Annotated in this window: 218 protein-coding genes (1 of these 218 running past the window's edge); 93 read left to right on the top strand and 125 right to left on the bottom strand. The window is 67.3% G+C overall.

Going from position 1 to position 226,943, the window contains the following annotated elements; translation table 11 throughout:
* The 4 genes from VHP37_14930 to VHP37_14915 form a co-directional block, all read left to right on the top strand.
* A protein-coding gene (locus VHP37_14930; protein HEX2827644.1) for a response regulator transcription factor crosses the window boundary here: on the top strand, nt 1-197 show its 3' portion. Its footprint begins 427 nt before the window's first position; only the last 197 of its 624 coding nucleotides appear in the window; its start codon lies beyond the left edge, outside the window; its stop codon occupies nt 195-197.
* Nucleotides 198-336: 139 nt separating this feature from the next.
* A complete protein-coding gene (locus VHP37_14925) occupies nt 337-516 on the top strand; it encodes a hypothetical protein (GenBank protein ID HEX2827643.1) in 180 nt (59 codons plus the stop codon).
* A 63-nt stretch (nt 517-579) separates the two neighbouring features.
* On the top strand, nt 580-1,629 hold the full coding sequence (locus VHP37_14920) for an amidohydrolase family protein (GenBank protein ID HEX2827642.1): 1,050 nt from the start codon (nt 580-582) through the stop codon (nt 1,627-1,629).
* 1 nt (nt 1,630) lies between these two features.
* Nucleotides 1,631-2,578: a tripartite tricarboxylate transporter substrate binding protein gene (locus VHP37_14915; protein HEX2827641.1), complete on the top strand. Its 948-nt coding sequence runs from the start codon at nt 1,631-1,633 to the stop codon at nt 2,576-2,578.
* Between the two features lie 39 nt (nt 2,579-2,617).
* On the opposite strand, the gene VHP37_14910 is transcribed toward VHP37_14915, so the two are convergent.
* Nucleotides 2,618-3,841, bottom strand: a complete 1,224-nt coding sequence (locus VHP37_14910) for a cytochrome c peroxidase (GenBank protein ID HEX2827640.1) — start codon at nt 3,839-3,841, stop codon at nt 2,618-2,620.
* Between the two features lie 148 nt (nt 3,842-3,989).
* On the opposite strand from VHP37_14910, the gene VHP37_14905 reads away from it, so the two are divergent.
* Nucleotides 3,990-4,928: an SDR family oxidoreductase gene (locus tag VHP37_14905; protein HEX2827639.1), complete on the top strand. Its 939-nt coding sequence runs from the start codon at nt 3,990-3,992 to the stop codon at nt 4,926-4,928.
* Nucleotides 4,929-5,031: 103 nt separating this feature from the next.
* Here VHP37_14905 and VHP37_14900 read toward each other — a convergent pair whose 3' ends face one another.
* The 3 genes from VHP37_14900 to VHP37_14890 are packed head-to-tail and all read right to left on the bottom strand — an operon-like array spanning nt 5,032 to nt 9,018.
* A complete protein-coding gene (locus tag VHP37_14900; GenBank protein HEX2827638.1) occupies nt 5,032-7,068 on the bottom strand; it encodes a S9 family peptidase in 2,037 nt (678 codons plus the stop codon).
* On the bottom strand, nt 7,046-7,258 hold the full coding sequence (locus VHP37_14895) for a hypothetical protein (protein ID HEX2827637.1): 213 nt from the start codon (nt 7,256-7,258) through the stop codon (nt 7,046-7,048). The genes VHP37_14900 and VHP37_14895 overlap by 23 nt, the downstream gene beginning before the upstream one ends.
* Complete coding sequence (locus VHP37_14890) at nt 7,243-9,018, bottom strand: NAD(P)-binding protein (protein HEX2827636.1); 1,776 nt, start codon at nt 9,016-9,018, stop codon at nt 7,243-7,245. The genes VHP37_14895 and VHP37_14890 overlap by 16 nt, the downstream gene beginning before the upstream one ends.
* Before the next feature lie 241 nt (nt 9,019-9,259).
* Here VHP37_14890 and VHP37_14885 point away from each other — a divergent pair, with 241 nt between their 5' ends.
* On the top strand, nt 9,260-9,652 hold the full coding sequence (locus tag VHP37_14885) for a hypothetical protein (protein ID HEX2827635.1): 393 nt from the start codon (nt 9,260-9,262) through the stop codon (nt 9,650-9,652).
* Between the two features lie 9 nt (nt 9,653-9,661).
* On the opposite strand, the gene VHP37_14880 is transcribed toward VHP37_14885, so the two are convergent.
* The 10 genes from VHP37_14880 to VHP37_14835 all read right to left on the bottom strand — a co-directional run bounded on the left by VHP37_14880 (nt 9,662) and on the right by VHP37_14835 (nt 17,380).
* Nucleotides 9,662-10,639: a tripartite tricarboxylate transporter substrate binding protein gene (locus tag VHP37_14880; protein ID HEX2827634.1), complete on the bottom strand. Its 978-nt coding sequence runs from the start codon at nt 10,637-10,639 to the stop codon at nt 9,662-9,664.
* Complete coding sequence (locus VHP37_14875) at nt 10,629-11,417, bottom strand: SDR family oxidoreductase (GenBank protein HEX2827633.1); 789 nt, start codon at nt 11,415-11,417, stop codon at nt 10,629-10,631. The genes VHP37_14880 and VHP37_14875 overlap by 11 nt, the downstream gene beginning before the upstream one ends.
* Before the next feature lie 40 nt (nt 11,418-11,457).
* Nucleotides 11,458-12,453 carry an Ldh family oxidoreductase gene (locus VHP37_14870; GenBank protein ID HEX2827632.1) on the bottom strand — a complete coding sequence of 332 codons (996 nt, stop codon included), beginning with the start codon at nt 12,451-12,453 and terminating at the stop codon, nt 11,458-11,460.
* A gap of 9 nt (nt 12,454-12,462) precedes the next feature.
* Entirely contained in the window at nt 12,463-13,419 is a 957-nt protein-coding gene (locus VHP37_14865; GenBank protein HEX2827631.1) for a tripartite tricarboxylate transporter substrate binding protein, read from the bottom strand.
* 95 nt (nt 13,420-13,514) lie between these two features.
* Nucleotides 13,515-14,495, bottom strand: coding sequence for a tripartite tricarboxylate transporter substrate binding protein (locus VHP37_14860; protein ID HEX2827630.1), 981 nt, complete (start codon nt 14,493-14,495; stop codon nt 13,515-13,517).
* Nucleotides 14,483-15,574 carry a hypothetical protein gene (locus VHP37_14855; GenBank protein ID HEX2827629.1) on the bottom strand — a complete coding sequence of 364 codons (1,092 nt, stop codon included), beginning with the start codon at nt 15,572-15,574 and terminating at the stop codon, nt 14,483-14,485. The genes VHP37_14860 and VHP37_14855 overlap by 13 nt, the downstream gene beginning before the upstream one ends.
* Nucleotides 15,574-15,837, bottom strand: a complete 264-nt coding sequence (locus VHP37_14850) for a hypothetical protein (protein HEX2827628.1) — start codon at nt 15,835-15,837, stop codon at nt 15,574-15,576. The genes VHP37_14855 and VHP37_14850 overlap by 1 nt, the downstream gene beginning before the upstream one ends.
* Before the next feature lie 54 nt (nt 15,838-15,891).
* On the bottom strand, nt 15,892-16,176 hold the full coding sequence (locus VHP37_14845; protein ID HEX2827627.1) for a hypothetical protein: 285 nt from the start codon (nt 16,174-16,176) through the stop codon (nt 15,892-15,894).
* A 56-nt stretch (nt 16,177-16,232) separates the two neighbouring features.
* Nucleotides 16,233-16,376 carry a hypothetical protein gene (locus VHP37_14840; GenBank protein ID HEX2827626.1) on the bottom strand — a complete coding sequence of 48 codons (144 nt, stop codon included), beginning with the start codon at nt 16,374-16,376 and terminating at the stop codon, nt 16,233-16,235.
* Entirely contained in the window at nt 16,373-17,380 is a 1,008-nt protein-coding gene (locus VHP37_14835; GenBank protein ID HEX2827625.1) for a hypothetical protein, read from the bottom strand. Before VHP37_14835 ends, VHP37_14840 begins: the two co-directional genes overlap by 4 nt.
* 148 nt (nt 17,381-17,528) lie before the next feature.
* Between VHP37_14835 and VHP37_14830 the strand changes: the two genes are divergently transcribed.
* The 7 genes from VHP37_14830 to VHP37_14800 all read left to right on the top strand — a co-directional run bounded on the left by VHP37_14830 (nt 17,529) and on the right by VHP37_14800 (nt 29,425).
* The gene (locus VHP37_14830; GenBank protein ID HEX2827624.1) at nt 17,529-18,245 is read left to right on the top strand and encodes a response regulator; all 717 of its coding nucleotides are present in this window, start codon (nt 17,529-17,531) and stop codon (nt 18,243-18,245) included.
* Nucleotides 18,246-18,415: 170 nt separating this feature from the next.
* The gene (locus VHP37_14825; protein ID HEX2827623.1) at nt 18,416-21,154 is read left to right on the top strand and encodes a PAS domain S-box protein; all 2,739 of its coding nucleotides are present in this window, start codon (nt 18,416-18,418) and stop codon (nt 21,152-21,154) included.
* 224 nt (nt 21,155-21,378) lie between these two features.
* Nucleotides 21,379-22,536, top strand: coding sequence for an efflux RND transporter periplasmic adaptor subunit (locus VHP37_14820; GenBank protein HEX2827622.1), 1,158 nt, complete (start codon nt 21,379-21,381; stop codon nt 22,534-22,536).
* An 82-nt stretch (nt 22,537-22,618) separates the two neighbouring features.
* Complete coding sequence (locus tag VHP37_14815; GenBank protein HEX2827621.1) at nt 22,619-25,783, top strand: multidrug efflux RND transporter permease subunit; 3,165 nt, start codon at nt 22,619-22,621, stop codon at nt 25,781-25,783.
* Nucleotides 25,776-27,233, top strand: a complete 1,458-nt coding sequence (locus VHP37_14810) for an efflux transporter outer membrane subunit (GenBank protein ID HEX2827620.1) — start codon at nt 25,776-25,778, stop codon at nt 27,231-27,233. Before VHP37_14815 ends, VHP37_14810 begins: the two co-directional genes overlap by 8 nt.
* A 76-nt stretch (nt 27,234-27,309) precedes the next feature.
* Entirely contained in the window at nt 27,310-27,894 is a 585-nt protein-coding gene (locus VHP37_14805) for a hypothetical protein (GenBank protein HEX2827619.1), read from the top strand.
* A 16-nt stretch (nt 27,895-27,910) separates the two neighbouring features.
* Nucleotides 27,911-29,425 carry a DUF3592 domain-containing protein gene (locus VHP37_14800; GenBank protein HEX2827618.1) on the top strand — a complete coding sequence of 505 codons (1,515 nt, stop codon included), beginning with the start codon at nt 27,911-27,913 and terminating at the stop codon, nt 29,423-29,425.
* Here VHP37_14800 and VHP37_14795 read toward each other — a convergent pair.
* Both VHP37_14795 and VHP37_14790 read right to left on the bottom strand, forming a co-directional pair.
* Nucleotides 29,422-29,829, bottom strand: coding sequence for a hypothetical protein (locus tag VHP37_14795; GenBank protein HEX2827617.1), 408 nt, complete (start codon nt 29,827-29,829; stop codon nt 29,422-29,424). The two genes, VHP37_14800 and VHP37_14795, sit on opposite strands and share 4 nt — an antisense overlap.
* A complete protein-coding gene (locus tag VHP37_14790) occupies nt 29,826-30,545 on the bottom strand; it encodes a dienelactone hydrolase family protein (GenBank protein ID HEX2827616.1) in 720 nt (239 codons plus the stop codon). The genes VHP37_14795 and VHP37_14790 overlap by 4 nt, the downstream gene beginning before the upstream one ends.
* 65 nt (nt 30,546-30,610) lie before the next feature.
* Between VHP37_14790 and VHP37_14785 the strand changes: the two genes are divergently transcribed.
* Nucleotides 30,611-31,102 (top strand): MgtC/SapB family protein, encoded by a 492-nt coding sequence (locus VHP37_14785; GenBank protein ID HEX2827615.1) that lies wholly within the window; start codon nt 30,611-30,613, stop codon nt 31,100-31,102.
* A 57-nt stretch (nt 31,103-31,159) separates the two neighbouring features.
* Here VHP37_14785 and VHP37_14780 read toward each other — a convergent pair whose 3' ends face one another.
* The 12 genes from VHP37_14780 to tcuA form a co-directional block, all read right to left on the bottom strand.
* On the bottom strand, nt 31,160-31,294 hold the full coding sequence (locus VHP37_14780) for a hypothetical protein (GenBank protein ID HEX2827614.1): 135 nt from the start codon (nt 31,292-31,294) through the stop codon (nt 31,160-31,162).
* Between the two features lie 12 nt (nt 31,295-31,306).
* Nucleotides 31,307-32,803 carry a M81 family metallopeptidase gene (locus VHP37_14775; protein HEX2827613.1) on the bottom strand — a complete coding sequence of 499 codons (1,497 nt, stop codon included), beginning with the start codon at nt 32,801-32,803 and terminating at the stop codon, nt 31,307-31,309.
* Nucleotides 32,804-32,805: 2 nt separating this feature from the next.
* Nucleotides 32,806-33,765: a tripartite tricarboxylate transporter substrate binding protein gene (locus VHP37_14770; GenBank protein HEX2827612.1), complete on the bottom strand. Its 960-nt coding sequence runs from the start codon at nt 33,763-33,765 to the stop codon at nt 32,806-32,808.
* 30 nt (nt 33,766-33,795) lie between these two features.
* A complete protein-coding gene (locus tag VHP37_14765) occupies nt 33,796-34,557 on the bottom strand; it encodes a glycosyltransferase (GenBank protein ID HEX2827611.1) in 762 nt (253 codons plus the stop codon).
* A complete protein-coding gene (locus VHP37_14760; protein HEX2827610.1) occupies nt 34,557-35,267 on the bottom strand; it encodes a methyltransferase domain-containing protein in 711 nt (236 codons plus the stop codon). The genes VHP37_14765 and VHP37_14760 overlap by 1 nt, the downstream gene beginning before the upstream one ends.
* Before the next feature lie 59 nt (nt 35,268-35,326).
* Nucleotides 35,327-36,736, bottom strand: coding sequence for an MmgE/PrpD family protein (locus tag VHP37_14755; protein ID HEX2827609.1), 1,410 nt, complete (start codon nt 36,734-36,736; stop codon nt 35,327-35,329).
* Nucleotides 36,733-37,749, bottom strand: a complete 1,017-nt coding sequence (locus tag VHP37_14750; GenBank protein ID HEX2827608.1) for a tripartite tricarboxylate transporter substrate binding protein — start codon at nt 37,747-37,749, stop codon at nt 36,733-36,735. The genes VHP37_14755 and VHP37_14750 overlap by 4 nt, the downstream gene beginning before the upstream one ends.
* On the bottom strand, nt 37,746-38,270 hold the full coding sequence (locus tag VHP37_14745) for a 3-isopropylmalate dehydratase (GenBank protein HEX2827607.1): 525 nt from the start codon (nt 38,268-38,270) through the stop codon (nt 37,746-37,748). Before VHP37_14745 ends, VHP37_14750 begins: the two co-directional genes overlap by 4 nt.
* On the bottom strand, nt 38,260-39,540 hold the full coding sequence (locus VHP37_14740) for an aconitase/3-isopropylmalate dehydratase large subunit family protein (GenBank protein HEX2827606.1): 1,281 nt from the start codon (nt 39,538-39,540) through the stop codon (nt 38,260-38,262). The genes VHP37_14745 and VHP37_14740 overlap by 11 nt, the downstream gene beginning before the upstream one ends.
* A gap of 9 nt (nt 39,541-39,549) precedes the next feature.
* Entirely contained in the window at nt 39,550-40,251 is a 702-nt protein-coding gene (locus VHP37_14735) for a GntR family transcriptional regulator (GenBank protein ID HEX2827605.1), read from the bottom strand.
* Nucleotides 40,211-41,302, bottom strand: a complete 1,092-nt coding sequence (locus VHP37_14730) for a CapA family protein (GenBank protein HEX2827604.1) — start codon at nt 41,300-41,302, stop codon at nt 40,211-40,213. Before VHP37_14730 ends, VHP37_14735 begins: the two co-directional genes overlap by 41 nt.
* Before the next feature lie 79 nt (nt 41,303-41,381).
* A complete protein-coding gene (gene tcuA, locus VHP37_14725; GenBank protein ID HEX2827603.1) occupies nt 41,382-42,884 on the bottom strand; it encodes an FAD-dependent tricarballylate dehydrogenase TcuA in 1,503 nt (500 codons plus the stop codon).
* A gap of 65 nt (nt 42,885-42,949) precedes the next feature.
* Here tcuA and VHP37_14720 point away from each other — a divergent pair, with 65 nt between their 5' ends.
* From VHP37_14720 to VHP37_14700, 5 genes are all read left to right on the top strand, one after another.
* On the top strand, nt 42,950-43,882 hold the full coding sequence (locus tag VHP37_14720; GenBank protein HEX2827602.1) for an isocitrate lyase/PEP mutase family protein: 933 nt from the start codon (nt 42,950-42,952) through the stop codon (nt 43,880-43,882).
* Between the two features lie 171 nt (nt 43,883-44,053).
* Nucleotides 44,054-44,710, top strand: coding sequence for a paraquat-inducible protein A (locus VHP37_14715; protein HEX2827601.1), 657 nt, complete (start codon nt 44,054-44,056; stop codon nt 44,708-44,710).
* Nucleotides 44,707-45,357: a paraquat-inducible protein A gene (locus tag VHP37_14710; protein ID HEX2827600.1), complete on the top strand. Its 651-nt coding sequence runs from the start codon at nt 44,707-44,709 to the stop codon at nt 45,355-45,357. Before VHP37_14715 ends, VHP37_14710 begins: the two co-directional genes overlap by 4 nt.
* Nucleotides 45,350-47,017, top strand: a complete 1,668-nt coding sequence (locus VHP37_14705; protein HEX2827599.1) for an MlaD family protein — start codon at nt 45,350-45,352, stop codon at nt 47,015-47,017. Before VHP37_14710 ends, VHP37_14705 begins: the two co-directional genes overlap by 8 nt.
* 62 nt (nt 47,018-47,079) lie before the next feature.
* Entirely contained in the window at nt 47,080-47,631 is a 552-nt protein-coding gene (locus VHP37_14700; GenBank protein ID HEX2827598.1) for a PqiC family protein, read from the top strand.
* A gap of 111 nt (nt 47,632-47,742) precedes the next feature.
* Here VHP37_14700 and VHP37_14695 read toward each other — a convergent pair whose 3' ends face one another.
* The 3 genes from VHP37_14695 to VHP37_14685 all read right to left on the bottom strand — a co-directional run bounded on the left by VHP37_14695 (nt 47,743) and on the right by VHP37_14685 (nt 51,624).
* Nucleotides 47,743-50,019 (bottom strand): response regulator, encoded by a 2,277-nt coding sequence (locus VHP37_14695; GenBank protein HEX2827597.1) that lies wholly within the window; start codon nt 50,017-50,019, stop codon nt 47,743-47,745.
* A gap of 117 nt (nt 50,020-50,136) precedes the next feature.
* On the bottom strand, nt 50,137-50,697 hold the full coding sequence (locus VHP37_14690; protein ID HEX2827596.1) for an NADPH-dependent FMN reductase: 561 nt from the start codon (nt 50,695-50,697) through the stop codon (nt 50,137-50,139).
* 9 nt (nt 50,698-50,706) lie between these two features.
* Complete coding sequence (locus tag VHP37_14685) at nt 50,707-51,624, bottom strand: EamA/RhaT family transporter (GenBank protein HEX2827595.1); 918 nt, start codon at nt 51,622-51,624, stop codon at nt 50,707-50,709.
* A gap of 87 nt (nt 51,625-51,711) precedes the next feature.
* On the opposite strand from VHP37_14685, the gene VHP37_14680 reads away from it, so the two are divergent.
* Together VHP37_14680 and VHP37_14675 are read left to right on the top strand one after the other, a co-directional pair.
* Entirely contained in the window at nt 51,712-51,960 is a 249-nt protein-coding gene (locus VHP37_14680) for a DUF6719 family protein (protein ID HEX2827594.1), read from the top strand.
* Complete coding sequence (locus VHP37_14675; GenBank protein ID HEX2827593.1) at nt 51,957-52,109, top strand: hypothetical protein; 153 nt, start codon at nt 51,957-51,959, stop codon at nt 52,107-52,109. The genes VHP37_14680 and VHP37_14675 overlap by 4 nt, the downstream gene beginning before the upstream one ends.
* An 81-nt stretch (nt 52,110-52,190) precedes the next feature.
* On the opposite strand, the gene VHP37_14670 is transcribed toward VHP37_14675, so the two are convergent.
* A complete protein-coding gene (locus tag VHP37_14670) occupies nt 52,191-55,178 on the bottom strand; it encodes an L-glutamate gamma-semialdehyde dehydrogenase (GenBank protein ID HEX2827592.1) in 2,988 nt (995 codons plus the stop codon).
* A gap of 71 nt (nt 55,179-55,249) precedes the next feature.
* Here VHP37_14670 and VHP37_14665 point away from each other — a divergent pair, with 71 nt between their 5' ends.
* Nucleotides 55,250-56,581, top strand: a complete 1,332-nt coding sequence (locus VHP37_14665; protein ID HEX2827591.1) for an MFS transporter — start codon at nt 55,250-55,252, stop codon at nt 56,579-56,581.
* Nucleotides 56,582-56,653: 72 nt separating this feature from the next.
* Here the strand turns inward: VHP37_14665 and VHP37_14660 are convergent, their stop codons facing one another.
* The 4 genes from VHP37_14660 to VHP37_14645 form a co-directional block, all read right to left on the bottom strand.
* Nucleotides 56,654-56,926 (bottom strand): hypothetical protein, encoded by a 273-nt coding sequence (locus VHP37_14660; GenBank protein HEX2827590.1) that lies wholly within the window; start codon nt 56,924-56,926, stop codon nt 56,654-56,656.
* Nucleotides 56,927-57,146: 220 nt separating this feature from the next.
* On the bottom strand, nt 57,147-58,427 hold the full coding sequence (locus tag VHP37_14655; protein ID HEX2827589.1) for a cytochrome c: 1,281 nt from the start codon (nt 58,425-58,427) through the stop codon (nt 57,147-57,149).
* Nucleotides 58,424-59,119 (bottom strand): cytochrome c4, encoded by a 696-nt coding sequence (locus tag VHP37_14650; GenBank protein HEX2827588.1) that lies wholly within the window; start codon nt 59,117-59,119, stop codon nt 58,424-58,426. Before VHP37_14650 ends, VHP37_14655 begins: the two co-directional genes overlap by 4 nt.
* Nucleotides 59,120-59,186: 67 nt before the next feature.
* A complete protein-coding gene (locus tag VHP37_14645) occupies nt 59,187-59,585 on the bottom strand; it encodes an ankyrin repeat domain-containing protein (protein ID HEX2827587.1) in 399 nt (132 codons plus the stop codon).
* Nucleotides 59,586-59,863: 278 nt separating this feature from the next.
* Between VHP37_14645 and VHP37_14640 the strand changes: the two genes are divergently transcribed.
* Entirely contained in the window at nt 59,864-60,217 is a 354-nt protein-coding gene (locus VHP37_14640) for an FKBP-type peptidyl-prolyl cis-trans isomerase (GenBank protein ID HEX2827586.1), read from the top strand.
* A gap of 75 nt (nt 60,218-60,292) precedes the next feature.
* Here the strand turns inward: VHP37_14640 and VHP37_14635 are convergent, their stop codons facing one another.
* Together VHP37_14635 and VHP37_14630 are read right to left on the bottom strand one after the other, a co-directional pair.
* Nucleotides 60,293-62,182 (bottom strand): alpha/beta hydrolase domain-containing protein, encoded by a 1,890-nt coding sequence (locus VHP37_14635; GenBank protein HEX2827585.1) that lies wholly within the window; start codon nt 62,180-62,182, stop codon nt 60,293-60,295.
* 11 nt (nt 62,183-62,193) lie between these two features.
* Nucleotides 62,194-63,336: a beta-propeller fold lactonase family protein gene (locus tag VHP37_14630; protein ID HEX2827584.1), complete on the bottom strand. Its 1,143-nt coding sequence runs from the start codon at nt 63,334-63,336 to the stop codon at nt 62,194-62,196.
* A 185-nt stretch (nt 63,337-63,521) separates the two neighbouring features.
* Here VHP37_14630 and VHP37_14625 point away from each other — a divergent pair, with 185 nt between their 5' ends.
* Nucleotides 63,522-63,995 (top strand): hypothetical protein, encoded by a 474-nt coding sequence (locus tag VHP37_14625; protein ID HEX2827583.1) that lies wholly within the window; start codon nt 63,522-63,524, stop codon nt 63,993-63,995.
* A gap of 216 nt (nt 63,996-64,211) precedes the next feature.
* Here the strand turns inward: VHP37_14625 and VHP37_14620 are convergent, their stop codons facing one another.
* On the bottom strand, nt 64,212-65,318 hold the full coding sequence (locus VHP37_14620; GenBank protein HEX2827582.1) for an alpha/beta hydrolase: 1,107 nt from the start codon (nt 65,316-65,318) through the stop codon (nt 64,212-64,214).
* On the bottom strand, nt 65,315-65,764 hold the full coding sequence (locus VHP37_14615; GenBank protein HEX2827581.1) for a PAS domain S-box protein: 450 nt from the start codon (nt 65,762-65,764) through the stop codon (nt 65,315-65,317). The genes VHP37_14620 and VHP37_14615 overlap by 4 nt, the downstream gene beginning before the upstream one ends.
* A 70-nt stretch (nt 65,765-65,834) precedes the next feature.
* Between VHP37_14615 and VHP37_14610 the strand changes: the two genes are divergently transcribed.
* The 7 genes from VHP37_14610 to VHP37_14580 all read left to right on the top strand — a co-directional run bounded on the left by VHP37_14610 (nt 65,835) and on the right by VHP37_14580 (nt 71,953).
* Entirely contained in the window at nt 65,835-66,797 is a 963-nt protein-coding gene (locus VHP37_14610) for a nitronate monooxygenase (GenBank protein HEX2827580.1), read from the top strand.
* Between the two features lie 35 nt (nt 66,798-66,832).
* Nucleotides 66,833-67,804: a tripartite tricarboxylate transporter substrate binding protein gene (locus tag VHP37_14605; GenBank protein ID HEX2827579.1), complete on the top strand. Its 972-nt coding sequence runs from the start codon at nt 66,833-66,835 to the stop codon at nt 67,802-67,804.
* An 18-nt stretch (nt 67,805-67,822) separates the two neighbouring features.
* Nucleotides 67,823-68,785: a tripartite tricarboxylate transporter substrate binding protein gene (locus VHP37_14600; protein HEX2827578.1), complete on the top strand. Its 963-nt coding sequence runs from the start codon at nt 67,823-67,825 to the stop codon at nt 68,783-68,785.
* Nucleotides 68,786-68,793: 8 nt separating this feature from the next.
* Nucleotides 68,794-69,114, top strand: a complete 321-nt coding sequence (locus tag VHP37_14595; GenBank protein ID HEX2827577.1) for a putative quinol monooxygenase — start codon at nt 68,794-68,796, stop codon at nt 69,112-69,114.
* Between the two features lie 3 nt (nt 69,115-69,117).
* On the top strand, nt 69,118-70,089 hold the full coding sequence (locus VHP37_14590; protein ID HEX2827576.1) for a Gfo/Idh/MocA family oxidoreductase: 972 nt from the start codon (nt 69,118-69,120) through the stop codon (nt 70,087-70,089).
* On the top strand, nt 70,086-70,949 hold the full coding sequence (locus VHP37_14585; GenBank protein ID HEX2827575.1) for an NAD(P)-dependent oxidoreductase: 864 nt from the start codon (nt 70,086-70,088) through the stop codon (nt 70,947-70,949). The genes VHP37_14590 and VHP37_14585 overlap by 4 nt, the downstream gene beginning before the upstream one ends.
* Nucleotides 70,950-71,020: 71 nt before the next feature.
* Nucleotides 71,021-71,953, top strand: coding sequence for a tripartite tricarboxylate transporter substrate binding protein (locus VHP37_14580; GenBank protein ID HEX2827574.1), 933 nt, complete (start codon nt 71,021-71,023; stop codon nt 71,951-71,953).
* A 33-nt stretch (nt 71,954-71,986) separates the two neighbouring features.
* Here the strand turns inward: VHP37_14580 and VHP37_14575 are convergent, their stop codons facing one another.
* From VHP37_14575 to VHP37_14545, 7 genes are all read right to left on the bottom strand, one after another.
* A complete protein-coding gene (locus tag VHP37_14575) occupies nt 71,987-73,291 on the bottom strand; it encodes a serine hydrolase (protein ID HEX2827573.1) in 1,305 nt (434 codons plus the stop codon).
* 35 nt (nt 73,292-73,326) lie between these two features.
* Nucleotides 73,327-73,587: a carboxypeptidase-like regulatory domain-containing protein gene (locus VHP37_14570; GenBank protein ID HEX2827572.1), complete on the bottom strand. Its 261-nt coding sequence runs from the start codon at nt 73,585-73,587 to the stop codon at nt 73,327-73,329.
* Between the two features lie 7 nt (nt 73,588-73,594).
* Nucleotides 73,595-74,440, bottom strand: a complete 846-nt coding sequence (locus VHP37_14565; protein ID HEX2827571.1) for a trypsin-like serine protease — start codon at nt 74,438-74,440, stop codon at nt 73,595-73,597.
* 41 nt (nt 74,441-74,481) lie between these two features.
* A complete protein-coding gene (locus VHP37_14560) occupies nt 74,482-76,401 on the bottom strand; it encodes a RiPP maturation radical SAM C-methyltransferase (protein ID HEX2827570.1) in 1,920 nt (639 codons plus the stop codon).
* Nucleotides 76,394-77,515: a radical SAM protein gene (locus VHP37_14555; protein HEX2827569.1), complete on the bottom strand. Its 1,122-nt coding sequence runs from the start codon at nt 77,513-77,515 to the stop codon at nt 76,394-76,396. Before VHP37_14555 ends, VHP37_14560 begins: the two co-directional genes overlap by 8 nt.
* A 61-nt stretch (nt 77,516-77,576) precedes the next feature.
* Nucleotides 77,577-77,801 (bottom strand): hypothetical protein, encoded by a 225-nt coding sequence (locus tag VHP37_14550; GenBank protein HEX2827568.1) that lies wholly within the window; start codon nt 77,799-77,801, stop codon nt 77,577-77,579.
* A gap of 336 nt (nt 77,802-78,137) precedes the next feature.
* A complete protein-coding gene (locus tag VHP37_14545; GenBank protein HEX2827567.1) occupies nt 78,138-78,689 on the bottom strand; it encodes a protein tyrosine phosphatase family protein in 552 nt (183 codons plus the stop codon).
* A gap of 87 nt (nt 78,690-78,776) precedes the next feature.
* On the opposite strand from VHP37_14545, the gene VHP37_14540 reads away from it, so the two are divergent.
* Nucleotides 78,777-80,171 (top strand): 3-oxoacid CoA-transferase, encoded by a 1,395-nt coding sequence (locus tag VHP37_14540; GenBank protein HEX2827566.1) that lies wholly within the window; start codon nt 78,777-78,779, stop codon nt 80,169-80,171.
* A 42-nt stretch (nt 80,172-80,213) separates the two neighbouring features.
* Here the strand turns inward: VHP37_14540 and VHP37_14535 are convergent, their stop codons facing one another.
* Together VHP37_14535 and VHP37_14530 are read right to left on the bottom strand one after the other, a co-directional pair.
* Nucleotides 80,214-80,363 (bottom strand): hypothetical protein, encoded by a 150-nt coding sequence (locus VHP37_14535; GenBank protein ID HEX2827565.1) that lies wholly within the window; start codon nt 80,361-80,363, stop codon nt 80,214-80,216.
* A gap of 32 nt (nt 80,364-80,395) precedes the next feature.
* On the bottom strand, nt 80,396-81,163 hold the full coding sequence (locus VHP37_14530) for an MFS transporter (protein HEX2827564.1): 768 nt from the start codon (nt 81,161-81,163) through the stop codon (nt 80,396-80,398).
* A 14-nt stretch (nt 81,164-81,177) separates the two neighbouring features.
* Between VHP37_14530 and VHP37_14525 the strand changes: the two genes are divergently transcribed.
* Nucleotides 81,178-81,390 (top strand): hypothetical protein, encoded by a 213-nt coding sequence (locus VHP37_14525; protein ID HEX2827563.1) that lies wholly within the window; start codon nt 81,178-81,180, stop codon nt 81,388-81,390.
* A 235-nt stretch (nt 81,391-81,625) separates the two neighbouring features.
* On the opposite strand, the gene VHP37_14520 is transcribed toward VHP37_14525, so the two are convergent.
* The 3 genes from VHP37_14520 to VHP37_14510 are packed head-to-tail and all read right to left on the bottom strand — an operon-like array spanning nt 81,626 to nt 84,537.
* The gene (locus VHP37_14520) at nt 81,626-82,342 is read right to left on the bottom strand and encodes a hypothetical protein (GenBank protein ID HEX2827562.1); all 717 of its coding nucleotides are present in this window, start codon (nt 82,340-82,342) and stop codon (nt 81,626-81,628) included.
* An 11-nt stretch (nt 82,343-82,353) separates the two neighbouring features.
* Nucleotides 82,354-83,430 (bottom strand): TauD/TfdA family dioxygenase, encoded by a 1,077-nt coding sequence (locus tag VHP37_14515; GenBank protein ID HEX2827561.1) that lies wholly within the window; start codon nt 83,428-83,430, stop codon nt 82,354-82,356.
* Between the two features lie 18 nt (nt 83,431-83,448).
* A complete protein-coding gene (locus VHP37_14510; protein HEX2827560.1) occupies nt 83,449-84,537 on the bottom strand; it encodes a trypsin-like peptidase domain-containing protein in 1,089 nt (362 codons plus the stop codon).
* A gap of 168 nt (nt 84,538-84,705) precedes the next feature.
* On the opposite strand from VHP37_14510, the gene asd reads away from it, so the two are divergent.
* Entirely contained in the window at nt 84,706-85,557 is an 852-nt protein-coding gene (gene asd, locus VHP37_14505) for an archaetidylserine decarboxylase (protein ID HEX2827559.1), read from the top strand.
* A gap of 9 nt (nt 85,558-85,566) precedes the next feature.
* On the top strand, nt 85,567-86,991 hold the full coding sequence (locus VHP37_14500; protein HEX2827558.1) for a hypothetical protein: 1,425 nt from the start codon (nt 85,567-85,569) through the stop codon (nt 86,989-86,991).
* Between the two features lie 3 nt (nt 86,992-86,994).
* On the opposite strand, the gene VHP37_14495 is transcribed toward VHP37_14500, so the two are convergent.
* The gene (locus tag VHP37_14495) at nt 86,995-87,408 is read right to left on the bottom strand and encodes a response regulator (protein HEX2827557.1); all 414 of its coding nucleotides are present in this window, start codon (nt 87,406-87,408) and stop codon (nt 86,995-86,997) included.
* Between the two features lie 181 nt (nt 87,409-87,589).
* A complete protein-coding gene (locus VHP37_14490) occupies nt 87,590-88,060 on the bottom strand; it encodes a response regulator (protein ID HEX2827556.1) in 471 nt (156 codons plus the stop codon).
* A gap of 160 nt (nt 88,061-88,220) precedes the next feature.
* On the opposite strand from VHP37_14490, the gene VHP37_14485 reads away from it, so the two are divergent.
* Together VHP37_14485 and VHP37_14480 are read left to right on the top strand one after the other, a co-directional pair.
* Nucleotides 88,221-88,928 carry an NADPH-dependent F420 reductase gene (locus tag VHP37_14485; protein ID HEX2827555.1) on the top strand — a complete coding sequence of 236 codons (708 nt, stop codon included), beginning with the start codon at nt 88,221-88,223 and terminating at the stop codon, nt 88,926-88,928.
* Nucleotides 88,925-90,241 carry an MFS transporter gene (locus VHP37_14480; protein ID HEX2827554.1) on the top strand — a complete coding sequence of 439 codons (1,317 nt, stop codon included), beginning with the start codon at nt 88,925-88,927 and terminating at the stop codon, nt 90,239-90,241. The genes VHP37_14485 and VHP37_14480 overlap by 4 nt, the downstream gene beginning before the upstream one ends.
* Nucleotides 90,242-90,352: 111 nt before the next feature.
* On the opposite strand, the gene VHP37_14475 is transcribed toward VHP37_14480, so the two are convergent.
* The 5 genes from VHP37_14475 to VHP37_14455 form a co-directional block, all read right to left on the bottom strand.
* The gene (locus VHP37_14475) at nt 90,353-91,423 is read right to left on the bottom strand and encodes an isocitrate/isopropylmalate family dehydrogenase (GenBank protein ID HEX2827553.1); all 1,071 of its coding nucleotides are present in this window, start codon (nt 91,421-91,423) and stop codon (nt 90,353-90,355) included.
* Entirely contained in the window at nt 91,423-92,403 is a 981-nt protein-coding gene (locus tag VHP37_14470; GenBank protein HEX2827552.1) for a tripartite tricarboxylate transporter substrate binding protein, read from the bottom strand. Before VHP37_14470 ends, VHP37_14475 begins: the two co-directional genes overlap by 1 nt.
* A 130-nt stretch (nt 92,404-92,533) precedes the next feature.
* Nucleotides 92,534-92,875: a Lin0512 family protein gene (locus VHP37_14465; protein ID HEX2827551.1), complete on the bottom strand. Its 342-nt coding sequence runs from the start codon at nt 92,873-92,875 to the stop codon at nt 92,534-92,536.
* Between the two features lie 13 nt (nt 92,876-92,888).
* The gene (locus tag VHP37_14460; GenBank protein HEX2827550.1) at nt 92,889-93,227 is read right to left on the bottom strand and encodes a Lin0512 family protein; all 339 of its coding nucleotides are present in this window, start codon (nt 93,225-93,227) and stop codon (nt 92,889-92,891) included.
* 2 nt (nt 93,228-93,229) lie between these two features.
* Nucleotides 93,230-94,189, bottom strand: a complete 960-nt coding sequence (locus tag VHP37_14455) for a tripartite tricarboxylate transporter substrate-binding protein (protein ID HEX2827549.1) — start codon at nt 94,187-94,189, stop codon at nt 93,230-93,232.
* A gap of 66 nt (nt 94,190-94,255) precedes the next feature.
* Here VHP37_14455 and VHP37_14450 point away from each other — a divergent pair, with 66 nt between their 5' ends.
* Nucleotides 94,256-95,311 carry a hypothetical protein gene (locus tag VHP37_14450; protein HEX2827548.1) on the top strand — a complete coding sequence of 352 codons (1,056 nt, stop codon included), beginning with the start codon at nt 94,256-94,258 and terminating at the stop codon, nt 95,309-95,311.
* Nucleotides 95,312-95,315: 4 nt separating this feature from the next.
* On the opposite strand, the gene VHP37_14445 is transcribed toward VHP37_14450, so the two are convergent.
* The 3 genes from VHP37_14445 to VHP37_14435 form a co-directional block, all read right to left on the bottom strand.
* Complete coding sequence (locus VHP37_14445) at nt 95,316-96,251, bottom strand: diguanylate cyclase (GenBank protein ID HEX2827547.1); 936 nt, start codon at nt 96,249-96,251, stop codon at nt 95,316-95,318.
* 90 nt (nt 96,252-96,341) lie between these two features.
* On the bottom strand, nt 96,342-96,851 hold the full coding sequence (locus VHP37_14440; protein HEX2827546.1) for a c-type cytochrome: 510 nt from the start codon (nt 96,849-96,851) through the stop codon (nt 96,342-96,344).
* A gap of 170 nt (nt 96,852-97,021) precedes the next feature.
* Nucleotides 97,022-98,002 (bottom strand): tripartite tricarboxylate transporter substrate binding protein, encoded by a 981-nt coding sequence (locus VHP37_14435; GenBank protein HEX2827545.1) that lies wholly within the window; start codon nt 98,000-98,002, stop codon nt 97,022-97,024.
* A 53-nt stretch (nt 98,003-98,055) separates the two neighbouring features.
* On the opposite strand from VHP37_14435, the gene VHP37_14430 reads away from it, so the two are divergent.
* Nucleotides 98,056-98,967 carry a DUF5996 family protein gene (locus VHP37_14430; GenBank protein HEX2827544.1) on the top strand — a complete coding sequence of 304 codons (912 nt, stop codon included), beginning with the start codon at nt 98,056-98,058 and terminating at the stop codon, nt 98,965-98,967.
* Between the two features lie 38 nt (nt 98,968-99,005).
* Nucleotides 99,006-99,407, top strand: a complete 402-nt coding sequence (locus VHP37_14425; GenBank protein HEX2827543.1) for a VOC family protein — start codon at nt 99,006-99,008, stop codon at nt 99,405-99,407.
* Nucleotides 99,408-99,509: 102 nt separating this feature from the next.
* Here the strand turns inward: VHP37_14425 and VHP37_14420 are convergent, their stop codons facing one another.
* The 5 genes from VHP37_14420 to mscL all read right to left on the bottom strand — a co-directional run bounded on the left by VHP37_14420 (nt 99,510) and on the right by mscL (nt 104,671).
* Nucleotides 99,510-100,478 carry a tripartite tricarboxylate transporter substrate binding protein gene (locus tag VHP37_14420; GenBank protein HEX2827542.1) on the bottom strand — a complete coding sequence of 323 codons (969 nt, stop codon included), beginning with the start codon at nt 100,476-100,478 and terminating at the stop codon, nt 99,510-99,512.
* Nucleotides 100,479-100,564: 86 nt separating this feature from the next.
* Nucleotides 100,565-102,244, bottom strand: a complete 1,680-nt coding sequence (locus tag VHP37_14415; GenBank protein ID HEX2827541.1) for an FAD-dependent oxidoreductase — start codon at nt 102,242-102,244, stop codon at nt 100,565-100,567.
* A gap of 4 nt (nt 102,245-102,248) precedes the next feature.
* On the bottom strand, nt 102,249-102,932 hold the full coding sequence (locus VHP37_14410; protein ID HEX2827540.1) for a hypothetical protein: 684 nt from the start codon (nt 102,930-102,932) through the stop codon (nt 102,249-102,251).
* 80 nt (nt 102,933-103,012) lie between these two features.
* Nucleotides 103,013-104,152 (bottom strand): amidohydrolase family protein, encoded by a 1,140-nt coding sequence (locus tag VHP37_14405; protein HEX2827539.1) that lies wholly within the window; start codon nt 104,150-104,152, stop codon nt 103,013-103,015.
* 84 nt (nt 104,153-104,236) lie between these two features.
* Nucleotides 104,237-104,671, bottom strand: a complete 435-nt coding sequence (gene mscL, locus VHP37_14400; GenBank protein ID HEX2827538.1) for a large conductance mechanosensitive channel protein MscL — start codon at nt 104,669-104,671, stop codon at nt 104,237-104,239.
* A gap of 65 nt (nt 104,672-104,736) precedes the next feature.
* Between mscL and VHP37_14395 the strand changes: the two genes are divergently transcribed.
* Complete coding sequence (locus tag VHP37_14395; protein ID HEX2827537.1) at nt 104,737-105,843, top strand: hypothetical protein; 1,107 nt, start codon at nt 104,737-104,739, stop codon at nt 105,841-105,843.
* Entirely contained in the window at nt 105,843-106,298 is a 456-nt protein-coding gene (locus tag VHP37_14390; protein ID HEX2827536.1) for a DUF2721 domain-containing protein, read from the top strand. The genes VHP37_14395 and VHP37_14390 overlap by 1 nt, the downstream gene beginning before the upstream one ends.
* Here the strand turns inward: VHP37_14390 and VHP37_14385 are convergent.
* Nucleotides 106,273-107,319 (bottom strand): TauD/TfdA family dioxygenase, encoded by a 1,047-nt coding sequence (locus VHP37_14385; protein ID HEX2827535.1) that lies wholly within the window; start codon nt 107,317-107,319, stop codon nt 106,273-106,275. The two genes, VHP37_14390 and VHP37_14385, sit on opposite strands and share 26 nt — an antisense overlap.
* 151 nt (nt 107,320-107,470) lie before the next feature.
* Between VHP37_14385 and VHP37_14380 the strand changes: the two genes are divergently transcribed.
* The gene (locus tag VHP37_14380; protein HEX2827534.1) at nt 107,471-109,249 is read left to right on the top strand and encodes an HD domain-containing phosphohydrolase; all 1,779 of its coding nucleotides are present in this window, start codon (nt 107,471-107,473) and stop codon (nt 109,247-109,249) included.
* Nucleotides 109,250-109,365: 116 nt separating this feature from the next.
* Here the strand turns inward: VHP37_14380 and VHP37_14375 are convergent, their stop codons facing one another.
* The 9 genes from VHP37_14375 to VHP37_14335 form a co-directional block, all read right to left on the bottom strand.
* The gene (locus VHP37_14375) at nt 109,366-111,042 is read right to left on the bottom strand and encodes a thiamine pyrophosphate-binding protein (protein HEX2827533.1); all 1,677 of its coding nucleotides are present in this window, start codon (nt 111,040-111,042) and stop codon (nt 109,366-109,368) included.
* Nucleotides 111,043-111,068: 26 nt separating this feature from the next.
* Complete coding sequence (locus VHP37_14370) at nt 111,069-112,271, bottom strand: DUF1343 domain-containing protein (GenBank protein HEX2827532.1); 1,203 nt, start codon at nt 112,269-112,271, stop codon at nt 111,069-111,071.
* Nucleotides 112,268-112,714 (bottom strand): DOMON-like domain-containing protein, encoded by a 447-nt coding sequence (locus VHP37_14365; GenBank protein ID HEX2827531.1) that lies wholly within the window; start codon nt 112,712-112,714, stop codon nt 112,268-112,270. The genes VHP37_14370 and VHP37_14365 overlap by 4 nt, the downstream gene beginning before the upstream one ends.
* 76 nt (nt 112,715-112,790) lie before the next feature.
* Entirely contained in the window at nt 112,791-113,738 is a 948-nt protein-coding gene (locus VHP37_14360; protein HEX2827530.1) for a tripartite tricarboxylate transporter substrate binding protein, read from the bottom strand.
* A 102-nt stretch (nt 113,739-113,840) separates the two neighbouring features.
* Nucleotides 113,841-115,118, bottom strand: coding sequence for a glycosyltransferase 61 family protein (locus VHP37_14355; GenBank protein HEX2827529.1), 1,278 nt, complete (start codon nt 115,116-115,118; stop codon nt 113,841-113,843).
* Between the two features lie 8 nt (nt 115,119-115,126).
* Entirely contained in the window at nt 115,127-116,311 is a 1,185-nt protein-coding gene (locus VHP37_14350) for an MFS transporter (protein HEX2827528.1), read from the bottom strand.
* A gap of 23 nt (nt 116,312-116,334) precedes the next feature.
* A complete protein-coding gene (locus VHP37_14345; GenBank protein HEX2827527.1) occupies nt 116,335-116,811 on the bottom strand; it encodes a tripartite tricarboxylate transporter substrate-binding protein in 477 nt (158 codons plus the stop codon).
* Nucleotides 116,812-116,875: 64 nt separating this feature from the next.
* Complete coding sequence (locus VHP37_14340) at nt 116,876-117,334, bottom strand: septal ring lytic transglycosylase RlpA family protein (protein ID HEX2827526.1); 459 nt, start codon at nt 117,332-117,334, stop codon at nt 116,876-116,878.
* Between the two features lie 125 nt (nt 117,335-117,459).
* The gene (locus VHP37_14335) at nt 117,460-118,254 is read right to left on the bottom strand and encodes an enoyl-CoA hydratase/isomerase family protein (protein ID HEX2827525.1); all 795 of its coding nucleotides are present in this window, start codon (nt 118,252-118,254) and stop codon (nt 117,460-117,462) included.
* Nucleotides 118,255-118,313: 59 nt separating this feature from the next.
* On the opposite strand from VHP37_14335, the gene VHP37_14330 reads away from it, so the two are divergent.
* Nucleotides 118,314-119,705 (top strand): MATE family efflux transporter, encoded by a 1,392-nt coding sequence (locus VHP37_14330; GenBank protein ID HEX2827524.1) that lies wholly within the window; start codon nt 118,314-118,316, stop codon nt 119,703-119,705.
* Nucleotides 119,706-119,778: 73 nt separating this feature from the next.
* Here the strand turns inward: VHP37_14330 and VHP37_14325 are convergent, their stop codons facing one another.
* A complete protein-coding gene (locus tag VHP37_14325; protein ID HEX2827523.1) occupies nt 119,779-120,291 on the bottom strand; it encodes a GNAT family N-acetyltransferase in 513 nt (170 codons plus the stop codon).
* A gap of 48 nt (nt 120,292-120,339) precedes the next feature.
* On the opposite strand from VHP37_14325, the gene VHP37_14320 reads away from it, so the two are divergent.
* The 7 genes from VHP37_14320 to VHP37_14290 all read left to right on the top strand — a co-directional run bounded on the left by VHP37_14320 (nt 120,340) and on the right by VHP37_14290 (nt 129,845).
* Nucleotides 120,340-121,299: a fumarylacetoacetate hydrolase family protein gene (locus VHP37_14320; GenBank protein ID HEX2827522.1), complete on the top strand. Its 960-nt coding sequence runs from the start codon at nt 120,340-120,342 to the stop codon at nt 121,297-121,299.
* A 66-nt stretch (nt 121,300-121,365) separates the two neighbouring features.
* Nucleotides 121,366-122,133 carry a hypothetical protein gene (locus VHP37_14315; protein HEX2827521.1) on the top strand — a complete coding sequence of 256 codons (768 nt, stop codon included), beginning with the start codon at nt 121,366-121,368 and terminating at the stop codon, nt 122,131-122,133.
* A 93-nt stretch (nt 122,134-122,226) separates the two neighbouring features.
* Complete coding sequence (locus VHP37_14310) at nt 122,227-125,457, top strand: efflux RND transporter permease subunit (GenBank protein ID HEX2827520.1); 3,231 nt, start codon at nt 122,227-122,229, stop codon at nt 125,455-125,457.
* 3 nt (nt 125,458-125,460) lie between these two features.
* A complete protein-coding gene (locus VHP37_14305; GenBank protein ID HEX2827519.1) occupies nt 125,461-126,687 on the top strand; it encodes an efflux RND transporter periplasmic adaptor subunit in 1,227 nt (408 codons plus the stop codon).
* Nucleotides 126,688-126,806: 119 nt separating this feature from the next.
* Nucleotides 126,807-128,201 carry an efflux transporter outer membrane subunit gene (locus VHP37_14300; GenBank protein ID HEX2827518.1) on the top strand — a complete coding sequence of 465 codons (1,395 nt, stop codon included), beginning with the start codon at nt 126,807-126,809 and terminating at the stop codon, nt 128,199-128,201.
* A gap of 9 nt (nt 128,202-128,210) precedes the next feature.
* Entirely contained in the window at nt 128,211-129,008 is a 798-nt protein-coding gene (locus tag VHP37_14295; GenBank protein ID HEX2827517.1) for a hypothetical protein, read from the top strand.
* 165 nt (nt 129,009-129,173) lie between these two features.
* Complete coding sequence (locus VHP37_14290; GenBank protein ID HEX2827516.1) at nt 129,174-129,845, top strand: sigma-70 family RNA polymerase sigma factor; 672 nt, start codon at nt 129,174-129,176, stop codon at nt 129,843-129,845.
* An 88-nt stretch (nt 129,846-129,933) separates the two neighbouring features.
* On the opposite strand, the gene VHP37_14285 is transcribed toward VHP37_14290, so the two are convergent.
* Genes VHP37_14285 through VHP37_14230 form a run of 12 tightly spaced genes read right to left on the bottom strand, consistent with a single transcriptional unit; the run spans nt 129,934 to nt 142,046 of the window.
* A complete protein-coding gene (locus tag VHP37_14285) occupies nt 129,934-130,788 on the bottom strand; it encodes a phytanoyl-CoA dioxygenase family protein (GenBank protein ID HEX2827515.1) in 855 nt (284 codons plus the stop codon).
* A gap of 19 nt (nt 130,789-130,807) precedes the next feature.
* Nucleotides 130,808-131,761, bottom strand: a complete 954-nt coding sequence (locus VHP37_14280) for a tripartite tricarboxylate transporter substrate binding protein (GenBank protein ID HEX2827514.1) — start codon at nt 131,759-131,761, stop codon at nt 130,808-130,810.
* A 1-nt stretch (nt 131,762) separates the two neighbouring features.
* Nucleotides 131,763-132,524: a glucose 1-dehydrogenase gene (locus VHP37_14275; protein ID HEX2827513.1), complete on the bottom strand. Its 762-nt coding sequence runs from the start codon at nt 132,522-132,524 to the stop codon at nt 131,763-131,765.
* Nucleotides 132,511-133,881, bottom strand: coding sequence for an MmgE/PrpD family protein (locus VHP37_14270; GenBank protein HEX2827512.1), 1,371 nt, complete (start codon nt 133,879-133,881; stop codon nt 132,511-132,513). The genes VHP37_14275 and VHP37_14270 overlap by 14 nt, the downstream gene beginning before the upstream one ends.
* Nucleotides 133,882-133,884: 3 nt before the next feature.
* Nucleotides 133,885-134,853, bottom strand: coding sequence for a tripartite tricarboxylate transporter substrate binding protein (locus VHP37_14265; protein ID HEX2827511.1), 969 nt, complete (start codon nt 134,851-134,853; stop codon nt 133,885-133,887).
* A 10-nt stretch (nt 134,854-134,863) separates the two neighbouring features.
* Entirely contained in the window at nt 134,864-135,670 is an 807-nt protein-coding gene (locus tag VHP37_14260; protein HEX2827510.1) for an SDR family oxidoreductase, read from the bottom strand.
* A gap of 1 nt (nt 135,671) precedes the next feature.
* Nucleotides 135,672-137,036, bottom strand: coding sequence for an MmgE/PrpD family protein (locus VHP37_14255; GenBank protein ID HEX2827509.1), 1,365 nt, complete (start codon nt 137,034-137,036; stop codon nt 135,672-135,674).
* A gap of 1 nt (nt 137,037) precedes the next feature.
* A complete protein-coding gene (locus tag VHP37_14250; GenBank protein ID HEX2827508.1) occupies nt 137,038-138,012 on the bottom strand; it encodes a tripartite tricarboxylate transporter substrate binding protein in 975 nt (324 codons plus the stop codon).
* A 44-nt stretch (nt 138,013-138,056) separates the two neighbouring features.
* Complete coding sequence (locus VHP37_14245) at nt 138,057-138,812, bottom strand: SDR family oxidoreductase (GenBank protein HEX2827507.1); 756 nt, start codon at nt 138,810-138,812, stop codon at nt 138,057-138,059.
* A gap of 13 nt (nt 138,813-138,825) precedes the next feature.
* Entirely contained in the window at nt 138,826-139,812 is a 987-nt protein-coding gene (locus VHP37_14240) for a tripartite tricarboxylate transporter substrate-binding protein (protein ID HEX2827506.1), read from the bottom strand.
* Nucleotides 139,813-139,821: 9 nt separating this feature from the next.
* Nucleotides 139,822-141,234, bottom strand: coding sequence for an MmgE/PrpD family protein (locus VHP37_14235; protein HEX2827505.1), 1,413 nt, complete (start codon nt 141,232-141,234; stop codon nt 139,822-139,824).
* Nucleotides 141,235-141,236: 2 nt separating this feature from the next.
* Entirely contained in the window at nt 141,237-142,046 is an 810-nt protein-coding gene (locus VHP37_14230; GenBank protein ID HEX2827504.1) for an N-acyl homoserine lactonase family protein, read from the bottom strand.
* 99 nt (nt 142,047-142,145) lie between these two features.
* On the opposite strand from VHP37_14230, the gene VHP37_14225 reads away from it, so the two are divergent.
* Entirely contained in the window at nt 142,146-143,111 is a 966-nt protein-coding gene (locus tag VHP37_14225; GenBank protein ID HEX2827503.1) for a LysR substrate-binding domain-containing protein, read from the top strand.
* A 3-nt stretch (nt 143,112-143,114) separates the two neighbouring features.
* Here VHP37_14225 and VHP37_14220 read toward each other — a convergent pair whose 3' ends face one another.
* Nucleotides 143,115-144,080 carry a tripartite tricarboxylate transporter substrate-binding protein gene (locus tag VHP37_14220; GenBank protein ID HEX2827502.1) on the bottom strand — a complete coding sequence of 322 codons (966 nt, stop codon included), beginning with the start codon at nt 144,078-144,080 and terminating at the stop codon, nt 143,115-143,117.
* Nucleotides 144,081-144,153: 73 nt separating this feature from the next.
* Here VHP37_14220 and VHP37_14215 point away from each other — a divergent pair, with 73 nt between their 5' ends.
* Together VHP37_14215 and VHP37_14210 are read left to right on the top strand one after the other, a co-directional pair.
* Nucleotides 144,154-145,536, top strand: coding sequence for an MmgE/PrpD family protein (locus tag VHP37_14215; GenBank protein ID HEX2827501.1), 1,383 nt, complete (start codon nt 144,154-144,156; stop codon nt 145,534-145,536).
* A complete protein-coding gene (locus VHP37_14210) occupies nt 145,533-146,915 on the top strand; it encodes an MmgE/PrpD family protein (protein ID HEX2827500.1) in 1,383 nt (460 codons plus the stop codon). The genes VHP37_14215 and VHP37_14210 overlap by 4 nt, the downstream gene beginning before the upstream one ends.
* A gap of 3 nt (nt 146,916-146,918) precedes the next feature.
* Here VHP37_14210 and VHP37_14205 read toward each other — a convergent pair whose 3' ends face one another.
* Nucleotides 146,919-147,827 (bottom strand): LysR substrate-binding domain-containing protein, encoded by a 909-nt coding sequence (locus tag VHP37_14205; GenBank protein HEX2827499.1) that lies wholly within the window; start codon nt 147,825-147,827, stop codon nt 146,919-146,921.
* Nucleotides 147,828-147,935: 108 nt separating this feature from the next.
* Between VHP37_14205 and VHP37_14200 the strand changes: the two genes are divergently transcribed.
* The 15 genes from VHP37_14200 to VHP37_14130 all read left to right on the top strand — a co-directional run bounded on the left by VHP37_14200 (nt 147,936) and on the right by VHP37_14130 (nt 162,550).
* Nucleotides 147,936-148,712: an enoyl-CoA hydratase-related protein gene (locus VHP37_14200; GenBank protein ID HEX2827498.1), complete on the top strand. Its 777-nt coding sequence runs from the start codon at nt 147,936-147,938 to the stop codon at nt 148,710-148,712.
* A complete protein-coding gene (locus tag VHP37_14195; GenBank protein ID HEX2827497.1) occupies nt 148,713-149,858 on the top strand; it encodes a thiolase family protein in 1,146 nt (381 codons plus the stop codon).
* Nucleotides 149,858-150,271, top strand: coding sequence for a Zn-ribbon domain-containing OB-fold protein (locus tag VHP37_14190; protein HEX2827496.1), 414 nt, complete (start codon nt 149,858-149,860; stop codon nt 150,269-150,271). The genes VHP37_14195 and VHP37_14190 overlap by 1 nt, the downstream gene beginning before the upstream one ends.
* A 19-nt stretch (nt 150,272-150,290) precedes the next feature.
* Nucleotides 150,291-151,274: a tripartite tricarboxylate transporter substrate binding protein gene (locus tag VHP37_14185; protein ID HEX2827495.1), complete on the top strand. Its 984-nt coding sequence runs from the start codon at nt 150,291-150,293 to the stop codon at nt 151,272-151,274.
* A gap of 113 nt (nt 151,275-151,387) precedes the next feature.
* A complete protein-coding gene (locus VHP37_14180; protein HEX2827494.1) occupies nt 151,388-152,335 on the top strand; it encodes a tripartite tricarboxylate transporter substrate-binding protein in 948 nt (315 codons plus the stop codon).
* A 106-nt stretch (nt 152,336-152,441) separates the two neighbouring features.
* Nucleotides 152,442-153,659 (top strand): CoA transferase, encoded by a 1,218-nt coding sequence (locus VHP37_14175; protein HEX2827493.1) that lies wholly within the window; start codon nt 152,442-152,444, stop codon nt 153,657-153,659.
* Nucleotides 153,656-155,269, top strand: coding sequence for an FAD-dependent oxidoreductase (locus tag VHP37_14170; GenBank protein ID HEX2827492.1), 1,614 nt, complete (start codon nt 153,656-153,658; stop codon nt 155,267-155,269). Before VHP37_14175 ends, VHP37_14170 begins: the two co-directional genes overlap by 4 nt.
* Nucleotides 155,266-155,997 carry an enoyl-CoA hydratase/isomerase family protein gene (locus tag VHP37_14165; protein HEX2827491.1) on the top strand — a complete coding sequence of 244 codons (732 nt, stop codon included), beginning with the start codon at nt 155,266-155,268 and terminating at the stop codon, nt 155,995-155,997. Before VHP37_14170 ends, VHP37_14165 begins: the two co-directional genes overlap by 4 nt.
* A gap of 54 nt (nt 155,998-156,051) precedes the next feature.
* Nucleotides 156,052-156,816, top strand: a complete 765-nt coding sequence (locus VHP37_14160; GenBank protein HEX2827490.1) for an enoyl-CoA hydratase/isomerase family protein — start codon at nt 156,052-156,054, stop codon at nt 156,814-156,816.
* A 119-nt stretch (nt 156,817-156,935) separates the two neighbouring features.
* Nucleotides 156,936-158,159 carry a CoA transferase gene (locus VHP37_14155; GenBank protein ID HEX2827489.1) on the top strand — a complete coding sequence of 408 codons (1,224 nt, stop codon included), beginning with the start codon at nt 156,936-156,938 and terminating at the stop codon, nt 158,157-158,159.
* 61 nt (nt 158,160-158,220) lie between these two features.
* Nucleotides 158,221-158,766: a hypothetical protein gene (locus tag VHP37_14150; protein HEX2827488.1), complete on the top strand. Its 546-nt coding sequence runs from the start codon at nt 158,221-158,223 to the stop codon at nt 158,764-158,766.
* Complete coding sequence (locus VHP37_14145; protein ID HEX2827487.1) at nt 158,763-159,188, top strand: OB-fold domain-containing protein; 426 nt, start codon at nt 158,763-158,765, stop codon at nt 159,186-159,188. Before VHP37_14150 ends, VHP37_14145 begins: the two co-directional genes overlap by 4 nt.
* Complete coding sequence (locus VHP37_14140; protein ID HEX2827486.1) at nt 159,185-160,372, top strand: thiolase family protein; 1,188 nt, start codon at nt 159,185-159,187, stop codon at nt 160,370-160,372. Before VHP37_14145 ends, VHP37_14140 begins: the two co-directional genes overlap by 4 nt.
* Nucleotides 160,373-160,431: 59 nt before the next feature.
* Nucleotides 160,432-161,340 carry an SMP-30/gluconolactonase/LRE family protein gene (locus VHP37_14135; protein ID HEX2827485.1) on the top strand — a complete coding sequence of 303 codons (909 nt, stop codon included), beginning with the start codon at nt 160,432-160,434 and terminating at the stop codon, nt 161,338-161,340.
* A 241-nt stretch (nt 161,341-161,581) separates the two neighbouring features.
* Nucleotides 161,582-162,550 (top strand): tripartite tricarboxylate transporter substrate binding protein, encoded by a 969-nt coding sequence (locus VHP37_14130; GenBank protein ID HEX2827484.1) that lies wholly within the window; start codon nt 161,582-161,584, stop codon nt 162,548-162,550.
* On the opposite strand, the gene VHP37_14125 is transcribed toward VHP37_14130, so the two are convergent.
* Entirely contained in the window at nt 162,551-163,954 is a 1,404-nt protein-coding gene (locus tag VHP37_14125) for a bifunctional enoyl-CoA hydratase/phosphate acetyltransferase (protein HEX2827483.1), read from the bottom strand. It lies immediately after the preceding gene.
* Nucleotides 163,955-164,038: 84 nt separating this feature from the next.
* Here VHP37_14125 and VHP37_14120 point away from each other — a divergent pair, with 84 nt between their 5' ends.
* A complete protein-coding gene (locus tag VHP37_14120) occupies nt 164,039-165,031 on the top strand; it encodes a tripartite tricarboxylate transporter substrate binding protein (protein HEX2827482.1) in 993 nt (330 codons plus the stop codon).
* A gap of 50 nt (nt 165,032-165,081) precedes the next feature.
* On the opposite strand, the gene VHP37_14115 is transcribed toward VHP37_14120, so the two are convergent.
* From VHP37_14115 to VHP37_14105, 3 genes are read right to left on the bottom strand one after another with little or no spacing between them, the layout of a single operon-like run.
* Nucleotides 165,082-166,254 carry a beta-propeller fold lactonase family protein gene (locus tag VHP37_14115; GenBank protein ID HEX2827481.1) on the bottom strand — a complete coding sequence of 391 codons (1,173 nt, stop codon included), beginning with the start codon at nt 166,252-166,254 and terminating at the stop codon, nt 165,082-165,084.
* 13 nt (nt 166,255-166,267) lie between these two features.
* Complete coding sequence (locus VHP37_14110) at nt 166,268-167,101, bottom strand: arylamine N-acetyltransferase (GenBank protein ID HEX2827480.1); 834 nt, start codon at nt 167,099-167,101, stop codon at nt 166,268-166,270.
* A gap of 4 nt (nt 167,102-167,105) precedes the next feature.
* Nucleotides 167,106-169,688, bottom strand: coding sequence for a CoA transferase (locus VHP37_14105; GenBank protein ID HEX2827479.1), 2,583 nt, complete (start codon nt 169,686-169,688; stop codon nt 167,106-167,108).
* Nucleotides 169,689-169,861: 173 nt separating this feature from the next.
* Between VHP37_14105 and VHP37_14100 the strand changes: the two genes are divergently transcribed.
* Nucleotides 169,862-170,851: a 3-hydroxyacyl-CoA dehydrogenase NAD-binding domain-containing protein gene (locus tag VHP37_14100; GenBank protein HEX2827478.1), complete on the top strand. Its 990-nt coding sequence runs from the start codon at nt 169,862-169,864 to the stop codon at nt 170,849-170,851.
* A 16-nt stretch (nt 170,852-170,867) separates the two neighbouring features.
* On the opposite strand, the gene VHP37_14095 is transcribed toward VHP37_14100, so the two are convergent.
* The 3 genes from VHP37_14095 to VHP37_14085 are packed head-to-tail and all read right to left on the bottom strand — an operon-like array spanning nt 170,868 to nt 174,670.
* Complete coding sequence (locus tag VHP37_14095; GenBank protein ID HEX2827477.1) at nt 170,868-171,839, bottom strand: tripartite tricarboxylate transporter substrate binding protein; 972 nt, start codon at nt 171,837-171,839, stop codon at nt 170,868-170,870.
* A 25-nt stretch (nt 171,840-171,864) separates the two neighbouring features.
* Nucleotides 171,865-172,839, bottom strand: a complete 975-nt coding sequence (locus tag VHP37_14090; GenBank protein HEX2827476.1) for a tripartite tricarboxylate transporter substrate binding protein — start codon at nt 172,837-172,839, stop codon at nt 171,865-171,867.
* Between the two features lie 52 nt (nt 172,840-172,891).
* On the bottom strand, nt 172,892-174,670 hold the full coding sequence (locus tag VHP37_14085; GenBank protein HEX2827475.1) for a radical SAM protein: 1,779 nt from the start codon (nt 174,668-174,670) through the stop codon (nt 172,892-172,894).
* A gap of 123 nt (nt 174,671-174,793) precedes the next feature.
* Here VHP37_14085 and VHP37_14080 point away from each other — a divergent pair, with 123 nt between their 5' ends.
* Complete coding sequence (locus VHP37_14080; protein ID HEX2827474.1) at nt 174,794-174,967, top strand: hypothetical protein; 174 nt, start codon at nt 174,794-174,796, stop codon at nt 174,965-174,967.
* On the opposite strand, the gene VHP37_14075 is transcribed toward VHP37_14080, so the two are convergent.
* Nucleotides 174,968-175,936, bottom strand: a complete 969-nt coding sequence (locus tag VHP37_14075; GenBank protein HEX2827473.1) for a tripartite tricarboxylate transporter substrate binding protein — start codon at nt 175,934-175,936, stop codon at nt 174,968-174,970.
* Nucleotides 175,937-176,002: 66 nt separating this feature from the next.
* Between VHP37_14075 and VHP37_14070 the strand changes: the two genes are divergently transcribed.
* The 3 genes from VHP37_14070 (at nt 176,003) to VHP37_14060 (ending at nt 179,679) form a co-directional block, all read left to right on the top strand.
* The gene (locus tag VHP37_14070; GenBank protein HEX2827472.1) at nt 176,003-177,286 is read left to right on the top strand and encodes a RidA family protein; all 1,284 of its coding nucleotides are present in this window, start codon (nt 176,003-176,005) and stop codon (nt 177,284-177,286) included.
* 30 nt (nt 177,287-177,316) lie between these two features.
* Nucleotides 177,317-178,342: an amidohydrolase family protein gene (locus VHP37_14065; protein HEX2827471.1), complete on the top strand. Its 1,026-nt coding sequence runs from the start codon at nt 177,317-177,319 to the stop codon at nt 178,340-178,342.
* 104 nt (nt 178,343-178,446) lie between these two features.
* The gene (locus VHP37_14060; protein HEX2827470.1) at nt 178,447-179,679 is read left to right on the top strand and encodes an amidohydrolase family protein; all 1,233 of its coding nucleotides are present in this window, start codon (nt 178,447-178,449) and stop codon (nt 179,677-179,679) included.
* A gap of 96 nt (nt 179,680-179,775) precedes the next feature.
* Here VHP37_14060 and VHP37_14055 read toward each other — a convergent pair whose 3' ends face one another.
* The gene (locus VHP37_14055; GenBank protein HEX2827469.1) at nt 179,776-180,549 is read right to left on the bottom strand and encodes an enoyl-CoA hydratase/isomerase family protein; all 774 of its coding nucleotides are present in this window, start codon (nt 180,547-180,549) and stop codon (nt 179,776-179,778) included.
* Between the two features lie 38 nt (nt 180,550-180,587).
* The gene (locus VHP37_14050; protein ID HEX2827468.1) at nt 180,588-182,189 is read right to left on the bottom strand and encodes a GMC family oxidoreductase N-terminal domain-containing protein; all 1,602 of its coding nucleotides are present in this window, start codon (nt 182,187-182,189) and stop codon (nt 180,588-180,590) included.
* A 76-nt stretch (nt 182,190-182,265) separates the two neighbouring features.
* Here VHP37_14050 and VHP37_14045 point away from each other — a divergent pair, with 76 nt between their 5' ends.
* Nucleotides 182,266-183,189, top strand: a complete 924-nt coding sequence (locus tag VHP37_14045) for an NADP-dependent oxidoreductase (protein HEX2827467.1) — start codon at nt 182,266-182,268, stop codon at nt 183,187-183,189.
* Here VHP37_14045 and VHP37_14040 read toward each other — a convergent pair whose 3' ends face one another.
* The gene (locus VHP37_14040) at nt 183,190-183,717 is read right to left on the bottom strand and encodes a periplasmic heavy metal sensor (GenBank protein HEX2827466.1); all 528 of its coding nucleotides are present in this window, start codon (nt 183,715-183,717) and stop codon (nt 183,190-183,192) included. It abuts the gene before it with no gap.
* A gap of 77 nt (nt 183,718-183,794) precedes the next feature.
* Between VHP37_14040 and VHP37_14035 the strand changes: the two genes are divergently transcribed.
* Complete coding sequence (locus tag VHP37_14035) at nt 183,795-184,628, top strand: amidohydrolase family protein (GenBank protein ID HEX2827465.1); 834 nt, start codon at nt 183,795-183,797, stop codon at nt 184,626-184,628.
* A 126-nt stretch (nt 184,629-184,754) separates the two neighbouring features.
* The gene (locus VHP37_14030) at nt 184,755-185,489 is read left to right on the top strand and encodes an alpha/beta hydrolase (GenBank protein ID HEX2827464.1); all 735 of its coding nucleotides are present in this window, start codon (nt 184,755-184,757) and stop codon (nt 185,487-185,489) included.
* Nucleotides 185,490-185,611: 122 nt separating this feature from the next.
* On the opposite strand, the gene VHP37_14025 is transcribed toward VHP37_14030, so the two are convergent.
* Nucleotides 185,612-187,018 (bottom strand): CoA transferase, encoded by a 1,407-nt coding sequence (locus VHP37_14025; protein ID HEX2827463.1) that lies wholly within the window; start codon nt 187,016-187,018, stop codon nt 185,612-185,614.
* Nucleotides 187,019-187,097: 79 nt separating this feature from the next.
* Here VHP37_14025 and VHP37_14020 point away from each other — a divergent pair, with 79 nt between their 5' ends.
* The 4 genes from VHP37_14020 (at nt 187,098) to VHP37_14005 (ending at nt 191,117) form a co-directional block, all read left to right on the top strand.
* Nucleotides 187,098-188,441: an arylsulfatase gene (locus VHP37_14020; protein ID HEX2827462.1), complete on the top strand. Its 1,344-nt coding sequence runs from the start codon at nt 187,098-187,100 to the stop codon at nt 188,439-188,441.
* 164 nt (nt 188,442-188,605) lie between these two features.
* Nucleotides 188,606-189,484 (top strand): tripartite tricarboxylate transporter substrate-binding protein, encoded by an 879-nt coding sequence (locus VHP37_14015; GenBank protein ID HEX2827461.1) that lies wholly within the window; start codon nt 188,606-188,608, stop codon nt 189,482-189,484.
* Nucleotides 189,485-189,588: 104 nt separating this feature from the next.
* Nucleotides 189,589-190,278: a molybdate ABC transporter substrate-binding protein gene (gene modA, locus VHP37_14010; protein ID HEX2827460.1), complete on the top strand. Its 690-nt coding sequence runs from the start codon at nt 189,589-189,591 to the stop codon at nt 190,276-190,278.
* A gap of 47 nt (nt 190,279-190,325) precedes the next feature.
* On the top strand, nt 190,326-191,117 hold the full coding sequence (locus VHP37_14005) for a DMT family transporter (protein ID HEX2827459.1): 792 nt from the start codon (nt 190,326-190,328) through the stop codon (nt 191,115-191,117).
* 30 nt (nt 191,118-191,147) lie between these two features.
* On the opposite strand, the gene VHP37_14000 is transcribed toward VHP37_14005, so the two are convergent.
* Nucleotides 191,148-192,092: an alpha/beta fold hydrolase gene (locus tag VHP37_14000; GenBank protein ID HEX2827458.1), complete on the bottom strand. Its 945-nt coding sequence runs from the start codon at nt 192,090-192,092 to the stop codon at nt 191,148-191,150.
* Nucleotides 192,093-192,130: 38 nt separating this feature from the next.
* Between VHP37_14000 and VHP37_13995 the strand changes: the two genes are divergently transcribed.
* Nucleotides 192,131-192,442, top strand: coding sequence for a putative quinol monooxygenase (locus VHP37_13995; GenBank protein ID HEX2827457.1), 312 nt, complete (start codon nt 192,131-192,133; stop codon nt 192,440-192,442).
* Between the two features lie 9 nt (nt 192,443-192,451).
* Here the strand turns inward: VHP37_13995 and VHP37_13990 are convergent, their stop codons facing one another.
* A complete protein-coding gene (locus VHP37_13990; protein HEX2827456.1) occupies nt 192,452-193,519 on the bottom strand; it encodes a hypothetical protein in 1,068 nt (355 codons plus the stop codon).
* Between the two features lie 70 nt (nt 193,520-193,589).
* Here VHP37_13990 and VHP37_13985 point away from each other — a divergent pair, with 70 nt between their 5' ends.
* On the top strand, nt 193,590-194,549 hold the full coding sequence (locus VHP37_13985; protein ID HEX2827455.1) for a tripartite tricarboxylate transporter substrate binding protein: 960 nt from the start codon (nt 193,590-193,592) through the stop codon (nt 194,547-194,549).
* 42 nt (nt 194,550-194,591) lie between these two features.
* On the top strand, nt 194,592-195,821 hold the full coding sequence (locus tag VHP37_13980) for an MFS transporter (protein HEX2827454.1): 1,230 nt from the start codon (nt 194,592-194,594) through the stop codon (nt 195,819-195,821).
* Between the two features lie 136 nt (nt 195,822-195,957).
* On the opposite strand, the gene VHP37_13975 is transcribed toward VHP37_13980, so the two are convergent.
* The 6 genes from VHP37_13975 to VHP37_13950 all read right to left on the bottom strand — a co-directional run bounded on the left by VHP37_13975 (nt 195,958) and on the right by VHP37_13950 (nt 202,308).
* Complete coding sequence (locus VHP37_13975; protein ID HEX2827453.1) at nt 195,958-197,298, bottom strand: MmgE/PrpD family protein; 1,341 nt, start codon at nt 197,296-197,298, stop codon at nt 195,958-195,960.
* Between the two features lie 80 nt (nt 197,299-197,378).
* Nucleotides 197,379-198,089, bottom strand: coding sequence for a substrate-binding domain-containing protein (locus VHP37_13970; GenBank protein HEX2827452.1), 711 nt, complete (start codon nt 198,087-198,089; stop codon nt 197,379-197,381).
* A gap of 12 nt (nt 198,090-198,101) precedes the next feature.
* Nucleotides 198,102-199,211, bottom strand: a complete 1,110-nt coding sequence (locus tag VHP37_13965) for a mandelate racemase/muconate lactonizing enzyme family protein (protein ID HEX2827451.1) — start codon at nt 199,209-199,211, stop codon at nt 198,102-198,104.
* A 145-nt stretch (nt 199,212-199,356) separates the two neighbouring features.
* Nucleotides 199,357-200,334: an aldo/keto reductase gene (locus tag VHP37_13960; protein HEX2827450.1), complete on the bottom strand. Its 978-nt coding sequence runs from the start codon at nt 200,332-200,334 to the stop codon at nt 199,357-199,359.
* 2 nt (nt 200,335-200,336) lie between these two features.
* Entirely contained in the window at nt 200,337-201,257 is a 921-nt protein-coding gene (locus VHP37_13955) for a hypothetical protein (GenBank protein ID HEX2827449.1), read from the bottom strand.
* 52 nt (nt 201,258-201,309) lie between these two features.
* Complete coding sequence (locus tag VHP37_13950; GenBank protein ID HEX2827448.1) at nt 201,310-202,308, bottom strand: tripartite tricarboxylate transporter substrate binding protein; 999 nt, start codon at nt 202,306-202,308, stop codon at nt 201,310-201,312.
* Nucleotides 202,309-202,662: 354 nt separating this feature from the next.
* Here VHP37_13950 and VHP37_13945 point away from each other — a divergent pair, with 354 nt between their 5' ends.
* Nucleotides 202,663-203,634, top strand: a complete 972-nt coding sequence (locus VHP37_13945) for a tripartite tricarboxylate transporter substrate binding protein (GenBank protein HEX2827447.1) — start codon at nt 202,663-202,665, stop codon at nt 203,632-203,634.
* 3 nt (nt 203,635-203,637) lie between these two features.
* Here VHP37_13945 and VHP37_13940 read toward each other — a convergent pair whose 3' ends face one another.
* Entirely contained in the window at nt 203,638-204,288 is a 651-nt protein-coding gene (locus tag VHP37_13940) for a hypothetical protein (GenBank protein HEX2827446.1), read from the bottom strand.
* Between the two features lie 134 nt (nt 204,289-204,422).
* On the opposite strand from VHP37_13940, the gene VHP37_13935 reads away from it, so the two are divergent.
* Both VHP37_13935 and VHP37_13930 read left to right on the top strand, forming a co-directional pair.
* Entirely contained in the window at nt 204,423-205,400 is a 978-nt protein-coding gene (locus VHP37_13935) for a tripartite tricarboxylate transporter substrate binding protein (GenBank protein ID HEX2827445.1), read from the top strand.
* 140 nt (nt 205,401-205,540) lie between these two features.
* Nucleotides 205,541-206,380 (top strand): TauD/TfdA family dioxygenase, encoded by an 840-nt coding sequence (locus VHP37_13930; GenBank protein HEX2827444.1) that lies wholly within the window; start codon nt 205,541-205,543, stop codon nt 206,378-206,380.
* Here VHP37_13930 and VHP37_13925 read toward each other — a convergent pair.
* Entirely contained in the window at nt 206,377-207,291 is a 915-nt protein-coding gene (locus VHP37_13925) for a hypothetical protein (GenBank protein HEX2827443.1), read from the bottom strand. The two genes, VHP37_13930 and VHP37_13925, sit on opposite strands and share 4 nt — an antisense overlap.
* Nucleotides 207,292-207,440: 149 nt before the next feature.
* Between VHP37_13925 and VHP37_13920 the strand changes: the two genes are divergently transcribed.
* Nucleotides 207,441-208,277, top strand: coding sequence for a CmcJ/NvfI family oxidoreductase (locus tag VHP37_13920; GenBank protein ID HEX2827442.1), 837 nt, complete (start codon nt 207,441-207,443; stop codon nt 208,275-208,277).
* A 54-nt stretch (nt 208,278-208,331) separates the two neighbouring features.
* Here the strand turns inward: VHP37_13920 and VHP37_13915 are convergent, their stop codons facing one another.
* The 4 genes from VHP37_13915 to VHP37_13900 are packed head-to-tail and all read right to left on the bottom strand — an operon-like array spanning nt 208,332 to nt 216,136.
* Nucleotides 208,332-212,183 carry a pentapeptide repeat-containing protein gene (locus tag VHP37_13915; GenBank protein HEX2827441.1) on the bottom strand — a complete coding sequence of 1,284 codons (3,852 nt, stop codon included), beginning with the start codon at nt 212,181-212,183 and terminating at the stop codon, nt 208,332-208,334.
* The gene (locus VHP37_13910) at nt 212,180-213,208 is read right to left on the bottom strand and encodes a MoxR family ATPase (GenBank protein HEX2827440.1); all 1,029 of its coding nucleotides are present in this window, start codon (nt 213,206-213,208) and stop codon (nt 212,180-212,182) included. The genes VHP37_13915 and VHP37_13910 overlap by 4 nt, the downstream gene beginning before the upstream one ends.
* A gap of 15 nt (nt 213,209-213,223) precedes the next feature.
* Nucleotides 213,224-214,474, bottom strand: a complete 1,251-nt coding sequence (locus VHP37_13905) for a toll/interleukin-1 receptor domain-containing protein (protein ID HEX2827439.1) — start codon at nt 214,472-214,474, stop codon at nt 213,224-213,226.
* A 3-nt stretch (nt 214,475-214,477) separates the two neighbouring features.
* Nucleotides 214,478-216,136 carry a PQQ-dependent dehydrogenase, methanol/ethanol family gene (locus VHP37_13900; protein ID HEX2827438.1) on the bottom strand — a complete coding sequence of 553 codons (1,659 nt, stop codon included), beginning with the start codon at nt 216,134-216,136 and terminating at the stop codon, nt 214,478-214,480.
* Nucleotides 216,137-216,224: 88 nt separating this feature from the next.
* Here VHP37_13900 and VHP37_13895 point away from each other — a divergent pair, with 88 nt between their 5' ends.
* Nucleotides 216,225-217,187: a tripartite tricarboxylate transporter substrate binding protein gene (locus VHP37_13895; GenBank protein HEX2827437.1), complete on the top strand. Its 963-nt coding sequence runs from the start codon at nt 216,225-216,227 to the stop codon at nt 217,185-217,187.
* A 41-nt stretch (nt 217,188-217,228) separates the two neighbouring features.
* Here the strand turns inward: VHP37_13895 and VHP37_13890 are convergent, their stop codons facing one another.
* Entirely contained in the window at nt 217,229-218,194 is a 966-nt protein-coding gene (locus VHP37_13890) for a tripartite tricarboxylate transporter substrate binding protein (GenBank protein HEX2827436.1), read from the bottom strand.
* A gap of 48 nt (nt 218,195-218,242) precedes the next feature.
* On the opposite strand from VHP37_13890, the gene VHP37_13885 reads away from it, so the two are divergent.
* Complete coding sequence (locus tag VHP37_13885) at nt 218,243-219,025, top strand: enoyl-CoA hydratase/isomerase family protein (protein HEX2827435.1); 783 nt, start codon at nt 218,243-218,245, stop codon at nt 219,023-219,025.
* Between the two features lie 144 nt (nt 219,026-219,169).
* Here VHP37_13885 and VHP37_13880 read toward each other — a convergent pair whose 3' ends face one another.
* From VHP37_13880 to VHP37_13855, 6 genes are all read right to left on the bottom strand, one after another.
* Nucleotides 219,170-220,297: an acyl-CoA dehydrogenase family protein gene (locus VHP37_13880; GenBank protein ID HEX2827434.1), complete on the bottom strand. Its 1,128-nt coding sequence runs from the start codon at nt 220,295-220,297 to the stop codon at nt 219,170-219,172.
* A 157-nt stretch (nt 220,298-220,454) separates the two neighbouring features.
* Nucleotides 220,455-221,684: an acyl-CoA dehydrogenase family protein gene (locus VHP37_13875; GenBank protein ID HEX2827433.1), complete on the bottom strand. Its 1,230-nt coding sequence runs from the start codon at nt 221,682-221,684 to the stop codon at nt 220,455-220,457.
* Nucleotides 221,685-221,697: 13 nt separating this feature from the next.
* Nucleotides 221,698-222,939 (bottom strand): beta-propeller fold lactonase family protein, encoded by a 1,242-nt coding sequence (locus VHP37_13870; protein HEX2827432.1) that lies wholly within the window; start codon nt 222,937-222,939, stop codon nt 221,698-221,700.
* Nucleotides 222,940-222,957: 18 nt separating this feature from the next.
* Complete coding sequence (locus VHP37_13865; protein HEX2827431.1) at nt 222,958-224,172, bottom strand: mandelate racemase/muconate lactonizing enzyme family protein; 1,215 nt, start codon at nt 224,170-224,172, stop codon at nt 222,958-222,960.
* A 62-nt stretch (nt 224,173-224,234) separates the two neighbouring features.
* On the bottom strand, nt 224,235-224,762 hold the full coding sequence (locus VHP37_13860) for a chromate transporter (GenBank protein ID HEX2827430.1): 528 nt from the start codon (nt 224,760-224,762) through the stop codon (nt 224,235-224,237).
* A complete protein-coding gene (locus VHP37_13855; GenBank protein ID HEX2827429.1) occupies nt 224,759-225,313 on the bottom strand; it encodes a chromate transporter in 555 nt (184 codons plus the stop codon). The genes VHP37_13860 and VHP37_13855 overlap by 4 nt, the downstream gene beginning before the upstream one ends.
* A 68-nt stretch (nt 225,314-225,381) precedes the next feature.
* Here VHP37_13855 and VHP37_13850 point away from each other — a divergent pair, with 68 nt between their 5' ends.
* On the top strand, nt 225,382-226,365 hold the full coding sequence (locus VHP37_13850; GenBank protein HEX2827428.1) for a tripartite tricarboxylate transporter substrate binding protein: 984 nt from the start codon (nt 225,382-225,384) through the stop codon (nt 226,363-226,365).
* 217 nt (nt 226,366-226,582) lie between these two features.
* Complete coding sequence (locus VHP37_13845; GenBank protein HEX2827427.1) at nt 226,583-226,894, top strand: hypothetical protein; 312 nt, start codon at nt 226,583-226,585, stop codon at nt 226,892-226,894.
* Nucleotides 226,895-226,943: the final 49 nt, after the last annotated feature.

The following is a 226,943-nucleotide window of genomic DNA, read 5'->3' as shown; positions in this document are numbered from 1 at the left end:
GCCATCTCAAGCTCACCGACCGGCAGATGCAGGTGCTCGGGCTGCTCGCCCGGGGCAAGTCGAACAAGGCGATCGCCTCGGCGCTCTCCATCTCGGAGCCCACGGTCAAGGCGCACGTGACCGAGGTGCTGCGCGTGCTGAAAGTCACGAACCGCGCAGAAGCCGCGATCGCGGCGCGCCGTCTGGGATTTCACTAGCCCCCTACTTTGGTAGGGGGTGTGCGGTTTTCCCTCCGGCGCGTGCGCGACCATCGTCTTAGACGCTGAGGCGAATTTCGCCGGCGTCCATGCGCGCCTACCCTTCGCTCACGTGTTCCAGACAGAAGGACGTCCCATCATGGTCAACCGTGTAGAACGACAGCGCCTCATGCAGGCCCACGCCGCCGAGCAGATCTCGGTCAAAACGGTCGTCGCCATCTGCTCCGCGTGTCTCTTGCTGCTCGCGGGCATCGCCGCGATGGGCTCCCTCTCTTCCAGCGACGCGTCGGGTGCGCGCGTGGTTCAGACCCAGCGCTGACGCGGTGCCCCTCTCTCGATATTGCGGTAATCTCGACCGCACTATCGAAGCAAGGAGGGGGAGATGAACAAGCCGTACGTATTCGCAGGCAACGCGTACCGCCACCGCGAAGAAGTCCACCAGTGGGCGAGCTTGCGCGAAGAAGCGCCGCTCGAGCCCGAGCTCCCCATCGTCGACCCGCACCATCACTGCTGGGACGATGCCCACCGCGGCCGCTACCTCGTTCACGAGCTCGCGGCCGACGTCGCCACCGGCCACAACATCGTCGCGACCGTCTTCATCGAGTGCGGCTCGCAGTATCGCGCGGGCGGTCCCGAAGCGATGAAGCCCGTCGGCGAAGTCGAGTTCGTCAACGGCATCGCCGCGATGAGCGCGAGCGGCGGCTACGGCAAGGCGAAGCTCTGCGCCGGCATCGTCGGTCATGCCGACATGAGGCTCGGCGATGACGTGCAACCGGTCCTCGAAGCATTGATCGCGGCGGGCAACGGGCGCTTGCGCGGCATACGCCACGGCGTCACCTGGGATACCGGCAATGCCGCCAGGTTCGGCCGCCACCAGGTACCGCAGCACCAGGTCTGCGACCCGAAATTCCAGAAAGGCGTTGCGCGGCTCGCGAAAGCGGGCCTGACCTTCGAGTCGTGGCAATTCCACCCCCAGCTTCCGGACGTGGCGCAGCTCGTGCGCGGCGCACCCGATACGACGATGATCCTCAATCACTGCGGCGGGCTCCTCGGGCTCCCGCCGCACGAGGATCGCAAGGCGACCTTCGAGGTCTGGCGGAAGAACGTTCGCGATCTCGCGCAGTTCCCCAATCTCGTGATGAAGGTCGGCGGCCTGGGCATGCTGTACTGCGACTGGGACTTCCATCTGCGCGATGTGCCGCCCTCCTCCGAAGAGCTCGCTCAGGTGTGGCGGCCGTACGTCGAAGAGTGCATCGCCGCCTTCGGTGCTCGGCGGTGCATGATGGAAAGCAACTTCCCCGTCGACAAGCAGTCGTGCGGCTACGGCGTGCTGTGGAACGCGCTGAAGCGCATCACGCAGAATTATTCGGCTCCGGAGAAAGCGGCGCTGTATCGCGACACCGCCGCGCGCGTGTACCGGCTGGAGATTTAGCGTGCGTTCAGCGGCGGCACTGTTGGTTGCGGCCGCCTGCTCGCTCGCCCACGCGCAAACCTATCCCGTCAAGCCGATCCGCCTCGTCGTCCCGCTCGCGCCCGGCGGCGGCAACGACACGCTCGGGCGTTTCGTCGCGAAACAACTCGGCGAAGCGCTCGGCCAGCCGATGGTCGTCGAAAACCGTCCCGGCGGCGGCGGCGTGGTCGGCGGTGAATACACCGCGCGCGCCGCACCGGACGGCTACACGCTCGCGTTCGGCGGATCGGGGCTGATGGTCGCGTCGCTCACCTATCGCCGCTTCGATCTTTCGAAAGACTTCATCGCGATCGCGCCGTGCGGCGAATACGCATCACTGCTGGTGGTGCACCCTTCGCTGCCGGTGAAGAATCTCGCCGAGCTGATCCGCTTCGCCAAGGCGCATCCGCGCGAGCTCAACTACGGCTCGCCCGGCAACGGCTCTGCGGGACACCTCGTGATGGAGATGTTCCGGTCGCGCGCGGGGATCGAGATGGTGCATATCCCCTATAAGGGCGCGGGCCCGGCGCTCACCGAGGCCATGGCGGGTCAGGTGTCGCTGCTCTTCAGCAATCCCCTGGGCTCGATCTCGCTCGTGCGGTCGGGCAAGCTGCGCGGGCTCGCAGTCAGCGGGCCGAGGCGGCTGCAAGCGCTCCCGGAGGTCCCGACGATCGCCGAAGCCGCTCTCCCCGGCTTCAGCGCGACGTTCTTCCTCGGCCTGCTCGGCCCCGCCGGCATCCCGCGCGACGTCGTCGCGCGACTCAACGCCGAATCGAACAAGGCGATGCAGCGCCGCGAAGCGCACGAGTACCTCGCGAATCAGGGCATGGAAGCGATGAGCGGCACGCCCGAAGAGTTCGCGGCGCGGATACGCGGGGATTACGAGAAGCTGGCGAAGGTCATCCGCGAATCGGGGATGAAATTGAACTAGAGGCTTTAAAGGCGCGGTGCGTTACCACGCACCCTACGATCACAAACAATCGCCGTGGTCGTCGGGCCGCCAGGGATTGGTGAAAGTGCTGAGCGATTCGAGGAACACCACGAGATCGCTCTGCTCGCGCGCGGTGAGCTCGAGCGGTTTCGCGGGACTTCCATCCCGTGCGAAGAGCTTGATCGGATCGATCTCCGAGTAGTGGCGCACGACGTCGGTCAGGCTATCCACCTGCCCGTCGCGTGCGTAGGGATGGCTCAGCGCGAGGTTGCGCAGCGAGGGCACCTTGAATTCGCCGAACGTCGACGGATCCTGCTTCACCGCGCGGGTGCGTGTCGCGCTCACCCTGGTCACGTCGTCGTTGTACTTGCCCATGAGGTTGTAGCGGCTCTCGAGCAGCGTGCGGATGCCTTCGAGACGGCCCGGGTCCGGCTTGCCGAGCGGCTGGAACTTCGAAAGGCCGGTGCTGAAGAACTCGCCGCTCGTGAAGTTGGGCCCCGAGTGGCAGTTGGTGCAACCGCCCTTGCCGATGAAGATCTTGAGGCCGCGCTGCGCGGGCTCCGAATACGTGCCCGGCGGCGGCGTCCGGCCGCGTGCGAGCGCATCACGGAAATTGTCGAACGGCGTGCGGCCGCTGGTGAGCGTCTCCAGGAACGCCGCGAGCGCCTTGCCGATGTTCACGAAGACCGCTTCGTCGTCGCTCTGCGAAGGCGGGGCGCCGAACGCCTTTCGATAACGGCACGCGAGCTGTTCGTCGTCGCGCACGAGCCTGGCGACGTGCTGCGGGCTCGACGCGAGCTCGCGCACGTCCACGATCGGCCGCAGGCTCTGCGCCCAGAGGCTGTCGGACGCGCCGTCCCAGCCGAAGAAGCGGCCCGCGCGCAGGTTCCATAAAGTGGGCGTGTTGCGATAGACCTCGACCATGCCGATGCCGCGCGGCAGGTTGTCGGTCCAGTTGCGCTCGGGGACGTGGCACGTGCCGCACGAGACCTGGCCGGCGGTCGACATGCGCTGCTCGAAGAAGAGCCGCGTGCCGAGCTCGATCGCTTCGCGCTTGCCCGAGACGCGGTTCGTGACGTCCTTCACCGCCGGCATCGGCCACGGGCCGTGCGACAGGATCGTCTCGATCTCCTTCGGCGCGAACTTCACCGCCGAACCTTCGTCTGCGCGCGCCGTCGCTGCGAGCAGCGTGCACGCAGCGAGCGCGGCGGCGCCCACGATGCGGTGCTTCGTGCGTGTCGTTCCCGGCGTGTTTCGGCTCATCGACTGGCTCCGTGCCTGGCAAAGCAAGATCGGTGCGCGTTCGATTGTAACGGCTCGAGGTCTCGACTCGCTTTCATGAGGCTTACACCAGCCTTACAGCGGCATGGGGGTTGCAAAACCATGGAGATCGTTCTGAAGGAGATAACCCATGGCTCTCAAGCTCAAACCGCTCAACCAGCAAGTCGTCGTGATCACCGGTGCGTCGAGCGGCATCGGTCTCGCGACCGCCATCGCCGCCGCCGACCAGGGCGCGAAAGTGGTGCTCGCCGCGCGCAGCGCGCAGACGCTCGATGCGATCGTGCAGGACATCGTCGCGTTCGGCGGCGAAGCGGTCGCGGTCAAGGCCGACGTGGGACAGCGTGAAGACGTCGAGCGTATCGCGCAGACCGCGATCGGGCGCTTCGGCCGCATCGACACCTGGATCAACGACGCCGCGGTCTCGATCTATGGACGCATCGACGAGATCGACGACGCGGACAGCCGCCGGCTCTTCGAAACCAACTTCTGGGGCGTCGTGTACGGCTCGCTCGTCGCATTGCCGCACCTGAAAGCGAACGGCGGCGCGCTGATCAACATCGGCAGCGAAGCGTCCGAAGCCGCGATACCGCTGCAAGGGATGTACTCGGCGAGCAAGCACGCGGTCAAAGGCTTCACCGATTCGCTGCGCGTCGAGATGCACGCCGACAAGGCGCCGATCTCGATCACGCTGATCCAGCCGACCGCGGTCGACACGCCCTATCCCGAGCACGCGGCGAATTACCTCTCGCAGGAGCCGAAGCTGCCGACGCCGATGATCGAGCCCGAGAAAGTGGCGAGCGCGATCCTCGACGCCGCGGTCGACCCGGTGCACCACATCAAGGTCGGCACGATGTCCAAGCTCAACACCACGATGTCCGCGCTGATGCCCCGCATCGCCGAGCGCATGGCGAAGTCGTACATGGGCAAGCAGCAGCGCGACGAGCCGCCGAAGCACGGACTGCAGGGGTCGCTCTACAAGGCGAGCGAAGACGGCCGCACCCACGGCCGCGGCAACGAGAACGCCGCCGACAAGAAGGAAGCGATGGAATCGAACGTGCGACCGGCGTAGGCCGAACCGTCATTCCCGCGAAGGCGGGAAACCATTTTGGAGGCTCTAACGTTGAATGGATTCCCGATCACTTCCGCTATCGCGGGTCGGGAATGACGACTTCTTACGTCGCTCTCGCTTCCGGCAGCCCCGGGATGAGCTCGCCGCCGGTCTCGATCCTGATCGACGACCCGGCGAAGTCGCCTCCCACCGGCTGATAGCGGCCGCCGAGGTGCCTGGCGAAGAACGCCTCGACCACCGCATAGAATGCGAGCCGGTTCTCGTTGCGCACGAAGCCGTGGCCTTCGTCCGGGAAGGTCACGTAGGTCACCGGCGCGCCGTTCTTCTTCAGGGCCGCCACCATCTGCTCCGACTCCGCCGCGACCACGCGCACGTCCCGCATGCCCTGCGCGATCAGGATGGGCCTGGTCGCGCGCTCGAGATTGAAGAGCGGCGAACGGCTGCGCAGGAACTCGCGGCCTTCCTCGGTATCGGGATTGCCGACACCGGTCTTCCACACGCTGAACCACGGCTTCCAGTACTCGGGGATCGTCGCCATGAAGGTGAGCAGGTTCGAGATCCCGAAGATGTCGACGATGCACGCGAAGCGCTCGGGCGTGCGCGTCGCCGCGGTCAACGCCGAATACCCGCCGTAGCTCGCGCCGTAGAAGCCGACGCGCTGCGGGTCCGCATAGCCCTGCTCGATCGCCCAGTCGAGCCCGTCGATGAGGTCGTCGTGCATGCGCGCGCCCCATTGCCGGTCGGCGGCGCTGACGAACGACTTGCCGAAACCGGTCGAGCCGCGGAAGTTGATGCTGAGCACGGCGTAGCCGCGGTTCGCCAGGAACTGGTGCACGCCGGAATAGCCCCAGCTGTCGCGCCAGTACGGCCCGCCATGGATGACGAGCACGAGGGGCACGCGCCTGGCGTCGCGCGCGGGCAGCGTCAGATACGAGTTGAGCGTGAGACCGTCGCGGGCGCGGATCGCCACCGGCTGCATCGGCCTCAATCCCGCGGCATCGAGCGCGGCGCGCGCCCGGTAGAGCTTGCGCACACGGCCGGTCGAACGCTCGTACAGCGCGTACTCGCCGCTCGCGTCGTCGCGCTCGTAATAGGCGGTGACTTTATCGCCGTCGAGGCTGCGGCTCAGGATCTCGAGGTCGCCGCGGCCGGCGTCCGAGAAGCGCTCGAGCTCGCGGCGCGAGGCCGCGTCGAGCCCCTGCCAGCGCACGCGGTCCTTCACCGCAGCCGCCGCGAGCGGCTTGCGCGTGCGGTGATCGAGCTGCACGCGGACGATGTCGGCGTCGCGGTCCTGCGCGAGCACGGTCGCCTTGGCCGACGTCATGTCCAGCGCCACGAGCGCCGCCTTGTCGCGGCCTCGCGAATCGGCGAGATACAGCGTCCTGCCGTCGGCGTCGATGTCGATGAAGGTCGAGCTTTCGACGTCCTCCAGCGCCATCGTCATGAACGGGGCCCAGCCGTCGCCGGCGCGCTGCATCAGCTCGAGGTCGCCGCTGGGCACGTACCGCGCGCCGAGCCGCACTTTGAACGTGCTGTCGGTGAAGATCCACGCGAACTCGCGATTCTCGAAGACGAGCGCGGATTCGCCGGTGACGACGTTGATGCGGTGGATGTCGAAGCGCCCGCGGTCGCGCGCGTTGAGCTGCACCAGCATCTCGTCGGGATACAGGTGGCTGACCTCCTGCATCAGGGCGCGCACGCCGCGCTCCGGCGTGAGGAGCTTCACCGCGCCGCTCGCGATGTCGATGCTCGACGCGCGCCAGTTCTCGTCGCCGTCGCGGTCCCGAAAGAACACGATGTAGCGGTTGTTGTGCGCCCACTCGTAGCGCCACCCGATGTCCCGGTCGGTCACCTGGGTGAGCTGCCGCGCGGCATTCGGCGCCGATACCGGCGCGACGAAGAGATTCAGCACGCCGTTCACCGGCGCGAGATACGAGAGATGATTGCCGTCGGGGCTCACGCGCACGTTGACGTAATCCGCGCGGACGAAGTACAGCCTGCGCGGCACCAGTGCAGGCGCTTTTCGCGGCTGCGCCGCCGAGCTCGCAGCAAGCGGCGGCAGCGCGATCGTCGCTCCGAGCGCGACGCCCGCGCGCAGCACACTGCGGCGCAGCGCGCTATATCGCGTTGCCCGCGGCATGACCTTCGGCGGTCGCAGCCATCACCCCGCGCGCAAAGGCGCAGTCGCCGACCCGCCTCGTATCGAGTCCCGCTGCTCTGAGCGGCGCCACGAGCTCGACCCGCGGCGCACGCGGCGACGCATACGCGAGGAACGCGACGTCCGCGATCTCCTGCGTCTCGCCGTTGTAGACGTTCACCGTTTCGAGCACGCCGTCTTCGAAGCGCGCGGTGATGCGCGGCTCCACAACGTGACGACGCCGATCCGCTTCTCGTGGAAGCGGCGTTGTATGCCCTGCCGCGTCACCAGCGCCACGTCCTGCGCGATCGCCTCGCGCGGCGTGATCACGACGACGCGATCGAAGATCGAGCGCAGGAGCTCGGCCGATGCGTACGTGCCGTCGGTGTGATCGGTGTCGACGATGACCGCGGTGCCGTGCTGGCGCACGGCGTGACCGCGCAACGCAGCCATCGCGCTGCGCAGGTCCGGGACCGCTTCGCGGTACTCGGCCGGCAGCCAGGGCGGCGCGATCATGTCGGCGCCCGTGGCGAGGACCACCGCATCGGGTTTCAGCGCGATCACATCGGCCGCGTCGATGGTCAGCCCCAGCTCGAACCGCACGCCGGCCTTGATCGCCTGCGCACGTTGATAGTCGTAGATGCCCGACAGCGCCTCGCCGCCCGGAAGTCCCGCACGCAACCGCGTCTTGCCGCCGATCTCGCTCGACGCCCCGTACACCGTCACGTGGTGACCGCGCGCGCCGGCGATCCACGCCGCCTCCATACCGGCGATGCCGGCGCCGACCACCACCACGCGCTTGCGCACCGTCGCGGGCGCGGGATGCCAGTCGACTTCGTCGGGTCTGCCGACGCGCGGGTTGTTGTCGCACGCGATCGGCTTGTGCGTGGTGACCGTCGTGTCCCAGCAGCTATTGCACGACACGCAGTAACGAATGTCGTGGGCGCGGCCTTCGGACGCTTTTTTCAGCCACGCCGGATCGGTGACGAGCGCGCGGCCGAGCGCGACGAGCTCGGCGTCTCCGCGCTCGACGATGCGGTCGGCTTCCGCGGGATCGGTGATGCGACCGAGCGCGACGACCGGCACTTTCCCGGCCGAGCGCTTCAGCTCGCGGATCAGCGGCAGGTAAGGCGCCCGCGGTCCGTTGCCGTCGGGCACGTGCAGCTCGAGCGAGCGCGCGTGGCTGCCCTGCGCGAAGCAGAAGTAGTCGGGCGCGGCGCCGGAAGCCAGATGGCGGGTGATGCGCGCGGCCTCGCCGGGATCGACGCCGCCTTTGACACCGTCGTTGCCGGGAAGCTTCACGCCGACGATGAAGCCGTCTCCGCACGTCCGGCGCAGCGCTTCGATCACTTCGACGAGGAAGCGCGCGCGGCCCGGCAGATCGCCGCCGTATTCGTCGTCGCGGCCGTTCGACCACGGCGAGAGGAACTGGTGGAACATGTGGCCGTGTCCGGCGGAGATCTCGACGCCGCTGAAGCCGCAGCGCTGGAGCCTCGCCGCCGCTTCGGCGAGCTCGGACGTCATGCGGCGGATCTCCGCGGCGCTCAACGCGTGAGGCACGGTCCAGCTGATGTCGTCCGGGAGATACGAAGCCCCGACCGCCGCGGGGTTCTTGCCCGGGGCATGACCGCCGCGTCCCGGATCCTGGAGCTGGCCGAGCAGCCGGCAGTCGTGCGATTCGACTGCGTCCGCCCAGCGCTTCAGCCCGTCAAGATTGTCGTCGTTCCAGACGCGCACCTTGTTCGGCAGCACCTGGTGCGCCGCCATGCTGAGCGGCTCGGTGACGATCAGCGCCGCGCCGCCGTGCGCGCGGTTGGCGTGGTACTGGATGAGCCGGTCGGTGACCCGCGCGTTCTCGCCCATCAGCGTCGTCATCGACGCGTGCACGAGCCGGTTCTTCAGGCGTTTGCCCGCCAGCGTGAACGGCGAGAGCAGCGACGCATAGAGAGCCATCGGTGGTTCGCCGCGATGCCCGGATGCGCTCATGAAGCCCCCTGTGTCGAACGACGTTAGCCAAGTCCGCGACATGCGTCAACGCGCTAGCACATCGATTTGTCTTCCTTACGTCTCGCTCGACTGAAATTACTTGTGAGTCGCGCAAGAAATGATGAACGCGTCCCGGGGCACAAAGAGAGAACGCGCGTGACTAATCAGTCGGGTGTCATGACGATTCCGGCACTCCGACGAAAGCTTCATGAAAGGATCGCAGATCATGATCATCATCGACGCGCTGAAGCTCGCGGCCAGCGAGCACATCGTGTACTTCCTGCTCACGGCATACGTCGAAACGGTGGAATACCGCGGCGGTGCCGCGCGCGCCGTTCCCGAAGACGCCACACGCATGCCGGTGCGCGACGCGGGCGACGTGATGCGACGACTCTCGCTGCTGCGCTCGCGGCGCGCGGTCACCACGGCGCCGCGCGACGCGAAGATGATCGACGAGGTGACCTCGGCCTTCAGCGCCGCCGCGGACCGGCTGTGCACGCTGCCGGCCGTTCGGTCTTCACGCCGTCTTCACGATTCGCGCGAGCCGATTTGCCGGACGCGCGCTTCGACCGTGCGTCGAGCGCCTCCGGCCCCGGCCTGACGCCCGCGGTTACAACGCGCTGATCCCCGCTCTCTTCACCACCGGCGCCCATTTGCGGTGCTCGTCGGCGAGGAAACGCGCGAATGCCTGAGGGGTCTCGGGCGACGGCAGCGCGCCGTCGCGCGCGAGCAGCTCCGCGACGACCGACGTCTTCAGTACCTCGACCGTGTCCCTGTGCAGCCGGTCGACGATCGGCTGCGGCGTGCCCGCCCGCACCGACAGTCCGTTCCAGATGATGTGCTCGTAGCCGGGCACTCCGGACTCGGCGATCGTCGGCGTGTCGCGTAACAGCGGCCAGCGCTTCGCCGTCGTCACCGCGACCAGGCGCAGCCGCCCGCTGCGTATCAGCGGCAGCGACGCGGTCGGGTTGGTGAACGCAACCGAGGTCTCGCCGCTCAGCACCGAGGTGGTGGCGAGCGCGCTGCCTTTGTACGGCACGTGCGTGAGCTTCACGTTCGCGAGCAGGTTGAAGAGCTCGCCGCCGAGGTGCGAGCCGCCGCCCGGCCCCGACGAGCCGAACGTGATCTCGCCGGGCTTCGCGCGCGCGATGGCGATCAGGTCCTTCATCTTGTAGACCGGCAGCGACGGATGCACGATCAGCCCGCCCGGCGAGATGCCCACGCGCGTGAGATGCGTGAAATCGCGAAAAGCATCGAACGGAAGCTTCGACTGCAGCAGCGGCGCCATGCTGAAGTTGGTGCTGACGAGATACAGGGTGTGACCGTCCGCCGGCGCGTTGAGCACGAGCTGCGAGGCGATGACCGAGCCGCCGCCGGGGCGGTTGTCCACCACCACCTGCTGCCCGAGCCGCTTGCCGAGCTCGGCCGCGATGACGCGCGCCGCGGCGTCGTTGCCGCCGCCGGGCGCGAGAGGAACGACGAGCCTTATGGTGCGATCCGGATAGTTTTGGGCGGAGGCGGACAGTGCACAGATGGACGAGATGAGCGCCAGCGCGTCACCCAGCGCGCCGCGCAACTCAAATCCCACGCGTACGCCCCCCGTCGACGTTGATCGAAGTGCCGGTGATCATGCCGGCGCGGGCCGAGGCGAGGAACACCGCGAGGTCGGCGACGTCGTGAGGCTTCACCACGCGCCCCATCGGCACGTCGGCGACGAGCTGCTTCTCGGCTTCGGCTTCGGAGATGCCGCGGTCGCGCGCGGCCACCTTGACGAGCTCGGTCCAGCGCCCGGTGTCGGTCGAGCCGGGACAGATCGCGTTGACCGTGACGCCCGCCGGGCCGAACTCGTTCGCCATCGCCTTGGTGATGGACAGCGTGCCGAGGTTGATCGGTCCCGACATCACCTGCACGCCGTGCGGCTCGCGCCCGCGCGTGCCCGAGATGTGGATGACGCGCGCCTGGTCGGACTTTTTGAGGTACGGCATCGTCTCGCGCGTCATGCGGATGAGACCGAGCGGCTTCACCGCGAAATAGGCTTCCCACAGCTCGTCCGGAATGTCCGCGAGCCTGCCGCGATACGCGCCGCCCGCGCAGTTGACGAGGATGTCGACGCTGCCGAGCTCGGCGATCGCGCGCTCGACCGCCGGCTTGATCGCCGCTGCGTCGGCGAGGTCGAGCCCGATCACCGCGGCCTTCACCTTGTGCTTGTCGCGGATCTCCGCCGCGACGGTATTGCAGCGCTCGATGTCGCGCCCGAACAAACCGATGTTCACGCCTTCGGCAGCGAACGCCAGTGAAATCTGGCGGCCGATGCCGCGGCTCGCACCGGTGACGAACGCGGTGCGTCCTTTCAGTGACAACTCCATGCTTTCCTTTCTTCCCGGGTCTGACCCCGGCTTTATCGGGTCAGACCCCGGTTTTATCTGCGAACTTTCTGAGAGCGTCGTAAATCCGGCGATCGATCTCGATGCCTTCCTGCATCAACCGTGCGCGCTCCGTGAAAGAGCGCTCGCCGGGGATGCGGATCTCGCTCACCCCCGGCTGGCGCGGCGTCGCCTTGATCTCGGCGATGGCGTCGGCGAGCGCCGTGCGATACGCCTCCAGCGGCATCAGGAGATCGGGCTTGAACGCGATCGTGACGTAGCCGTAGATGCCTTCCGCGTCGCGATGCACTTCGCACAGCGTCCCGAACGCGCGCATCGCGATCGACAGCGCGTGGCCTTTATGCCCGCCGAACGGCAGGATCGCTCCGAGCTTCGCCCGCGCGGCGTCGGTGGTGGGGTTGCCGTCGGCGTCGATCGCCACGCCTTCGGGCAGCGGGATGCCGAGGCGCTCGCGCATCTTGAGGTCGGTCGCCATGAAAGCCGACGTGCCCAGATCGATGACGAGCGGATCGCCTTCCATGGGAAAGCCGAAAGAAATCGGATTGGTGCCCAACGTGGGTTTGGCGCCGCCGAGCGGAGCGACATGCCGGCTCGCGCTCACGGTGTGGATGCCGACGAGCCCGGCGCGCGCGATCATCTCGACGTAGTACGCGCCGCGTCCGCTCGTCCAGCTGTTGGTGAGACCGATGATGGCGAAGCCGTGCCGTTCCGCGCGCTCGATCGCGGCTTTCGACATGAGGTACATCGTATACATGCCGACGTTGTTGCCGCCGTCGTACAGCGCCGAAACGCTGGTCTCGCGGACGACCTCGATGGGTTTGCGCGGCAGGTTGGAGCGTGGACCGTCGGCGAGGTTGAGGAGCTTGGGGAGTCCCGAGTACTCGTAGCCGCACACCGCCGCGTCGATGCAGTGATCGGCGATGATGCGCGCCTCCTCGGCGCTGAAGCCCATGCCTTCGACCGCGCGCTCGGAGAGCTTGCGCGCATCGGGGATGGAGAGACGGATGCGTTCGGTCATGGGGTCCTCTCAGTCGGCGCGCGCGCCCGATTCCTTCACCACCTTCGCCCACTTCACGAGCTCGGCGCGGATGAAGGCGTCGAACTCCTTCGGCGTCGTGCCCTTGGCCTCGGCGCCGAGGCCGTGCATGAAGGTCTTCATGTCGGGTGACGCCAGGACTTTCACGATCTCGCGATTGAGCGGCTCGACCACGCCCGCAGGTGTCGCGCGCGGCGCGACGATGCCCCACCACGAGGTCGCCTCGAAGCCGGGCACGGTCTCCGCGACCGTCGGCACGTCGGGCAGTTGCGGCGAGCGCGTCAGCGACGTCACCGCGATCGGAATGAGCTTCTTGGTGCGCACGTGCGGCAGCGCGGTCGTCATGTTGGCGAACGCCATCGCGATCTGGCCGCCGAGCAGATCGGTCGTCATCGGCCCGGTACCCTTGTAAGGCACGTGGGTGAGATTGAGCCCGAAAGTGCTCGCGAAGAGCGCGCCCGCGAGATGCTGCGAGCTGCCGATGCCGTTCGAGCCATAGGTGAGCCCGCCTTTGCTCTTGGCGTACGCGACGAGCTCTTTCACGGTCTTGGCCGGTGTGGACGGATGCACGACGAGCATGTTGGCCGTCGTTCCCAGCAGCGAGATCGGGGTGAAGTCGCGGATCGGGTCGTACGGGATCTTCTTGTAGAGAGCCGGGTTGATGCCGTGGCTCGAGATGCTCGCCATCAGCAGGGTATACCCGTCGGGCGGCGCTTTGGCGGTGATCTCGCACGCGAGCAGCCCGTTGGCGCCGGGGCGGTTGTCGACGATGACCTGCTGACCCCACGCCTCGGTGAGACGCTGCGCCAGCGCCCGCGCCATGGTGTCGTTGCCGCCGCCGGGGGCGTAGGCCGAGATCAGCCGGATCGGCTTCGTCGGGTATTTCGTTTCCGCGGCATGCGCGCCGACCACACCAAGCGCCGCGATGGTCCATATCAATCTACGCATATTTCCTGAAATCTGATGGTTCAAGGGAGGGAGGTCCAAGGAGGGAACCGCAGGTTCCCTCCTTGGCGTTCACGCACCGAGCCCGCGCAGCGGGCTCAATCAACCTTTATATCGGAGTCCTGTATCACTTTGCGCCAGCGCGGCACTTCCGCGGCAAGCTGTTTCTTGAGGTCCTGCGGCGTTCCGGGCAGCGGCGTCCCGCCCAGGGCGAGCAGGCGCTCGCGCACGTCGGCGCGCTCCATCATCGCGAAGATCTCGTCGTTCACCTTCTTGATGACTGCGGGCGGCGTGCGGTGCGCGGTATACATGCTGAACCAGCCGCCGGTGTCGAAGCCGCTGAGGGACTGGATACCGGACTCGGCGAGCGTCGGCACGTTCGGCAGGACCGGGCTGCGCTTGATCGTGGTCACCGCGAGCGGCACGACCGCGCCGCTCTTCACGTGCGGCGCGAGCACCGTCACGTTGTCGACCGCGACCTGTACGCGGCCGCCGAGCAGGTCCGGCAGCATCGCGCCGGTCCCTTTGTAAGGCACGAACAGCATGTCGATGCCGACGAGGCGCTTGAACATCTCGCCCGAGAGGTGCTGAACCGTCCCGGGCGTCGAGGCGCCGTAGCTCACTTTCCCCGGACGCGCCTTGGCGTAGCCGATGAGGTCGGCGACGCTTTTCACCGCGGTCGACGGGTGCGCGACCATGACGTAAGGCGTCGTGGCGACCATCGCCACCGGCTCGAGGTCGCGCTGCACGTCGAAGCGGGTCTGCTTGTAGAGACTGCCGACGATGCTGATCGACGAGCCCGAGATGAGCAGCGTGTGTCCGTCGGGCTGCGCCGAACCGACGAGGCGCGCCGCGATGATGCCGCTCGCGCCGGGACGGTTGTCGACGACGACCTGCTGGCCGAGCTTCTCCGAGAGCTTTTCCGCGACCAGCCTGCCGACGAGGTCGGTGGCGCCGCCGGGGGTGAACCCGACCACCAGCCGAATGGGCCGCGTCGGATACGCATCCCCCTGCGCCGCGTGCGCCGATAGACTCGCCAGAGAAGCCATGGCGACCACGACGGTTTTCAGCATTTCCATAGCGTCCCGTCCTTCCTCGTGATCGCCACCGTCACGTTCTCCGAGGCGAGCCGCGTCTGCACCGACAGGCTGTGCGTGCCGACGCCGCCCATCACCACGATCACGATCTCCTCGGGACTCTCGGCGATCGGCACCGCCGCATGGTCGTCGTCGATGTCGTACAGCTTCAGGTTGTGCACGCTGAAGTTCACGAGGTTGCCGCGCGGGATGTCGCGGAACGGCACGCGCGCGTGCTCCCAGATGAAGCGCTTCAGATCCGCCTTGCTGTAGCCGCCGAGCGCGATGAGGCGCGCGTGCTGCGGCGCCAGGATCAGCAGCGGCTGTCCCTTGCCGTTGATGTTGCGGTTGCCGACGTACGCGATCGAGCGCGAGACCGTCTTGAGCAGGTCCTTCGCGGTCTGGCTGCCGCCGTTGTCGTCGATCATCGCCGCGGTGCACGCGGGAATGACCGTCACCACGTTCGCGTCCGCTTCGAATCCGCGCTCGACCGCCAGCGGCTCCCAGGGATTCTCGTCCTCGTTCTCGGCGATGACGTGCTCGTAGCGCGCGATGTGCCCTTGCGTGTGGATGTTGATCGAGCCCGGCGTACCGCCGATGTTGATCATGCAGAGCTGGAGCGCGCGCCCGATCGTGCTCGTCGCGCGCCAGCGGCTGCCGGTGTTGTTGTAGCCGCAGTTCAGATCGATCGCCTTGCACACCGGGCCGTTGACGATGGGCAGCGGCGATGTGTTGTGGGTCGAGGTCTGCACTGCGTCGAGGTTGAACGCAGGACTCGCGACGCCTTTCACGCACGCGATCAGCACCGGCATGTACTCGGGCTTGCAGCCCGCCATGACCGCGTTCGCCGCGATCTTCTCGATCGTCGCCTGGCCGTGCTTGGGCGCCAGGGTGCCGATGACGTCCGAAGGCGTCCAGCCGAGTTCGCGCTCGACGTAGCGCGTCATCGCGTCGACGCGCGGCTGGGTCGGCGGCACGATCGGCAAGCCGTCGGTGAGATCGTGCTCGAGGAACCACTCGTTGATCTTCTCCCACGAGTCTTCGAGCTCGATCGTGGGCTTTTCCAGAACGCTCGTATCCATCACGTCGCTCCCACCGGTTTCGTTTTGTCGCGCGACGGATGCACGTAATCGATGCGCGTCGCTTTCTCCTGCGCGCCCTGTCCCGTGAGCTGGCGGATCACGACCGGATACGCGACGCGCGCGAGATCGCGCATCTGCTCCGGCGTGAGATCGTTCAGCGGATGGGGCGTGACGAGAAGCGGCAAGTCATCGAGCTGCAGGTTCTTCGCCGCGAGGTGCGCGTGCGTGAGGAACGCGGTCGACACGACCGTCGACGACGGCACGCCGCGTTTTTCCAGCCAGGCCGAGTCGTGGATACACCACGACGTGCAGCCTCCTCAATCGCCCCAGGCGTTGACGAGCGCGTCGACCTTGCCTTCGAGCTCGTTCGCGATGAGCTTGCTCGACGTGAAGTTCTTGCGCACGGTGTGCGTCTTCACGTCGGGGTATTCGGCGCGGATCATCTCCTCGATGTACTGCACGAAGAGATTCGCGTTGGGCTTCATGTTGTCGATGAAGCCGATCGACTTGCCTTGAAGCGTTGCGAGACGCTTTGCCAACGCCGCGCGCGCCGCAGCGCGCTGACCTACGGGATTGACGAGTGTGACGGTGCTGGCCGCCATGTGGATCTCCTCCGGTTCTTCTGAGCCGTAAGGATAGCCCACATGGCGGTGCTATCTCAGGACTGTTGCGCAGCCGCGAGCGCCCGGCGCTTTCGCGCGTACCAGAGCAGTATCGACAGCAGCGTGCCGCCCGGCACGAAAAGCTCCAGCGCGACATAAGGGCCCATAGTGCGGAAGGCCTCGAACACTTTCTTCGTCATGACGCCTCCGCTCTGGAAGCGCCCTTGACCTCGAGCGGCTGCACTTCGGGCGGCACCGCGAGCGGGAGCAGACCCGCCGCGATGCGCGCGCCCTGCTCGTCGCTCGTGAGCTCCGCCAGCAGGTCGGCGTAGCGCTCGTGCTGCACGCCCGCCAGCACGTACTGCCAGCGATACGCGCCTACGAAAGCAGCCTGCGCGCGGCCGGCGTCGAGCTTTGCTAGCGGCCGCTGCAGCGCCTTGAAGAAGTACTGCGCGTCCGCCGCGGCCTGCCGCTGCAGCATCATGTTCAGATTGCGCAGCAGCTGAAGAAAATCGTCGACCGCCGCGTCGCGCTCCTTCCCGGTGATGCGCGCGTCCTCGGCGCGCCACTCGCGCTCGGTCAGCCCGGCATGACGCTCCTCGTCGCGCCAGTGGAACAGGAACACGTCCTTGTACAGCGCGGAGAGCGTCGGATCGGGGGCGATGCTCTCGTGGTAATGCGCCTGCGTGACGAGCTCCATCATGTGCGTGAGGGCGAGCACGGCCCAGCGCGAGCGTCCGAGGACGATCCACGCGAACTCGTTGGCGCGAGCGGCGTAGCGGTAGCCCTGCGGCATCGCCCCCGCCATCATGAGATCGATGCGGCCAAAGAGCGCCTGGTGCCTGACCTCGTCGTGCGTGCAGCCCACGAGCGCATCCAGGCGTTCCTGGTCGCCGAGCACCTGCGAGCGCGAAAGCTCGAGGGTGCTCGCGCCGATCGCACGCTCCAGCAGCTTGAAGGTGTTCGCGTACGTGCGGCCCTGGATCTGCGAGAAGAGCACGCGCTCGTGCGGCGCGAGGAAGTCCAGACGGCCGGCGTGCGACAGCCCGTCGGGCATGAACTTGCCCGAGCGGTCGAAGGTGCGGCCGCGGATCACGTCGCGCTCGACTTCCCACGGGCAAGCCGCTGCGGCTTCGGCACCGTGCAGGCTGCCCGCCTTCGTGCGCTGCGGCTGAATCGCCTGGAGTTGAATGACGTTGTCCATGTGGGCCTCCTCGTGACGTTGCTCGATTGCGATGAGGAGAGTCTAGGCAGCGGGGGTATCCGCGCGATTTCGCTACTGAAACACTTTGTATCGGCGTCACCTATATCCGGGGCTATAATCCGCAACGAACGATTCCAGCCTTCCCGACATGTCCACCAACGGCCGCGTGATGATCGTCGAAGACGATCCCGCCATTCGCGAGATGGTCGCCGATTACCTCGGCGACAAAGGCTACGAGGTCCACCAGGCCGAGAGCGGCGCGGACATGCGCGAGGCGGTCGAGCGCAACCTGCCCGACGTGGTGCTGCTCGACATCGGCCTGCCCGGCGAAGACGGTCTGTCCCTCGCGCGCTTCCTGCGCGAGCGTTACGACGTCGGCATCATCATGGTCACCGGTTCGGGCGACGTGGTGGACCGCGTGGTCGGGCTGGAGGTCGGCGCCGACGATTACGTCACCAAGCCTTTCGATCCGCGCGAGCTCCTCGCGCGCGTGAAAAGCGTGCTGCGCAGGCTCCAGTCGCGCCCGGCCCCGGAGCCGGTGAAGGTGGTCACCGAGCGCGTGCCGGTCGGCCGCTGCTTCCTCGACGTCGCGTCGCACCGCCTTCTCGACGTCTCGGGCCAGGAAGTGCCGATCACGAGCATGGAGTTCGACCTGCTCAAGGTCTTCACCGAGCACCCCCACCGGGTGCTGACCCGCGACCAGATCCTCACCATGACCCGCAACCGCGAGTGGGAGCCGTTCGACCGCTCGATCGACATCCGCATCGCGCGGCTGCGGCGCAAGGTCGAGTCCAACCCCGAAGAGCCGCAGGCGATACGCACCGTGCGGGGGGCGGGATACATGTTCGTGCCGCAGGTCTCGTGAAACGTGAAACGTGAAATGTGAAACGTGGGGTTCCCGCGGCTTCGCCGTTTCACGTTTCACGTTTCCCGTTTCACGTTCCCCCTTTTCACCTGTTTCAGTCGTGTAACAGTCGCCCAAACCCTAGTCCGGTCTGCCTATACTGCCTGCCATCGCACAAAGTTTGAGCAGGCATGCAGATCAGCGTAACGCCCGTCACGGCCTCCGACCGAGTGATGCACGGCATCGTCGTGCTCGACGAGACGATCGTCGACTGCAACGAGCGCTTCTGCCGCATCCTTGAATGCACCCGCGAGGAGCTGATCGGCCGCCCGCTGCTCGAGCTGTGCCCGGAGGTGCAGTCCGACGGCGCGTTCTCGCGCGAGCGCTGGCAGCGCCGCTGGCAGGCCGCGCGCACCGGATTGCCGCAGTGGTTTCCCTGGCAGTTCCGTAACTGCCACGGCCGCCGCGTCCACGCCCTGGTGCACCTGGGCTGCGACGAAGGCGACGGCGGCGCGCTGACCGCGCACGTCCACGACCTCTCCAATCTCCAGCGCACCGGCTGGATCAGCCCCGAGACCCAGGCGAAGCTCCAGCGGGTCCTCGACCACACCAAGGCGGTCATCTTCGTCAAGGACCGCGACGGCCGCTACGTCTTCGCCAACCGCGAGCTCGAGCGCGTGGTGCGCATGCCCGCGGAGCGCATCGTCGGCCATACCGACCAGGAGCTGTGGCCGCCGGAAGTCGCCGCGCACTTCCAGGCGAACGACGCCCAGGTCCTGCGCGAGGCCACCGCGGCCGAGTTCGAGGTCACCGCGGACGTCGGCCGCCAGCGCCGCACGTTTCTGTCGTTCAAGTTCCCGCTCTTCGGCGTCGACGGCGAGCCGTACGCGGTCTGCGGCGTCGCGACCGACATCACCGACCCCAAGCGCACGCAGGAAGCGCTGACGAACGCGGCGCTCGCGGTGTCGAGCGCGCAGGGCGCGAGCGTCTATCAGGAGCTGGTGCGCTATCTCGCGGCGATCCTCGAGGTCGAAGTCGCGATCGTCTCCGCGACGCACGACTCGGACCCGGCGCAGCTTTGCATCCGCGCGTTCTACATGGACGGCGAGATGAAGGAGAACTTCGAATACTCGAAGAGCGGCACGCCGTGCGCGACGGTGTTCGGCCAGGAGTTCAAGATCTACCCCGCGTCGGTGACCAGCGCCTTTCCCGACGACGCCGATCTCGCGAAGTTCGGCATGGCGAGCTACGCCGGCTATCCGATGAGCGACGGCAGCGGCAAACCCATCGGACTGATCGCGGTCATGTCGCGCCGGCCGATGCTCAACCCGGAGTTCATCGAGTCCATCCTCAAGATCTTCGCGGTGCGCGCCGCGGCCGAGCTCGAGCGCCAGCGCGCCGAGGAAAACCTCAAGCGCTCCGAATCGAGCTATCGCGCGATCTTCGAAGCGTCGGAAGACGGCGTCTTCGTCCACGACTGGGAAACCGGAGACCTCCTCGACGTCAACCGGCGCGTGTGCGTGATGACCGGCTACAGCTACGAGGAGGTCAAGCGCATGACGATCGGCGATCTCTCGACCGGCCATCCGTATACCGACGAAGAGGCCGCCAAGCGCATCGCCGAAGCGAAGGCCGGCCGCAGCGTGCGCTTCGAATGGGAGGGACGCAGCAAGGACGGCAGCGTGCACTGGTACGACGTCGTGCTGCGTCCCGCGACGATCGCGGGCGAGCAGCGGATCGTCGCGTTCGCGCGGCAGATCGACGAGCGCAAGCAGGCCGAGCAGGCGCTGCGCCAGGCGCAGAAGATGGAAGCGCTCGGACACCTCACCGGCGGCATCGCGCACGACTTCAACAACCTGCTGACGAGCATCATGGGCTACATCGTGCTCGCGCAGGACCAGCCCGCGTCGGCGCAGGCGCGCCGCAAGAAATATCTCGACCAGGCGCACGCCTCGTGCACTCGCGCGCGCGACCTCATCCAGCAGATGCTGACCTTCAGCCGCGGCCGGCGCGGCGAGCCGAGGCCGGTCGCGATCGCCGGCCTCATCGAGCAGTCGATCAAGCTCTTCGGCGGCGCGATGCCCGGCACGATCGACATCAGGACCGACCTGTGCGCCGAAGTCTCGCCGGTCATGCTCGACCCGGTGCACCTCGACCAGATCCTGCTCAACCTGTGCATCAACGCGCGCGACGCGATGAACGGCGCCGGCACGATCCGCGTGTCGGTGGTCGAGTGCCCGGCGTGCGAGGAGGAATGCACCGCGTGCCGCCAGCCCGTCGAGGGCGGCTACGTCGAGCTGCGCGTCGACGACGAAGGACCCGGCATACCTCCGGAGATCCTGGATCGCGTCTTCGAGCCTTTCTTCACGACCAAGCAGGTCGGCAAAGGCAGCGGCATGGGGCTCGCGAGCGTGCACGGGCTCGTGCACGAGCTCGGCGGCCACATCGTCGTCGAGCCGGTGACGCCGCACGGGACGCGTTTCCGCGTGCTGTTTCCGGCGATCGCCGGCGACCGGCAGGGGTGTGAGGGCGACGTCTGCGCGAGCTCGCCGCTGTGCCGGCTGCAAGGCCGCGTGCTCGTCGTCGACGACGAGCAGACCGTCAGCGCCTTCATGGCGGACCTGCTGGAATCGTGGGGGATCGAAGTGAAGACCTCGAATTGCGCGCCGGACGCGCTCTCGGTCTGCACGCACGACGACGCCTTCGATCTCGTCATCACCGATTACAAGATGCCCGGCATGAACGGGCTGCAGCTCGCGCGCGAGCTGCGCCTCAAGCATCCGCGGCTGCCGGTCATCCTCTACACCGGCTTCAACGAAGGGCTGGCCCCGACCGACATCGAGGACGCCGGCGTGCGCGCCCTCGTGACCAAGCCGATCGACCCGCACCAGCTCTTCGGTTTACTGCAGACCCACCTCCCGAAGCTGTAACCCGCGCTTCGCGCGAGATTTCTTCACCCGCCCGAACAATTTTTTTCAGCGTGCGCCGGGAATTTCGCGCATCGCTGTCGATTTGCGGTCTTCTCATTCGACTAGCGCATGCGAGTAGGGCGAGCCCCTACCCGCGCAACATGACGGAAACATACCGGCTACCGACGCGACGTGCGTCAGTCGCTACCATCCCGCCATCCCTGACTACTTTTATCGGATTCACCATGTGCTCATCGCGCGCATACGCTCTTCTGCTTCTCGTCGCGTTTCTTTCCGGCTGCGAGCCCCGGGCGCAGCCTGCCGGGCCGCCGCCTCCCGCCGTCACCGTCGTGACCGCCGAGCCGCGCCAGGTCGCGGTGAGCTACGAGTACGTCGGCCAGACCGCGGGCTATCGCGAAGTCGAGGTGCGCGCGCGCGTGACGGGCATTCTCCAGCGCCGCAATTACAAGGAAGGCGCACCGGTCAAGCGCGGTGAATCGCTGTTCACCATCGATCCCGAGCCTTTCCGCGTCGCGGTGGCGCGCGCCGAGGCCGACCTCGGTGTCGCCCAGGCGCGCCTCGAGCAGGCGCGGCGCGACGTCGCGCGCCTGAAACCGGCGGTCGAAGCGAAAGCGGTCAGCCAGAAAGAGCTCGACGACGCGACCTCGGCGCAGCGCATCGCCGAAGCCGAAGCGAAGAGCGTGCAGGCGCGCTTGAACGAAGCCAAGCTCAACCTCGAATACACGCGCGTCGAATCGCCGATCGCCGGTGTCTCGAGCCGCTCGGCGGTCTCCGAAGGCACCCTGGTGTCGGGGCCCAACGTGCTGCTCACGACGGTGACGCAGGTCGATCCGATGTACGTGATCTTCGGCATCCCGGACCGCGAGTTCCTCGCGATCCGGCGCGACGTCGAGGCCGGCAAGCTCAAGCTGCCGCCGGGCAATCGCTTCAAGACGACGGTGAAGCTCGCCGACGGCACCACATATACGAAGACGGGTGATCTGAACTTCACCGACGTGCGCGTCAATACGCAGACCGGCACGTCGGAGGCGCGCGCGGAGTTCGGCAATTCGCAGCAGCAGCTTCGCGCGGGCGAGTTCGTGCGCATCGTGCTCGCAGGCGCCACGCGTCCGTCCGCGATCGTCGTGCCGCAGCGCGCGGTGCTCGAAGGGCCGAAAGAGAAGTTCGTCTACGTCGTCAACGCCGAGAGCAAGGTCGAGCAGCGCCCGGTGCACGTCGGGGAATGGGCCGGCGACGGCTGGATCATCGAGTCCGGCCTCAATGCCGGCGACTGCGTGGTGGTCGACGGCGTGATGAAGATCGGCCCCGGGGCGCCGGTGCAAGTGACGGACGCGCGCGCCGCGGGTGCGACGGCGCAGCCGTCATCGCGAGGAACGAAGTGACGAAGCGATCCCGGCACGGCCGCTCGTGCGCCACAAGATCGCCACGCCCTGCCGGGCTCGCGATGACCTATAGGAAACTCAAATGATTTCCCGCTTTTTCATCGACCGCCCCATCTTCGCGGCGGTGCTGTCGCTGTTCATCGTGATCGCCGGTCTCGCGGCGATACGCGTGCTGCCGATCGCGCAGTATCCCGAGATCGCCCCGCCGGTGGTGACGGTGCGAGCGTGGTATCCCGGCGCATCCGCCGAGGTGATCGAGCAGACCGTCGCCGCGCCTCTGGAGAACCAGATCAACGGCGTCGAGAACATGATGTACATGAGCTCGACCTCGTCCGCGAGCGGCATGGTCGAGATGCAGATCACGTTCGAGATCGGCTCCGACGTCGACAAGGCCGCGCTCAACGTGAACAACCGCGTCAAGCAGGCCGAGCCGCGGCTGCCGCTGGAAGTGCGGCGCCAGGGCGTCACCGTCGAGAAAGGCTCCTCGTCCTTCCTCCAGGTGCTGGCGTTCTATTCGCCCGACGGACGCTTCGACGACCTCTACACGTCGAACTACGTGACGCTCAACGTGCTCGACCAGCTGAAGCGCATACCCGGCACCACGAACGTGCAGATCTTCGGCGCCAAGGACTACGCGATGCGTATCTGGGTGCGGCCCGACCGCCTCGCGCAGCTCAAGGTGACCAGCACCGATCTGATCCGCGTGCTCAACGAGCAGAACGCACAGTTCGCGGCGGGCAAGATCGGGCAGTCGCCGGTCTCCGATAACCAGGAGATGGTGTACACCCTGACGACCCTCGGCCGTCTGACGGAGCCCGGACAGTTCGAGAACATCGTGATCCGCGCCAACCCCGACGGCTCGATCCTGCGGCTGAAGGACGTCGCGCGCGTCGAGCTCGGCTCGAAAGACTACGAGTTCATCGGCCGCGTGAACGGCAAGCCCGCGACGCTCGTCGGCGTGTTCCTCCAGCCCGGCGCCAACGCCCTGGAGACCGGCAAGCGGGTGTCCGGCGAAGTCGCGCGCCTCGCCCAGCGCTTTCCCCAGGGCCTCACCTACTCCACGCCGTACGACACGACGCGCTTCGTGCGCGTGTCGATCCGCGAGGTGGTGTACACGCTGCTCGAGGCGATGGTGCTGGTGTTCCTGGTCGTGTTCCTCTTCCTCCAGAACTGGCGCGCGACGCTGATCCCGTTCACCGCGGTGCCGGTGTCGCTGATCGGCACGTTCGCGGGACTGCTTGCGCTGGGCTATTCGATCAACACGCTCACCCTCTTCGGCATGGTGCTGGCGATCGGCATCGTGGTCGACGACGCGATCGTCGTGCTGGAAAACGTCGAGCGCATCATGCGCGAAGAGCATCGGGACGCGCGCGACGCGGCGATGAAAGCGATGCACGAGGTCACCGGACCGGTCATCGCCATCGTGCTCACGCTGTGCGCGGTGTTCGTGCCCATCGCCTTCCTCGGCGGCCTGACGGGTGAGCTCTATCGCCAGTTCGCGGTGACGATCGCGATCGCGGTGGTGATCTCGGGAATCATCGCGCTGACGCTCACGCCTTCGTTGTGCGTGCTGATCCTCAAGCGCGAGCACCACCAGCCGGGCCGCTTCTTCCAGTGGTTCAACCGCTGGTTCGAGCGCGTGACGCTGCGCTACACCGATGGTGTCGCGTGGATGCTTCGGCGTGGCGCGCTCGCCGCTGTGCTGTTCCTCGGCATGGTGGCGATCACCGTCGGACTGTGGCGCACCACGCCCGGCTCGCTCGTCCCGGACGAGGACCAGGGCTATTACATCGCCGCGGTGTTCCTGCCGGACGGCGCGACGCTCGAGCGTACCGACCGCGTGGTCAACGAGGTCGTGAAAGCGATCCAGTCGAACCCCGCGAACGAGTACGCGGTGGCGTTCACCGGCTTCGACTTCCTCGGCGGCGCCTTCCGCAACAGCGCGGCGACGATCTTCGTGACGCAGAAGCACTGGGACGAGCGCAAGGTCGACACCAAGCAGCTCGTCGGCGAGCTCTTCATGAAGACGGGACACATCAAGGAAGCGCTGGTGCTGGCGTTCAACCCGCCGCCGATCTTCGGCCTGGGCAACGCCGGCGGCTTCGAGTTCTACATCCAGAACCGGGGTGAAGGCGGCTCGAAGCGTCTGGCCGAAGTCTCGCAGCAGTTCGTCGGCGCGGTGAGCAAGGACCCGATGTTCGGCATGGTGAACACGCTGTGGCGCGCCAACGTGCCGCAGATCTATCTCGAGACCGACCGCGAGAAAGCCAAGACGCTGGGGGTGCCGCTCGAAGAGCTGTACGGCACGCTCGCCGCGACGCTGGGCTCGTATTACGTGAACGACTTCAACAAGTACGGCCGCACCTGGCAGGTGCTGCTGTCGGCGGAGTCGCGCTATCGCAATCGGCCGGACGACATCGGCGCGGTCTGGGTGCGCTCGCAGACCGGGGCGATGGTGCCGCTCTCCTCGCTCGTGCGGGTGCGTCACTCCTCGGGCCCCGACACGCTGGACCGCTTCAACAACCTGCCCGCGGTGAAGCTCTTCGGCTCGGGCGCGCCCGGCGTCAGCTCGGGTCAGGCGATCGAGCGCATGGAGCAGATCGCGAAAGAAGTGCTGCCGTCGGACTTCAGCTACGACTGGAGCGGCGCGTCGTTCCAGGAGAAGCGCTCGGGCGGCACGTCCACGCTCGCACTCGGGCTGGCGGCGCTCATGGTGTTCCTGATCCTCGCCGCGCAGTACGAGAAGTGGTCGTTGCCGCTGTCGGTGATGCTCGCCCTGCCGTTCGGCACCTTCGGCGCGCTCGCCGCGGTGTGGCTGCGCGGCTACACCAATGACGTGTATTTCCAGATCGGTCTGGTGACGCTGCTCGGCCTCGCGGCCAAGAACGCGATCCTGATCGTCGAGTACGCGGTGCTGAAGAAGTCCGAAGGATTGTCCACCGCAGCCGCGGCGCTCGAAGCGGCGCGGCTGCGGTTCAGGCCGATCCTGATGACCTCGCTCGCGTTCATCCTCGGCGTCGCACCGCTGGCGTTCTCGCACGGCGCGGGCGCCGGCGCGCGGCTGTCGGTGGGCACGGGGGTCATGGGCGGCATGCTCGCGGCGACCTTCCTTGCGATCTTCTTCATCCCGCTCTTCTACAAGGCGATCGTGGACAAGCGCCTGTCGGATTCGCGCTCGACGCACGAGATCGAAGCCGAAGCCGCCGAGCACCGCGAGATCGAGCAATCGGGAGTCAGAGATGCTTGAACGTAAGACCCTAGCGCTCGCCCTCATCGCGGGCGTGCTTGCCGGCTGCTCGGTGTGGCCCGGCTACAAGAAACCGGCGATGGAGCTGCCGCAGCAATGGAGCGACGCGCCGGCGCAGGGCCAGCCGATCGTCGGCGAGCGCTGGTGGACGCTCTACGGCGATCCGACGCTCGATGCGCTGGTCGACGAAGCGCTGAAGAACAACCTCGATCTCGCAGCCGCCGCGGCGCGGGTCGACGAAGCGCGCGCCCTGCTCGTCGTGACCGACTCGCAGCGCCTGCCGAGCGTCGACGCGACGATCGACGCCAACCGCGCGCGCTCGTCCGCGCGCTCGTCGATCCCGCTGCCGCCGTCGGTTCCGCTCGAGCGCAGCACCTATACCGCGCAGGTCAACGTCGCGTACGAGCTCGACCTGTGGGGGCGGCTGCGCGGACAGACCGACGCGGCTCGCGCGCAGCTCCTCGCGAGCGCCGCCGCACGCGACACGGTGCGCATCGCGCTGTCGAGCCAGGTCGTGCAGACCTACTACACCCTGCTCTCGCTCGACGACCAGGTCGAGGTGACGCAGCGCACGCTGGACCTGCGCGCCCAGAACTACGCGCTCGAGCAGTATCGCTACAAGTCGGGGCTCATCACCGACTTCCACCTGCGCCAGCTCGAAGCCGAGATCGCGGCGGCGCGCGCGCAGCTGCCGGCGCTCCAGCAGCGCCGCGCGTCGGCGCAGACCGCGCTGGCTATCCTGCTCGGGCGCAGCCCGCGTGCGATCGCCAACGATGCGGTTCTGGTGACGCGCGATGCGGGCGAACAGCCGATCGTGGTGATCCCGGAAGGCCTGCCGTCCGATCTGCTGCTGCGCCGTCCCGATGTGGTGCAGGCGGAGCAGACGCTGATCGCGGCGAACGCGCAGATCGGCGTCGCGCGTGCCGCGCTGTTCCCGCGCATCGCGCTCACCGGCGCTTTCGGCTCCGACAGCGCCACGCTCGGCGATCTCTTCAGCGGTCCTGCGCGCATCTGGTCGCTCGCTTTCGGACTCGCCCAACCGATCTTCCAGGGCGGACGCCTGCGCGCCGAAGTCGAAGCGGCGAACGCGCGCGAACGCCAGGCGCTGGCGCAATACCAGAAGACGGTGCAGACCGCGTTCGGCGAAGTGCGCGACGCGCTTCAAGCCCAGGCGCGCACGCGCGAGGTCTACGCCGCCGAGACCGAACGGGTCGCGGCGCTGCGCGAGACGCTGCGCCTGTCGCGCATCCGCTTCGACAACGGCCTGTCGAGCCAGCTCGAGACGATCGACGCCGAGCGCAACCTGCTACAGGCCGAGCTCAACCGCGTCGACGCGCTGCGCGCGCAGCGCGCGGCCGTGGCCGACGTGGTGCGGGCCCTGGGCGGCGGCTGGCAGGGGCTGGATCCGCAGGTCGCGCTGCGACGATCGGATAAGCTGAGCGGCCCCTAGCGCTAAATCCGGGTCAGAGTCAGATTTCCAGTTCAAAATGTGACTCTGACCCGGATTTTTCTGGAGGAGGAAAGCCATGGCCCAGGCGCCCGTAGATCCCAACGACGTCCTCATGACCGGAGAGAACTCGTTCATCCGGCTCTCCGCCGACGGCGGAAAGACGCACTCTTCGCGCGTGTCGCACTGGCGCGTGCTGTGGTGCCCCGCCGGTTCCGGCCACGCGCTCTTCATGAAATCGCCGCTGGTCGACGATCACGTGCAGATCTACAGCGACAACGTCGCGGTCGCACGCTGGCTCCAGCGCACGATCGAGACGCTGCTCTATCCCGCGTTCTCGGACGTCAACCTCCCAGTCCACGATGCACAGTTCGATCGCGCCGGCGATCCGCGCTCGACCGTCACCGAGACCGTGATCTCCACCACCGAGCACATCGTGCTGACGTGGTACGACTGCATGGACCCGTTCGTGCTGACGATGGCGCCGGGCATGGGCGATCGACCCATCGGCGTGTTCAGCACGTTCTTTCCGGCGAAGTCGGCGCAGATCGAGATGAACGGACACTTCGCGCGCGACCTGCCGTGGCCCGAGACGCGCGGAAACCGCCAGTCGTCGAGCGCGTGCCTCGCGTGGTCGGAGACCTGGGTGAAGCCCAAAGGCTGACGCGGCGGTTGCGCGTATGCACGCGCCTACCCTGATCGTCGGCGCGGCGTTCCTTGCGATCGGCGCGGGTGGCGGCGTGGCGGGCGCGTATCTCCTCAACGCGGGTGAAGCGGCGCGCCTGCTGCGCGAAGGCCGAGGCGCGCACGCGGAGGTGGTGCACAAATCGATACGCGCCGACCGCACCACCGGCGGGTCGCTGCGGCCCGCTTACCGCGTCGACTATCGCTTCGTTCCTTCGCGCACCGAAGCCGTCAGCGGCACGCGCGAGATCGACGCCGCGCTGTGGATGCGCGCAGGCCGGGGCGATCGTGTCGAAGTCACGTATCTCCCGTCCGAACCCTCGGTGCATCGCATCGAGACCGAGCCGAACAACCGCGCGGCCGCGATCGTGCTGACTGTCGTCGGTGCGGCGTTCGTGCTGCTCGGCGGCTGGCTTTCCCGTCAGGCGTTCGCCGGAGGGCGACGCACGCCGGATAAGCCGAGACGCTCAGCCATTGCCGACCGCTTGAGCGCCGCATTCGCGCGCTCGGCCGCATTCACGTTCGGAGTGGCGGGCGTGCTGTTCTTCCTGCCGTTCCTGGTTGCAGGCATCGCGTGGTCATGGGCGCAACGCGCCGAAGATCGTGTCTTCTCCGCGCAAGCGCTTCCTGTCGAAGCCACCCTCCTCGACAAAGCGGTCGTTCGCAAGCAGACGAGCGTCGGGAATCGGCCGAGCGGGACGTACACCTATTACCGCGTCACCTATCGATACATCTCCGGCGACGGTCGGGAGATCGTGGGAACCAGCAACGTCGCCGGCGATGCGTGGGACCGGCTGAAAGAGCGCGGCCCGATCGGCGTGCGCTACGTCCCGGATCGGCCGTGGCTGCATCGGCTCGGCAGCGAAGGCGGCGAATGGACCGGACCGATCGCACTGCTCGCGCTCGGAGGCATCGGGATGCTCGCGAGCGCGTTCGCAGGTATCCGGGGTTGGCCGAGATGGCGACGCAACGCGACGCGACGCACTCGTGCGTCGGCTGCGCGAACGGCGAACCCCCCGATGGTGCAACCCGCCGCGGCGCGCACGCCCGAACCGTCGCGCTGGGCGCTCTTCTTCGGCGGGGTGTTCTTCGTGGCCGGCGGCGCCGCTCTGATCGACGGCACGCTCGACGTGTTGCACGAGCGCCGCTATGCCGCCGAAGGGCGCGAGGCGCAGGCGCGCATCGTCGACAAGCGCGTGCAGGAAGCGCAGCGCAGCGGGAACACGCGCACCCGGTACCTCGTGCTGTACCGCTTCACCACGCCGGATGGGCGATCGGTCGACGGCGAAGCGGCTGTGGGCATGGAAGCGTGGGAAGGCGCGAAACGCGGAAACACGATCGACGTGCGCTATCTCGCCGGCGAACCGCAGACGAACCGCGCTGCAACGGAAGGGGCCATCACCGGCAGCGTGCTGGTGATGGCGATGGGTGTCTTGTTCGCGCTCGTCGGGGCTGCGATCGCCTACCTCGGTTGGTGGAAACCCGAAAATCCGGGTCAGAGTCACATTTAGCGCAGGTAGATCAGCCACGACGCGACGAGCCACCCGACGAACGCGATCAGGATCCACACCGGTCGAAAAGTACGCCCGTCGGTGAACACCGCAGGGCGTTGCGTCGGCGCGTAGTAGTCGAACGCGAGTATGTCGAGCAGCCCTCCGATCGAGGCTGCGAACAGATCGCCGATGAATTCACCGACCAGGAAACCGAGGACTCCGAAGTACACCGTGGAGAACCCCAGGATGTCCGGCGGCCGGACGGGCAGCGCCAAAGCGAAGAGCGCGACGAGCAACAGCCCGACACCCGACACGGCGCCGAAGCCGGCGCCGATGGCGCCGTACTTCAGCCGGTCTCCGAGCGTCAGCGACGTCCCTGCGCCTTTGAACGAATCCTCGCGTCGTCGCCGAGGACGGCTCACTGAGCGGTCACCGCCTCCTTCGCCTTCAGCGATTCCAGCATCGCCAGCGTCTTCTGCATCGTGAAGTCGCGGGTCTTCTGGTCGTAGGCTTTCACGCTGCCGGGCATCATGTAACCGTGCAGCACGCCGGGGAAGATGTGCACGTCGACGTTAGGCATCTTCTTGTCGATCTCGCGATACGCTTCCTGCACCGGCGGCGGCGCGGCGTGGTCCTGGTCGCCCCAGACGATGAGCACCGGCTGCGTCACGCCTTCGAGCTCCCCGATGAAATCGAGCATGCTCGTGCCGTGGCACGAGACGCCGCCCGCGTAGCCGAGGCGCTTCGGCCCGAGGATGGCGTACGGCCCGCCGTAGCAGAAACCCATCGCGATCGCATTGCCGTTGAAGCGCGCGATCTTCTTCACTTCGCCGAGCGCGTCGCGCATGTCGGTCTCGCCGGCCTTGATCCTGGGCAGCCGCGGCTGCGAGCGCTCCTTGGTGCGGTTGTCGTCGCGTCCGAGCGGACCGGGGATGGTGCGCCAGAAGAGATCCGGTGCGGCGACGATATAGCCGTGCGAGGCGAGCTCGTCGGCGATCTGACGGACGTCCTCGTCGACGCCGTGGACCGCCGCGGCGATGACCACCGCCGGGACTTGTCCCTGACCGTCGGGTTGCACGACGTAGCAATCGAACTCGCCGCCGTCGCTCGAACGGATCCTGATGTCATTACGATTCATGAGTCCTCCCTCGGGTGGTTGGGTCCGGCGCTTGCCTGACGCGCGGTCTCTGTCGGAGATTAAGGATGCTGGAAAAAGTTGTCGAGACGCTGCGCGAAGAGTTCTCGGACCTCGCCGACGCTTCGGACGTCACGCGCCTGCTGCTGCGCGTGCTGCTCGCGGTCGGTCTCGCCGCCCTGATCGGTTACGAGCGCGAGGTGCGCGGCAGCACCGCGGGCCTGCGCACCCACATGATCATCGCGCTCGGGGTGGCGCTCATCGTGGTAGCGGCGCAGCAATCGGGCATGGACTCCGAGGACGTGAGCCGGGTCATCCAGGGCGTATTCGCCGGGATCGGCTTCCTCGGCGCGGGGGCGATCATCAAGCAAAGTCGGAGCGAGGAAGTGCGCGGCCTGACCACGGCCGCGAGCCTGTGGACGACCGCGGCAGTGGCGACGGCATGCGGGCTGGGCAGCGAGCTGACCGCGATCACCGCGACGCTGATCGCGCTGTTGATCCTCTCGGTGTTGCTGCGGATCGAGCGGCGGACGATAAAGCGAAACCCGCCCCCACCCTAACCCTCCCCCTGAGGGGGAGGGAATTTTCATTGGTAAACCCTGCGTCACCGCTTCTCGTCACCGGTTCATGTCACCGGTTTTCGTCAGCGTCTCGCCCGTCACTGCTTCATCCGTCACCGCTTTATCCGTCACCGCTTTATCCGTCACCGCTTTATCCGTCACCGCTTTATCCGTCACCGCTTTATCCGTCACCGCTTTTATCCGTCACTTCTCGCCGTAAACCGGACCCAGCGGATACAGCCTGACCCCTTTCCGCAGCTTGCGATAGGCGTACTTCGTCGGATCGACGATGTGCCCGCCCGGCGCGACCGCGACGAGCACTTCCTGCGCGATCGGCTGGAAGTCGGCACGGAAGTGCACGGTGCTCTTCAACGCGAGGATCTTCTCGGTGACAGGCTCGATGCCCAGATGCCTGAACGGCGCCTGGTCGTGCGCCTGCATGCGCTTGGTGGTGACGGCGATCTTCACGTCGCCGATGCCCAGCAGCGCCATCGGACCGAGGTCGATGTTGCGGCCGCCGACCGACGGCCCGGTCGTGCGCATCTTGCCGTCGCCGAGCTTGAGCACGCGGAACTTCGCCTTGTACGGCGCATCGCCTTCGATCCCGAACTTGCCGCCGAGCGCGATCTCGATCTCCGCGCCTTCCCCCGCGCGATGCGCGGCCGCGGCGGCATCGGCATCGAAGAAGTAGCCCAGCGTCGCGTTCGCCTTGTTGCGCACGAGCGCGGCGAGCAGCCCCGTCGTGTCGCCGGTGCCGCCGGCGCCGGGATTGTCCTGCGTATCGGCGATCACCACCGGCTTCTTCGCTTCCGACGCGATGCGCATCGCCTGCCGCACCGCTTCGTCCGGATCGAGCAGCGGCTGCGCGAACTCGGCTTCGCGCGCTTCGATCTCTCGCGCGAGCGCGTCGGCCGCCGCATCGGCCTTCTCCTGCGAGTACGCATGCACGCTCACCGACGGCCCGCATTCGGCGAGGTCCGCCGGCGGAAAGCCCGCAAGATAGGACACGTTCAGGATGTCGCCACCTTCGAGCGACTCCGCGCGCTCGATGATGAGCTTCGACGGATCGATCATCGTGCACTGCGAGTTGAGCGGGATGAGGAACGGAATGCGCCGCAGCACGCGCGCCGAAGGCCGGCCGCGTTGCAGGACCGTGCGCATCACGTTCGCCGAGCGCTGCCCGGTCTCGATGCGATCGACGTGCGGATAGGTCTGGTAGCCGATGAGCCCGTCGGTCATCTCCACCATCTGCTTCGTGACGTTGGAGTGATAGTCGAGGCTGATCACGATGGGCACCTTGTCGCCGACACACGCGCGAATGCGGCGCAGGAGCTCGCCTTCGGCGTCCTCGAAATCCTCGCTGACGCCCGCGCCGTGCAGGTCGAGATAGATCGCGTCCACCGGCATCTGCCGCGACAGCATGCCGACCATCTCGCCGGCGATGCGCTCGAACGCGTCGCGCGTGACGTAGCCGCCCGCGCCGCCGCTCGTCCAGATGAGCGGAACGTAATCGTGCGACGGCCCCATCGACTGCAGGAAGCCGGACAGCGCGAAGCTCGTGTTGCCGAGCCACTCCAGCACCTCGGGCCCGCGCACCAGCGGCGGGCGGTCGCGGTGCGCGGCGAAATACTCGAAATCGGTCCGCGTGGGGACGAAGCAGTTGGTCTCGTGATGGAAACCGCCGACGGCGATGCGCGCCATGATTATTGGGCTCCTACGTGGATGTTCGCGGTGCGCACGATCTTCTCGATCTTCTCCCCGTCCTTCCGCGCGACCTGCAGCATCTGCTCCGGCGTGTTGGCGACCGGCTCCATGCCCGACTCGATCACGCGCGTCCGATACTCCGGCGATGCGACGACCTTGGCCGTCGCATCCGCGAGCCGGTTGACGATGTCCCGCGGGGTCTTGCCCGGAGCGAGCAGCGCGTAATACGCATCGAGCTCGTAGCCCGACACGCCCGCTTCCGCGATCGTCGGCACGTCGGGGATCTGCGCGACGCGCTTCGAGCCGGACACGCCGAGCGCGCGCAGCCTTTTCGCCTTGATGTGAGGCACCGCGCTCCCCACCACCGCCATGCCCATCTCGAGCCGTCCGCCGAGCAGATCGATATACATCGGTCCCGCGCCCTTGTACGGCACGTGGGTGATGTCGATCTTCGCCATGGCCTTGAGATACTCGCCCGCGAGGTGCGGCGTGGCGCCGATGCCCGACGAGCCGTAGCTGAGCTGCCCCGGCTTGGCTTTGGCCATCGCGATGAGCTGCTTCAGGTTCTGCGCCGGCAGCGACGGGTGCACGAGCACGATGAGCTGGTAGTTCACGACCTGCGAGAGCCACGCGAAGTCGCGCCACGGATCGATGGTCGCGTCCGGACGCAGCGTCCTGATCGCCCCGAGGCCCGACGCGGCGAGCAGCATCGTGTAGCCGTCGGGCGGCGCTTGCGTCACGTACTGCCACGCGACCAGGCCGCCCGCGCCGGTGCGATAGTCGACGACGACCTGCTGCCCGAGGAAGTCGGGCATCTTCTGGGCGATCAGCCTGCCGAGGAGATCGTCGGTGCCGCCGGGCGGCGAGCGCAGCACGAGGCGCAGCGGTTTCGACGGGAACCCCTGCGCGATGACGGCGGGCGGAAGCAGGCATAACAGCAGCGCAAGCATGACGCGCATGACGATCTCCTCGGTTTGTTTGGTCCTATTCTACAGAGTGAGGTAATCCTCGACCGCGCGCGGAAACAGCGCGCGCAGCATGAAGCGCGGCAGCTCGTATTGCGGAAAGCAGCGCGACGTGTTGCTCGCGTGGAGCACGTGAAGACAGATGCCGCGCAGGTCGCGGAAGTGCTCGACCCGGAACGCCGCCCGCGCCGCCGACGCGAACGGCTCGTCCTCGCCGCGGAACGCGTGCCCGGAGAACGGCTGGCGGCGCCAGACCTCGGTGCGATAGACATAGGAGAAGCCGTAACCGAGGTGCACGTTCTCCAGTCCCCGGTTGTTCTCGTTCGTGAGGCGCCGCGCCGTGCGCGGCTGCGGCGGCTGCCACACGTGCACGCGGCCGGTCTTGCGGTTCAGATCCCAGTAGCCGAGCGCGCGATACGCCACCGCGTACAGGTACCACCCCGAAAGCTTGACGAAGTCGCAGCCGGCATCGAGCCGCCGCAGCATGCGCTCGACGTACGACGGGGCGTAATAGTCGTCGTCGTCGAAGTGCGCGATGACGCTGCCGGCAGCGGCCGCGGCGAGCTCGTTGCGCTTGCGGCCGATCTCCATGCGTCCGGCGGTGTGCAGATAGCGCACGCGCGGGTCGGTCACCGAGCGCAGATACTCCGAGGGTTTCGGGCTGTCGTCGAGGATCAGCCACTCCCAGTCTTGATAGGTCTGCGCCCGTATCGTGCGATGCGCCAGGCGCAGGAACGGCTCGCGCTCGAACGTCGGCGTGACGATGCTGACCTTCTCGCGCCGCATCACGCGCGCCGCGGTTTGTCCGCCTCGAAGATCATCGTCTCGAACGCCACCATCGCCACGTCGCCGACGTTGTGGCCGTGCGATTCGATGCCGCGCAGATGCGGATCGGACGATTCGCCGTACGCGCAGCGCCGCACCGAGACGAAGCCCGCGCGCACGAGCGCGGTCTCGAGGAGCTCGGCGTCGTACAGGAACTGGTGGCCCCACGCGCGGAACGCGTTGTTGATGACGAACGCCGGCTTGTAGCTGCCGATCTCGGGCAGCGCGCGGTCGGTGATCCAGCGCACGTAGCGCTCGGCGGTCGCGTCGCGGGGCGCGGTGTACAGCGCAAGCAGCACCGCGAGGTCGGGCGTCGCCACGCGTATGGTCGCGCCCGGTTTCATGATCCTGAAGCACTCGTCGAGCATGCGCGCCCCCGCCTGCCACGAGATGTGCTCGATCATGTGCTCGCTGAAGACGTAGTCGAAGGCCGCGTCGTCAATCGGGAAAGGCTCGCACGCGTCGAGGTAGACGATGCGCTCGGAGAGCGGCGAGATGTCGGTGCTCAACCAGCCGTCGAGGCTGCCGGCGCCTGCGCCCAGATGCAGCTTGCGCACCGGGTGCGAGGCGACGTACGCGTCGATCGCGCGTCCGCCCGCCATCCGTTGCAGGGCGGCCGGGCTCGCACCGCCCTGTTTGGCGAACAACGAGGTCAGCAGCTTGGCCAGCATCGAGAAGCTCTCGTCTTGAAGAGCCTCAAGCTTAGTCGAACTCGACGCGCGCCGCCGCCTTACGCGGGCGCGAGCACGCGCAGGATCTCGGTCACATCCTCGAGCTCGTCAAGCTTCGCGACCATCTGAATCGCCCGCTCGACGTTCTCGCCCGGGACCGGCGCGGCGGAAAACGACACGCAATCGCGGAACTTGGCTTCGAGGAGCGCATCATCGACCGGATGATCCGGGTCGCCCGGCACACCGTCCGGACAATGCGAGTACGCCTTGCCGCCGCGCGTGACGATCTCGACCGTGGGCCGCGACAACGACGAATAGCCGCCGACCGGAAGCTTCGCATTCGCATCGATGCGATAGCTCACGCGGTCGGCCATCGCGAGCACCGCGGGGTCGCGCAACCCCTCGTCAGTGTAATCGCGCAGCGTCACGTTGCCTTTGACCATCATCACCGCGCTCGTGAACGGGATGCTGTACTTGCCGTCGATCGCGAGCTTGGGGCGGCGCTTCTTGTCCAGCGGCTCGGAGAGCAGCCGTGTGCCGCCGGAGCCGCCGACGACCGTGATCGACTCGACGTCTTCGGCGCGCAGCGCATGTTTCTCGCGCAGGTAGCGGATCGCGGTGTTGGTCGCACGCGTGTAACCGCACGCCGGCCACACCTTGAAGCCGTGCAGCTCGAGCAGCGGGAATCGCCGGCCGAGCCCGCCGAGGATCGCATCCCAGTCGGGCTCGCAGCGCACGTAGGTCTTGAAGAGGCCGTAGCGGCCTTCGAGCACTTCGCGCGAGCCGACGATGCCGAGCCCGGCGAGATCCGCCGCCAGCACCGCGCCCTGCCCCGAGAAACCCGCCTGCATCGACCGCAGGTGCGTCGCTTCGCCGACCGCCATCTGCCGGCTGCCGCCCATCTGGGTGAACGCGATGCCGAAAGCGTTTTCGATGGTCGCGGCATCGGCGTGCCTCAGCCGCGCAGCGGTCGCCGCGCCGGAGAGATAACCGAAGAGCTGCGTCGGGAACCAGCCTTCGGCGATCGTCCAGTCTGGGATGCGGATGCCCGCGTTGATGCGCGTGTGGATGTCGGTGCCCGCGGCGATCGCGGCGATGAAGTCGCGGCCGCTGACCTTGCCGAGCGCTTCGGCGACCGCGAAAGCGACCGGTATGGTGACGATGCTCACGTGGCCGCCCGCGCCGACGTCGTCGTAATCGACCATGTGACCGAGGCTGCCGTTGACGAACGCCGCCGAAGCAGCGGGCGCCTTGCCGCCGAAACCCCAGATCGTCGCCACGCCTTTGCCGCCGCTGCCGGCGACGTAGTCGCGCAGCGTGCGCGCTTCGGTCGCGAGCGTGCTTGCCGCGATCGACACGCCGAGCGTGTCGAGCACGCACTGCTTGACCAGGCGCACGAGCGGCTGCGGCAGATCCTCGTAGCGCAGGCCCGCGGCGTATTCGGCGAAGGTGCGCGTCGCCCCGTTCATTGGAGCGTCACTCCCGCCCGCTTCACGACCTCCCGCCACTTCGCCATCTCGTGCGCGATGTGCTTCTGGAACACCGCAGGCGTGCTGCCGTTCGGCTCGGCGCCGTCGGCGAGCAGACGCTCGCGCAGATCCGGCGCGTGCAGCGCCCTGCTCGACGCGGCGGCGAGACGCTCGACGACCTGCGGCCGCGTGCCGGCGGGGGCGAGCAACCCGTACCACGTGCTCGTCGAATAGCCGGGCACGCCCGCTTCCGCGACCGTCGGCACGTTGGGCAGCGCGGGCGAGCGCTTGGTGCCGGTCACGGCGAGCACGCGCAGCCGCTGCTGCTTCACGTGCGGCGTCGACGACAGGACACTGGCGAACATGAAGCTGACCTGGCCCGAGACGACGTCGACGAGCGCGAGGCCCGCGCCTTTGTACGGCACGTGCAGGAGCTGGGTCCTGGTGAGGCTCTCGAACAGCGCGCCCGCGAGATGCCCCGAGCTGCCGTTGCCGCCCGAACCGAAGCTGAGCGTTCCGGGCGATGCTTTGGCGAGGGCGACCAGGTCCTTCACGTTTCTAGCCGGCACCGACGGATGCACGACGAGCAGGAAAGGCGCTTCGGCGAACAGCGAGATCGGCGCGAGGTCCTTCTGCGGATCGAACGGCAGGTTCGAATACAGGCTCGGATTGATCGAATAGCTGCTCGACACCACGAGCAGCGTGTAGCCGTCGGGCGGGCTCTTGGCGACCGTCGTGGCGGCGATCGATCCCGCCGCGCCGGTGCGGTTCTCGACGACGATGTTCTGGCCGAGCGGATCGGTCATCTTCACCGCGACCATGCGCGCCACGATGTCGGTCGCGCCGCCGGGGGATTGCCCGACGAGGAAGCGGATGGGTTTGCTCGGATAGGTGTCTTGCGCTCCGCACGTCATTGCGAGGAGCGACAGCGACGACGCAACCGCAAAGCGTTCGATGGCGCGCCGCGAGATCGCCGGGCGGGCGTTGCCCGCTCGCGATGACACTCTGTTCATTTCACTGTCCTCACTGCTTGTTCCCGGATGTATCGTTCGTACGCAAGCTCCGGCAATCCGCCGGCCGAGAAGATCTCCTCGATCAGCGGCGGAAACTTGCGCAGCTCCACACTCTTGCCGTTGGCGGGATTACGCACCGCGCCGTTCGGATAATCGATCTCGAGCGTCTCGCCGTCCTCGACGATGCTCGTGATGCCCGGCGCCATGAAGATCGGGATCGCGCGGTCGATGCTGTTGCGCAGGAACAGCCGCGCGACCGATTCGGCGAGGATCGCCGCGATGCCCACTTCGCGCAGCACGAGCCCGGGGCGGCTGGAGCCGCAGCCGAAGTTGCGGCCGGCGACGAGGAGGTCGCCCGCCTTCACTTCCTTCGGGAATTCCGGCCGGTACGCTTCCATGGTGTGGAGCTTGAGCTCGTCCATCGTCGGATAGCGGTAGTACGGATTGATCGCGTCGGTCTCGATCGAGTCGCCGAACTTCCAGACGCGCCCGCGGATGGGACGCGACAGATCAAATGCCATCGATGACCTCTTTGGGGTTCACGATCTCGCCCGCGAGCGCCGCGGCGGCGACCGTGAGCGGACCGGCGAGATAGATGTCGGCGTTCAGGCTGCCTTTGCGGCCCTTGAAGTTGCGCGTGGTCGAGGTGATGCATGCCTCGCCGTCGGAGAGAAAGCCGACTTTCGGCTGGCACACGCCGCAGCCCGGCGTGACGACCTGGGCGCCGGCTTCGACCAGAGTCTCGACCAGCCCTTCTTTCAGGCACTTCAGATACACCTGCTGCGACGCCGGCGAGATGATGAAGCGCATGCCCTTCGCCACCTTGCGGCCTTTGAGCACGCGCGCGGCGATCTCGATGTCCTCGAAGCGCCCGTTGGCGCAGCTTCCGATCATCGCCTGCTGGATCGGCCTGCCCGCGACTTCGTCGACGAGGCCGACGTTGCCGAACTGGTGCGGCTTGGCGACGACGAACGGCATCGAGTCGACGTCGAGCACGATCTCGCGCTCGTAGCGCGCGCCTTCGTCGGCGGCGAGCTTCTCGTACTCCTTGTTCGTGCGCGGCGCGAGGAACTCGAGCGTCCTGTCGTCGAACGGGAATACCGCGAGCTTCGCGCCGATCTCCACGCCGTGCGCCGACAGGCACATGCGGCTGTCGATCGACAGCTGCGGCACGAGCGAGCCGGCGTACTCGATCGACATGTTGCCGGCGAAATCGTCGCCGTACTGTCCGGCGAGATACAGCACGATGTCTTTGGCGATCGGATAGTTCGGCTGCGTGCCGTTGAGCACGAGCCGGATCGACTGCGGCACCTGGAACCACAGCTCGCCGAAGATGAGCGCGTACAGCATGTCGGCGCGCGTGATGCCGATACCGCCGCAGTTGAGCGCGCCGTAGCTGATCGTGTGCGAATCGTTGCCGACGACGAGCTCGCCCGGGCGCATGAGCCCGTAGTCGGCCATCATCTGGTGCGCGATGCCCGGCTCGGAATCGTGGAAGCAGCGGATGCCGAGGCGCTCCACGTCGCGGCGGATCAGCGCGTTCTCGTCGGCCTGCTTCTGCGAGAGCGTCGGCTGGTGATGGTCGAGCAGCACGAACACGCGGTCGCGGTCCCACACGCGCGGGATGCCGCCTTTGAATCCGGCCTGCACCGCGAGATCGTGCATCGGCTCGTTCGCGTGGTAATGCACCATCGCGCCGTCGATGCGCGCTTCGAGGATGTCGCCGGCTTCGACCTGCGTGCCGGCGAGGTTGTGGCGCGAGAAGAGCTTCTCGGCGATGGTCTGCGGCATACGGGGTTCCTATTGCGCCGATTCGGGGAAAAGCTGCTTGAGACGCTCGCGGCGCGCGGACTGCACGTGGCGCCGCGCGAGGTCTTCCGCCGCGTCGGCGTCGCGGCGCTCGATCGCCCTGAAAAGCTCGGCGTGCTCGTCGATCGATTCCTGCGCGCGCTCGGGGATGAGCATCTGGCTCCTGCCGAGCAACCACATCGAGTCGTTCACCGCCGAGAGGCTTTTCTCGAGATAGCGGTTGTGCGCGCCGCGGTGCACCGCCTCGTGGAACTGTCGATTGTGACGGACCAGCGCGTCGAGATCGTCGACCAGCTTCGCTTCGCGCTTGACGAGCTCCGAGAGCTCGAGGAGCTCGATGTCCGAAGCGTTGCGCGCGCACAGCCGCGCAGCGGTGCCTTCGAGCACCTCGCGCATGACGTAGAGCTCGAGCATCGCCTGGCGGCTGATCGATGCGACGACCAGGCCGTTGCGAGGCTCCATCTCGAGCATGCCTTCGCTCTCGAGCCGCCGCAGCGCTTCGCGCACCGGCGTGCGGCTCACCTCGAGCCACTCCGCGATCTCGACTTCCATCACGCGCTGGCCGGGCTTGAGCTCGCCCGCCTCCATCGCCTGCCGCAGCTTGCGGTACGCGAGCTCGCTGCGCGAGGCGTACTCGGGCTCCGGGGCGGTCTTAAGCGACCGCGACTTCGTCGCCTTCGATGCGGAAGCCATCGCTGTATCCCTCGGAGACCCACTGCATGTATTTCACCGCGTCGTCGAAGCGCGGGTCGCCGTGCTTCAGCGCTTCGGGCCGCAGCCTGGTATCGATCAGCACCGGCAGGAACGACGCGCGCTCGACGCCTTTCTTCGAAAGCACCGCTTTCGCGATCAGGCTGCGCTTCGCGTCGACGCCGTACGGCAGGTTCGGATACGCCGGATCGAGCGCGACGCCGTAGCGTTTTGCGAACGTCTCGAAGCGCTCCGGCTTCGCCGGCGGCGCCGACATGATGAAGTTCGACAGGCTGTAGAAGCACACCTTGCCGCCGTGCACGCCGATCGCTTTCGGCACGTGCGCGTGATGGCCGAGGATGAGATCGGCGCCGGCCTCGAACGCGGCGCGCGCGGCGACCGGCTGGTAATCCGCGATCGCACGCGGGATGAAGTGCAGCCCCCAGTGCAGCGAGACGACGACCACGTCGGCGAGCTCGCGCGCGGCTTTCACGTCTTCGACGAGGCCCGCGAGGTCTTCCTCGTAAGGCACCGTCACCACGCGCGGCGGCATGCCGGCCTGGTATTCAGCGGGCTCGTAATAGGTGTGCGCGCGCAAGGGCGCGACGCCTGCCTTGTCCTTCTTCGCCGCATAGCCTTCGCGCAGGACCGAGCAGTACGCCAGAAATGCGACTCTGACCCCGTTTTTCTCGAGGACGGCGGGTTTGCGCGCTTCGGCGAGGTTGCGGCCCGCGCCGACGGTGGCTAGCCCTCGCTTCTGCAGCGTCTCGATCGTGTCGAGCATCGCGTCGGGCCCCCAGTCCATCGAGTGGTTGCTCGCGACCGAGACGACGTCGAAGCCGCAGTCGCTGAAGATCGACGCCATGTGCGGCGCCACGCGGCTGTGGGCGTCGCCCGAATGCACCTGCATCGCGCCGCGCTCCGAGTACACGCGCTCGCACTGGCCGAAGCGCAGATCGGCCTGCGCGAGCACGGGTTTGACCAGTGCGCAGAAATCGGCGACCGGCTCGTGGATCGGGCCGACGTCGCCGACACCGTAGAGGGTAATCGTCATCGCGAGGCGACTCCGAAAGGAACGCCGTGGCGATCCCGCAACGTGCGCGCTTTGTTTCGTCCGCAACGAGATTGCTTCGTCACTTCGTTCCTCGCAATGACGTCGAATGAGTAGCGGCTTCTCTTCCCGCGATGCGCCCGAACACCGAGCCCGCCATGAGCCCCGAGCTCCCCGGATAGTTGAAGTAGAACAGCCCGCCGACGAGCTCGCCCGCGGCGTAGAGGCCGGGGATCGGCTTGTCCTCGATGTCGAGCACGTGGGCGTCGGTGTCGATCTTCAAACCGCCGAAGGTGAACGTGATGCCGCAGGTGACCGCATAGGCGGTGAACGGCGGCTTCTCGATCGCGTTCGCCCAGTTGGACTTGGGGATCGCGAGCCCTTCGGCGCGGCGCCCGTCCTTCACGTTCGGATTGAACGGCACGTCGCGCGTGATCGACGCGTTGAATTCGCGCACGGTGTCCAGGAAGTTGCCGGGATGCACGTCTTCCATGCGACCGACGAGCTCTTCGAGCGTGTTCGCCTGCACCTTGGTCGTGCCCTTGGAGCGGTATTCCTCGTGCAGCAGGTGCTCGACCTGCGAATCGAAGACGTGCCACGCGTAGCTGCCCGGCTGCTCCAGCACGATGCGGCCGTACTTGGCGTAGGTGTAGTTGCGGAAGTCGGCGCCTTCGTCGACGAAGCGCTTGCCTTCGGCGTTCACCATGATGCTGAACGGATAGCCGTTGCGGCTCGCGGTGATCGGACGGTCGAGCTCGCCGAAATCGGGCGCGTAACGCTCCCACGATACCGAGTGGCAGCCCGACCACTGGCCGTACGCCTGCGCGCCGATATCGAGCGCCATGCGGATGCCGTCGCCGGTGTTGTAGCGCGTGCCGCGCACCTTGGCCATGTCCCAGCCCGGACCGAGGTAGCGCGTGCGCCATTCGCGGTTGGCTTCGAAACCGCCCGCGGCGAGCACCACCGCTTTCGCGCGCAGATCTTCTTCGACGCCTTCGCAGCGCACGCGCACGCCTTCGACGCCGGCGCGGCCGCGCACGAGCCCGATCGCCTGCGTGCCGTAGCGCACCTCGATGCCGTGCTTCTCGGCGGCCTTGAACTCGGCGGCGACCAGCCCGCGACCGCCGCCCGCCGCTTCGACCACCGTGCCGCCGAAGAACTTGAATTTGCCTTCGTGCTTGAAAGCGTAGCGCCCGAAGCGCGGCACGAAGCGCACGCCGCGGCCGTGCAGCCACTGGACGGTCTCGGTGCTCTGCCGGACGAGGGTCTCGGTCAGATCGGGGTCGCAGTACCATTGCGTCACGCGGCCGAGGTCGTCGAGGTACTGCTCCGCGGTGTATTCGCCGAAATCGGTGTTCTCGATCTCCCCCTGCGACAGGTCGGGCACCACCGAGCGCACGGTCTCCACCCCGGCGTGCACCATGCGGAAACCGCCGCCGGTATAGGCGCTGTTGCCGCCGCGCCGCTCTTCCGGCGCGCGCTCGAGCACCAGCACGCTCGCGCCCTGCTCGCGCGCCGACAGGGCCGCGCACAACGCGGCGTTGCCGCCGCCCACCACGATCACATCCCCGGACTGTCCGCTCATGCGCATTCCCGTGTATACATGAGCATACTGTATCATACAAACCATCGACCCCCAGGGAATTTCGAATGACGACCCGATCCGCCCGCCTGCGCGAGCTCATGGCCCGCAAGGACAGAGTACTGACCGTGCTCCACCCCCCCACCGCCGCCCACGCGCGCATCATGGAAAAAGCCGGCTGCGAAGTCGGCTTCGTCGGCACCGGCGGCGTCGTCGGCGCGTACACCGGCCTCGCCGACGTGGGCGCGCTCGGCATGATGGAGTGCATACAGATCGCCGGCTGGATCGCCCAGGCGGTGAATTTTCCCATCATCATCGACGGCGACACCGGCCACGGCGGCGTGATGGCGGTGCGCAGGCTGGTGCGCGAATGCATACGCGCCGGGCTGTCCGGCATCCGCATCGACGACCAGCCGCTCGAAGGCAAGCGCCGGACGCAGGACGCGGGGATGGAGGTCGTGCCGCTCGAGCAGGCGATCGCGCGCTACCGCGCGGCGGTCGAGATGCGCGACGAGCTCGATCCCGATTTCGTGATCATGGCGCAGTGCTATGCGCGCGACGCGGCGAACAGCAGCTTCGACGATACGATCGCGCGACTGAAAGCCTATCGCGAAGTCGCCGGCGTCGACTGGGTGCAGCTCGAATCGCCGCATTCGGTCGACGAGATCCGTGCGGCGCGCGCGGCGGTCGAAGGGCCGTTCTCGTTCATGAAAGGCAAGCTCCCGCGCTACCTCGGGCTCGACGAGCACCTCGCGCTGGGAATCAACATCGCCTGGTATCCAGGCTTCACCCACGCGGTGACCTGGGCGGCGCTGTGGGACTTCATGCAGGACTTCAACGCCCGCGGCATCGAAGCGTGGGAAGAGTTCGAAGCGAGCCGCAAGGACAAGCCCTATCCCATCCCCCGCGTCGGTCCCGAAGGCGAAGGCGCCGACCGCCAGCGGGAGCTGGAAGAACGCTACTTCTCCGGCGCCGGCTTGAACAAATACCGCAAAGCGTAAAAAGCAGTTAACCGCCAAGGACGCAAAGGACGCCAAGGAAAACCAAGGCGAAAAACGATTTCCTCGGTCGTCCCGCCCGAGAGAAACGCTTTTGCCCTTCCTTGGCGTCCTTTGCGTCCTTGGCGGTCAATCAGCTCTTAGTCGGCCTGCGGCTTGCTTTAGCTGCGCCGTATGCGCCTGCACGGCCCCCTCATCGCGTGTCGCGAATGCGACCTGCTCCAGCGCCCCACCGCGCTCGCCGGACACATGGTCGCGCGGTGCAGCCGGTGCTCGGGCGTGCTCTACCAGCCCCTCGACGACGATCTCGACCGGCCGCTCGCCTACACGCTCGCGGCGACGATCCTGTTCGTGCTCGCCAACGCCTTTCCGATCGTCGGCCTCGAAGTGCAGGGGCAGACGACCGTCGCGACGCTCTTCGGCACCGCCAGGACGCTGTACGACGAGAACATGCGCGCGCTGGGCGTCCTGGTGTTCTTCACGACGATCGTCGTGCCCGCGCTCCAGCTCGGCGCGATGCTGTACCTCCTCGTCCCGCTGCACGCGGGGCGCGTTCCGACGCTGCTTCCGGGTGCGGTGCGCATGCTCCAGGCGATCCGCCCGTGGGGCATGACCGAAGTCTTCATCCTCGGGCTCCTCGTCTCCCTGGTCAAGCTCGGCGCGATGGCGCGCGTGCAGCCGGGCGTGGGTCTGTGGTCGTTCGGCGCGCTGCTCTTCGCGATCGCCGCGGCGGTCGCTTCGTTCGACGCTCGTGTGATCTGGGCGAAGTACCGGCCCGCGCCGGGCGGCATCGACGAGGCCGGCCGCCGTCACGCGTCTTCGACGCCATGAGGCCGGGAGACATCACCGCCGCGGGAGCGGGCCTCTTGTCGTGCCTCACGTGCGGCCTGCTGTCGCAGCCGGCGTCGCACGAGGAAGACGCGAACGCCTGCCCGCGCTGCGGCCGGCGGCTCCACGTGCGCAAGCCCCACAGCCTGCTTCGAAGCTGGACGTTCCTCGTCGCGGCGATGGTGCTCTACCTGCCGGCGAACCTGCTGCCGATCATGGACACCGAGTCGCTCATCATGGGCTCGCACAGCGACACGATCATGAGCGGCATCGTGCTGCTGTGGAAATCGGGCTCGTGGGGCATCGCCATCATCGTGTTCATCGCGAGCATCATGGTGCCGATGCTCAAGATGCTGGCGATGCTGGTCATACTGGTCGCCGTCCACCAGGGTGTCAGCACGCACTGTCACGATCTCGCCAGGCTCTATCGCATCCTCGAGATCATCGGCCGCTGGTCGATGCTCGACGTCTTCGTGGTGGCGATCCTCGTCACGCTCGTGCAGCTCCAGCTCCTCGCCGCGATCACGCCCGCCAAGGGCGCGCTCGCTTTCGGCGCGGTGGTCGTGCTGACGATGCTCTCGACGATGAGCTTCGATCCGCGGCTCATCTGGGATTCGGCGGAGCACGCGAGGCGGCGGCCGCATGGCTGAGATTCGCGAGGACGATCAGGAGCTGCCGCGCGCGGTGCGCGTGCGCAAGCGCCGCTTCGCCTTCCAGTGGGTGTGGCTGCTGCCGATCGTCGCGGCGGTGGTCGGCGGCTGGCTCGCGGTGCGCGCGATCATGGCCGACGGCCCTACCGTGACGATCCGCTTCAAGACCGCCGAAGGCATCGAAGCGAACAAGACGCGCGTCAAGTACAAGGACGTCGACATCGGCATCGTGAAGAGCATCTCGCTCGGCGACGACCGCACCGGCGTCCTCGTCAAAGCCGACCTGTCCAAGGCCGCCGAGGGCCTCGTGGTGCAGGACACGCGCTTCTGGGTGGTGCGCGCGCGCATCGCGGGCGGCACGGTGTCGGGCATCGGCACGCTGCTCTCGGGCTCGTACATCGGGATGGATCCGGGCAAGTCGAAAGAGTCGCGGCGCGACTTCGAAGGGCTCGACACGCCGCCGGTGATCACCACCGGTCTGGCGGGCAAACAGTTCGTGCTGCGCGCGGAGGACATCGGCTCGCTCGACGTGGGCTCGCCGCTGTACTACCGCAGGCTCGAAGCCGGCCGCGTCGTCGCCTACGAGCTCGACAAGGAAGGCACCGGCGTGCTCGTGCGCGTCTTCGTCAACGCGCCCTACGACCGTTACGTCACCCCCAACGCGCGCTTCTGGCACGCGAGCGGGGTCGACGTCGCGCTCGACGCGAACGGGCTGAAGATCAACACCGAATCGATCGCCTCGGTGCTCGTCGGCGGCATCGCGTTCCAGGCGCCCGACGGCTCGGCCAGGCAGCCGGCCGCGCCGGAGAACTCGATCTTCAGGCTGCACGCGGACCGGGTGCAGGCGATGAAGGATCCGGTGACCGTCATCGAGCCTTACGCGCTGGTGTTCCACGAGTCGGTGCGCGGCCTGGGCGTGGGCGCGCCGGTCGATTTCAACGGGCTCCTCGTCGGCGAGGTAAAGAGCATCGACGCCGAATACGACCGGCAGAAGCGCGAGCTCTCGATGGTCGTCATGATCGACTTCTATCCCGAGCGGCTGTTCCGCAACCGCTACAGCGGCGCCACCCCGCCGCCCGACGTCGGGCCCTCGCTCGCGCGGCTCGTCGAGCGCGGCTTGCGCGCGCAGATGCGCTCGGCGAACCTCCTGACCGGGCAGAAGTACATCGCGCTCGAGCTGCGTAAAGACGTGAGGCCGGCGCGCATGGACACCGCGCAGAACCCGCCGACGATTCCGACGGTGCCGGGAGCGGCGGCGGAGCTGCAGACGACCGTCGCTTCGATCGCGAGGAAGCTCGAGCGCGTCCAGTTCGAGGAGATCAGCAGCGACCTGCGCAAGACGCTGCAGACCGCGAGCGGCGTGCTCTCCCGCGTCGACCGCGAGATCGCTCCCGAGGTGCGCGACACGATGGTCGAAGCGAAGCAGGCGATGGTCGAGGCGAGGAGCGCGCTGATCGAAGCGCGGCAGGCGATCACGCAGGCGAAGCAGGCGCTGGGCTCGGTGGAGCGCACGATGCGCGACGCCGAGCCGCTGCCGCTCGAAGCGAGCGACGCGATGCGCGAGATCGGTCGAGCCGCCGCGTCGTTCCGCGTGCTCGCCGACTACCTGGAACGCCACCCCGAGGCGGTGATCCGCGGCAAGAAGGAGGAGAAGCGTTGAAGAACTTCGCTTGCGCGGCAGCCCCATCGCCGCGCCACCCTGCCTTCGTCGCAGCTGTCTTGGTGCTTCTCCTCGCCGCCTGCGGCATCACCGGCACCAGCCCCGAGCCGCGCTTCTACACGCTCGCCTCCGAAGCCCCGCCGCCGGCGCCCGCCTCGGCTGCCGCAAACACGGTCGTCGTCGGACCGGTGACGATCCCGGAGCTGGTCGACCGGCCGCAGATCGTCACGCGCACCGCCGAAAACCGCGTCCAGATCGACGAGCAGGCGCGCTGGGCGGCGCCGCTCAAGAGCGAGATCGCGCGCGTCATCGCCGACCGTCTCGCCAGGGCGCTGCCGAACGCGCGCGTGTCGACCATGGACCAGCGCGCGACCGGCGCGCCCGATTACCGCGTCATCGTCGACGTGCAGCGCTTCGATTCGTCGAACGAAGGCGCGGCGATACAGGCGTCGTGGCAGGTGAGGACGAAAGACCATCCGGCCGCACTGTCGGGCCGCTCGGTCGTCGCCGAGCCGGCGGGTGCCGGCTACGATGCGCTGGTCGCGGCGCACAGCCGCGCGGTGGCAAAGATCGCCGCCGAGATCGCGGCGGCGATCGTCACCGCATCGAAGTAGCGCCACCCGTCATTCCCGACCGCGCGCAAGCGCGAAACGATCGGGAATCCATTTTGATTTTTTCGGGGTTGAAGCATGGATCCCCGCCTGCGCGGGGATGACGATCCGGCCTCAGGCAGCTTTCGCCACCCGCTGCTCGCGCCCGACCCAGAACTCGAGCACGTGAACGAGCTGGTCTTTCTTGAAAGGCTTGGCGAGGTAGTCGTCCATGCCCGCCGCGAGGCAGCGCTCGCGGTCGCCTTCCATCGCGTTCGCGGTCAGCGCGACGATCGGCATGCGTCGCCGCGGCAGGCCGGAGCCGATGCGCTCGACGTCGATCTCGGCTTCGCGCGCGCGGATGGTGCGCGCAGCCTCGAAGCCGTCCATCTCGGGCATCTGGCAATCCATGAGGACGATGTCGTACGGCGCACCCAGCGCCGCATCGACGCCGGCGCGCCCGTCGGCGGCGACGTCCACAGCACAGCCGAGCTTCGCGAGCATCGCCTTGCACACTTCCTGGTTGACGCGGTTGTCTTCGACCAGCAGCACGCGCGCGGCGACGAGCGGCTGCTTCTCGACCGGTCCCACCGGCGCCGGCCGCACGGGCGTCCTGCCCGCCACGCTCGCGATGGTCTGCCACAGCTCGCTGCGCCGTACCGGTTTGTTGCGCCACGCATTGAAGCCCGCGTCCCTCGCCGCGACGCCATCACCCGAAGCGAGCGACGACAGCAGCACGAGCGGCATACGTGCGAGCGCAGGCTCGGCACGCACCGCTTGCGCGAGCTCGAGACCGTTCATGCCCGGCATCTTCATGTCGACGAGCCCGAGATCGAACGGTATGCGCCTCGCCGCGGCGTCGCGCAGCGCGACCAGCGCGCGCTCGCCGCTGTCGACGCTCTCGCTCGCCATGCCGGCCGCCTCGACGTAGCGCTCGAGGATGATGCGGCTCGTCGGATTGTCCTCGACGATGAGCACCCGCAGGCCGTGCAGGTCCTCGGCGCGCTCGATGCGCGCGCCGGCGTCCACGCGCTGGGCGAGCGCGACGGTGAACGAGAACGTCGAGCCGTGGCCGACGCGGCTCTTCATCTCGATCTCCCCGCCCATCATCTCGATGAGCTGCTTGGAGATGACGAGGCCCAGCCCCGTGCCGCCGAAGCGGCGCGCGGTCGATCCGTCGCCCTGGGTGAACGCCTTGAACATGCGCTCGCGTGCTTCGTCGCTGATGCCGATGCCGGTATCGCGCACGGCGAAGTGCAGCACGCAGCCGCCGCGCACCGCGCACACCCGCCCCTCCGGCGCGCGTCCGACGGTGATCCCGACCTCGCCGCGCTCGGTGAACTTGATCGCGTTGCCGACCAGGTTGACGAGCACCTGGCGCAGCCGGTTGGGATCGCCCGCGAGGCCCGAAGGCACGTCGTCCGCGATCTGGCACGTGAGCTCCAGCCCTTTCGCCTGCGCGTGGCTCGCGAGCAGCTCGACGACCTCCTCGGTCGTCTCGCGCACGTCGAAGTCGACCGTGTCGAGCTCCATCTTGCCCGCCTCGATCTTCGAGAAATCGAGGATGTCGTTGATGATGTGCAGCAGCGATTCGCCCGAGTTCTTCACGTTGAGCGCGTAGCGCCGCTGCACGTCGCTGAGCGCGGTGTCGAGCAGGAGCTCCGCCATGCCGAGCACGCCGTTCATCGGGGTGCGAATCTCGTGGCTCATGTTCGCCAGGAACTCGGACTTGGTGCGGTTGGCGTCCTCGGCCGAGCGCTTCGCGGTTTCGGCCGCCTGCTTGTCGCGCTCGCGCTGCTCCGACATCGCCGCGATGTCGAAGCGCATCCGGATCGATTCGAGGTTGGTCCTGCCGAGGCGGCGTGCGGCGCTGATCGCGATCGGGACGAAGAAGAGCAGGATCAGGCCGAGCACGGTCGACTCGCCGTCGCCTTTGGCGAGCAGCGTGATCGTCGAGGGCAGCATGAAAGGCAGCACCAGCGCGGCGTAGGCGCGCGTCCAGGGGTAGACCGAGAAGATGCCGATCGCCGCGACCGCGACGTCGATCACCGAGAAGATGACCTGGTATTTGTACGACTCGACCGGAATCAGCGGCGTCCCGAGAACGCCCCACGCCGCGCCGGCGCAGAACGTGCCGGCGCAGAAGTAATAGCCCCACCGTTTGGCGTTCCCCGCCGCCGGCCTGGCGCGGCGGTAGGCGAGCACCAGGGCATAGCGGCCGATCCACGTCACGGCCAGCGCCGCGAGCCACGCGAGCATCGCGGTGCGGTCGGCGAACCGCCAGAACAAGGCGAAGATGATCGAAGCCCCGAACGCCGACGTGACGAGCGCGTGCGGCGACAGCCGATAGAGCATGTCGACCTGCTCGGCCTGGATACGGACGTCGATTTTCGCGATGCGGGAAGTGGACATAGCGCTGGCGCCGCCGGAATAGACGAACACCAGCCCGGTCGGCACGAGTTTAACGGCAGGCCGAGAGGAAACCTTGAGTGGGTCTGACCCCCGCTTCATCGGGGTCAGACCGCGGTTTTATCGTTTCCGCCGCGCCACGTGCTCCACGAATCCCTTCACGAACTTGCCTATGGCCTCGCGCGTGGCCGCGTCGGTGATGGTCCCCTGCGGGTCGACGACGCTGCCGGCGCGCGAGACGAGCAGCCTGCCGCCGGACCAGAGCTCCGCGCCGAGGGTCCTGAAGACCGGCAGCCAGGCGTTCTGGGAAAGGATGGTGCCGAAACCGCCGGGCGAGGCACCGGCGATGGCGACCGGCTTGCCGCCGAAGACGCGGCCGATGTCCGCGGGCGGCCGCGACAGCCAGTCGATCGCGTTCTTGGTGACGCCGGGCAGGCTGTTGTTGTACTCGGGCGTCACCAGGAGCAGCCCGTCGGCGGTCGCGATCGCATTCTTCAGGCGCGTCACCGGATCCGGAATGCCGCTCGCGGCTTCGTCGTCGCCGTCGTAGAGCGGTATGCCCGCGATCGATTCGATGACGACCTCGCTGTCCGCCGGCGCGAGCTCTGCCGCGACTCGCAGCACCGCCGAGTTGAACGAGCCTTTGCGCAGGCTGCCCGAGATGCCTATCAGCTTGACCACAAGCGACTCCTATCGCATCAGCGTGACGATGACGAGACCCATCACGAGCAACACCATGCCCGCCATCTCTATTCCGGTCACGCGCTCGCGGAAGAAGCGGTGCGAGATCACGTAGCCGAAGAACACTTCGATCAGCGCGAGGGTGCGCACGTGCGCGACGGGCTCGATCGCCATCGCGGTGAACCAGCACGCCGACGCCGTCGCGCCCATGAGCCCGGCGAAGAGCGATCTCCTCCACTCGCGCAGCACGCGCACCACGACGCTGGAGCTGCGCACCAGCAGCCAGCCGCCGAGCAGCACCGTCTGCAACGCCTGCGCGGCGACGAGCGTGTACGCCGCGGCCATCAGGAACTCGGTGCCGGGCAGCGCGAGCGCCGCGCCGCGATAGCCGGTCGCGGCGAGGCCGAAGCCCGCGCCCGACGCGACGCCCAGCAGGGCGGTGCGCGTCGTCCAGCCTTTGATGAGCGTGCTCACCGGCTTTTGCCTGTCGATCGGCGCGAGCAGCATCACGCCCACCGTGCCGAATGCGACTGCAATCATCATCGTAGGCGTGATCGGGTCGCCGAGGAAGACCAGGCCGAAGACCGCGATCTGGATCACTTCGGTCTTCGCGTACGCGGTGCCGAGCGCGAAGTTGCGCTCGTGCATGACGCGCAGGAGCAGCGCGGTCGCGCCGATCTGCGCGACCGAGCTCACGACCACCCACGCCGCGAAGCTCCAGTTGGCCGAGGGCAGCGGCTGCCCCGTGGCGAACGCCACGATCCCCAGCCAGATCAGCGCGAACGGCAGCCCGTACAGGAAGCGCACGAGCGTCGCGCCCAGCGTTCCGAGGATCGGCGTGAGGTGCCGCTGCGCGGCGTTACGCGAGGTCTGTGCGAGCGCCGCGCCGATCGTGACGGGTATCCACAGCCAGTCGGGCGCGATCAACCGGCGAGCCTGCTTGCATGAGTCATCGGGCCGATTATGCGTCACGCGATGTTACGATGCGGGGGTTTTTCACTCTTCGACCGTTCCATGCTGCGTGCCTGCATCCCATTGTGTTCGCTGCTGATGGGCGCAGCCTACGCGGCGGATCCCGGACCGCTGAAGGAAATGCCGCAGGAGGGAGAGATCTCCCACGGCGTGACGGTCTACGTGGACGACCGCAAGTGCCCGAAAGGCGAGATCAAGGAAGTGATCGGCGGCAGCCGCGAGAAGAATATTTCAAGACAGGTGCGTTGCGTGCCTCGCCCGGCGCGCGCGTCGACCGACAGGCCCCAATGAAACATCGCAATCAGGTTCCACCGCTCACGACCCGCGCGAAAGCTGCCAAGCGCCGCGACAGGATCGCCGGCATCGCCCTTTTCATCGTCGTGGTCGGCTGCATCGCGATCACGGCCTACACGTGGTGGGTGCGCACGCGCGGGGGATGAGGGTGCGAGCCAGCGCACCCTACGATGAGGCCCGGTGCGTTACCGCTTTCGCCTGACGCACCCTACGCTTCGTAGCGACGGTCAATCGCCGGGCAAGGCTCCGAGCAGCGCCGCGTTCCCGCCTGCCGCGGCGGTGTTGACCGTCACCGTCTGCTCCACACAGAAGCGCGGGAGGTAGTGCGGCCCGCCCGCTTTCGGGCCGGTGCCGCTCAACCCTTCTCCGCCGAACGGCTGCACGCCGACCACCGCGCCGATCATGCTGCGGTTGACGTAGACGTTGCCCACGCGCGCGTTAGCAGAGATGCGCTCGGCGCGGCTGTCGATGCGCGTCTGCACGCCGAGCGTGAGGCCGAAGCCGAGCGCGTTGATCGACCCGACGAGCGCGTCGAGGTCGCCGCTCCAGCGCACGACCTGCAGCACCGGGCCGAAGATCTCCTCGTCCGCCGCTTCGAGGCGGTCGATCTCGTAGATGCACGGCGCGACGTAGTTGCCGCGCAGCGCTCGCGGCAGCGTTCCGCCCGCGATGTGCCGGCCGCGCGCGGCGAGCGCGGCGATCTGGCGATCGAGATTCGCTTTCGCCGCCGCGTCGATCACCGGCCCGACGTCGGTGGAAGGATCGGAAGGGTCGCCGACGGTCAGCTCCGCGATCGCGCCTTTCAGCATCGCGATCACGCTGTTCCACAGCGCTTCGTGCACGCACAGCGCGCGCAGCGCGGAGCAGCGCTGCCCCGTCGAACGAAAAGCGCTCGCGACCACCGCGTCGACGACCTGCTCGGGCAGCGCGGTGGTGTCGACGATCATCGCGTTGACGCCGCCGGTCTCGGCGATCAAGGGACGCAGCGCACGGCGGTCGTCGTCGCCGATCAGCGCGCGCGCGATGCTGCGCGCCACCGCGGTCGAGCCGGTGAACGCGACGCCCGCAGCGAGCGGATGGGCGACGAGCGCCGCGCCGACGGTCTCGCCGTCGCCGGCGCACAGCGCCAGCGCATCGCGCGGCACGCCGCACTCGTGGAAGAGATCGACCATGGCCGACGCGATCGCCGGCGTCTGCTCGGCCGGTTTGGCGGCGACGCTGTTGCCCGTGGCGAGCGCCGCGGCGACCTGCCCGGTGAAGATCGCCAGCGGGAAGTTCCACGGCGAGATCGCGACCCACACGCCGCGCGGCTTCAGGCGCAGCACGTTCGATTCGCCGGTCGGCCCGGGGAGCTCGCGCGGCGCCATGACGCGCTCCGCTTCGACCGCGTAATAGCGCAGGAAGTCGACCGCCTCGCGCACTTCGGCGACCGCGTCGTCCCAGGTCTTGTGCGCTTCCTTCACGACGAGCGCGGCGAACCGCGGCAGGCGCGCCTCGAGCCGGTCGCCGGTCTCGCGCAGGATCGCGCGGCGCTTCGTAACGTCGCGCTGCGACCACGCGGCGAATCCTTCGCGCAAGGTATCCATCACCGCATCGACGCGGGCGAGGTCGGCAATCGACGGTACGTCCACATCCGCCGCGGCGTCGATCAGCAGCGCGCGATGCGTTCGTTCGGCGACGTCGAGCCCGCGGCTGTTCGGCCGCTCGGCGCCGTACAGCTCGCCCGGCAACGGCAATGCCGGACGGGGCGCGACATGGAGCGGCGAGCGCACGAGCTCGGCGGCAGGCACGTCCTCGTTCGCGAGCTGATGCACGAACGACGAGTTCGCGCCGTTCTCGAGCAGCCGCCGCACGAGATACGCGAGGAGATCTCGATACTCGCCGACCGGCGCGTACACGCGCACCGGCACATCGCTCGACGCGAGCACCTCTCGATAAACGCTCTCCCCCATGCCGTGCAGCCGCTGGAGCTCGAACGGCGCGTTCGTCTCGCGCGCGAGCTCGAGCACCGCGGCGATGGTCGCCGCGTTGTGGCTCGCGAGCTGCGGATAGACCGCGTCCTTTGCTTCGAGCAGGCGCTTCGCGCACGCGAGATAGCTCGCGTCGGTGTGAGGCTTGTGCGTGTAAACGGGATAGCCGCCGACGCCCAGCACTTGCGCGCGCTTGATCTCGGCGTCCCAGTACGCGCCTTTGACGAGACGGACCATGAAGCGCAGCCCGTAACGTCGCGCGAGATCGATCGCGTGTCCGGCCGTCTCGAGGGCGCGCGTCTGATAGGCCTGCACCGCGAGGCCGAAGCCGCGCCACGACGCGTGCTCGCGCGCGACGCGCTGCGCCAGCGCTTCGAACACGTCGAGCGAGAGCTCGAGGCGCTCGCTCTCCTCCGCATCGATGGTGAGGTTGATCCCGGCGGCGGCCGCGCGCTCGCACAGCGTCCAGACACGCGGGACGAGGTCCCGCATCACGCGCGCGCGCTGGACGTCTTCGTAGCGCGGAAACAGCGCCGAGAGCTTGATCGAGATGCCGTCGCGCGCTGTGGCGCTGGCGCCCTCGCCTGCGGCGAACGGCCGCGCCGCGATCGCCTCGACCGCCTGGAGATAGTGCTCGAAATAGCGCCGCGCATCCTCCGCGGTGCGCGCGCCCTCACCCAGCATGTCGTAGCTGAACCTGAACTGCGCGTTCTGTGCGCGCCACTCGTCGCCGCGCGCGATCGCTTTTTGAATCGTCTCGCCCAGCACGAACTGGCGTGCGAGGAGCTGCACCGCGCGCATCGCGATCGCGACCACGGCTTCGCCGCCGAGGCGTTTCAGCAGGCCCGGATGTGTCGCGTCGCCTTCGGGCAGGAGCGAGCTCGCCAGCGCGAGCGCGCGAGCGGACACCGCGATCGCGCCGTGGCCGTGGCGCTGCTCGAAGTTCGCGCGCGTGAGCTGGTCGGCGGTGAGCGCGATCGCGGTGTCGCGGTCGGGGATGCGCAGCAGCGCTTCGGCCAGCCGCATGAGCGCAGTGCCTTCGGCGCTCGAGATCGGGTACTCGGTGAGCAGCGTCTCCAGCGCCCAGAACGGATGCGGCGCGCTGCGAACGCGCTCGATCCACGGGATCGCCGCCGCGGCCACGCGGTTCCAGTCTAGCGCGCCGTCGAGCGCTGCTATCGCCGCCCGCGCCGCCGCGCTTTCGTCACGATACGGCGAGGGCAGGCGCGGCGGGGGAACGTCCATCGGCATGCGGGAAGGATACACGTGCGCCACGGGATTGCTTCGTCGCTCGCGCTCCTCGCAATGACGTAATCGTGCTACTTTCAGCCGAGGAGGAGAACAACACCAATGCAGCTCGTTGCACGCGCCGCGCGGCCGCCGACGCCGTGAGCGCCGTCGCGCCTACATCCGCGCTCGCACCGTTTCGCATTCGTGCGTTCCGCTACCAGTGGCCCGCCGATCTCGCCACCTCGTGGGCGTTCGAGATGGAGACGCTCATCCTCGGCTGGTACGTCCTGGTCGAGACTCAGTCGGTATTCCTGCTGACCCTGTTCGCCTCGATGCAGTACCTGGGGACGTTGATCGCGCCGATGTTCGGAGTGATGGGCGACCGGCTCGGCCACCGCAACGTGCTCTCCGGGATGCGCACGATCTACGCCCTGCTGGCGAGCACGCTGTGCGCCCTCATCGTTCTCGGGGCGTTCAGTCCCGGCTACGCGCTCATCAGCGCGGGCCTCCTCGGCCTCGTGCGCCCTTCGGACGTCGGCATGCGCGCCGCGCTCGTCGGCGACACCATGCCGGCGGAGCAGATGGTCGGCGCGATGAGCATCCAGCGCACGACCCAGGATTCGGCGAAGGTCATGGGTGCGCTGACCGGCGCGGGGCTCGTCGCGCTGCTCGGCATGGGCCCGGCGTATCTCGTGGTGGCGTGCCTCTACGCGTCGAGCGTCGCGCTCACGCTCAAGGCGCGCAGCGTGCGGGCGGCGAAGCGGCTGGAAGCGAGGGCCGTCCCGGCGAGCGTGTCGCCGTGGCGCGATCTGCGGCTGGGGCTTTCGTACGTGCGCCGCACCCCGGCGCTGTTGGCGCTGATGTGCCTCGCCTTCCTGCTCAATCTCACCGCGTTCCCGCTCTTCAACGGGCTCATGCCGTACGTGGCGAAGGAAGTCTACGGCACCGACCGGACCGGGTTGGGTTACCTGGTGGCGGGCGCCGCCTTCGGGTCGCTGCTGGGATCGATCTGGCTCACGCGTTTCGGCGGGTCGATCCGTCCGGGACGCTGGATGATCCTTGGCGGCATCGGGTGGTATTCGATGCTGCTCGTCTTCGCCTACGTGCCGTGGCACGGCCTCGGCGTCGCGGTGCTGATGCTCGCGGGATTCGCGCAGAGCATGAGCCAGGTGCCGATGTCCGCGATCCTGCTGCGGACCTCCGACGAGCAGTTCCGCGGCCGCGTGATGGGCATACGGATGCTGATGATCTACGGCAACCTGCCCGGCCTGTTGCTGGCGGGGCCGCTGATCGCGCGCTTCGGCTATTCCGCGACCGCCACGTTCTACTGCGTGTTCGGACTCGCGTTCGCGATCTTCATCGCGTGGCGCTGGCGCGCGGACTTCTGGAGCCTGAGGGCGGCGGCGAACCGTCGGTGAAAGATAACGCCGCTGCTTCGCTGCGCTCGCCGCGCAACGGCGCGCTTAGGCGCCTTGCGGCGCCACGCCCGATCAAAAGTTGCCGGCGGCGGCGAGCAGGCTCTGGCTGCGCAGCTCGCGCGAAGCGCGGCGGCCGCTGCGGGCCTCGCGGCGCACCGGCACCGCCTGGTAGCCCTGGGGCTGCTGGTCTTTCGCCTCGGTGTCGAACAGCCGGATCACCCGCGCGTTCTTGGGCTCCGGAGGATTCGCCGGCATCAACACGTCGAGCAGGCTGTGCCCAGGTCCCTGCACCCGATAGCTGTACTCGACTTCCGCCTCACCCTGCTCGCTGGGAGCAGCATTCATTTCCGATTCCATTGTTGTCTCCCGCTGTTGTCGAACCGTTACCCACCGCCATGCTGGCGGCGCCGTGTTGCGTGCATGTGAAAGATATCTGCGCCTCTATCGACAGCGACAAGACATTTCTCACGGCTTTTCCGGGCGGCCGACTGCCGGTCGTCGTTCGGCGACAGGCGGCAGCAGTAACGTGTTAACGACGCAACGAACCCCGGGTTTAGGGGTTTCGTCACTCGCCTTCTCCCGCACGCGATCTCATGACCTGCAGCTGCGAAACGGGACCGGCGCGGTTGCCCCAGGCGCTGCGTATATACGAGACGACCGCCGCCACGGCTGCATCGTCGAGCACGTGGGCGAAAGGCGGCATGCCGTACGGGCGCGGATTGCCCGCGGTCGCGGGCAGGTAACCGCCGCTCAGCACGACGCGGATGAGGTTGGCGGGGACGGCCATCGTTACGGCCCGGTTGCCCGCCAGCGCCGGATACGCCCCCGCTGCGCCCTCGCCCGCGTCGCCGTGGCAACCCGCGCAGTGGTCCCGGTAGAGCTTCTCGCCCGCGGTGCGCAGGGCGTCGGGCACCGCCGGCGAATCGTCGGTGGGCGCCGGCGCCGCCTGCGGAAGCGCCTTCAGGAAAACCGCCATCGCGGCCAGATCGGCATCCGACAGGTATTGGGTGCTGCGAAAGACGACCTCGGCCATCGGCCCCATCACCGAGCCGCGCGGCGAGACGCCGGCTTTCAGCAGGTCGACCACGTGCTTCGTTTCCCAGTCCGCCACGCCCGCTTCGCTGATCGAGGTCAGCGCGGGCGCATACCAGCCCTGCATCGGGATGAGCCCGCCCGAGAGCTCGAGCTTGTCCTCGGTCGCGCCGAACGCGTTGCGCGGACCGTGACAGGCGACACAGTGGCCGAGCCCGTGCACCAGGTACGCGCCGCGGTTCCACTCGGCCGGTTTCGCGGGATCGGGCGTGTAGCGCTCGGGCTCGAAGAAGAGCGCGCGCCACACCGCGAGCGCCGCCTGGCTGTTGTAGGGGAAGCGCAGCGCGTGCGGCCGGTTGAGCTTCTCCACCGCCGGCATGCTCATGAGATAGGCGAAGATCGCGTCGGAGTCTTCGCGCGTGACGAACGTGTAATTCGGATACGGAAACGCCGGATAGAGCAGCCGGCCGTCCTTCGAGCGCCCGTTGTGCAAGGCCCGCCAGAAGTGCGCCGGCGTCCACGAGCCGATGCCGGTCTTGCGATCGGGCGTGATGTTGGTCGACATGACCGTGCCGAACGGCGTGCGCACCGGCAGCCCGCCCGAATAGGGCGCGCTGCCGCGCGCGGTGTGGCACGCGATGCAGTTGCCGGCGCGCGCGAGATACTCGCCGCGCTTCACCTGCTCGACCGTCGGCGCGAACGCCGCCGAACTCTCCGGGATCGGGTCTTCGCCGCGCACGTTCAGCCACACGACGAGCGCCGCGAGCAGCACGAGCACGGCGGCGACGCCGAGCAGCACGCGCCTCAACGTCATTTCGGCACCCCGCCGCAGTCCATCGGCGCCGGGCGCTTCATCGCGCCGGCAGGCTTGGCATCGCGCGGGACCGCCTGCGCGGCGAGCCACGAGGACAGCGCGCCCACTTCGTCGGGCGTGAGCTGCGCCGCGATCTTCGCCATGCAGTCGGGTTGTTGCGCTCGGCGCTCGCCCGATTTCCAGTGGCCGAGCTGCGCCTGGAGGTAATCGCTCGACAGGCCGAGCAGGCCCGGAATCGCCGGCGCGACGCCCGTGAGCGCATCCCCGTGACACTGCGTGCAGGCGGGGATCTTCCTCGTTTGATCGCCTTCCTGCACGAGCCGTTCGGCGCGCTGCAAGGCCGCCGGGCTCGCGCTCGGCCGCTGCGGCGGCGGATACGGCAGGTCCAGGCTCGCGAAGTACTGCGCGATCTCCAGCAGATACTCGTCGGTGAGATGGTCGACGAGGTAAGTCATCAGCGCGTAAGTGCGGCGGCCTTCGCGGAAATTGACGAGCTGGTTGTAGAGATAACCGGCGGGCTTGCCCGCGATGCGCGGGAAATAGCCCTGGTTCGTCGCGCGGCCTTCCTTGCCGTGGCAGGTCGTGCACGCGGCCGCGCGCTGCGCGATGGTGTTTTCTACTTTGCGGGACTCGGCGGCATCGGCGTGAGACGCGATCGCGGCGAGCAGGGACAGGAGAAGCAGCTTCTTCATGCAGGAAACGGGAGAAACGACAGCGCGGCCGACGTTGCAAGGGATGTTCCGCGCGCCGGCCGACGGATTACGCGGCCGGATTGTCGCCGAAGAGCGAGCGGATGCGAAGGTCTTTCGATCGCGCGGCCGCTTCGACCGCGGTACCCAGCGCGGTGGGCTCGTAGGGCGAAGCGCCGAGCTGGACGAGGAGCGCCGCGGCGGCGTAATGGCCGTTGAAGATCGCGCACAGCAGCGGCGTCGCGTCGAAGGCGCCGTGCGCGTCGAGCGTCGCGCCCGCTTCGACGAGCATGTCGATCGCCCGCACGTCGCCCCAGTACGCCGCGTAATGCAGCGGCGTGTCGTTCGTGGCGTCGCGCGTGTGGACGGTGACCGGCGAGACGTCGACCGTCATCGCGCAGCCGATATCGTCGAGGAGCTGCTGCACCCCGGCGCGCACCCCGCGAAGCTGGAACATGAGGTGGGACATGCGCGCTTCCTTGGCTTGCTTGCTCTGGCAGTTATCCATCGGCCGAGCATAGAAGCCGCCGCGACGCGCCCGGAATCCCCCGCTCCACCGCTGCCGAATGGCTTATTGCGCGCAGCGCGCGACCGCGGCTGCCGGGCACGGCGGGCCTGATGTACCATCGCGGGCTTCGGCGATCCGCGCCGGCCCTATCCTCGAGGAGCTTTCCTGCGATGAAGAAACTGTTTGCCGCGCTGATCGCGCTCGGCATGCTCACGATCAATCCACTTCAGGGTGCAACGATGTCCGACAACAAGACCGTCACGACCGCTTCGGGTCTCAAATACGAAGATGTGAAACAGGGCACCGGCGAGGCCGCCGCAGCCGGCAAGACGGTGTCGGTGCACTACACCGGCTGGCTCACCGACGGCAAGAAGTTCGATTCCAGCAAGGACCGCGGCCAGCCGTTCGAATTCCCGCTCGGCGGCGGACGCGTCATCAAGGGCTGGGACGAAGGCGTGCAGGGCATGAAGGTCGGCGGCGTGCGCAAGCTCACCATTCCGTCCGATCTCGCCTACGGATCGCGCGGGGCGGGCGGCGTCATTCCCCCGAACGCGACGCTCGTCTTCGAAGTCGAGCTGCTCGGCGTCCGCTGATCGCACCAACCGGGGTCAGACCCCGGTTTCTCGCTTGCCGCGAATCGGGGTCTGTCCCGGATGTATGACGGCGGGTCAGAGGGTGTGTATCCAGTCCCAGCGCTTGCCGGCGCGCTCGACGATGCTCTCGAGGTCTTCGGCGAGCACGTGCCGCTTGTCGATCAGCTCGCGGGTCTTCGCCCTGACGTCTTCGAGGTACGCGGCGCGTGAAGGATAGCGCTCGGCGATCGAGCGCCGCGGGTCTCCGGTCTTCTCGCGCTCTTCGCGCGTGAGCGGGAAGCGCAGCGTCGAGCCGTTCATCGACATGAGGTCGCCCGCCGCGCCGGTGTCCGGATGGCGCGTGTTCCAGCCGGCGAAGGTCGCGAGCGGCGCCTTGAGCTCGACCGGCGTCAGGCCCGCGACTTCGTTGCCGTCGGCGTCGACGGCGGAGACGTAGCTGCGATACGCCTCACCGGCTTTCGCGGGATAGACCGCGACGCCCTGGTCGATGTCGGCACCGAAGTCGAGCACCCTCGGTCTCGCCACACGCACCGGGAAGCGCGCGCCGGGAATGGTCTCGTAGAACGCCTGCAGCGATTCGGCCGCGACCGCGGTGTTATCCGAGAGCCGCGGGATTGCGCTCGGCGGCGGTTCCACGCCTTCGCTCACCCAGCGGTCGAGATTGACGAGCGCGGCGCGCAGGAGCGGCGAGTAATCGACCACGTTGAACGGGTGATAACCGCGATCGCCGGTGCTCGAGTTCGCCGCGAGCGGCGGCAGCGCGCCGGGTGTGTGCTGGGTGCCCGCAAAGAGATAGGCGCGCACGAACGATGCAGGCTCGGCGTCGCGCTCGCCCTTGATATCGGTATGGATGAGCGAAGCATCGCCGCGCCAGTATTCCGGCGTCGAGTTGGTCGCGACGATCTTGGGCACGCCGCCGCGCGCTTCGAGGCGCTCGTACACGCCGGCGTCGTTGAAAGGCGGCAGGCTCGCGACCGACGCATGGATGTTGAGCGACGGCTGGCCGAAGCGCAGGTTGAACTCGCCTCGCCGTCCGCCCGCGACGTGCGGCAGCACCCCGTCGAACACGATCCGGCCCTGCTCGTCCTCGTCGAGACCGAGAAACAGCATGTGCCGCAGGAAGCGCCCGCTCTGCGACACGCCGAAGAGATACGCGCGGTCGATACCGCCGACGCAGGGGTTGCCCGCGTCGCCCGATCCCCAGCGCAGGAAAGCCGCCGCGTCGCGCACCGCGAGCATCCCCAGGCCCACGATCGAAGGATCGGCCGAACGATACAGGATCTGGTAGATCGCGCCGGGCGTGAAACCGCCTTCGAGCGCGACATGGCTCGCGTCGGCGAAGCGCCACTTGCCGCGCGGGATCTCGACGAGCGGCGCACCCGAGCGCTCGCGCATCGTGAGCTTCGCGTCGGGCTGGCTCAGGTCCGCCGCCGCATACGGAATGTGATAGCGGTCCGCGAGCGGCAGCGTATCCACGCGATCGTTGGGACGAAGCTGCACCCGCACCGTTCCGGTCAGGCCTTTCGCTCGCGGCACGTCCATCGCCATCATGCCGTCCTGGCGCGGAACGTCGGACTGCCAGCCGACCCACGCGACGGTGTAGCCGTGGCGCATGAGGAAGCCGTTGCCGAAGTGCGCCGGCTGTGAGGGCTCGGGAACGCGCGGCGCGCTGTTGAAGATGTCGAGCGCGACCTTGCGGCCGCGGTTCGGCACGTCGAGCAGCAGGCGGCGATTGCCTTTGCTCATGTCGACCGGCTTCAGCACGTAGAAATCGGCGGCGAACTCGACCTCGCCTCGAGCGTTCGCGGGCGCCAGGGCGATGTCGGTGATCTGCGCGTGCAGCGGGTGCTTCGGATCGACGGCGAAGCGCAGCGTGCCGACGACCTTCTCGTATGCGCCCGCGTCGCCGAACGGTTTACCGCCGAGTACGACTTCGCGCCTTGCGATCTCGAAGCGAGTGCCCATGATGCCCTCCCTCAAACGATACCCATCCAGAACATGGTCTCCTGGCCGACGTCGACGTCGTACTTGCGGACGTATTCGAGCGTTCCGTCCCCGGCGACTTTGAACACCGCGAGGCTCGGGCTGATCGCGCCTTCGCGCGTGCGGATAGCCACCGAGTTCGCCGCGACGAGCAGCCTGGCCGTCGGATCGAGCGCGAAGGTGCGCGGGACGACGCCGTGCGTGTCGGCATGCTGGATCGCCGTCGGCTCGCCGGTCTTGGCGTCGATGCGATAGACGGCGATGTTGTTCTCGCCGCCGATGTAAAACCCTTCGCCGTCGGCGCCGCTCGCGCGGTTCGCGACGTAGACGTACTGGCCGTTCGGATGCACGTGGATCGTGCCGGGCCGCTGACGCCGGCGCTTACCTTGCGCATCGGCCAGCGTCTCCTTGGTATACGCCGGCGCCTCTTCCATCGCGTCGTTGTCGAAGCGATACATCTGCAGCGTGTTCTGCCGCTCGAGCGAGGCGTACACCCACGGCCGCGAAGGATGGAAATCGATGTGCCGCGGCCCGAAGCCGTAGCCGCCGTTCGGGGCAACCGGGCGTGACGGCGCAAGCTGTCCGTCGGCGTAACGGAACACTTTCAGCGCGCCGGGATCCTCCGCCCGATCGCCTTGGGCGTCGTTGCCGCGCGCCACCACGACCACCGCGCGGTTGGACGGCGCGACCTTGACCTGGTGCGCGTAGATGCCGGTATCGAGATCGCCCGACTGGCGAACGAGCGCGCCGATCGATCCTTCGCGACCGATGCGATGGACCGTGATGCTGCTCGGCTTGTTGTAGACCGTGAGCATGTGCGCGCCCGCGCCGTCGAGCGTGACGTGTATCGGCCGCGACGGCAGCGGCACCTCGGGGCCGTGCGCGCGCAAGGCGCGCGACTTCGGGTCGATGTCCAGCGCGACGGCGCAGTGTGCGTCACCGCCGCTCTCGGGCGAGCCGTTGCTGCACGCGGCGTAGAGGTATTCGTGGGACGGATGCGGCCACGCATACTGCAGGTTCTGCGGGAGCTCGATCGTCGCGCGCTTCACGAGCTCCGCGCGCGCGACATCGATGTCGTAGTGCGTGAGCTCGCGGCCGACGCTTACGTAGAGCGCCGCGCGCTGTTCTCTCTCCAAGACTTCTCTCCGTTCTTACGCGGGGGACCGCCCGAGTATGACACAGCGACGTGTGGCATCATCGGCCCGTGCCGCGCCTGTCCACGACAGCGTTCGTCCTGCTATCGCTCGTCCCCGGAGTCGCTCGTTCGGAGGGACCGCGCGTCGGCATCGAGGTCGAGCGCGAGAGGGACCGAAACCGGGGCGTGTCGAGCCACGGCGTCACGCTGCAGCCGGGCTGGCAGTTCGCCAACGGCAGTCTCATCGACCGCGTCGAGTTGCTGATCGAGCGCGGCCTCGACGAGCGCGCCGACGCGAGCGGAGAGCGCGAGCACGAGACCAAGCTCTTCCTGCGCATGCGTCACAGCGGAAAGATCACCGGGTCGCTGACGTATTACGTGCGCGGGGGCGTCGGCCGCAGCTTCGGCAGCGATCGGACGTTCAGCTACGCGTACGCGGAGCCCGGGCTCAAATACGAGTTGGGCCGAGGCTGGGAATGGACCGTCGGCTGGCGCGAGATCGACGCCATCGACGGCACCGCGGGCGAGCGCGTGCACCGGCTCAGCACCGGGCCGAGCCTCGAGATCGGGCGCGACCACGAGATCGAGCTGCGATACGGCCACACGTGGGGTGACAAGCGCCTGCGCGCGCTGAGCGTGCAGTACATCCGCAAGTTCTGAAGCGTCACCGCGCCGGACCGCGACCGGGTCGCGAGCGTGGACAGCAAGCGGCTTCAGCCGTGCAGCTTGACCGCGCGATCTACAACCAGAAGCACGACGGGCAGACGCGTTAGCGTCCGAGCGTCACGGGATTCTTCGTCGCTGCCGCTCCTCGCAATGACGTCATCGCGAGGCGGCTCCGATAGGAACGCCGGGGCGATCCCGTGGCGCACGACCTCACTTCACGCTCTTCGCCAGCCACTGCTCGATATACGCCGCGATCTCGAGGTTGTTCTTCTCGATCATCAGCATGTGACCGTTGCCGCGCAGGCCGACGTCCTCTAGGCGCACGAAGGTGTTCTTCACGCCGGCCTGATCGAGGTATTTCGCGGTGCAGTGGTCGTAGACCGCGTGATACGACGACTCCGCGGCGAGGATGAGGATGGGAATGCCCGCGAGCCGCGGCAGCCGGCGCACCGGCTGGCCCTGCAAACGGCAGCGCTCGAGGTTGGGACCGTCCGCCTGCGCCTCGCGCACGACGACGAGCTGCTTCGCGTCGGTGATCGGCGGGTCGTAAGTCATCGGGATGTCGGTCACGCCCCATAGGCGCGCCGGCTGCTCGCCGAACACCGCGTTCGCGAAAGGCGGCCCGCTCGGCTCCGCCGCGACGATCGCCTTGACGAGCTGCGGCCGCGCGTCGGCGATCGGCCAGCCGATGGCGCCCGACTGCGAGTGCGTGAACACGATGGCCGGGCCGATCCTGTCGAGCAGCGCCGCGCCGGCGTCGCGGTTCAGCGCCTGCGTGGTGACGTTGCTCGCGATGTACTGCACCTGGGACGCATAGAACTGGTCGAAGATCGGATCGCCCTGCTGGCCTTTCTTCGGACCTTCGCCGGGCCACTGGGTGTGCAGCTTCGCCTGCGGCCACAGGTTGAACTTCTCGTGCGCGGTGAAGCGCTGCTCGATCTGCGACGCCGGGAAGCGCGTGAGCGCGCCCATCGAGTCGTTATAAGCCGAGCGGCCGCGCCCCGGCTGGTCGATCACGTACACCGCATAGCCCTGCTCGACGAACCACTGCGCCCAGCCCTTGCGCCCGTCGGGCGTGCCGGTGAAGTTCGACCCCGTCTGCGCCGCGCCGTGGATCATGACGATCGGGTACGGCCTGGTGCGCTGCGCCGGCATGAAATACTCGACGTACGACTGGCGCTCCATGAGCGGCCCGGTCTTGCCGTCGACGTACCGGCCGCCGACGAAGAAGTACCCGGTGCGCACCTCCTGGTTCGCCGCGCAGCCGGTCAATGCGAGTGCGGCCAGCGCGGCCGCGGCACGTGCAACGGTGATCATGGGCTCCCTCCCTTTCCGGCTTCGAGCTGCGCCACGCGTGCGCGCAGCGCCCGCTCCTCTTCGTAACGCGCGGTGCAATCGCGCGCGGTGGCGACGACGCCGGTGACCGCGCCGGCCGCATCCCTGATCAGCGCGAACGCGAGATCGACGTAGAGCTTCGATCCGTCCTTGTGCATCGAGCGCGTGGTGAGCACGCGTCCGGCGTATTTCTCGCGGCCGCTCGCCAGAGCCGCGTCGAACCCCGCCCAGTGCGCCGCCCGCAGCCGCTCGGGAATGATGACATCGAGGCTGCGGCCCAGCACCTCGTCGGCGCGGTGGCCGAAGATGCGCTCGGCGGCCGCGTTCCAGACTTCGATGTTGCCCTCGCGGTCGCTCAGGATGATCGCGTCCGGGGATTGCGCCACCAGCGCCGCATTCAGCGCGTCGTTTTGATCGGATGATCGCATGCTCTACTCCTCGTTGGCCGTCTCTATCACAACATGATATGTTGACCGCTCCAAAGGAGGAACACACACCATGATCCAGACCGAGCTTACGCGCATGTTCGACCTGAAACACCCGATCGTGCTCGGCCCGATGGGCGGGGTCGCAGGCGGACGTCTCGCGGCAGCGGTTTCCAACGCCGGCGGACTCGGGCTCGTCGGCGGCGGCTACGGCGATCCCGCGTGGCTGCGCAAGGAGCTCGACCTCGTCACTCGGGAAACGAAGCGGCGGTGGGGCGTCGGGCTCATCACCTGGACGATCAAGCGCGAAGCGCTCGACCTCGCGCTGTCCTACCGCCCCGCCGCGTTCGTGCTGTCGTTCGGCGATCCGCGTCCGTATGTCGCCGCCATACGCGCCGCGGGCTGCAAGCTCATCTGCCAGGTGCAGGACGTCGAAGAGGCGCGCGTAGCCAAAGAAGTCGGCGCCGACCTCATCGTCGCCGAAGGCAAGGAAGCCGGCGGTCACAGCGGCGCGCGCTCGACGCTGCCGCTGGTGCCCGCGGTGATCGACGCGGTCCGGCCGATCCCGGTCGTCGCCGCGGGCGGCATCGCCGACGGGCGCGGTCTCGCCGCCGCGCTCGCCCTCGGGGCGCACGGCGTGCTGCTCGGCACGCGCTTCTATGCGTCGGTCGAGGCGCTCGGCACCGACGCGGCCAAACAGCGCATCGCCGAAGCGGCCGGCGCCGAGACTTCGCGCACGCGCGTCTTCGACATCGTCCGCGGCTATGCGTGGCCGGCGCACTTCCCGGGTCGCGCGCTGCGCAACGCGTTCATGGAGCGCTGGCACGGCCGCGAGGACGCTCTGGAATCGGACGTCGCGACCGCTGCGAAAAGCTACGACGCCGCCGCCCGCGCCGGCGATTACAGCGAGGCGGTGGTCTGGGCCAGCGAGGCGATCGACCTCATCGATCGCGTCGAGCCGGCGGGCGCGCTCGTCGAGCGCATCAGCGCGGATGCGGAAGCGCAGATCAAATCGGTGTCGGCGCTGGTGCGTTGAGTATCATTCGGGCTCGCGACCGTGGAGGAGTCTGAATGAAAGTTCGCTCGACGCTGTTGACGTTCTCATCCTTGCTGCTCTCGGCCGCCGCCGTCCAGGCGCAGGACGCGTATCCCAGCCGTCCGATCCGCATCATCGTCGCGATACCGGCCGGCAGCGGCAGCGATACCGCGGCGCGCCTCATCGCCGAAGGGCTCACCAGGCGCGTCGGCAAACAGGTCGTCGTCGAGAACCGTCCCGGCGCGGGCACGATCCTCGGCAACGACGCGGTCGCCAAGTCCAAGCCCGACGGCTACACCCTGCTCATGAACGGGGCGGCGTTCACCATCGCGCCGGCGTTCTACAAGAAGCTCCCTTACGACGCCGCACACGATTTCGCACCGATCACCAACGCGGTCGTCGCACCGAACGTGATGTGCGTCCATCCGTCGGTGCCGGTGAAAAGCGTGAAGGACCTGATCGCGCTCGCCAGGGCCAAGCCTGATCAGATCCTCTATGCCTCCGGCGGCAACGGCACCAACTCGCACATGGCGACCGCGCTCTTCGCGAGCATGGCCGGCATACGTCTCGTGCACGTGCCCTACAAGGGCAGCACGCCGGGCGTGATCGATCTGATCGCGGGACAGGTCGCGCTGATGACCAACAGCATGTCGACGCTGATGCCGCACGTGCGCGCGGGACGCCTGCGCGCGCTGGGCGTGGCGAGCGCCAGGCGCGCCGCGTCGGCGCCCGAGCTTCCGACCATCGCCGAAGCCGCAGGCCTGCCGAAGTACGAGTCGGCCCAGTGGACCGGCGTGTGGGCGCCGGCAGGGACCGCGGCGGAGATCGTCGCGAAGCTGCACCGGGAGATCGTCGCGGTGCTCGCGCTCCCCGACGTGCGCGAGCGCCTCGCGCACGACGGCTCCGAAGTCGTCGCAAGCACGCCGGAGGAGTTCGCGGCGATGCTCAAGTCGGAAATAACCCGCTGGCAGGCGGCGGTGAAAGCGGCGGGCATACAACAGATGTAACGAGGAGGAGGCTGTTCGATGATGCTGCGTCATTGTTGCTGCGTTCTTGCGTTGCTCGCCGCGCCGGCGTCCTACGGCGCCGATCAGTACCCCAACCGTCCCATACGTCTCGTCGTGCCGTACGCAGTCGGCGGCGCGACGGACATCACGAGCCGCATCATCTCGCCGCGCCTCTCCGAGAGCATGGGCGAGCAGGTCGTGGTCGATAACCGCCCCGGCGGCGCGAGCATCCCCGGCACCGCGCTGGTCGCGAAAGCCGCACCCGACGGCTATACCGTGCTCGTCGCCACGATGTCGTTCGGCGCGGCGCCCGCCTTGTTCGAGAAGCTGCCTTTCGACGCGCGCAAGGACTTCGCGCCGGTCACGCTGATGACGACGCTGCCGATGGCGCTCACGGTGCATCCGTCGGTCCCCGCGAAAAACGTCGGCGAGCTCGTGGCGCTGTCGAAGTCGCGCCCGAACGGCCTCAACTATGGATCGGCCGGCAACGGCAGCGCGACCCATCTCGCAGGCGCGCTGTTCAAGACCATGAGCGGCGCGAACATCGTCCACGTGCCTTACAAGGGCGGCGGGCCGTCGGTCGCGGCGATGATCGCCGGCGAGGTGCAGGTGATGGTGGCGATCGTCTCGACCGTGCTGCCGCACATCAAATCCGGCAAGCTTGTCGCGCTCGGCGTCGGCACGCAGAAGCGCCAGCCGGTGCTGCCGAACGTCCCGACGATCGCCGAGCAGGGAATTCCCGGCTTCCAGGTGTTCGAGTGGCAGGGCATGACGGTCCCGGCCGGCACGCCGCGCGCCGTCATCGAGCGCCTGCACCGCGAGATCACGAAGGCGCTCGCGATTCCCGAGACGCACGAGCGCATCACCGGCCTCGGCGCCGACATCGTAGCGGCCGGGCCGAAGGAGCTCGGCGCGCTGATCGACAGCGAGATCCCCAAGTGGATCAAGGTCGCAAAGGAAACCGGCATCAAAGCCGATTGAGGAGCATCATGAGCAAGGTTGCACTGGTCGTAGAGTTCCGCATCAAACCCGGTCGCCGTGACGATTTCCTGAAGCTCATGCGCGAGCACGCCAAAGGCACCCTCGAGAACGTCGACGGTTGTCTGCAGTTCGACGTGCTGGTGCCCAAGGAAGTGCAGTTCGACGCGCCGTCGCACGAGCCCGACACGCAGCGCGTCTTCCTGTACGAGATGTATCGCGACGAAGAGGTGCTGCAGAAGCACCTGAAGTCCGAGCGCGTCGCGAAGACTCGCGGCGGCTACGCCGACTTCATCGAAAGCCGCAGGATCACGCGCTGCAACGTGGGTTGACGCGTGCTGCACGCAGCGATCGCCGGCCTCGGCCGCTGGGGCAAGAACCTCGTCGACTCGGTGCACGGCAGGAGCGAGCGCGTGCGCTTCGTGCGCGCGGTCGACGCGGCGCCCGACAACGTTCGGGCGTTCGCGGAGGAGCGCGGGCTGCCGCTCTCGAGCGATTTCGACGCGCTGCTCGAGGACCGCACGGTCGACGCGGTCGTGATCGTCACGCCGCACTCGCTCCATCGCCCCATGGTCGAGGCGGCCGCACGCGCCGGCAAGCACGTGTTCTGCGAGAAGCCGCTGGCGCTGACGCTGGCCGATGCGCGCGCGATGGTCGACGCCTGTGACAAAGCCGGCGTCGTGCTCGCGGTCGGCCACAACCGCCGCCTGTGGCCGTCGATGGTCGCCCTGCACGGTATCGTGTCTTCGGGCGAGCTCGGACAGGTGCTCCACATCGAAGGCCACTTCAGCAACGACAACTCGACCAATGCCGCGGGGAGCTGGCGCGACTCCCCCGCCGAATCGCCGGGCGGCGGCATGACCGCGACCGCGCTGCATCTCCTCGATGCGTTCGTGAACCTGGTCGGGCCCATCCGGCGCATCCACGGCTATCAGTCGGTGCGCAAGCCCCCGCCGGACCCGCGCGACACCGCGACGCTGCTGATCGAATTCGAGAACGGCGCGAGCGGCACGATCGCGACGGTCAGGCCGACGCCGTTCTTCTGGCGGGTGCACGTCTTCGGCGACCGCGGCTCGGCGGAAGTGACCGGCGAGCACGTGCTGCTCGTGCATCGCAAGAACGCGCCGCCCGAGCGGCAAACCTTCGAAGCGGTCGACAGTCTGCGCGCCGAGCTCGAAAGCTTCGCCGACGCGGCCGCAGGCCGCGGGACCTTTCACATCGCGCCGGCCGAGATGCTCGCGAACGTCGCGGCCTTCGAAGCGTCGATCGCCGCGCTCGCGTCGGGCCAGCCGGTGAGCGTGGCGTGAAGATCGGCGTCGCCGGCATCGGACGCATGGGTGCGGCGATCGCGGAACGGCTGCTCGCCACGGGTGAGACGGTCTACGTCTGGAACCGCACGGCTGCGAAAGCACGGGCGCTGGAGGCGCTCGGCGCGCAGGCGGTCGGCACGCCCGGCGAGCTCACGCTCGCGGCCGACGTCGTGCTCACCATCCTCACCGACGACGAAGCGATACGTGCGACGTATCTCGGCGAGCACGGGTTGTTGTCGGTGGATGCGCGCGGGAAGGTCTTCATCGAGATGAGCACCGCGCGAGCGAGCGTGCAGCGCGAGCTCGCCGGGGAAGTCCGCAGGCGCGGCGCGCGCTTTGCGGAGGCGCCGGTGGGCGGCACCGTCGGGCCGGCACGCGAAGGCAAGCTCATCGCGTTCGTCGGCGGCGGTACCGACGATTTCCTGAGCGCGAAACCGGTGCTCGACCGACTGTGCCGCCGCATCGAGCACGTCGGCGACGTCGGCGCGGGCGCCGCGATGAAGCTCGCGGCCAACCTGCCGATGCACGTCTACTGGACGGCGCTGCGCGAAGCGCTCGTCCTGTGTGAGCCGCTGGACCTCGATCCCGCGCGGCTCATCGACATCATGGCGGACACGTCGGGTGCGCCGCAGTCGCTGCGGGCACGCGCGGCGGCGATCGTGCAGGCGCTGCGCGGCGAGGACGCGCCCGCGCCGGCATTCGACATCGACGGCATCCGCAAGGACCTCGCGCTGATGATCGAAGAAGCGCCGGCCCCTCTTCCGGTGACCCGGCAGGCGCTCACATGCTTCGACGAAGCGGCAAGGCAAGGATACGGCGCCGAGAGCGCGGCGGCGCTGCTGCGCAATCGGCGATGAAGAGGGCGGGGATACAGCAGATGTAACGCGAGGAGGCTCATATGCAGACGCCATGCTCTGTTCGATGCATCTTGCTCGTCGGTGCCGCTGTCGCTGCGGGCGCGTCGAGCGCACAGGAGTATCCGACCCGACCCATCCGCATCGTCACCGCCGCGGTCGGCGGCGGCATCGACTTCAATGCGCGGCTGCTCGCGACAGGGCTCACCGAGCGGCTCGGTCAGCAGGTGATCGTCGACAATCGCGGCGGCACCAATGTCGCGCCGCAAACGGTGGCGAAAGCCACGCCGGACGGTTATACCCTGCTCGTCCACAACAACACGGTCTGGATCGCGCCGCTGCTCGACAACGTGCCGTACGATCACAGGACCGAGCTCAAGCCGATCACGCTCACCTCGCGCTCGCCCAACATCCTCGTCGTCCATGCGTCGCTCGGTGTGGGCTCGGTCAAGGAGCTGATCGCGCTCGCGAAAGCCAACCCCGGAAAGATCGACTACGCATCCGGACCGATCGGCGCGTCGAACCATGTCGCCGCGGAGCTTTTCAAGGCCATGGCCGGCGTCGATCTGGTGCGCATCGGTTACAAGGGCGGCGGCCCGGCGCTGAACGACGTGGTTGCGGGCCAGGTGAAAGTCATGTTCGCAACCACCGGCTCGGTGACTTCGCACGTGCAGGCGGGCCGCTTGAAAGGCCTCGCGGTGACGAGCGCCGAACCGTCGCCCCTGGTGCCGGGAATGCCGACGGTGGCGGCTTCCGGCGTGCCCGGCTATTCCGCCGAAGCGATCTACGGTTTCTGGGCGCCCGGCAAGACGCCCGCCCCCATCCTCAAACGGCTCCATGCGGAAGCCGTCAGGGTGCTCGGTGAGCCCGAGACGAAGGAGCGCTTCCTGCGATCCGGCGTCGAGGCGGTCGGCAGCACGCCGGAGCAGTTTGCAGACGTGATCAAGGCCGAAAGCGCACGCCTGGCGAAGGTGTTCGATACCGCAGGAATACGCCCGAAGAAGTAGCGGTCGGGAGCGTCAGGGCGTCGGAGCCGCGCGTCACGGCAGGTAATCGTCGGACGGCTCGGTCTTGTCCGCAACGAACGTGTCGGCGGCCTGCCGCAGCGTCAGCCGAACCTCTCCGCGCTCGCCGACGTCGAAGCTGAATTCTGCATCCAGCGCGGGCAGGAAGAATTCGTTGCGCGATGTCGCCAAGCCTGGAAATGCCTCCTGTCCTTCCGACTGCAGGCACAAGCGCCCCTGGCTCAGCGTGACCGAGACTGTCTGTCCGCCGGGGAATCGGTAAGTACCGACATACTGCTCGATGAGCTCCGGCGCTACGGCTATGGGCTCACGCCTGCGCGGCAGCGCCCACGGCTCACCGAGCGTGATGCTCGCGAGACCGCGCGCGACCGCGTCGGCGTCGCCGGTCGCGTGATTCGAAAGAACCACGACCGTGACCTGCTCCGCGGGGAAATACGCCAGGTGCGAGCTGAAGCCGCCGATTCCGCCGTTGTGCCAGATCATGCGATGGCCTTGCTGCTGTCCCACGAACCAGCCGCTCGCATAAGCTGCGTGCACCGGCATGGTCATGCATGCGACACTGTCGGGCCGGAGCAGGCTGCCCCCGAACAACGCAGCAGCGAACCGCCAGAGATCCTCGACGCGGGAATAGCAACTACCTGCCGAGAACGCTATCGAGCTGTGAGGTTCACACGCCGGCGCAATCTTCTCGCCGTCGCACGTATAGCCGACGGCCATCCGCAGGCCGGCGACAGGCTCGCCGCAACCGCTGCTGCCCATTCCCGCAGGCCCGAAGATGCCGCGTTGCAGCCATGTCGCGTAGGGCACCGCGGTGACGTGCTCGATAATCATTCCGAGCAAAAGGTAACCCGAGTTGCTGTACGCGCTTCGGGTACCGGGTGGGAATGCCAGCGGCAGATGTTCCACGCGTTTCAGGGTCTCGCTCGGCGATGCCGCCGTGCGCATGAACGCCGGATAGCCCGCGAGCCGCGTGTAGCTCGGGATTCCCGAGGCGTGGCTGAGAAGGTGCGCGACGGTGATCGCGGACCAGCTCGCTGGACATTGCGGAAGGTAGCGGCTGATCGGCGCTGCTATCGAAATCGCACCGGTTTCGGACAAGCTGAAGATCGCCGTCGCGGTGATCGGCTTCGTAACCGAACCGATACGGTAGGTAGTGTCGGTGCGCGACGGGATCCTGCGCTCGTGATCTGCATCCCCCGCGGCGCCCTCGAACACCACGTCGCCTGCGCGAGCGACGAGCGCGGCGCCGTTGAACAGACGCGCTTCAGTTAGAGACGCGAAGTATCGCGCGCACGATTGCGCCGTTTCGCGCGACGGCATTTATTGGGGCGACGACGAGTCTTTCGGCGATTGCGTCAATCTGCCCCCCGCATGACGATGTCGACTCCATCCTCGCCCGAATTCGTAATGTGTGCGTCGATGATCCGGTCGCCGGCATACGCCCGTAGCAGGAACGTGCCCTGCGGCAGGCGCAGCTCGAACCGGCCGTTCGCGTCCGTCTGGACGGCGATTTCCGGCACCTGCACCGACGCGTCCTTGATCGTCACATAAGCGCCTGCCAGCGGCGTTCCGTCGGCTGCCAAAACCGAGCCGCTCGTGCGATAGACCTGAGCCATAACGACCTCACCCGTTCTCCGAAACCCACGAAGCAATCGTCACCATCAATTCCGAGGTAAAGCGCCGGCCGTAATTTGCTTCCACGCCGAGGACCGGATCGAGCTCGCCCGAAGCGCCGTAGGCATGAATGCCGATCGCTTTCGAGCTGCCGTCGGCTGCATCCATCCAGATAGGCGCACCGCTCTGACCGCCGACGGTGTCCACATCATAGAACAACTGGGTTGCAGTGCTGCGCAGGAGACTGGAACGATGCAGGTACATCGCGTTCCCACTGTCGCGATCGACGGGATAACCGGCAATCGTCACGGTATCGGGCTCCGGAACGTCGTCCCAGCCGGTGTCGATCTCGAACCATCCGAGGCGCTCGCCGAGCGGTTCGTCCAGCTGGATGCAGCCAACGTCCATGTCCGGAGTCTCGTCGTCGATCCAGGCCCTGAGGGTGGAAAACCACGTGCTCTTCAGCGTGCCGAAGGGCACCTCGGCGCCGTCCCGCGCAGGCTCGACGTAGATTTCCTGAGCCCAGCCGCCGAATAGCACGGTGCTATAGACGCAGTGTCCTGCCGTCAGCAATGTCCGCGGTCCGACGAACCAGGCCGTCCCACGCGCGACGGCCCCGTTAGCGCCCGTGATCGTGAGACAGCATATCTTGCGCCACGGATCCGCCGTGGTATCGCGGACCCGAACGCGCTCATCGACGCCGATCACGGATTCGAGGATGAGTCTGCCGCCCTCCGACAGGGGCGGCTGGCGCGCGGGCATGTACTTCAGCAACGGCGCGAACTCGGGGAATCGCGCCATCGCCACCGCGCGCTCGCCACTTTGGGGAAAACCGAAGAGGGTATTGAGTTCCATATGCATCCGCGTTGGCAAAGTCCCGAACGTATGGCCTCGTCCTACTGCAACGCCGTCGCGCCCGACCTGCGCGGCGAATCGATTCGAGGCGGCCGGACCGCGCTGTCACCGACCGGCGCCTCGACATACCGATGCAGCCAGGATTCCAGTTCTGCCGCTGTTCGCGGCCGATCGTACGGCACGACCGACACGACGCGGTCCCCCACGCGCACAATAAGGCCCGATTCGAGCAGCCTCGCGACGGCATGATCCGCGCTCTGCTGCCGAGTGCACGACAGCGCGTTGTCCAGGCGTTGCACGATCGTCCCCACGGCGGTCACATCATCGGACAAGAGCAGCACCGCGCTTTCGACGCGGCTGAGCGCTCGCGTCGTATCGCGGCCGTCGACGGTCGTGCTGATTTCAATGAATCCGGGGCCCAGCCGCGCGAGCTTGCGGTTCATTCCCGCCGCACCGCGCCAGCGGAGCAGACTTTCGTCCAGGCGCGGCTGGCAGCGCCATACAGGCGCGTCGGGTGAAACGTCACGCTCGAAGAAATAAGCGAAATCATCAGGAGCGCCGACGTCCGTTGGAAGCAGATGACGGTAGTAAGCACACGGCCGAATGCCTTCGACCCCGTGACCGCCGGGATCGTTGAAGAACGGCGAGAATCGATGCACCTGGACGATCGTCGATGCACCCGAGGGCGGTGTGAGATGCATCAGGTTCGGCAGCAGCACGTCCATTTGGCGATAGTCTTCATCAGTCTCGCCTGGAAATCCGACGAGGATGTTGTACGACACCGTCATGCCGAACTCGGCGGCCAGCCTGAGCAGCTGTATGTTCTGCAGGGCCGTGACGCCCTTTCGCATCAGCTGAAGCACATGATCCGAGAAACTCTCGATGCCCGGCTGGATCCACCGTACGCCGGCCGCGGCGAGCGCCGCTGCTTTGTCGCGCTTGATGTTGGCTTTGATCTCGTAGAACAGTCGCAGATCGAGGCCCAGACGGCGCAAGTCGGGCAGATATGCCGAAAACGCCCGATGGTCCAGTATGTTGTCGGCCGCCATGAAGGAGAGGCAGTTGTGACGCTTCGATTGCGCAAGCAACTCCTGCAATACCATCTCGGTCGATTTCGTCCGATAGTCCATCCCCTCGTTGTTGAGGCCGCAGAACGTACAATGACTTTTTTGGCCCCACCAGCAGCCCCGCGAGGATTCGAACGGTATCGCTACCTCGCCAAGATCCGCCGCGCCGAGCGTCTGCCGCTGTAAAAACCAGCCGTCGAAGTCGGGGATGCACGGCTTCATGAAGCAGTGCACGGGCAGCGTCGCGCGCATGCTCGCGCGGCCCGCATAGGTGACGCCCGCTACAGCCGATCCATCGCCGCGCGACCAGCGCTCGAGGAAGAGCGGAAACGCGTCGTCCGCCTCACCCGTGAATACGTGATCGATCCACTGCGGAAACGCGCGTGCGTACGCTTCGCCCATGGTGCCGTGCACGCAGGCGCCGCCCATCAGGACACACGTGGCAGGAGCAGCTTCCTTTACCTTCTTCGCTACCGCCAGGCTCGCGAAGACCTGGTTGAAAGTGCAGCTGAATCCGACGATGTCGGGGGCGCTGTGCACGATGCGGTCGGCCACGTCCTGCACGAACGGCGGCACGACGTCGTCGCGGAGGCGCATGAACGGATTGGTGGCGACGTCGCCGAATGCCGAAAGGAATTCATTCGAAGACAGGTCGGACGCGCCGAACAAGGCCGTGGAAAAAACGTGCTCCGAGATCCCGAAAAAGCGCGCGTTTTCCGCCAAGTGCTCGTACACCTGCCCACCGAGCCTGCGCGCGAAGTCGAAAGTGGGATAGAGGGTGTCACAGTGGTAACCCTCGCGCTTGGCAATCGCTGCGAGGACGCCGAGCGCGAGGCTGGGGCGCTGATTGGACGCCCACGGCATCGACACGAGGAGGATGCGCGGCTTACGCACTCTCTTCCTCCGCGCGCGTGCGCATGTGTTCGTCGGCCTCTGCCAACAGCGCTTCCTCCATCCACGGCTCGCCGAAATACGTCTTCAGCGCGTCGGCCACGCGAATTCGATTTTCGAGACGACCGGCAGCTGCCGCAGCCTCAAGCATCAGTTCTCTGTCGCGAGCCATGGCGACGCAGGTGTCGCACTGGCGGGAGCGCAGTGAGTTTACGAGCCGCGGCGACGAGCGCAGCCACTGCACTATGGGCTCGAAGCCCCACAGGCGAATCGTCTGAAGCAAGGGATTGACGCGCCAGCGGCCCACGATGACCGCGAGCGGCTCACGAAAGGCGTTGCCGAGCTGCAAAGGATGATCGTAATCCTCGTGGCTCAGAGGAGCGCAGCACGGTGACACCCCTCCGTCGGATCGAACGAGCGGTCCCGTGGTCGGGCACGGCGCCTCGTCGTAGTCATCGGCTGTCGCGTGCTGCGCCCGCACGAGCTCTGCGCCGCGGCCGACAGGGCCGATCGGCTGAAAGCCGATCCGACGACCGGCGAACTCGTGTATCCGATCGATCAGCACGGCCTCGTCGTACGTGATCGGCATGTGGTGCGCAATTCGTATCATCGGAGGGCGCCCGAGCTCCGAAAGCGCGTCGAACGCGCGGCGGACCTTGTCCACCGACACGAAGGGCAGGTGGTAAATATCGGTGGAGATGTCCCAATGATCGATGCAGCGGAATCGCTGCAGAAACTTCCTCGCCTGCGAGTCGCTGGTGGCCCAGTGGGCGGCGGATACCACTCCGACGGCCATGCCCACGTGTTTCGCCGATTCGCTCACGCGCTGGACGAAATCGGCCGCAAGCGTCGGCTCTCCGCCGGTGAAATCGATGCACGTGATGCCGATCGCGCTCAATTGCGGCAGCTCGGCGACGACCTTGTCTGCGAAAGCGCGGCCGAAAGTCATGTGGCGCAGTTCCGGACCGGCGCTCACGCTGCAGTGAGCGCAGCGCAGCGGGCACGCCTTCGTTACCGAGAAGCCCAGGCGTCGCGATGCCAGCGCCTGCGCTTCGAGCGCGCCGATGACCGCGCGGGGAGATGAATAACGCGTCGCTGATCTGGCCGCAGCATCCATATGCGTCCTTGTCCTGGCGGAGAAATGGGTGGCGCGCGGGCACTGCGCCACCCGTGGGGCGTCAGCGACTGCCTACGCCCTTGGTCAGCACCGTCGCGACCTGCTGCAACACCCGCTCATCGAAGGCCACATCGCCCGTGATGATCTCGCGGATGTAGCTCGCCACGGGGCTTCCGCCGCCGAGCTTGGGCGCCAAGGACGCTCCGCCGGCGGCTGCCACCTTGCTACTCGCACTCGCCAAACCGTACTTCGAGATCACTTCCAGAAGTTCGGATTCCAATGACATCAGGATCTCCTTCTTCGTTCGTTACAGGAGCCGGAGAGACGGCACTCCGGTGTTCGCACTCCACGCGACTCATGCATCATCGCAGCAGCCGTCGAGCACTGCTGAATCACGATGCACTTCGCTCTCCGCAGGGTCAACATCAGGGCGTCATACACATAGCCTCCGCCGAGAGGACAATTGCATGTCGCGAGCATTGCGTATGACCATGCGCGAGGTGTCCGAATTTTCCCTACATGACGCAAGCGGCGGTGCGCGATCTGCGCGAGCCACAGCGAGAGCACCGCGACATGTCGGTTCGTCTGAAGAGCGGCCGGGTGTGTTCGACGCGGGGTGTGACTAATAAGGCTCGAAGTCGATCCGGTGCCCGGCGAGCACCTCACGCGCAAACGCCTTCCAGCGGTCGTGCGGCGCCCACACCGCCGTTACCTGATCGTAAGCGAGCGCCGGATCGACGCCTTGGTGCACGACGCGATACAGGAACGTGAACGTAGACGCGCGGAAGTTCATCTGGCAATGCACGAGCACCCGCCGCTCGCCCGCGCGCCGCAGCACGTCGCTGAAGAGCACGAAGTCTTCGTAACGCGGCTTGTCCCAATCCACCGGGATGTTCACGTACGCGATACCGTTGCCCGCGACGAGCGCGCCTTCGTTCGGAAGCGAGCCGGTGGTGGTCGGCGGCGCGAGATTGACGACGAGACCGTAACCGCTTCTCGCCAGGCCTTTCAACTGCGCCTCCGAAGGCTGCCCCGAGGTGTGCAACCGATCGGTGATCGCGATGAAGTTGTGCGGCGGCTCGGCGCTGCCGGTCTTGAGCAGGAGATCGGGCGCGTAGGCGTAGAGCACCGCGCCGAGCACGATCCCTGCAGCCAAAGCAAGGGCCGCTTTCATGGCGGCGAGTCTAAGGCTTTTACGCCTGCCCGCCGCATGTTACGGTTGGCCCATCAAACCTAGAACACGTTTGCCGGAGGAGCCGTCATGAACAAAGTCGTTTCATCGCCCGCCCAAGCCATCGCAGACATGAAGGACGGCGCCACGATCGCGATCGCCGGCTTCAGCGTGAACCACGGGTTCGCCACGAACCTCCTGGTGGCCCTGCGCGAGAAAGGAACGAAGCACCTGACGCTGGTCTGCAACTCGCTCGGCGATCCCGGCGCGACCCGCGGCCAGATGCTCGCCGAAAACAACCAGGTGAAGAAGCTGTACGCGGCGTTCTCGACGCGTCCCGGAACGCCGACGGCCTCCGAGCAGCAGATCGCCGACGGCACGCTCGAAGTCGAGCTCGTCCCCCAGGGAATCCTCGTCGAGCGCTGCCGTGCCGGCGGTGCCGGGATACCCGCGTTCTACTCGCCGACGAGCGTCGGAACCGACCTCGTCAAAGGCCGCGAGATCCGCGAGTTCGGCGGCAAGCCGCACGTGCTCGAGTACGCGATCAACGTCGATTACGCATTCTGCCGCGGCTATCGCGCCGACACGCTCGGTAACGTGCAGTGCCGCGGCGGCAACCAGAACTTCAACCCGGCCTTCGCCAAGGCCGCGAAGTGCGCGATCGTCGAAGTCGACGAGATCGTCGAGCCCGGCGTGATCCCGCCCGAGCTCATCGACATCCCGGGCATCTTCGTGCAGCGCGTGATCAAGTCGCACAAGGATCCGGCCGCGAAGCTGTGGAAGCGCCCGGAGCGCAGGCCCTCGGACAAGCCGCGGCTCTACAACGACAAGCCCGGGCTCACGCGGCAGGGGATCGCCAAGAACGCCGCGAAGCTCGTGCGCGAAGGCACTTACTGCAACCTAGGCGTCGGCATCCCGACGATGGTCTCGAACTATTTCCAGGGCCGCGACGTCATCCTGCACGCCGAGAACGGCGTGCTCGGCTACGGGAAGATGCTGTCCGAGGAGAGCGAGATCGACCCCGACATCTTCAACGCCGCGGGGCAGTACGTCGCGCTCACGCCGGGCGCTTCGTTCTTCGACAGCGTCACCTCGTTCGAGATGGCGCGCGGCGGCTGGATCGACACCGTGATCCTCGGCGCCTACGAGGTCGATCAGGAGGCCAACGTCGCGAACTGGAGCACCCAGGACGCGAAGCGCGGCGGCATCGGCGGTGCGATGGACCTGCTCTCGGGCAAGGGCGATCTCATCATCGTGATGGAGCACACCGACAGCAAAGGCCGGCCGAAGCTTCGCAGGAAGTGCACCTATCCGCTCACCGGCAAGAGCTGCGTGAGCTACGTCGTCACCGATCTCGCGCTGCTGCGCTGGGACAAGGATCACTTCGTGCTCGACGCAGTCGCGCCGGGCTTCAGCGCCGACGAAGTCATCGCGATGACCGAGATGCCCGTCGTCGCCGCCCCCGTCGTCAAGTTCATGGAATAACGGGTCTGACCCCGGCTTCATCGGGGTCTGACCCGGGTTTTATCAATCGTCCTCGTCCTTGAGCGGCGGGATCTTGCTGTAGTCGGCTTTGCGGTCGACCTCGCGGCTCTGGCGCAGGAATCCGCGCATGGTCATGAAATAGAGCACCACCACCACGACCACGGCGACGATGATCCAGAGCGATAAGTCCATGGAGACTCCTTGTCGTTGCGGGGTTCACCCCCTCATACGACGCGAGAGCCAGTAACGCGCCTGATCGACAGCCAGTACGCCAGCGCGCCCAGCGTGAGCAGGATCGTCAATCCGAAATACACCCGCAACCCGAGCAGCGGCCCGATGATCCCGGCGAAGAACGGCGCCAGCCCCATCGCGATGAACTGCGCCGACGCGCCGTAAGAGATGGCGCGCGCGTCCATGCCGGGCGGCGCGTTCTCCTTGAGCAATCGCACGATCGCCGGCTGCATCGCCGCGGCGGAGAGGCCGAACACCACGCGCGCGATGACGAGCTGCAGCGGCGTGTCGATCACCAGCAGCGGCAGGTGCGTCACCGCCGCCGCCCCGGTCGCGAACGCGAGCACGCGCTTGGGATCGTGGCGGTCGAGCACGCGGCCCCAGATCGGCATCGAGATGAGCCCCGAGGTGCCGAGCGCCACCGCCACCGCCCCGACCCAGAACGCTTCCTTCGCGACGCTCGCGGGATCGTCCGGCAGGAGCTGGAGCACGTACAGGCTCATGATCGTCACGTTCCCGTTCCACATCATCGAGAACACGAACGCGAGCAGGTACAGCGCGCCGATGCGCTTCACCTGCAAAAGCTCGCGCAAAGGCCCGATCCACTGGAGCTTCCACGGTCCCTCGGCCAGTTGCTTCACTTCCCGCACGAAGAAGAACACCAGCGCGCTCGCAGTGAGGAACATCGCGCCGCTCACCCAGAACAGCGAGTGATAGCGCGGCACCCACGATCCGAGCAGCGCGCCGATCGCCGGTCCCATCCTGCCCGACCAGCGTGCCGGTCTGCGACAGCGCGAGCGCGCGCCCGATGCGCGGCGGCGGCGTGTTGGCGACCAGCAGCGCCATCGAGGCCGCGGTCGAGCCGTTGAACAGCCCGACCAGCATGATGAGGCATGCGAACGCCAAGGGATTGGGCGCGAACGGCACGAGGGTGAAGCACGCGCCCATGCCGACGGTCGCGCGCAGCACGTTGATCTTGCGCCCGTAGTGATCGGCGATGCCGCCCCACACCGGCCCCGAGAGGAAGCTCACGATGTAGAACACGAGCACCATGTTGCCGATCCACGTCTCGAGGTTCTCGGTGATGCCGAGGCCGCGCACGACGAGCGGCAGGAACGGCCACGCGAGCCCGAAGCCGAGGCTCGCGAAGAGGTTCGAGGCGGGGACGACCGTGAGGTTGCGGCGCCAGTAGGGGTAGCGGTCCTCGTCCGACATCGACGATGCTATTGGGCCTTAGCCGCCTGCTCGCAGAGCTTGAGGTTGGTTCGCGTGGCGCGGACCATCGACATCATCGCGTCGGCCTCGTTCGGCGGCAGGTCTTCCCGGATCGACGCGTCGCTCTTGGCCGCCATCGCCGCGAGCGGCTCGAGCGTCCTGCGGCACTCGGCGCCGTCGCCCAATTTGTGCAGGGTAACCGCGAGATCGTTGCGCATCCAGCCGTCGTCTCGGTCTTCGACGAACTTCTGGCAGCGTTTGACGACGGGCTCGAGCGTCTTGCGCGCCTCGGCGTACGATTTCCGGTCGTAGAGCTTCTTGAACTCGGCGCGCGACTTCTTCACCGACGCGCGGTCGCAACCGGTATCGGGCTTGCGGTAGATGCCGTCGAGCGACGCGCGTGCGCCGCAGTATGCGGGGCACTTGTCCTTCACCTCGACCTCGACGCCTTCGGGCCTGGCCACGAAGCGCAGCGTGCACGTCGTCTGCGGGTCGGGTTTGAGCACCGCGAGATTGTTCGCACCGATCGTGCCCTGCGCGTCGCAGATGTGGCGGTTGCCGCCGACGGTGTGCAGCGTGAAAGCGGTGCCGCCCTTGCCCGGCTTGAGGATGAGATAGCCGCCGCTGCCGTCGAGGTATTCGCCGGGTTCCAGGCCCTTCTGGGCGTGCGCGATCCCGCACGCGAGCAGCAAGACGGCGGCGATGTGCAACGAGCGTCGTTTCATCATCCTCCCTTTCAGAACGTGAGCTGCATCCCGAGATCGGCGGCCTGGCGCTCTTCGAATGCGCGGCGCGTGGCGTCGTAGTTCTGGCCGATGATGCCGCCGCGGACCGTGCCCGGCTCGACGGCTTTGTAGAGCACGCGCCAGCTCTCGGGCAGTCGCGTGCCGTCGGCGGGCGCGAGCCACAGGCGGAACAGCAGGCGCTTCTTCCCGGCTTCTTCGTGATCGACGAACTCGGTGCGCGAGTGCACCGTGGTATGGCTGTTGATGATCTGCACGTCGCCGGGCGCGAGCCACATGCTGTGCGCGAGGTCGTCGCGGCGCACCAGCGCGTCGAACGTCTCGAGCGCTTCGCGTTGCTCGGGGACGATCTCCGGCACGCCCGCGATGGCCTGGGCGGAGGTCACGCGGTTGCGGTTCCACTTCGAGAAGAGGCGCCCGTCGACCTCGTCGAAGATGGGATGCGGATAGGTGAGCGCTTCGTCCGGCGCTTCCTCGCCCTGCCGGCTGAAGTGCACGGGCCGGTGCAGCCAGTCGACGAGGTGGGGATACTCGATCTGCATGCGGCGATACGCTTCGACCGAGCTGGTGGTGATGCTCATGCCGCCTTCGGCGGCCTTGTTGTAGCAGCTCAGGAACACGATGTCGGCCGAGTCGGTATGGAAATCGAGCTCGGCGTTGGACGAATAGCCGCGGCCCTTGCCGGTACGGTACTCGGTGCCCACGTCGCGCACCGCGGACACGTAGTGGCTCGGCTTGCCCTGCGGCCGCGGGCAGCCGGTGTGCAGGCCGATCGCCCACGTCAGCAGCTCGAAGTCCTGCTCGCTGATGTCCTCGCGCGGCATGCCGCGCACCAGCGCGACGCCGCGGCCGTGCTTGGTCTCCTCCATCGCCCGCCGGAGGACCGGCAGCGCGGAGCCGAGGTCGAAATCGTCGCGCGAGTAATCGAACAGCGTCTTGCCGGGATCGCGCGCCTTCTCGAGCGCCGCGCGCATGTCGCGCTGGGCTCGGTCATCGAGCTCGAACAGCCAGCGCGTGTCGGAGTTGAGTGCTGCCGCGTCCCACGCGGCCGGAGTGTCGAATGTGTGCATACGAGAAAGTGGCTGATTCTAATCGGGCAGGTCCATCACCCGCGCTCTGACCTCGCGCTCGGACTGCCCTCGTTTCAGGCGCAGCGTGACCTCGTTGCCGATGCCCACGTCGTCGAGCACCGCCGCGAGATCGGCGAGGGCCGGCGTTTCCTTGCCGTTCGCGCCGACGATGATGTCGCCCGGCTCGGAGCTGCCGCGCTCGAAAGGCTTGAGCCCCGCGCGCTCGGCGGACGAGCCGCGCGCCACGCCGAGCACCACGACGCCGCGTATGCCGAGCTGCGCGGCGACGCGCTCGTCGGCGGCGACGATGCCCAGCCCGGGCCGCGGCGCCCGGCCGTGGCGGATGATATCCGGAACCACCCGCGCGACGAGGTCGACGGGAATCGCGAAGCCGATGCCCGCCGACGACCCGGACTCCGAGAGTATCGCGGTATTCACGCCGATCAAACGGCCGCTGCTGTCGAGCAGCGGCCCGCCGGAATTTCCGGGGTTGACCGCGGCGTCGGTCTGTATCACGCCCCTCACCTCGCGCCCGCCGGCGGTCGGCAGCCGGCGCTCGAGCGCGCTCACGATGCCGCTGGTCAAGGTGCGCTGGAGCCCGAACGGATTGCCGATCGCGTACGCCGCCTGACCGACCTGGATGTCCTTCGACGTCCCCACCGGCAAGGGCCGCAGGCCCGGCGGCACGTCGGAGAGCTTCACGACCGCGAGGTCGTACTGCCGCGCCCCGCCGATCACCCGCGCCGGGATCGGGTCGCCCGCGGAAAGCTGGACGTACACGTTGCGCGCGCCTTCGATCACGTGGAAGTTGGTGACGATGTGGCCGACCTTGTCCCAGACGAAGCCCGAGCCCGCGCCCTGCGCGACTTCGGCCATCATCATCGGGTTGACCCTGAGCTGCTCGGTGGTGATCGAAACCACGGACGGCGATGCGGCGGCGAAGAGCCCGATGTTCGCCTTCTCCCAGTCGGCGAGCTTGCCCGCCGCCACAGGTGCGACCACCGGGGACGCGGTCCACAGGTAGTTGCGGTAGAAGCGTTCGCCCAGCCACAGCGTGCCCAGGATGAGCGCCCAGACGAACAGTATGCGCATTACGCGGGGATTCACGGCGAGCTCCAGGCAATAAACAGGGACGATCGAGGCGGCAAGCGCGCGGCGTGCCCGAGGTCCGCCGACATTACCACGGCAGGCGTTATGCGGACGGCGTGGCTGCCCGCGGGAACGGCCCCTGCTTCCCGCCGCTATACTTCGCGCTCCGCCGAAACCGATAAATCCGTGTCGCGCATCAAGGCTCTCCCCCAGTATCTCTACCCGAAGCGCACCCTGACCGAGCTGGCTGCGCGCTTCGCGGGCGCCCGCGCCGGCCGCTGGACGACGGCCGTGATCCGCTGGTTCATCGGGCATTACCACGTCGACATGAGCGAGGCGGTCAACCCCGACCCGGCTGCTTACGCGACGTTCAACGAGTTCTTCACGCGTGCGCTGAAGCCGGGCGCGCGGCCGCTCGCCGACGCCGATTACGTCTGCCCGGTCGACGGCGCGATCAGCCAGTTCGGCGCGATCGCGCGCGACCGCATCGTGCAGGCGAAGTCGCACGACTATTCGACGCTCGCGCTCGTCGGCGGCGATCGCGAGCTCGCCGCGAGCTTCGACGACGGCAGCTTCGCGACGCTGTATCTCGCGCCCAAGGACTATCACCGCGTGCACATGCCGTGCGCCGGGCGGCTGACGCGCATGATCTACGTGCCCGGCGCGCTGTTCTCGGTCAACCCGACCACGGCGCTCGGCGTCCCGAATCTCTTCGCGCGCAACGAGCGCGTGGTGTGCGTGTTCGAGACCGACCACGGTCCGTTCGTGCTGACGCTCGTCGGCGCGACCATCGTCGGCAGCATGGAGACGGTGTGGCACGGCGTGGTGAACCCGAAGCGCACCGGCGAAGTCCGCGAATGGCGGTACGATCCGTCGCAGCACGTCTTCGCGAAGGGCGACGAGATGGGCCGTTTCTCGCTCGGCTCGACCGTGGTGCTGCTCTTCGCCAGACGCTGCGCGCTGCGATTCAATCCGCGCTGGGCGCCGCAAGGCAGCGTGCGCATGGGCGAGACGATGGCAAACTCAGGGGGCTCGTGAGGTAGAACGATGGCTGGATTACCCGATCTCGAAGCACTGCTCGGCAAGAACATCAGCGCGCTCTGCGCCAATCGCTTCCACGACCCGAACGCGAACCATTCGGCGCACTTCGTCGCGCACGTGCTGGGGCTGGACTTCGGCTTCACGTGCCGCGAGTACCTCGACGGCAGGCAGGAAGGCGCCAACCTGCGCGTCCACGAGATCTTCGCGCAGTGCGGGCAGGTCGGCTGGTGGGAAGACGCCGACGAGCAGCAGGATCTGCTCGTCTTCGTCACCCGGCGCGACGCGGTCGACCTCGCGCGGCGCAAGATGCAGAACATCCCGCGGAAGCACGTCGGCATCTATTCCAAAGGGCTCATCTACCATTACAACAACTCGCGCGACCGCGTCGTCAAACAGTCGCCCGCGGACTTCCTGAAACGCTTCCAGGCGCTCTACGCGGGAGACCAGGCGCTGTTCTTCGGGACCTTCCCTGCCTCGTCGGCGGTGCTCGCCGAGAAGGCGCAGGGCAGCGAAGCGGAGAGCTATGCGTTCGACGTGCGCAAGGAAGGCCGCGAATGGTACGGCCACAAAGCCGACGCGCCGGATTCGGCCGAGTTCCTGCTCGGCGTCGAGCTCGTCCAGCCCGCGAAGAAGTTCAACGGCCTGTGCATGCCGACACAGACCCACTACGGTCCCTCGTACGAAGCCGAGGACTACTCGGGCATCGGGCATTGGGCGTATCTGCTCGACGTCACCGGCTACTGCGAGAGCCGCAACCGGCTCAATATCGTCAACACCTACGACCGGTCGCAGTTCGCGTTCGGCTTCTACCAGCTACCCGCGCACACCCCGCGCGACAACCTCATCATCTTCTTTCGCGGCGGACTCCTGTCGGAAGAGTTCCAGAAGCTCTTCCCGGATCTGGAGCTGCGCGGCGGCAAGGTGTGCTGCGTGGCCAAGGACGGCACGATCACCGACCTCGAAGAGCAGGTCTACGACGCGAAGCGCAAGGAATACACCCTCAAGCATTTCATGAGCTACCTCAACCCGGGCCGCGCCGGTATCGACCGCGGCGAAGTGCTCAACGCCGCGCGGCTCGTCTGGTGGGCGAACGAATCGGAGGAATGCGGCCGGCTGCAGGTCGCGACCGCCAACGAGCTCATCCGCAAGAAGTTCGCCGAGCGCTACGTCGAGTGGTACGAGCTCGACGGCGAGCTCGACATCGTGTGCGCGATCATCGCCGACATCCACCACCACGGCCGGGGCAGCAAGAAGGAAGTGCTCGATGCACTGTCCGAAGAGGAAGTCGAGGATGCGCTGCTCGCGATCGGCGCGAAGGAGCATCCGGAGCGCATCGCAGCGCTCGAGGAGCGGCTCGACCACTGGCGCGACGCCGGCGCGATGGGCGAGAAGCGCTACCGCGCGGAGCTCAACGAGTTCACCGAGGACTGAAGCTCATTCGTCTTCGTCCCACTCCGCCACTTTCACCACCGCGTCGATGACGCGCACGAACTCGTCCATGTCGTCGTACAGGGGTTTGGTGAAATAACCGAGCGCCCCGGCGCGCAGCGCCGCTTCGCGCACGCGCGGGACGTAGCGGCTGCTCAGGAAGACGATCGAGAGGTCCGGCCGCAGCAGCCGGAGACGGCGTTGCACTTCGAGACCGTCGAGACCGGGCATTTGAATGTCCAGCACGACGCAGTGGAGGTCGAGCGCGGGCGTGGACTCGATGGTGTGCAGGAACTCGTAGCCTGAGGCATACGTCGTCGCATCGTAACCGCGCGCCCATAGCAGGCGGTTGAGCGAACGGCGGATGAGCGCGTCGTCGTCGACGACCGCGATGAGCGGTTTCCTCTGTCGTGAGGTCATGGGAGCGTAGCGGCGTGTGAGCCGGTGACGCGGCCGCGTGCACACGAGCCTTCGTGAGCGGCGGCGGGGCGCGACCCTGGGCATCTGCATCGGCGGTGACTTTATCCGCAGCGCCTGCCGCGGGTCTTGACCCGGGACGCCAATCTTTGACATTTCGGCCGCGCGACGCCCTGCCGCTAAATCACCGCCCCATGTCTCCTGCGACGCCTGCGATGAGATGGATGAAGACGGCGGTATCGTGGAGCAGCGGCTTGGTGAAATATGCGAGCGCTCCGCCGCGCAGAGCCGCTTCGCGCGCGCGGCTGTTGTAGCGGGCGCTCAGAAAGATCACCGGCAGCTCGCACCGGAGCAGTCGCAGCCGGCGCTGCACTTCGAGACCGTCGAGGCCGGGCATCTGCATGTCGAGCACGACGCAGTGGAGCGCCACCGGTGCGGCGGCGACCGATTCGAGGAACTCGCAGCCCGAGCCGAACGTGATCGCGTCGCAGCCGTGCGCCCGCAGCAGCCGATCGAGCGAGCGGCGGATCGTCGCGTCGTCGTCGACGACCGCGATCAGCGGCTTTTTTTGCCGTGCGGTGGTGGGAGCGGACTTCCCCGGCGCATCGTGATGCGACGGTGTGGGTGCATACGCGCGGGCGTCGTTGCCGAGCATCGTGTCATCTGAATTCGCGTTGATCCGCTCACTTTACGCAGCACGCCTCTCACCGTCTTGACCGAGGTCGACAATCGACTGGCGTCTGCCGGCCGCCGAGACATCCCCGCTATCTCGCGTGCCGCATAATCCCCGTCACGCAATCCGGAAAGGGAACGTGATGAACCGACGTCTTTTTCTCGCAACCGCGGCGGCGATGGCGTGCGCTACGCTCGCGTACGGCCAGGGCAAGCCTTCACCCACCCCCATGAAGATCGGCATCATCGGTTCCGGCAACGTCCGCAGCGCCGTCGGCGAGCTCTGGACGCGCGCGGGACACGACGTGATGTTCTCGTCGCGGCATCCCGAGTCGCTGAAGGAGATGGCCGCGAGGCTGGGACCGAGAGCGCACGTCGGCACCGTCGCCGAAGCCGCGGCGTTCGGCGACGTGATCTTCCTCGCGGTGCCGTACAGCGCGCTGCCCGAGATCGGACGCGACAACGCGAAAGCGATCGCGGGCAAGGTGCTCGTCGACGCGAGCAACCCGATCGTGCGCCGCGACGGCCCGGTCGCCGAGGAAGCGATGGCGAGCGGGATCGCACCGACCTCGCTCAAGTACCTGCCCGGCGTGCGCTACGCGCGCGCGTTCAACCCGGTCGGCGCCGGACAGTTGAGGCAGCTCTCCCACCGCGCCGGAACGCCGATCGGCATGCCGCTCGCCGCCGACGATCCGCAGGCGCTCAAGGTCGCGACACAGCTCGTGCGCGACGCCGGCTTCGAGCCGGTGGTGCTGCCGCTGTCGCGCGCGATGGCGTTCGCGCCGGGCACCGAGATCTTCGGCAGGGCGACACCGGCCGACGAGCTTCGCCGGAAGCTGGGCGCGAAGTGACCGATCGCGCGGCGGCCGCGCCGCAGCCCGGCGGCGCGTTCCACCGGCTGCTCGCGCGCGTCGTCGACGTGCGCGCCCACGAGCTGCCGGCGCTGCTCTGGTCGTGGGGCTACATCTTCACGGTGCTCTCGTCGTACTACGTCATGCGCCCCATCCGCGACCAGATGGGCGTCGCGGGCGGCGTGAAGAACCTGCAGTGGCTGTTCGCCGGCACGCTGATCGTCATGCTGCTGCTGAACGTGCCGTTCGGCGCGCTGGTGAAAGCGCTCCCGCGCAGCCGCTTCATCCCGATCGTCTACCGCTTCTTCGCGGCGTCCGTCCTCGCGTTCGCGGCGGCCTTCCGCATGGCGGACGAGACGCAGATGGTGTGGCTCGGCCGCGCGTTCTTCATCTGGATCTCGGTGTTCAACCTGTTCGTCGTGTCGGTGTTCTGGGCGCTCATCGTCGACACCTTCAGCTCCGAGGACGGCAAGCGGCTCTTCGGCTTCATCGCCGCGGGCGCGACCATCGGCGCGATCACCGGATCCGCGGTGACCGCGGGCTTCGCGAAGCACGTGCCGCTCGAAGCCCTGCTGATACTCGCCGCGGCGCTGCTGGAGGTCGCGGTGCTCTGCGTGAAGCGCCTCTCGAAGCTCGCGCAGGCGCTCAACACGCGGCCCGACGAGTGCGACGCGGAGCAACCGATCGGCGGCGGCGTGCTGGCCGGCATCACGCACGCGTTCCGCTCGGGTTACCTCGCGAACATCGTAATCTTCATGCTGCTCTTCGCGGTGACTTCGACGTTCGTCTATTTCCAGCAGGCGAACATCGTGAGCGCGACCTTCAAGGACCGCGCCGCGCAGACGGCGTTCTTCGCCTCGATCGACCTCGCGGTGAACACCGCGACGCTGCTGATACAGCTCTTCCTCACCGCGCGCATCGTGAGGGCCGTCGGCGTGGGCACGGCGCTCGCGCTGCTGCCCTTGATCACGATCGTCGGGTTCGGGACGCTGGCGCTCCTGCCGACCGCGGCCGCCTTGATGGCCGTGCAGGTCGCGCGCCGCTCGGGCGACTACGCGATCGCGCGGCCGACGCGCGAGGTGCTCTATACGGTGGTGTCTCGCGAAGACCGCTACAAGACCAAGAGCTTCATCGACACCGTCGTGTATCGCGCGGGCGATCAGATCGGCGCGTGGTCGTTCGTCGCGCTGACGGGGCTCGGGCTCGGTGTCACCGAGATCGCGATCGCCGGCGCCGCGCTCGGCGCCGCGTGGCTGATCAATGCTTATTGGCTCGGTCGACGACAGGACGCGCTCGCACGCGGTCGCGGCTGACCCGGCTTCAAAGCACGACCGCGAGCCGGCCCGCTTTTGATTTTTGAATAAAACGCTTTTCCTTTGCGTCCTTTCTTTTCCCTTCGCGTCCTTGTTCTTCGCTGCTTCGCTTCAGGAAATCGCCACTCGCTTGGCGACCGCGTCGCCCATCTCCCGGGTACCCGCGCTGCCGCCAAGATCGCGCGTGAGAGAGCGCTTCTCCGCGATCACCTCCCCCATGGCGCGCTCGATCCGCGCCGCCGCGCGCGCGGCCTTGGCTTCTCCGCGCTTCAGAGCGAGCCAGTCGAAGAGCATCTTCCCCGACATGATCATCGCGTAAGGGTTCGCGATGTTCTTCCCCGCGATGTCCGGCGCCGAGCCGTGCGTCGCCTGCGCCATCGCGTGGGTCTCGCTCGCGTTCACGCCCGGCGCGAGGCCGAGACCGCCGATGAGCCCCGCCGCTTCGTCGGTGAGGATGTCGCCGTAGAGGTTGGTCGTGACGATCACGTCGTATTGCTGCGGATTCATGACGAGCCGCATCGCGAAGGTGTCGACGATCACTTCCTCGAACTCGACGTCGGGAAAGCGGGCCGCGACCTTGCGGCACTCCTCGGCGAAGAGGCCGTCGCCGTAGCGGTACACGGTCCTCTTGTGCACCGCCGAGACTTTTTTGCGCGGACGCGCGCGCGCCGCTTCGAACGCAGCCTCGGCGATCAGCCGGCTCTTCTTGCGCGTGGTGACGCACACGCCGATCGCCATCTCGTCGGTCGGCATGAACTCGCCGTAGCCCTTGAAGAGATTGCCGTCGACCTTGAAGCCTTCGGTGGTCTCGCGCAGGAACAGGATGTCGATGTTCTTGTGGATCGACGGCAGGTTGTCGTACGAGCGGAAAGGCTTGTAGTTCGCGAAGAACTGGAAATGCAGCCGCAGCAGCGGGTGCGCGTTGACCCACGTCGGATCGTTCCTCGGGTACTCGCGATGGCCGATCGGCCCGAGCACCCAGCCGTCGAGGGCCTCCAGCGCTTCGAGCGTGCCGTCCGGAACCGTCTTGCCGGTGAGCTCGTGACCGCGGCGGGCGATCGGCATCGGCCGCCAGTCGATCTCGAGGCTCTCCTTCGACGCGGCCTCTTTCATCACCTTGATGCATTCGGGGACGACTTCGAGGCCGATGTCGTCGCCTTCCAGGATTCCTATCTTCAACATCACTCTGCTTTGATCTTTGCCGTATTGATGATCTTGCGCCATTTCTCGACGTCGGTCTTCACGAGCTTGCCGAACGCGTCGGGCGTGGAGCCTTGCACTTCGACGCCCTGCGCGCCGAGCTTCTCGCGCACGTCCTTGCTGCCGAGCGCCTTCTGCACCGCGGCGTTGAGCCGCGAGATGATGGCCGCCGGCGTATGGGCGGGCACGAGCATCCCGTACCACGTCACGTAGTCATAGCCGGGAACGCCGCTTTCGGCGATGGTCGGCAGGTCGGGCACGGCCTGCGAGCGCTTGGCGCTCGACACCGCGAGCGCGCGCAGGCGCCCGGAGTGGACGTGATTCATCACCGCGGGCATCGAGTTCAGTTGAAACGGCACGTTGCCGGCGGCCACGTCGATCAGCGCCGGCCCCGCGCCTTTGTACGGCACGTGGTTGAACTTGATTCCCGTCAGCGACTGCAGCAGCTCCATCGACAGATGCGACGACGAGCCGATGCCGCCGGAGGCGTACGAAAGCTGTCCCGAGCGCGCTTTCGCGAACGCGAGGAAGTCCTTCATGGTGTTCGCCGGCACGGAGGGATGGACGACGAACGCGTTCGGCGTGACGCCGACGAGCGAGATCGGCGAGAGGTCGCGCAGCGCGTCGTAGGTGCGCTTGGGGTACAGCGTCTCGTTGAACGCGAGGCCGATGTTCGACAGCAGCATCGTGTAGCCGTCCGGCGGCGATTTCGCCGCGAGCTCGGTGCCGATCATGCTGCCCGCGCCGGCGCGGATGTCCACGATGACCTGCTGGCCGAGATCTTCGGTGAGCTTCTGCCCGACCAGCCGCGCGATGATGTCGGTGGTGCCGCCGGGCGCGTAGGGAATGATGAAGCGTATCGGTTTGGACGGATACGCCTCACCGGCGTGCGCAGCCGCGCACGCGAGCGCCGTAGCGGCGATGGCGAGCGCGCGAGCGCCGCCCGAAAACAGCCGAACCATGAATCCTCCTCGGATAGTTGTAAGTGCGAGCCGGCTATTGTGCTGCATTTTGGGGGCGCATTACCGCACGTCAAAAAGCAGGTGAAGGACAAGGACGCGAAGGGCGTCCTTGTTCTCAATCTGCTTCGATCTAAGGCAGCTCCAACCTCGCCGCTATAGCGGCCGAAGCAATGACGATCGCGTCGTGCCCCGCTTCGCCCGGTACATCCAATCCACCCTTCACCACCCTCACCGTCACCTGCCCGCGCGGCAGGCTCGCCTTCACCGCCGCCGCGTCGACCGCTTCGGGCTTCTGCACGCCGATCGTCACCTCGACCTGCATCGTCTTCGAATCGAGGCCGAGCGAGCTGATCACGCTCAAGGACGAATGATGGAGCGCGTCCTGCACCGCCCGCAGCGCGGCCTTGGTGTAGTCGCCGCCGTGCAGGTCGTTGCCGGCGCCCATCTCGAGGATCACGCGTTTATGTGCCATGGCTGTCTTCCCCTTATACGTCGAGGCGGACGATCGCCGCCGCGTGCGCCATCACGGTCGATCGTGTGCCCTCGTCGTTCGGTATCTCGAGCCCGCCTTCGATCACCTTCACCGTGCCGGTGCCGTGCGGCAGCACCGCGAGTATTTCCTCGCGGTTCACGAGCTCCGGCTTCGGCACGCCGATCAGCACCTCCACCACCATCGAGTCGGTGTCCTTGCCGAGCGCCGCCGCGACGTTCAGCGAGTTGTGCCACAGCGCGTCGCGCAGCGCGCGCACCGCGGCCTTGGTGTAATCGGCCCCCCGGATGTCGGTGCCCATCCCCATTTCCACCACCATGCGTTTCATCGCCATCGCTACTCCAGTCTGATGTTGAGCTTGCGGATGATCGTCTCGGTCTCTGCGTACTCGCGGTCGAACTTCGCCTTCGCTTCGTCAGGGCTCATGCGCGGGACGACTTCGTTGCCCGCCGCTGCGAGCAGGCTCACGGTCGCAGGGGCGTTCATGACGTCGGCGACGACCTCGTTCAGCGCGCGCACGATGCCGCGCGGCGTGCGTGCCGGCGCGACGTAGCCGTAGGTGTTACGCAGCTCCAGCGGTATCCCCGCTTCGGTCAGCGTCGGCACGTCGGGCATGACCGTCGAGCGCGACGCGCCGGTGAACGCGATCGCTCTCAACTTGCCGCTCTTCAGGTGAACGCCCGACGTCGCGACGGTCACGAAACCCATCTGCACGTTGCCCGCGACGAGGTCGATGAGCGCCGGCGCCGCGCCTTTGTATGCGACGTGGACGATGTCGGTGCCCGTGAGGAGCTTGAAGCGTTCGAGCCCGATATGGCCGACGGTGCCGTGCCCCTGCGAACCGAAGTTGAGCGACCGCGGCTTCGCTTTCGCGTAGGCGACGAGCTCGCTCACGTTTTTCACCGGCACCGACGGGTGCACGAGCAGCATGTACGGCTGCGTCGTGAGCTGCGCGACGGGCACGAAGGCCTTGCGCACGTCGTATCGGGCGCGGGCGAAGATGCCGCTCATGATCAGCGTCTCGGACGCGCCGAGCAGGGTGTAGCCGTCGGGCGGGGCCTGCGCCACGGTGTCCATGGCCACCACCGTACCGCCGCCGGGGCGATTGTCGACGATCACCGACTGGCCCCAGCGCTCGGTAATCTTCTGCGCCGCGAGCCGCGACATGTAATCGAGACCGCTGCCCGGCGCGACGCCGACGACGACGCGTATGGGCTTGCGCGGGTAGTCGGCGGGTTTTCCCTGGGCGTGGGCGACGCCGGCGATGCATGCGAGCAATGCAGCTGCGAATCTCATCCGATGGACCATCCGCGAACGGGAGTAAATTTATCCTATCATGCACCTTCACCCAGGGAGGACGACATGGCTGCTACGGTGATGTTTGCGGGCGGAGGTCACTGGACCACGAAGTCGGGCGAGCGCTATCACGGCGGCATCTTCCGGCGCGCCATCGACGAGGACTCCTGGCAATCGGTGACCGCCGGCCTGCCGGAGCACGTCGAAGCGCGCGCTCTCGCCGTGCATCCCCAAAACCCCGACGTGATCTACGCCGGCACCCAGGACGGCCCTTACCGCAGCACCGATAAGGGCACGACGTGGGAGCGCCTGAACTTTCCCGAGCGCGGCGCCGTCGTGTGGTCGCTCGCGTTCGATCCTTCCAACCCGAACGTGATGTACGCCGGCACCGCGCCGGTGAAGATCTACCGCTCCGACGACGGCGGCGAGAGCTGGCGCAGGCTCTCGGCCGAATCGCCCGAGCACTGCTACATGGGGCCCGGCTTCCCGACGCGCACGATCCGCATCGCAGTCGATCCCGCGCGTCCGGAGGACATCTATGCCGGGCTCGAAGTCTCCGGCGTGATCGCCAGCAAGGACGGCGGCAAGACGTGGACCGATTTGTCCCGGCCGCTGATCGAGCTCGCCGACCGGCCTCATCTGAAGAGCCGCATCCAGAGCGACACCGAGACCGAAGGCATGCTCGATTCGCACGCGATGGCGGTGTCGAACGGCCGCGTATTCCTCGCGGTGCGCATGGGACTCTTCGAGAGCGACGATCGTGGCGCGACCTGGCGCGACATGGAGATCGGACGCTATTCGCCGCTCACCTACTGCCGCGACGTCATCGTCTCGCCGCACGACCCGAAGGTGATGTACGCCTGCCTCTCCCCGGCCGCGCGCAGCACCGACGGCTCGATCTACCGCAGCGACGACAGCGGACAGAGCTGGAAGCGCTTCGACCGCGGCGTCAAGGCGAACGCGACGATGATGAAAGCGACCGCGCACGCGGGCGATCCCGATCGCGTGTATTGCGTGTCGCGTTGCGGGCAGGTGTTCGGAACCGAGGATGCCGGCGCTACGTGGCGCGAATACCGGCTGCCCGAAGGCGTGCAGGACGTCTACGCCGTAGCGGTGGCGTAACGCGTTACGACGCCGCCTTATCGGCGAGGCGGTAGGTGTTCTTGCCCGAGCGTTTGGCTTCGTAGAGCGCGACGTCGGCGCTCTTCATCAGCGCGTCCGAGTCTTCGCCGTGGTGCGGATAGATGCTCGCCCCGGCGCTGATCGTGATCGTCACCTCGTGGCCGTCGATCTCGTACGGCTGCGCGACGACGTCGATCAGCTTCGCCGCCACATTGGCGGTGTCTTCCAGGCCGTTGACGTGCCACAGCGAGACCATGAACTCGTCCCCGCCGAGGCGCGCCACCGTGTCCTCTTCGCGCACCGCGCCGAGCAAACGGTCGGCGACCTTCTTGAGCAGCTCGTCGCCGGCCGCATGGCCGAAGGTGTCGTTCACTTCCTTGAAGCCGTCGAGGTCGAGATAGACGACCGCCATCGCGCTCTTGTTCCTGCGTGCGTGCGCGATCGCCATCCACACGCGCTCGGGCAGCAGGCGTCGGTTCGCAAGCCCGGTCAGCGGGTCCTGGAGCGCCATCGACTCGAGGAGCTTCGCGTGCTCGCGCGCTTCATCGTGCAGCAGCCGCACCTCGAGCATGTTGTGGACGCGGAGCAGCACTTCGTCCCAGTCGAAAGGCTTGCTGACGAAATCCTTGGCGCCCTGCTCGAGCGCGCGCAGCTTGTGGCCCGCTTCGCCGGTGACCGCGAGCACCGGGAGGTAATCCTTCTCGACCGCCTTCAGCGCTTCCATGACGGCGAACCCGTCCATGCCCGGCATCTGGAGGTCGAGCATGATCAGGTCGAAGCGCTCCCTGGCGTGGAGCTCGGCGACCTGCTTGGGCTCGGTGGTGGTGGAGACTGCGCTGTAGCCGGCGGACTGGAGGATCTGCTGGAGCAGCCGGGCGTTGTCTGCGTTATCGTCGACCAGGAGGATCTTCGCCCGGAAGATTTCAGCGGGGCCTATCATGGCCCCGAACTATAGCCGATTCGGCTGCGAGGCCCTGCCGGGCGCGTGAATTGAATCGTAATCGGCGCGCCCGGGAACTGCAGTTGCAGGTCAGTTCGGCGCGACCGGGAACTGCACCACCGGCCCTTTCGGCTCGCGCCCGGGCGGCACGTAGGTCGGCGCCGGCTCGCCGGCCGGTCCCAGCCACTGCACGTAGTGGTATATCGCCTTCAGGTCCTGGTCGGTCATGTCGTGCAGCGCGAACCAGGGCATCGGCGGGCGGGCTTTCATGTTGCGCGCCGACTGCACCCAGCCGGTTTCCGACATCGAAGTCATGTAGAGCCGCAGATTGATCGGATACGTGGTGCCCCAAGGTCCGCGCCAGCCGAGCTTGTCGCCCTTGAGCCACTCGGCCTCGGGGACCTTGCCGCCCGCCATCGCGTAGCCGGCGGTGTGGCAGTCGTTGCAGCCGGCGACCTTCACGAGGTAACGGCCGCGCTCGACCTGCGGGTTCTGCGGTTTGGAGATCGGCTTCGACTGTTGCGCCGCCACGGGCAGAGCCGACGCGGCGAGCCACAACACGGACAGAGCGAGCATCGAACGGACTGCGGGTGCCTTCATCTTGTTCTCCTTTAGCGCGGGGACCGAAGCCGATGGGCCGCACTTTAGGCCCCGCGCGCTCGAGGGGAATGTCAGGCGGGCAACAGTTTGTTTCAGTCGTGTACAACCGAAATCAGGGTCAGAGTCGGATTATCTGCAAAGTTTTCGAAATGTGACTGTGACCCGGATTTTTACCAGGCCTGGGTTTCGACGCCCGCGACTTTCACGACCTTCGTCCACTTGGCGACCTCGGAACGGATGTAGTCGGCGTAGTGCTCGGGCGTGTCGCCGACGGGCTCCATGCCGATGGCGAGCAGCTTGTCGCGCACGTCGGGCATGTTGAGGATACGCACGACGGTCTGCTGGATCTTCACGACCGCGTCGCGCGGGGTGCCGGCGGGCGCCGCAAGGCCCGCGGCGTTGTTCACCGAAAAGCCCGGCACCGATTCGGCGATCGTCGGCAGCTCCGGCATCGCTTTCGAACGCTTCTCGCGCGTGACGGCGAGCGCGCGCAGCGTGCCGCGCTTCACGTGGGGCGCCGCGACCGGCATCGTCAGCGTGACGACATCCACCTCGCCCGAGATCGCCGCCAGCGCCGCCGGCGCGCCACCCTTGTAGGGGATGTGCGCGGCATTGAGACCGGCGGTGATCTTGAGCAGCTCGGCGACCATGTGCGTCGCGGTGCCCGCGCCGGCCGACGCGAAGTTGAGCTTGCCGGGCGTGCGCTTGGCCGCAGCGATCAGCTCCTTGACGTTCTTCGCGGGCACGGAGGGATGCACCGCGAGCACCATCGCGGTATCCGACATCCACGTGATCGGCGCGAAGCCTTTAACGATGTCGTACGGCATGTTCTTGTAGAACGCGGGATGGATCACGTGATTGCCCGACAGCACCAGCAGCGTGTAGCCGTCGGGCGCCGATTTCGCGACGTAGTCGGCGCCGATGATGCCGCTGGCGCCGCCGCGGTTGTCGATGATCCACTGCTGGCCGTGGATCTCCTGGAACTTCGCGCCGACGAGCCGCGCGATGATGTCGGTCGAGCCGCCGGGCGGATAGGCGTCGACGACACGGATGGGTTTGGCCGGATAAGGTGTTTGTGCGTGAGCGGCCGGCGCAACGGCGAAAGCCATCGCGGCCGCCAGCGCCGCGATGCGGTACTGCTGCTGCTTCATTCGGGTGTCTCCCTGGGATTGTGCTGTTAGTCTAACGCCTGAAAGGACGTGCGATGACCGTTGCAGAGCCCTGGCCCGCGCTGCCGCTCGAGGAGTGGTCCGATACCCACGCGACGCTGCACCTGTGGTTGCAGATCGTCGGCAAGGTGCGGCTCAGACAGTCGCCGTGGCTGAACCACTCGTGGCACTCCACGCTGTACGTCACGCCGTCCGGCCTCTCGACCTCGTCGATGCCGTACGGCGATCGCGTGTTCGAGATCGAATTCGACTTTCGCGACCACGCCTTGCATGTACGGGCGAGCGACGGCGCCGCGAAAGCGTTTCCGCTGGGGCCGTACTCGGTCGCGGCGTTCCATGCAAGACTCATGCAAGCGCTGAAGGAGCTCGGGCTCGAGGTGCGCATCTCGCGCATGCCGAACGAGATCGAGCACCCCATCCGCTTCGACGTCGACGAGACGCACCGGTCGTACGACGCCGATTACGCCAACCGCTACTGGCGCATCCTCGTGCAGGCCGATCGCGTCTTCAGGGCGTTCAGGTCGCCCTTCATCGGCAAGGCGAGCCCGTCTCACTTCTTCTGGGGGGCGCCCGATCTCGCGGTCACACGCTTCTCGGGACGTGCCGCGCCGGTGCATCCGGGCGGCGTGCCGCACCTTCCCGATGCAGTCGCACAGGAAGCGTACTCGCATGAAGTCAGCAGCGCCGGTTTCTGGGCGGGCGGCGGGCCGGTGCCGTATCCGGCGTTCTATTCATACGCCTATCCGGAGCCTGCCGGATTCGCGGACGCGGGCGTCGAGCCGCGCGAAGCCTTCTACAGCAACGACCTGCACGAGTTCGTCCTGCCGTACGACGCAGTGCGCCGTGCGCCTGTGCCGGACGACGCGCTGCTCGCATTCCTGCGCAGCACGTACGAAGCGGCGGCGAACCTGGGCAAATGGGACCGCAGCGCGCTCGAACGCGCCTGAGTTTGCTACAGTCGCGCTACATCCCAAGGAGAGCCCACATGGCAGCAGCGACCGTCGGATTCGATCACGTCCACCTCGTCAGCGAAGACCCGCAGAAAGCCGCGGCCTGGTACGCCGACAAGCTCGGCGGCAAGGTCGTCCGCTCGATGGAAGTGAAAGGCGCGCCGCAGGTCTACGTCTCGATCGGCGGCTTCATCGTGATCGTGCGCGGCCAGCGCCCGGCGGAGAAGGCGAACGCCAAGGCGAACCTCGAATGGGGCATCGACCACTTCGGCGTGCGCGTCAAAGGCGACTTCGACGGCTTCTGCTCCGAGCTCAAGGGAAAAGGCGTGACCTTCAGCATGGAGCCGACCGACTTCAACGCGCAGACCCGCATCGCGTTCATCAACGCGCCGGACGGCGTGAGCGTGGAGCTGCTCAACCGCAAAGAAGAGCTTTGAAACCCGGTCGTCATTCCCGAACCGCGATAGCGGGAGCTGTCGGGAATCCAATTAAAGACGCCAAAATGGATTCCCGCCTTCGCGGGAATGACGGCCGCCGAATTACTGCGGCTCGATCTTGTTATCGCGAACCACCTTCGCCCAGCGCGCGAGCTCGGTCTTGATGTGCGCCGCGAACTGCGCGGGCGAGCTCGCGATGACGTCGGTGTCTTCGTCCTTGAAGCGCTTCATGACGTCGGGCGCGCGGACGGCTTTCGCGATGTGCTCGTTCAGCGCGTTCACGATCGCGGGCGGCGTTCCTGCCGGCGCGAGCACGCCCCACCAGCTCGCGAACTCGTAACCCGGCACCGTCTCCGCCACCGTCGGCAGCTTCGGCAGGCTCGCCACGCGTTTGGTGCCGGTCACCGCGAGCCCGCGCAGCTTGCCGGTCGCCATGTGTCCCGCCACGGTCGGGATCGACAGGAACGACAGCTCCGCCTCGCCGCTCAGCAGCGCGATCAGCGCCGGGCCGCCGCCCTTGTAGCCGATGTGCACGATGTCGGTCTTGGTCAGGTTCTTGAAGAGCTCCGCCGCGACGTGCAGGTTGGTGCCGATGCCCGCCGACGAATAGTTGAGCTTGCCCGGGTGCGATTTCGCGAGCGCGATGAACTCCTTCACGGTCTTCGCCGGCACCGACGGGTGCACCACCATCACGAACGGCGCGGACGCGATCAGCGACACCGGCGCGAAGTCCTTCGCCACGTCGAACGGCAGCTTCTTGAACATGCTCGGATTGACGACGAGCGGCAGCGTGTTGATCAGGTTCGTATAGCCGTCGGGCGCCGCTCTCGCGACGAGCTCGGTGCCGATGTTGCCCGAGGCGCCGGGACGGTAGTCGATGACGAACTGGTGGCCGCTCTGTTGCGACGCCTTGTCGAACACGAGGCGGCCCATCGAATCGAGGCTGCCGCCCGGTGCGAACGGCAGGATGATGCGCACCGGCTTGGTGGGATAGGCCTGCGCGAGACTGAGGGATGCGGCGCCGAACGCGAATGCGGCGGCGACCGCCCGGACGAGCGGCTTGATCGACATGGGGGCTCCTGCGAGGAACAGACTGGGGGTGCGCAATTGTCTCATGACGAACCGCGTGCGACCTCGCAGAAGCCTGGACCGCGCTCCTAGGTGCTCAGCGCCTGATGCACCAGCGCGATCGCCGCCGCCCCCTCGCCCACGCCCGAGGCGACGCGCTTCAGCGATCCCGACCGCACGTCCCCGACCGCGAAGACGTTGGGCCAGCTCGTCTCCAGGAATTGGGGCCGGCGCCCTTCGCCATACAGCGAGCGCTCGTCGCCCGCGAGCGCGGGCCCTGTCTTCAGATAGCCGTTGCCGTCGGCTGCGATCGAGCGGTCGAGGAAGCTGGTGCACGGCGCGGCGCCGATGAAGACGAAGACGTGGCGCACCGGCTTGGCCGTCTCCTCGCCCGTGACGCCGCTTTTCCAGCGCACGCCTTCGAGCTTGTCGTCGCCCTGCACCTCCACGAGCTGCGTGTGCGCGAGCAGCGTGATGTTCGGCGTGTTCTCGATGCGATGGATGAGATAGCGCGACATCGAATCGGCGAGGCCGGGACCGCGCACCAGGACGTAGACGCGGCTGGCGTAGCCGGAGAGATACACCGCCGCCTGCCCGGCCGAATTGCCGCCGCCGAGGATGGCGACCTCCTCGCCGCGGACCAGCATGCTCTCGAGATAGCTCGCCGCGTAATGCACGCCGCCGCCGATGTAGCGCTCGATGCCGGGGATGTCGGGATGGCGGTAGACCACGCCGGAGGCGACGATGACGCTGCGTGCGCGCGCGGTCTCGCGCGTCGACAGCGCGAGGTCGATCTCGCTGCCCGTTCGCGTGAGCTTCGTCACGTCGGCGGGCACCGCGAACTCGGCGCCGAACTTCTGCGCCTGCTGCCACATGCGGCCGGCGAGCGCCTGGCCGCTGATGCCGGTGGGAAAGCCCGGATAGTTCTCGATGCGCGAGCTCGTCGCCGCCTGTCCGCCCGGCGCGAGCCGTTCGAGCACGAGCACCTTGAGGCCTTCGGACGCCGCATACACCGCCGCGGCAAGACCCGCCGGGCCCGCACCGACGATCGCGAGGTCGTACACACCCTGCTCGACGGCGAGGCTCGACGCGCCGAGACAGCGCGCGACCTCTTCCAGCGTCGGGTTGCGCAGCACCGCGCCGTTGCACAGGACGATCGGCGTGTCCTGCGGCCGCACGTCGAGCTGCTCGAGCAGTCCTTCGACGTCCTCCGCCTGCTCGAGATCGACGTATTCGTACGGGGTGCCGTTGCGCGTGAGAAACGCCTGCACGGTCTGCGTGCCCGCCGAGTAGCTCGAGCCGATCAGCGTCACCGGGCCGGCGCGCTGCGCGATCATGCGCATGCGGCGCAGGATGAACGCCTGCATGACGAGCTCGCCGAGCGCCGGGTTGATCGCCATGAGGTCGCGCAGCCGATCCTGCGCGACTGCGATCGCCTTGACGTGGCCGCGGGCGCGGCCCGCCAGCAGCGCCGCGCGTCCCGCGATGGTCGACGTCTCGCCGGTGAACATCCCCGGCGTGTACGTCGCGACCACGCTCTCGCCGTGCAGGTCCTGGCGCACCACGTCGATCGCGCCTTCGAGCAGGACGTACATCGGCCGGCCGCGATCGCCGATGCGCCACAGCCATTCGCCGTCGGCGAAGAACTCCTCGACGCCGCCCTGGCACATGAGCGCGACGTGCGCTTGCGACAGCGTCGGGTATAGCTCGGCCATGCGGGTTTCGGTGCCGGCCGCCCAGGGCGGCGCGGTGTCGGGCGGAAGTGCCATGTCTTCAGTCGGCTTTCATCTGTTTGATCACCTGCCCGATCGATCGCGCCTCCGGCGCGTAGGCATGCATCGCCGCGCCTGCCGCGGTGAAGAGCAGCGCCACGCCGACGAAAGGCCACAGGGTGCGGCGGATCGCGGTGCGCAGCCAGTGATCGCCTTCGATCTTCTTCAGACGCTTGTAGAGTCCCGTCGCCAGCGCCGCGTCGAGCGTGAGCTCGGCGAAGAGCGTCGGCGCGATCCACACGATCCAGAACGCGGCAGCGATCGCCGCGGCAAGGGCGACGAGGGCGATGATCACCACGACCAGCTCGTCCAGGTCGAGCGAAGAGGATCCCGCATCACCGACGCTCGAGAGCACGTCGGACGAGCCTGACGACGAAGTGTCCGCGAGCGAAGCAGCCGAGCCGTCCCACGAGCCCGAAGCGCCGCCGCCACCCGATAGTCCTCCGCCGCCTTCCCACGGCAGCATGCGATCGCCCGACGATCCCGACACGCCGCTCACGTCGGGCACGTCGACGAAGTCTTCCCAGCGCAAGCGCAGCCAGCACCACAGGAAGAACAGGAACGCGATATACGCGGCGACGACCGCGAGCGGGTAACGCAGCGGCATCGAATGCACGCCGCCCGAGAGCAGCAGCACCGACGTGAGAAAACCCGTCGCGGCGGTGAGCGCCACGATCAGCATCATCTGCAAGCGCAGCGAGTGCAGGCGCTGTAGGGCCCGCCTGACCCGGCCGACCTCGCGCTCGCGAGACAGGATGACCGTTTTCAGTGCACCGCCTCGGCCTTCCGGGGGATCTTGATGCCGTAGAGCTTCGCCGCGTTCGTCACCGTCATCTTGTAGCGGTCGGCTTCGGACACGCCGGCGAAGTCGTGCTCGATGCTCTCGCGCGACTTCGGCCAGGTGGAATCGGTGTGAGGATAGTCGGAGGACCACATGAGGTTCTCGACGCCGATCGAGCCGCGATTGAAGACGCCGACGCGGTCCTGGATGAAGGAGGCCGAGACGTTACGGTGGAAGTACTCGCTGGGCGTAAGCTTCGTGGTGATGCCGTTCTGCTTCGCGTACCGCTCCTGGCCGCGATCGACGCGCTGGAGCAGCCACGGCAGCCACCCCGTGTCGGCTTCGGCCAGCACGAGGCGCAGGCGCGGGAAGCGATCGAAGAGCCCGCTCGTGAGCATCTCCCCCAGCGTCAGCATCACTTCCATCGGGTTCTCGGGATAACGAGCGGCGCCGCGCGTTTCGCGGTCGAACCGATAGACCGCCTTGCGGCTGCTCGTGAGCGTGTGGATGCTGATCGGCACCTGCATCTCTTCGGCCTTGGCCCAGAACGGCTCGTAGGTCTTGTCGCTGTACTCGGTGCCTTCCGGCGGCACGACGGCGATCATCGCGCCGCCCAGGCCCCGCTTCGTCCAGCGTTCGAGCGCTTTGACCGCTTTCGGCACGTCGTACATCGAGATGAGCGAGAGTCCCACCAGCCGGTCGGGCGCGTGGCTGGTCATCTCGCACATCCATTCGTTATAGGCGTCGAACGACGCTTCCTGGAGCTCGGCGTTCGGCATGGCATAGAGGTTCATCGCGTACGTCGCGTAGAGCACCTCGGCGCAAACGCCGTCGACGTCCTGGTCCTTCAGGCGCTCGGCCGGATCGTAACCGCCCGCGCGCAGATCCTTGTGCAGCACATCCTTGAACTTGACCAGGTCTTCCTTCGGTATGCCGGCGGCGGCGATGCTTGCGATGGCGCGTGGCGCAATGCCTTCGGCGACGAACCACGTGCCTTTCCTGCCCTGCCAGTCGTTCACGAAGCGCGGGCCGTTCTCGCGATGCTTGCGATCCAGGCGCTTGTCCCAGAGGTCTACGGGTTCGAAGACGTGCGAGTCTGCGGAAATGACTGTGTTCTGCGACATGGTCATGCTCCTCCGCTGGTGATGGCACGGGATGAAGCTCGTCGAGCTATGTTAGCAGCCGGCGGCAGCCGTGATCGTCCGCCGTCAGGGCTTCTTGGCCGTCAGCGCGTCGCGGATCTCGCGCAGGAGCTGCACGTCCTCCGGCGGAGGCGGCGCTTCTTTCGCCTGCTCCTCCTGCTTGCGGCGCAGGCGGTTGATCGCACGCACCAGCAGGAACACCGCGAAGGCGACGATCACGAACGACACGATGTTGTTGATGAACACGCCGTAGTTGAGCGTGACCGCGCCGGCCTTCTGCGCGACCTCCACGGTCGGGTACGGCCCCGGCGCGGCCCCCGGCTTGAGCACCATGAACATGTTGGTGAAGTCGACCTTGCCGAGGACGAGGCCGATCGGCGGCATGATGAGGTCCTTCACCAGCGAGTCGACGATCTTGCCGAACGCGGCGCCGATGATGATGCCGACGGCCATGTCGACGACATTGCCTTTCACCGCGAATTCGCGAAATTCCTTGAGCATGCGATTTCCCGTAGGTTGTGGGTCCACACGCAGTATAACGGCGTCATTCACGGCATAATGCGGCCATGGTCCGGACCGCCCGCCTCGCTCTGCTCCTCGCGCTGCTCGCCCCGAGCGCGCACGCGGTGCAGGACTGCGAGATGAACGGCGAGCACGTCAATCCCGCGAACGGCTCCACCTACGCGGGCAAGACCGGCGTCATGAAGTGCCGCGACCGCGACTCGGGCAAGCTCGTGCTCGAGGAGGAATACCGCAACGGCCGGGCGATCGGCTACCGCAAGCAGGTCGACTTCTCCGGCAACACCACCGTCGGCAATTACAACGAGAACCGCAACCGCGACGGCGAGTTCAAGCAGTTCGATCCCAATGGCGTCCTGCTTTCCGAAGAGCGCTACGTCAACGGCCAGAGCGCCGGCGTGCAGACCTTCTTCCACAAGAACGGCCAGGTGCGGCGGCGCTCGTTCGCGGAACCCGGCAAGGGCAGCCTCGCGAGCATCGAGTACAACGATCGCGGCGAAGTGAGCCAGCTGCGTTGCGCCGACCGCCCCTTGCTGGCCGACGACCGCAAGCTGTGCGGCTTCGACGGCGCGGCGGAGGTGACGCTGTACGGTCCCAAAGGCGACGTCGCCGGACGCGTGCGGCACGAAAACGGCAAGCGGGTGGCGATGACGGCGTTGGGCTCGGCGGGCAAGCCCGCGGCGAGCGAGGAGGTGCAGGGCGAGCGCCGGACGCTGCGCGAGTACTTCCCCGAAGGACAGCTCAGGCTCGAGACGGTCGTGGTAGGCAAGAGCCGCGAAAGCGAGCGCGAGTTCGCCAAGAGCGCACAGGTCGTCCGCGACACGCGCTGGCGCGACGGTTACAAGAGCGAAGAAGCGCTGTGGTTCCTGAACGGCCAGCCGCGAAGCCGCACGCAATGGGAGCGCAGCGGCAACAGCGTGCTCGTCAGGACCGAGGAGTTCTGGGACAACGGCAGACCGCGCGCCAAAGGCACGCGAGACGAGCGCCGCGGACCGGTCGGCCTCCATCAGACCTGGACCGAAGCCGGCACGCTCGCTTCCGAATCGACGTACGAGGCCGGCCGGCTCGTGCGCCGCAAGACCTACAAGGACGGCCAGCTCGTCGCCGACGACGAATTCTACGAAGACGGCTCCCGCAAATCGGTCGGCAAGTAATGGAAAACAGCATAGCCCTGCACGCGATCCAGCTCTCGGTCGCGCCCGTCTTCCTGCTCACCGCGATCGCGACGCTCATCGGCGTGCTCGCCGGCCGCCTCGGCCGCATCATCGACCGCGCGCGCGACCTCGAAGACCGTCTCTTCGCAGGCACCTTGCACAGCGAAGCGGCCGCGCACGAGGAGCTGCGGCGGGCGCGCAGGCGCGGATCGATCGTCAACACCGCGCTCGCCCTGCTCACGATCGCCGCGGCGCTCATCGGCGCCACGGTCATGACGCTCTTCATCGGCGGCACCAGCTCACCGAACAGCGAAGTGCTGGTGCCATGGACGTTCATGGGCGGGCTGGTGACTTTCATTCTCGCGTTGCTCGCGTTCCTGATGGAGACGCTGCTGGCGACGCACGCCCTCGAGTTCGGGAAGAAGCGCCCTACACCGCCTCCAGCGGCACATTGAGCCGCGTCCCCTGCACGACGATGCCGCCGCGCTCGCCCGGCGTCGTGCTGCCGTAGCGCGGCGCGAAGACTTCGGGCAGCGGCCTCCCCTCCTTCGGACACAGCCACAGCCGCAGCAGGTGGCGATGGCGCTCGGGCTCGGGCCAGTTCTCGAAGTCGGTGCGCGAATGCAGGACCTGGTGGTTGTGCAGGAACTGCATGTCGCCGGGCTCGAAGCGCATCGACAGATGGATCGCGGGATCGTTGGTGAGCGCATCGAGGAGGTCGAGCGCTTCGCGATGCGCGGGCGTGAGCCGCTTCGCGTCGGGGAAGTTCGCCTGCGCCGATTCGATGTATTGCCGCACATAGATCGCGGTGAGCTTGTCGGCGTGCCAGTGGAACACCGGCATGTCGAACCACGGCAACATGCCTGCCGGCACTTCGCCGCGGCGGTCTGTGGGGAAAGGCTCGAAGAGAAGCGGCAGCAGGTCCGGCCGCCTCGAAGCGATCTCGTTGTAGCACGTCGCCGAGGACGCGATGTAGCTCTCGCCGCCGGATTTCGCGGTCTTGAGGCACAGCAGCCCGACGATGTCGACCGAGTCGGTGTGGTACTCGAGCCTGCGTTTGGTCTGGTAGTAGCGGACGTTGGGGTCGGTCACGTCGACGCCGAGGTCCTTCACGTGCCCGAGGAGATGCCCTTTCGCGTTCTGCGAGCGCGGGCGCCCGAGATACGAGCCGATGCCCATGTAGGCGATCGCGGTCTGCTCGCGCGTGTAGCGATCGACCGGCAATCCGCGCATGAGGACGAAGCCGCGGCCTTCCAGCAGCTCGCGCAGCAGCGCGGAAAGGCGCGGCGCCAGGGACTCGAGCTCGAAACTTGCCGGGGAAATGTCCGCGAGCGCGGCGCCGGAGCGCGCGAAGCGGGCGACCGCGGCGTCGAGCTCGGCGATGTCTTCGGGGGAGAAGCGCATGACCCAGTCGGCTCGAGCGGCCATCTCCGGCCCGTACCACACCGCGGGCCCGGCCAGCAGTCCCGGCGGCATGGGTGAACTCTCACTTTGCGCGCGCACGGCTATAGTCCATCATAGCTAGTGATCGATTACCGGTTCCCGTTTCACGCTGCGAAAAGCGTCTCGGGCCGGCGCGTAAAATTGGCAGCGTCTGATTGACGTAGTAGTGCTCAGGGGGCGCAATATGGATTCTACCCACACCCGGAACGGCGGCGCCGCGGACGCCTATCGCAAGCTGATCGACATCGGCATCGCACTGTCGGTCGAGCGCGATTCGGCGAAGCTCATGGAGACCATTCTGCTCGAAGCGAAGGCTTTCACCAACGCCGACGCGGGAACGCTCTACCTCAACAACGAGGACCGCGAGCTCACCTTCCAGATCGTCCGCAACGACACGCTCGACATCGCGCTCGGAGGATCGAGCGGCGGCGAGATCAAGTTCAGGCCGGTGCCGCTCAAGACCGAATCGGGCGAAGAGAACCTTCACAACGTCGCCTCCTTCGCCGCGAACAGGGGCAAGACGATCAACGTCGCCGACGCGTACTCCGACGAGGACGAGTGGGACTTCTCCGGCACCAAGCGCTTCGACGATTCCACCGGCTACCATTCGAAGTCGTTCCTGACCGTACCGCTGAAGAACCACGAGCGGCGCGTCATCGGCGTGATGCAGCTCATCAACGCCCGGGACGGCCTCGGCAACGTGATCGCGTTCGACGAGAAGATCGTGCCCCTGGTCGAGGCGCTCGCCTCGCAGGCGGCGGTCTCGATCGACAACCACATGCTGATCGAGGCGCAGCGGCGGCTCCTCGACTCGTTCATCGAGCTCATCGCCGCGGCGATCGACGCCAAATCGCCGTATACCGGCGGACATTGCCAGCGCGTGCCCGAGCTCACCAAGATGCTGACGCGCGCGGTGTGCGAATCGGAAGACGCGCCGTTCCGCGAATTCATGCTCGACGAGGACGGCTGGTACGAGCTGCACATCGCGTGCTGGCTGCACGACTGCGGCAAGGTCACCACGCCCGAGTACGTCGTGGACAAGGCCACGAAGCTCGAGACCATCTACGACCGCATCCACGAAGTGCGCATGCGCTTCGAAGTGCTCAAGCGCGACGCGGAGATCGCGTATCTCAAGGGACGCCTCGAAGGCGGTGACGAGTCCGAGCTGCGCGAGAAGTATCAGGCCGAGCTCGCACAGCTCGACAGCGACTTCGCGTTCATCGCCGAATGCAACGTCGGCGGCGAGTTCATGGCGCCGCCCAAGATCGAGCGGCTGAAGCAGATCGCCGAGCGCACCTGGACGCGCACCCTCTCCGACCGCATCGGCATCTCCTACGCCGAGAAGCAGCGCCGCGAGCGCGAAGCCGAGCAGCCGCTGCCGGTGCGCGAGAAGCTCCTCGCGGACCGCCCCGACCACGTCCTCCACCGCGAAGCGGTCGACATCATGTCGCCGGACAACAAGTGGGGCTTCAGGCTGCGCATGCCCGAGCACAAGTACAACATGGGCGAGATCTACAACCTCTCCATCGGCCGCGGCACGCTGAACGACGAGGAGCGCTACAAGATCAACGACCACATCATGCAGACCATCATCATGCTCGAAGGCCTGCCGTTCCCGCGGCACCTGCGGCGCGTCGCCGAGTACGCCGGCGGGCATCACGAGAAGATGGACGGCACCGGTTATCCGAGGGGACTGAAGCGCGAGGACATGTCGATTCCCGCGCGCGTGATGGCGATCGCGGACATCTTCGAAGCGCTGACCGCCGCGGACAGGCCTTACAAGCCCGCGAAGAAGCTCTCCGAGTCGATCAAGATCATGGGCTTCATGGTCAAGGACCAGCACATCGATCCCGACCTCTTCAAGCTCTTCCTCTCCTCGGGCGTGTACCGCGAATACGCCGAGAAGTTCCTCCAGCCCGAGCAGATCGACGAGGTCGATCTCACGGCTTATTTAAAGGCGTAATTGGCAACGTCGTCATTCCCGCGAACGCGGGAATCCAATCTGAACTGGTTTGAAGGTCAAGATGGATCCCGGATCGCGCCCGCTGTCGCGGACGCGTCCGGGATGACGCGATCGCGTCACTTAGGCGCCCAGGCGGTCGGGGCCATGAGCGTGACGTCGCTCATCACTTCCACGACGTAAGGCTTGTTCGCCGCGAAGGCTTCCTTCAGCGCACCCGCGATCCTTGCCGGGTCTTCGATCCGCACGCCGCCGCAGCCCATCGCCTTCGCCACTTCGGCGAAGTTGAAATCCGAGAAGCGCCACAGCTCGTCCGATTTGCCGTGCATCTTCCCGCCATAGTTGTTGTTCAGCGACGGGAACTCCTGCGACAGCGCACGATTGTTGTTGACCAGGATGACCAGGTTGATGCCGTAGCGCAGCGCGGTCTCGAGCTCGGTCATGTGGTAGTACATGCCGCCGTCGCCGGTGAAGAGCAGCACCGGTTGGTCCGGCAGCGCGCACTTGACGCCGATCGCGCCGGGCAATCCCCATCCCAGCGAGCCCGCGCAGCGGATGTAACGCTGCTCGGGCTTCTCGAGGTCGATCATCTGGCTCGTCCACATGCCTGCGTGGCCGGTATCGGAGACGACCACCCCGTTCGCCGGCAGCGCGGCCATCACCTCCTTGCAGATGCGCTCGGGACGGATGGGCGTAGCGTCCGAGTTGAGCTTGGGCTCGAACGCGCGGCGCCAGTCGGCGACGAGCTCCTGCACGCGCGCGACCCACGACTTGGTCGTGCCTTCGACCGATTTGACCGCGTCGATGAGCGCGCGCAAGGAGACCTTCGCATCGCCGCACAGCGAGACCTTGTTCGGATAGTTGCGACCGAGCTCCTCGGCTTCGATGTCGAGCTGCATGACCTCGGCCTTGGGCGAGACGATGGTCCAGTTGCCCGTCACCATGCCGCCCGCCGGGCTGCCGATGAAGAACACGAGGTCGGCTTCGGACACCGCGCGGTTCGCGCACTCGCGCGAGTACGAGCCGCACACGCCGACGGCGAGCGGGTGCGTCTCGAGGATCGTGCCTTTGCCGTTGAGCGAGGTCGCGACCGGGATCTGCAGCTTTTCCGCGAGCTCGACAACTTCCCTTTTGGCGTCGGACCACATCACGCCCCCGCCTGCGATGATGATCGGTTTCTTCGCCGCCGCCAGCACCGCCGCGGCTTCGCGCACGTGCTCGGGCTGGGCCGCGGGGCGGAAAGGCGGCACGCGGGTGTAAGTCTTCTCGATCACCGCTTCGGCGTCGACTTCGCCGAGCGGCACGTCCGAGAGACGTCCCTGGAAGCGCAGGTGCACCGGTCCGGGCATGCCCGACACCGCCGTGCGGAAAGCCTGGCGCATGAGGTCGGGCACGCGCGACGGCGAGTCGACGTTCACGTTCGACTTGGTCACCGAATCGAACTGCCCGATGTCCTCGACTTCCTGGTAGTTGTGGCGATAGCGCGAAGCGCCGCCGGGCCCGCCCGACACCGCGATGACCGGAGACCTCGCCATGAACGCGTCGCGCAGGCCCGATGCGAGGTTCGTCGCTCCGATGGGCTGCGCCATGGCGACGCCCGGGGCGCGCTTGGCGCGCGCGTAGCCGTCGGCCATGTAACCCGCGGCTTTCTCGCTGTGCGCGACGACCCGGCGCACCGCCATCCCCTCCATCGCGACGAGCGCCTTCGACACGACCTGGGGCACGTAGAACACGTGCGTCACGCCGTAGCCCTCGATGATCTCCGCGAACAGCTTTGCCCCGGTGGTTTTCGCCATGATGGCTCTCTCTTTATGGGTGGACGTCAATAAAGTAACACCGACTCGCGCTGCGTGCGCCAGGCGTCTTCGTCGCGTATCGCAATGGCGTCGAGGTCGCCCGCCGCGGCGACCGGGTCGTCGACCCACTCGCGCAGTTTCGTCCCGCCGTTGATCAGATCGATCGCCAGCCGGTCGTGCTCGTACTCGTAAGCGAAGTCGCGCCAGAGGTCGTAATCGGGTGCGAGCCCGCGCAGCGCCTTGAAGGCGAGCGCCTGCAGGCGCCACGGACGGAATGCGCCGTGGTCGTATGCCGGATCGTCGGCGTGGATTTGTATGCCCGCACAGAGCTTGCCGGCGTGCTTGTGGAACGTGGGCTCGAACCAGCACTCGCGCAGGCGGCAGCCCTGCATCCAGTGCGGCGCGATCGACTGCATCTGCGACAAGAGCTTCCGAGGGTCGATGTCGGGCGCGCCGAACAGCTCCAGCGGCCGCGTGGTGCCGCGGCCTTCGGAGAGCGTGGTGCCTTCGAGCATCACGGTGCCGGCGTAACAGCGCGCCATCGCAAGATTCGGCGCATTGGGGCTGGGGTTCACCCACGTGCGCTCGCCGAGCGGCCAGCCGTAACCGGGCGCATCGAAGGGTTGCCAGCCGTCCATCGTCACGACGTCGAAGTCGACGTCGATCTTCATCGTGCGAACGAACCAGCGGCCGAGCTCGCCCATCGTGAGGCCGTGGCGCATGGGCATCGGTCCGGCGCCGACGAAGCTCTCCCAGCCGTCTTCGAGCGTGAGCCCTTCCACCGGACGTCCCGCGGGATTCGGGCGATCGAGCACCCATACCGTCCTGCCGTGCCTCGCCGCCGCTTCGAGCACGTAGCGCAGCGTGGTGATGAAGGTGTAGATGCGGCAGCCGAGGTCCTGGAGATCGACCAGGAGCACGTCGAAGCTCTGCATCATCGCGTCGGTCGGACGCCGCACTGCGCCGTAGAGGCTGAAGACCGGGATGCCGTGCACCGGATCGACGTAATCCGGCGATTCGACCATGTTGTCCTGCTTGTCGCCGCGCAGCCCGTGCTGCGGTCCGAAGGCCGCGGTGAGCGTCACGTCGGGCAAGGCGCCGAGCGCGTCGAGCGAGTGCGTGAGATCGCGCGTGACCGACGCCGGATGCGCGAGCAGCGCGACGCGCTTGCCGGCGAGCGGCTTGCGTAGCGCCGGATCCGCGAGCAGGCGATCGATGCCGAATCTCATGGGAGGTGCAGCGCGAACGCGTCGCGGTGATGGAAATCCGGCTTGCCGGACGGATGGCGCAGCGCCCAGTACGACAGCGTCCCGTCGAGCTCTTCCACGACTGCCGAGAGAGCGAAATCGGCGCCCGCGATCATCTGCGCCGGCACCATCGCGTCGAGCACGAACGCATCGCCGCTGCGACTGCACGCGATGCGAGGCGTGGCGTCGATGCGCCGCATGCCTTCGCGGTACGCGTCGAACGCGTAAGCGGCCCACTCGCCCGAGGGCGCGAAGTTGAATTCCAGGTAGGCATCGGAACGTTCATCGCGCACGAAAAGCTCGAAGCACGTGTGCTGCCACAGGTTGTCGGCAAAGCGCGGGAGACTCGGTTCGGGCATGCGCAGGCGGTCGAGGTCGCCGGTGAGCGTGTAACGTACTTCGATCCCGCGCGCCGAGCGCTGCACGGCTGCGGCGATCGCGCGGACGTCGGCGCACGGTGTGGCAGCGTGCGCCGTCAGAGCGACCGTGTGCAGCGCTACGCTAATCGAACTTCGTCCCGATGATCTTGAAGATCCTGCCGTACTTCTCGTAGTCCGATTTCATGCGAGCGGCGGTCTGCTCGGGCGTCATGTACCACGGCTCGAGGTCCTGCAGCTTGTTGTCGGGGGCCGACAGCACTTTCTTGATCTCGCCGTTCAGGCGGTCGACGATCGGCTTGGGTGTGCCCGCGGGCGCCATCACCGCGACCCAGCCGCGAAACTCGTAACCGGGGACGCCGGCTTCGGCGATCGTCGGCACGTCAGGGAACTGCTTCAGGCGCGTGTCCGACGTGACGCCGAGCACACGCAACCGCTTCGCGTTGAGTTGCGTGAGCACCGCGGCAGGCGTGCCCACCAGGAGTTGCGACTCGCCCGAGACCACCGCGGTCGTCGCCGGTCCGCCGCCTTTGTACGGCACGTGCAGCATCTTGGTGTGGGTCATCGCGTTCAGCAGCGCGAACGCCATGTGCGAGAAGCTGCCGCCGCCCGACGTCGCGTACAGCAACTGCCCGGGCTTTGCGCGCGCGAGCGCGATCAGCTCTTTCACGTTCTTCACCGGCAGCGAAGGATGCGTCACCAGAAGACCTGTCTGCGCGACCAGCAGCCCGACCGGCGTGAAGTCGCGGAAGGTGTCGTACGGCAGCTTGGGATACGTGTACGCGTTGCTGATGTGGCTCGCCGAATGGACCATCAGCGTGTAGCCGTCCGGCGGCGACTTCGCGACCACGTCCGCGCCGATGGTGCCGGTCGCGCCGGGGCGGTTGTCGACGACGAACTGCTGGCCCATCGATTGGGAGATCTGCTGGAAGACGATGCGTCCCGCGACGTCGGTCAAACCGCCGGCGGGCCACGGCGTGATCACGCGTACCGGTTTGACCGGGTAGCTCTGGGCGGCCGCGGAAAACGAAACGAGGGATGCTGCGAGTGCGATGGCGGACTTCAGAAACATTGCTGAGATTCCTTCGAATGGCCGCCGGAGGTGTAGCCGCGTATTACCGAGCGTCGATGAAACGGCTGAGAGCATGCCGGGGGAGTCCTCTGAGGGCCTCGATTATATCCGCTCGACTTGTGCCACCACTGCCTGCACGTCGACCTCGTAATCCGCCTGCGCGTCGCTGCCCGAGGTGCGGTCCGAGACCAGCGTGTAGATCGGCTGCCCGGTCGCGCGCGCGGTCCGCCTGAAGTCTTCCATGTGGGCCACGCCGACGCTGCACAGCTCGACGAACGAAGCGTGCGGGGGCGCGAAGACCATGTTGGTGAGGCCTGCGCCGTGCGCCCCGACGACGATCTTCGCTCTCGAGAACGCGGCGATCTGCTCGAGCGCCGTCATGCGTCCCGGCACGACCTTGCGAAAGCCGTAACGCTCGAGGGCGGCGTAAATCTCCTCTTCGTTGACGAGCCGGCGGCGGACGGCGTCGGCGCGCGACACGAACAGCCGATCGGCCGCCTCCTCCGGGGTCGCGAGATGCGCGGCGAGGCGCGCGCGCAGCCACTCGACGCCCTGCCGGATCGCCAGCGGATTCCTGAGCATCGCCGGCACGATGACGTTTTCGCACCGCACGACCTGCCCGCGATCGACCAGGAGCCGCCGCTCCGGCGGCACGCCGAGCAGGTCGAGATAGTCGCGCTGGTATTGCGTGAGATCGGTGTTGAGCAGCCACGGCAGCGAGTGCAACAGTCCGTCGCGCTCGAGCGCGACCAGCTTCAGGAGGTTGCGCATCACCCAGTGGCTGTAGTTGTCGTCGCCGCCGACGAAGATGCATTCCTGCGCAACGGTGATCCGCGGCGCTTCGAAAGAAGCGATGACCGAACGGCCCTGGTCCCACGCACGCCCGCGCACGAACGGGCCGTTCGCGAGCGTGCGGCCGTGCGTGTCCGCCGCGTAGACCTCGCCGGCATCGGTCATGATCGACCAGTAGGCGGTATCGACGAAGACGTGCTCGAGCCGCCGGTAATACGGCGCGGGGCGATCGGGCCCCGCTGCGTCGAGCCAGCGGTGACGATAGATGCGCGTGACCGCATCGGGTCCGAGCGTGAGCTTCGCATGCGCGTCGTAATGCGGGAGCGCGCGCTCGGGCTGTCCGCGCAGTACCGCGACGTCGCCGAGCGCCCGATGGATCGATGCGTCTTCCGGCGCCCGCGCGACGATCTTGCGGCCGTAAATCTCTGCCGCTTCGAGATCGCCGCGCTCTGTGGCGAGACGCGCCGCGACCCGGAGCAAACCGGGATGCCGCGGCCGCAGGAAAAGCGCGGCGCGGGCGATCGCACGCGCGAGCCCCGGCCGGCCGGAAGCGTGCAGCCGCAGCACCGCCCCGATGAGACGATCCACGCGAGCGGCTACAGCGCGGCCGGCCTCGCGCGCCTGACGACCGCGAGCCACAGCAGCGCGCACGCCGCGAGCGCGACGAAAGGCACCGCGAGCAGGTTCATGGTCTGCCAGCCCTGATAGGTGAAGAGCGCACCCACCGACAGCGACGAGAGCACCATGGTGAACGAGATCGCCATGTCGTTCACCCCTTGCACCTTGCCGCGCTCGGCGGGCGTGTGCGCTTCGGTGAGCAGCGTCGTGGCGCCCAGATACATGAAGTTCCAGCCGACGCCGAGCAGCACCAGCGCCAGCCAGAAGTTCGTCACTGCGATGCCGCTCACCGCGATGGCGACGCACAGCGCCATGAGCAGCGCGCCGATGATCATCACCGGGAGCAGCCCGATCCTCTTGATGATGCTGCCGGTGACGAACGAGGGCGCGAACATCCCGACGAGGTGCCACTGGATGACGAACGCCGCGGCATTGAAGGGATGCTGGCATGCCGCCATCGCGAGCGGCGTCGCGGTCATGAGCAGGTTCATGACGCCGTAGCTCACCACGCCGCACAGCACCGCGACGATGAACGCCGGCTGACGCGCGATGACGCCGATCGGCCGGCCTTCGGATCGGCTTTCCGCGGACGACAGCGGCGGGATGTCGAGCCAGCGCACGACGATCATCGTGATCAGCGCGAAGCCCACCAGCGAGAAATAAGGGCCCGCATAGAGATGGCCTGCGACGATGTCGCGCGTGATCTTGCTGGTCTCAGGGCCCACGAAACCGCCGACGATGCCGCCGGCGAGCACCAGCGAGATCGCCTTGGGCTTCCACTCCTGCGGCACCGCTTCGGCCGCGGCGAAGCGATAGAACTGTCCCGACGCGAAGTAGGCGCCGAGCACCAGCGTGCCCGCGCACAGGAGCCAGAAGCTCTGCACGTAGATCGCCGCCGCGCCCAGCAGCGCGCCCGCCATGCCGCACGCCGCACCGATGGTGAAACCCTGCTTGCGGCCGTAGCGCTTCATCAGCATCGACGCGGGATACGCCGCGAGGGCCGCGCCGAGGAAATACGACGTCACCGGCAGCGTCGCGATGCTCTTGTCGGCCGCGAGCGCGAAACCGGCGAGCGCGTTGACGGTGATCAGGATGGAGTTGTTGACCAGCAGCAGCGCCTGGGAGGCCGAGAGCAGCGCGACCGTTTTCTTCGCCTTGTCCATGCGGCGAAGATTACGACAGACGCTTACTGCCGGGGAATCCCCGCGCGCTTCGACTTCGCCAGCGCGACGAGGTCTTTCGCCGACTGCGCCGCGACCCCCGGGTTGACGACGAGCACCATGCCGTACGAGCGCGCGATCTGAGTGATCGGCGCGAAGTCGCGCGTGCCGTCGTACGGAAGCTTCTTGTAGATGACGATGTTGCCGGTGAACGAGCCCGTGGTGAGCAGCATCGTGTAACCGTCGGGCGGCGCCTTGGCGACGAGATCGATGCCGATGACGCCGTTGGCGCCGGGCCGGTTGTCGACGACGACGTTGTGGCCGAACGCGGACCCTAGACGGTCGGATACCAAGCGCGCCATCACGTCGAGCGTGCTGCCCGCGGTGAACGGCGCGATCATGCGGATGTGGCGCGTCGGGTACGCGCTGTCGGCGTCGCTCGCGCCGGGCGCGGGCGTGGATGCGAGGAAGAGCGCGGCCGCGAGACTTGCAGTGCGTGTCATTGCGGGGAGCGGCCGCGACCCTTCGACCATGCTCAGGACAGGCTACGCAATCTCGAGGCGCTCGCTATTCGTTCGTGACCGCTTTCACCGCCGCGTCCGCAATCTCGTGGCTCTTGCGGCCGCTCCATTCGACGACTTCGACGACGACGCGCGCGGTGCCCCGACCGAGCATGTTGAGGCGCTTGGCCGCGGCCTGCGACAGATCGATGATGAAACCGCCGTGCTTGCGCGCGAACGCGCCGCGGTCGGCGATCTGCACGTCGACGAAGCTGCCGTTGACGAGATTGGTCACGCGCACGATCGTGCCGAAAGGCAGCGTGGGGTGCGCCGCGAGGAACTCGCTGTTGCGAAAGATGATGCCGCTCGCGGTGCGGCGGCCGTCGAAGCGCTTCGCGTAGTACGAGGCGACGCCGCGCTCACCCCTCACTTCGGTGTCGAGCGAAAGCTCGAGAGCCTGCGCCGCGGGAGCCGCGCACAGCAACAGCACGGAGGCGCACAGCAGCGTTCTTATCATCGTAGGCATGACCGCTCCCCTGATGTCGAATGCGCGCGAACGCGGCAAGATACCAACATGGGGTCCGACCCCGCAAGGGGTCCGACCCCGGTTTTACGTCAAAATGGATCCCCGCCTGCGCGGGGACGACGCGACTATCGTCGCGTCATTTTCGGCGTATTGAACCGGTCTTCCGGTTTGTCCCAGCCCTTGAAGTTCGGCGGGCGCTTCTCGGCAAAAGCCTTGCGCGATTCCATGAGATCGCTCTTCGCCCCGTGTTCTTTCAGGCGGGCGGCAAATTCTTCCTGCTCATCCGAAGCGTGGCCGCGCATCGCGCGCATCATGACGGTCGTATTGACGCGCGCGGCCGGCGGCAGTGTCAGCAAATGTCGCGCCATCTCGTGCGCCGTCGGCATGAGCTCCTCGGGTTCGACGAGGCGGTTGATGAATCCCACCTGGTGCAGGCGCTCCGCGTTGAAGCGGAACGCAAACGCAAGCTCGGTCGCGACGGCGTGCGGAAGCGCGCCCTTCACACCATGGTCATAACCCCCGAGCAGCCAGCGCTTGGCTTCGGACGACTCGAAAACTGCGCCACGGACGGCGACACGAAGGTCGGCGCGTTCCACGAGCATGAAGCCGCCGCCCATGGCAAACCCGTTAACGGCAACAATCACCGGTTTCTCGAGGGTCATATCGTCGTAAGGGTTGTCTTTTTTCACACTACTGCCCGGAGTGCCGCGCTCGAGGGATTCCTTCATGTCCTCGCCGGCGCAGAACCCCCGCCCCGTGCCGGTAAAAATTGCCACCTCGAGCTCGGTGCTGTCGCGGAACTCGCACCAGGCGTCCGCCAGCGCGACGCGCAGCTCGCTGTTGAGGGCGCCCATACGATCGGGGCGGTTGATGCGCAGGACCATGACTCCGTCCTTGCGCTCGATCTCGAGAACGCTCATGCGTGTGCTCCTCCGTAGGTGTAGTGGGGCCGATGTTAGCCTATGTGCCGGAATCCACTATGGCCGATCCCGCCGCGGCAACCCTCGCGCACGACCCGCGCACGCGCGCTCTGCTCGAGGCGCCGATCGCGCGCACCCTGCTGCGCCTGGCGGCGCCCAACGTTCTGGTCATGCTGGTGCAGGCGTCGATGGGACTGGTGGAGACCTACTTCATCGGCAAGCTCGGCACCGAAGCGCTCGCCGGCGTCGCGCTGGTCTTTCCCGTCGTGATGCTGATGCAGATGATGTCCGCGGGTGCGATGGGCGGCGGCATCTCCTCCGCGATCGCGCGCGCCCTCGGTGCGGGACGGCGCACCGATGCCGATGCGCTCGCAGTGCACGCGCTCGTGATCGGCGCCGGATTCGGCGGCGTGTTCATGATCGCCATCCTGTCGGGCTCGCACGCGCTCTACGGCAGCATGGGCGGTGCGGGCGCGTCGCTCGCAGCCGCGCTCGCGTACTCCAACGTGATCTTCTCGGGCGTGATCCTGATCTGGCTCTTCAACTCGCTCGCGAACGTCATCCGCGGCACCGGCAACATGCTGGTGCCCGCAGTGGTCACGGTGATGGGCGCGGCCCTGCTGGTCGTCCTCTCGCCGATGCTGATCTTCGGCTGGGGACCGTTTCCGCGGCTCGGCGTCGCGGGCGGCGCGTTCGCGTTCCTGAGCTTTTACGGCGTGGGCAGCATCGTGCTCGCCGCCTATCTGTGGCGCGGGCGCAGCGTGGTGCGGCCGTCGCTGCATGGGCTCGGGCTCCGCAGGACGCTCTTTACCGACATCCTGCGCGTCGGCGCGGTCGCGGCTTTGGTCACCATTGCAACCAACGTCACGATCGCGGTATGCACCGGCCTCGTCGGACGCTTCGGCACGGCGGCGATCGCGGGGTACGGCGTCGGCTCGCGGCTCGAATACCTGCTCATACCGCTCGCGTTCGGATTCGGCGCGCCGCTCGTGGCGCTCGTCGGAACCAACGTCGGCGCGGGACAGCGCACGCGGGCGTTGAAAGCGGCGTGGATGGGCGCCGGCGTCGCGGCGGGTCTTACGGAGGCGATCGGGCTGCTCGCCGCGGCGTTCCCGCACGCGTGGCTCACGCTCTTCGACGACGATCCTTTGATGCTCGAAGCGGGCGCGCTCTACCTGCGCAGCGTCGGGCCGTTCTACGGCCTCTTCGGTCTGGGCATGGCGCTCTACTTCGCGTCGCAGGGCGCGGGACGTCTCAAATGGCCGCTGCTCGCGAACCTCACGCGCCTTGCGATCGCGGCGGGCGTCGGCTGGCTCGCCCTCGCCGCCGGCGGGACGCTCCTCCACCTCTTCCTCGCCCAGAGCGCAGCGCTCGCCGCGTTCGGTCTCATCAACGCCACCGCCGTCGCCCGCGGCGCCTGGTTCACGAAAACCAGGGTCAGACCCCGGTGAAGCCGGGGTCTGACCCGACGCGGGAAGGGGTCTGACCCGACGCGGGAAGGGGTCTGACCCCGGCATTTCGGGGTCAGACCCCGGTTTTCGCGAGTCTCTCGAGAGCGTCGCCGGTCACGCGCTGGACGGTCCAGTCGTCGAGCGCGACCGCGCCGAGCGAGCGGTAGAAATCGATCGCGCGGGTGTTCCAGTCGAGCACCGACCATTCGAAGCGGCCGCAGCGGCGCTCGACCGCGATCTTCGCGACGAAGGTGATCAACGCGCGGCCGACGCCGCGGCGCCGGGCGTGAGGCCGCACGTAGAGGTCCTCGAGGTACAAGCCCTTGCGGCCCATGAACGTCGAGAAGTTGTGGAAGAACACCGCGAAGCCCACGACCTCCCCGGCCAGCTCGGCCAGCAGCGCTTCGGCGACGCGCGGTCCGCCGAAGAGCTCTTCGGTGAGCTCGTCCTCGCTCGCCTGCATGAGGTGCAGGAGCTCTTCGAACTCGGCGAGCTCCCTGATCATCGACAGCAGGACGGGAACGTCATCGCGGGCCGCATAGCGGATGTAGAGATCGGGGACGCGCGTCGGGAATCGTTCGGGCATGCATTTACTGTATCCTTCGGCCCTCCCCCGTTCCACGTAGATTTTTTTATGAGACTCCTCACTTTCGTCACGCGCTCGCAACCCGAGCAGCCCCGCCTCGGCGCGCTGCTGGGCGATCGCATCCTCGACCTCGCGCTCGCCCAGGCGCTCAAGCCCGGCTGGCCTGCGCTGCCGCCGACGATGCGCGAGCTGCTCGCGCTCGGCCCCTCGGGGCTGGGCCGCGTCCGCGAGATCCTCGAAGCGGCGAAGGAGCGCGAGCCCGAGCTGCCGAAAGGCGTGCTGCTCGCCGAATCCGAGATCCGCTGGCTGCCGCCGATCGGCGACGCCGAGAAATTCCTGTGCGTCGGCAAGAACTATCGCAGCCACCTCAAGGAGCTCGAGGCGAACGACCTCATCAAGGAAAAGCCCGAGGAGCCCACCGGCTTCGTCAAGATCAACGCGTGCCTCACCGGCCACGACGCCGACGTCGAGCGCCCCGCAACGGTCTCGCGCCTCGACTACGAGCCCGAGCTCGTGTTCGTGATCGGCAAGCCCGCGTACATGGTCAAAGAGAAAGACGCGTTCGATTACGTCGCCGGCATCACCATCCTCAACGACCTCACCTGCCGCGACACGCAGAAAGCCGAGGTCGCGTCGGGCTCGCGCTTCTGGACATCGAAGAACGCGCCGGGCTTCGGGCCGCTGGGACCGTGCATCATCACCATGGACGAAGTCGCCGATCCGTACGACATCTGGGTCACGTGCAGCGTGAACGGCGAGCAGCGCATGCGCGTCAACACCTCCGACCAGATCTGGAAGCTGCCGCGCATCATCGAGCACTTCTCGCGGCTGCTGCCGCTCCAGCCCGGCGACATGTTCTCCACCGGCGCCCCCGGCGGCGTCGCGGTCGGCAAGCCGAACGCGGAAGATCTCTACGTCAAACCCGGCGACGTGATCGAGTGCGCGTTCGAGAAGCCGGCGATGGCGCTGCGCACTCGCATCGTCGCAGCGACGCGGCAGCCTACGTAAACCAGGGTCTGACCCCGAATGGGGTCAGACCCCGGCTTTTTTGGCGTCTGACCCCGGTTTTAAACCGTGTGGCGCTATATACGGATAGGGCTGCTTCTCTTCATCCTCGCGAGCGTCGCGCAGACCGCGTGGCTCGCGAGGAAGCGCAGCGCCGAGTGGAAGATGACGCTGCGCGTGGCGATCTATCCGATCGCCGCAGATCGTTCCGACGCCACGCGGCAGTACATCGCGGCGCTCGATAAGGAAACGTTCCAGCCGATCGAGGACTTCTTCGCGCGCGAAGCGTCGAGATACTCGATCGCGATGATGCCGCCGGTCGACGTGGCGCTCGCGCCGCCGGTCGCCTCGAAACCGCCGCCCGCCCCCATCGGCGGCAGCGCGCTCCAGGCGATCGCGTGGAGCCTGCGCTTTCGCTCCTGGGCGTGGTGGAACGACACGTGGAAAGGGCCGCCGCCCCACGTGCGCGTGTTCGTCACGTATCACGATCCCGCGCTGACCCGGCGCGTGCCGCATTCGACCGGTCTCGCCAAAGGCATGCTCGGCGCGGTCAACGCGTTCGCGGCGTCCGCGCAGGAAGGCCAGAACAACGTCGTGATCGCGCACGAGCTCATGCACACGCTCGGCGCGACCGACAAATACGATCCTTCGACCAACCAGCCGCGGCGTCCCGACGGCTACGGCGACCCCGACGCAAAGCCGCTCCATCCGCAGCGCCGCGCCGAGATCATGGGCGGGCGCATTGCGATTTCGGATACCTCCGCGGAGATGCCGGCGAGCCTGAAGCAGGTCGTGGTCGGGGACGCGACGGCGCGGGAGATCGGCTGGGTGAAATGATCGTGCGCCACCATACGGACTCCAGGAGATCTATTCGCGACCTTCCCGCGAGGTTTGTGCGATTAGAATCGTCGGTCCGCCTGGAATCCCGTAATGAATCCTGCCCCGAAGAGCAGCTCCGGATTCACCGTCGAGCTCGCGCTGCGACGCCCCTATACGTTCATCGTGATGGCGATGCTGATCCTGCTCGCCACGCCGTTCGCCCTGCGCAACATGGCGACCGACATCTTCCCGGAAATCGACATTCCGGTCGTCAGCATCATCTGGAACTACAACGGCCTGTCCGCGGCGGAGATGGGCCAGCGCATCGCCGGACAGAGCGAGCGCGGCCTGACGACGACCGTCAGCGACATCGAGCACATCGAGTCCACTTCGCTCGCCGGGACCACCGTCATCAAGGTCTTCTTCCAGCCGTCGGCGAACATTCAGACCGCGCTCGCGCAGGTCGTCGCCGCGATGCAGACCCAGGTGCGGCAGCTCCCGCCGGGCATCACGCCGCCGCTCGTCATCAAGTACTCCGCGTCGAGCATCCCGGTGATCCAGCTCGCGCTGTCGAGCCCGACCCTGCCCGAGCAGTCGGTCTTCGACGCCGCGGTCAACCAGCTCCGCCCGCAGCTCGTCACGCTGCCCGGCGTCGCGATCCCCTTCCCGTACGGCGGCAAGGTGCGCGTGATCTCGGTCGACCTCGACATGAACGCGCTGCAGGCGCGCGGCCTCGCGCCCGCCGACGTGGTCACCGCGATCAACGCGCAGAACCTCATCCTCCCTTCGGGAACCGCCAAGTTCGGCGAGACCGAATACAGCGTGAAGATGAACGCGTCGCCCGACGCGATCGCCGGCCTCAACGATCTCCCGGTGCGCACCCAGCAGGGCGCGACGACCTATGTCAAAGACGTCGCGCAGGTCCGCGACGGCTTCCAGAACCAGACCAACGTCGTGCGCCGCGACGGCGAGCGCGGCGTGCTGCTGTCGGTGCTCAAGAACGCCGGCGTCTCGACGCTGGACATCGTCAGGAACATCCGCGAGACGCTGCCGCGCGCGACCCAGATCCTGCCGCCGGACGTGAAGGTGACGCCGCTCTTCGACCAGTCGGTGTTCGTCAAGGCCGCGGTATCGGGCGTGATCATCGAGGCGTGCATCGCGGCCGTGCTGACCGCGCTGATGGTGCTGCTCTTCCTCGGCAACTGGCGCTCGACGCTCATCATCGGCCTCACGATCCCGCTGTCGATCCTGGCGTCGATCCTGGTGCTCTTCGCGCTGGGCGAGACGCTCAACATCATGACGCTGGGCGGCCTGGCGCTGTCGGTCGGTATCCTGGTCGACCAGGCGATCGTCACGATCGAGAACATCGAGCGCCACCTGCACAACGGCGTCGAGCTGCACGAAGCGATCATGGTCGGCGCGGGCGAGATCGGCGTCCCCGCCTTCGTCTCGACGCTGTGCATCTGTATCGTGTTCGTGCCGATGTTCTTCCTCACCGGCGTCGCGCGCTTCCTCTTCGTCCCGATGGCGATGGCGGTGGTGTTCGCGATGGCGGCGTCGTACATCCTGTCGCGCACGTTCGTGCCGACGATGGTCATGCTGTTGATGGGCGGCAGCCATGCCGCCGCGGGCGGGCGGCAGAGCCTGCTCCAGAGGCTGTACCGCAGCTTCGACAACCGGTTCGAGCACGTGCGCCGTGCCTATACGCTGACGCTGTCGGCGCTGCTCGCCAATCGCCGCGGCTTCGCCTTCGCGTTCCTCGGCTTCACCGTGCTCTCGTGCCTGCTCTACCCGGTGCTCGGCCGCGATTTCTTCCCGAACGTCGACGCCGGCCAGATCCGGCTGCACTTCCGCAATCCGACCGGAACGCGCATCGAGGAGACCGCGCGCGTCGCCGACGCCATCGAGGTGGCGATCCGCGAGCTGATCCCGAAAGACCAGCTCGAGACCATCCTCGACAACCTCGGCGTGCCCAACAGCAGCATCAACCTCTCGTACAGCAACTCGGGCGTGATCGGCACGCTCGACGGCGAGATCCTGATGTCGCTGAAGGAAGGCCATCGGCCGACCGATGAGTTCGTGACGCTGCTGCGCACCGAGCTGCCGAAGCGCTTCCCGGGCGTCGAGTTCTTCTTCCAGCCCGCCGACATCGTGACGCAGATCCTCAACTTCGGCCTGCCGGCGGCGATCGACGTGCAGTTCCGCGGCCCGAACATGGCCGCCAACGCGGCGCTCGCGGCCGAGCTCACCAAGTCGCTGCGGCAGATTCCCGGCGCCGTCGACGTGCACGTGCACCAGCGGCTCGACAACCCCGCGGTCGACCTGCAGATGGACCGCTCGCGCTTGCAGCAGGTCGGGCTCACCGCGTTCAACGTGGGCCAGAACGTGCTGGTGACGCTCGCCGGCAGCGCGCAGACCGCGCCCGCGTTCTGGCTCAACCCGCAGAACGGCATCGTCTACAGCGTGCAGGTCTCGACGCCGCAGTACCAGGTCAACTCGCTCGATTCGCTGTTGAACATCCCGGTGGGGACGAACGCCAACGCGGCTTCGGGCAACACCAACACGCAGCTCCTGGGCAACCTGGTCGAGGCGCACGCGAGCCGCAGCGTCGCGGTCGTCTCGCGCTACAACATCATGCCTGCGATCGACATCTACGTGAGCGTGCACGGCACCGACCTCGGCAGCGTCGCGAAGCAGGTCGAAGCGCGGATCGACGAGATCCGCGGCAAGCTGCCTCGCGGCAGCGTGGTCACGATGCGCGGCCAGGTGGAAACGATGCAGGCGTCGTTCATCGGTCTCGGCGTGGGCCTGGCGATGGCGATCGTGCTGGTCTATCTCCTCATCGTCGTCAACTTCCAGTCGTGGATCGACGCCGCGATCATCATCGCAGCGCTCCCCGCCGCGCTGGCCGGCATCGCGTGGATGCTCTTCATCACCGGCACGACGCTCTCGGTGCCGGCGTTGACCGGCGCGATCATGACCATGGGCGTGGCGACGGCGAACAGCATTCTGCTGGTGTCTTTCGCGCGCGACCGCATGGCCGACGGCGCGCCGGTGCTGTCCGCCGCGCTCGAAGCCGGCGCGACGCGCATCCGGCCGGTGCTCATGACCGCGCTCGCGATGATCATCGGCATGATCCCGATGGCGCTGGGACTGGGCGAAGGCGCGGAGCAGAACGCACCGCTCGGCCGCGCGGTGATCGGCGGCCTGGTCTTCGCGACCGTCACGCTTTTCTTCGTCCCGGTGGTCTACGCCGGCGTGCACCGCCGCCTCGCGCTGCGCCGCGAGCGCCGCGCAGCCGCGCACGGCTACGAGCCCACCCCGACGCATCAGGAGATCTGACGCATGACCGAAGAACGTCACCACGACCTCGGCATACACACGCTCGAACCGCAGGATCACGGCGAGCTGCTGCGGCGCCGCCAGGTCGTCCGCCGCGCGAAGATCCTGTCGGCGGTCGTCATCGCGCTGCTCGCGATCGGGGCGGGACGCACCGTCATGAGCCGCATGTCGAACGCGAGCAAGCTCGAGGAAGGCACGGTCGAGCACTCCAGGCTCTACGTGCGCGTCGCAGCGCCGAAAACGAACGAAGCGGGACAGACGCTCGCCCTGCCGGGGACGCTGCAAGGCTACGTGCAGGCGCCGATCTCGGCGCGCGCGGGCGGGTATCTCAAGCGCTGGCACAAGGACATCGGCAGCCGCGTCACCAAGGGCGAGCTCCTCGCGGAGATCGACGCGCCCGAGCTCGACCAGCAGCTCTCGCAGGCGGTCGCGGCGCGCCAGCAGACCGCGTCGAGCCTGCAGCTCGCGGTATCGACCATGGAGCGCTGGGAAGCGCTGCGCAAGAAGGACGCGGTGTCGCAGCAGGAGCTGGATGAAAAGCGCAGCCTCGCCGCGCAGGCGAAAGCGAACCTCGCCGCCGCCGACGCGAACGTCGAACGCCTGCGCCAGACCGAGAGCTTCAAGCGCGTGGTGGCGCCGTTCTCGGGCGTCATCACGCGGCGCAACGTCGACGTCGGCGACCTCATCGACGCGGGCGGCGGCGCGGCCCGCATGATGTTCGTGCTCGCGCAGACCGATCCGCTGCGCGTCTACGTCAACGTGCCGCAGGCGTATTCGCAGCTCGTGAAATCCGGACAGGAAGTGACGATCGAGCAGTCGGAGCTGCGCGGCCAGCGCTTCAAGGGACAGGTCGCGCGCACCGCCGCCGCGATCGATCCGGCGACGCGCACCATGCAGATCGAAGTGACCCTGCCGAACAGGGACGGCGTGCTGCTGCCGGGCGCGTACGTGCAGGTGCTGCTGCCGCTCGCCGCGAGCAAGGCGATGACGATCCCGACCAACGCCCTGCTCATCCGGGGCGAAGGGATGCGCGTCGCAGTGGTGGACGCGGAATCGCGCGTGCATCTCAAGTCCGTCAAGGTCGGCCGCAACTACGGCGAGAACGTCGAAGTGATGGAAGGCGTCGCGCCGACCGACAAGCTCGTGCTGAACCCGCCGGATTCGATGGCGAACGGCGATCAGGTCACGATCGCGCCGGCCACGGAGAAGAAGGCGAAAGGCAAATCTTGACGGCCTCGCATGGCGAGGCCGTCGCCGGGCCGGTAAACGCCTCGGAGGGAAACCAAGGTTTCCCTCCGAAACCTCCTTTCCTTTTTCGCAAGTTTCTCGCGGTCGTCGCTGCGGCCGGACTGCTCTCCTCCTGCTCCCTCTGGCCGGGCTACAAGAAGCCGGCGGTGGACATGCCGGTCAACTGGAAGATCGAAGAGCCGTTTCGCGTCAGCAAGCCGAACGACGCCGCGCCCAAAGGGGTCTGGTGGCGGCGCTTCGGCGACCCGCAGCTCGACGCGCTGATCGGCAAATCGCTCGCCGACAGCCCGACGCTCGCCGCTGCGAGCGCGCGCGTGGCGCAATCGCGGGCGCTCCTCGCCTCGGCGAGCTCGGCGATGTTCCCGAGCGTCAATTTCGGCACGCGCATCGCGAACGAGCGGATCTCGGCGCACCGCCCGCTCACGCGCTACGGATCGCCGAACTTCCAGACGATCCAGGAAAACTACGTGCTGCAGCTCGGCGTCACGTACGAAGCCGATCTCTTCGGCCGTGTGCAGCGCACGATCGAAGGCGCGCGCGCCTCGTCCGAGCAGAGCGCGGCCGACTACGAGAACACGCGGCTGCTGCTGACGACCGATCTCGCCAACGCGTATTTCAACCTGCGCCAGACCGACATCGAGATCGACGTGCTGAACCAGTCGATCGAGCTCCAGCGCCGATCGCTCGGATTCCTCAGCAACCGCCGCGAGCTCGGCGCCGCCTCGGGGCTCGAGGTCGCGCAGCAGCAGACGCTGATCGATGCGACGCTGACCCAGCTCGACCTGCTGCGCCGCCAGCGCTCGCAGTTCGAGAACGCGATCGCGACGCTCACCGGCACGCCCGCGCCGCAGTTCTCGCTCGCGGCCGACGCGAAGCGCGTGCCGCCGCCCGACATCCCGATCGGCGTGCCGTCCGACATCCTCGAGCGCCGCCCGGACGTCGCTTCGGCCGAGCGCGCGATGGCCGCGGCGAACGCGCAGATCGGCATCGCCCGGGCCGCGTTCTATCCGAGCATCGTCCTCGGCCCGTCGATCGGCTACCAGAGCAACAGCCTCGGCCATCTCTTCGATGCGTCGAGCAACATCTGGTCGCTGGGCGTCTCAATCCTCCAGCCGCTGTTCACCGCGGGGCGGCTGAACGCCAACCTCGATTTCGCCAAGGCGGGCTACGACCTCACGGTCGCCAACTACCGGCGCGTCGTGCTCACGGCGATGCAGGAGGTGGAAGACGGCATCCTCGGCGGCGCCGCGCTCGAGCGCGCGTACAACCAGTCGCTGACGGCCGTGGACAGCGCGCGCCGCGTGCTCGACCTCGCGAACACGCGCTACGAAGGCGGTGTCGCGACCTACCTCGACGTCATCACCGCGCAGCAGGCGCTGCTCAACGGCGAGCGCACCGCGAGCCAGATCCACGGCCAGCGCCTGCTCCTCGCGGTCTTCCTGGTGAAAGCCCTCGGCGGCGACTGGGAAGGCGCCACCACCCTCGGCAGCCGCTAGATCAAAGTCGTGAGCCCGACCACACCCGTCTGTCGCTCCTGCCGCGCCCCGCTCGACCCGCTGACGCAGCGGCGTGGGGTCGGCTATTGCGATGCCGCCGCGTGCCGGCACAAGGCGGCGGACGCGCGCACGTCGCTCATCCGGAAAGCCCTCGCCGCCGCCGCGCCGGCCGCGGCCGCCGCGCAACTGCCGCATCTTTCGAAGCCGCCTGCACCGGTCGTCTGGCTGAAACGCTGGGAACCGGAGATCGTCGAGACCACCCGGGAAGAGCGCGACGCGCATCGCGCTTACCTGGAAGCCGTGGTCGCAGAGAACCGCACGATCGACCGCGGCCGCCTCTCCCCTTCGACCGCCGACGACCGCCACCCGCAGGGCGCCCGCCTCTGCGGACAGTGCCGCGGCCGCTGCTGCGAGCACGGAGGGGATTGGCGTGCGTTCCTCGACATCACGGTGCTGGAGCGCTGGCGCGCAGAGGCGCCCGAACGCACCTTTCAGGACGCGGTCGAGGCCTACCTGGCGATGCTGCCGGCGGCGCACGTCGACGGCGCATGCCTGTACCAGACCACCGCCGGCTGCGCGATGCCGCGCGAGCGCCGCGCCGAGATCTGCAACGGCTTCGCGTGCGATGCGCTGGAAGCGGTGCAGAAAGCCGCCGCCTCGGACCCCGCCGCCGCGGTGCTCGCGATCACCTTCGATCGCGATCGCGTCGACCGCGCCGCGGTCATCGAGCGCGGCGCGACGCACCCGGTCGATCTCGAAGCGCAGCTCCCCCAAAGACGGATAACGGCGCAATTTCCGGATTCCTGAGGCACAACCCTCAATATCTCCCCGCACGCGCCGATAACCACTCGACGCCGGAATCACGGGTACGGCGCCGCCGTTTGTCCGCAATGCGTGCGCAGGCCCTGCGGTCGCGCAGCCGCGAAGAACAAGCCCCTGGCGGGGAAGGAAAGATCGGGCGTAAGCAACGAGATGGACCTGGCTTTCGACATCGAAGAAGTCGAGTCGCGCGTGCGCAGCCTTGCGCCGCTCGTGAAGCGCATTGCGAAGCACATCGCGGCGAGCATGCCCGGATCGGTCGACCAGGGAAGGCTCGTCCAGGCGGGCATGGCCGGCCTGCTCGAGGCCGCGCGCCGCTATCACGGCGGCCCGGGCCCCGATTTCGATTCGTACGCCGTCCCCCGCATCCGCCGCGAGATCATCGATTCGCTCCAGGGCTCACCGACGGTGGCCGTCGACGTGCGCCGCCGCATGCGCGACGCCGAAGCCATGATCGCCATGCTGGAGCGCCAGAAAGGCCGCCCCCCGACCGACGCCGAGGTCGCCAAGGCGCTGAGAATCGGCATCGACGAATACCGCGATCTCCTGCGCGAGGCGCACGGCCACCAGATCGTCTATCACGACGACGCCGCGGCCGAGGCCGAGGACCCGCTGAGTCTCCTCGAAGACCCCAAGCTGCGCGACACCGTGATCAAGGCGATCGACGCGCTGCCCGAGCGCGAGCGCCTCGTCATGAGCCTGTACCACGAGCACCGGCTCAACCACGCCGAGATCGGCGCGGTCCTCGGCCTGTCCGAGCCGCAGGTCTCGGAGATGTACACCCAGGCGATCGCGCGCATCCGCGCGGCGCTCTGGAAGCGTTAGAACGCTCTCTGCCAAGCATTGATGCGTTGTCCGTGGAGCGCGTGAAGGCGGCGGGTCGGATCTGCCGCCGCATCCCGGATGAGACTGCTTAAGCCCCCGCAAACTGCGCGAGGTGCAGCTTCTCCTGCTCGTAGTAGTTCTTGCGGAACTGCGCGTACGCGGCTTCGTGCAGCGCGACTGCTTCGGGCGCCAGGTCGGCGCTGGGCCGCTCGGGCAGCGGCTCGAAATGGCCCCAGCGATCCTTACCCCGTACGAGCTGCGCGTAGATCCGGTGCGAGCCGGTGAGGCGGCAGTGCGCGGGGATGTAGCTGATGCCGAAGCCGACGCGCCGATGCGACGCGCGGTTCGGCGCCGAGCGATGCAGGCACAGCGTGTGGTGCAGCGAGCACTGGCCCGCGCGGAGCTCCATCGCCACCGCGTCGCGCTCGTCGACCGGCTCGACGATCTCCTGCCCCGCGCCGTTGATGCTGTGCTCGAGCCGCTTCGCCTCGTGATGGTACTGCCGCGGATTGCCGTGCTGCGTGACGACGTCCATGCAGCCCGCCTCGCTGCTCGCGTCGGTCAGCGCCACCCACGCCGTGACGTGCTCGAGCGGGTCGAGACCGAAATAGGTCGCGTCCTGGTGCCACGCGGTGAAAGCCGGGCTGTTCGCGTCCTTGATGAAGAACGTGCTCCAGTAGACGAGGATGTCGGGCCCGATGACGTCCTCGACGATGTCGAGGATGCGCGGATGCCGCACCAGATCGTTCGCCCACTGAAGGTAGATGTGCGTCGCGCCGCGCCACTTCATCTCGCCCTTGTTGAGCGGCGCGCCCAGCGCCGCCTCGGTACGCTCCAGCGCCGCGAGCGCGCCGGCAGCTTCCTGCAATGTGAGCGCGGGTATGGGAAACAGGTAACCGTCAGCGCGATAGTCGCGCACCTGCTGCTCGCTCAGGACCTTCATGCGGTGCTCCTCTCTGTGGCTACTCGCCCTTGATGCCCGCGTCGCGGATCACCGCCGCAAGCTGCGCGGTTTCGGCCGAGATCAGCTTTTTCAGCTCGGCCGGCGTGCTCGGCTTCGGATCGAGCCCGAGCCGGGTCATCGCACCGGCGACGCCCGGATCCTGGATCGCCTTGTGCGTCTCATGCACGATGCGGTCCACGATCGCCTCAGGCGTCGCCGCCGGCACCAGGAACGCGAACCACGCGACGGCCTCGAAATCGGCATAGCCGAGCTCGGCGATGGTCGGCAGGTTCGGCGTCACCTTGTGGCGCACCGGGCCGGTCGTCGCCAGCGCGCGCAGCTTGCCGGCGTTGACGAGCGCGATCGTCGACGGCACGGCGCCGATCATCAGGTTCACCTCGCCGCCGAGGAGCGCCGCGATGGCGGGCCCGGCGCCTTTGTAAGGTACGTGGGTCATGTCGAAGCCGGCGCGCCGTTTGAGCAGCTCCGCGACCAGATGCAGCGAGCCTCCGACGCCGCTCGAGCCGTAGGTGAGCTTGCCTTGCCGCTCGCGCGCGATCGCGACGAATTCCTTGAAGCTCTTCGCCGGGAACGCCGGCGGCACGAGCACGATGTGCTCGTGAGTCGCGGTCGTGGTGACCGGCTGCAAGCCTTTCTGCACGTCGTACGGCAGCTTGTAGAGGCTCGGCGCGGCGGTGAGCTGAGTGCTCAGCGCGAGCAGCACGGTATGGCCGTCAGGGTTCGCGCGGACCGCGGACTCGACCGCGAGATTGCCGCCGGCGCCCGCGCGATTGTCGACGACCCAGGTCTGTCCCATCGTTTCGCCGAGCTTCGGCGCGAGGATACGCGCGAGCGCATCGGTGCTGCCGCCCGGCGGAAATCCGAGGATCAGCCGCACCGGCCGGGTCGGATAGGGGGCGTCCGCCGCGTGGGATGCCGCAGCGACGAAGAGAAGTATCGCGAGCGCGCGCATGTCAGTGAATGATGTAGCCGCCGTCGACGACGAGGTCCTGTCCCATGAGGAACGCCGCTTTGGTGGTCGCGAGATAGAACGCGACCTCGGCGATCTCGTCGGGCTCGCCGAAACGACCCGCGGGCACCTTGTCCATGAGCTTCTGCGTATCCTCCGCCGAGCGGGTGAGGCTGCGTCCGGTCTCGATCGGGCCGGGGCTGATCGCATTGACGATGATGTTCTCGCGCCCGAGCTCGTACGCCATCGTCTTCGTGAGATGGATGAGCGCGGCCTTGGTGAGGCCGTACAGCGCGCGCTGGTCGAAGGTGACGTGCCCCATCTGGCTCGCGATGTGAATGATGCGCCCGCCGCCCTGCTTCCTCATGAGCGGCAGCGCCGCCTGGCTCGCGAAGAACGGCGACGCGAGGTTGACCGCCACCACGCGATCGAACGTCTCGCGCGTGTAATCGCCGAAGTTGTGCGACGCTCGCAGCCCCGCATTGTTGACGAGGATGTCGACGCGTCCGAAGCGCTTTTCGGCTTCGGCGATCATGCGCTCGGCGCCGTCCTTCGCGGTGAGATCGATCGCAGCGCTTTCGGCGCGCGGTGCGCCCAGGTCCCTGCACGCCTTCGCCGTCGCCGCGAGCTGCTCCTCGGTGCCGCCTTCGGCGATCACGAACAGCGACGCACCCGCTCTCGCGTAGCGCTTCGCGATCGCGGCGCCGATACCGCGCGGGCTCGATGCGCCGCTCACCACTGCAACCTTGCCTTCAAGCTCCGCCATCGGTTTCGAATCCTTGGGTGAACCCGCGCACATCGCCGACGTTCTCGAACGACATCACGGCGCGGTATAGATCGTCCCTGCGCTCGGGCGTGAGACGGCCTTCGACGCACGCGTCGAGCTTCGCCTTGTGCAGCGCGGGCGCGAGCGGCACGCCCGGGTCGTGACCGACCGGCCGGCGGATCGTGCCTTCGAGACGCCGGCCATCCGCGAGCGTCAGGCGAATCGCGGCGCCCGAGTCTCCGAGCTCGCGGCGCAGCGTCTCGTCGAACGGTATCGGCGTCACGCGCGTCATGACCTCCTGCGTGCGGCGATCGAGGTAACTCTCCCCGTCGAAGTGCGAAAGCGTCACCGCCCGGTCGGTCACCGCGCGAGCCAGCACGTACTGCACCGAGAGCTTCGCGTCCAGCGCACTGCGCGGCTGCGGCCGGTCGGTGTGCTCGAGCCGCAACGGCGGCACGCGCGCTTCGATCGCGCTGACCTGCTCCGGTGTGATCGCGTTCGACTTCACGAGGTCGAGCATGAGATCGACCGCCGCCTGTGTGCTCAGGCAGCACGGATACTGCTTCACCTGGATGCCCGGCGTCTCAATCTCCCACGGCGCACCCCACTTCTCGAGCAGCCGCTCGACGCTGTAGTGGCCGCTGCCGTTGAAGACCTCGAGGAAGCCTTGGCGGTGCTCCAGTGCGTCCGCGTTGCCCGTGAAACCTTCACGCGCGAGCTCGGCCGCGAGCAGACCGCTGCGGGCGCAGTTGCCGACGTGCATCGGCTTGCCCATCGATCCCAGGTTCGATTTCACACCGGCGGCGAGCGATGCGCAGAGCGCGATGGCCCGCGTCGTCTGCTCTGCGTCGAGACCGAGCAGGCGCGCGCACGCCGCGGCGGCCCCGAACACGCCCAGCGTCGCCGTCGGATGCCAGCCCTTCTCGTAGTGATGGAAGTTCACCGCGCGGCCGAGCGCGGTCTCGAGCTCGAACCCGGCCACGTAAGCCGTCAGCGCGTCGCGGCCGCTCGCGCGGCGCTCCTCGGCGAGCGCGACCAGCGCCGGCAGGATCGGCGCGGAAGGATGGCCGCCGAGGTTCTCGGTGCAGTCGTCGTAATCGAGCACGTTGGCGGCGATGCCGTTCGCGAACGCCGCGTCGAGCGCGCGTGCGCGGCGGGTCGTTCCCCAGACCAGCGCTACACCGGCGCCGTCGAGCGCCACGCGGCGCGCGATGCGAGCGGCTTCGTCATCCGCGCCGGCGATACCGACCGCGATCGTGTCGAGCAGCCCGATCTTCGCGCCGGTGAGCGCGCCGGCCGTCAGGTCCTCGAAGCGGGTCGCGACGACTTTGTTCGCGAGCTCTTGTGCAAGCGTCATGGATTACTCGAGCTTCACGCCGGCCGCGCGGATCACCGTGCCCCACTTCTTCAGCTCCGCGCTGATGAAGGCCGCGAACTCCGCGGGGGAGTCCGCGATCGTGTCGGCGCCGACACCGGCGAAGCGCTCGCGCACGTCGGGGGCGTTCATCGCCTTCACCATCTCGGCGTGCAGCCGGTCGACGATCGCCTTCGGCGTGCCCGCGGGCGCATGAAAGCCGTACCACGAGCCGACTTCCATGCCGGACAATCCCGACTCCTTCATCGTCGGCACGTCGGGCAGCAGCGGCGAGCGGCCGGGACGCGCGGCGGCGAGTCCGCGCAGCTTGCCGGCTTTCACCTGCGGCACGAGGAGCGGCGGGCTCTCGATCGCGATCTGCGCTTCGCCCGCGATCAGCGCCGGCAGCGAAGTCGCCGAGCCCTTGTAAGGCACGTGCGTCAATTGAATCCCGGCGACCGCCTGGAACAGCGCGCCCGCGAGATGCGACGGCGTCGCATTGCCCGCCGAAGCGAACAGGTAACCGCCCGGCTTCGCCTTGGCGGCGGCGATGAGCTCCTTCACCGATCTCGCGGGCACCGAAGGATGCACCGCGAGGAAGAACCAGCTCGCCGCGGCGAGCGTGATCGGCGTCAGATCCTTCACCGGGTCGTACGGGAGCTTCGAATAGACGAAGGGACTGATGACGAGCGGCCCGAAGCTGCTCTCGACGATCGTGTAACCGTCCGGCGGCGCTTTGGCGACGATGTCCATGCCGATGTTGCCGCCGGCTCCCGCGCGATTGTCGACGACGACAGGCTGCCCGAAAGAGTCGGAGAGCTTCTGCGCGACCGCGCGCGCGATGATGTCGGTCGGGCCGCCGGGCGGAAAGGTGACGACCACGCGGATGGGCCTCGACGGGTAGCCGCCCGCGCCGGCCGCCGCGCAGGCGGACGCCGCCGCGGCCATGCACGAAACGAACAGCAATACGCGCATGCGCCCTCCGTCAGTGAATGATGTAACCGCCGTCGATGACGATGTCGGTGCCCTGCATGAACGCAGGCGCCGTGGTCGCGAGAAAGTACGCGAGATCGGCGATCTCCTCGGGCTCCCCGACGCGTCCGGCGGGCACGTACTGCTCGACGCGCTTCTGCGTGACTTCGGCCGGACGCGAGAGGATCGGACCGGTCGCGACAGGACCGGGGCTGATCGCGTTGACGATGATGTTGTCGCGGCCGAGCTCGTACGCCATCGACTTGGTGAGATGGATGATCGCCGCCTTGGTGAGGCCATACACCGCGCGCTTGTCGTACGCGACGTGGCCGAGCTGGCTCGCGGTATGGATGATGCGGCCGCCACCCTGGCGCCGCATGATGGTCAGCACCGCCTGGCTCGCGAAGAACGGCGCGGCGAGATTGACCGCGACGATGCGGTCGAAAATCTCGCGCGTGAACTCGCCGAACCTGATGTGATCGCGGATGCCGGCATTGTTGACGAGCACGTCGACGCGCCCGAACGTTTTTTCGGCGTGCTCGACCATGCGCTCCGCGGCGCCGGTTTCGCCCAGGTCCGAGAGCAGCACTTCCACGCGCTCGGCGCCCAGCTCGCGGCACACCTTCGCGGTCGAATCGAGCTGTTCCTGCGTCGCTTCGGCGACGAGCAGCAGCGACGCGCCGCCGCGCGCGAAGCGCTTCGCGATCTCGTTACCGATGCCGCGCGGCGTCGACGCGCCGGTGACGATCGCGACCTTGCCGCTGAGGCCGCGATCGTCACCGATCGCGGCCTCGCCCCTGTTTTCTTTGAGCTCGCTCATGTCAGAGTTTGAAGCCGTCGGCGAAAGCGCCGAAGTCGTCGATCGTCTCGAGCTTCATGAGGCCCTCGAAAAGCTTCTGCGTGACGGTTTCGCCCCACGCGGGCGTGCCGAGCTCGAAGAACTTGCCGCGCAGCTCTTCCGGCTGGTGCGGGTTCGCGGGCTCGCCTTTGGTGACCTCGCAATGGCCGGTGACGACCGTGCCGTCTTTCAGCGTGACCTTGAGATCGACGAGCTGCTTATCGGGGAAGGCATCGGTGTACGCCTGGTTCGACGTCACGAACACGCGCGACACGAGATCCTGCACCGCCGGATTCGCCACCGCCGCGTCGTCGAAAGCTTGAAGCCCGCCATGGCCGTGATGCAGGATCGTCGCGAGCGCGAACGGCACCGAGAAGCGCGCACCGAAGCTCGTGGTGATGTTCTTGCCTCCGAGGAACGCGCAGAGACTGTAGGCGTCGACGTCGATTCTTTCGACCAGCGCCGGGTCGATGCGGCCGCGCGGCGCTTTCGACCGGGCGTCGAGCAGCGCGTCGATCGCCGAGTGCGCGTAGCGGCCGATGCAGTACAGCTTGAAATAGCTCTGCGTGATCAGCCATTCCCTGCCGAGGTCGCGCACCATGCCTTCGGGGTCGAACTTCTCGGAGTACACGCCGCCGCCGTATACGAAGCCGATGCCGTCGGGCTCGCCGGTGAAGCCGGATTCGACGAGACGCACCGCGATCTGCCCCATGTAGCCCGAGTGCCCGGTGAAGATGTTGCGGACGGTGGATCCCTCGAGCAGCGTGTTGCGGCTCGACGCCATGCCCATCGTGGCGGCGACGTTGAGCAGCTCTTCGAATTGCGCCGCGCCGGCCTTCTTCAGCTTGGCCACCGCGATCGCCGCGCCGATCACGCCGTACGTGCCGTGAGGATGGACCGCGAGCCGCACGTTGGCGGCGCGGCTGATGCGCGCGGAGACTTCGTAGCCCAGCGTGACCGCGAGCAGGAGGTCCGCGCCCGAGGCGCCCATCTCCTGCGCCACGGCCAGCGCGGCGGGCACGACCTGGATGCCGGGGTGGCCTTTGGCGAAGAGGTTGCCTTCGTCGAGCTCGAGCCACGTGCCCGCGGTGCCGTTCAGGAGCGCCGCATCCGGAGAATTGGAGCGCACGCCGGCGCCGATCACCCACGCGTTGCCGGGCGCGGAATTCGCGAGATGACGCTTCACGAATTCGCGCATCTCGGGCATCGCCATGCCCGCGGCGATCACCGGAATGCAGTCCGCGATGATCCAGCGGCCGCGATCGCGCGCGGCGGACGAGAGATCTTCGAGCCGCGTCTCGGCGATGAAGCGCGCCGCCTGCCTGATGTATTCGGGACGCTCGGTCATGTCAGTCCACCTTGATCCCGGTCGATTTGATGACGCCGCCCCATTTCCTGAGCTCGCTTTCGACGAAAGCGCCGTATTGCGCCGGGGTATTCGCGATCGTCTCTCCGCCGACGTTTGCGAAGCCCTGGCGCACGTCCGGCAGCGCCATGATCTTCACCATGTCCGCGTGCAGCTTGTCGATGATCGCCTTGGGCGTGCCGGCGGGTGCGTGGAAACCGTACCACGATCCGGCTTCGAAACCTTTCAGTCCCGCTTCGGTCATGGTCGGCACGTCCGGCAGCAGCGGTGAGCGCTCGCGGCGCGCGGCAGCGAGCGCGCGCAGCTTGCCGGCCTTCACCTGAGGCACGATCGGCGGCGGGCTTTCGATCGCCATCTGCACTTCGCCCGAAACCACGGCCGCGATGCCCGGCGCGGCGCCCTTGTAAGGAACGTGGGTGAGCTTGATGCCCGCGCTCTGCGCGAACAGCGCGCCCGACAGATGCGTCGGGCTCGCGTTGCCCGAGGACGAGTAGGTGATCTCGCCCGGCCGCGACTTGGCGAGCGCGATGAATTCCCTGACGCTCTTCACCGGCAGCGACGGCGTCACGGCCATGAAGTACCAGCTCGTCGCCGCCAGCGTGATCGGCGCGAGATCCTTCACCGGGTCATAGGCGAGCTTGTGATAGACGTACGGCGCGATCGCCATCGGGCCGAAGCTCGACAGCACGATCGTGTAGCCGTCCGGCGGGGACTTGGCGACGAGCTCGGTGCCGAGCGCGCCGCCGGTGCCCGGACGATTGTCGACGATGACCTGCTGCCCCCACAGCTCGCCGAGCTTCTGCGCGACGATGCGGCCGATGACGTCGGTCGCACCGCCGGGCGTGAACGTGACCACCATGCGAACGGGTTTGCCCGGATACGGTGCGGCGCTCTGCGCGAGCGCCATACACGGCGACAAAAGGCTCGCGGCGGCGGCCGCGTACGTGACACAGCGCATCAGCTCCTCGCAATATTCTTGGTGGGTTTGAGCTACATGTTAGGTCAGAACGCGAAGAAGCGCGCGCCGCCGTCGAACGCGATGATGTTGCCGGTGATGTAGCTCGCGCGTGGGCTGGACAGGAACACCGCGAGGTCCGCGAGCTCGTGCGGCTCGCCCATGCGCCCGACCGGCACTTCCTTCTGCGCCCATTCGTTGCGCGATTCCTCGGTCGGCCAGCGCTTGTCGATCTGCTCGCTGCGCAGCTTGCCGGGCTGTATGCAGTTCACCGTGATGCCGTCGCGCGCGACCACCTTGGAGAGCCCCTTCGACCACACGTGCACCGCCGCTTTCGCGGCATGCGCCGCGTTGAGGTTGCGCGGCTCGCGCGTGCCGGTGAGATTGATGACGCGGCCGTAGCGGCCTTGGGTCATGCTCGGGATGCAGGCTTCGGTGAGCTCGCGCAACCGGAAGAAGTTGAGGGTGAGACCTTCCGACCACGCGTCCTTGGCGGCGCCGACCGGCAACGGCCGGCTGCCGCCCGCGGCATTGGCGAGGATGTCGATGTGCCCGAGCTCCTTGAGCGCACGCTCGGCGATGCGGTCGGCGGCGTCGTCCGGATAGAGATCGGCCTGGAGCGGGATCGGGCGCTCGCCTTTCTCGGCGACGATCTCCTGCTGGAGCTCCTCGAGCAGGTTCATGCGGCGCGCGACGATCACGCATTTGACGCCTTCGGCCGCGAGGCCTTTCGCGATGGCGCGTCCGAGGCCCTGGCTCGCGCCGGTGACGATCGCGGTCTTGCCCTTGATGCCCAGTTCCATGTTCGTCTCCTTGTCAGTTCGCCTTGATGGCGAGTTTCTTGAGGATCGGCGTCCACTTCCTGCGCTCGGCGACGAGGAAATCGCTGAACGACGACGGCGGGCCGCCCATCACCTGCGCGCCCGAGGCGCTCATGCTGTTGAAGTATTCGGGATCCTTGATCGCTTCGTTCGCGGCGGCGTTGATCGCGGCGATCACGCTCTTCGGCGTCTTCGCCGGCACCACGAGCCCATGCCCGATGTTCGACTCGAAACCCGGCAGGCCGCTCTCTGCGAACGTCGGCACGTCGGGTATCGACTGCGCGCGGGACGCGCTGGCGATCGCCAGTCCCTTGAGGCGCCCGCTCTTGATGTGACCGACCGCGGTGAGCGTCGCGTCGAACAGGATCTGGATCTCGTTGCCCATCAGCGCCGCCGCGGCGGGCGCGCCGCCTTTGTACGGCACGTGGGTCAGCTCGACGTTGGCCCGCGCCTTGAGGAGCTCGCCCGCGAGATGCGTGGACGAGCCCGCGCCGCCCGAGCCGAAGTTGAACGTGCCGGGTTTCGCGCGCGCCAGCGCGATGAGGTCGGACACCGTTTTCGCCGGCAGCGACGGATTGACCAGCAGGACGTGCGGCGTCTTGCTGATGAAGATCGCCGAAGCGAAATCCTTGTCGGCGTCGAACGGCAGATCCGAGTACAGGATCGGGTTGACTGCGAGCATCGGATGGAACGCGAAGAGTATGGTGTGCCCGTTCGGCGTTGCGTTCGCCACCGTCGACGCGGCGACGCTGCCGCCGGCGCCGGGGAGGTTCTGCACCACGACAGTCTGCCCCCATTTTCGGCTCAGGCGTTCGGCGAGGCGGCGCGCGTTGACGTCGGCCGCGCCGCCCGCGGGGTTCGCGCCGACGATGCGCACCGGCTGTGATGGAAACGCCTGCGCCGCCCCTGCTGTTCCGCTGCAAGCGGCCGCGCCGCATGCGGCGGCGATGCCCATGCGCACGATGCTCCTCCTGAAGTTCACTGCTCCTCCTCAGCGCCTGCGGGCGCCCTTACGGTTCCCCGCCTTGCGCGTGAGACGCATGAGCTCGCCGGCGTCCTCGCACGCATGGATGCGCGCGACGAGATCGACGATGCGCTCCGCGTTCGATGGCCCGACGACCGGCTCCGCCAGCGTCATGAATTTTTCTTCGAGCTCGGCGTCCGACATCGGGACCTGGATCGACCCTTTGGGATAGTCGACCTGCGACACTAGCCGGCGATCGTCGTCGAGCTTCATCGTCATGCGGCACGACACGCCTCTCGGCAGCGTCTCGTCCACGGTGATGAACGTGCGGCTCATGAGCCGCTGTATGGTCGCGTCGCGCAGATGCCGGTCGGTGTATTGCGCGAGCAGCGCACGCCCTTCCTTGAGCGCGACCGCCACCGAATACGGCAGGCTCAACTGAGCCGCGTGAAAGTTCTTCGGCGCCTTCTCGCCGTGCTTGCTCACCCAGAAGGGATGGCGCGCGACCTCGATGCGCTCCACGCGCGCGAGATCGGGCGCATGCTTGCTCCGGAGGTCTAGCGCGCAATCGATCGCGTTGTGGATCGGCCGCGCGCAGGCGTACGGCTTGAATTCGATGTCGAGGCGATAGGGCCTGTCGAGATCCGCGGTCAGCTCGCTCATGTCCGCGGCGTCGGTGTAGGCCTTCAGGAAACCGCGCCGGCCTTCGAAGATGTAGGCCTGGCCGGTATAGCCGAGCGCCGCCATGCGCACCGCGGTGATCGCGCCGCGCGCGGCAGGCCCGGGGCCGAAGCGCTTCTGCATCGAAGGCCCCTGGAACTCGAGCACGCCCGAAGCCTGCGCGCCGGCGAGGCCGATGGCCGATACGAGCTTCTTCGCGGGCAGCCCCAGCAGCTTCGCCGCGGCGACCGTCGCGCCGAACACGCCGCACGTCGGCGTGGTGTGATAGTTGCGCTCGCGCAGGGAAGGATTGGCGGCGCGGCTCACGCGCTCCATCATCTCGCAGCCCGCCGCGAGCGCGGCGAGGAGCTGCTTGCCGTTCGCACCGGCGACTTCCGCGGCGGCGAGCGCGGTCGAGAACACCGGCGGGCTGAAATGGAAATTGGCCAGCACGTCGATGTCGTCGAGCTCGAGGCTGTGCGAGGCGATGGCGTTGGCGAACGCCGCGGCGCCTGCGGGCAATCGCACGCTGTCGCCGATCACGGTCGCTTCCGGCGTGCCGCCGTCGTGCTTCACGAGCTCGCGAGCGATCGCCCCGCTCTCGCTCGCGCTGCCGCCGATGGCGACGCCGAGATAGTCGAGGAGCAGGCGCTTCACCGCTTTGCGGGAGTCTTCGGGCAGGCGCGCATAGCGCAGGCCGAGGAAGTGCCCGGACAGCGTCGTCGAGATCGAAGCCTGTAAAGGCTCGGGCGTGCGTACCGCTTCGAGGACTGCGGCCATGCTCACTCTCCCGGCTCGACGTCGAGACGCACGACGATGCCGTCGAGCTCTTTCGCCGCCGCGGGATAGCGCTTCATCACCAGCGGGTCGTGGCCCGGGACGATATGGCGCTCGCTGCTTGCGAGCCTGCGCATGGTCTCGAAGCCGTCGGCCTGCTCGCCGACGTTGAACAGCGACGAATACGGACGGTTCTTCTCGAAGTTCTCGTAGTAATGGCTGCAATCGGAGGCGAGCACCACCCAGCCGCGCTGTGTGTGCACGCGCACGCACTGGCAGCCCTGGGTGTGTCCGCCGATGCGATGGACGCTGATGCCGGGGGCGATCTCGTCCGCGCCGTCGTGGAACTGCACGCGCTGGTCGTAGACGAGACGCACCATGCCGACGACGTCGTCGACTTCGTAACCATGGCGAAAGCGCCCGTACTTCATGTACTTGCCCGTGGCGTAATCCATCTCGTCTTCCTGCACGTGGAAGCGCGCCTGCGGGAAGTCGGCGTAGGTGCCGACGTGGTCGTAGTGCATGTGACTGATGACGACGTCGGTCACCGTCGCGGCATCGACGCCGATCATCGCGAGGCCGGTGCGCGGCGAGCGGATGTAGTTGCGCTTGCGCTTGGCGGCGATCGCCTCGGTGAAACCGAGATCGACGACGTAGGTGCGCTCGGCGTTGCGGATCGCCCACACGAAGTAATCCATGCCGAGCGGTCCGTCGTGCGGATCGCCGCCCTGGAAAGCGTTGCGCCGCCAGCCGTCGCGCTCGGCGTAGCGCACCGCGAAAACCTCGTACGTGGGCAGCCCTTGCGGCTCCTGCATGGTCCCTCCTCCTCGCGACCGATGTTAGGGCGCGGCCGGTATGCGCTCAATACAACGCGACGCATACTGCTATGATCGGCGTGCATACCGGAGGGGTCGATGTATCTCGAACAGCTCGAAGGCGTCTACGCCATCGCCCGCACGCGCTACAGCATTTCGACCGCGGCGGAGTCGCTCGGCAAGTCGCAATCGGCGCTGTCGCGCCAGGTGAAGGAGCTCGAGCTCGAGCTGGGCGTGCAGATCTTCGTGCGCACGCGCAACAAGGTCGTGGGGCTCACGCTCGACGGCGAGAAAGTGCTCGCGATCGCATTGCGCATGAGGAACGCGGTGAAGGAGCTGCGCGAGATCAGCAGCGGCCGCAGCTTCGAGGCGCCCGGCGAGATCCGCATCGCGACGACACACGTCTACGCGCGGTATCTGCTGCCGTCGGTGATCAAGCGCTTCAGCGAGAAGTTTCCTCAGGTCTCGCTCTCGCTCCAGCAGTCGGACCCGGCGCAGTGCCGCGCGATCATCGCCGCGGGCGACGCCGACATCGGCATCGTCACGAGTGAGAAAGCCTCCGAATCGGTGGTGACGATCCCGATCTACAAGCTTCCGCGCTGCGTGATCGTCCCGCAGGGGCACCCGCTCACCGAGATGAAGAAGCTCACGCTCGCGCAGCTCGCGAAGCATCCGATCATCGCGTATCCGGTGTCGTTCAGCGGGCGCTCGACGCTCATGGAGCAGTTCGAGGCCGCGGGCCTGACGCCGCGCATCGTGTGCAGCGGCACCGACGCCGACGTGTGCAAGTCGTACGTCGAGATCGGGATGGGCGTCGCGGTCATCGCACGCGCGGCGTTCGATGAAAAGCGCGACGCGCGCCTCGTCGCGCTGAAAGCCGATCACCTCTTCCCGTCGGGCGTGCTCACCCTGGTGTGCCGCAAGAACGGCTATCTCACGCCGGCGATCGAAGCCTTCCTCGGCATCCTCGCGCCGCACGTGAAGGTGGGACAGGTGCTGCGCGCGATGAAAGGCGCCGACTTCGATCGCGACGAGCTCACGCGCACCGCGCCGCTCTACGAGTGAGCCCTATTCGCCGCCCTTGATGCCGGTCGCTTTCACGACCGCCGCCCACCTGGCATAGTCGTCGCGCACCACCGCGCCGAACTTCTCCGGCGCGAGCGTGTAGACCTGCGCCGCCACGCTCGTCATGCGGTCGGTCATGTCCTTGCCGCCCGCTGCCTTGACGATGGTCGTATTGAGCTGGCCGACGATCGCGGGCGGGGTGCCCGCGGGCGCGAACACGCCGTTCCACGTCGCCACGACGAGCCCCGGTATGCCGGCCTCGGGCGCGCTCGGGACTTCCGGCAAGGCCGCCACGCGCTTCTCGCTCGTGATCATCAGCGCCTTGAGCTTGCCGGACTTGAGGTGCGTCACCGCCGAAGGGCTGGTCGCGAACATCCCGTCGACGTGGCCGCCCATGACGTCGGTGAGCGCGGGGCCGCCGCCCTTGTACGCCACGTGGTTCACCTTCACCCCGGTGAGATGCTCGAACATGCCGGCGGTGAGATGGTTGACGCTGCCCGTTCCCGCGGAACCGAAGTTGAGCTTTTCCGCGCGCGCCTTCGCGAGCTTCACGAGCTGCTGCGTGGTTCGCGCCGGCAGCGCGGGATGCACGACGAGGACGTTGTGAAAGACGATCACCGGTGTGATCGCCGTGAACTCGCCGATGGGCGGCGTCTTGCCGTAATACGCGGGTCCCATGCACATCGTGTTCGTCGATCCCCACAACAGCGTGTAGCCGTCCGCGGGCGATTTGGCGGCGACGCCGATGCCGATCGCACCGGTGGCGCCGGGCCTGTAATCGAGGATGACCTGCTGCCCGAGGATCTGGGTCATGTCGTGCGCGAGCGGCCGCGCCGCGACGTCGGCGACGCCGCCCGGCGGCACCGGAAGGACGATGCGCAGCGGCTTCGACGGATAGCTCTGCGCCCCCGCATCGGTGAAAAGCAGCGACAACGATGTCGCGATGGCTGCGTAGGCGAACGGCTTCAAGGTCTTCTCCTCGTTTTTGGGCGTGCCGGATATGTTAGCGTTCGTGGCCGCTCGAAAAATCGATGGAGGTTGGATGGCCGACAGCGTGCGCGAGCAAATCGCGCGATTCGTTCACGACATGGACGCGGACGCGCTGCCGCGCGAAGTGATCCACGAAGCGAAGCGCTTCGTGCTCGATACGCTGGCGTGCGCGATCGGCGCGCATGCGAGCGAGCCTGCGGTGATCGTGCGCCGCGTCGCGCGCGAGCTCGGCGGCACGCCCGAAGCGAGCGTGATCGGCGCGCGCTGGAAGACCTCCGCACCGCTCGCGGCGCTGGTGAACGGCACCCTCATCCGCTATCTCGACAGCAACGACTATTACTTCGGCGCCGATTCGGCGCACCCGAGCAGCAACATACCGCCCGCGCTCGCGCTCGTGCAGCGCCTGCGACGCAGCGGACGCGATGCGCTCTCGGCCATCGTCGCGGGTTACGAAGTGCAGATGCGGCTGTGCGACGCGGTGCGGGAGCCCGGCATCTCGGGTCGCGGCTGGCACACCGCGACGCACGTGCAGTTCTCTACAGCGGCACTGGCCGGACGCCTGTTGAGCGACGATCCGCAGGTGACTGCGAACGCGATCGCGCTCGCCGCCAGCCACCTCAACACCCTCGCTCAGGCGCAGCGCGGCGACATCCCGCTCATGAAAGCGACCGCCGAGGCCTTCATCGCCAAAGGCGCCGTGGAGGCTGCTCTCCTCGCCGCGGCGGGACTCACCGGACCTTCGAAAGTCTTCGAAGGCGCGGCGGGCTGGGAGAAAGCGGTCGCCGGCGCCATCGATTACGCGGCGCTCACCGCGCCTCTTCAAGGCGACTACCGCATCACAAAAAGCTGCATCAAGCCCTATCCGGCGGTCGCCGGCGCGATGGCGCCGATACAGGCGGCGATCGATCTTGCGCTCGATCGCTCCCAGCTCGAGAACATCGAGAGCGTGATCGTCACGCTGCCGCGCGTCACCGCGAAGAAAGCGGCGAACGATCCCGCCAAGCTCGCGCCTCGCGACAAGGAGACCGCCGATCACAGCCTCCATTACTGCGTCGCGGTCGCGCTGCTCGACCGCGAGTGCGGCCACGCGCAGTTCAGTGCCGGGCGCATCGCCTCGGCCGACGTCGCGAGCCTGATCCGCAAGATCCGCATCGAGGAAGATGCCGCGCTGACCGCGCTGTATCCCGGCTCGTCGGGCGGCGGCGTGGCGGTGCGCTTGCGCGACGGGCGCGAGGTCACCAAGCTCCACCGATATCCGCCCGGTCATCCGCAGAACCGCGTCGGCGACGCCGACATCGAGCGCAAGCTCTTCGATCTCGCCGACGGCGTGCTCGATCGCGGCGCGTGCCAGCGCGTCATCGAGCACGTGTGGCGCCTCGACCAGGCCGCGACGCTCGACGAGCTTTTCGAGTCACTTGCCTGGAACGACGAATGAACGACACCACCACCACCGGCGCCGCCTTGCGCCTCATCGAGTTCTGCGCATCGACGCCGCCGATTCCGCAATCGATCATCGACCGCGCCAAGGTGTGCCTGCTCGATGCGCTCGGCTGCGGCCTGTTCGGTTCGCAGCAGGATGCGGGCCGCATCATGTCGCACAACGTGCTCGCCGATCGCTCGCAGGGCGAGTGCACGCTGTTCGGCTCCGACGTGACCGTCGCGCCCGCGCAGGCCGCGCTCGCCAACGGTACGACGGTGCACGCATTCGAGATCGACGACCTGCTGTCGGCGGCGATGATCCATCCGGGCACCGTGATCGTGCCGGCGGCGCTCGCCGCGGCGGAGCACGTCGATGCGAGCGCGGAGACGCTGCTGCGCGGCATCGTCATCGGTTACGAGGCGATCGCACGGCTGGGGCTGGCGCTGGGCACCGAGCCCTCGCATCGCGGCTTCCACAAGACGAGCGTCGCCGGGCCGGTCGCAGCGGCGATTGCAGCCGGTGCGGTGATGGGACTGTCGCGGGACGCGTTGGTAAGCGCCGTCGGCCTCGCCTGCTCCACCGCCTCGGGCATCAAGAGCTACGCCGGCGGCAGCGGCGGCGCGATGGTCAAAGGCATCCACGGCGGGCGCTCGGCGGAATCGGGCGTGCGCATGGCGATGCTCGCGCAGGACGGATTCAACGCCCCGCGCGCCGCGATCGACGGCCGTTACGGCTTGCTCGAAGTGTTTTCAGGCAAGAGCGCGCAGCCTGCGCAACTCTGGAGCGGTCTCGGCGAGCGCTGGGCGATCGACGAGACGTGGATCAAGGTCTTCCCGGTGTGCGGCTGGATCCAGGGGCTCATGCAGCTCGTGCTCGACCTCCGCGGGCCCGTGCCGATCCCGCTCGACCGGGTGCGGAAGGTGACCGTCGGTACCAGCGCGTTCGCGGTGAAGAACAACGCCAACCCGCTGCCCGCGGATTCAGGCGAGGCCCAATACAGCATCCCGTACTGCGCGGCGGTCGCGCTCGAAAGCGATCCGAAAGACCCGGCGCAGTTCGAGCGCGCCGCGTTCACCGATGCCGCGCGCCTGGCTTTTGCGCAGCGCGTGGAGGTCACGGTCGACGACGCGAGCGAAGCGGTGTTCCCCAGGCAGTTCGGCACGAAGGTGCGCATCCGGCTCGACGACGGCGAGGTTCGCGAAGCGTCGACCTACGATCCGCACGGCACGCCCGCTGACCCCTGCACGTACCGCGAAGTCGTCGACAAGCTCACGCGGCTCGCGGCATTCGCGCCCGTCGGCGATGCGGCCGCCATCGTGAGGCTCGTCGAGAACATCGACGCGTCGACGCGCACCCGCGCACTGTCGTCGCTCCTGCGCGCGCGGCGTAGCTGAGCGCTACCGCATCAGTCCCGGCACCGGGACGGATTGCATCAAACCGATGAAGTGCTTGGCGTGCGCCGCGAGCGGACGCTCCCTGAGCGTCATCGCGTAGCAGACGATCTCGCCGAAAAGGTGGGTCACCGGCAGCGCGCGCAGGCCCTCGTCGTCCCTGCGGTCGTAGGCGATGCTCATCAGCACCGCGACGCCGAATCCCGCCTCCACGTAGGCCTTCGCGATGTCCGAGTCGATCGCCCGCACGACGATGTTCGGCTCGAGACCGCGCTTTTCGAACTCCTCGCGCACCAGGCGCCCCAGCTTGAATCGCTCGTCGTAGGTGATGATGGGATAGCGCAGCAGGTGATCCAGCGTCAGCCGGCGGCGCAGCGCAAGCAGCGGGTGGCCCGGCCCGGTCACGATGCTGTGGCCGAAGCGGTAGCACGGAGCCAGCGCGATACCGTCGAGCGGCTCGACCGGCTCGGTGGTGACGCCGATGTCGGCCTCGCCGCTGCGCAGGAGCTCGATGATGCGCTCGGTACGCGTCTGCCGCATCTGCAGCGCGACATGCGGGTAGCGCTCCACGAAGCGCTTGAACATCGCGGGCAGGACGTAGCGCGCGTGCGTGTGCGTGCTGGCGATGATGAGCTTCGCGTTCGCCGGGGAAGCCGCTTCGCGCGCGCGGCGCTTCAGGTTCTCTCCCTCCTGCAGCATCTGGCGCATCGTCGGCAGCAGCGCCGTCCCCGCCTCGGTCAGGCCGGTGATGCGCGTGCTGCGCCGCTCGAGCAGCACGACACCGAGCTCGTCCTCGAGCATCCGTATCTGTTTGCTGATGCCCGGCTGCGACGTGTGCAGCGCCGCCGCGGCGCGCGACACGTTCATGCCGCGGTCGACGATCTCGCACACGTAGCGCAGTTGCTGGAGCTTCATCGGAGCATTGATATCGATCGGTTATCAAATGATAACAAAACGTTTCTTCCGGGCCTAAGCCGCGGTTCATACACTCTGCGGGATACGAGTGGCCCCCGAGGAGACGCCATGACCGTCCTGGTGAGCGTGGAAAACCACGTCGCGACCGTGACGCTGAACCGCCCCGAGGCGATGAACGCCATCGACCCGGAGACGCGCGAGGAGCTGATCAGCACCTGGGCGCGCGTGCGCGAGGACGACGACGTGCGCGTGGTGATCGTCACCGGGGCGGGAGAGAAGTCCTTCTGCACCGGCGCCGACCTCAAGAAGACGCTGCCGTCCGACCAGAGCTTCGCCCAGGAGACGTTCTCGCGGCCCAGTCCGGTCTCCCCGGTCGCCCACATGGAAATGGACAAGCCGATCATCGCGGCGGTGAACGGCTACGCGATGGGCGGCGGGATGGAGATCGCGCTCGCGTGCGACATCCGCATCTGCTCCGACAACGCGCAGTTCGCGCTGTCGGAAGCGCGCGTCGGCAGCATCCCCGGCTCGGGCGGCACGCAGCGGCTGCCGCGCGCGATCGGGATGTCGGACGCCATGCTGATGCTGCTGACCGCCGAGCGCATCGACGCGCAGGAAGCGCTGCGCACCGGGCTCGTGAGCAAGGTCGTGCCGCGCGAGCGCCTGATGCCGGCCGCGCTCGAGATCGCCGGCAAGATCGCATCGAACGCGCCGCTTGCGGTGCGCGCGATCAAGCGGCTCGCCAAGCGCGGCCTCGACATGCCGCTCGCCCAGGCGATCGACTCCGAGCGCTACGTGTTCGGCCTCCTCTATCACAGCGAAGACCGCATCGAAGGCCGCAAGGCGTTCGCCGAGAAGCGCAAGCCGCAGTACAAAGGAAGGTAGATGCATCCATTGCGTGACAAGACCGCGATCGTGGGCGTGGGGGCGAGCCCGCAGGGCAAGCTGCCCGGGTCGACCGCCCTCTCGCTCGCCGTCGAAGCGTTCAAGCGCGCGCTCGACGATTCGGGGCTGAAGAAAAACCAGATCGACGGGCTCCTCACCTTCCCGGGCACGACTTCGCCGGAAGAGGGTTACAACTACCTGCGTGTCGGCGAGGCGCTCGGCATCGATCCGCGCTACACCGGCAGCCTCAAGGCGGGCGGCGGCACGTGCGGCGCGCTGCTCCACCAGGCCGCGCTCGCAGTGAACGCGGGCATGGCGAATTACGTCGCGTGCGTGTTCGGCGACGCCGCGGCGACCGGCGGCTCGCGCTTCGACCGCGCCTCGGGCTGGGGCGACTCGCTCGGCATCTGGGGCTTCATGTCGGCGTGCGCGAACAGCGCGATCACCGCGTCGCGGCACATGGCGCTGTACGGCACGACGAGCCGCCAGCTCGGCGAGATCGCGGTCGCGTGCCGCAAGCACGCGTCGATGAACCCGAACGCGGTGATGCGCACGCCGATCACGATCGAGGACCACCAGGCGTCGCGCTGGATCGTGGAGCCGCTGCACCTGCTCGACTGCTGCCTCATCTCCGACGGCGGCGTGTGCTACATCGTCACCACCGCGGAGCGCGCGAAGGACCTGAAGCAGCCGCTCGTGCTGGTCTCCGGCATGGGCCAGGCGTATACGACGCGCAACATGGAACGCGAGGACTGGTGGTACGTGCCGCACCAGAAGCTCGCGATCCGGGACGCCTACGCCATGGCGGGTGTCGGACCGAAAGACATCGACGTCTGCCAGCTCTACGACAACTTCACCAGCAGCGTGCTGCTGTGGTTCGAGCACGGCGGATTCTGCAAGGTCGGCGAGTCGGGTCCCTTCGTCGAAGGCGGGCGCATCCAGCTCGGCGGCGAGCTGCCGATCAACACCGCCGGCGGCAACCTCTCCGAGTCGTACATGGAAGGCTGGCTGCACCTGGTCGAGGGCGTGCGGCAGATGCGCGGCGAATGCGGCGAGCGCCAGGTGAAGGATGCCGAAGTCTGCCTCGTCACCGGGCGCGGGGCCGCGCTCAATACCTCCAACGTGACGATCCTGAGGAAAGGCTGATGAGCGAGTACAGGAAACCGCTGCCGGCGATCACCGACGAGAACCGCCCGTTCTGGGAAGGCTGCAAACAGGGCAGGCTCCAGCTCCAGCAGTGCGGCGGGTGCGGCCACATCCGCTACCCGATCAGCCACGTCTGCCCCGACTGCCTCTCGTACGAGTTCGCATGGAAGCCGCTGTCCGGACGCGGCGTGGTCTTCTCGTACGTCGTGTTCCACCAGCTCTACAACAAGGCGTTCGCAGAAGACATCCCCTACAACGTCGCGCTGGTGCAGCTCGCCGAAGGGCCGCGCATGTACAGCAACATCGTCGGCGTGGACAACGACGCGGTGAAGATCGGGGACCCGGTCGAAGTCGTATTCGACGCGGTCACGCCCGAAGTCTCGATCCCGAAGTTCCGGCCGAGCGCCGTATAGCCCGCAAGGACGAACGATCTTGAACACGCTCTCCATACTGGTACGGTGCCTCGCGGCGAGCCTGCTCGCCGCGACGGCGTATGCCGCCGATCGCTATCCGAGCAAGCCGATCCGGGTGGTCGTCCCGCAGCCGCCCGGCGGATCGACCGACGCGGTCGCGCGTCTCTTCGGGCAGAAGATGGCCGAGACGCTCGGACAGCAGATCGTCATCGACAACCGCGCCGGCAGCGGTGTGGCCAGCATCGGTGTCCAGGCGCTGGTCTCGACCGCCAATCCCGACGGTTATACCCTGCTCGCGGTCACGCCGAGCTTTACCTTCATGCCCGCGCTGGCGAAAGAGGTGCGCGTGCGTACCGAGGATTTCGCGCCGGTCACGCTGCTCTCACACGATCCTTACATGCTGTCGATCTACCCCGGCCTGCCGGTGAAGTCGGTGAAGGATTTCATCGCGCTCGCCAAGTCCAAGCCCGGGTATCTCAACATGGGCTCGGGCAACATCGGCAGCGGCACGCATCTGGTGTCGATGCTCTTCCTCAACGAAGGGCGCATCCGCGAAGACGTCGTCTACGTGCCTTACAAAGGCACCGGCCTTGCGTTCACCGACCTGATGGCAGGCCGTATGCACGCGGGCATCTCGAGCATCGTGAGCGGCGGGCCGCACGTCAAAGCCGGCCGCCTGCGAGCGCTCGGCGTCACCAGCGCGCATCGCTCGCCGACGTGGCCCGACCTGCCGACGATCGCCGAGCAGGGTCTGCCCGGCGTCGAGGCGACGGCGTGGTACGGTCTCGTCGCGCCGGCGAAGACGCCGGCGGCGCTCACGGCCCGGCTGAGCTCGGCCGCGGCGCAGGCTGCGAAGACCCCCGACGTCGCCGACAAGATCAGGGCGCTCGGCGGTGAAGCGGTCGGCAGCACCCCGGCGGAATTCAGGCAGCTCATCGGTCGCGAGAGCCCGCGCTGGCGCGCGCTGATCGAACAGCTCGGGATGGCCGGGAGCCTGCATTGAGCCGGCTTGTCATCGCGAGGAGCGCTGCGACGACGCGATCCCGAGATGCTCGCAAACCGCTATCGTGCGCCACGAGATCGCTTCGTCGCGCTTTCGCGCTCCTCGCGATGACCGTGTGCGCGACATCGGCCGCTTCGGCACAGGGCACGAACGTCTATCCATCGAAGCCGGTCCGCGTCGTCATCGCGCAGCTCGCCGGCGGAACCGCCGACACCGTGCTGCGCATGTACGCGGAGAAGATGGGCGACGCGCTCGGCCAGCGCTTCGTCGTCGACAACCGTGCGGGCTCGGGGCTCGCGAGCATTACCGCGCTCCAGCTCGTCGCGGGCGCCAACCCCGACGGCTACACCCTGCTCCTCGTCGTGCCGAGCTTCACCTTCGCGCCGGCGCTGGTGAAGGACCTGCCGGTGGATGTGGTCCACGATTTCGCGCCCGTGACGCTGCTCAATCGCGATCCGTACCTGGTGACCTCGTATCCCGGCCTGCCCGTGACGTCGGTGAAGGAGCTCGTGGCGCTGGCGAAAGCGAAGCCGGGAATGCTCAACGCCGGCGCGGGCAACATCGGCAGCGGCACCCACCTCGTCACCATGTATTTCCTCACCGCGACCGGCATCCGCACGCAATCGACCTACGTGCCGTACAAATCGATGGGCGGCGCGTTCGTCGACGCGATGGCCGGCCGCCTGCACGTCGCGGTATCGAGCATCGTCTCCGCGTGGCCGCACGCGAAAGCCGGCCGGCTGCGCGCGCTCGCGGTCACGGGGGCCGAGCGCTCCGAAGGTCTGCCCGAGACGCCGACGGTCGCGGAACAAGGCTATGCGGGCTTCGCGGTCTACGCGTGGAACGGCCTGGTCGCGCCGGCACGCACGCCTGCCCGTATCATCGACAGGCTGAATGCGACCGTCGCGCAGGCTGCAAAGACGCCCGAGATTCGCGACAAGCTCAGGGTGCAGGGCAGCCAGGCGACCACGACGACACCGGCCGAATTCCGGCGCCTCATCGCCGACGAGATTCCCCGCTGGCGCAACCTGGTGAAAGAGCTCGGCATCGCGCCGGGCTGAACGATGCAAGGAGTTTCATGAGAAAGATGGCGTGCGCCACGAGATCGCCACGGCGCGTTTGCTCGCGCCTCGCGATGACTCCGCTATTGTCGTTGCGAGGAACGACGTGACGAAGCAATCTCGCGACGCGCGCCGGATGCCGCTCGACGGCGTCCGCGTGGTCTGCTTCGGTATGGGCGGCGCCGCGCCGCTCGCGACGGCCACGCTGGGCGACTTCGGCGCGGAGATCTTCAAGGTCGAGCCGCGCACCGGCGACTGGTCGCGCACCACGCCCGGCCTCGGCACGCGCGAGTTCAACCGCAACAAGAAAGGCATCGCGATCGACCTCAAGCATCCCGACGGCATCGCGCTCGCCAAACTCATGATCGCGACCGCCGACGTGGTGATGGAGAGCTTCCGCCCCGGAGTGATGACACGCCTCGGGCTCGGCTACGAGGCGGTGCGCGAGGTCAATCCGGGCATCGTCTACTGCTCGGTCAGCGCCTATGGACAGACCGGCCCGTGGAAAGACCGGCCCGGCGTGGACGGCATCATCCAGGCGATCTCGGGAATGATGAGCGTGCTCGGCCGCGACGGCGACTCGCCGGCCGACGAGCCGCTCAAGATCTCGTTCCCGGCCGTCGACATGACCGGCGGCATGCTCGCGGTGCAGGGCATCATGATGGCGCTCTACGCGCGCGAGCGGCACGGCGTGGGGCAGCATGTCGACGTGAGCCTGCTCGAAGGCGCCCTCGTGCTCCAGAAGTCGTCGCTCACGCGGTACCTGAGCTCGCGCAAGATTCCCCCGAAGACCGGCAGCCGCGCGCCCTATGCGACACCCAACGAGGCGTATCGCACGAAGGACGGCTACATCATGCTCGCGGCCTACACGACCGACCGCTGGAACGCCTTGTGCCGCGAGGTGCTCGGCATCCCTACGCTCGCGACCGACCCGCGCTTCCAGGAGCGGCCGACGCGGCAGGAGCACCATCGCGCGCTCAAGGAGATCATCGAAGGCGTGCTGAAGGAGCGCACCTCGGCCGAATGGCTCGAGCTGTGCGAACGGCACGACCTCATCTGCGCGCCGATCAACAGCTATCGAGAAGTCGTCGAGCTCGAGCAGATCAAGGCGCGCGAAGCGATCCAGACGATCGCGTTCCCCGACGGACGCACCATGGAGACCGTGGCGCCGGTGCCCAGGCTGAGCGAGACTCCGGGCGCGATACGCTCGCCCTACCCGTCGCAGATCGGCGAGCACACGCGCGAGATCCTCGAAGCGGTGGGCCTGAGCGGCGAGGAGATCGCGCGGCTGCAGGCGGACGGCGTCATCGGAATGCAGTCATGAAAGAGCTCTACTGCGACGTCGTCGTCGTGGGCTTCGGCGCGGCCGGGGCCTGCGCGGCGATCGAGGCGCACGACAGCGGCGCCCACGTCATCCTGCTGGAGAAGCAGGCCGAAGACACTCACTATTCGAGCACGCGCATGAGCGGCGGCGGCTTCCACAGCCCGCGCCGTGACGGCAGCTTCGAAGCGCTGAAGGCTTACGCCAAGGCGATGTTCAGCGGCGAGAACCTGCCGTCCAACCTCGAAGGCGAGCAGCCCGAGCTCTCCGACGAACTCGCGGAGCTCTGGGCGAAGCACGCGCCCGACAACGAGCCTTTCATGCGCAGCCTCGATCCGCAGTTCCGGACGGTGAGCCTGTCGAACGCGGCGTTCCCGGAGTTTCCGGGCGCGGCCGAATCCGGTTACGCGGTGGTAAAGAGCACCTACACCGGCTCCAGCGACGAGGCGGTGTGGAACACGAGCACCCAGAACGCGCCCAAGACGCAGAAGCAGTCGGGTGAAGCGTTTCACGCGTGCCTGCTCACCGGACTGCAGTCGCGCAAGGTCGACATCCACTACGACACACCGGCGCACAGCCTCATCCTCGACGACGAGGGCGCGGTGCTCGGCGTCACGGCAAAGCGCGGCGACGAAAAGATTCGCTACTACGCCCGGCGCGGCGTGGTGCTCACCTGCGGCGGCTACGAATACCACAAGCGCATGCGCAAGGCGTTCCTCGACGGCCCCGGCATCGAAGGCTGGGCGTTCTACGGCTCGCCCGCCAACACCGGCGACGGCCTACGCATGGCGATGAAAGCCGGAGCGGCGCTCGCCAAGATCGGCGGCATCGCGGGGCGCGTGATCTGCGCCATCCCCGAGCGTCGGCACGGCCTCAAGGTGGGGCTCAACACCGCGAGCGTGGGCAAGCCGAACGAGATCGTGGTCGACAACCGCGGCCGGCGCTACGCCGGCGAGCGGCGCATCACGAAAGACCCGAGCCGCTATCACTTCTACAAGGAAGCGCTGCGCTTCGACACCGCCACCCTCACCTATCCCCGCATCCCTTCGTGGATGGTGTTCGACTCGACGCTGATGGAGGCCGGCCCGCTGGTGCGCGTCGGGCGCGCGAAGTACATGGGCATCGAGTGGGGAGACGACAACCGCGCCGCGCTCGACAAAGGCTGGATACTCGAAGGCGCGACGATCGAAGCGCTCGGCGCGAAGATCCGCGCGCATCCCGACAATCGCGGCTACATGGATCCGGCGGCGCTCGCGTACACGGTCCAGACCTACAACGGCTATTGCGCGAGCGGGCACGACGCGGACTTCGAGCGCGAACCGAATACGATGGGGCCCGTCGCCAAGCCGCCGTTCTATGCGATCCCCCTTTATCCCGGCGGCCCCAACACCACGGGCGGCCTGCGCTCGAACGGCCGCCGCGAGGTGCTCGACTGGGACGACCTGCCGATTCCCCGGCTGTATACCGCGGGCGAGATCTCATCGGTTTTCCAGTTCGTATATCAGGGCGGCGGCAACCTCGCCGAAGGCATCACCTTCGGCCGCATCGCGGGAAGGAACGCCGCGGCCGAACGGCCGTGGACCGAAGACCACACTCGGAGCACACCGGCATGACCGATCACGTCCTGATGGAAGACTGCGGCAATTACGCCCGTATCACGCTCGGCCGCGCCGTGCTCGACCGCGCGTCTCAACTCGCGCTCCAGGACCTCCTGAAGCAGTCCGCCGGGCGCTACGCCGCGATCGTGCTCACGGGAGCGAACGCGACCTTCTGCACCGGCATCGCCGACGAAGCGCCCGCCGATCCCGCACTGGCCCGCTTCTCACGCCAGGGTCAAACCTGGGTCGACACCGTCGAGGCGATACGCAAGCATCCGTCGGTCATGATCGCGGCGGTCAACGGCGCGGCGCTCGGCGAAGGCGTCTCGCTCATCAACGCGTGCGACCTCGCGATCGCCGCCGAGGACGCGCAGATCGGGTTGCCGGAGATCGCGCAGGCGCGATACGCCGAGACCGCGGGCCCTTCGACGCAGTTGCGCATCCTGCGCAAGCACGCCTCGTGGATGATCCTCACCGGCAGGCCGGTCGACGGACGCACCGCCGCGCGCTGGGGTCTGGTCAACGTCGCGGTGCCGGCCGATCGCGTGATGGACGAAGTGCACGCGGTCGCCGAGAGCGTCGCCAAGTTCAACCCGGTCACGGTCGACTGGAGCAAGAAAGCGATCGACGATATCCCGTCGCACATCTCCGACTGGACCGCCGCGCTCGAGTACGGGCGCGTCATCACCGCCGTCGTGCAGAACCAGATCGGCAAAGACAAAGTGACGCCTAGCAAGTTCTAGGCGTCATTGCGAGGAACACCGTGACGAAGCAATCTCGTGGCGCACGCAAATAATATGTCCGACGACCTCATCCTCTTCGAAGGGCACGACGGCTATGCGGTCATCACGTTCAACCGGCCGGAGAAGCTCAACGCGCTGAGCACGCCGATGGTGCTCCAGCTCCAGGAGCGTCTAGCCGAATGCCGCGGGAAACACCACGCGATCGTCGTCACCGCGCGCGGCAAGGCGTTCACCGCGGGCGTCGACCTGAAGGAACGCAACGAATGGGTGCGCAAGGGCGCGAAGGTGCGCGGCGACAACGTGCGCAACAAGTGGTACGACACGATGGGCACGATCATCCGCAACCATCCGTCGATCTTCATCGCGGCGGTCAACGGCATCGCCGTCGGCGGCGGCGCCACCCTCGTGAACATCTGCGATCTCGCGATCATGTCGGAAGACGCACGGATCGGCGTGCCGCAGATCAGCTGGGGCATCTATCCGGGCATCGCGGGCGCCTCCCTGCAGGTGCGCGTCCTGCGCAAGCACGCAGCGTGGCCGATACTGACCGCGCGCACGATGAGCGCCGCCGAAGCGGTCGACATCGGGCTGGTGAACATGGCGGTACCCGCCGACCGGCTGCTCGACGAGGCGAAAGCGCTCGCCGCGCATATCGCGCGCTTCGACGGCATCGCGCTCGACTGGTGCAAGAAGGCGCTCGACCAGGTGCCCAGCCAGTTCACCGACTGGTCGGTCGCGCTCGAATACGGCCGCAGCGTGAACAACATCATTCAGGACCAGATCGCGGCGCGCAACGCAGGCGTCGAACCGCGCGAGTAAGCCGCGGTCACGATGCGGACGGGCGACTCCCGACCGCGGCCGTAAAACGCGACGTGGTTCGTCTGCGGCCTCCAAACGAAGGTACCATGTGCCGCTAAGCGGCAGATGATGGAGGAGACATGGATCTCTACGGCGCCTTCGGCGGTATCAAAGTGCTCGCGGTGGCGCGCGTCGTCGCCGCGCCGTTCGCCGCGTACCAGCTCGCCATGCACGGCGCGGACGTCGTGCACGTCGAAAGCCCCGGCGCGGAAGGCGGCGATTCGTCGCGCACGTCGGGCAACCTGCGCACGCCTTTTCACGAGGCGCGCATGGCGCACAACTTTCTCGCCTACAACTCGAACAAGCGCTCGATCGCGCTCGCGATCAACACGCCGGAAGGTCGGGACGTTTTCCTGCGGCTCGCCGCCAAAGCCGACGTCGTCATCGAGAACTTGAAGGGCGGCACGATGGCGCGTTACGGCATCGGCTACGAGGATCTCAAGAAGATCAATCCCGGCATCGTCTTCTGCTCGGTCACCGGCTACGGCCAGACCGGACCGAAGAAGAGCGACCCCGCCATCGACGGCGTGATCCAGGCGGTGAGCGGGATGATGAGCATCACCGGCACGCCCGAGACCGGGCCGCTCAAGACCGGCTCGACCATCGTGGACTACACCACCGGCTATGCCGCCGCGCTCGGTATCGCGATCGCGCTCTTCCAGCGCTCGCGCACCGGACTCGGCCAGGCGATCGACGTGTCGATGCTCGAGACCGCGATGACCATGATGGGCGGCGAAGTGCTGCGCGCGATCACCGCGGGCGAGACGCCGCCGCTCGTCGGCAACGGCTCGGGCAAAGGCGTGTACGTGAGCAACACCTATCGCTGCAAGGAAGGGCACCTCGCGATCGCGTCCGGCTCGGGACCCCGCCGCGAAAAGCTCTGGAAAGCGCTCGATGCGACCGATATTCCGCGCGATCCGCGCTTCTCCAGCGACGAAGCGGTCGCGCAGAACCTGAAGGCGCTGGACGCCGAGATCGAGAAACGGCTGTCCACCCGCACCGCGCACGAATGGGAAGCGATCCTCAACGAAGCCGGCGTGGCGGCGATGGAAGTGCTGCCGCTCGCCCGCGCCGTGCACCACCCGCAGCTCGAAGCGCGCAGCTTCTTCCACAAGTTCGAGGATTCCAAAGCAACGGGCCTGCCGCCGTTCGCCGTGCCGACTGCGCCGTATCGCTTGTCCGCGACCCCGGCGCAAATCCGCTCGATGCCGCCGCGCTACGCGCAGCACACCGACGAAGTATTGAAGGACTACGGATTCACCCAGCAAGAGATCGCAGCACTCCGCGAATCCAATACCATCTGACGGGCCTGACCCCGGCTTCTTCGGGGTCAGACCCCGGTTTTCTCACAGGAGGAGCACCAACATGGCACGCCTCGAAAAGATTACGAGCAAGGAGCAGGTCCCCGCCGAGCATCACGGCGTCTTCGACGCCGTCGTCAAGAGCCGCGGCGGCGTCCACGGCCCGTTCTCGATGCTCATGCACTGCCCGCCGCTGGCGAGACATTTCGTCGACATCGGCGGCTACATCCGCTTCGAAGGCAAGCTCGACCACCGCGTGCGCGTGCTCGCCGCGATGACGGTCGCGCGCGAGTTCGAGGCCATGTACATCTGGGGCGCGCAGACCGGCCAGGCGCGCAAGCAGAAAGTCCCCGAGAGCACGATCACCGCGATCCGCGAGAGGCACTCGAACGGCGTCCCGCCCGAAGACGCGCAGATCATCGACCTCACGCGCGCGCTCATCAACAAGCACCGCATCGACGACGCGACGGCGAAAGCGCTGCTCGACCGCTTCGGCCGCGAGCAGCTCGTCGAGCTCACCGGCACGATCGGCTACTACAGCATGCTCGCGATGACCGCCAACTTCACCGAGCTCGAGCCGGCCGAAGGCGCCGAGGTGCTCAAGCCATGAGCGACTGGACCCAGGTCACGCGGCCGATCCCGGTCCCGAACGAATGGACCCGCCCCTTCTGGGACGCGGCCAAGGAAGGCCGGCTTGCGCTCCAGCGCTGCCAGAGCTGCCGGCAGTTCCAGCACCCGCCGTACGCGACGTGCGTGAACTGCGTGTCGACCGATCTCAAGTTCGAGCCGGTCAGCGGCAAAGGCTCGATCTACGCCTACACCATCATGTACCACACCGGCGACAAGCGCTTCGCGCCGGCGGTGCCTTACGCGAGCATCATCGTCGAGCTCGACGACGCGCCCGGCGCGCTGCTGGCGGGCAACCTCCTCGACGCCGAATACACCGAAGCGAAAGTCGGCAAGCGCGTCGAAGTCACTTTCCAGCGGCTGAACGACGACTTCACGCTGCCGCAATGGAGGCCCGCGCAATGAGCCTCTGGGAAAACCGCTGCAAAATTGCATTGAGCGGCGTCGGCTTCTCCCAGGCGACGCGCTCCGCCGATCGTCCGCTCGCCGCGCACGCCCTCGACGCGGTGAAAGCGGCCGTCGCGGACTCGGGGCTGAAGATGGAAGACATCGACGGCCTGACGACCTATCCCGAGCTTCCCGCCACCGGCCACGCCGAGGTCGACGGCATCAGCATCGTCTCGGTGAACTGCATGATGGCGATGCTCAAGCTTCCGAACCTGTCATGGCACATCCAGGCCGGCTCGGTGAACATCGGCGGCGCGTTCCAGCAGGCGGTCAACGCGCTGCTCGCGGGCGTGTGCAAGTACGCGGTCGTCTGGCGCGCGATGCACAACCCGAAAGGCACGTACCAGAACCTGCCGGGACAGTTCGCACCGGGTGCGCTCCAGTTCACCGCGCCGTACGGCTTCGGCGGTCCCGGCCAGGGCATGGCGGTCGCCTACACGCGCTATCTCGAGAAGAACAACCAGAAGCGCGACAAGATGGTCACGCTCGCGGTCACGCAGCGCAAGCACGGGCTGAAGAACCCGCACTCGTATTTCAAGGTGCCGCTGACGCCCGAGGAATATTTCGAGTCGCGCATGGTCGCGTATCCGTTCTGCCTGTACGACTGCGACATTCCGGTGCAGGGCGCGGTGGCGGTCGTGCTGACCACCGCCGAGCGCGCGCGCGATCTCAAGCCCAAGCCCGCCTATCTCGCCGGCTACGGCGAGCGGCTCAAGTTCGAAGTCGCCGGCCGCATCGGCAGCCTCGCGAATTACATGGAAGGCGGCAGCAGCTCGGCGAAGCTCACGTGGGAGCGCTCGGGATTCACCCCGAAAGACGTCGACGTCGCGCAGATCTACGACGGCTTCTCGGCTTCGGTGCTGTACGGGCTGGAATCGTACGGCTTCTGCAAGGAAGGCGAAGCGCTCGACTTCATCCAGGACGGCCGGATGGAGCTCGACGGCGAGCTGCCGATCAACACCTTCGGCGGCTCCTTGAGCACCGGGCGCATCCACGGCCTGTGGCACATCATCGAAGGCGCGCTGCAGGCGTCGGGACGCGCGGGCGAGCGGCAGGTGAAGGACGTCAAAGTGTCCTTCGTCGGCGCCAGCGCCCCGATCGTCACCGGCACGACATTCATCTTCGTCAACGAACCTTACTGACGGTCATCGCGAGGCACTCAGGTGCCGACGCGATCCCGTGGCGGACCGAAAGGAAAACGATGGCCTGGAAATTCGAGCTGCTGCTCAAACCCGAGACCGAGCTCAACATCACCGAAGGCCCGGTGTGGGACGGCGAGTGCATCCTGTTCACGCAGATCCGCTGGAACCGCATCCTGCGCTACGACCTCGGCACCGACGCGATCACCGAGTGGCGCACCGGCACCAACCGCACCAACGGCCTCTGTTACGACGAGAATGGCCGCCTCTTCGGCTGCTGCTCGGGCGGACGGTCGATCGTGCGCTTCGATCCCAACGGCGAGAACGTCGTGGTCGCCGATCGCCTCGACGGCAAGAAGCTCTCGACGCCGAACGACCTCGCGATCGATCGCAAGGGCCGCATCTGGTTCACCAACCCGGTGAACGAAGGCAACTGGGACAAGACCGAGGTCGAGGAGCTCGACCATCGCTCGGTGCTGCGCGCCGATCCTTCACCCGACGGCGGCAAGTACAAGGTCACGCGCGTGACGTTCGACACCACGCAGCCGAACGGCATCCTGATCTCGGCGGACCAGAAGACGCTGTACGTCGCCGAGAGCGGCTCGGCGCGCGGCATCCCGCGCCAGCTGCGTGCGTATCCGATCAAGGAAGACGGCAGCCTCGGTCCCTACGAAGCGCTCTTCACCTGGGGCGAGGACGCCAAAGGCGTGCACCGCGGCATCGACGGCATGTGCCTGGACGCCGAAGGCAACATCATCGCGACCGCGGGTTACTACGTCGCGGGCTCGGGCCCGATGCTCTACGTCTTCTCGCCTTCGGGCCGCGTGCTCGAGACGCATCCCGTGCCCGCCCCCCGCCCCACCAACGTCTGCTTCGGCGGCCGCGACATGACCACGGTGTTCGTCACCAGCACCAACGGCCACTTCTTCAGGGCGCAGACCGACCGCGTGGGCTGGGCCATGTACCCTTAGGCAAAATCCGGGTCAGAGTCACATTACGTCGGGGTAATCTGGCTCTGATCCCGTTTATGGCCCCATGTTCAGCGCGCGCGGGCGCGCGCAGCGGACCGGGGACCCGGCGTGGTCGCCGGCCTTGTCCGAGCGCGACCTGTATCCGTGACGCCCCCGCACGCGCGGCGTATATTGGCTTCCCCGAACCTCTGCAAAGAGGGCGGCCGGAAAGGAAGGTCGCAGTGATGACGAGGAGGAAGCCATGCTCCGAATCGTTCGCGCGTCCCTCGCCGCACTACTCTGCTCGCTGACGGCCGGCACCCTCCTCGCCGGCGCCTATCCCGAACGTCCGATCCGTCTCATCGTGCCGTTCGCGCCCGGCGGAGGCAGCGACATCAACGCCCGCATCATCGCCGAGCCGATCGGGGCGTCGCTCGGGCAGACCCTCGTGATCGACAACCGGCCCGGCGCCGGCAGCGCGCTCGGCTCCGCGCTCGCGGCGAAAGCCGCGCCCGACGGTTACACGCTGCTGCTCGGCACGATCAGCCTCACGATCAATCCCTCGGTGTACAAGGAGCTGCCGTTCGACGCGCAGCGCGATCTCATCCCGATCACGCGCGTATCCGACCAGCCGAGCATCCTCGTCTCGCTGCCGTTGCTGCCGCCGAAGAACCTGAACGAGCTGCTCGCGTTCGTGCGCGCGCAGCCCGGCAAGTTCACGTTCGGCAGCGCAGGCGTCGGCACCGGGTCGCATCTCGCCACGACGCTGCTGACGCAGAAGACCCACACGCGGATGCTGCACGTGCCGTTCAAGGGCACGGGGCCGGCGCTCACCGCGCTGCTCTCCGGAGAGATCACGGTGTACATGTCGACCTTCGCCTCGGCGCTGCCGCACGTGAAAGCAGGCCGGCTGCGCGCGTACGGCGTGACCACGTTGACGCGCGCCGAGCTGCTGCCCGACGTGCCGACGATCGCCGAAGAAGGCGTCGCGGATTTCGAGTATGCCGCGTGGTACGGCCTCTTCGCGCCGACCGGGACGCCGCACCCGGTCGTCGGCAAGGTCCATGCGGCGGCCGTCAAAGCGCTCAAGTCGCCGCAGGTGTTGCAGCTCTACAAGGCGCAGGGACTGCACGCCACGCCGACGACGTCCGAAGCGTTCAAGCAATACTTCGCTGCGGAAAGAGCGAAGTGGGCCGCGGTGGTGCGAGAGGCGAAGATCGCGCAGCAGTGACTACATCTCGGCCGCCGAGCGGCGATAGAGGTGCGCGGCCACCTGGACCAGCACCGCCGACGCCACCCAGGTGTGCCGGTCGTCGCCCTTGCCGGTGAGGGCGATCGGCACGCGCGCCCCGAGCACGATCCCCGCCGACAGCGCGTCGGCGAGATATTCGAGCTGCTTGGCGATCATGTTGCCGGCTTCGAGATCGGGCGCGACGAGAATGTCGGCCTGACCCGCCACCGCCGAGCGGATGCCGATGTTCGCGGCGGCTTTCAGCGACACCGCGTCGTCGAACGTCAGCGGACCTTCGAGAATGCCGCCGGTGATCTGGCCGCGCTCGGCCATCTTGCACAGCGTCGCCGCTTCGATCGTCGCGGACATCTTGGGATTGATCGTATCGACCGCGGCGAGCAGCGCCACCTTGGGCGCGGGTATGCCGAGCGCTCGCGCGAAATCGATCGCGTTCTGGCAGATGTCGCGCTTCTCGGATAAGCCCGGCGCGATGTTGATCATCGAGTCGGTGATGAAGAGGGGCTTGGGGTAGGTCGGCACGTCCATCGTGTAGACGTGGCTCATGCGGCGATCGGTGCGCAGCCCCCGGTCGGCCGAGACGACCTGCCCGATCATCGCCTCGGTCGAGATGCCGCACTTCATGATCGCTTCGGCCCGGCCTTCGCGCGCGAGACCGATCGCCTCTTCGACCGCTACGCGCGGCGTGGCGGCCGGCACGATGGGAAAACCGGAGATGTCGACACCGCCCGCTTCGGCCGCCTCGCGGATCACGCGCTCGTTGCCGACGAGCGTGGGCGCGATGGCGCCCTCCTGCGCCGCGGCCGCGATGCTCGCCAGCGAATCGGCGTCCGCCGGATAGACGATCGCGGTGTCGACGGCGGCGTAGTTGCGCACCCGCACCCGGCCCATGACTTCACGGAAGCGCTCGTTGCGGTCGTCGAAGCGCACGCCGGGCAGATCGACGCGCGGCCGGCGCACCTTCTCCTGCGGCGCGATCACGTCGGCGCTCCCGGTGACCACGACTTCGCCGTCCTGGTTCACGCACTCGGTGTCGAGCACCAGCCGGCCCTTCTCGCCCTTCTCCTTCGCGGTCACCTTGATGGTGATGGTGTCGCCCACTTTCACCGGGCGGCGAAAGCGCAGGTTCTGTCCGAGATAGATGGTGCCGGGGCCGGGAAATTCGGTGCCGAGCACCGTCGAGATCAGCGCGCCGCTCCACATGCCGTGGCCGATCACCTCGCGAAAACGGCTGCTCATCGCATAGTCGGGATCGACGTGCGCGGGATTGATGTCGCCGGACATGACCGCGAAGAGCTTGATGTCCTGCTCGGTGAGCGTGCGCACCAGGGTCGCGGTATCGCCGACCTTGATCTCGTCGAAGGTGCGGTTCTCGATGTGCTCCATGCCGATCCTTTCGCACTCTGAATATGTGACTTCGACCGCCTCACCGGCTACTATCTCCCAAAAAACCGACGAGGAGAACGAGGAATGAAGTCGAATCGCAGTCTCAGCACCCTGATGGTGGCCGCGTGCATGGCGTGCGCGGCTCCGGCAACCGCGCTCTCCGCATCCGGCGAGGCGGACAAGTACCCGACCAAGCCGGTGCGGCTCATCGCGCCGTTCGTGGCCGGCGCCGGCACCGACATCACCGCGCGGGCGATCGCGCAGAAGCTGACCGAGCGCTGGGGCCAGCAGTTCATCGTCGACAACCGTCCGGGCGCGGCCGGGGCGATCGGGGTCGAGCTGACTGCGAATGCGCCGCCCGACGGCTACACGCTCTGCCTCATCTCGGCTTCGCACGCGGTGAATTCGGCGACCAACTCGAAGCTGCCTTACGACCTCACGCGCGACCTGCAGGCGATCTCGCAGGCGACGTCGCTGTTCTACGTGATGTACGTCAACCCTTCGGTCCCGGCGAAATCGGTGCAGGAGCTCATCGCGTACGCGAAGTCGAATCCGGGCAAGCTCAACTTCGGCTCGTCCGGCACCGGCGGCCTCCAGCATTTCTCGGGAGAGCTGTTCAATCACCTCGCGCGCGTGAAGATGGTCCACGTGCCGTACAAGGGCGGCGCCGCGGTGATCTCCGACGCGCTCGCCGGCAATATCCAGGTCGGCTTCGGCACGCTGCTGAGCTCGCGCGCGCATTACAAGGCGGGCCGCCTGCGGCCGCTCGGCATCACCGACAGCAAGCGTTCTCCGGTCGCGCCCGAGCTGCCGACGATCGCCGAATCGGGCGTTCCCGGCTACGAAGTCGACCAGTGGTACGGGATCATCACGTCGGCGAAAGTGCCGCGTGCCATCGTCAGCAAGCTGTCGGTCGCGATCGCCGAAGGGGTCAAATCACCCGAGACCGCGCAACGCTTCGCGGCGGAAGGCTCGACGCCCGTCGGCAGCACGCCCGAGCAGTTCAACGCGCACATCAGGAACGAGATCGCCAAGTGGCGCAAGCTCGTGAAGGAAGCGGCGCTGACGCTGCATTGAGTAATCGGGGCCAGGTCCACATTTCAGGCTGAAATGTGGACCTGGCCCCATTAATCGAGGCCGACGATCCCCATCCAGTACTGCGTCCTGCCGGCGCTCGTGTCGACGTCGTACTTGCGCACGTAGTCGAGCGTGCCGTCGTCGCGCACGCGGAAGACCGACAGCGCCGCGGCGACGTGTGAAACACCGGAGCCTTCGCGCACGTCCATCGGTTTGATGCTCGCGGCGACCATGAGCTTGCCTGTCGGGTCGAGCGCGAACGTGCGGACGTGGTACGAATGCGTGTCGGCGTGCTGGATGGCCTTCGGCTCACCGGTCACCGGATCGATAGCGAACACCGCGATGCTGTTCTCGCCGCCGCCGAACACCTTGCGGCCTTCGTGATCGACCTTGTAGTCCGCGCGGTTCGCCATGTACACCGTGCGGCCGTTCGGATGCACGTGGATGGTGCCGCCGAGCTGGCGCGGTTTTTCGTTCGCGCGGTCGGCGAGCGTGTCGCAGGTGTACGCGGGCTTGTCTTCGAGCGTGTCGCCCGGCATGCGGAACAGGTAGAGGCGGCTTCTCTTCTCGTCGGCTACGTACATCCACTCTTTCGACGGATGGAAGTCGATGTGGCGCGGCCCGAAGCCGTAGCCGCCTTCGGGCGCGACGACCTGCCTTCCGCTGAGCACCCCGGCGTCGAACGCGAACGTCCGTAACGCGCCCGGATCTTCCGCCTTGCCGCCGTGCGCGGCGTTGCCGCGGTCGACGACCACCGCGGTGCGGCCTGACGGCGCGACCATGTTCTGGTGAGGATAGATGCCGGCGTCCAGGCCGATCGGCTGCTCGACGAGCTCGCCGATGGTGCCGTCGGCGTTGAGCCGATGCACGCTGACGCGCGGACTGGGAATGTTGTGCGCGTTGAGCGTGTACTCGCCCGACGGGTGCACGCACATGTGCGTCGCGCGCTGCACCAGCTTCACCGGCTCGCCGTGCGGCGACAGCGCGCCCGTCGAAGAATCGATCGCCCACGCGCTCATGTGATTGTGGTCCGCGGGCAGGCCCGGACCCCGATTGCTGGTCGTGACGTACAGCCAGCGCTTCGACGGATGAGGCCACGCGTACTGCACGAACGACGGCGCCTTGACCGTCTCGCGTCTGGTGAGGGTCGCCCCTTCGACGTCGACTTCGTAACGCGTGATCTCTTCGTCGACGCAGCTGTACAGGATCGTTGTCTTGCTCATATCACACTCCGGATCATTCGTTCGTGCCCGGCGGCTTCAGGACCGCGAAGCGATTTTTCAATAAGCCCGTCTCGGCGTCGTTCAGCTCGACGCCCAGGTGCTCCCGCAGACGATCGATGTAGGCCGCGAAATCGGTGACGACGTTCTTTGTGATCGTGCCTTCGAGCAGATCGAAGATCTTGAAGGTATGGTCGCTCAGCGTGACGCGTCCGCGAGGCGTCAGCCGCGTCCCGAGTATCGCACCGCGGAAGACGTGGTCGTCGCTGTTCGACGTATAGAAATTCGACATCGCCAGGTCGATCGGCAGCGCCGGGTCGACCTTGAACGTATAGAACGGCTGCCACGCGCCGTCCATTCTTTTCTGCAGATAGAAGCCGTGCTCGGCGCTCTCATGCAAGCGGTAAGTCTCGCCCAGTTGCTCGACTTCGACGTCCGCTTCGAGCCTGAGCGGCTCCCTGAAGCCCGAGCCGCCGAAGCCGACGTCGCAAACCCAGGTGTGCCCGTCGAGCTCCACCAGGTTGATGTGATGGGTGCGGCCGCCGGGCTGCGGGCGATTGCGGTGGACGCGCGCCAGGTTGGCGTGACTTCTGAAACCCAGCGCCGCGAGCGCGGCGGCGAACAAACCGTTCTGCTCGAAACAATAACCGCCGCGCCTGCGCAGCAGAATCTTCCGGGTCAGCGCCTCCGGGTCGAGCCTGACGCCCTGATGGCAGAACACATCGAGGTTCTCGTACGGAATACTCTGCAAGTGCAGCAGGTGCAGATCGCGCAGCGTCTGCAGGTTGACCGCCGCGGACCCGCCGTACCCGATGCGCTCGAAGTACAGATCGAGAAAACCTTCAGCCATCCGATCAGAACACCCCTTCTTCGGCGAGCCTGGCGATCTCCTGCGTCGACATGCCGAGCAGCTCGCCGTACACGTATTCGTTGTCCTCGCCGTACATCGGCGCGCCGCGGTCGATCCGCCCGCCGATGTAAGCGGGGCTCTCGGAGAGCTTGATCGGCACTTCGGCGATCGGCCAGCGGCCGATCTTGGTGCCGGTCACCTCGGTCAGCCATTCGAGGTGCTTCAACTGCGGATCGCTGTCGCAGCGGTCGCCCGCGGTCTGGCACACGCCCGCCGGCACGCCGGCGCCCTGGAGCGCATGCATCGTCTGGTACGCATCGCGCGAGCGCGTCCACTGCGAGATCAGCGCGTCGAGCGCCGGCTGGTGCGCGAGCCGTGCGGCCAGCGTCGCGAAACGCGGATCGGTGCCCCACTCCGGATGCTCGGCGACCTTGATCAGCGCCTGCCACTCGGGCTCGGTGAAGCACGCCAGCGTCATCCAGCGATCCTCACCCGCACACGGATACACGTTATGCGGCGCCGCGGGCTTCCACGGCGACGCGTTGCCGATGCGCTTCCATATGCGATCGTTCGCCGACCAGTCGAGCAGCGCGGGCCCGTTGATGAACAAGCCGACCTCGGTCTGCGACGCGTCGATCCACTGGCCCTCGCCGGTGCGCTCGCGGTGGTACAGCGCCGAGAGCATCGCGAGCGAGAAGCTGAACGCGCCCATCCAGTCGAGGTACGAATAACCCCACCCCGCGGGCATCGCGGGCTCGGGCAGTCCCGACATCTCCGACAGGCCCGCGAACGCGTTCGCGATCGGCCCGACGGTGCGGAAGCGTCCGTACGTGCCCTGCGCGCCCATGCCCGACTGCTGCACGTAAATGATGTCCTTCTTGATCTTCCTGAGCTCGGAATAGCCGAGCCCCCAGCTGTCGAGCACGCCCGGCGAGAAGCCTTCGGCGACGATGTCCGACATCGCGATGAGGCGCCTCACGATCTCGAGGCCTTTCGGATGCCGCACGTTGAGCGAGATGCCGCGCTTGCCCGGATTCTTGTTGTTGAACTGTCCGCCCTGGTTGACGTCGGTGACGCCCTTCAGCGGTCCGGTCGCCTTGTCGCGCGCCTCGCGGCCCCCCACAGGCGCCATCGCGGCCAGCCGGGTGTCGGGATGGGTCTTGAGCTCGATCTTGATGCTCTCGGCGCCGAACGCCGAGAGGAAGCGCGTGCCGCCCGCCGAAGCGAGGAACCACGAGAAATCGACGATGCGGATGCCGCGCAGCGGAAAAGGCTTGCCGCGCTTGGACGGCGGCTCTCTGGGATCGACCTTCGCGTCCGCGGCGATCACCGGCGTCTCGCGCCCGGGCTTCGGCTCGATCGCGTCGGCGTCTTCGTTGAGCAGCGGCGCACGCCGACCGGCCACCCACGAGTTCGCGGTGGAGATCCACTTGCTCGTGGGATAGCGGAACGCGCGGCCGTGCTCGGGGTGCTCGATGTCGGTGACGCTGCCGCGCTTGACCCAGTGCTCGTCGGTCGCGTTCTCGTGCGGCTTGCGCAGGGGCGCCCACAGCATGCCGAGCTCCTGCGCTTCGCGCCACGGGATGTTCTCGTAAGTGAACGAGCGCACGAAGCGCTGCACCGCTTCCATGCCCTGGTCGCGGCCGGTCTTCGCCGGACCGGTGCCGGGAACGAAGCGCCCGCCCTTGGGCGCCGCCATCGAGTCGACGCTGAAGCCTTCGGCGAGGCCGTAATTCTCGAGCAGCTTCAGAAGGCGCTCGCCGTCGTCGTGCCGATTGCCCAGGCTCGCCATGACCCAGCGGCCGTCCTTGGTGTGCGCGATCGTCGGGTTCGGCGAGACGTCCTCGCGCGCATGGCGGCAGGTCTGGCGCATGACGAGCGCGCGGCGCATCACCCACGTCATGAGATCGACCTCGGTCGACTTCGACACCGACTCGTGCACCGCGCACGAGACGAGCTGGCCTCTCCCCGTACGAAAGCGGTAGAGCAGCGCCGCGAGCAGCGTGAACGAGAGCTGCTCGCCCGCGACGTGATACGCGTGCCACATCTGCGGCGCGATCGGCGGCAGGTCGTACTGGCCCCCCGGAGCGGGATCGTAGCCGCAGTTCATCATCACGCCGCCGAGCGCGAGGTGCACGAGGTCCGAGCCTTTGAAGCTCGCCCACGGGCCGTCGTCGCCGAACGGCGTGACGCGCGCATGGATCAGCGCCGGATAGTCTTTCGCCAGCGCGTCCTTGCCCATGCCGAGCTTGTCGAGCGTTCCCTTCGGCGTGGACTCCAGCAGGATGTCGGCGCTCGCGATCAGCGCGCGCAGGCGTTCGCGATCCTTCGCCTGCTCGAGGTCGAGCTGCAGCGATTTCTTGCCGCGGTTGTAGTACCAGAAGAAGAGCGAGCGCTCGAGGCCTTCCTTGTCCTCGTAGAACGGACCGATGCGCCGCGTGGAATTGCCGCCGGGCGGCTCGATCTTGATCACCTCGGCGCCGAGGCCGGCGAGCGTGAGGCCGCAGTATTCCGCCTGCTCGTCGGCGATCTCGATCACCCGGATGCCTTTGAGCGGCCCCGGCTTCGAATTCGATGCTGCGCTCATCGCTGCTCCTCCACTTTGCGGACTTCGAGTAACGTGCGGTCGCCTCATTCTAAGGCGCGCGCGCGGCTGAAAACGGGAGCGGATTTCGCCGCGGGCGGCCGCCTGCGCAAGCGGTGCGCGATTACCATACGACCGGATTGCGGCAAACATAACCGGCAGGCATGAGAGGAACCATGAATTCGAAGCGACGTGTCGTCATCGTGGGCGGCGGAAAAATGGGCGGCGACATCGCCGTGGTGTTCGCCGGGGGCGGCTGGAGCGTCGACGTGGTCGAACCGTCGGCGGCGACGCGCGCTCGCCTTGCCGAACGCACGGCCACGGCGCTGCGCGCTCTACGGTCGGGTGTCCGGTCCGCCCGCAGCGTTCGCGCACACGAGTCGATCGAAAGCGTGCCCTGGGCCGGCGCGAATCTCGTCGTCGAAACCGTGCCGGAAATCCTGGCGCTCAAGCGGGAAGTCCTCGCAGATGTATCGCGCCTCGCGCCGCGAGACGCGATCGTCACCACGAACAGCTCGAGCCTGCGCCTCGCCGAGGTGATGACGCACGTCGCTCACAAGAGCCGTACCGCGGGCGTTCATTGGCTCACGCCGGCGCACATCGCGCCGCTGGTGGAGGTCGTGCGAGGTCCGAAGACGTCGGACGCCACGATACGCCGGGTCAACGCATGGCTGTCCGAGCTCGGCAAGCTCGCGATCAACCTGAACCGCGACGTGCCCGGCATGCTCGTGAACCGGGTGCAGCACGCGATGATGCGCGAGGCTTTCAATCTGCTGGACGGCGGCATCGTGTCCGCCGAGGATATCGATGCGGCGGTCCGGTTCGGCTTCGGCTTTCGTTACGTCGCGTGCGGTCCGGTGCGCCAGCGCGACCTGAACGGCCTCACCATCCATCTCCAGTCGGCCGCCCAGATCTATCCGACGCTCCACAACGGACCGGACGCGCCGCGCTGTCTCGCGAAGCGGGTTCGGGACGGACACGTCGGGGTTCAGGCCGGCAAAGGCTTTTACGAGTGGAATCCGCGGACCCGTGCCAGAGCGATCGCGCGAATCGACGCGCTGATGAGAGAAGCGCTCTCGCTCATGGAAACCGATCTCGGCACCGAAAAACAAGCGGCACGCAAGAGGGCCGCCGCGCGCGGGACCGATCGTTCGCGCAAAGGCTGAAAGCGGCGCGCGCGGGTCACTCGACCCGAATCCCCACCTCGCGTATGAGCTTCGAGTATTTTGCCGCCTCGGCCCGGACGAATCTCGCGAACTCTTCCGGCGTGTTGCCCACGCCTTCGGAACCCAGTTGCTTGAGCTTTTCGCGGATGTCGGGCATCGCGAGCACCCGCACCAGGTCGCCGTGCACTTTGGCCGTGATGGCCGAAGACACCCGCGCCGGGGCGTGCATCGAGTACCACGCGTTCGCCTCGTAACCGCGAACGCCGGCCTCCGTAAACGTGGGTATCTCCGGATACTCCGGCAGACGCGCGGCGCGCGCGATCGCGAGCGCACGGATCTTCCCGCCCTTGACGTGCGGAAGTATCGATGCGGCGGTGTCGAACATCATGCTGGTCTCACCGCCGACCAAGCCGGCGATCGCCGGACCGCCGCCTTTGTACGGCACGTGCAGGAGCTTGATGCCGACCAGGGAAGCGAACATCTCGCCGGCGGTGTGCGGAGCGGTGCCCTGTCCGCCCGAGGCGAACTTGAGCTCGCCGGGTTTCGCTTTCGCGAGCGCGACGAGCTCCTGCACCGATTTCGCCGGCACGCTCGCGTTGACGCAGAGAACCGTCGGCGCGATGGCGAGCAGCGTGATCGGAGTGAAATCCCTGACCGGATCGTATCCGGGATTCTTGTAGAGATAGGGCGCGACCGCGTGTGTCGCGATCGACGACAGGAGCAGCGTGTAGCCGTCCGGCGCGGCACGGGCGGCGAGCTGCGTGCCGATGATCGTGCCGGCGCCGGGCCTGTTGTCCACGACGACCTGCTGCCCCCACATCTCCGAAAGCTTCTGCCCGAAGAGACGCGCGAGCGTATCGTTACCGCCGCCGGGCGGATAAGGAACGATCAACCGCACCGGCTTTTCCGGATACGCCGCAAAACCGCGCTGCGCGGACATCGGCAACGCCAGTAGAGCGACTGCGCAGGCGACAACGGTACGATTCACGCGAAGCCTCCGTTCAGGTGCAGGCCTACCGCTCGATCTTGAGATTCGCCGCCTTGATGACGCGCCCCCAGCGGTCGGATTCCTTGCGCATGAACTTGGTCAGGTCCGCCGGCGTGCTCGACTGCGGCTCCGAGCCCATGTCCAGAAGCTTCTGCGCGAACGGCGGGTCGGCCAGCATCTTCACCACTTCGCCGTTGAGCCTGGCGACGACGGGCTGCGGCGTCTTCGCCGGCGCGAGCACCGAGTACCAGTTGACGCACTCGAAACCGGGGAGGGTTTCGGCGATCGGCGGCACGTCGGGCGCGGCGGCCGAACGCTTGGTGCTGCCGACGCCGAGCGCTCTGACCTTGCCCGACTTCACGAGCGGCAGCACCGCAGGGATGCTGTTGAACATGAACTGCGCCTGCCCCGCGACGACGTCGGTGATGCCCGGCGTCGCGCCCTTGTAAGGCACGTGCACGAAGTCGATCTTCGCGGCCGATTTCAGAAGCTCGCACCCCAGATGGTTCGGCGTGCCGCTGCCGGCGGAGGCGCAGTTCAGCTGTCCCGGTTTCGATTTCGCGAGCGCGATCAGGTCCTGCACGCTCTTCACCGGCAGCGACGGCGACGCGAACAGCATCTGCGGGTTGACCGACGCGAGCGACACCGGCGCGAAATCGCGGAACGAGTCGTACGGCACCTTGCTGAGCAGCGGATTGATGACGAGGCCCGCCGACGTCGAGAAGATCAGGGTGTAGCCGTCGGGGACGCTCTTCGCCGCGATCTCGTGGGCGATGATGCCGCCGGCGCCGGCGCGGTTGTCGACCACGAACTGCTGGCCCCAGGTTTCGCCGAGCCTCTGGCTGACCATGCGCGCGGTGAAATCGAGCGCGCTGCCGGGCGGCCCCGCGACAACGAGCCGTACCGGACGCGCAGGATATTGTTGGGCCAGGACTGCTGCAGGGATCGCGCACGCCGCGAGCAGCGTCGCGACGCACGTGATGCGTAACGTTCTTTTCATGCTCCCTCCTCGCCGCGGATCGTAACACGCACGACGAGGAGAACCCCGCCCGTCAGACCATCTCCCCGCGACGCACCTTCTCGCGCCGCGCGACCTTGTCCAGATAGGCATGCGCGGCGTCGGACTGGAAGAGCTCGCGAGTCTCCACCTCGTCGTCCGTGACCGGCGCGACCGCGAGATCCATGTACTCCTTGCGCTTCGGGTCGGTCTTCACCTTGCGATAGATGAGCTGGAGCTTCACGTAGAGCGAGAGCCAGCTGTAGATCTTGTGCACGGTCTCGAACCAGTAGCGCGGGTAGAAGACGAACGGCGACTCGCGCGGCAGCCCGGCGCGTCGATCGCGGCGGCGCTTGCGGCGGACGATCCCGCCTTCGAGCGGATGCACGCCCTCGATCGCGAGGCACGCCTTGAACCACGTGATGAAGAACACCGCCTTGCCGGGGCTGGTGCCGGTCACCACCGCACGACGCAGGATCGTCTCGATGTGCTCGGGTGTGTAGTACGTCTCCCACGCGAGGCGATACGCGCGCTCCCATTCCTCCTTCGACATGCGCGGATGCTCGGACACGCAGTGGTTGAGGTCGTACTTGTTGATGTCGGGGTCCATCGGCTTGCCGGCTTCGTGCAGCTTCTTGTGATCCACCGAGCCGGGCAGCGGCGTGAGGAAGAAGAACTCCAGGAGGTCGATCGGCAGCTCGCGCTGGATGACCTTGATGTCGTGCACGATCGATTCGGCGGTGTCGCCTGGGAAGCCGAGGATGTAGCCGCAGTAGGTGAGCACGCCCGCCTTCTTCCACGCGAGCAGCATCTTGCGGTACTCGGTGATCTTGTTCTGCGGCTTCTGCGCGGTCGTCAGGCTGTCCGGGTTGATGTTCTCCAGCCCGATGAAGACGCGCTTCACGCCCGCCCGCGAGCACTTCTCGATGAAGTTCTTGAGCTTGTGGCAGAGCGTATCGACCTGGATCACGAACGAGAGGCGGATCTTCTCGACCTCACGCAGGTGGATGATCCGGTCCAGGATCGCTTCCCAGTCCTTGTTGCGCGCGAAGTTGTCGTCGGTGATGAAAAAGGTGTGGAAGCCCTGCGCGACGTTGGCGCGCACGATCGCCTCGATGTCGGCCGGCGAGCGCCGGCGCGACTTGTGGCCCTGCACGTTGATGATGGTGCAGAACGAGCACTGGTAGGGGCAGCCGCGGCCCGCATCGAATGTCGTGTTCGAGCCGACGACGCGCACCACGCGCTCGGGCGGCAGGATCGGCATCGGCGAGTTCTCGATGTGAGGCAGGTCGCTCATGAAGTTGTAGAGCGGCTCGAGGCGATTCGCGGCGGCGTCCTGGAGCACGCGCGCGAGGCGCCCTTCTTCGGCTTCGCCTGCGAACAGCGTCACGCCCATCGCCTCGGCGCGCGCGACGTCGGGATCGCGGTCCTTCAGCATCGCGATCGTGCCGGACACGTGGAAACCGCCGACCGCGACCTTGATGCCGCGCTCGCGCAGCGGCCTCGCGATATCGAGCGCCCGCGGGAACTGGTTCGACTGCACGCCGACGAGCATCACCATGCCGTCGCCGGCGTCTGCGATCATGCGCGCGATGCGCTGGGGGTCGATGTGGGTGTTGGTCTCGTCGTAGGCTTCGATGTCGATGTCGACGTCGTCACCCAGCACGCGCTGCATCTTGCATTCGAGCGCGAGGCCGTAGAGACATGCGAGCGAGTTCGACGGGATCGCCGAGCGGAACCACTGGATGACGTACCCCTCGTCGTCGTAGTGCGAGGGCTTGATGAGCACGAGGCAGAAACGACGGTCCCCCGAGGGATCGTTGACACCGGTCACGCGACTTCCTCCCGAAAACGCGCTGCAATGAACGATGTTATTTTTTAGCGCAGGCTACAGGAACGAGGCCCCCGTGTCACCCCGACGCAGCGGCGCGTATCATGCGCGGACGGCCGTTTCGTCGTGATCGATTTCGAGCGCATCCCGGGCGTCACGCCGCAGCGCACGCTCGATCACGTGCGGTTGGCGAAGGAAGACGTCATCCGTGAGGTGGAGGGCGGCGGGCTCAGGCTCGCCCGCGAAGTTACGAACATCGGGCTGAAGCGGAACTACTATCTCGTGTTCGAGAAGCGCTGATCAGTCGAGTCTGATCCCCGCCGCCTTCACCACCTCGCCCCAGCGCGCCGATTCCGACGCGATGTAGGTCGTCACGTCGGCCGGCGTGCCGCCCAGCGGCGTCACGCCCATCTCGACCACGCGCTTTTTGAATGCCGCGTCATTGATGAGCGTGTTGATCTGCGCGTTCAGTTTATCGATGACCGGTTTGGGCGACCCTGCGGGCGCCAGCACCGTATACCAGGTGCCGGCCTCGAGCCCCGGCATGCCCGCTTCGGCGGTCGTCGGCACATCCGAGAGCAGCGGCGTGCGCGACGGCGCAAGCACCGCGATCGCGCGGAGATTCTTCGCGAGCACCTGCTGCGCGACCGCAGGAAGCAAATGGAAGATGAGCTGGGTGCGGTTCGCCATCGTGTCCTGCGTCGCCTGTCCCGGCGACACGTAAGGCACGTGCTGCATCTTCGTGCCGGTCATCCTCTGGTACATCTCGGCGGCGAGATGCATGCTGCTGCCGTTGCCCGCCGAGGCATAGTTGAGCTCGCCGTTGTGTCCCTTCACGTACTGCGTGAACTCGGGGAGCGTGCGGGCCGGGTTGGACGGGTGCACCACGAGCACGTTGGGCACGCTGCCGAAGCGGATCACCGGCGTGAAGTCCTTCTTGGGATCGAAACCCAGCTTCGAATACACGTGCGGATTGACCGTGAACGTCGTGCCCGACGCGAAGACCAGCACGTAACCGTCGGGCGTCGCTTTCGCCGCGATCGCGGTGCCGATGTTGCCGTTGCCCCCGCCGCGATTGTCGACCACGAACTGCTGGCCGAGCGCGCGCGTGAGCGCATCGGCGAGCAGCCTGCACGAAGGATCGCTGCTGCCGCCCGGCGGAAACGGGTTGATCACACGGACCGGGCGCGACGGATAGTCGCGGGCGGCGTCGGCGGCGAGCACGGGTGCGGCGAACAACACGAGCGTGGCGGCAAGCAGCAGCTTCATGGCGTCTCCGGGCACAAAGGGGCGGCTCAGTATAATCGCTGCACCTCCCACGCAAGGATGCGCACGATGGACGTCGAGACGCTGCTCCCGGTCACGTTGAAAAGCGGCATCCGTTACGCACCCGGGGTGCGCGCGGGTGACTGGATCTTCGCGACGGGCCATAAAGCCACGAACGGTTACAGCGGCGGCATCGCCGCCGACGTCGTGAGCGCCGAGTTGCCGCACTGGAACGCCTCCAAGCTGCGGCGCGAAGCCGATCGCATCTTCGTCAACGTCGCCAAGGTGCTCGAAGCCGGCGGCGGCGCGCTCGATCGCGTGGTGCGCGTCGACCAGAACTACACCTCGGGCCGCGCGGTGGAGAGCTATCACGATGCGCGCCGTGGGGTGATGAAAGACCACATCCCGCCGAGCACCTCCACCCTCACCGGCGGCTTCCTGCTGCGCGACCAGGAGATCGAGGTGCACATGATCGGCGCGGCGAAGACGAACACGGCCGCGCCGCCGCGTCATATCCGTCCCAAGGACCAGGACGTCCATTTCACCTCGGGCTACAGCCTCGCGCTCGAATACCGCGATTACGTCTTCGTCGCCGGACGCATGGCCGATTCGCTGACCTTCGGCGAAGGCCTCGCGCGCGAAGCCCGCGTGCCCGACAAGCACCTGTGGAAAGGGCTGCCGATCAAGCTCGAAGCGGAGTTCATCCTCCGCACCAAGATCGAGCCGGCGCTGAAAGCCGCAGGCTGTTCGCTCAGCGATGCGGTGAAGTGCCAGGTGTATCTGCGCGACCCCGACGATTTCGCGCCGTTCACCGAAGTGTGGCGGCAGGCGTTTCCGAACGGCATGCCGGCGACGACGATCGTGCCGACCGCCGATCCCGGCTTCTTTCTCTCCGACGCGCGCATCGAGATCAACACGATCGCGTTCAAGGGCGCCGGCAAGAGCGCGATCCGCGCCGGCACGGTGCCGGCGTACCAGGGATTCACCGAAGCAGTGCGCGCCGGCGACCTGCTCTTCATCTCGGGGCTGCTGCCGATCGACGAACGCGGACTGGTCGAAGCCGCGCGCATCGATCCCGCCCAGCCGTGGTTCGGGTCGAGCGCCCAATCCCAGATGCAGGCGATGCTCGACACCGCCGAAGCGATCTGCCGCGCCGCCGGGACGAGCCTGGAGAACCTCGTTCGGATCCAGCAGTACCACACCGACCTCGCCGATTTCTACCCGGCGTGGCAGGCCTGGGATCGCCGCCTGCCGGATCGCCACCTGCCCTTTTCCGCCGTGCGGGTGCCTTTCCTGCCGGCGCCCGGGTGCTCCGTACAACTCGACCTGTGGGTGTACGCGCCGCAGCGTTAAACTGATCCGTCCCCCAAGGAGGAGGCTGCCATGATCGACATGCACGCGCACTGGAGACCCATCGAAGCCGCCGACGCGCTCCGCGCCCGCACTCGCGAGCCCCGCATCGCGAAGAACGACGCCGGAGAAGAAGTCCTGATGAATCGCGGCTCGCAGGAGCCGCTCGCCGACGCCTTCGACAGCGCCGAAGCGTATCTCGCGCAGATGGACGAGATGGGCGTCACCGTCAGCGCGCTCTCGCTGCTCGGCACCTTCTGCTTCATCGAGGCGCAGCCGGTCGAGACTTCGCTGCCGCTGTGCCGCACGATCAACGACCAGCTCTCGCGCATCTGCGTCGAGTACCCCGGACGCTTCGTCGCATATGCCGCGCTGCCGCTCACCGATATCGATGCGGCCGCCGCCGAGCTCGAGCGCGCGATGTCGCTGCCCGGATTCATCGGCGCGCAGCTTCCCGGCAACGCGTTCCTCACCAGGAAAGACGCCGAAGCGATGCGGCCGCTGCTCGAAGTGGCGAACCGCCGCCGCGCGCTGCTCTTCATCCACTACGGGCCGCGTCCGGGTGACGCGTTCCCGGCGGTCTCGCGCGATACCGACAACGCGCGCCGCCGCAACGGCACGCTGGACATGCAGGCGAGGCTCTCGCAGGTGATGGTGACGCTGTGCCTCACCGATGTCCTGAAAGACTATCCCGACGCGCTCGTCCACGTGCACAACCTCGGCGGCAACATCCCGTACGAAGTCGAGCGCATGGATCACCGCTCGATGACCGACTCGCCGCAGGAAGAGCTGCCGTCGATGCGCTTCCGCAAGTCGAAGGTGTACGTCGACTGCAACTCGTTCGGTCCGCGCGCGATCGAAGCCGCGATCAGCCTCTACGGCGCCGACCGCATCATCTGCGGCACCGACGGCACCGCGTTCGGCGTCGACTGGACGAAGAAAGCGCTGGCCGCCGCCGACATCGACGAGGAAGCGCGGCAGAAGATACTCACCGGCAATGCCGCGGGACTGCTGTCGCGCTTCGCGACGGTCGTGCAACCGGAAAAAGTGGCCGCGTAGCGGCCATCGCGAGGCGCCGCTGGCGCCGTGGCGACCTCGTTGCGAACGCTTCGGGATTGCTTCGTCGCTGACGCTCCTCGCAATGACCTACTGGAGGAACGCTCATGGCACGCGACGGGTATCTCATCATCGACAGCGACATGCACTTCAACGAGCCCGACGACCTGTGGGCCGTCTATCTCGAAGAGCCGTACAAAGCGAATCCGCCGCAATTCTTCGGCGGGAACAAGCAGGCGCTGAAGGCGAGCACCGAAGACAAGGGGAACGCGGACTCCATACGGACGATGGAAGTCCAGGGCCTCACGATCCCCGCCTTCGCGGGGTCGCGTGAAACCGCCGCCTCGGGCCGAGAGCTGCGGCGCCGGAGCCGTGCCCGCCATCCCCATTTCGCCGTCGCGAAGTCGCGAGGCTTCGACGCGGGATCGACGCTGACCGCGATGGACATCGAAGGCATCGACGTCGCCGTGATGTACGGGACGCGCGGCCGGCAGATTCTCTGCCACGACGACCTCGCGCCGGATTACGCGGCGGCGCTCGCGCGCGCCTACAACAACTGGGCGGCGGATTACTGCAAGGAAGATCCGAAGCGGCTCAAGTTCGCGGCGCAGATCTCGATGCACGACATCAGTAAGGCGGTCGAGGAAGCGCGCCGCTGCGTGGAACAACTCGGTGCGGTCGCGGTGATCGGCACGCCGAACCCGGTCAACAAGCAGCATCTCCACGACGATGCGTGCGAGCCGCTGTGGGCCGAGCTCGAACGGCTGAACGTGCCGATCGGTTTCCATCCCACCGGCAACTCCTCGCTCAGGGACGATGCGGGCAACCGCTTCGTCGGGCACCGCAACTTCCAGCCGATGGCGCACGCGATCCGCAATCCGGTCGAGCTCATGGGGGCGATCGCGAGCATGACGACCGGCGGCATCCTCGAGCGCCACCCGAAGCTGCGCTGCGCGTTCCTCGAAGGCACCGCGGGATGGGTGTACTGGTGGCTGTGGCGGCTCGACGACCAGTGGGAGAAATACGGTCCGGGCTGCGAGTTCCAGCTCACCATGGCGCCGAGCGAGTACTTCAGGCGCCAGTGCTACATCGCGCTCGACGTGGACGAAGAGCCCGCGGTCGACGTGGTCGAGAAGATGGGGGCGGACTACTTCGTCGTGTCGAGCGACTACCCGCACTCCGACGGCGCGTTCCCCGAGGCGGTGTCGCAGTTCCTCGGACTGCCGCTGAAGGACGAGCAGCGCCGCAAGATCCTGTGGGACAACTGCGCGCGGCTCTACGGCATCGAGAAACCCGCGGCGGCGCTGACCCGGGAGGTTACGTCCGCGACCGCTGCTTGATAGCGTGCGTCACGGCATTGCTTCGTCGCTGGCGCTCCTCGCAATGACGTCATCGCGAGGAGGCGCTGGCCGACGCGGCGATCTCGGAGCGTCCGGTCAACCGGCCTTCAAACCTTTGCGCGCGATGAACTCGGGGAACGCGTCCCGCGCCTTCGCCCCGCGCATTACGTCGCGCCCGTAGCGCTGCTCGGCCTCGTACTGCCCCTCGAGATCGAGCGCCATCTGCTCGAGCATCAGCTTCTTCACGCCCATCACCGCCCCGCGGTGATTGCCGGCGATCATCTTCGCGATCTCCATCGTCTTCTCGCGAAGCTGCGCGCGCGGGACGAGATGATTGAGCAGGCCGATGCGATAGGCTTCTTCGGCGCCGACGACGCGCGCGGTGAACAGCAGCTCCTTCGCGATCGGCCAGCCGACCTGGTTCGGCAGCGTCCACGTGCTGTTGATGCGACCATACGCGGCGGCGAGGAACCTGAACCTGGTGCCCTCGCAGCCGATGCGCATGTCGAGCGACGACGACAGCACCGCCGCACCGCCGAACGCGAGCCCGTTCATCATGCCGATCGTGGGCTTCAGGCACGCGCTGATCTCGTAGCTCCCGCGCTTGTCGCGTAACGCGTCGAGCTCGGCCTCGCTGCGGTTCGCGTCGTCCGAGAGCTGCTCCTTGATGTCGCCGCCGGCGGAGAACGCTTTCTCGCCTGCGCCGGTGATCACGATACAGCCCACCGCGTCGTCGGCTTCCGCGGCTTTCACCGCAGCGTGCAGCTCGCGCGAGAGCTTGCGGTTCATCGCGTTGAGCGATTCGGGACGGTTCATCGTCAGCACGGCGACGCCGTCCTCGATGTCCACCAGCAAATGTTCGTAATTCATCGTCACTCCCTTTCGTAGGGTGCGTGGTAACGCACCGCTTAAGCATCCGCCAGAATCATATCCGCGCCCTTCTCCCCGATCATGATCGTCGGCGCGTTGGTGTTGCCCGAGACGAGCGTCGGCATGATCGACGCGTCGACCACGCGCAGGCCCCGGAAGCCGCGCACCCGCAGGCGCTCGTCGACCACCGCATCGCCGTCGCTCCCCATGCGGCACGTGCCGACAGGGTGATAGCTGATACCGCCTTTGGCGCGCAGATACTGCAGCCATGCGTCGTCGGTCGCGGGCGGCGCCGCAGGCTCGTGCGGCCGTGCGACATAGCGCTGCAGCGGCGGCGCCCCGACGAGGCGCTGCGCCACTTTCATGCCCGCGACGAGCACGTCGCAGTCTTTCGCGCTCGCGAGATAGTTCGGCCGGATCTCCGGCTGCGCCAGCGGATCGGCGCTCTTCAGCATGACGGTGCCCCGGCTCTCGGGGCGCAACAGGCGCACGAGGATGGTGAACCCGGAGAACGGATGCAGCCGGTCGCCGAACTTGTCGGTGCTGTAGAGCACGAGGCCGATCTGCACGTCGGGCCGCTCGGTGCCCGGGTCGGTCGAGACGAAGCCCGTCGCGGTGGACGCGCCCATCGTGAGAAAGCCACGGCGCATGAACAGATACTTCAGCCCTTCGCGCACTTTCCGCAGCGGGCTCGCCACTACGTCGTTCAGCGTGAAGTCGTCGGTGCACTCGAACACCAGCCTGCCGTTGTAGTGGTCCTGGAGATTGGCTCCGACGCCAGGCATGTCGGCGACGACCGGTATGCCGAGCTTCTCCAGCAGCGCTGCGGGCCCGACGCCCGAGAGCTGCAATAACTGCGGGGAATTGAAAGCGCCTGCGGCGAGGATCACCTCGCGGCTCGCCGACGCCGATTGCTTCGTTCCGTTGCTCAGGTACTCGAGCCCCACCGCGCGACCGCCCGAGAACAGGATGCGCGTCGCGTGCGAGCTCGGAGAAACGTGCAGGTTCGCGCGCTGCCGCGCCGGCCGGAGATAAGCCACCGCGGTGCTGCAGCGTTTCCCCTTCCGCACCGTGAACTGGTTGTAGCCGAAGCCCACCTGTGAGGCGCCGTTGATGTCGTGGTTGCGCGGGTAGCCGCAGGCCTCCGCCGCCTCGAAGAACGCACCGCACAAGGGATGATCGTCCGCAGCGTCCGACACGGTGAGCGGACCGCCGGTGCCGTGGTAGGAGTCCTCGCCGCGCTGGTTGTCTTCGGCCTTGCGAAAGAACGGCAGCACGTCGGCGTAACCCCAGCCGGCGTTGCCGAGATCGCGCCAGTGATCGTAATCCTCGCGCTGGCCCCGCACGTAGACCAGACCGTTGATCGAGCTCGTGCCGCCGAGCACCTTGCCGCGCGGCTGCGCGATGCGGCGGCTGCCGGTCTTCTCGTCCTCTTCCGCGCTGTAGAGCCAGTTCACCGCGGGATTGGAGAAATGACGCCCGTAGCCGAGCGGGATGTGTATCCAGCGATCGGTATCCTCGCCGCCCGCTTCGAGCAGCAGCACGCGATGCAAGCCCGACGCGCTCAGGCGGTTCGCGAGCACGCACCCGGCGCTCCCGGCGCCGACGACGATGTAGTCGTACTCCTCGCGTGCGGCCATCGTTTTTCCTCGCTGTCAGTTGCTATAGTGTGAGGCCCATCCGCCCAACTCCACAACGTATATACCGGGAGCACAGATGAAAGCTGCGTACTTCATGAAGAACGGCGGTCCCGAGGTCATGGAATACGGCGAGGTCGCCGATCCCGTGCCCGCCGCGGGCCAGGTGCTGGTCGACGTCCACGCCGCGAGCGTCAACGGCGCCGACTGGAAGGTGCGTGCCGGCAGCTACGCGCCGACCAAGTTCTTCCCGTACATCCCCGGCCGCGATTTCTCCGGCGTGGTCGCCGCGCTCGGCCCGGGCGTGACCGACTTCAAGGTCGGCGACGAAGTGTTCGCCGTGAGCGAGCAGACCGGCGAGCAGTGCTACGCCGAGAAAGTCGCGATGAACGCACAGATCGTGGCGAAGAAGCCCGCGCAGCTCTCGCACGTCGAGGCGGCCTCGGTCGCGCTGATCGGCCTCACCGCGCTGGTCTCGATCGAGGACACGCTGAAGCTCCAGAAAGGCGAGACGATCCTCATCCAGGGCGGCGCCGGCGGCGTGGCGAGCTTCGCGATCCAGGTCGCGAAGCACATCGGCGCGCGGGTGATCACGACGACGAGCGCCGCGAACGTCGATTACGTGAAGAGCCTCGGCGCCGACCAGGTGATCGACTACAACGCGGAAGACTTCACTAAAGTGGTGTCGAACGTCGACGCGGTGTTCGACACCGTCGGCGGCGACGTCAACAAGCGCTCGTTCGAAGTGGTCAAGTCCGGCGGGCGCGTGGCGTCGATCGCTTCGGGCCCGGCGGCGCCCGAGTCGCCGCGCAAGGACGTCCAGTCGCTGCGCCCGAAAGTCGGCCGCGACCGCCCGCACCTCGAGCGCATCGCGCACCTCGTCACGACCGGGGCGGTGAAGCTGCCGGAGATCAGGACCTTCGCGCTGTCCGACGCGGCCGCGGCGCACCGCATCAGCGAGGGGCGGCACTTCCGCGGCAAGCTCGTGTTCAAGGTGCGCTGATCACTTGGAGGCGTAGCCTCGAAGCTGGTTGTAACGCACGAGCTGCTCGGGCGTGAGCAGCTCGTGCATGGCGACGTGATAGCGCAGGTGCAGCGCCCTCAGCTCGCCCTGCGCGCGCGCCGCAGCCGCGGCGGCCGCCATGACGCTGTCGCCGGTCGCGTTCTTCTGCGCGAACAGCGCGTCGAGCTCGCGCTCGCGGTCGATCACGCGCTGGCCGAGCCCCACCGCGTTGCGCTGCATGGTCTCGAACATCTCCTTGGTGCGCTTTTGCTGGTCCGGCGTCAGCGCGAGCTGCCTCGAGAGCTCGAGCACGTGCGACGGCCCGGGATAGCCGTTGAGCTCCGCCGGCAGCGCGAGCGCCATGCCGCGTCCCGCGTGCAGATCCGCGACCTGCTGGTCCGACAGCGCCTTGATCTCGCGCTTTTCCATGCCGGCGTACGGCGCGCCGTGCGCGTGTGGACCGGAATGCTCGGCGGCATTCGCGCACGCCACGCAGAGCAGCGCCGCCATGGTCAATACATGCTTCATCGTTCGCCCTCCAAAGTGACGCGCTTATCTTCTCACGTTCGCGCTTACAATCGTGCCGACAACCAGGGAGGAACGCCATGCTGATCGTCGATTCGCAGATCCACATCTGGGAAAACGGCAAGATGAGCGCGCACCACCGCCAGATTCCCACCTACGGGATCGACGACGCGCTCGCAGAGATGAAGTCCGCGGGCGTCGACGCCGCGGTGATCCATCCGCCGTCATCGCTCGGCGAAGCGGTGAACGAGCTCGCGGTGAAGGCCGCGAAGCTGCATCCCGACAAGTTCTGCATCCTCGGACATATGGACCTGCAGGCGCCCAACCGCGAGGAGATCGTCAGGCATTGGCGCGAGCGCACCGGCATGCTCGGCTTCCGCTTCACGTTCAACGAGCCGCACCAGAAATCGTGGTGGACCGACGGCTCGCTCGACTGGTTCTGGAAAGCGTGCGAGCGCGAGGACCTGAGGGTCGGCCTGCTGGCGAGCGGAGACAAGATCGCCGCCTTCGGCAGGATCGCCGAACGGCACCCGGGCCTGAAGATGCACATCGACCACATCGGGCGCGGCGGCGGCAGGGCCGCGAAGAAGGACGACGCGGCTTATGAGGATCTCGACGACATGCTCGCGCTCGCGAAGCTGCCGAACGTCGCGGTGAAGCTGTCGGGCGCGCCCAGCACCTCGACCGAGGCGTATCCGTATCGCAACATCCACAAATACCTGCAGCGCATCATCGAGACCTTCGGCCCCGATCGCTGCTTCTGGGGCACCGACATCACGCGCATGCCGATCTCGTATCGCCAGTGCGTGACCATGTTCACCGAGGAAATGCCGTGGCTCAAGGGCCGGGACCTCGAGCGCGTCATGGGCGGTGCGGTCGTCGACTGGCTCGGCTGGAAGCGGCCGCAGAGTTGAGTCTTATCGTTCGTAACGAGATTGCTTCGTCGCTGCGCTCCTCGCAATGACCGTACACGTCATCGCGAGGAGCGCGACAGCGCGACGTGGCGATCCCGTGGCGCACGACACTTAAAGGAGATCACCATGCCTACGATCCAGAACGGCGACGCCACGGTCTATTTCGAAGAGCACGGCAAAGGCTTCCCGATCCTCACTTTCGCGCCCGCGGGACTGCAATCGACGATCAAGGTCTGGAGCGAGGCTTCGGCGCCGATCAAACCGGTGGAGCAATGGTCCGGCCAGTACCGCGTGATCGTCATGGATCAGCGCAACGCGTCGGGCGGCCGCTCGCGCGCGCCGATCAGCGCGAAGGACGGCTGGGACACGTACACGTCCGACCATCTCGCGGTGCTCGACCACCTGAAGATCGACAAGTGCGTCCTCTTCGGCCAGTGCATCGGCGGCTCGTTCATCATGAACTTCATCAAGCAGGCGCCGCAGCGCGTCCAGGCCGCGATCATCGCGCAGCCGATCGGCCGCGTCGGCGCGATGAAGCCGGGCCGCGCGGTGCGCTTCAACGAATGGGCGAAGTCGCTCCAGGATCATCCCGAAGCGACCGAGGACGTGCTGACCGCTTTCCACGACAACCTGTACGCGCCGGGCTTTCTCTACGCCGTCGATCGCGAGTTCGTGAAAAACGTGAAGGTGTCCTGCCTGCTGCTCGCGGGCAACGACGAAGCGCATCCGCGTCCGATCTCGGACGAGACCGCGCAGCTGTTGCCCAACGTCGAATACATCACCGAGTGGAAGGAAGGCGCGGCGCTGGAGAACGCGAAGGCGAAGTGCAAGGCGTTTCTGGCGAAGAACACGCCTGCATAGAGCCGTCATCCCCGCGTAGGAGACGCGAAGCATCATCCCCGCGTAGGCGGGGATCCATTCTTCGTTCAAACGTCAAAATGGATTCCCGATCGCTCGCGCTGGCGCGCGGTCGGGAATGACGGTCAGGACCGAGCCGGCCACTCCGGCTTGTTGTACCCCAGCGGCACCGTCGGCCGCGCCCACCGCGCCGGCGTCTCGGAGAACTCGATCACCGGCGTGAGATGGCGCAGCCTGCCGACGGGCGTCTCGGTCACCGTCGACCAGCGCTCGAGCTCTTCGGGCTTGAACTCCTTCTCCGCCCTGGAAAGCTCCGACTCCGGCACTTCGCCACGGCTGACCAGCCACCGTCCGACCTGCGCGAGCGAAATGCGCACCAGCCAGCTCCCGCCTTCGCGCGCGCGGCGCGCGAGCGCGACCATCGCGCCGGTCGCCATCAGATAGCCGGTGAGGTAATCGATCGCCGATACCGGATAGAACTGCGGCCCCGGCTCCTTGCCGGGAAAGACCTGTCCCTGCCGATGCACGATGCCGCTCACCGTCTGGATGACGGTGTCGAAGCCGCGCCGCGACGCCCACGGCCCGACGTGGCTGAACGCGCACAGCGACACGACGACGATGCCGGGGCGCATCTTAGCGAGCGCTTCGGGCGAGAAGCCTTTATCGCCGAGCGTGCCCGGGCGATAGCCCTGCGAGAACACGTCGGCTTCGCTCACCAGCTTCTTCAGCGTCTCGCGATCTTTCTCTTCGCGAAGATCGAGGCGTGCGGAGAGCTTGCCGTGGCCGGTGTCGTATTCCTGCCGGCCGAGGCTCGGCAGGTGCTCGGCGGTGATCTTCAAGACGTCCGCGCCCTGCTCGGCGAGCGTGCGCGCGCACGTCGGCCCCGCGATCACACGCGTGAGATCGAGCACGCGTATTCCCGATAAAGGACGATCGCCCGGCGGCAGCGGCTCGACCGGTGCGTCGCCGATCTTCACGATCTCGAACACGGGGAGTTGCGCGATCGCTTTCGCCTGCGGATGCTCGGCCCACTCCTCGTGCGAGCGCACCATGCCGCCCGCGCCTTTGGCCGCGATGATCGCTTCTTCGAGCTCCTGCGCGTCGCGGTTCGCGACCGCCTTGGTCACCTGCGCACGATCTTCGGGCACGCCGAGCACCTTGAGCGCGGCTTCGCGGTGATTGGGGAAGTTGGCGTGCACGTAGTAATGACGCCCGTTCTTCGCGGGATAGATGCCCATGACCGTATGCGGCGTGTGGGGCACCTTCTCGCCTTCCATGCTCATGTAGGTGCCGCTGCGCAAGCTTGCGGTTGCGCGCCGCGTGTCGATCTTCACCTTCTGGCGATGGCCGGTGCGGATCTCCCACAAGTCGTTCACGGCGAGGCCGACGGCGGCGAGCGCCGCGGTCGCGGTCTCGGTGATCTTGAAGGGGGTCGGCAGGATGGGATCGGTGCCGCCGGTGATCTCGACTTCGCGGGCCTTGTCCTCGGACCAGCCGGCGATGGGCAATATGGGGCGCAGCGCTTCGTTCATCGTATGTCCTCCAGGCAATCTTGGACGATACCACTGCGAAGCCGCTAAAGTCGGGCTTTCGGGAAAGCCGTCGAACGCCATGGCCAACGCGCAGACACCGAACATCGTCCTCATCCTCGCCGACAACCTGGGCTGGGGAGAGCTGGGCTGCTACGGCGGCGGCATCCTGCGCGGGGCGCCGACGCCGCGCATCGACGCGCTCGCCGCCGAAGGCCTGCGCCTCACCAACTTCAACGTCGAGAGCGACTGCGTCCCCACACGCTCGGCGCTGATGACCGGGCGCCATCCCATCCGCACCGGCGCGCTGCAGTCGGTGCCGGCGGGACTGCCTCAGGGCATCCATCCGTCCGAGATCACGCTCGCGCAGCTACTCAAGGCGCGCGGTTACGCGACGGCCATCTACGGCAAATGGCATCTCGGCGATCGCCCCGGCCGCTATCCGACCGACCGCGGCTTCGACGAGTGGTACGGCATCCCGCGCACCACCAACGAGAGCATGTTCACGAGCACGCCGGGCTTCGATCCCGCGGTCGTGCCCAGGCCGTGCGTGATGCGCGGCCGCGCGGGCGAGCCCGCGGAGGAAGTCGCGCTCTACGACCTGGAGATGCGCCGGCGCATCGACGGCGAGCTTGCGCAGCACGCGATCGATTTCATGCGCGCAAATGTCGGCAAGCCTTTCTTCGCGTACGTCCCGCTCACTCAGCTCCACTACCCCACGCTGCCGCACCGCGACTTCGCGGGCAAGACGGGCGCGGGCGACTTCGCCGATGCGATGGTCGAGATGGATCACCGCGTCGGCGAGATCGTCGACGCGGTGGACGCGCTCGGCCTGCGCGAGAACACCGTCTTCATTTTCGCGAGCGACAACGGTCCCGAGTTCCGCCGGCCGTGGCGAGGCACCGCGGGACCTTGGCGCGGCACGTATCACACGTCGATGGAAGGCAGCTTGCGCGTCCCGTTCATGATCCGCTGGCCGGGGCGCGTCCCCTCCGGCAGCGTATCGAACGAGATCGTGCACGTGACCGACCTCTTCACGACGCTCGCGCACATTGCGGGGGCCCAAATACCCGAAGACCGGCCGATCGACGGCGTGGACCAGATCGAGTTCTTCACGAACCCTTCGAACCCGTCGAAGCGCGAAGGCTTCGTCTACTACATCAAGAACGAGCTGCGCGCGGTGAAGTGGCGCAACTGGAAGATGCACATCGTGTGGGAGCCCGAGCCGAACATCGGTCCGAAGCACCTCGAGACGCCGTGGATCTTCAACATCACGACCGATCCCAAGGAAGAGACCGACGTCGGCAACGAGAACAGCTGGGTGCGCACGCCGATCCGCAGGTTGGTGCACGAGTTCCAGGAAAGCCTGAAGCGCTTTCCTGCCGTGCCGCCGGGTGCGCCCGACGAATGGAAAGTCAAAAGCTAAAAAGCAGTAACACGGAGGACGCGGAGGACGCGGAGGAATGTAACGGGTGGAGACGCATGATGACTCGAAGAATGGCGAACAATAGTGCTTTGTTTTTCCTCTGCGTCCTCTGCGTCCTCTGCGGTAAAAGCTTTTGCTTTGCGCAAAGCTATCCGACCAAGCCGGTGCGCCTCATCGCCTCGACCAGTCCCGGCAGCCAGCCCGACGGCATCTCGCGCATGCTGGGCCAGAGGCTCTCCGAGGCGTGGGGCAAACCGGTCGTCATCGACAACCGCAACGGCGCCGGCGGCACGCTCGCGGCGGCGATGGTCGCCAAGGCGACACCCGACGGCCACACGCTGCTCTATTCGCTGCCGAGCTTCACGATCTCGGCGGTGCTCCAGCCGACGCTGCCCTACGATCCCAAGAAGGATTTCGCGGGAATATCGCAGGTCGGTTTCAGCACCAACCTCTTCGTCGTCCATCCGTCGCTGCAGGTGAAGTCGGTCAGGGAGCTCATCGCGCTGGCGAAAGCGCATCCCGGCAAGCTCATCTTCGGCTCGGGCGCGACTGGCACCGCGGGCCACCTCTCCGGCGCGCGCTTCAATCACGTCGCGGGCATCAAGGTCGTGCACGTCGCTTTCAAGGGCGGACCCGAAGCCGCGATCGAAGTGCTCGCGGGACGCAGCAGCTACACCGTGAGCACGATGGGTGTGGCGCTCCCCTTCGTGAAAGAAGGCAAGCTCGTCGCGCTCGCGGTGACGTCGCCGCAGCGCGCGCCGGTGCTGCCCGAGGTCCCGGCGCTCGGCGAGATCATGCCCGAGTTCAAACGTCCCGAGACTTCGCACGCGGTGCTCGCGCCCGCGGGCACGCTGCGCGCCGTCATCAACGCGATCAACCGCGACATCGCGAAAGCGCTCGAGCAGCACGACATCAAGGAACGGCTGCAAGGCATCGCGTTCGTCACGGCGCCGACGACGCCCGACGAATGCGACCGGATACTGCGCTCGCAGATCGAGACGCTGGCCGGCGTGGTGCGCGACGCCGGCCTCAAGCCCCGATAGCGTCTACACCCGCCCGCTGTCCATGAGCAGCGTCTCGCGTACCGTGGACATCGGAATTTGATCTAGTATAAGCACGGCGAAAAAAACACAGGAGGAGCAACCGCATGAGCACGCCCATCGTCATCATCAGCACGATCTCCGCGCGCGAAGCGCTGCACGACATCGCGCCCGAGTTCGAGAAGGCCAGCGGCTACAAGGTCGACGTCACGTACGGACAAGGCCCGGTTCTCGCCAAGAGCATCGCCGAAGGCATGCCGGGCGACGTGTTCGTCGGGCCGGAAGTCTTCTCGGGGCCGCTCATCGAAGCCGGGCGTCTCGCGGGCGCCTCCCGCACCGCGTTCGCAAGCTCCAGCACCGCGCTCGCGGTGAAGGCCGGCATCCCCAAACCCGACATCAGCACGCCGGAGAAGCTCAAGGCCTTCCTGCTCGCGGCCAAAGGGGTGTCGTACAGCGCCGGCGTGAGCGGGATCCACTTCGTCAAGGCGATGGAGAAGCTCGGCATCGCGGATGAGATCGCCGCGAAACGCATCGCCGCCAAACCCGGCGAGCTGATCGGCGCGGTGGTGGCGAGAGGCGAAGCGGACGTCGCGATCCAGCAGCCGAGCGAGCTCATGCCGGTCGAAGGCATCGCCATCGTCGGCCCGCTGCCCGAAGCGCTGCAGGAACCGATGATCTACGGCGCGACCGCGTTCAGCGGCTCGAAGCACGACGCCGGCAATCGCGCGTTCATGGATTACCTGCGATCGGAGCCGGCCCGCAAGGTGCTGCGCCACTGCGGGCTCGATCCGGTGTAGTGGCGGGTCACGTCTCGCGCCGGGTCCTCGGCGCGACTACGCTCGCGATGATCTGCTTCGCGGGCAACTCGCTGCTCTGCCGCGTCGCATTGCGCGATACCGCGATCGACGCGGCGAGCTTCACCGCGATACGCATGGCCTCGGGCGCCGCCGCGCTGTGGCTCATCGTGCGCTGGCGCGACGGCGTGACCGGCGTCCGCGGCACGTGGCTCTCCGCGCTCGCGCTGTTCGGTTACGCCGCGACGTTCTCCTACGCGTACCTCGCGCTCACCGCCGCCACCGGCGCGCTGATCCTCTTCGGCTCGGTGCAGGCGGGAATGATCGGCTACGGGCTCGCGCGCGGCGAGCGCTTCACGCCGCTGCAACTCGCGGGATTCGTGCTCGCGCTCGCGGGACTGGGCGGGCTGCTGTCGCCGGGACTCACCGCGCCGCCGCTCTCGGCCGCGCTCCTTATGATGCTCGCGGGCCTGTCATGGGCGGTGTACTCGCTGCGCGGCCGCGGCGCGGGTGATCCGACCCAGGTCACCGCGGGCAATTTCATGCGCACGCTGCCTTTCGCGGCCGCGCTCGCGCTCGTCGCGGCGCCGGCGCTGCACGTCGATGCGGCGGGCGCCGCCTACGCCGTCGCGTCGGGCGCGATCGCGTCGGGCATGGGTTACGCGATCTGGTACACCGCGCTCAAAGGCCTGCGCGCGACCACCGCGGCGACGGTGCAGTTGAGCGTCCCCGCCATCGCGGCGGCGGGCGGCGTGCTGCTGCTCGGCGAAGCACTGACGCTAAGACTGGTGCTTGCGTCGGCGGCGATCCTCGGCGGGATCGCGATGGTTTTACGACGATAGAACGTCAAGGATGACGCGGCTATCGCCGCGTCATTTCCTCTTCGCGTTGAAGAACTTCCCGCTCTTGATCTCCGGATCGAAGCTCGTCCACGCGGAATCGAAGCCGCCCGTCGTGGCGAGGCTCATCGCGCTCGCGGTCATCGCGGCCGCGAACGAAAGCTGGGCCTCTTCGGAGGTGTACGGATCGCTGCCGTAGTGCTGGAGCGCGTACTGCGACGGGTATTGCCCGTCCTCGTGCGTCGCGTCCTTGATCGACACTTCGCCGATGCCGCTGCGCACGTAGCGATAGAAATATTCGCGGTTGCGCGTCGCGCCGATGTGCTCGTCGGCGCCGAGCACCATCACCGGCCGGGTGATCTGCTGGAGGATCTTCGGCGTGTCGCGGCCGACCGCGGCCGGGTCGAGGAGGATGCCGCCGAGCGCAGGTGCGCCTTCACCGAGGGCGATCGCGACCGCATTGCCGCCGAACGAATGGCCCGCGAGGACGATCTTGTTCGGATCGACGCGCGCGTCGACCACTTCCGGCGAGCGATGGATGAGACTGGCCACCCTCGCGAGGATGCGGCCGTTGCTGACGCCCCATGGTCCCCGCTTCGGCAGCTGCACCGCAACCACGTGCATGCCCCACGACGCCATGTGCACCGCCTGGTTGGCATGGGCTTCCTTCGAGCTATCATAGCCGTGCACCAGCAGGACCACCGGCGCTTTCTCGGGCGCGGACGAGAGATAGACGTCGGCGTAGACGCGCTCTTTCGGCGAGAGGCGAAGCTCGACGTCCCCGCGCTCGCCGACCGCGAAAGGACCGCGCAGCCTGAAAAGATCGATGTCCGCCTTGTGGCTGCGCAGGTAGTCCTGCAGCTCAGCGACCGATTTCGCACGGACCGGCGCCGGCTGCATCGACGGCAGGCGCGAGCAGCCCGCCGCGAGCGCGAGAAACAGCACGAAAAACCAGCGATACCAACCGCATTTCGACACTTCAAACCTCATAAGAACGCACCGTCAGGAGAAATTGCATGATCCATGTCATCGCCATCATCACCGCGAAACCCGGCCAGCGCGAGAAGATACTCGAAGCCGCGCGCGCAAACATCCCCGCCGTGAAAGCCGAGGACGGCTGCATCGAGTACGGCCCCGGGGTCGATGCCGAGGGACTTGGCAATTTCCAGACCAAGTTCGGGCCGGACACCTTCGTGTTCGTGGAGAAATGGCGCGACACCGACGCGCTCAAGGCCCATGCGGCCGCCCCCCACATGAAGGCCTACGCGGAAAAAGTGAAGGACCTGATCGACAAGCGCGTCATCCACGTCCTCTCGCCGGCGGACTGACGCCGCGATTCAGGGCCGCCAGACCGCAAACACCTTGTCCGAATTGGTGATCCAGGACTCGAGGAAGACCGAGCGGTCGGGCTTGGCACGGCCGAGCTCATTCATCGCGCCGACGAGGCAGAACCAGTTGAGGAGCTCGTGGTGCCCGCGGTCCTCGGCCTCCTCGATGGTGGTATTGCGCCACGTCTCGACGTCGCCGGTCTTCAGCGCCTCGTAATAGCGCCGATCCGCATCGACGTCCGGGAAGACGAGCTCGTTCTTGGCGACCAGGAACGCGTGGCTCCAGCTCGACGACGCGATGAACGCCACCCGCCACGGGCTCGCCTTCAACGCGCGCGCGACCGCGGCGCCGACCTGCATGCAGCGCCACGGCTGCGGCGCCGGTGGATCGAAGTCGGCGGCCGCATCGGGCACCCGTCCTCCGCTTTCGGACGCGCGCCGCGGTGCGCCCCGCGCGGCGACCAGCAGGCGTCCGTACGCGTTCACCGCGAACGGCACGAGCGGCCAGGGAAAGCCCTTGCGGTCGTAGTCGAGGAAGAGCACCGAGTTCGCGAACGCGTGGCCGAGCGCATGATGCAGCGGCTTGTAGGCGTAGGCGACGTCGAAGCCGTCTCGTAAAAGCGCGCTCGCGAGGTGCTTGCCCGCGGTGCGGTGGCCTTTGACGGTGAAGACCTTGTCGGCGGGCTCGTCCCAAGCGTTCTTTCCCCGCTTGTAGTCTTTCCATGGCTGGAACTCGAACGCGTCGTACGCGAGCACCGAGAACGCGGGCACGCAGTCCTCGCGGAAGTTCTCGTACTGGTCGTCGCCCCAGATCAGCACGAAATCGGGCGCGAACGCGTCGAGCTCGCGGCGCACCGCGCGGAACTGCTCGACGAGGTCCTGCCGGTGGCGGTCGGAGTGCGCCCTGCCTTCGTCGTCGCTCCACTGTTCGCGCGCGGTCGGCGGCCACAGTGCCGGGACGCGAAAGCGCTCGGGCAGCGTCGCGTCGTCGAGGCATTTGCGGAAACGCCAGCTCATGTTGAGCTGCGTCGCGAGGTTCGGATAGTGCGTGATGCCCAGTCCCAGGATCTCGGCCATGACGTCCGCCCTCCTTGTGAGCCCAAGCGTAGCAGAGTCAAAATGGGCCGTTCCAACGGGAGGAAATCGGATGCGCGCAGCGGCCGGCGTCGCGTTGTTGTGCGGAGCGCTCGCGGCGCACGCGCAAAACCCCGCCTGGCCCCAGCGCACCGTCCAGATGGTCGTGCCCTACACGCCGGGCACCGGCGCCGACATCGTCGCCCGCGCGTTCCAGCCGCGGCTCGCCGAACGCTGGAAAATCGCGGTGGTCACCGACAACCGTCCCGGCGCGACCGGCAACATCGGCACCGAATTCGTGGCCCGCGCGCCGCCGGACGGCCACGTGCTGCTCATGACCGCGACCTCGTTCGGCACCGCACCGGCGCTCTCCGCGAAGCTGCCGTTCGACCCGGTGCGCAGCTTCGCGCCGGTGGTGCAGATCGCCGCGAGCGAGATGACCCTCGTCGTGCATCCCCAGCTCCCGGCGCGCTCGATGCGCGAGCTCATCCAGCTCGCGAAACGCCGTCCCGGCCAGTTGCACTATTCGTCGCCCGGCAACGGCGGCCCGCAGCACCTCGCGGCCGAGCTGATCAAGCTCGAGACCGGCATCGACATCGTGCACGTGCCGTACAGAGGCTCGGCGGGCGCCGTCACCGATCTCGTCGGCGGCCACGTGCAGGCGACGGTCGCCGGCATGCAGACGGTCTCGCCGCAGGTGCGCGCCGGGAAGCTGCGCATGCTGGGCGTCATGGGCGAGAAACGTTCGGCGGCATTCCCCGCGGTCCCGACGATGAAGGAGCAGGGCCTGCCCAACCTCGTCGTCGAAACCTGGTACGGCCTCTTCGCGCCGGCGGAGGCGCCTTTGCCGGTCGTCGCGAAGCTCAACACCGACTTCAACGCGCTGCTCGGCGAGAGCGAAGTGCGCGAGCTCCTCGCCCGCAGCGGCATGAACCCGGTCGGCGGCACCAGCGAGCGCTTCGGCGACATGGTCAGGGCCGAGCTCGCGCGATGGGCGCGCGTGGTCGCGGCGGCGAAGATCAAAGCGGACTGAGGCCGCGTTACACTCCAAGCGCCGTCGCAACCAAAATCACGAATGAAAATCTTCTACGGCTGGCGCGTCGTCGTCGCCGGCGGCGCCATGCAGTTCCTGCAGGCGCTGCTGCTCAACCAGGCTTTCGGGGCCTATCTCGCGGTGCTCGTCGAAGAGCGCGGATGGAGCAAGACCGCGCTCTCGGGCGCGGCCGCGCTCAAGTCGACCGAGGCCGCGGTGCTCGGGCCGGTGCTCGGCTGGGCGGTCGACAAGTTCGGCACGCAGGGCATCGTCCGCGTGGGGATCCTCACGTTCGGCGTGGGCTTCATGCTGCTCTCGCGCATCGACACGCTGTGGGAGTTCTACGCCGCGTTCGTCATCGTCGCGCTCGGCGCGAGCATGTTCAGCAACTTCCTCGTCAGCGTCGCGATCATCCAGTGGTTCGAGCGGCGGCGCGCGCGGGCGCTGTCGGCGCTGCAGTTCGGCGGCGCGCTCGGCGGAATCTTCGTGGCGGCGGTCGCGTGGTCGATACAGACGTTCGGCTGGCGCACGACCGCGTTCGCGTCGGGCGTGATCGCGATCGTGATCGGCTGGCCGCTGTCGCGCGTGATCAAGAGCCGCCCCGAGGACATGGGCGAGACGATCGACGGCTTGCCGCCGGCGCCGCCGCGTGAGGCGGGACAGCCCGAAGCGCCCGCGAGCCGCGCGTTCACCGCGGGTGAAGCGCTGCGCACGAGCGCGTTCTGGCTGATCTCGCTGGGGCACAGCTTCTCGCTGCTCGTCGTCACCGCGGTCAACGTGCACGCGATCACGCACGTCAAGGAAGGCCTCGGCTATTCGCTCGCGCAGGCGTCGCTCGTCTTCACGCTCGTCACCGTCGGACAGTTCGGCGGCGTGATGATGGGCTGGGTGATCGGCGAGAAGTTCGAGAAGCGCCTCGTCGCCGCGGCCTGCATGCTGATGCACGCGGGCGGCATGCTGATGCTCACCTACGCCGCGGGGCCGGTCATCCTCGCCGCCGCGGCGCTGGTGCACGGCATCGCGTGGGGCCTGCGCGGGCCGTTCATGCAGGCGATACGCGCCGATTACTTCGGCAGACGGTCGATCGGGATGATCATGGGCCTCTCCGCCATGATCACGGTGTTCGGCCAGATCGGCGGACCGGTGATCGCGGGCGCATTCGCCGACTGGCGCGGCGACTATCGCATGGGCTTTACGCTGCTCGCGGTCCTGGCAGGGCTGGGGTCGCTGTTCTTCTTGCTCGCGAAGAAGCCTGAGTTAAAACCTATTTGACCGCCAAGGACGCAAAGGACGCAAAGGAAAGTCAAAAACATTCTTTACGGGCGCGAACGCCGAGCACACGCGTGGAAATCAAAAGGGTATTCCTTGGCGTCCTTTGCGTCCTTTGCGGTTAATTTGCTTTTGATCTTTACCGCAGCAGACTCACCAACTCCGAGACGTTCGCGACGTCGCGAAACTTTCGTATCACCGCAGCGCTCTTCTCGAGGTTGCCTTCGGCCAGCTTGGCGTAGGGCACCAGCGCCCGATACTTCGCCTCGACGTCCTTCCATTCGATGCCCACGATCGCCGAGCCGCGGGGGGCGTAGACGGTGCTCGTGAGCTTGCGTCCGTCGCGCGTCTCGATCGTGACCACTGCGCCGGACTTGTAGCGCTCGAGGTTCCCGGTCGGCGGTTCGCCGACTCTCACCTTGCCGAGCAGGCCGCGGATGCGTGGGTCGTTGATCTTCTCGGGAAACGCATGCGCCCAGGTGAAACCTCGGTCGGCGACGCCCGCCGCCGCGAAGAACGCGGGGCTGTGCGCGACGCCGATGAGATCGGTCGGAAACTGCGGTCCGGTGAAACCCTGGAAGCCCGGCCGCGAGATGGTGATCGTCTCGACTTCCTCGGGCTGGACATTGCCTTCGCGTGAGGCGTTGGCCGCGGCTTCGGCGACCGCGTGGTGCGGGTGACCGCCGGGGACGAGCTTGACGCCGACGTCTTCGAGCATGCTCCAGCGCTTGCCCAGGTCGCGCGTGACCTCGTCGGCTTTGGACTTCACCCCGAAGACCTCGATGAAGCCGAGCTTGGTCTCGAAGATGGTCTCTTCGGCGATGAACCCCTTCTGCGCGGCCTGCGCCGCATCGACTCCGACCATCGAGATCAGACCCGCGTGCCATTCGCGCGCGACGCTCGTCTTCGCCGCCGCGTGCAGGCCGCCCACCGAAGTCGCCGCGATCGAGATCGCCTGCGTCATCTGGTCTTCGTTCAGCTTCAGCAAGCGTCCCGCCGCGACGACCGACGCGAAGATCGCCGCGATGCAGCCGTGAAAACCCTTGACCTGAAGCCCGCCGATCATCGCGCTGTTGATGCGGCCCGCGGCCTCGACGCCCATCACGATCGCTTCGAGGGTCTCCTTCCCGCTCGCACCGGTCTTCTCGGCAACCGCGAGCGCGGTGGCACAGGCAGGCGTTCCGGAATGCACGATGTTGCGCAGGTCGCTGTCGTCCGAAGCGGCCGCGTCGCTCGCGAGCGCGTTCACACGCGCCGCCGCGGCGACCGGCAGCTTCTCGGCGGCGCCGAACCACAGCGTCGCTTCCGACACACCGCCGCGCTCCAACTCCAGCGCACGCACGATCTTCGTCGACTCGATCGTCGAGCCGAGCGCCGCGCTCGCGATGGTGCTCGAGATCAGCATCTGGGCGTATTCGAGCGCCTTGTCGGGAATGGCTGCGGTGTTCGCGAATGCAGCCAACTCGCGCGCGATGGTCATCGATGCTCCTCCCTTCATCGTAGGGTGCGTGCGAACGCACCGTTAAGGGCGCGGTGCGCTGGCGCGCACCCTACGGTTATTTAATTGGCGGGTTCGAGGCCGGTTTTGCGAACCGCATCTGCGGCCTGCGACGACGCGAGAAAATCGATCACCTTCTGCGCGAGCGCGCGGTCGGTGCTGTTCGCACCGACGCCGGCCTTGAACTCGGTCGTGCGCTGCGCTTCGGACGGCAGCGGCGTGATGTGGGCGATGCCGGGCACCGGCAGCAGCTCGCTGATCTGCTGGAAAGCGAGGTCGGCGTCGCCGCGCGCGACGACCGCGCCGGTGCGCTCGCCGCCGGTGATGAGACGGCTCTTCGGCAGCACCTGGTCGGCGATGCCGAGGCGCTGCACGAGCTCGGTCGTGAAGTACTGGCCGCTCACGCTCGCCGAGTACGCGATGCGCTTCGCTTCTAGCAGCGTCTTCTTCAGGCCTTCCATCGTGCCCACGTCGGGCTTCGGCGCGCCCGCGCGCACCGCGAAGCCCATCGTCGAGCGCGCGACGCTCTTGCAGCCTTCGGCCAGCACCAGCCCTTCGTCGACGAACTGTTTCTGGAGCGGCGCCGCGACGATGACGAGGTCCGCGACCTCGCCGCGCTTCAGGCGGCTCGCGATCGAGGTCTCGCCGGTGCCGACCGAGGTCGTCGCGGTGACGACCTTCTTCTGCGTCAGCTTCTCGATGTCCGGGATCAGCGCGAGATGCGCCGCGGTGAACGCGCCCGAGGTCATCACGATGAATTCATTGGCTGCCATGTTCTCGTTCCTTCAGTGCATGCGGTATTGCTGGAGCTTCGCCTCGTCGAGCGTGACGCCGAGCCCCGGGCCCTGCGGCAGCGGAATGCTGCCCCTGGAGATGTCGAGGCGCGTGGTCGTGACCGTATCCTTCACTTTCAGCGGTCCCACGCACTCCAGCCCCGGCACCACGTTGCGCGACGACGCCGCGAGCATGATCTCGGCGAGCGTCGACGGATCGAGGCCGAAGCCGTGACCGACGACGACCGGGATCTTCGCCGCTTCCGCGGTGGCGAGCATGCGCTGCGCTTTCAGTATCCCGCCCGCCTGCTTGATGCCGAACTTCACGAAGTCCGCCGCGTCCGCCTTCAGCACCGCGAGCAGGCTCGCGTGATCGCTCACGCTCTCGTCGGCCATCACCGGGATGCCGCCTTCGCGGCGCACGCGCGCGAGGCCCGCGATGTCTTCCTTCGCGGCGGGCTGCTCGAAGAGCTGGAGATCGTATTGCTTGACCGCCTTGCACAGCGCGAGCGACTGATTGGCGTCGTACTGGCAGTTCGCGTCGATGCGCAGCTTCATCGCGCTGCCGACGACGTCGCGCACCGCGGCGATGCGGTCGCGATCGGCTTCGACGCCGCTGCCGACCTTGATCTTCGCCGATTTGAATCCGGCGGCGAGCCACTGCTTCGCTTCGGCGGCCGCCTCGTCGGGCGGCAGCATGCCGATCCAGCCGTTGAACAGCACGCTGTCCTGCACCGCGCCGCCGAGGTAGGTATAGAGCGGAATGCCCTGCCGGCGGGACGTGAGCTCGATGCACGCCATCTCGATCGCGGCGCCCGCGCCGGGCTGCGTCGGCGTCAGCCGGTCGCACAGCTCGACCATGCGGTTCACGTTGGTCGGATCGAGCCCGACGATCTGCGGCGCGATCTTGTCGCGGATCGCGGCGGCGAGCTCGGGCCCGGTGTTCGGCGACTTCGCGGTCGTCGACGGATCGATGCTGCTGATGCCGATCGTGCCGTCGGACGCGGTGAGCCTGACCACCACGCACTTGGTGATGTTCTTCGAAACTCCGCCGCTCGTGAACGTGCCCAGGAGCGGCATTTCCACGCCGAAGACTTCGACGCGATCGATTTTTAGTGTCATTTGGATTCCTCCAGCAAGTGGACCGCCGACGACGCGCTCGGCGGCATGCATAGCCGGAGTTTAGCGTAGCGTGATGCGCACCGGCGGGATAACCGTAGGGTGCGCGCGAGCGCACCGCGCCGTTAACGGTGCGTTACCACGCACCCTACGGACGGAAATCCGTTGCGTATAGAGCGTCGAGCCGCGCCATCACTTCCGGCGGCAGCGGCCCCATCTCGGCAGCCGCGAGCGCTTCGTCGACGTGATGCAGCTCCGCGCTGCCGATGATCGCGCAGGAGACGTCGGGGTTGGTGAGCACGAAACGCAGCGCGACCTGCGCGCGCGTGCCGTAGCCCTCGCCGATCGCATCGAACACCGCCCTCGCCTTGCGCTCGTCTTCGGCGATGCTCGTATCCTTGATGAGCACGCTCTCGCGCCCGGTGCGCTCGACGCTCGCGATGACGCCCGCGGCGAAGATGCGGATCGCCATCACCGCCACCCCGTTCGCGCGGCACGCATCGATGATTCCGCTCATGTTCTCGCCGGTCCACGACCGCGGCATGCTGCGGCCTGCGCTGGGGTTGAGCAGGTTGTAATACACCTGCGCCGAATCGAAGCGCCTGCTCGCGATCACTTCGCGCACGCACGGCGCCTCGCCGATCGCGGTGATGCCCATGTGGCGGATCAGACCTTTTTCGCGCAGCCGCTCGAGACCTTCCGCGACGCCGTTCTTCCCCAGCACCTGCTCGACCGTGAGCACGCGCCCGCCGGGTGTCGAGCCGATGCGGTTGTGAAGCTGGAGCAGGTCGACCGACGAGCGCTTCAAGCGCGCGAGACTGGCGGTGAGGCTCTCCTCGATCTGCTTCGGGATGTCGTGCAGGTTGTCGACGGGCAGGCCGAACTTGGTGGAGAGGTAAGGCGTGGTCTCCATCTCCGGCAGGAGCCGTCCCAGCGCTTCCTCCGACTTGCCGTTGCCGTACTGCGCGGCGGTGTCGACCCAGTTGATGCCGCCCTGGAACGCGCGGCGCAGCGCTTCGCGCTTCACTGCATCGTCGGGAAACACCATGATGCCGCCGACGGCGCCGGCGCCGAAGATGACTTCGGAGACTTCGAGGCCGGGGCGGCCGAAGCGGCGTTTGTTCATCGCTATTTCGTCAGCTTGATGATGCGCAGCTCGCTCGCCGGCAGGTCGGGGACGAAGATCGTCATGCCTTTGCGATCGGTCGCCACGGCGAAGTCCGCCGGTCCCTTGAAGCCGCTCGCGAGCTGCTCGACGCCGCCTTTCTCGCTCCAGCGGAAGAGCGAGCCGTTGTCCCAGTTGGTCGCGATGATCGAGCCGTCGCCCATCTGGTACAGGCCGTCGATGCGGCCGACGGCTTTCGCGATCTCCTTGAGCTCGCCGTGCTTGTCGAGCGAGTAAATCCCTTTCGGCTCCTTCGGCGACTGGAAGCCGCCGAGCAGGAGCGAGCCGCGCTTGCCCGGGTAGAGCCCGTTCGGATGGATCGACCGGCCCGCGAGCACGACGCTGATCTGCGGGTTGTCTTTCGAGTTGAGAAAATCGGCAGGCTCGACGCGGTAGAGCTTGTCCGCGCGGTTGTCGCTCACGTACAGCGAGTTGCCGACGACCGTCGGATCGTTCGCGAAGGTGATGCCGGTGAGCTCGAGCCGTTTCCCTTTCTTCGTCTTCAGATCGAAGATCCACACCGAGTCGATGTCGGTGACCCACAGGCGGTTGCCCTTCACCCAGATGCCCTTGGGCTTGTTCATCTTCACGTCGCCCGCCGGCAGGAAGCGGTCCTCGATGACCTTGCCGTCGAGCGAGAGCTTGCTGATCCTGCCGTTGCCGTCCTTCGCGGCGGGATCGAGCTTCTCGCCGCCGAACTGGCTCATGTAGAGCACCTTGGTTCTAGGGTCGTACGCGACCGATTCGGGGAAGGCGTAGCCCTTGGCGGTGGTCTCGGAGATCACCTTGAGCTTCTTCTCGGTGGCGGCGATCGCTCCGGCGGCGAGGCCGAGCGCGGCGGACAGGCAAAGCGAAACCACGAGCCCCGGTGCGATTCGAGTCATGTGCTCCTCCTGGGAACGCTTGTCGGGACCCGTTATGATGCCACGCGCATAATCACTGCACACTGATCTTCGCGGAGCGCGCGACGCCGGTCCATTTCTTCACCTCGGCGTGGATCATCTTGCGGAACTCGGCCGGCGACAGGTTCATCGGCTCCGCGGAGTCGGCGGTGAGACGCTTGATCGTGTCCGGATCCTGCAGCACCGCGTTGAACTCGGCGCGCAGCTTCTGCTGTAGCGCAGCAGGAATACCGAGCGGCCCGACCACGCCCCACCACACCGCGACGTCATACCCGGGGTAGCCCGATTCGACGACCGTCGGCACATCGGGCAGCGCGATGCTGCGCTTGGTCGAGCCGACCGCGAGCACGTTGAGCTTGCCGTTGCGCACGTGCGGCAGCACCTGCGTCACCGAGCTGAACATCACCGGCACCTGCCCCGCCATGACGTCGGTCATCGCCGGGCCGCCGCCGCGATAAGGCACCATCAACATGTTGATCCCCGCGACTTTCTTGAAAAGCTCGCCGCCGAAATGGTTGAAGCCTCCGACGCCGGTCGAGGCGTAGAAGATCTTCGCGGGGTTGGCCTTCGCGCGCTCGACGAGGTCGCGCAGATTCTTGAAGCCCGCACCCGGATTGACGACGATGCAGTTGGGCGACGATCCGATCGTGACGATCGGGTCGAACGACTTCTCCACGTCGTACGGGAGCGAAGAGCGCACCGCGGCGTTCATCACCCACGACGTGGAGACCATCAGGATCGTGTAACCGTCCGGCGTCGCGTGCGCCGCGAGATCCGCGCCGATGATGCCGTTGGCGCCGGCGCGGTTGTCGATCACGACCTGCTCGCGCAGCCGGTCCGAGAGCTTGGCGCCGACGTAGCGGCTCAGGATGTCGTTGCTGCCGCCGGGCGGAAACGGGACGATCCACCGGATCGGCTTGGCGGGAAAATCGGTGCGCTCCGCGCTGTGCGCGGCGGAGACGGAGACGGAGACGGAGACGGAGACGAGCGCTGACAACCCTGCAACGACGCACTGTCGCATTCCGAACTGCATGGCGAGGCTCCTCGAAGGATGCCTTCCTTTGTTCGGCGGGCGGGATCGGCCGCGACGACTCGGGGGCCAGACCCCGGCTTTATCGGGGTCTGGCCCCGGTTCCAACGATCTGTCCGAAGTATGGACGCCCGGTACAAAAAGAAAAGGCCCGGCGCCAAAGCGCCGGGCCCAAGCAGGAACCCAAGGGGGGATAACGGCTCCTGTCCGCCTTCTAGACCGGCCGTACACGCCAAACCTTACAAGCGAGGTCCGGCCCCGAAGGCAGACGCAGGCGGAACCTGTGGTGAATCCTTGACCCCGACCGCGATGTGCCGCAACTTTGCCGTCGCTCGCCTTCTTCCCGGAGACCCGACGATGCGTCTATCCGCAGTTGCCGTGGCCGTGCTCGCTCTCGCAGGCGCTACACCTTCGCTGCACGCGCAGGCCTATCCCACCCGTCCCGTGCGCATCATCGTCGGCTACCCGCCGGGAGGCGGCGTCGACGTCGCGGCGCGCATCGTCGCGCAGGGCCTCACCGAGGTCTGGGGAACGCAGAGCGCGATCGTCGATAACCGTCCCGGCGCCGCGGGCGGCATCGGCACCGAGCTCACCGCGGCCGCGACGCCCGACGGCAACACCCTGATGTTGTGCAACATCGCCTCGCACGCGATCACGCCCGCGCGCGCCAAGAAGCTGCCGTACGACCCCGTGCGCGATTTCGCTTTCATCTCGATGGTCGGCACGACGCCGAACGTGATCGTGACGCACCCGCAGATGGCGATGAAAAACCTGAAAGACGTGATCGCGTACGCGAAGAAGAACCCCGGCAAGCTCAATTACGGCTCGTCGGGCGTGGGCGCGTCGCCCAACCTCTCGGTCGAGCTGATGAAGCTCGAAGCCGGCGTCAACATCGTGCACGTGCCGTACAAGGGCGCCGCGATCGCGCTGTCGGACGTGATGAGCGGACATCTGGAGCTCATGACCGGCAACCTGCCGGGGCCGCTGCCGCAGATCAAGGCGGGCAAGGTGCGCGCGCTCGCGGTCACTTCCGGCAAGCGCAACTCGCGCGTCCCCGACGTGCCGACCATCGCGGAGCAGGGCCTGCCCAACTTCGACGTGAGCTCGTGGTACGGCATCTGCACCCAGGCGGCGGTGCCGAAGACTATCCTGGAGAAGCTGCGCGCGGATCTACTGAAAGCGCTCGACGCGCCGGAGACGAAGAAGCGCCTCTACGATCAGGCGATCGACGTCAGGACCGCAACGCCGGAGGCGTTCGTCGAGCACGTCAAGGCCGAGACCGCGCGCTGGGCGCGCGTGGTGCGCGAGGCGAACATCCCCCCGCAATAGGGGCTACCAGACGATCTTGTCGCCGATCGCGAAAAGCCTGCACGGCTGCTGGATGCCGGCCTCCGCGCGATAGCGCTCGCAATCGGCGAGCGCTTCGCCGTTCGCCTCCGCCTGCACCGGATGGCGCGCCACCACCGCGTGCGCGAAGCGCCCGTCCTTGTCCAGCGCGAGAGCGATCGCCTTCGCACCCGATTCGGTGGTGTACGCCTGGAAAGGCGCGAGGAACGCCGTCGGCACGGCGGGGATGTTCACGCGCGGCGCGGGCGGCTGCGGCGGCGTGACGCTCGCGGTCACCGCGGGCTTGTGCGCTTTCGGCGCGACGTGCTCCGGCGCTTTCTGTACCGGCGCGGGCGCCGCCTTGACCGGTGCGGCGGGTGCATGGACTTCGGTCGAGGGTTCGCGCGTCATGTACGCGATGCCGAGCGCGAGGACGCCGGCGATCGCGGCCGGCAGCACGATGCCGCCGCGCGGCTTAGGCGCCGGCTCGATGACTTTGACGGTGGGCTTCTTCGGTTTGGCGACATACTGCGCACCCGGCGTCTGCGCGGGCTTGGCCGGCGCCACATCCCTGAAATCCAGCGAGTCCGCCGCGCGCTCGCGCTTTTCGGGCGCGCGCTGCTGCTTGTGCTTACGGAAGAGAGCGATCGTCGTCATCGGTCGTACAGGTGTGAAAAAAGGCGCAGTTCATGGAGCGCAGGCATGCCCCACTGCTCCTGAATCCGGTTAACGGCGCAATCTCTGAATGCTTTAGACTTCTCCGACACACCATAACGACACGAGGAGGATTCATGACAGCACGGAGTATCGGCAAGCTGAGTGCGCCGCTGGTTCTGGCGGCGGTCCTGGGCGCATCGGGCGCGGTTCACGCGCAGGCCTATCCGTCGAAATCGATACGCATGGTGATCGCGCTCGCCCCCAGCGGCGGCGTCGACACCACGGGACGCTTCATCGGAACGAAGCTCTCGCAGTTGTGGGGCCAGCCGGTCGTCGCGGACAACCGGCCGGGCGCGGGCGGCTCGCTCGCCGCAGACATCGTCGCCAAATCACCGCCCGACGGTTACACGATGCTCATGGCCTCGTCGGGCATCACGATCACGCCGAGCATCATGAAGCTCGGCTACGACCCGAAGAAAGACCTGCTTCCGGTCACGCTCGCGGTGGTCTCGCCCGGCGTGATGGTCGTGCACCCGTCGATTCCCGCGAAGAACGTGAAAGAGCTGATCGCGTTCGCGCGCGCCCGGCCCAACGAGCTCTTCTATTCGTCGTCCGGACAGGGCTCGGGGCAGCATCTCTCGATGGCGATGTTCTGCCAGATGACCGGCATCAAGATGACGCACGTGCCGTACAAGGGCACCGCGCCGAGCATCACCGACACGGTCGCCGGCCGCATCGCGGTGACGATCGCGAGCGTCATCTCCACGCGCCCGTTCTTCACGACCGGCAAGCTGCGTGCGCTCGCGACCGTCGGCTTCAAACGCACGCCTGCACTGCCCGAGTACCCGACGATCGCCGAAGCGGGCGTCCCCGGCTACGGCTTCGAGAACTGGTACGCGCTCTTCATGCCGGGCGGCACCGACAAGGCGATCGCGAACAAGGTGCAGGAAGCCGTCGCCAGGATCCTGCTCGAGCCGGACACCAAGAAGCTGATGCTGCACCAGGGCCTCGACGTCCACGCGAGCTCGCAGGAGGAGTTCTCGAAGATGTACTTCAACGAGATGACGCACTGGGCGAAGGTGGTGAAAGCGGTCGGGCTGCAGCCGAACTAGCGGCCCGTCATTGCCGCGACGACGAGAAGAACGTCATTCTCGCGAAGGCGGGAATCCATTTTGACCTTTATAGTTGGAAATGGATTCCCGACAGTCCCCGCTACCGCGGGTTCGGGAATGACGACTTGGAGGACGAATCCATGAAGATCAGCAAACTCTCCCCCCACATCGGCGCCGAAGTGACCGGCATCGACCTGCGCGAGCCGGTCGACGACGAAACCCGGCGCAAACTCAACCAGGCGGTCGTGGAGAACGTCGCGCTGGTCATCCGCGACCAGAAATTCACGCCCGAGCAGTACCTCGCGGCGGTGGCGCTCTTCGGCGAGCCGATGGAGCAGCACTTCACGCAGTACGCCCTGCCGGGCTGTCCGCTGGTGCACGAAGTGTCGAACCGACACAAGGACAAGGGAGGCAAGCGCGTGAAGCACGGCGCGGACTGGCACACCGATCACACCAACCACGTGCGGCCGCCGAAGTACACCTGCCTCTACGCGGTCGAGCTGCCGTCCAAAGGCGGCGACACCGGCATCGTCAACATGCGCGCGGGCTACGAGGCGCTGCCCGACGAGATGAAGCGCAGGCTCGAGGGCATGCAGACCGTGAACGTCTTCCAGGGCAGCGCGTCCGCGCGCTACTCGGGACAATCGGCGGACGCGCAGGAAGAGAAAAAACCGGAACCGGTGTTACAGCCGCTGGTGCGCAGGCACCCCGATACCGGCCGCAACGCGCTCTATTTCCACCCGGTGAAAGCCGAGAACATCGTCGGCATGGGCGCGGCGGAATCGCAGGTGCTGCTGAAGGACCTGCTGGATCGCTCGGTACGCGACGAGTTCATCTACCGCCACCAGTGGCGCAAGGGCGACATGCTGCTCTGGGACAACCGCGCGGCGATGCACCGCGCGTATTTCGATTACGACCCGGACGAGTACCGCCTGCTCTACCGCGTCCTCGTCCGGGGCGAATTGCCGATCGCTGCCTAGCGCGAAGCGCGGACGGCTTCGCCCGGCGCGTCCGAAAGGACGTATTTGCGCTCCGGCGGGGTGCCGGATGTGTACTGCGTCGGGAGGAGCTTCGGCACCGACAGCGCGTCGCATGTCTTCTTGATGCGGTAGACCTCGATGGGCGGCGTCCAGTCCGCTTTCGCCTCGCACGTGACCTGCACGCAGCCGATGCTCTTCAGGTACTCGCACACGCGCATCGACGAGCCGTCCGCCTTCTTGATCTCGGTGAGGAACGATTCGCCGGGGTAGTGCGGCTTGTTGGAGCCGTTCTCCCAGTTCACGTCCTGCAAGACGGTGTAGAAAGTGCCGTTCACGTCGAGCAGCGACAGGGTCTTCTGGAGGAAAGCGGTGAGGTCCTGCGCGTAGGAGAAACCGCCGATCACGTCGGTGATCATCTGGAAGCGCCCGAGCTCGTCGCTCGAATAATCCCGCAGGCGCTTGCCGAAGAGATACTGGATCTGGTTGCCGTCGAGCTTCGCAGCGGTCTGGTACCACTGGTTGGTGCGGCGGTCCTCGATCGACATCGCGACCGCGGTCGCGCGCTTGCCGCTGCGCGACGCGAGCGCCGGCACCACGTCGTATTTCGCGGTGGCGTAATCCATGACCGCATGGCCTTCGCCCGCGCCGATGTCGAGCCAGCGGTCTTTCTCGCCGAGCTTCGAGAGCGAATCCTTGAACTCGGTCGGCAGCGCGATCACGTACGACATCAGGCCGCGGTCGATCACGTAGCCGTCGGGCCGGTCCTGCCCTTTGCTGTTGTAGATCGCGTTCTGCTTGGAGACTTCGTTGGCGAACGACGGGGTGTCGGCCTGCGCGGCCGACGCGATTGCGGGTGACGCGAGTGAAGCAGCCAGGAGCACGATGCGCCCGGCGATCGAGAGACGGGTCATGATCGAAGATTTCGCTGAGTTTGGGATTGTCGGCGCTCGTGCTGGTTCTTCGGGTGTAGCCTGCTCGGAGCGGTGCTGCCTCGAAGTGTAGCCCTTTTTGATCAGTGGGTTAAACTGTTTCCAGGCAAATTTCCCGGAGGTGCCCTGCCATGCCGCTCACCGCCGAACGGTCTCTGACCGGCAGCGTTGCCGCCGAGTTCAATTACATCGTGGACACCGGCATTCCGCCGGTCCGCTACATCGACTGGCCCGAGATGGCCGACAAGGCGATCCCGCCGCAGTACCGTCAGTATGTAATGACGGTCACCGACGGGCGCCCCTTTAGGGCGTCGTTCGACCTCGACACCCACGGCTTCGTCTTCGTCGATCACCCGACCCGCGTCCGGGACTTCACCTCTGATGCCGAGCGCAAGGCGGTCTACGACCCGGAGGTCGAGGCGCTGGTGAAGCGCTGCTCCGGGGCGTCCCACGTGGTCGTGTTCGACCACACGATAAGGGTCACCGACGACGAGTCCCAGCGCGTCTCGGGCGCCCGCCCGACCGTCAAGGGCGTACACAACGACTACACCGAGGACTCCGCCCCGCGGCGGCTGGCCGAGATCGTCGGCGCCGAGGAAGCCGGGCGGCGGCTGAAGAAGCGCTACGCCATCGTCCAGGTCTGGCGGCCGATCCGCGGCCCGGTGCTGGTCGACCCCCTGGGCATCTGCGACGGCCGCTCGATCCCGCGCGAAGGCTTCATCCGCGTCGAGCGGCGCTACCAGTACCGCACCGGCGAGGTCTATCACATCGCCCACAACCCGGCGCACAAGTGGTACTGGTTCCCGCGCATGACGCGCGACGAGGCGCTGGTGTTCAAGGTCTTCGATTCGGACGCCACCAAGCCCTCGCGCTTCACCGCCCACAGCGCGTTCGACGATCCCAATTCGCCGCCCGACGCCCCGCCGCGGGAGAGCATCGAAACCCGCACCTTCGCCTTCTGGGACTAATTGGGGTCAGAGTCACATTTCGCCGAAATAATGTGACTCTGACCCCGATTTCCCCTACTTCCGCGCCGCCTTGCGCACCGGACGCCGCCGAGACGCCGGCGGTGCGGGCGCTTCTCGCAGCAGCACCTCCGCGAGGGGCAGCGCGGTCTGGAACGCAACCGCGAGGCGGTCCGCCGGATTGCCGCTCGAATAGCCCAGAACCCGCACGACGCTCACGAAGTCGCGCGCTTGCAGCGGCTTGCTCAGACGCGTCTCGCGCTCGCGCAGCATCGCCGCCAGCACGCGGGCCGACACGTCGACCTCGAGCATGAGATCCGGATGGTCGAGGAGGTCCACGCCGATCGCCTCGCCGTAGCGCCCGTAATTGGCGCGCCCGGTGACCTGCACCAGCCCCCGCCCGCGATAGCGCGCGCCGTCGCCGGGCTCGGTGTTGCCGAGCGATTTGCCGCCCGCCGTGCCGGGCTCGTAGAGATCGAAGGGATTGCCGCTCGGCGAGCTGTTGAAGCGGCCGGGCTCCTCCTGGACCGTCGAAAAGTCGCCGCTCTCGATGCGGACGATCGCGAGCGCCAGCGCGAGCATGTCACGGTCGTCCAGCCCCTGCGATGCGAGTGCGTTGCGGAGAGCGCGCGCACCGTCGACGTCCACCGTGGTCGCCTGTTCCGGCCGTCCGGTATAGAGATTCGCGACGAGCGCCCGCACGTCGCTCTCGGCCTTAGGCGCATCCGGCGACTCCGCTCGCAACGATCGGACGACGACGTCGGCGAGTCTCGCGACGTCTTCCCTGAGGCTCTTGCGCGACACCCGAACCTGCAAGACCTCGCGGAGCGCAGCGAGCCCCCGCGGCAGCTCGCGCGGCAAGGTCGAGCGCTCGAGAAGCAAGGGAATGACGTTCTTACCCATCTCGAGCGCTGCCGCCAGCTGCGCCCCGCCCCCCTTTTCGACGACCGACTCGAAGTCGCGCGCGAGCGCCGCTACCACGACGTCGCTGTCTTCCAACTCGCGCCGTAGCGTATCGCTCCACTGTTCTCCGGCTTGCAGGTCGCCGCTGTCGTGCCAGAACCGTGCGCCGCCGGGTGGCAGCCGTTGGCCCAGCTCCCGCTCGAGCATCATGTACACGTCGCGCAGCAGGCCGCTGCGGTCGGGACTGACGGCGGTGAGGAAGATCTGCGGCATCCGAGGGCCGGGCCCCTCCGGGGGCAGTGTCGCGCCTTCGCGGTTGGCGCCGTCGAGTTGGGCGCCTTCGAGCCTCGCGTCGAGGAAGTTGGCGCCGCGCAGGTCGGCCCCACGCAGGTCCGCATTCGTGAGATCGGCGCCGGAGAAATCGGCGTCGCGCGCCTCGGCCCGGGCCAGCCGCGCCTCCCTGAGCATCGCCTTGCGCAGGCTCGCGTTGCGCAGCACCGCACGCTCGAGCTCGACGCCTTCGAGACTCTCGCCGTCGAGGCTCGCACGCTCGCCGCGGAGGCCGCCGCTCTCCAGCCACAGCCCGTGCAGGAACAGCACCGAGCCCATCATGGCGCGCTTCCCACCCGTGCCCCGCAGGTGCGAGACCGCGGTCTCTTCCACCGCATCGAGGATCCCGGCCGCGGGCAGCATCGCCACGATCCCGCCTTCGTGCACTTCGACGACCATGCCGGCGAGCCCGCCGCCGGCGATGACGGGTGCGCCTTCGAGCGCGTTGCTCGCCGGCACCGCCGTCTCGAGCTGGAGGAGCTGCAGCCCGGCCGGCGCTTCCACCGAGGCGGCGCTCGCCCGGTGTCCGGCCTGCCGCGTGCGGTCGAGCACCCGATAGTCCGCCGCGCCGGCCGGCGTCGCCGCGGCGTCGAACAGCGACACATACGTTTCCATGGGCGCGATCGCCCCCGGCTCCAGCACGGCGTGCGGATAGCGATCGTGCTCGACGTCGAGCACGGTGGCGTGCGACGTATACCGGTTCTCCGGGCCGCCGGTGACGTTGACGATCGCGGATTCCGCGACCCTGCGCCGCGTCGTGACGATCCAGTACGGACTGATCGCGAAACCGCTCGTCGACAAGCCCAGCGAGCCCAGCGACTCGACCGTGAAGCATGCGTCCCGGAATCGCTGCGGCACGCTCGATCCGAGGCGGATCCGATGCTCCGCGCCGTCGATCGTCCGCAGCGTGAGCGCTGCGTCCGTCGTATCGACTGCCTCGCTCTTGCCGGGATAGATCGCGACTTTGGCGTAGAGACCGTCCGCGCCCGCGACGTAGAGCACGCGAGGCACCGTGTCCGGCACTTCGAAGGTCACCATCGGCGGCGTGGGTTCGTCGAAGAACTCGCAGCGGCCCGGCGTCCAGCGCACGCCGATGTGCACGCGGGGCAGGAGCTCCGGCGACGTCACGCGCGCAAGCCCGTCCGGCCCTTCCGGCAGCGCATCGACCTCCACCGCGCGATGCGACGTGCGCAACGCCGCCGCTGCCAGAAGCTGTTGCGCTATCGGCGTCGCGCTCACCTCACGCGGCTGCCGCGGCATCGAATGCAGCACCCAGTACGCGAGGCCCGCGGCATCCGCGCCGCCGTCGATCAGCGCGCGCAGCACCGAGGCGAGCTCGCGCTCGATCGCGTCGGTGTCGACGGGTTCGGCGACGCTCGCGGCGTTGAGCCGCTCTTCGACGCGGATCAGCGCGGGCGCGGCGGTCGCCTCACGGAAGCCTGCGAGGAAGCTCCACGCGCGCTCGCAGAGCTCGGGATCGGCCGCGAGCTCGCGCCGCAGGCGATGCGCGACCGACGGCTCCAGCGTCGCCGCTTCGGCGGTCGCGACCGTCATGGCCTCGCTGAACATGAGATCGGCCTCGGCGCCGGCGTCGACGTGGTGCAGGAGCTCGATGCGTGCGGCGCGCATGAGCTCGGGCTCGATGCGCGCGGCGAGGCTCAGGACGCGCGCAAGCTCGACCGCGCCCGGACTGCGCTTGCGCATCGCTTCGATGATGTCGGCGGCGTCGACTTCGTCGGGCGCGACCGGCAGCGCGACCTCCGAGACGACGCGCGGCTGCCGCGGCCGGTCCCAGTGCACGAACTCGACGACCGATCGCAGGATCGACGGCCAGCGCCGCGGCTCGTGCGGCACCAGCGCGATCACTCGCGAGCCGCGTTCCCGCAAGCGCTCGGCGAACGCGCGCCATTGCTCGGGCGTACCCCGCCGCGGCGCGTACAAAGGCCGGCCGATGCCGAAGTCCGAAAGGATGAGGACCGGCATGCCGGGTGGCGGCGCTTCGTAAGGCGCCTCTGCTTCGTCGCCGTGCGCATCGGGCACGCCTTCGACGAACACCACGTCGACCGCGCGCTCGCCGACGAGATCCCTGACCTGCCGCACCAGCATCCCCTGGTCGAGCGCGTACGGCCGCATCGCTTCGGACACGTCGCACACCACCTGCACGCCCCGGCGCAGCGACGCGCGAGGCAGGCGCGGAATCACCTGCGGCATGCGGCCGCGGCCGGCGAGCTCGGTCAGGCGCGCGGCGTCGACCGGGCCGTCCTCGAACATGACCGACAGCCCGCGGCGCAGCATGTCGCGCGTGAGGCCGGGTGCGAACAGCGGCGCGAGCGGCGGCGACGCGGCAGGCGCGCCGGGATCGGGCGGTAACGGGGCGGCTTCAGCGATGTACCGAGGCACTTGCGGCGCGTCTTCATGCGCGCGCTCGACCGCTTCGATCGTGATCGCGAGCTCGTCGGCGACCGGCGCCGCCGCCGGTGTCTTCGGCGGCTCGACGAACGGTTTGACCGGCTCGGGCGGCGGCGCGTCGCCCCTGCCATCCGCCGGCGTCGCGTGCGGACGCACGGCCACGCCGAGCACCGCCGCGATCGCCTCGATGTCCTCGGCGGTTTCCGCGCCGAGGCGCGCCGCCGCTTCGAGCGCGTCCGCGATGCCGATCGGGTAGACCTTGCTCACGCGTTGGCGGGCCGCTTCTCGTGCGGCGTCTTCCACGTCGCGCGCTCGACGATGTCGTCGATGGTCTGCACATCGATCTTGTTCGAGCCCAGGCGCTGACACGCCCGCACCGCGTCGAGAAACTCCGCGACGCTCGGCGTGAATTCTTCACGCGTGCTCTTTCTGCGCTCGTCCGCGAGCCTTTCCATGGCGGCCGCGATACGCTCGTGAAACGCGGCGGAGCTTCGCGGCTCCACCTTGGTCGCGAGCGCGATCAGCTCTTCCCGGGTCGGCGCCGGAAAGCGGTGCACGACGCAGCGGCGCAGGAACGCCGAAGGCAGTTGCCGCTCTTCGTTCGTCGTGACGATCAGCAGCGGCAGGTTTTCGGCGTGCTGCAGCTTCACCGTGCACTGCAGCTCGTCGACCTGGAACTCCATCGAGCCCATCGTGACCAGCAGGTTGTTCGGGACGTCGGGCTCGGCCTTGTCGATCTCGTCGAGCAGCACGACCGCCGGCGCGTCGGGCTTGCGCGGCGGCGTGTACACCGCCGGATCGACCGCCGGCTCGAAGAAGAGCTTCTCGTCCGCCGGCAGCCCGCGGCGCTCCGCCGACGCGCGGTCGAACACCCACCACATCACTTCGGGCTGGATGTACGGGTGATACGACTCCCACCGCCGCGGCGCGGCCTTGCGGCGCCGCGACTTCGCGGCCGCGGCGACCTGCGCGTCGCCGAGACGGCGCACCGCGTCGTAACGCCACAGCAGGTCGTTCGCCGTCATGCGCGAAGTGATGACTTTCTCGTAATAGCGGCGGCCGAGGATGCGCGCGATGTTGTACGCGGCCGACGACTTCCCGCTGCCGGGCGGTCCGCGCAGCAGCAGCGGCCGTCCGGTGGCGAGCGCGACGTTCACCGCGAGCACCAGCGGCTCGGTGTAGACGTATACCTTGCCGTCGCGGCGGTCGCCGCTCGCCGGCACCCTGCGCTCGGCGGCCGTGCGCAGGTCCTTGAACAGCGGCTGCGGGTCGAAGATCTTGGTGTACCCCATGAGTCCTCTCGGCGGTTACGAAAGAATCGCGCGGATGTCGCGAAAGCGCTCGCGCTCGCTCTTCTCCAGCGCGGGATCGGGCAGCGGCGTGAGCGGAACGGCGTGCGCGATCGCCGCCGCCTGCTCCGGGGTCCTGGTCATCGCGATCAGCTTGAGATTCGGAAAGACCGCGTGCACCGCGTCCGCGACCGTCTTGTCCGCGGCGAGATGCGGCGGCAGCGCGATGAACGTGGGACGGCGCTGCTTTCCGAGCAGGCTGTCGATGAGCTCGTTCATGTCCTCGTCGGACACCTCTTCGGTCGGCGGCCAGACCTTGGGGAACGCCGACTTGAGAACGCGGCGCACTTCCGCGACGATCGAGTCGAGGAACGCCTGGGTGCCCTGAGTCCCGGAGTTGCCCACGATCGGCAGCACTTTCCACGCGACGTTGGCGCTGAGACAGCACGCCTGGCGCACGTACATGAGCGGGGTGTAGTCGGTGCGCGAGCCGTTCACCGCGAACGTGCTCAGCGCCGGATCGGTCGCCGCGCTCGCCAGGCGGGCGGACGACTGCACGTCGATCCACCACGGCGCGATCAGGTCGAGCGCGGTTTCGATCGCCTGCTTCGCTTCGTCGCTGAGATAACCTTTCTTGTCGATCAGCGCGGACAGTCCCGCGGGTCCTTCGGCGAGCAGGCGTTTCGTCCACTCCGCGACGCCCGGCTCGTCGAACGGGATGCGCTTGATCTCGCTGCGCAGCGCTTCGCGCAACTGCCCGTAGCGCGTGCCGTCGTTCGCGACCCCGGACGCTTTGAGCTGCGCCACCAGCACGTCGAACGAGGCCGTATCGAGCGTCGCATCGACGAACTCCTTGCGTGCGCCGAGGAACTGCACCTCGCCGAACGCGAGCGGCTCCCATTCCTTGCGCTGCGCATACAGCGCCTGCGACCCCGCCCCGCGCAGCATCAGCACCAGCGGCAGCTGCTCGCCCATCCAGGTGCGCCAGCGCAGGATGCTCGCCTCGGTGTGCACCCACGGATACTTGTCCGACTGGATCGCGCGCTCGTTGAGCACGACCACACCGCCGTGGCACGCGCCGAGAAAATCGAAGAGCTTCTGGCGCCACGGATCGGCCGCGCGCAGGTTGTCGCGGTCGAAGAAGACTTCGAACTGCGGCGAGCCGTCGTCGGCCTTGACCGCGAGCAAGCGGTCGCGCAGGTCTTCCACGAAATCAGCGTCGGCTTTGAGGTCGCCGGCGCTGTGACTGAGGAAGACCTGCATCGCCATAGGCTAATCGCGAAGGAGCGCGAAGGTCACGACTGTGCCTCCGCTCGGCACGATGGCGCCGACCGCGCGCGTCGGGTTGCTGCCGCCCCGGCCCGACAGGATCGTCACGTACTGCACGCCCTGGTGCGTGTAGGTGATCGGCGGCGCATTGACGCTCGATCCGGTCTTCCAGCTCCAGAGCTGCTTGCCGGTGTCCTGGTCGAGCGCGAGGAACTCGCCGGTGAGCTTGCCGGTGAAGAGCACGCCGCCTTCGGTGCCCAGCATGCCGGCCGACGACGCGTAGTCTTCGAGCGGCGTCTTCCACAGCACCTTGCCGGTGAGCGGGTTCATCGCCATGTGATAGCCCGCGGGCTTCGGGAACTTCGAGCTGGTCTCGATGCCGGTGTAGCCCTGGCCGACCTGGAGCTCCGGGTCGACGAACTTCATCACGCGGATGAGCTCCCACGAGTTCAGGTACAGCGTTCCGGTCCGCTGGTTGTACGCGGACAGCGTCGCGTTCGTCGCGAGCCGCGGCGCGAGGTCGATCGTCTCGCCCTTGATCGCGCGTTCGAGCAGATCGGTGAGCACCGGACGGCCGGTCTTCAGATCGATGTGCTTCGCCCAGTTCTGCGCGACGAACGGATGCGCCGAGACGAGCTTGCCGTTGGTGCGGTCGATGACGTAGACGAAGCCGTTCTTGTTGACGTTGATCAGCACCTTGCGCGGCTTGCCGTCGATGCGCATGTCGGCGAGGATGCTTTCCGCCGTGCCGTCGAAGTCGAAGCTGTCGTTGGGCAGGTACTGGTAGTACCAGACGAGCTCGCCGGTCTTCGGCCGTATCGCGAGCACGCTCGCGGCGTACAGGCTGTCCATGCCGCCGCGATACTTCGGGTTGTACGGCTCGGCGTTGCCGGTGCCGATGTAGAAGAGATCGAGCTCGGGGTCGTAGGTGCCCGGCTGCCACGTCGCCGCCCCGCCGTACTTCCACGCGTCGGGAAAATCCTTGTGCGGCCAGGTCTCGGAGCCCGGCTGTCCGGGCTCGGGCACCGTCCAGAAGCGCCACAGCCGCTTGCCGGTGTCGGGGTCGTAGCCTTCGACGAAGCCGCGCGCGGTGCGATCGCCGCCCGCCATGCCCGAGATCAGCACGCCGTTGGCGATCGTCGGCGCGACGATGCCGCCGTAGCTTTCCTTCCATTCGGCGAACTTCTGCCTCCAGACTTCCTTGCCGGTCTTCATATCGAGCGCGACGATGTGCGCGTCGATGTTCTGCCGGAATAATTTTCCGTTGTAGATCGTCGCTGCACCGCGCATATACGCGCCGCCGGTCGTCACGCGCAGCGCACCCCGGTCGTAGGTCACCGGCGTGCGCCAGATCTGCCGGCCGGTGGCGACGTCGATCGCGTACGTCCAGTTGCCGTTCGCGACGTACATGACGCCGTTGTAGATCGTCGGCTGGGAGAGCTCGCCCATGTCGTTCGCGGTGCTGAAGCTCCACACCGGGACGAGCCGTTTGACGTTGGATCTGTCGATCTGTTTGAGCGGGCTCCACATCGTGAGGTTCGGGTTCATCCCGAACGCGAGCACGTGGTCGGTGTTCTTCGCGTCGAGCAGCTCCTGCGCGGTCTGCGCCTGCGCTTGCCCCCAGCATGCGGCGACGGCGGCCGCGATGATCCACTTCTTCATGGTCCCCTCCATGTGAGAGTGTTGTGGCTACATGCTAACGCAGTAAGATCGGGACAGGAGATAAGAGAAAAGAGTGAGGAGACATCTCGTGGCAATTTTCCGGACCGGGCTGGTCGTCGCGTGCGCGCTGCTCATGGCGCCGGTGCACGCACAAACGTGGCCGTCCAAACCCATCCGCATCGTGGTCGCCTCGACACCGGGCGGCGGCGCGGACTTCGTGGCGCGGCTGATCGCGCCCAAGCTCACCGAAGCGCTCGGCCAGCAGGTGATCGTCGAGAACCGGCCCGGCGGCGGGAGCACGCTCGGCTACGACCACGGCGTGCGCGCTTCAGCCCCGGACGGTTATACGCTGACGCTCATCACGCCGAGCTACAGCATCAACCCCAGCCTGCATCCGCTCAAGTTCGACGCCGCCACCGACTACACGCCGATCGTGATGATCGCCAAAGGCCCGCTCGTGCCGATCGTGCATCCGTCGCTTCCGGCGAAGAACGTGCGCGACCTCATCGCGATCGCCAGGGCGAAGCCGGGATCGATCACCTACGGGTCGACCGGTCCCGGCGCGATCATCCATCTCGCGACCGCGCTCTTCGAGAGCATGGCGCACATCCGCATGCAGCACATCCCCTACAAAGGCGGATCGGCCGCGATGGTGGACGTGATCGCCGGCAACATCTATCTCAACTTCGCGACGCCGCAGACGGGATTGCGCCAGTGGAAAGCCGGACGCGTGCGCGCGCTCGGCGTGACCAGCCTGACGCGGCTGGCGGCGGCGCCCGAGCTCGCGCCGATCGCCGAGCAGGGCGTGCCCGGCTACGAAGTCATCAACTGGCAGTCGCTGATCGGCCCCAGGGGCATGCCCAAGCCCATCGTCGATCGCATCAACGCGGCGGTGAACGCCGCGGTGCATGCGCGGGAGATGGAAGAGAAGCTGCAGGCCGACGGCGTCTCGCCTGCGGGCGGAACGCCCGAGCAGCTGCATGCGCAGATACTGAAAGAGATCGGGCAGTGGCGGAAGGTGATCCAGACCGCGGGGATCAAGGCTGAGTGACGGGGTCTGACCCGGCCTTATCGGGGTCTGACCCCGGTTTTCTAGTCCACCTTCATACCCGACGCCTGGATGATCTTCGCCGACCTCGCCACATCCAGCTTGATGTAATCCGCCAGCGCCTGCGGCGTCGTGGTCACGACGTCGAAGCCCTGCGTCGCAAAGCGCTGCCTGGCGTCCGGCTGCGCGAGCCCGCGAACAACCTCGGCGTTGAGCTTCGTCACGATCTCCGGCGGCGTCCCGGCAGGTGCGAGCAGCATGTGCCACGCGGCGACGTCGAAGCCCGGTAATCCGGATTCGGCGAACGTCGGAAATTCCGGCGCGGCCTGAGAGCGCTTGAGCGTGGTCACCGCCAGCCCGCGCACACGGCCGGAGCGGACGTGCGGCAGCGCGGTTTGCAGCGTGCTGAAGTACATCGAGACATGGCCGGCGATCGTGTCGATGATCGCGCCTGCGCCGCCCTTGTACGGCACGTGCACGATGTCGATCTTCGCCATGGAGGTGAAGAGCGCGCCCGAGAAGTGATTGCTGCTCGCGTTGCCGGCCGACGCATACGTGAGCTGCCCGGGATTCTTCTTCGCGAGCGCGATCAGCTCCGGGATGGTCTTCGCCGGTACGCTCGGATGCACGACGAGGATGTTCGGCCCCGACGTGAGCCGGCTGATCGGCGCGAAATCCTTCACGATGTCGTAGCCGGGCTTCCTGTAGAGCGTCATGTTCGCGGTGTTCGCGCTGCCGCCGACGAGCAGCGTGTGCCCGTCCGGCGCCGCGCGCGCGACATACTCCGCCGCGATGTTGGTGCCGCCGCCGGTGCGGTTCTCGACGATCACCGTGCCGCCCAGCAGCTCCTGGAGCTTCTGCGCGGTGGTGCGCGTGACGAAATCCGAGCCGCCGCCGGCGAGATAGCCGGTGACGAGGCGCACCGGGCGCTCGGGATAGGTTTTCTGCGCGAGCGCATTGCCGGCGGTCAGCGCGAGCAGCGCCGCCGCCATCGTCGTTATCGGGCTCATGACCTCCTCCTCTTGTATCATCGGGAGGTTAGCAAACAGGAGAGACTCATGGGCACCGACGAACTCGGCGTCAGCATCGAAGGCCACATCGCAACGGTCGAGCTGCGCCGTCCGCCGAACAACTTTCTCGATATCGATCTGATCGGCGATCTCGCCACCGCGCTCGAAGCGCTCGACGAGGACAAGAACGTCCGTGCGATCGTGCTCGCCGCGGCGGGCAAACACTTCTGCGCCGGCGCGAACCTGAAGAAGCGCCTCGACGACCAGGCCGCGGGCCGCCCGCTGCCGCCGCCGGGGCGCCATCTCTATCACGAGGCGCAGCGCCTCGTCGCGACCAAGAAGCCCATCGTCGCCGCGGTGCACGGCAGCGCGATCGGCGCGGGCCTCGGCCTCGCGCTCGTCGCCGACTTTCGCGTGACGTGCAAGGAAGCGCGGCTCGCCGCCAACTTCTGCGCGATGGGTTATCACCCCGGCTTCGGCATGACCGCGACGCTGCCGCGCATCGTCGGCCATCAGAAAGCGAAGTGGCTGTTCCTCACCGGCAAGCGCATCCCGGGCGAAGAGGCGTATGCGATGGGACTCGCCGACCGTCTCGTGCCGCAGGAGGACGTGCGCAAGGCCGCGACCGAGATGGCGCTGGACATCGCGAAAGCCGGCCCCCTCGGCGTGCAGGCCGCGCGCGAGACGCTCAACCTCGATCTCGTCCCGGCGTTCCGCGCCGCGACCGAGCGCGAGATGTTCCAGCAGAACGTGCTGCGCGAGACGAACGACTTCAAGGAAGGCGTCAAAGCCGGGTTCGATCGGCGCGAGCCTGTGTTCACCGCGACTTAGGGCGATCGTCATTCCCGAACCGCGATAGCCGACGCGTCGCGTCGTCCCGGACCTGTCCGCGATAGCGGACTCGATCCGGGAGCCATTTTGAATTTAACGTTCATAATGGATTCCCGCCTTCGCGGGAATGACGCTGGCTGTCGGTCAGCCGTTCACCAGCCCCAGCACCTTCTCCAGCCGCTGCCGGTGCGTCTTCGGCGCACCGAGGCAGTGGTACAGCGATCGCGACATGCGGGTGTGCAGCGTGAGCCCGTACTCGCGCATCACGCCGATCCCCGCGTGCACCTCGTGCGCGTAATCGCAGGCGCGCATGTAGCTCTCCGATGACACCGACTTCGCCACGTGCACCGATGACGCGGCGTCCATGCCGCTGTCGAGCTTCCACAGCGCTTCGTACGTCGTCCAGCGCGCCGAGTCGAGGAAGTTGACCATGTGGATGAGGTGGTCCTGCACGCGCTGGAAGCGCCCGATCACCTGCCCGAACTGGGTGCGCTCGCGCGCGTAGTTGAGCGACAGGTCGAACACCGCGCGGCAGCCGCCGACCTTGTACGCGCACAGCACCGGCGTCACCGCGATCAGCGCGCGCTCGATCTCGTCCGCCGCCGCGCCGCCCTGTCCGATGAGATCGGCGCCTCTCACGTGCGCGTTGTCGAACACCACTTCCGACATGCCCGCGATGAAGCCCGCGAGCGGACGGACCGTCACGCCCGGGGTTTTCGCGTCGACGCGGAAGAGGCTGATGCCCTCGCCGCCTTCGATGCGTCCGACGACGATGAGATCGGTCGCGCGCTCGGCGTCGTGCACGAACACCTTGGTGCCGTTGAGCACGAAACCTTCGCGCTCGCCGCGCGCTGCGAGCTTCACGCCTTGCGAAGACCAGCCGTATTGCGCTTCGGTGAGCGCGAGCGCGAAGACGCGCTCGCCGCTGGCGATCAAGGGCAGCCACGCGCGCTTCGCTTCCTCGGTCGCGCTGTCGAGCAGGATGCGCGCGCACAGCACCGCCGACGAGAAGAGCGGTCCGGGCACCGGCCCCGCGCCGAGCTCTTCGAACAGCACCGCGACGTCGGTCGCGCAATTGCCCGTGCCGCCGTACGTCTCGGGTATCGCCATGCCGGTCCAGCCGAGCTCCGCCATCTGCGGCCAGATGCCCTGCATGAACAGCTGCGGCTTGCGATCGATCTCGAGCAGCGCTTCGCGGCTGCACGAGCCGCGCACGAAGTCGCGCGCCGAGTCCTGGATGAGTTGCTGGGTATCGTTGAGTGATAAATCCATGTCGCCGCCAGTGTCCGAGTGTTTCGTCATCCCGGCGTACGCCAGGATCCATTCGACGCGTAAGCGTCGTCCTGGCGAAAGCCAGGATCCATTTTGAATTCAAAGAATCAAAATGGATTCCGGATCGCGTCTTCGACGCGTCCGGAATGACGATGCTTTATCGCAACGTTCCCGCCTTCTCCTTCTCCCGCCCGCCGATGCCGAGCCTGCGCGAGATGACGACTTTCTGGATGTCGGTCGTCGCGCCCGGGTGCAGCGCCGTGATCGCGTCGCGCTGGAAGTACTCGATCGCGCCTTTGAGCGGGCCCCACTTCTCGTCCTTGGTCAGCACGCACGGCCCGGCGATGCGCAGCATCTTCTCGGCCATGTCGAGCCCCGAGAGCTTGCGCCGCAGGCTGTACTGCGCGCCTTCGTACGAGCGCGGCTGGCCGGTGTGCGCGAGCCAGTGGTTGCGCAGCGCGAAGAGGCGCGTGATCTCGGCTTCGATGTAGAGGTCGACGATCTCGGCTCTGGCGCCCGCGTCGTCGCAGATCGCGTATCCGTCGCGGCGGTCGCGGCACATCTCGATGAAGTCGTAGATCACGCGCCTGTCGGCGAGCCTGCCGGTGCCGCCGTGCTCGACCTCCAGGTGCGTGGTCGCGACTTTCCAGCCGTTGTTCTCGCCGCCGACGAGGTGATCGGCCGGCACGCGCACGTCGTCGAAGAACACCGCGTTCTTCACGCCCGAGCCGCTGCCCGCTTCACCGCCGGTCGCGAGGAGATCCATCGGCTGCACCGTGATCCCCGGCAGGTTCATGGGGATCATCAGCCACGACAGGTTCTTGTGGCGCTCGCCCTTGGGATCGGTCACGACGATCGTCCACGAGTAATCCGCGCCGTGCGAGCTGCCGACGAAGATCTTCTGGCCGTTGACGCGATAGACGTCGCCGTCGCGGACCGCGGTCGTCTTCACGCCCGCGAGATCGGACCCCGCGCTCGGCTCGCTCAGCAGTTGCCACGTGCGCACTTCGCCGCGGCAGATCGGCGGCAGGAAACGCTTCTTGTGCTCGTCGGTGCCCCACACCAGGATCGTCGGCGCCGCCATCTTGCCGCCGGAGTCGTAATAAGGGGGGAGCGCCAGGCCGACGCGCGAGAGCTCGTCGTGCAGGATCACCACTTTCTCGGCGGACAGGTCGCCGCCGCCGTACTCCACCGGCATCGACGGGTAGAGCCAGCCTTTCGCGCCCAGCTTGCGGCCGAGCGCGCGTCGGATCTGATACTGCTCGTACGACATGTCGACCGGGTCGATCGCGTGCTCGAGGTTGTCGGGCACTGCGGTCGCGAGGAACGCGCGGACCTCGTCGCGAAAAGCGCCCTGCTCGGCCGAGTCTTCGATTCCGAAGTTCATTTCAAATCTCCTGTTACAGCGGCACCATGCCCATCCACCACATCGTCGTCTTGCCCACGTCGAAATCGTACTTGCGCACGAAAGTGAGCTTGCCGTCGTCGCCGATGCGGAACACCGACGGCCCGGCGGGGATCGTCTTCACCGTGTCGCCTTCGCGCACGTCGACGGGTAAGTTGTGCTGGGCAACGAGCAGCCGTCCCGAGGGATCGATGTGGAAGGTGCGCGGATGGATGCCGCGGGTCTCGATGTGCTGGATCGGCCTGGGCTCGCCCGTCGACTGGTTGATCTCATAGACGACGATGCTGTTCTCGCCGCCCTTGAACACCTTGCGGCCGTTGAAATCCACGGTCTCCTGCGCGCGGTTCGAGCCGTAGAGGAAGCGACCGTTCGGATGCACGTGCACCGCGCTCGCCGCCTGCCGCGCGCGGATATTCTTCGGCTCGGCGAGCGTCTCCGCGCGATACGCGATGTCGGGCGCGATCTTTCCGCCATCCATCCTGTAGGTGTACATCTTGTTCTGCGTCTCGATCAGCAGGTACATCCACGGCTTCGAGGGATGGAAATCGAGGTGGCGCGGGCCGAAGTTGCGGCCGCCGTCGGGCGCGATCGTGGTGAGATTGGAAAGCACGCCGTTGTTGTACTCGTACACTTTGAGGAAGCCCGGATCTTCGGGTTTCTCTTTGGTGCCTTCGTTGCCGCGCGCGACGAGCACCGCGTGCTTGTTGTCGGGCGTGACGCGCACCTGGTGCGCGAAGATGGCCGCATCGATCGGGCCCGGCTGCTTCACTTCCTCGCCCGGCGTGAAATCCTTGTTGATGCGATAGACCCGCAGTGCGCTCGGGTTGTTGAATGCGACGAGGATGTTCTGCGACGGGACGTCGGTCGTCATGTGGATGGGGCGCGTGGGCAGCTTGATCGGCTCGCCGTGCTGAGTGAGCGTGCCGGTCGCCGGATCGATCCTGAACGCCGTGACGTGATGCTCGGTGCCGGCGGGGCCGTAACCCGACGCGCTGCTGCTCGTCGCGACGTAGAGATACCGGCGCGACGCATGCGGCCACGCGTACTGCACGCTCGCCGGCAGCTTCACGCTGTCCTTGCGGGTGAGCTCGGCCTTGTCGACGTCGACGTCGAAATGGATGAGCTCGTTGCCGACGTTGGCGTAGAGCGCGACTTTCTGCGGGCCCTGCCCGGCTTCGACGACGCACGGCATGGCAAGACTGCCGGCGACCAGCGATGCGAGAGTGATGCGATTCATGGCAACCCTCCTTGTCGATCAATAACTGCGGGCGGGCGGCAGGTTCTTCTGATGCGCCGACTTCTTCGGGTCCCACGCGCGCGCGCGGGCGACCTCTTCGTTGATGGCGGTGCCCCAGCCCGGACCTTTGGGCGTCGAAATATAGCCGTTGAGGATCTCCGGCGTGTGCGTGACCAGATCGTCCTTCCACGGCACGTCGTCGACGTCGATCTCCATGATGCGCACGTTGGGCAGCGAGGCGCACAGCGACGCGCTCATGAACGTCGACAGATGGCTGTAATGGTTGTGGGGCGCGACGTTGTTCTGGAAGGTCGCGGCGAGGTCGCCCACTTTCTTGCCCTGGACGATGCCGTTCCACGGCACGTCGATCATGTAGACGTCGGCCGCCTTGCGCTCGAAGAACGGCAGGTATTCCTTCATGTGGATCAGCGTCTCGCCGGTGCAGATGCGCGTGGAGGTCGACTCCTTCACTTCGCGCACCGCGTCGGGATCGGGAGAGTCGATCTCGAGCCAATGGAGATTGAACGGCTCCAGCGCTTTCGCGATGCGCTTCGCCGCTTCGGGCTTGAAGTGGAAATTGAGATCGAGGTTGATGTCGAAGTCGGGGCCGACCGCGTCGCGGATCGTGCCGATGTGCTTCTCGATGTGGCCGATCAGCCAGTTCGGCGCCCACTCGTCGTTCGGCCCCATCGAGCGGTCGAAACCGCTGAACCACGTGCCGCCTTTGCCCGGCAGCACGATGTTGGTCTTCAAAGCGGTGTAACCGCGAGACACCACTTCCTTCGCGAGCGCGGTGACGTCGTTCCACGATTCGATCGGCGGCTTGCCGACCATCTCGTGATGGCGCACACGCGTCGTGCCGCAGTGCGACCAGTAGAGGCGCACGCGGTCGCGCGTCGGCCCGCCGAGCAGCTCGGTCACCGAGATGCCGAGCGAGCGCGCCCTGATGTCCACCAGCGCGCACTCGATGCCCGCCATCGCGCGCGCCGCGATGCCGCCGGGGCTGGAGCGGAACGTGCGGTGCATATCGATGAAGCGCGCTTCGTACGCGCGAGGGTCCTGGCCGACGAGGATGCCCGAAAGGTCGCGCACCGCACCGCACACTGCGTTCGGCACGCGCGTGTCCGAGCATTCGCCCCAGCCGGTGATACCTTCGTCGGTCTCGACCTTGACATACGTCCACGCGCGCCAGCCGCCGTCGACGACGAACGTCTCCAGATTGCTGATCTTCATGCCCCCTCCCGTAAATCCGGGTCAGAGTCACATTTTCCGAAATGTTACTCTGACCCGGATTATCAAACGAAGCCGACGATCCCCGCCGCGGCGCCGCCGACGAGCACCCAGATCGGGCCCAACCGCGTCCTCGACACGAGCAGCACGGTCAGCGCCGTGAGCACGTAGCCGCGCCAGTCGTGGTTCACCGCCGGCACCAGGATCCACGCGCTCGAGAAGATGAGGCCGATCGTGATCGGCGTGAGTCCGCGCCGCACGGCGACGCCGAAGGCAGCTTTCGGATGCCTCGCGTAGAGCTGGGCGATGACGAGCGTCAGCGAGAACGACGGCACGACGACCGCGAACAGCGTCGCGACCGCGCCGGCCCAGCCCGCGATGTGCCACCCGATCAGCGGCACGTACATGACGTTCGGTCCCGGCGCGATCTGCGCGAGCGAGTAGAGCTGCGCGAACTGCGCGCTGGTCATGTACGCGTGCAGCTCGACGACGTAGCGGTGCATCTCCGGCAGCACCGACGGCGCGCCGCCGACGGCCAGGAACGAGAGCATCATGAAATAGAGGCACAGCGCCGCGAGCTCGGACAGGCTCATGTGCGCCCCCGCCACGATGCATAGATCGCGAACGGCGCGAGCACGCCGACCACCGCGAGAAACGGCCAGCGCAGCACGCCGACGCCGACGAAGGTCAGCGTGACGAACACCCACGGCAGCCACCGCCGCTGGAGCACGACCACCATGCGCGAAGCCATGGCGATGAGAAGCCCGACGGCGACCGCCGACATGCCGGTGAGCGCCGCGTGCACGATCGGCATCTCGCCGAACCGGCGGTGCAGGAAACCCAGGGTCATGATCACCGCGAAAGGCAGCGTGAGAAACCCCGCCAGCGCCGAGAAAGCGCCGCGCACGCCGTCGAATCGATAGCCGATCAGCACCGCGAGGTTGACGCCGTTGGCGCCCGGCAGGAGCTGCGCCAGCGCGAGGATCTCGACGAATTCGTGCTCCGAAAGCCAGCGATGGCGCTCGACGATCGCGCGGCGCGACCAGAAGAGCGCGCCGCCGAAGCTCGCGAGCGTGATGCCGGTGAAAGCGAGGAAGAGATCGCGCGCGGAGATGCGCGGAGGATGGCCGTTCTGTTCTTGCATGGTCCGGGTGCTGGGTGAACATTCGTATACCATGCGGTGGTTCCATCGAACAACGATACGGAGGAGGAATGTCGGTTTTCGCTGTACGTTCGGCCGCGGCGGCGGTCGCACTCTCGTTTTGCGCAGCTGCGGTTTCGGCGCTCGCCGCCGATGCTTCTTATCCCACGCGCCCGATACGGCTCATCGTGCCCTACCCGCCCGGCGGCTCGACCGATCCGACCGCGCGCGCGTACGGCGGCTGGCTGTCCGACAAGTTCGGCGTGCCGGTCGTCATCGACAACCGTCCCGGCGCCGGCGCGACGATCGGCCATGCGCTCGGCGCCAAAGCGCCGCCCGACGGTTATACGCTGCTGCTCGGAACGTCGGCGGGCCTCGTGGTGAGCCCCGCGTTCGGCACCAAGCTCGCGTACGATCCCATCAAGGACCTCGCGCCGATCGGCGTCGGCGTCTACGTGCCCTTCCTGCTGGTCATCCATCCGTCGGTGCCGGCGAAGACGGTCAAGGATCTGGTCGACCTCGCGAAATCCAGGCCGGGCACGATCAACTTCGGCTCGCCCGGCACCGGCACGCCCAACCACCTCGGCATGGAGCTGCTCAAGGCCCTGACCGGCGCCGACTTCGTGCACGTGCCTTATAAAGGCGGCGGGCCCGCCACCGTCGATCTCGTCGCCGGACGGATCCAGGCGATCTTCGGCAGCATCCCGCAATGGCAGCCGTTCCTCGCCAACGGCAAGGTGCGCGCGGTCGGCGTCGGCCATCCGAAGCGCGTCAAGTCGATGCCCGAGGTGCCGGCGATCGCCGAGACCTATCCCGGCTTCACCAATACGAGCTGGTACGGCCTGCTCGCGCCGGCGGGAACGCCGCCCGCGATCGTCAACAAGATCAACGCGGAGATGACGCGCGCGGCGCAGAACCCCGAGTTCATCAAGCACATCGAGGGCATCGGGCTGGAGATCGCCAGCAGCACGCCGAAGGAGATGAGCGATCTGATCCGCAGCGAGCTCGCGCGCTGGACCAAGGTGATCAAGGCGGCCGGTATACGCACGGAATAGTGACGCGTCGTCGGACGCGTCATCCCGGACCGTGCGCGCCAGCGCACGCGATCCGGGATCCATCCTGACTTCCTTGGGACTTCAACATGGGTCCTGGCGTACGCCAGGACGCCGATCCTTGCGCGCTTTATCTCTTTTTCGTCTCGACAGCCTGGCGACAGGCAACGCGCGCGTTTAAGGCGTAACCTCCGCGTCCCAAACTCATAAGGACGCCGCCATGTTCCGCCCTCTTACACGCCGACTCCTCACCGCCTGCGCGCTTGCCGCGCTCATGCTGGTCGCCGCCTGCAGCCGCCCGTTCTCCCGCGACGACTTCACGACCGCCGTCATGGGCAAGTCCGAACAGGAGGTCATGACCGCCATCGGCAAGCCGGCGTCGGTCAAGGAAGACGACGCCGAGCACGCCACGTGGACCTACTCGCGCCAGACGTTCGACCTGAACAACCAGAACCGGATGGATTCGACCGCGACCGTGATCTTCCAGGGCCCGGCCGGCAAGCGCTACGCGACGAAGGTCGATTTCAGCTGACGCGGCCGGCAGGCCGCGCCGTCCCGGACGCGCGCGCGATAGCGCGCGC

This window comes from Burkholderiales bacterium (assembly GCA_036262035.1).
Lineage (GTDB): Bacteria > Pseudomonadota > Gammaproteobacteria > Burkholderiales > SG8-41 > JAQGMV01.
The sequence above is the reverse complement of the archived record's forward strand: the minus strand, read 5'-3'. Positions and strand labels throughout refer to the sequence as shown.

Coding starts and splice junctions, on each gene's coding strand:
- VHP37_14925 (HEX2827643.1), top strand. CDS start 337: ATGGTCAACCGTGTAGAACGACAGCGCCTCATGCAGGCCCACGCCGCC.
- VHP37_14920 (HEX2827642.1), top strand. CDS start 580: ATGAACAAGCCGTACGTATTCGCAGGCAACGCGTACCGCCACCGCGAA.
- VHP37_14910 (HEX2827640.1), bottom strand. CDS start 3,841: ATGAGCCGAAACACGCCGGGAACGACACGCACGAAGCACCGCATCGTG.
- VHP37_14905 (HEX2827639.1), top strand. CDS start 3,990: ATGGCTCTCAAGCTCAAACCGCTCAACCAGCAAGTCGTCGTGATCACC.
- VHP37_14900 (HEX2827638.1), bottom strand. CDS start 7,068: ATGCCGCGGGCAACGCGATATAGCGCGCTGCGCCGCAGTGTGCTGCGC.
- VHP37_14890 (HEX2827636.1), bottom strand. CDS start 9,018: ATGGCTCTCTATGCGTCGCTGCTCTCGCCGTTCACGCTGGCGGGCAAA.
- VHP37_14885 (HEX2827635.1), top strand. CDS start 9,260: ATGAAAGGATCGCAGATCATGATCATCATCGACGCGCTGAAGCTCGCG.
- VHP37_14875 (HEX2827633.1), bottom strand. CDS start 11,417: ATGGAGTTGTCACTGAAAGGACGCACCGCGTTCGTCACCGGTGCGAGC.
- VHP37_14870 (HEX2827632.1), bottom strand. CDS start 12,453: ATGACCGAACGCATCCGTCTCTCCATCCCCGATGCGCGCAAGCTCTCC.
- VHP37_14865 (HEX2827631.1), bottom strand. CDS start 13,419: ATGCGTAGATTGATATGGACCATCGCGGCGCTTGGTGTGGTCGGCGCG.
- VHP37_14860 (HEX2827630.1), bottom strand. CDS start 14,495: ATGGAAATGCTGAAAACCGTCGTGGTCGCCATGGCTTCTCTGGCGAGT.
- VHP37_14855 (HEX2827629.1), bottom strand. CDS start 15,574: ATGGATACGAGCGTTCTGGAAAAGCCCACGATCGAGCTCGAAGACTCG.
- VHP37_14845 (HEX2827627.1), bottom strand. CDS start 16,176: ATGGCGGCCAGCACCGTCACACTCGTCAATCCCGTAGGTCAGCGCGCT.
- VHP37_14840 (HEX2827626.1), bottom strand. CDS start 16,376: ATGACGAAGAAAGTGTTCGAGGCCTTCCGCACTATGGGCCCTTATGTC.
- VHP37_14835 (HEX2827625.1), bottom strand. CDS start 17,380: ATGGACAACGTCATTCAACTCCAGGCGATTCAGCCGCAGCGCACGAAG.
- VHP37_14830 (HEX2827624.1), top strand. CDS start 17,529: ATGTCCACCAACGGCCGCGTGATGATCGTCGAAGACGATCCCGCCATT.
- VHP37_14825 (HEX2827623.1), top strand. CDS start 18,416: ATGCAGATCAGCGTAACGCCCGTCACGGCCTCCGACCGAGTGATGCAC.
- VHP37_14820 (HEX2827622.1), top strand. CDS start 21,379: ATGTGCTCATCGCGCGCATACGCTCTTCTGCTTCTCGTCGCGTTTCTT.
- VHP37_14815 (HEX2827621.1), top strand. CDS start 22,619: ATGATTTCCCGCTTTTTCATCGACCGCCCCATCTTCGCGGCGGTGCTG.
- VHP37_14810 (HEX2827620.1), top strand. CDS start 25,776: ATGCTTGAACGTAAGACCCTAGCGCTCGCCCTCATCGCGGGCGTGCTT.
- VHP37_14805 (HEX2827619.1), top strand. CDS start 27,310: ATGGCCCAGGCGCCCGTAGATCCCAACGACGTCCTCATGACCGGAGAG.
- VHP37_14800 (HEX2827618.1), top strand. CDS start 27,911: ATGCACGCGCCTACCCTGATCGTCGGCGCGGCGTTCCTTGCGATCGGC.
- VHP37_14790 (HEX2827616.1), bottom strand. CDS start 30,545: ATGAATCGTAATGACATCAGGATCCGTTCGAGCGACGGCGGCGAGTTC.
- VHP37_14785 (HEX2827615.1), top strand. CDS start 30,611: ATGCTGGAAAAAGTTGTCGAGACGCTGCGCGAAGAGTTCTCGGACCTC.
- VHP37_14775 (HEX2827613.1), bottom strand. CDS start 32,803: ATGGCGCGCATCGCCGTCGGCGGTTTCCATCACGAGACCAACTGCTTC.
- VHP37_14770 (HEX2827612.1), bottom strand. CDS start 33,765: ATGCGCGTCATGCTTGCGCTGCTGTTATGCCTGCTTCCGCCCGCCGTC.
- VHP37_14765 (HEX2827611.1), bottom strand. CDS start 34,557: ATGCGGCGCGAGAAGGTCAGCATCGTCACGCCGACGTTCGAGCGCGAG.
- VHP37_14760 (HEX2827610.1), bottom strand. CDS start 35,267: ATGCTGGCCAAGCTGCTGACCTCGTTGTTCGCCAAACAGGGCGGTGCG.
- VHP37_14755 (HEX2827609.1), bottom strand. CDS start 36,736: ATGAACGGGGCGACGCGCACCTTCGCCGAATACGCCGCGGGCCTGCGC.
- VHP37_14750 (HEX2827608.1), bottom strand. CDS start 37,749: ATGAACAGAGTGTCATCGCGAGCGGGCAACGCCCGCCCGGCGATCTCG.
- VHP37_14745 (HEX2827607.1), bottom strand. CDS start 38,270: ATGGCATTTGATCTGTCGCGTCCCATCCGCGGGCGCGTCTGGAAGTTC.
- VHP37_14740 (HEX2827606.1), bottom strand. CDS start 39,540: ATGCCGCAGACCATCGCCGAGAAGCTCTTCTCGCGCCACAACCTCGCC.
- VHP37_14735 (HEX2827605.1), bottom strand. CDS start 40,251: ATGGCTTCCGCATCGAAGGCGACGAAGTCGCGGTCGCTTAAGACCGCC.
- VHP37_14730 (HEX2827604.1), bottom strand. CDS start 41,302: ATGACGATTACCCTCTACGGTGTCGGCGACGTCGGCCCGATCCACGAG.
- tcuA (HEX2827603.1), bottom strand. CDS start 42,884: ATGAGCGGACAGTCCGGGGATGTGATCGTGGTGGGCGGCGGCAACGCC.
- VHP37_14720 (HEX2827602.1), top strand. CDS start 42,950: ATGACGACCCGATCCGCCCGCCTGCGCGAGCTCATGGCCCGCAAGGAC.
- VHP37_14715 (HEX2827601.1), top strand. CDS start 44,054: ATGCGCCTGCACGGCCCCCTCATCGCGTGTCGCGAATGCGACCTGCTC.
- VHP37_14710 (HEX2827600.1), top strand. CDS start 44,707: ATGAGGCCGGGAGACATCACCGCCGCGGGAGCGGGCCTCTTGTCGTGC.
- VHP37_14705 (HEX2827599.1), top strand. CDS start 45,350: ATGGCTGAGATTCGCGAGGACGATCAGGAGCTGCCGCGCGCGGTGCGC.
- VHP37_14695 (HEX2827597.1), bottom strand. CDS start 50,019: ATGTCCACTTCCCGCATCGCGAAAATCGACGTCCGTATCCAGGCCGAG.
- VHP37_14680 (HEX2827594.1), top strand. CDS start 51,712: ATGCTGCGTGCCTGCATCCCATTGTGTTCGCTGCTGATGGGCGCAGCC.
- VHP37_14675 (HEX2827593.1), top strand. CDS start 51,957: ATGAAACATCGCAATCAGGTTCCACCGCTCACGACCCGCGCGAAAGCT.
- VHP37_14670 (HEX2827592.1), bottom strand. CDS start 55,178: ATGGACGTTCCCCCGCCGCGCCTGCCCTCGCCGTATCGTGACGAAAGC.
- VHP37_14660 (HEX2827590.1), bottom strand. CDS start 56,926: ATGAATGCTGCTCCCAGCGAGCAGGGTGAGGCGGAAGTCGAGTACAGC.
- VHP37_14655 (HEX2827589.1), bottom strand. CDS start 58,427: ATGACGTTGAGGCGCGTGCTGCTCGGCGTCGCCGCCGTGCTCGTGCTG.
- VHP37_14650 (HEX2827588.1), bottom strand. CDS start 59,119: ATGAAGAAGCTGCTTCTCCTGTCCCTGCTCGCCGCGATCGCGTCTCAC.
- VHP37_14645 (HEX2827587.1), bottom strand. CDS start 59,585: ATGTCCCACCTCATGTTCCAGCTTCGCGGGGTGCGCGCCGGGGTGCAG.
- VHP37_14640 (HEX2827586.1), top strand. CDS start 59,864: ATGTCCGACAACAAGACCGTCACGACCGCTTCGGGTCTCAAATACGAA.
- VHP37_14635 (HEX2827585.1), bottom strand. CDS start 62,182: ATGGGCACTCGCTTCGAGATCGCAAGGCGCGAAGTCGTACTCGGCGGT.
- VHP37_14620 (HEX2827582.1), bottom strand. CDS start 65,318: ATGATCACCGTTGCACGTGCCGCGGCCGCGCTGGCCGCACTCGCATTG.
- VHP37_14615 (HEX2827581.1), bottom strand. CDS start 65,764: ATGCGATCATCCGATCAAAACGACGCGCTGAATGCGGCGCTGGTGGCG.
- VHP37_14610 (HEX2827580.1), top strand. CDS start 65,835: ATGATCCAGACCGAGCTTACGCGCATGTTCGACCTGAAACACCCGATC.
- VHP37_14605 (HEX2827579.1), top strand. CDS start 66,833: ATGAAAGTTCGCTCGACGCTGTTGACGTTCTCATCCTTGCTGCTCTCG.
- VHP37_14600 (HEX2827578.1), top strand. CDS start 67,823: ATGATGCTGCGTCATTGTTGCTGCGTTCTTGCGTTGCTCGCCGCGCCG.
- VHP37_14595 (HEX2827577.1), top strand. CDS start 68,794: ATGAGCAAGGTTGCACTGGTCGTAGAGTTCCGCATCAAACCCGGTCGC.
- VHP37_14575 (HEX2827573.1), bottom strand. CDS start 73,291: ATGCCGTCGCGCGAAACGGCGCAATCGTGCGCGCGATACTTCGCGTCT.
- VHP37_14570 (HEX2827572.1), bottom strand. CDS start 73,587: ATGGCTCAGGTCTATCGCACGAGCGGCTCGGTTTTGGCAGCCGACGGA.
- VHP37_14565 (HEX2827571.1), bottom strand. CDS start 74,440: ATGGAACTCAATACCCTCTTCGGTTTTCCCCAAAGTGGCGAGCGCGCG.
- VHP37_14555 (HEX2827569.1), bottom strand. CDS start 77,515: ATGGATGCTGCGGCCAGATCAGCGACGCGTTATTCATCTCCCCGCGCG.
- VHP37_14550 (HEX2827568.1), bottom strand. CDS start 77,801: ATGTCATTGGAATCCGAACTTCTGGAAGTGATCTCGAAGTACGGTTTG.
- VHP37_14545 (HEX2827567.1), bottom strand. CDS start 78,689: ATGAAAGCGGCCCTTGCTTTGGCTGCAGGGATCGTGCTCGGCGCGGTG.
- VHP37_14540 (HEX2827566.1), top strand. CDS start 78,777: ATGAACAAAGTCGTTTCATCGCCCGCCCAAGCCATCGCAGACATGAAG.
- VHP37_14535 (HEX2827565.1), bottom strand. CDS start 80,363: ATGGACTTATCGCTCTGGATCATCGTCGCCGTGGTCGTGGTGGTGGTG.
- VHP37_14530 (HEX2827564.1), bottom strand. CDS start 81,163: ATGGGACCGGCGATCGGCGCGCTGCTCGGATCGTGGGTGCCGCGCTAT.
- VHP37_14520 (HEX2827562.1), bottom strand. CDS start 82,342: ATGAAACGACGCTCGTTGCACATCGCCGCCGTCTTGCTGCTCGCGTGC.
- VHP37_14515 (HEX2827561.1), bottom strand. CDS start 83,430: ATGCACACATTCGACACTCCGGCCGCGTGGGACGCGGCAGCACTCAAC.
- VHP37_14500 (HEX2827558.1), top strand. CDS start 85,567: ATGGCTGGATTACCCGATCTCGAAGCACTGCTCGGCAAGAACATCAGC.
- VHP37_14495 (HEX2827557.1), bottom strand. CDS start 87,408: ATGACCTCACGACAGAGGAAACCGCTCATCGCGGTCGTCGACGACGAC.
- VHP37_14490 (HEX2827556.1), bottom strand. CDS start 88,060: ATGCTCGGCAACGACGCCCGCGCGTATGCACCCACACCGTCGCATCAC.
- VHP37_14485 (HEX2827555.1), top strand. CDS start 88,221: ATGAACCGACGTCTTTTTCTCGCAACCGCGGCGGCGATGGCGTGCGCT.
- VHP37_14475 (HEX2827553.1), bottom strand. CDS start 91,423: ATGTTGAAGATAGGAATCCTGGAAGGCGACGACATCGGCCTCGAAGTC.
- VHP37_14470 (HEX2827552.1), bottom strand. CDS start 92,403: ATGGTTCGGCTGTTTTCGGGCGGCGCTCGCGCGCTCGCCATCGCCGCT.
- VHP37_14465 (HEX2827551.1), bottom strand. CDS start 92,875: ATGGCACATAAACGCGTGATCCTCGAGATGGGCGCCGGCAACGACCTG.
- VHP37_14460 (HEX2827550.1), bottom strand. CDS start 93,227: ATGGCGATGAAACGCATGGTGGTGGAAATGGGGATGGGCACCGACATC.
- VHP37_14455 (HEX2827549.1), bottom strand. CDS start 94,189: ATGAGATTCGCAGCTGCATTGCTCGCATGCATCGCCGGCGTCGCCCAC.
- VHP37_14450 (HEX2827548.1), top strand. CDS start 94,256: ATGGCTGCTACGGTGATGTTTGCGGGCGGAGGTCACTGGACCACGAAG.
- VHP37_14445 (HEX2827547.1), bottom strand. CDS start 96,251: ATGATAGGCCCCGCTGAAATCTTCCGGGCGAAGATCCTCCTGGTCGAC.
- VHP37_14440 (HEX2827546.1), bottom strand. CDS start 96,851: ATGAAGGCACCCGCAGTCCGTTCGATGCTCGCTCTGTCCGTGTTGTGG.
- VHP37_14435 (HEX2827545.1), bottom strand. CDS start 98,002: ATGAAGCAGCAGCAGTACCGCATCGCGGCGCTGGCGGCCGCGATGGCT.
- VHP37_14430 (HEX2827544.1), top strand. CDS start 98,056: ATGACCGTTGCAGAGCCCTGGCCCGCGCTGCCGCTCGAGGAGTGGTCC.
- VHP37_14425 (HEX2827543.1), top strand. CDS start 99,006: ATGGCAGCAGCGACCGTCGGATTCGATCACGTCCACCTCGTCAGCGAA.
- VHP37_14420 (HEX2827542.1), bottom strand. CDS start 100,478: ATGTCGATCAAGCCGCTCGTCCGGGCGGTCGCCGCCGCATTCGCGTTC.
- VHP37_14415 (HEX2827541.1), bottom strand. CDS start 102,244: ATGGCACTTCCGCCCGACACCGCGCCGCCCTGGGCGGCCGGCACCGAA.
- VHP37_14410 (HEX2827540.1), bottom strand. CDS start 102,932: ATGATGCTGATCGTGGCGCTCACCGCCGCGACGGGTTTTCTCACGTCG.
- VHP37_14405 (HEX2827539.1), bottom strand. CDS start 104,152: ATGTCGCAGAACACAGTCATTTCCGCAGACTCGCACGTCTTCGAACCC.
- mscL (HEX2827538.1), bottom strand. CDS start 104,671: ATGCTCAAGGAATTTCGCGAATTCGCGGTGAAAGGCAATGTCGTCGAC.
- VHP37_14395 (HEX2827537.1), top strand. CDS start 104,737: ATGGTCCGGACCGCCCGCCTCGCTCTGCTCCTCGCGCTGCTCGCCCCG.
- VHP37_14390 (HEX2827536.1), top strand. CDS start 105,843: ATGGAAAACAGCATAGCCCTGCACGCGATCCAGCTCTCGGTCGCGCCC.
- VHP37_14385 (HEX2827535.1), bottom strand. CDS start 107,319: ATGCCGCCGGGACTGCTGGCCGGGCCCGCGGTGTGGTACGGGCCGGAG.
- VHP37_14380 (HEX2827534.1), top strand. CDS start 107,471: ATGGATTCTACCCACACCCGGAACGGCGGCGCCGCGGACGCCTATCGC.
- VHP37_14375 (HEX2827533.1), bottom strand. CDS start 111,042: ATGGCGAAAACCACCGGGGCAAAGCTGTTCGCGGAGATCATCGAGGGC.
- VHP37_14370 (HEX2827532.1), bottom strand. CDS start 112,271: ATGAGATTCGGCATCGATCGCCTGCTCGCGGATCCGGCGCTACGCAAG.
- VHP37_14360 (HEX2827530.1), bottom strand. CDS start 113,738: ATGTTTCTGAAGTCCGCCATCGCACTCGCAGCATCCCTCGTTTCGTTT.
- VHP37_14350 (HEX2827528.1), bottom strand. CDS start 116,311: ATGGACAAGGCGAAGAAAACGGTCGCGCTGCTCTCGGCCTCCCAGGCG.
- VHP37_14345 (HEX2827527.1), bottom strand. CDS start 116,811: ATGACACGCACTGCAAGTCTCGCGGCCGCGCTCTTCCTCGCATCCACG.
- VHP37_14340 (HEX2827526.1), bottom strand. CDS start 117,334: ATGCCTACGATGATAAGAACGCTGCTGTGCGCCTCCGTGCTGTTGCTG.
- VHP37_14335 (HEX2827525.1), bottom strand. CDS start 118,254: ATGAGCGTTCTCGAGATCGAGCGCAAGGACGGAGTCATGGTCCTGCGC.
- VHP37_14330 (HEX2827524.1), top strand. CDS start 118,314: ATGGCCGATCCCGCCGCGGCAACCCTCGCGCACGACCCGCGCACGCGC.
- VHP37_14325 (HEX2827523.1), bottom strand. CDS start 120,291: ATGCCCGAACGATTCCCGACGCGCGTCCCCGATCTCTACATCCGCTAT.
- VHP37_14320 (HEX2827522.1), top strand. CDS start 120,340: ATGAGACTCCTCACTTTCGTCACGCGCTCGCAACCCGAGCAGCCCCGC.
- VHP37_14310 (HEX2827520.1), top strand. CDS start 122,227: ATGAATCCTGCCCCGAAGAGCAGCTCCGGATTCACCGTCGAGCTCGCG.
- VHP37_14305 (HEX2827519.1), top strand. CDS start 125,461: ATGACCGAAGAACGTCACCACGACCTCGGCATACACACGCTCGAACCG.
- VHP37_14290 (HEX2827516.1), top strand. CDS start 129,174: ATGGACCTGGCTTTCGACATCGAAGAAGTCGAGTCGCGCGTGCGCAGC.
- VHP37_14285 (HEX2827515.1), bottom strand. CDS start 130,788: ATGAAGGTCCTGAGCGAGCAGCAGGTGCGCGACTATCGCGCTGACGGT.
- VHP37_14280 (HEX2827514.1), bottom strand. CDS start 131,761: ATGCGCGCGCTCGCGATACTTCTCTTCGTCGCTGCGGCATCCCACGCG.
- VHP37_14275 (HEX2827513.1), bottom strand. CDS start 132,524: ATGGCGGAGCTTGAAGGCAAGGTTGCAGTGGTGAGCGGCGCATCGAGC.
- VHP37_14270 (HEX2827512.1), bottom strand. CDS start 133,881: ATGACGCTTGCACAAGAGCTCGCGAACAAAGTCGTCGCGACCCGCTTC.
- VHP37_14265 (HEX2827511.1), bottom strand. CDS start 134,853: ATGCGCGTATTGCTGTTCGTTTCGTGCATGGCCGCGGCGGCGTCCGCC.
- VHP37_14260 (HEX2827510.1), bottom strand. CDS start 135,670: ATGAGCGAGCTCAAAGAAAACAGGGGCGAGGCCGCGATCGGTGACGAT.
- VHP37_14255 (HEX2827509.1), bottom strand. CDS start 137,036: ATGACCGAGCGTCCCGAATACATCAGGCAGGCGGCGCGCTTCATCGCC.
- VHP37_14250 (HEX2827508.1), bottom strand. CDS start 138,012: ATGCGCTGTGTCACGTACGCGGCCGCCGCCGCGAGCCTTTTGTCGCCG.
- VHP37_14245 (HEX2827507.1), bottom strand. CDS start 138,812: ATGGAACTGGGCATCAAGGGCAAGACCGCGATCGTCACCGGCGCGAGC.
- VHP37_14235 (HEX2827505.1), bottom strand. CDS start 141,234: ATGGCCGCAGTCCTCGAAGCGGTACGCACGCCCGAGCCTTTACAGGCT.
- VHP37_14230 (HEX2827504.1), bottom strand. CDS start 142,046: ATGCAGGAGCCGCAAGGGCTGCCCACGTACGAGGTTTTCGCGGTGCGC.
- VHP37_14225 (HEX2827503.1), top strand. CDS start 142,146: ATGTATCTCGAACAGCTCGAAGGCGTCTACGCCATCGCCCGCACGCGC.
- VHP37_14215 (HEX2827501.1), top strand. CDS start 144,154: ATGGCCGACAGCGTGCGCGAGCAAATCGCGCGATTCGTTCACGACATG.
- VHP37_14210 (HEX2827500.1), top strand. CDS start 145,533: ATGAACGACACCACCACCACCGGCGCCGCCTTGCGCCTCATCGAGTTC.
- VHP37_14205 (HEX2827499.1), bottom strand. CDS start 147,827: ATGAAGCTCCAGCAACTGCGCTACGTGTGCGAGATCGTCGACCGCGGC.
- VHP37_14200 (HEX2827498.1), top strand. CDS start 147,936: ATGACCGTCCTGGTGAGCGTGGAAAACCACGTCGCGACCGTGACGCTG.
- VHP37_14195 (HEX2827497.1), top strand. CDS start 148,713: ATGCATCCATTGCGTGACAAGACCGCGATCGTGGGCGTGGGGGCGAGC.
- VHP37_14190 (HEX2827496.1), top strand. CDS start 149,858: ATGAGCGAGTACAGGAAACCGCTGCCGGCGATCACCGACGAGAACCGC.
- VHP37_14170 (HEX2827492.1), top strand. CDS start 153,656: ATGAAAGAGCTCTACTGCGACGTCGTCGTCGTGGGCTTCGGCGCGGCC.
- VHP37_14165 (HEX2827491.1), top strand. CDS start 155,266: ATGACCGATCACGTCCTGATGGAAGACTGCGGCAATTACGCCCGTATC.
- VHP37_14160 (HEX2827490.1), top strand. CDS start 156,052: ATGTCCGACGACCTCATCCTCTTCGAAGGGCACGACGGCTATGCGGTC.
- VHP37_14155 (HEX2827489.1), top strand. CDS start 156,936: ATGGATCTCTACGGCGCCTTCGGCGGTATCAAAGTGCTCGCGGTGGCG.
- VHP37_14150 (HEX2827488.1), top strand. CDS start 158,221: ATGGCACGCCTCGAAAAGATTACGAGCAAGGAGCAGGTCCCCGCCGAG.
- VHP37_14145 (HEX2827487.1), top strand. CDS start 158,763: ATGAGCGACTGGACCCAGGTCACGCGGCCGATCCCGGTCCCGAACGAA.
- VHP37_14140 (HEX2827486.1), top strand. CDS start 159,185: ATGAGCCTCTGGGAAAACCGCTGCAAAATTGCATTGAGCGGCGTCGGC.
- VHP37_14135 (HEX2827485.1), top strand. CDS start 160,432: ATGGCCTGGAAATTCGAGCTGCTGCTCAAACCCGAGACCGAGCTCAAC.
- VHP37_14130 (HEX2827484.1), top strand. CDS start 161,582: ATGCTCCGAATCGTTCGCGCGTCCCTCGCCGCACTACTCTGCTCGCTG.
- VHP37_14125 (HEX2827483.1), bottom strand. CDS start 163,954: ATGGAGCACATCGAGAACCGCACCTTCGACGAGATCAAGGTCGGCGAT.
- VHP37_14120 (HEX2827482.1), top strand. CDS start 164,039: ATGAAGTCGAATCGCAGTCTCAGCACCCTGATGGTGGCCGCGTGCATG.
- VHP37_14115 (HEX2827481.1), bottom strand. CDS start 166,254: ATGAGCAAGACAACGATCCTGTACAGCTGCGTCGACGAAGAGATCACG.
- VHP37_14110 (HEX2827480.1), bottom strand. CDS start 167,101: ATGGCTGAAGGTTTTCTCGATCTGTACTTCGAGCGCATCGGGTACGGC.
- VHP37_14105 (HEX2827479.1), bottom strand. CDS start 169,688: ATGAGCGCAGCATCGAATTCGAAGCCGGGGCCGCTCAAAGGCATCCGG.
- VHP37_14100 (HEX2827478.1), top strand. CDS start 169,862: ATGAATTCGAAGCGACGTGTCGTCATCGTGGGCGGCGGAAAAATGGGC.
- VHP37_14090 (HEX2827476.1), bottom strand. CDS start 172,839: ATGAAAAGAACGTTACGCATCACGTGCGTCGCGACGCTGCTCGCGGCG.
- VHP37_14075 (HEX2827473.1), bottom strand. CDS start 175,936: ATGAAGCTGCTGCTTGCCGCCACGCTCGTGTTGTTCGCCGCACCCGTG.
- VHP37_14070 (HEX2827472.1), top strand. CDS start 176,003: ATGGACGTCGAGACGCTGCTCCCGGTCACGTTGAAAAGCGGCATCCGT.
- VHP37_14065 (HEX2827471.1), top strand. CDS start 177,317: ATGATCGACATGCACGCGCACTGGAGACCCATCGAAGCCGCCGACGCG.
- VHP37_14060 (HEX2827470.1), top strand. CDS start 178,447: ATGGCACGCGACGGGTATCTCATCATCGACAGCGACATGCACTTCAAC.
- VHP37_14055 (HEX2827469.1), bottom strand. CDS start 180,549: ATGAATTACGAACATTTGCTGGTGGACATCGAGGACGGCGTCGCCGTG.
- VHP37_14050 (HEX2827468.1), bottom strand. CDS start 182,189: ATGGCCGCACGCGAGGAGTACGACTACATCGTCGTCGGCGCCGGGAGC.
- VHP37_14045 (HEX2827467.1), top strand. CDS start 182,266: ATGAAAGCTGCGTACTTCATGAAGAACGGCGGTCCCGAGGTCATGGAA.
- VHP37_14040 (HEX2827466.1), bottom strand. CDS start 183,717: ATGAAGCATGTATTGACCATGGCGGCGCTGCTCTGCGTGGCGTGCGCG.
- VHP37_14035 (HEX2827465.1), top strand. CDS start 183,795: ATGCTGATCGTCGATTCGCAGATCCACATCTGGGAAAACGGCAAGATG.
- VHP37_14030 (HEX2827464.1), top strand. CDS start 184,755: ATGCCTACGATCCAGAACGGCGACGCCACGGTCTATTTCGAAGAGCAC.
- VHP37_14025 (HEX2827463.1), bottom strand. CDS start 187,018: ATGAACGAAGCGCTGCGCCCCATATTGCCCATCGCCGGCTGGTCCGAG.
- VHP37_14020 (HEX2827462.1), top strand. CDS start 187,098: ATGGCCAACGCGCAGACACCGAACATCGTCCTCATCCTCGCCGACAAC.
- modA (HEX2827460.1), top strand. CDS start 189,589: ATGAGCACGCCCATCGTCATCATCAGCACGATCTCCGCGCGCGAAGCG.
- VHP37_14005 (HEX2827459.1), top strand. CDS start 190,326: ATGATCTGCTTCGCGGGCAACTCGCTGCTCTGCCGCGTCGCATTGCGC.
- VHP37_13995 (HEX2827457.1), top strand. CDS start 192,131: ATGATCCATGTCATCGCCATCATCACCGCGAAACCCGGCCAGCGCGAG.
- VHP37_13990 (HEX2827456.1), bottom strand. CDS start 193,519: ATGGCCGAGATCCTGGGACTGGGCATCACGCACTATCCGAACCTCGCG.
- VHP37_13985 (HEX2827455.1), top strand. CDS start 193,590: ATGCGCGCAGCGGCCGGCGTCGCGTTGTTGTGCGGAGCGCTCGCGGCG.
- VHP37_13980 (HEX2827454.1), top strand. CDS start 194,592: ATGAAAATCTTCTACGGCTGGCGCGTCGTCGTCGCCGGCGGCGCCATG.
- VHP37_13975 (HEX2827453.1), bottom strand. CDS start 197,298: ATGACCATCGCGCGCGAGTTGGCTGCATTCGCGAACACCGCAGCCATT.
- VHP37_13970 (HEX2827452.1), bottom strand. CDS start 198,089: ATGGCAGCCAATGAATTCATCGTGATGACCTCGGGCGCGTTCACCGCG.
- VHP37_13965 (HEX2827451.1), bottom strand. CDS start 199,211: ATGACACTAAAAATCGATCGCGTCGAAGTCTTCGGCGTGGAAATGCCG.
- VHP37_13960 (HEX2827450.1), bottom strand. CDS start 200,334: ATGAACAAACGCCGCTTCGGCCGCCCCGGCCTCGAAGTCTCCGAAGTC.
- VHP37_13955 (HEX2827449.1), bottom strand. CDS start 201,257: ATGACTCGAATCGCACCGGGGCTCGTGGTTTCGCTTTGCCTGTCCGCC.
- VHP37_13950 (HEX2827448.1), bottom strand. CDS start 202,308: ATGCAGTTCGGAATGCGACAGTGCGTCGTTGCAGGGTTGTCAGCGCTC.
- VHP37_13945 (HEX2827447.1), top strand. CDS start 202,663: ATGCGTCTATCCGCAGTTGCCGTGGCCGTGCTCGCTCTCGCAGGCGCT.
- VHP37_13940 (HEX2827446.1), bottom strand. CDS start 204,288: ATGACGACGATCGCTCTCTTCCGTAAGCACAAGCAGCAGCGCGCGCCC.
- VHP37_13935 (HEX2827445.1), top strand. CDS start 204,423: ATGACAGCACGGAGTATCGGCAAGCTGAGTGCGCCGCTGGTTCTGGCG.
- VHP37_13930 (HEX2827444.1), top strand. CDS start 205,541: ATGAAGATCAGCAAACTCTCCCCCCACATCGGCGCCGAAGTGACCGGC.
- VHP37_13925 (HEX2827443.1), bottom strand. CDS start 207,291: ATGACCCGTCTCTCGATCGCCGGGCGCATCGTGCTCCTGGCTGCTTCA.
- VHP37_13920 (HEX2827442.1), top strand. CDS start 207,441: ATGCCGCTCACCGCCGAACGGTCTCTGACCGGCAGCGTTGCCGCCGAG.
- VHP37_13910 (HEX2827440.1), bottom strand. CDS start 213,208: ATGGGGTACACCAAGATCTTCGACCCGCAGCCGCTGTTCAAGGACCTG.
- VHP37_13905 (HEX2827439.1), bottom strand. CDS start 214,474: ATGGCGATGCAGGTCTTCCTCAGTCACAGCGCCGGCGACCTCAAAGCC.
- VHP37_13900 (HEX2827438.1), bottom strand. CDS start 216,136: ATGAAGAAGTGGATCATCGCGGCCGCCGTCGCCGCATGCTGGGGGCAA.
- VHP37_13890 (HEX2827436.1), bottom strand. CDS start 218,194: ATGAGCCCGATAACGACGATGGCGGCGGCGCTGCTCGCGCTGACCGCC.
- VHP37_13885 (HEX2827435.1), top strand. CDS start 218,243: ATGGGCACCGACGAACTCGGCGTCAGCATCGAAGGCCACATCGCAACG.
- VHP37_13880 (HEX2827434.1), bottom strand. CDS start 220,297: ATGGATTTATCACTCAACGATACCCAGCAACTCATCCAGGACTCGGCG.
- VHP37_13875 (HEX2827433.1), bottom strand. CDS start 221,684: ATGAACTTCGGAATCGAAGACTCGGCCGAGCAGGGCGCTTTTCGCGAC.
- VHP37_13870 (HEX2827432.1), bottom strand. CDS start 222,939: ATGAATCGCATCACTCTCGCATCGCTGGTCGCCGGCAGTCTTGCCATG.
- VHP37_13865 (HEX2827431.1), bottom strand. CDS start 224,172: ATGAAGATCAGCAATCTGGAGACGTTCGTCGTCGACGGCGGCTGGCGC.
- VHP37_13860 (HEX2827430.1), bottom strand. CDS start 224,762: ATGAGCCTGTCCGAGCTCGCGGCGCTGTGCCTCTATTTCATGATGCTC.
- VHP37_13855 (HEX2827429.1), bottom strand. CDS start 225,313: ATGCAAGAACAGAACGGCCATCCTCCGCGCATCTCCGCGCGCGATCTC.
- VHP37_13850 (HEX2827428.1), top strand. CDS start 225,382: ATGTCGGTTTTCGCTGTACGTTCGGCCGCGGCGGCGGTCGCACTCTCG.
- VHP37_13845 (HEX2827427.1), top strand. CDS start 226,583: ATGTTCCGCCCTCTTACACGCCGACTCCTCACCGCCTGCGCGCTTGCC.